Annotated in this window: 186 protein-coding genes, 1 tRNA gene, 2 rRNA genes, 1 other RNA gene, 1 pseudogene and 1 riboswitch (1 of these 192 cut by a window edge); of the genes and pseudogenes, 73 read left to right on the forward strand and 118 right to left on the reverse strand. The window is 61.8% G+C overall.

Going from position 1 to position 230,686, the window contains the following annotated elements; all coding sequences use genetic code 11:
* Nucleotides 1–82: 82 nt before the first annotated feature.
* The 3 genes from Bravens_RS03180 to Bravens_RS03190 form a co-directional block, all read right to left on the reverse strand.
* A 23S ribosomal RNA gene (locus Bravens_RS03180) occupies nucleotides 83–3,178 on the reverse strand.
* A gap of 483 nt (nucleotides 3,179–3,661) precedes the next feature.
* A 16S ribosomal RNA gene (locus Bravens_RS03185) occupies nucleotides 3,662–5,190 on the reverse strand.
* Together the 16S and 23S rRNA genes form the textbook arrangement of a ribosomal RNA operon.
* 458 nt (nucleotides 5,191–5,648) lie before the next feature.
* Nucleotides 5,649–6,380 (reverse strand): SOS response-associated peptidase, encoded by a 732-nt coding sequence (locus tag Bravens_RS03190; protein ID WP_082791002.1) that lies wholly within the window; start codon nucleotides 6,378–6,380, stop codon nucleotides 5,649–5,651.
* Nucleotides 6,381–6,501: 121 nt separating this feature from the next.
* Here Bravens_RS03190 and Bravens_RS03195 point away from each other — a divergent pair, with 121 nt between their 5' ends.
* The 8 genes from Bravens_RS03195 (at nucleotide 6,502) to Bravens_RS03230 (ending at nucleotide 14,293) form a co-directional block, all read left to right on the forward strand.
* Nucleotides 6,502–6,996, forward strand: coding sequence for a MarR family winged helix-turn-helix transcriptional regulator (locus tag Bravens_RS03195; RefSeq protein ID WP_062020232.1), 495 nt, complete (start codon nucleotides 6,502–6,504; stop codon nucleotides 6,994–6,996).
* Nucleotides 6,997–7,240: 244 nt separating this feature from the next.
* Nucleotides 7,241–8,407, forward strand: coding sequence for an acyl-CoA dehydrogenase family protein (locus tag Bravens_RS03200; protein ID WP_062020234.1), 1,167 nt, complete (start codon nucleotides 7,241–7,243; stop codon nucleotides 8,405–8,407).
* A 1-nt stretch (nucleotide 8,408) separates the two neighbouring features.
* The gene (locus Bravens_RS03205; protein ID WP_062020236.1) at nucleotides 8,409–9,449 is read left to right on the forward strand and encodes an enoyl-CoA hydratase/isomerase family protein; all 1,041 of its coding nucleotides are present in this window, start codon (nucleotides 8,409–8,411) and stop codon (nucleotides 9,447–9,449) included.
* The gene (locus Bravens_RS03210; RefSeq protein WP_062020238.1) at nucleotides 9,446–10,222 is read left to right on the forward strand and encodes an enoyl-CoA hydratase-related protein; all 777 of its coding nucleotides are present in this window, start codon (nucleotides 9,446–9,448) and stop codon (nucleotides 10,220–10,222) included. Before Bravens_RS03205 ends, Bravens_RS03210 begins: the two co-directional genes overlap by 4 nt.
* Nucleotides 10,223–10,388: 166 nt before the next feature.
* Complete coding sequence (locus tag Bravens_RS03215) at nucleotides 10,389–11,375, forward strand: NAD(P)H-dependent flavin oxidoreductase (protein WP_062020239.1); 987 nt, start codon at nucleotides 10,389–10,391, stop codon at nucleotides 11,373–11,375.
* A gap of 92 nt (nucleotides 11,376–11,467) precedes the next feature.
* Nucleotides 11,468–12,268, forward strand: coding sequence for a nitrilase-related carbon-nitrogen hydrolase (locus Bravens_RS03220; RefSeq protein WP_062020241.1), 801 nt, complete (start codon nucleotides 11,468–11,470; stop codon nucleotides 12,266–12,268).
* Between the two features lie 227 nt (nucleotides 12,269–12,495).
* Nucleotides 12,496–13,290 (forward strand): SDR family NAD(P)-dependent oxidoreductase, encoded by a 795-nt coding sequence (locus Bravens_RS03225; RefSeq protein WP_062020244.1) that lies wholly within the window; start codon nucleotides 12,496–12,498, stop codon nucleotides 13,288–13,290.
* Between the two features lie 34 nt (nucleotides 13,291–13,324).
* A complete protein-coding gene (locus Bravens_RS03230) occupies nucleotides 13,325–14,293 on the forward strand; it encodes a class C sortase (RefSeq protein WP_209435912.1) in 969 nt (322 codons plus the stop codon).
* Between the two features lie 111 nt (nucleotides 14,294–14,404).
* Here Bravens_RS03230 and Bravens_RS03235 read toward each other — a convergent pair whose 3' ends face one another.
* From Bravens_RS03235 to Bravens_RS03275, 9 genes are all read right to left on the reverse strand, one after another.
* Nucleotides 14,405–17,539 carry a SpaA isopeptide-forming pilin-related protein gene (locus Bravens_RS03235; protein ID WP_244878106.1) on the reverse strand — a complete coding sequence of 1,045 codons (3,135 nt, stop codon included), beginning with the start codon at nucleotides 17,537–17,539 and terminating at the stop codon, nucleotides 14,405–14,407.
* Entirely contained in the window at nucleotides 17,536–18,294 is a 759-nt protein-coding gene (locus tag Bravens_RS03240) for an isopeptide-forming domain-containing protein (protein WP_209435913.1), read from the reverse strand. Before Bravens_RS03240 ends, Bravens_RS03235 begins: the two co-directional genes overlap by 4 nt.
* 13 nt (nucleotides 18,295–18,307) lie before the next feature.
* Nucleotides 18,308–19,246 carry a class C sortase gene (locus Bravens_RS03245; protein ID WP_062020247.1) on the reverse strand — a complete coding sequence of 313 codons (939 nt, stop codon included), beginning with the start codon at nucleotides 19,244–19,246 and terminating at the stop codon, nucleotides 18,308–18,310.
* Between the two features lie 135 nt (nucleotides 19,247–19,381).
* Nucleotides 19,382–20,851 (reverse strand): SpaH/EbpB family LPXTG-anchored major pilin, encoded by a 1,470-nt coding sequence (locus Bravens_RS03250; RefSeq protein ID WP_062020249.1) that lies wholly within the window; start codon nucleotides 20,849–20,851, stop codon nucleotides 19,382–19,384.
* Nucleotides 20,852–21,394: 543 nt separating this feature from the next.
* Nucleotides 21,395–22,375 (reverse strand): class 1b ribonucleoside-diphosphate reductase subunit beta, encoded by a 981-nt coding sequence (gene nrdF / locus Bravens_RS03255; protein ID WP_176745028.1) that lies wholly within the window; start codon nucleotides 22,373–22,375, stop codon nucleotides 21,395–21,397.
* 30 nt (nucleotides 22,376–22,405) lie between these two features.
* Nucleotides 22,406–24,532 carry a class 1b ribonucleoside-diphosphate reductase subunit alpha gene (gene nrdE, locus Bravens_RS03260; RefSeq protein ID WP_425304148.1) on the reverse strand — a complete coding sequence of 709 codons (2,127 nt, stop codon included), beginning with the start codon at nucleotides 24,530–24,532 and terminating at the stop codon, nucleotides 22,406–22,408.
* Nucleotides 24,533–24,537: 5 nt separating this feature from the next.
* A complete protein-coding gene (nrdI, locus tag Bravens_RS03265) occupies nucleotides 24,538–24,951 on the reverse strand; it encodes a class Ib ribonucleoside-diphosphate reductase assembly flavoprotein NrdI (RefSeq protein WP_019175976.1) in 414 nt (137 codons plus the stop codon).
* 2 nt (nucleotides 24,952–24,953) lie between these two features.
* Nucleotides 24,954–25,202, reverse strand: a complete 249-nt coding sequence (gene nrdH / locus Bravens_RS03270) for a glutaredoxin-like protein NrdH (protein WP_019175977.1) — start codon at nucleotides 25,200–25,202, stop codon at nucleotides 24,954–24,956.
* A gap of 337 nt (nucleotides 25,203–25,539) precedes the next feature.
* Nucleotides 25,540–26,979, reverse strand: a complete 1,440-nt coding sequence (locus Bravens_RS03275) for a PucR family transcriptional regulator (RefSeq protein WP_062020253.1) — start codon at nucleotides 26,977–26,979, stop codon at nucleotides 25,540–25,542.
* 156 nt (nucleotides 26,980–27,135) lie between these two features.
* Between Bravens_RS03275 and speB the strand changes: the two genes are divergently transcribed.
* From speB to Bravens_RS03290, 3 genes are all read left to right on the forward strand, one after another.
* Nucleotides 27,136–28,146: an agmatinase gene (speB, locus tag Bravens_RS03280; protein WP_062020255.1), complete on the forward strand. Its 1,011-nt coding sequence runs from the start codon at nucleotides 27,136–27,138 to the stop codon at nucleotides 28,144–28,146.
* 99 nt (nucleotides 28,147–28,245) lie between these two features.
* Entirely contained in the window at nucleotides 28,246–29,928 is a 1,683-nt protein-coding gene (locus Bravens_RS03285; protein ID WP_062020257.1) for a thiamine pyrophosphate-binding protein, read from the forward strand.
* Nucleotides 29,929–30,006: 78 nt separating this feature from the next.
* Nucleotides 30,007–31,482, forward strand: a complete 1,476-nt coding sequence (locus Bravens_RS03290; RefSeq protein WP_062020259.1) for a sodium:solute symporter family protein — start codon at nucleotides 30,007–30,009, stop codon at nucleotides 31,480–31,482.
* A 1,134-nt stretch (nucleotides 31,483–32,616) separates the two neighbouring features.
* Here Bravens_RS03290 and Bravens_RS03295 read toward each other — a convergent pair.
* Nucleotides 32,617–33,351 (reverse strand): GntR family transcriptional regulator, encoded by a 735-nt coding sequence (locus tag Bravens_RS03295; protein ID WP_062020261.1) that lies wholly within the window; start codon nucleotides 33,349–33,351, stop codon nucleotides 32,617–32,619.
* Between the two features lie 131 nt (nucleotides 33,352–33,482).
* Between Bravens_RS03295 and Bravens_RS03300 the strand changes: the two genes are divergently transcribed.
* Genes Bravens_RS03300 through Bravens_RS03315 form a run of 4 tightly spaced genes read left to right on the forward strand, consistent with a single transcriptional unit; the run spans nucleotide 33,483 to nucleotide 39,527 of the window.
* Nucleotides 33,483–34,742 (forward strand): MFS transporter, encoded by a 1,260-nt coding sequence (locus Bravens_RS03300; protein ID WP_062020263.1) that lies wholly within the window; start codon nucleotides 33,483–33,485, stop codon nucleotides 34,740–34,742.
* Nucleotides 34,743–34,756: 14 nt separating this feature from the next.
* Nucleotides 34,757–36,781, forward strand: coding sequence for a hydantoinase/oxoprolinase family protein (locus tag Bravens_RS03305; protein ID WP_062020266.1), 2,025 nt, complete (start codon nucleotides 34,757–34,759; stop codon nucleotides 36,779–36,781).
* Nucleotides 36,771–38,357 (forward strand): hydantoinase B/oxoprolinase family protein, encoded by a 1,587-nt coding sequence (locus Bravens_RS03310; protein WP_062020268.1) that lies wholly within the window; start codon nucleotides 36,771–36,773, stop codon nucleotides 38,355–38,357. The genes Bravens_RS03305 and Bravens_RS03310 overlap by 11 nt, the downstream gene beginning before the upstream one ends.
* A gap of 30 nt (nucleotides 38,358–38,387) precedes the next feature.
* Nucleotides 38,388–39,527 (forward strand): tyramine oxidase subunit B, encoded by a 1,140-nt coding sequence (locus Bravens_RS03315; RefSeq protein WP_062020270.1) that lies wholly within the window; start codon nucleotides 38,388–38,390, stop codon nucleotides 39,525–39,527.
* Between the two features lie 254 nt (nucleotides 39,528–39,781).
* Here Bravens_RS03315 and Bravens_RS03320 read toward each other — a convergent pair whose 3' ends face one another.
* A complete protein-coding gene (locus Bravens_RS03320) occupies nucleotides 39,782–43,231 on the reverse strand; it encodes a Cna B-type domain-containing protein (RefSeq protein WP_244878107.1) in 3,450 nt (1,149 codons plus the stop codon).
* 388 nt (nucleotides 43,232–43,619) lie between these two features.
* Between Bravens_RS03320 and chrA the strand changes: the two genes are divergently transcribed.
* From chrA to Bravens_RS03340, 4 genes are all read left to right on the forward strand, one after another.
* Nucleotides 43,620–44,843 carry a chromate efflux transporter gene (chrA, locus tag Bravens_RS03325; protein ID WP_062020274.1) on the forward strand — a complete coding sequence of 408 codons (1,224 nt, stop codon included), beginning with the start codon at nucleotides 43,620–43,622 and terminating at the stop codon, nucleotides 44,841–44,843.
* Between the two features lie 98 nt (nucleotides 44,844–44,941).
* Nucleotides 44,942–45,151 carry a type II toxin-antitoxin system RelB family antitoxin gene (gene relB, locus Bravens_RS03330; RefSeq protein ID WP_019175984.1) on the forward strand — a complete coding sequence of 70 codons (210 nt, stop codon included), beginning with the start codon at nucleotides 44,942–44,944 and terminating at the stop codon, nucleotides 45,149–45,151.
* A 2-nt stretch (nucleotides 45,152–45,153) separates the two neighbouring features.
* Entirely contained in the window at nucleotides 45,154–45,432 is a 279-nt protein-coding gene (locus Bravens_RS03335; RefSeq protein ID WP_019175985.1) for a type II toxin-antitoxin system RelE family toxin, read from the forward strand.
* 49 nt (nucleotides 45,433–45,481) lie between these two features.
* On the forward strand, nucleotides 45,482–45,970 hold the full coding sequence (locus tag Bravens_RS03340) for a GNAT family N-acetyltransferase (protein ID WP_062020276.1): 489 nt from the start codon (nucleotides 45,482–45,484) through the stop codon (nucleotides 45,968–45,970).
* Nucleotides 45,971–46,081: 111 nt separating this feature from the next.
* On the opposite strand, the gene ssrA is transcribed toward Bravens_RS03340, so the two are convergent.
* The 5 genes from ssrA to Bravens_RS03365 form a co-directional block, all read right to left on the reverse strand.
* Nucleotides 46,082–46,471, reverse strand: a transfer-messenger RNA (tmRNA) gene (ssrA, locus tag Bravens_RS03345).
* A 680-nt stretch (nucleotides 46,472–47,151) separates the two neighbouring features.
* A complete protein-coding gene (locus Bravens_RS03350) occupies nucleotides 47,152–47,790 on the reverse strand; it encodes a mycothiol-dependent nitroreductase Rv2466c family protein (protein WP_062020278.1) in 639 nt (212 codons plus the stop codon).
* A gap of 150 nt (nucleotides 47,791–47,940) precedes the next feature.
* Nucleotides 47,941–48,432: an SsrA-binding protein SmpB gene (gene smpB, locus Bravens_RS03355; protein ID WP_019175988.1), complete on the reverse strand. Its 492-nt coding sequence runs from the start codon at nucleotides 48,430–48,432 to the stop codon at nucleotides 47,941–47,943.
* Between the two features lie 36 nt (nucleotides 48,433–48,468).
* Nucleotides 48,469–49,599: a peptide chain release factor 2 gene (gene prfB / locus Bravens_RS03360; protein ID WP_062020279.1), complete on the reverse strand. Its 1,131-nt coding sequence runs from the start codon at nucleotides 49,597–49,599 to the stop codon at nucleotides 48,469–48,471.
* A gap of 12 nt (nucleotides 49,600–49,611) precedes the next feature.
* A complete protein-coding gene (locus Bravens_RS03365) occupies nucleotides 49,612–50,502 on the reverse strand; it encodes an amidohydrolase family protein (RefSeq protein WP_062020281.1) in 891 nt (296 codons plus the stop codon).
* A 122-nt stretch (nucleotides 50,503–50,624) separates the two neighbouring features.
* Between Bravens_RS03365 and Bravens_RS03370 the strand changes: the two genes are divergently transcribed.
* The 11 genes from Bravens_RS03370 (at nucleotide 50,625) to Bravens_RS03420 (ending at nucleotide 60,474) form a co-directional block, all read left to right on the forward strand.
* Entirely contained in the window at nucleotides 50,625–50,981 is a 357-nt protein-coding gene (locus Bravens_RS03370) for a hypothetical protein (protein ID WP_062020283.1), read from the forward strand.
* Between the two features lie 172 nt (nucleotides 50,982–51,153).
* On the forward strand, nucleotides 51,154–51,342 hold the full coding sequence (locus tag Bravens_RS03375) for a hypothetical protein (RefSeq protein ID WP_062020285.1): 189 nt from the start codon (nucleotides 51,154–51,156) through the stop codon (nucleotides 51,340–51,342).
* Nucleotides 51,335–52,078 carry a hypothetical protein gene (locus Bravens_RS03380; protein WP_062020287.1) on the forward strand — a complete coding sequence of 248 codons (744 nt, stop codon included), beginning with the start codon at nucleotides 51,335–51,337 and terminating at the stop codon, nucleotides 52,076–52,078. Before Bravens_RS03375 ends, Bravens_RS03380 begins: the two co-directional genes overlap by 8 nt.
* A gap of 131 nt (nucleotides 52,079–52,209) precedes the next feature.
* Nucleotides 52,210–53,433 carry a TadA family conjugal transfer-associated ATPase gene (locus Bravens_RS03385; RefSeq protein WP_062020289.1) on the forward strand — a complete coding sequence of 408 codons (1,224 nt, stop codon included), beginning with the start codon at nucleotides 52,210–52,212 and terminating at the stop codon, nucleotides 53,431–53,433.
* Nucleotides 53,430–54,305, forward strand: a complete 876-nt coding sequence (locus Bravens_RS03390; protein WP_062020291.1) for a type II secretion system F family protein — start codon at nucleotides 53,430–53,432, stop codon at nucleotides 54,303–54,305. The genes Bravens_RS03385 and Bravens_RS03390 overlap by 4 nt, the downstream gene beginning before the upstream one ends.
* Nucleotides 54,305–55,231 carry a type II secretion system F family protein gene (locus Bravens_RS03395; RefSeq protein WP_062020293.1) on the forward strand — a complete coding sequence of 309 codons (927 nt, stop codon included), beginning with the start codon at nucleotides 54,305–54,307 and terminating at the stop codon, nucleotides 55,229–55,231. The genes Bravens_RS03390 and Bravens_RS03395 overlap by 1 nt, the downstream gene beginning before the upstream one ends.
* A 34-nt stretch (nucleotides 55,232–55,265) precedes the next feature.
* Nucleotides 55,266–55,484, forward strand: coding sequence for a hypothetical protein (locus Bravens_RS03400; protein ID WP_062020295.1), 219 nt, complete (start codon nucleotides 55,266–55,268; stop codon nucleotides 55,482–55,484).
* 59 nt (nucleotides 55,485–55,543) lie between these two features.
* The gene (locus Bravens_RS03405) at nucleotides 55,544–55,939 is read left to right on the forward strand and encodes a TadE/TadG family type IV pilus assembly protein (protein WP_062020297.1); all 396 of its coding nucleotides are present in this window, start codon (nucleotides 55,544–55,546) and stop codon (nucleotides 55,937–55,939) included.
* On the forward strand, nucleotides 55,936–56,361 hold the full coding sequence (locus Bravens_RS03410) for a hypothetical protein (protein WP_062020299.1): 426 nt from the start codon (nucleotides 55,936–55,938) through the stop codon (nucleotides 56,359–56,361). Before Bravens_RS03405 ends, Bravens_RS03410 begins: the two co-directional genes overlap by 4 nt.
* The gene (locus Bravens_RS03415) at nucleotides 56,358–56,792 is read left to right on the forward strand and encodes a pilus assembly protein TadG-related protein (RefSeq protein WP_157452693.1); all 435 of its coding nucleotides are present in this window, start codon (nucleotides 56,358–56,360) and stop codon (nucleotides 56,790–56,792) included. Before Bravens_RS03410 ends, Bravens_RS03415 begins: the two co-directional genes overlap by 4 nt.
* A 157-nt stretch (nucleotides 56,793–56,949) precedes the next feature.
* Complete coding sequence (locus Bravens_RS03420) at nucleotides 56,950–60,474, forward strand: FtsK/SpoIIIE domain-containing protein (protein ID WP_157452694.1); 3,525 nt, start codon at nucleotides 56,950–56,952, stop codon at nucleotides 60,472–60,474.
* A 3-nt stretch (nucleotides 60,475–60,477) separates the two neighbouring features.
* On the opposite strand, the gene Bravens_RS03425 is transcribed toward Bravens_RS03420, so the two are convergent.
* The gene (locus Bravens_RS03425) at nucleotides 60,478–61,404 is read right to left on the reverse strand and encodes a hypothetical protein (protein ID WP_062020305.1); all 927 of its coding nucleotides are present in this window, start codon (nucleotides 61,402–61,404) and stop codon (nucleotides 60,478–60,480) included.
* Between the two features lie 165 nt (nucleotides 61,405–61,569).
* Between Bravens_RS03425 and Bravens_RS03430 the strand changes: the two genes are divergently transcribed.
* Both Bravens_RS03430 and Bravens_RS03435 read left to right on the forward strand, forming a co-directional pair.
* Nucleotides 61,570–62,397, forward strand: coding sequence for a purine-nucleoside phosphorylase (locus Bravens_RS03430; protein WP_062020307.1), 828 nt, complete (start codon nucleotides 61,570–61,572; stop codon nucleotides 62,395–62,397).
* Between the two features lie 3 nt (nucleotides 62,398–62,400).
* Nucleotides 62,401–64,221, forward strand: a complete 1,821-nt coding sequence (locus Bravens_RS03435) for a phospho-sugar mutase (RefSeq protein WP_062020310.1) — start codon at nucleotides 62,401–62,403, stop codon at nucleotides 64,219–64,221.
* Nucleotides 64,222–64,445: 224 nt separating this feature from the next.
* On the opposite strand, the gene deoC is transcribed toward Bravens_RS03435, so the two are convergent.
* The 7 genes from deoC to Bravens_RS03470 form a co-directional block, all read right to left on the reverse strand.
* Nucleotides 64,446–65,120, reverse strand: a complete 675-nt coding sequence (deoC, locus tag Bravens_RS03440) for a deoxyribose-phosphate aldolase (protein WP_062020312.1) — start codon at nucleotides 65,118–65,120, stop codon at nucleotides 64,446–64,448.
* 14 nt (nucleotides 65,121–65,134) lie between these two features.
* Nucleotides 65,135–66,436, reverse strand: coding sequence for a thymidine phosphorylase (locus Bravens_RS03445; RefSeq protein ID WP_062020313.1), 1,302 nt, complete (start codon nucleotides 66,434–66,436; stop codon nucleotides 65,135–65,137).
* Between the two features lie 12 nt (nucleotides 66,437–66,448).
* Nucleotides 66,449–66,874, reverse strand: a complete 426-nt coding sequence (locus Bravens_RS03450) for a cytidine deaminase (RefSeq protein WP_062020577.1) — start codon at nucleotides 66,872–66,874, stop codon at nucleotides 66,449–66,451.
* Nucleotides 66,875–66,936: 62 nt separating this feature from the next.
* Nucleotides 66,937–68,211 (reverse strand): ABC transporter permease, encoded by a 1,275-nt coding sequence (locus Bravens_RS03455; protein WP_062020316.1) that lies wholly within the window; start codon nucleotides 68,209–68,211, stop codon nucleotides 66,937–66,939.
* A complete protein-coding gene (locus Bravens_RS03460; RefSeq protein WP_062020318.1) occupies nucleotides 68,208–69,539 on the reverse strand; it encodes an ABC transporter permease in 1,332 nt (443 codons plus the stop codon). Before Bravens_RS03460 ends, Bravens_RS03455 begins: the two co-directional genes overlap by 4 nt.
* Nucleotides 69,536–71,110 (reverse strand): ABC transporter ATP-binding protein, encoded by a 1,575-nt coding sequence (locus tag Bravens_RS03465; RefSeq protein WP_062020320.1) that lies wholly within the window; start codon nucleotides 71,108–71,110, stop codon nucleotides 69,536–69,538. The genes Bravens_RS03460 and Bravens_RS03465 overlap by 4 nt, the downstream gene beginning before the upstream one ends.
* A 124-nt stretch (nucleotides 71,111–71,234) precedes the next feature.
* A complete protein-coding gene (locus Bravens_RS03470) occupies nucleotides 71,235–72,317 on the reverse strand; it encodes a BMP family lipoprotein (RefSeq protein ID WP_062020322.1) in 1,083 nt (360 codons plus the stop codon).
* 354 nt (nucleotides 72,318–72,671) lie between these two features.
* On the opposite strand from Bravens_RS03470, the gene Bravens_RS03475 reads away from it, so the two are divergent.
* The gene (locus Bravens_RS03475) at nucleotides 72,672–73,202 is read left to right on the forward strand and encodes a MarR family winged helix-turn-helix transcriptional regulator (RefSeq protein WP_062020324.1); all 531 of its coding nucleotides are present in this window, start codon (nucleotides 72,672–72,674) and stop codon (nucleotides 73,200–73,202) included.
* Nucleotides 73,203–73,331: 129 nt separating this feature from the next.
* Here Bravens_RS03475 and Bravens_RS03480 read toward each other — a convergent pair whose 3' ends face one another.
* The 4 genes from Bravens_RS03480 to rsmA form a co-directional block, all read right to left on the reverse strand.
* On the reverse strand, nucleotides 73,332–75,398 hold the full coding sequence (locus tag Bravens_RS03480; RefSeq protein ID WP_062020326.1) for an MMPL family transporter: 2,067 nt from the start codon (nucleotides 75,396–75,398) through the stop codon (nucleotides 73,332–73,334).
* A 154-nt stretch (nucleotides 75,399–75,552) separates the two neighbouring features.
* Nucleotides 75,553–77,370 carry an ABC-F family ATP-binding cassette domain-containing protein gene (locus Bravens_RS03485; RefSeq protein WP_062020328.1) on the reverse strand — a complete coding sequence of 606 codons (1,818 nt, stop codon included), beginning with the start codon at nucleotides 77,368–77,370 and terminating at the stop codon, nucleotides 75,553–75,555.
* 150 nt (nucleotides 77,371–77,520) lie between these two features.
* A complete protein-coding gene (locus Bravens_RS03490; RefSeq protein WP_256173176.1) occupies nucleotides 77,521–78,456 on the reverse strand; it encodes a 4-(cytidine 5'-diphospho)-2-C-methyl-D-erythritol kinase in 936 nt (311 codons plus the stop codon).
* A gap of 85 nt (nucleotides 78,457–78,541) precedes the next feature.
* Nucleotides 78,542–79,393, reverse strand: a complete 852-nt coding sequence (gene rsmA / locus Bravens_RS03495; protein ID WP_062020332.1) for a 16S rRNA (adenine(1518)-N(6)/adenine(1519)-N(6))-dimethyltransferase RsmA — start codon at nucleotides 79,391–79,393, stop codon at nucleotides 78,542–78,544.
* Between the two features lie 25 nt (nucleotides 79,394–79,418).
* Between rsmA and Bravens_RS03500 the strand changes: the two genes are divergently transcribed.
* Entirely contained in the window at nucleotides 79,419–80,636 is a 1,218-nt protein-coding gene (locus Bravens_RS03500; RefSeq protein ID WP_062020334.1) for a class I SAM-dependent methyltransferase, read from the forward strand.
* 875 nt (nucleotides 80,637–81,511) lie between these two features.
* Here the strand turns inward: Bravens_RS03500 and Bravens_RS03505 are convergent.
* Nucleotides 81,512–83,173 carry a glycoside hydrolase family 3 N-terminal domain-containing protein gene (locus tag Bravens_RS03505; protein WP_062020336.1) on the reverse strand — a complete coding sequence of 554 codons (1,662 nt, stop codon included), beginning with the start codon at nucleotides 83,171–83,173 and terminating at the stop codon, nucleotides 81,512–81,514.
* Nucleotides 83,174–83,226: 53 nt separating this feature from the next.
* Between Bravens_RS03505 and Bravens_RS03510 the strand changes: the two genes are divergently transcribed.
* Nucleotides 83,227–84,057, forward strand: coding sequence for a sulfurtransferase (locus tag Bravens_RS03510; protein WP_062020338.1), 831 nt, complete (start codon nucleotides 83,227–83,229; stop codon nucleotides 84,055–84,057).
* 133 nt (nucleotides 84,058–84,190) lie between these two features.
* Nucleotides 84,191–85,330 carry a glutamate--cysteine ligase gene (locus Bravens_RS03515; protein WP_062020340.1) on the forward strand — a complete coding sequence of 380 codons (1,140 nt, stop codon included), beginning with the start codon at nucleotides 84,191–84,193 and terminating at the stop codon, nucleotides 85,328–85,330.
* Between the two features lie 57 nt (nucleotides 85,331–85,387).
* Here the strand turns inward: Bravens_RS03515 and Bravens_RS03520 are convergent, their stop codons facing one another.
* From Bravens_RS03520 to glmS, 10 genes are read right to left on the reverse strand one after another with little or no spacing between them, the layout of a single operon-like run.
* The gene (locus Bravens_RS03520; RefSeq protein WP_062020342.1) at nucleotides 85,388–85,921 is read right to left on the reverse strand and encodes an NUDIX domain-containing protein; all 534 of its coding nucleotides are present in this window, start codon (nucleotides 85,919–85,921) and stop codon (nucleotides 85,388–85,390) included.
* Nucleotides 85,911–87,011 carry a tRNA (adenosine(37)-N6)-threonylcarbamoyltransferase complex transferase subunit TsaD gene (tsaD, locus tag Bravens_RS03525; RefSeq protein WP_062020344.1) on the reverse strand — a complete coding sequence of 367 codons (1,101 nt, stop codon included), beginning with the start codon at nucleotides 87,009–87,011 and terminating at the stop codon, nucleotides 85,911–85,913. Before tsaD ends, Bravens_RS03520 begins: the two co-directional genes overlap by 11 nt.
* Nucleotides 87,004–87,666 carry a hypothetical protein gene (locus Bravens_RS03530; RefSeq protein WP_062020346.1) on the reverse strand — a complete coding sequence of 221 codons (663 nt, stop codon included), beginning with the start codon at nucleotides 87,664–87,666 and terminating at the stop codon, nucleotides 87,004–87,006. The genes tsaD and Bravens_RS03530 overlap by 8 nt, the downstream gene beginning before the upstream one ends.
* Nucleotides 87,667–87,668: 2 nt before the next feature.
* Nucleotides 87,669–88,115, reverse strand: a complete 447-nt coding sequence (gene rimI, locus Bravens_RS03535) for a ribosomal protein S18-alanine N-acetyltransferase (RefSeq protein WP_062020348.1) — start codon at nucleotides 88,113–88,115, stop codon at nucleotides 87,669–87,671.
* A gap of 43 nt (nucleotides 88,116–88,158) precedes the next feature.
* A complete protein-coding gene (tsaB, locus tag Bravens_RS03540) occupies nucleotides 88,159–88,947 on the reverse strand; it encodes a tRNA (adenosine(37)-N6)-threonylcarbamoyltransferase complex dimerization subunit type 1 TsaB (RefSeq protein WP_062020350.1) in 789 nt (262 codons plus the stop codon).
* The gene (gene tsaE / locus Bravens_RS03545; protein ID WP_062020352.1) at nucleotides 88,944–89,435 is read right to left on the reverse strand and encodes a tRNA (adenosine(37)-N6)-threonylcarbamoyltransferase complex ATPase subunit type 1 TsaE; all 492 of its coding nucleotides are present in this window, start codon (nucleotides 89,433–89,435) and stop codon (nucleotides 88,944–88,946) included. The genes tsaB and tsaE overlap by 4 nt, the downstream gene beginning before the upstream one ends.
* Complete coding sequence (gene alr / locus Bravens_RS03550; RefSeq protein WP_082791005.1) at nucleotides 89,432–90,715, reverse strand: alanine racemase; 1,284 nt, start codon at nucleotides 90,713–90,715, stop codon at nucleotides 89,432–89,434. Before alr ends, tsaE begins: the two co-directional genes overlap by 4 nt.
* A 9-nt stretch (nucleotides 90,716–90,724) precedes the next feature.
* Nucleotides 90,725–92,185: a bifunctional ADP-dependent NAD(P)H-hydrate dehydratase/NAD(P)H-hydrate epimerase gene (locus tag Bravens_RS03555; protein ID WP_062020354.1), complete on the reverse strand. Its 1,461-nt coding sequence runs from the start codon at nucleotides 92,183–92,185 to the stop codon at nucleotides 90,725–90,727.
* 42 nt (nucleotides 92,186–92,227) lie between these two features.
* A complete protein-coding gene (locus tag Bravens_RS03560; RefSeq protein WP_062020360.1) occupies nucleotides 92,228–92,758 on the reverse strand; it encodes a holo-ACP synthase in 531 nt (176 codons plus the stop codon).
* A 59-nt stretch (nucleotides 92,759–92,817) separates the two neighbouring features.
* Nucleotides 92,818–94,683 (reverse strand): glutamine--fructose-6-phosphate transaminase (isomerizing), encoded by a 1,866-nt coding sequence (gene glmS / locus Bravens_RS03565; RefSeq protein WP_062020362.1) that lies wholly within the window; start codon nucleotides 94,681–94,683, stop codon nucleotides 92,818–92,820.
* An 87-nt stretch (nucleotides 94,684–94,770) separates the two neighbouring features.
* On the opposite strand from glmS, the gene coaA reads away from it, so the two are divergent.
* A complete protein-coding gene (gene coaA / locus Bravens_RS03570; RefSeq protein WP_062020364.1) occupies nucleotides 94,771–95,829 on the forward strand; it encodes a type I pantothenate kinase in 1,059 nt (352 codons plus the stop codon).
* A 93-nt stretch (nucleotides 95,830–95,922) separates the two neighbouring features.
* Here coaA and Bravens_RS03575 read toward each other — a convergent pair whose 3' ends face one another.
* Nucleotides 95,923–96,756 (reverse strand): MetQ/NlpA family ABC transporter substrate-binding protein, encoded by an 834-nt coding sequence (locus Bravens_RS03575; RefSeq protein WP_062020365.1) that lies wholly within the window; start codon nucleotides 96,754–96,756, stop codon nucleotides 95,923–95,925.
* Nucleotides 96,757–96,924: 168 nt separating this feature from the next.
* On the opposite strand from Bravens_RS03575, the gene Bravens_RS03580 reads away from it, so the two are divergent.
* The 3 genes from Bravens_RS03580 to Bravens_RS03590 all read left to right on the forward strand — a co-directional run bounded on the left by Bravens_RS03580 (nucleotide 96,925) and on the right by Bravens_RS03590 (nucleotide 99,889).
* The gene (locus tag Bravens_RS03580; protein WP_157452695.1) at nucleotides 96,925–98,835 is read left to right on the forward strand and encodes an ABC transporter ATP-binding protein; all 1,911 of its coding nucleotides are present in this window, start codon (nucleotides 96,925–96,927) and stop codon (nucleotides 98,833–98,835) included.
* Between the two features lie 93 nt (nucleotides 98,836–98,928).
* Nucleotides 98,929–99,246 (forward strand): hypothetical protein, encoded by a 318-nt coding sequence (locus tag Bravens_RS03585; RefSeq protein ID WP_062020367.1) that lies wholly within the window; start codon nucleotides 98,929–98,931, stop codon nucleotides 99,244–99,246.
* A gap of 10 nt (nucleotides 99,247–99,256) precedes the next feature.
* Complete coding sequence (locus tag Bravens_RS03590; RefSeq protein ID WP_062020369.1) at nucleotides 99,257–99,889, forward strand: nucleotidyl transferase AbiEii/AbiGii toxin family protein; 633 nt, start codon at nucleotides 99,257–99,259, stop codon at nucleotides 99,887–99,889.
* Between the two features lie 68 nt (nucleotides 99,890–99,957).
* Here Bravens_RS03590 and Bravens_RS03595 read toward each other — a convergent pair whose 3' ends face one another.
* From Bravens_RS03595 to Bravens_RS03635, 8 genes are all read right to left on the reverse strand, one after another.
* A complete protein-coding gene (locus Bravens_RS03595) occupies nucleotides 99,958–100,419 on the reverse strand; it encodes a hypothetical protein (protein ID WP_062020371.1) in 462 nt (153 codons plus the stop codon).
* A 96-nt stretch (nucleotides 100,420–100,515) separates the two neighbouring features.
* On the reverse strand, nucleotides 100,516–101,877 hold the full coding sequence (glmM, locus tag Bravens_RS03600) for a phosphoglucosamine mutase (protein ID WP_062020373.1): 1,362 nt from the start codon (nucleotides 101,875–101,877) through the stop codon (nucleotides 100,516–100,518).
* A 283-nt stretch (nucleotides 101,878–102,160) separates the two neighbouring features.
* Complete coding sequence (locus tag Bravens_RS03610; RefSeq protein WP_062020377.1) at nucleotides 102,161–102,745, reverse strand: PDDEXK family nuclease; 585 nt, start codon at nucleotides 102,743–102,745, stop codon at nucleotides 102,161–102,163.
* Between the two features lie 828 nt (nucleotides 102,746–103,573).
* Nucleotides 103,574–104,041 carry a 30S ribosomal protein S9 gene (gene rpsI / locus Bravens_RS03615; RefSeq protein ID WP_050992952.1) on the reverse strand — a complete coding sequence of 156 codons (468 nt, stop codon included), beginning with the start codon at nucleotides 104,039–104,041 and terminating at the stop codon, nucleotides 103,574–103,576.
* Nucleotides 104,042–104,108: 67 nt separating this feature from the next.
* Nucleotides 104,109–104,552: a 50S ribosomal protein L13 gene (gene rplM / locus Bravens_RS03620; RefSeq protein ID WP_062020379.1), complete on the reverse strand. Its 444-nt coding sequence runs from the start codon at nucleotides 104,550–104,552 to the stop codon at nucleotides 104,109–104,111.
* Between the two features lie 415 nt (nucleotides 104,553–104,967).
* Entirely contained in the window at nucleotides 104,968–107,400 is a 2,433-nt protein-coding gene (locus tag Bravens_RS03625; RefSeq protein ID WP_062020381.1) for a bifunctional metallophosphatase/5'-nucleotidase, read from the reverse strand.
* 141 nt (nucleotides 107,401–107,541) lie between these two features.
* A complete protein-coding gene (gene truA, locus Bravens_RS03630) occupies nucleotides 107,542–108,429 on the reverse strand; it encodes a tRNA pseudouridine(38-40) synthase TruA (RefSeq protein ID WP_062020383.1) in 888 nt (295 codons plus the stop codon).
* The gene (locus Bravens_RS03635; protein ID WP_167346390.1) at nucleotides 108,426–108,986 is read right to left on the reverse strand and encodes a LemA family protein; all 561 of its coding nucleotides are present in this window, start codon (nucleotides 108,984–108,986) and stop codon (nucleotides 108,426–108,428) included. The genes truA and Bravens_RS03635 overlap by 4 nt, the downstream gene beginning before the upstream one ends.
* Before the next feature lie 161 nt (nucleotides 108,987–109,147).
* Between Bravens_RS03635 and Bravens_RS03640 the strand changes: the two genes are divergently transcribed.
* Entirely contained in the window at nucleotides 109,148–110,278 is a 1,131-nt protein-coding gene (locus Bravens_RS03640; protein ID WP_062020387.1) for a glycosyltransferase family 4 protein, read from the forward strand.
* A gap of 52 nt (nucleotides 110,279–110,330) precedes the next feature.
* Here the strand turns inward: Bravens_RS03640 and Bravens_RS03645 are convergent, their stop codons facing one another.
* From Bravens_RS03645 to guaB, 12 genes are all read right to left on the reverse strand, one after another.
* The gene (locus tag Bravens_RS03645) at nucleotides 110,331–110,990 is read right to left on the reverse strand and encodes an energy-coupling factor transporter transmembrane component T family protein (RefSeq protein WP_244878108.1); all 660 of its coding nucleotides are present in this window, start codon (nucleotides 110,988–110,990) and stop codon (nucleotides 110,331–110,333) included.
* A 14-nt stretch (nucleotides 110,991–111,004) separates the two neighbouring features.
* The gene (locus tag Bravens_RS03650; protein WP_062020391.1) at nucleotides 111,005–111,766 is read right to left on the reverse strand and encodes an ABC transporter ATP-binding protein; all 762 of its coding nucleotides are present in this window, start codon (nucleotides 111,764–111,766) and stop codon (nucleotides 111,005–111,007) included.
* Between the two features lie 15 nt (nucleotides 111,767–111,781).
* Nucleotides 111,782–112,393: a biotin transporter BioY gene (locus Bravens_RS03655; RefSeq protein WP_239233702.1), complete on the reverse strand. Its 612-nt coding sequence runs from the start codon at nucleotides 112,391–112,393 to the stop codon at nucleotides 111,782–111,784.
* 931 nt (nucleotides 112,394–113,324) lie between these two features.
* Nucleotides 113,325–114,914, reverse strand: coding sequence for a glutamine-hydrolyzing GMP synthase (gene guaA, locus Bravens_RS03660; RefSeq protein ID WP_062020395.1), 1,590 nt, complete (start codon nucleotides 114,912–114,914; stop codon nucleotides 113,325–113,327).
* Between the two features lie 73 nt (nucleotides 114,915–114,987).
* Entirely contained in the window at nucleotides 114,988–115,467 is a 480-nt protein-coding gene (locus tag Bravens_RS03665) for a DUF3817 domain-containing protein (protein WP_062020397.1), read from the reverse strand.
* On the reverse strand, nucleotides 115,464–116,318 hold the full coding sequence (locus tag Bravens_RS03670) for an SURF1 family protein (RefSeq protein ID WP_062020399.1): 855 nt from the start codon (nucleotides 116,316–116,318) through the stop codon (nucleotides 115,464–115,466). Before Bravens_RS03670 ends, Bravens_RS03665 begins: the two co-directional genes overlap by 4 nt.
* Before the next feature lie 8 nt (nucleotides 116,319–116,326).
* Nucleotides 116,327–117,445, reverse strand: a complete 1,119-nt coding sequence (locus Bravens_RS03675) for a GuaB3 family IMP dehydrogenase-related protein (protein ID WP_061941896.1) — start codon at nucleotides 117,443–117,445, stop codon at nucleotides 116,327–116,329.
* A gap of 178 nt (nucleotides 117,446–117,623) precedes the next feature.
* Nucleotides 117,624–118,397, reverse strand: a complete 774-nt coding sequence (locus Bravens_RS03680; RefSeq protein ID WP_062020401.1) for a TenA family protein — start codon at nucleotides 118,395–118,397, stop codon at nucleotides 117,624–117,626.
* Between the two features lie 96 nt (nucleotides 118,398–118,493).
* Nucleotides 118,494–119,393 (reverse strand): bifunctional hydroxymethylpyrimidine kinase/phosphomethylpyrimidine kinase, encoded by a 900-nt coding sequence (gene thiD / locus Bravens_RS03685; RefSeq protein WP_062020403.1) that lies wholly within the window; start codon nucleotides 119,391–119,393, stop codon nucleotides 118,494–118,496.
* Nucleotides 119,390–120,088: a thiamine phosphate synthase gene (gene thiE / locus Bravens_RS03690; RefSeq protein ID WP_062020405.1), complete on the reverse strand. Its 699-nt coding sequence runs from the start codon at nucleotides 120,086–120,088 to the stop codon at nucleotides 119,390–119,392. Before thiE ends, thiD begins: the two co-directional genes overlap by 4 nt.
* Entirely contained in the window at nucleotides 120,085–120,942 is an 858-nt protein-coding gene (thiM, locus tag Bravens_RS03695; RefSeq protein ID WP_062020407.1) for a hydroxyethylthiazole kinase, read from the reverse strand. The genes thiE and thiM overlap by 4 nt, the downstream gene beginning before the upstream one ends.
* Nucleotides 120,930–121,023, reverse strand: a riboswitch (TPP riboswitch). (Overlaps the previous gene by 13 nt.)
* 225 nt (nucleotides 121,024–121,248) lie before the next feature.
* A complete protein-coding gene (gene guaB / locus Bravens_RS03700; protein WP_062020409.1) occupies nucleotides 121,249–122,769 on the reverse strand; it encodes an IMP dehydrogenase in 1,521 nt (506 codons plus the stop codon).
* Between the two features lie 250 nt (nucleotides 122,770–123,019).
* Between guaB and Bravens_RS03705 the strand changes: the two genes are divergently transcribed.
* Nucleotides 123,020–123,430 carry an HsmA family protein gene (locus Bravens_RS03705; protein ID WP_062020583.1) on the forward strand — a complete coding sequence of 137 codons (411 nt, stop codon included), beginning with the start codon at nucleotides 123,020–123,022 and terminating at the stop codon, nucleotides 123,428–123,430.
* A gap of 77 nt (nucleotides 123,431–123,507) precedes the next feature.
* Here the strand turns inward: Bravens_RS03705 and Bravens_RS03710 are convergent, their stop codons facing one another.
* Nucleotides 123,508–124,548: a pseudouridine synthase gene (locus tag Bravens_RS03710; RefSeq protein WP_062020411.1), complete on the reverse strand. Its 1,041-nt coding sequence runs from the start codon at nucleotides 124,546–124,548 to the stop codon at nucleotides 123,508–123,510.
* A gap of 148 nt (nucleotides 124,549–124,696) precedes the next feature.
* Between Bravens_RS03710 and Bravens_RS03715 the strand changes: the two genes are divergently transcribed.
* Nucleotides 124,697–125,992, forward strand: coding sequence for an AMP-binding protein (locus Bravens_RS03715; protein ID WP_062020413.1), 1,296 nt, complete (start codon nucleotides 124,697–124,699; stop codon nucleotides 125,990–125,992).
* A 33-nt stretch (nucleotides 125,993–126,025) separates the two neighbouring features.
* On the opposite strand, the gene Bravens_RS03720 is transcribed toward Bravens_RS03715, so the two are convergent.
* The 7 genes from Bravens_RS03720 to Bravens_RS03750 form a co-directional block, all read right to left on the reverse strand.
* Nucleotides 126,026–128,092 (reverse strand): acyltransferase family protein, encoded by a 2,067-nt coding sequence (locus Bravens_RS03720; RefSeq protein ID WP_062020415.1) that lies wholly within the window; start codon nucleotides 128,090–128,092, stop codon nucleotides 126,026–126,028.
* 415 nt (nucleotides 128,093–128,507) lie between these two features.
* Complete coding sequence (groL, locus tag Bravens_RS03725; RefSeq protein ID WP_062020417.1) at nucleotides 128,508–130,094, reverse strand: chaperonin GroEL; 1,587 nt, start codon at nucleotides 130,092–130,094, stop codon at nucleotides 128,508–128,510.
* A gap of 82 nt (nucleotides 130,095–130,176) precedes the next feature.
* Complete coding sequence (groES, locus tag Bravens_RS03730) at nucleotides 130,177–130,470, reverse strand: co-chaperone GroES (RefSeq protein ID WP_019176058.1); 294 nt, start codon at nucleotides 130,468–130,470, stop codon at nucleotides 130,177–130,179.
* A 337-nt stretch (nucleotides 130,471–130,807) separates the two neighbouring features.
* Nucleotides 130,808–131,737: a TatD family hydrolase gene (locus Bravens_RS03735; protein ID WP_062020419.1), complete on the reverse strand. Its 930-nt coding sequence runs from the start codon at nucleotides 131,735–131,737 to the stop codon at nucleotides 130,808–130,810.
* A 5-nt stretch (nucleotides 131,738–131,742) separates the two neighbouring features.
* Complete coding sequence (gene metG / locus Bravens_RS03740) at nucleotides 131,743–133,323, reverse strand: methionine--tRNA ligase (protein ID WP_062020421.1); 1,581 nt, start codon at nucleotides 133,321–133,323, stop codon at nucleotides 131,743–131,745.
* Between the two features lie 96 nt (nucleotides 133,324–133,419).
* Nucleotides 133,420–134,262: a 16S rRNA (cytidine(1402)-2'-O)-methyltransferase gene (gene rsmI, locus Bravens_RS03745; RefSeq protein WP_062020423.1), complete on the reverse strand. Its 843-nt coding sequence runs from the start codon at nucleotides 134,260–134,262 to the stop codon at nucleotides 133,420–133,422.
* Nucleotides 134,263–134,372: 110 nt separating this feature from the next.
* On the reverse strand, nucleotides 134,373–134,867 hold the full coding sequence (locus tag Bravens_RS03750) for a DUF4190 domain-containing protein (RefSeq protein WP_062020426.1): 495 nt from the start codon (nucleotides 134,865–134,867) through the stop codon (nucleotides 134,373–134,375).
* A 102-nt stretch (nucleotides 134,868–134,969) separates the two neighbouring features.
* On the opposite strand from Bravens_RS03750, the gene Bravens_RS03755 reads away from it, so the two are divergent.
* The 5 genes from Bravens_RS03755 to Bravens_RS03775 all read left to right on the forward strand — a co-directional run bounded on the left by Bravens_RS03755 (nucleotide 134,970) and on the right by Bravens_RS03775 (nucleotide 141,737).
* Complete coding sequence (locus tag Bravens_RS03755; RefSeq protein ID WP_244878109.1) at nucleotides 134,970–136,592, forward strand: dolichyl-phosphate-mannose--protein mannosyltransferase; 1,623 nt, start codon at nucleotides 134,970–134,972, stop codon at nucleotides 136,590–136,592.
* 168 nt (nucleotides 136,593–136,760) lie between these two features.
* Complete coding sequence (locus tag Bravens_RS03760) at nucleotides 136,761–138,029, forward strand: acylneuraminate cytidylyltransferase (RefSeq protein WP_082791008.1); 1,269 nt, start codon at nucleotides 136,761–136,763, stop codon at nucleotides 138,027–138,029.
* 30 nt (nucleotides 138,030–138,059) lie between these two features.
* The gene (locus Bravens_RS03765) at nucleotides 138,060–138,971 is read left to right on the forward strand and encodes an N-acetylneuraminate synthase family protein (RefSeq protein ID WP_062020428.1); all 912 of its coding nucleotides are present in this window, start codon (nucleotides 138,060–138,062) and stop codon (nucleotides 138,969–138,971) included.
* A gap of 100 nt (nucleotides 138,972–139,071) precedes the next feature.
* Nucleotides 139,072–140,277: a glycosyltransferase family 2 protein gene (locus Bravens_RS03770; RefSeq protein WP_062020430.1), complete on the forward strand. Its 1,206-nt coding sequence runs from the start codon at nucleotides 139,072–139,074 to the stop codon at nucleotides 140,275–140,277.
* Entirely contained in the window at nucleotides 140,274–141,737 is a 1,464-nt protein-coding gene (locus Bravens_RS03775) for a polysialyltransferase family glycosyltransferase (protein WP_062020432.1), read from the forward strand. Before Bravens_RS03770 ends, Bravens_RS03775 begins: the two co-directional genes overlap by 4 nt.
* Here Bravens_RS03775 and Bravens_RS03780 read toward each other — a convergent pair.
* The 5 genes from Bravens_RS03780 to galE all read right to left on the reverse strand — a co-directional run bounded on the left by Bravens_RS03780 (nucleotide 141,726) and on the right by galE (nucleotide 149,443).
* A complete protein-coding gene (locus tag Bravens_RS03780; RefSeq protein ID WP_062020434.1) occupies nucleotides 141,726–143,186 on the reverse strand; it encodes a hypothetical protein in 1,461 nt (486 codons plus the stop codon). The two genes, Bravens_RS03775 and Bravens_RS03780, sit on opposite strands and share 12 nt — an antisense overlap.
* Nucleotides 143,183–145,387, reverse strand: a complete 2,205-nt coding sequence (locus Bravens_RS03785) for an acyltransferase family protein (RefSeq protein ID WP_082791009.1) — start codon at nucleotides 145,385–145,387, stop codon at nucleotides 143,183–143,185. The genes Bravens_RS03780 and Bravens_RS03785 overlap by 4 nt, the downstream gene beginning before the upstream one ends.
* A gap of 67 nt (nucleotides 145,388–145,454) precedes the next feature.
* Nucleotides 145,455–146,978, reverse strand: coding sequence for a hypothetical protein (locus Bravens_RS03790; protein ID WP_062020438.1), 1,524 nt, complete (start codon nucleotides 146,976–146,978; stop codon nucleotides 145,455–145,457).
* Between the two features lie 69 nt (nucleotides 146,979–147,047).
* Nucleotides 147,048–148,484: a hypothetical protein gene (locus tag Bravens_RS03795; RefSeq protein WP_062020440.1), complete on the reverse strand. Its 1,437-nt coding sequence runs from the start codon at nucleotides 148,482–148,484 to the stop codon at nucleotides 147,048–147,050.
* Complete coding sequence (gene galE / locus Bravens_RS03800; protein ID WP_062020442.1) at nucleotides 148,481–149,443, reverse strand: UDP-glucose 4-epimerase GalE; 963 nt, start codon at nucleotides 149,441–149,443, stop codon at nucleotides 148,481–148,483. Before galE ends, Bravens_RS03795 begins: the two co-directional genes overlap by 4 nt.
* A 108-nt stretch (nucleotides 149,444–149,551) precedes the next feature.
* Between galE and Bravens_RS03805 the strand changes: the two genes are divergently transcribed.
* Nucleotides 149,552–151,843 carry a DUF6716 putative glycosyltransferase gene (locus Bravens_RS03805; RefSeq protein ID WP_062020444.1) on the forward strand — a complete coding sequence of 764 codons (2,292 nt, stop codon included), beginning with the start codon at nucleotides 149,552–149,554 and terminating at the stop codon, nucleotides 151,841–151,843.
* Here Bravens_RS03805 and Bravens_RS03810 read toward each other — a convergent pair.
* The 3 genes from Bravens_RS03810 to Bravens_RS03820 all read right to left on the reverse strand — a co-directional run bounded on the left by Bravens_RS03810 (nucleotide 151,736) and on the right by Bravens_RS03820 (nucleotide 155,330).
* Nucleotides 151,736–152,203, reverse strand: a complete 468-nt coding sequence (locus tag Bravens_RS03810; RefSeq protein ID WP_062020446.1) for a GtrA family protein — start codon at nucleotides 152,201–152,203, stop codon at nucleotides 151,736–151,738. The genes Bravens_RS03805 and Bravens_RS03810 overlap by 108 nt on opposite strands.
* The gene (locus Bravens_RS03815) at nucleotides 152,196–153,155 is read right to left on the reverse strand and encodes a glycosyltransferase (protein WP_244878110.1); all 960 of its coding nucleotides are present in this window, start codon (nucleotides 153,153–153,155) and stop codon (nucleotides 152,196–152,198) included. Before Bravens_RS03815 ends, Bravens_RS03810 begins: the two co-directional genes overlap by 8 nt.
* 69 nt (nucleotides 153,156–153,224) lie before the next feature.
* Nucleotides 153,225–155,330, reverse strand: a complete 2,106-nt coding sequence (locus Bravens_RS03820) for an acyltransferase family protein (protein WP_062020450.1) — start codon at nucleotides 155,328–155,330, stop codon at nucleotides 153,225–153,227.
* Nucleotides 155,331–155,496: 166 nt separating this feature from the next.
* On the opposite strand from Bravens_RS03820, the gene Bravens_RS03825 reads away from it, so the two are divergent.
* The gene (locus Bravens_RS03825; protein WP_062020452.1) at nucleotides 155,497–156,471 is read left to right on the forward strand and encodes a methionine ABC transporter ATP-binding protein; all 975 of its coding nucleotides are present in this window, start codon (nucleotides 155,497–155,499) and stop codon (nucleotides 156,469–156,471) included.
* Nucleotides 156,471–157,175, forward strand: coding sequence for a methionine ABC transporter permease (locus Bravens_RS03830; RefSeq protein ID WP_062020454.1), 705 nt, complete (start codon nucleotides 156,471–156,473; stop codon nucleotides 157,173–157,175). The genes Bravens_RS03825 and Bravens_RS03830 overlap by 1 nt, the downstream gene beginning before the upstream one ends.
* 89 nt (nucleotides 157,176–157,264) lie before the next feature.
* Here the strand turns inward: Bravens_RS03830 and Bravens_RS03835 are convergent, their stop codons facing one another.
* Both Bravens_RS03835 and Bravens_RS03840 read right to left on the reverse strand, forming a co-directional pair.
* On the reverse strand, nucleotides 157,265–158,971 hold the full coding sequence (locus Bravens_RS03835) for a formate--tetrahydrofolate ligase (protein WP_062020456.1): 1,707 nt from the start codon (nucleotides 158,969–158,971) through the stop codon (nucleotides 157,265–157,267).
* A 109-nt stretch (nucleotides 158,972–159,080) separates the two neighbouring features.
* On the reverse strand, nucleotides 159,081–162,713 hold the full coding sequence (locus tag Bravens_RS03840; RefSeq protein WP_062020458.1) for a bifunctional glycosyltransferase/CDP-glycerol:glycerophosphate glycerophosphotransferase: 3,633 nt from the start codon (nucleotides 162,711–162,713) through the stop codon (nucleotides 159,081–159,083).
* Between the two features lie 196 nt (nucleotides 162,714–162,909).
* On the opposite strand from Bravens_RS03840, the gene Bravens_RS03845 reads away from it, so the two are divergent.
* A complete protein-coding gene (locus Bravens_RS03845) occupies nucleotides 162,910–164,187 on the forward strand; it encodes a CDP-glycerol glycerophosphotransferase family protein (RefSeq protein WP_239233626.1) in 1,278 nt (425 codons plus the stop codon).
* Nucleotides 164,188–164,288: 101 nt separating this feature from the next.
* On the opposite strand, the gene Bravens_RS03850 is transcribed toward Bravens_RS03845, so the two are convergent.
* The 4 genes from Bravens_RS03850 to tagD form a co-directional block, all read right to left on the reverse strand.
* Nucleotides 164,289–165,197: a glycosyltransferase family 32 protein gene (locus Bravens_RS03850; protein ID WP_062020460.1), complete on the reverse strand. Its 909-nt coding sequence runs from the start codon at nucleotides 165,195–165,197 to the stop codon at nucleotides 164,289–164,291.
* A 130-nt stretch (nucleotides 165,198–165,327) separates the two neighbouring features.
* The gene (locus tag Bravens_RS03855; protein ID WP_062020462.1) at nucleotides 165,328–166,209 is read right to left on the reverse strand and encodes a glycosyltransferase family 2 protein; all 882 of its coding nucleotides are present in this window, start codon (nucleotides 166,207–166,209) and stop codon (nucleotides 165,328–165,330) included.
* Nucleotides 166,209–167,045, reverse strand: a complete 837-nt coding sequence (locus Bravens_RS03860) for a CDP-alcohol phosphatidyltransferase family protein (RefSeq protein WP_062020463.1) — start codon at nucleotides 167,043–167,045, stop codon at nucleotides 166,209–166,211. The genes Bravens_RS03855 and Bravens_RS03860 overlap by 1 nt, the downstream gene beginning before the upstream one ends.
* A gap of 40 nt (nucleotides 167,046–167,085) precedes the next feature.
* On the reverse strand, nucleotides 167,086–167,472 hold the full coding sequence (gene tagD / locus Bravens_RS03865; protein ID WP_062020465.1) for a glycerol-3-phosphate cytidylyltransferase: 387 nt from the start codon (nucleotides 167,470–167,472) through the stop codon (nucleotides 167,086–167,088).
* A 168-nt stretch (nucleotides 167,473–167,640) separates the two neighbouring features.
* Here tagD and Bravens_RS03870 point away from each other — a divergent pair, with 168 nt between their 5' ends.
* Nucleotides 167,641–169,482, forward strand: a complete 1,842-nt coding sequence (locus Bravens_RS03870; protein ID WP_062020467.1) for a glycosyltransferase — start codon at nucleotides 167,641–167,643, stop codon at nucleotides 169,480–169,482.
* Between the two features lie 165 nt (nucleotides 169,483–169,647).
* Here the strand turns inward: Bravens_RS03870 and Bravens_RS03875 are convergent, their stop codons facing one another.
* Entirely contained in the window at nucleotides 169,648–174,123 is a 4,476-nt protein-coding gene (locus tag Bravens_RS03875; protein WP_062020470.1) for a YPDG domain-containing protein, read from the reverse strand.
* A 273-nt stretch (nucleotides 174,124–174,396) separates the two neighbouring features.
* Nucleotides 174,397–175,680 carry a CDP-glycerol glycerophosphotransferase family protein gene (locus tag Bravens_RS03880; protein ID WP_082791023.1) on the reverse strand — a complete coding sequence of 428 codons (1,284 nt, stop codon included), beginning with the start codon at nucleotides 175,678–175,680 and terminating at the stop codon, nucleotides 174,397–174,399.
* Between the two features lie 103 nt (nucleotides 175,681–175,783).
* On the opposite strand from Bravens_RS03880, the gene Bravens_RS03885 reads away from it, so the two are divergent.
* On the forward strand, nucleotides 175,784–176,512 hold the full coding sequence (locus Bravens_RS03885; RefSeq protein ID WP_062020474.1) for a DUF805 domain-containing protein: 729 nt from the start codon (nucleotides 175,784–175,786) through the stop codon (nucleotides 176,510–176,512).
* A 66-nt stretch (nucleotides 176,513–176,578) separates the two neighbouring features.
* On the opposite strand, the gene Bravens_RS03890 is transcribed toward Bravens_RS03885, so the two are convergent.
* From Bravens_RS03890 to Bravens_RS03905, 4 genes are all read right to left on the reverse strand, one after another.
* Nucleotides 176,579–177,235, reverse strand: coding sequence for a DUF2127 domain-containing protein (locus Bravens_RS03890; protein ID WP_062020476.1), 657 nt, complete (start codon nucleotides 177,233–177,235; stop codon nucleotides 176,579–176,581).
* Nucleotides 177,232–177,969, reverse strand: a complete 738-nt coding sequence (locus tag Bravens_RS03895) for a phosphatase PAP2 family protein (protein WP_062020478.1) — start codon at nucleotides 177,967–177,969, stop codon at nucleotides 177,232–177,234. The genes Bravens_RS03890 and Bravens_RS03895 overlap by 4 nt, the downstream gene beginning before the upstream one ends.
* Complete coding sequence (locus Bravens_RS03900; RefSeq protein ID WP_082791011.1) at nucleotides 177,970–178,446, reverse strand: NUDIX hydrolase; 477 nt, start codon at nucleotides 178,444–178,446, stop codon at nucleotides 177,970–177,972. It abuts the gene before it with no gap.
* Nucleotides 178,447–178,536: 90 nt separating this feature from the next.
* Nucleotides 178,537–179,865 (reverse strand): short-chain fatty acid transporter, encoded by a 1,329-nt coding sequence (locus Bravens_RS03905; protein ID WP_062020590.1) that lies wholly within the window; start codon nucleotides 179,863–179,865, stop codon nucleotides 178,537–178,539.
* A 252-nt stretch (nucleotides 179,866–180,117) separates the two neighbouring features.
* Between Bravens_RS03905 and Bravens_RS03910 the strand changes: the two genes are divergently transcribed.
* Entirely contained in the window at nucleotides 180,118–180,489 is a 372-nt protein-coding gene (locus tag Bravens_RS03910) for a nuclear transport factor 2 family protein (protein ID WP_062020482.1), read from the forward strand.
* A gap of 183 nt (nucleotides 180,490–180,672) precedes the next feature.
* On the opposite strand, the gene Bravens_RS03915 is transcribed toward Bravens_RS03910, so the two are convergent.
* From Bravens_RS03915 to Bravens_RS03935, 5 genes are all read right to left on the reverse strand, one after another.
* Nucleotides 180,673–181,581 (reverse strand): 3-hydroxyacyl-CoA dehydrogenase NAD-binding domain-containing protein, encoded by a 909-nt coding sequence (locus tag Bravens_RS03915; protein ID WP_062020484.1) that lies wholly within the window; start codon nucleotides 181,579–181,581, stop codon nucleotides 180,673–180,675.
* Entirely contained in the window at nucleotides 181,581–183,056 is a 1,476-nt protein-coding gene (locus Bravens_RS03920; RefSeq protein ID WP_062020486.1) for a peptide MFS transporter, read from the reverse strand. Before Bravens_RS03920 ends, Bravens_RS03915 begins: the two co-directional genes overlap by 1 nt.
* A 121-nt stretch (nucleotides 183,057–183,177) precedes the next feature.
* Nucleotides 183,178–184,830, reverse strand: a complete 1,653-nt coding sequence (locus Bravens_RS03925) for a long-chain-fatty-acid--CoA ligase (RefSeq protein WP_062020488.1) — start codon at nucleotides 184,828–184,830, stop codon at nucleotides 183,178–183,180.
* A 199-nt stretch (nucleotides 184,831–185,029) separates the two neighbouring features.
* The gene (locus tag Bravens_RS03930) at nucleotides 185,030–185,578 is read right to left on the reverse strand and encodes a GNAT family N-acetyltransferase (RefSeq protein ID WP_062020490.1); all 549 of its coding nucleotides are present in this window, start codon (nucleotides 185,576–185,578) and stop codon (nucleotides 185,030–185,032) included.
* Nucleotides 185,575–186,552, reverse strand: a complete 978-nt coding sequence (locus Bravens_RS03935) for an ornithine cyclodeaminase family protein (protein WP_157452697.1) — start codon at nucleotides 186,550–186,552, stop codon at nucleotides 185,575–185,577. Before Bravens_RS03935 ends, Bravens_RS03930 begins: the two co-directional genes overlap by 4 nt.
* Before the next feature lie 204 nt (nucleotides 186,553–186,756).
* On the opposite strand from Bravens_RS03935, the gene Bravens_RS03940 reads away from it, so the two are divergent.
* Both Bravens_RS03940 and Bravens_RS03945 read left to right on the forward strand, forming a co-directional pair.
* Entirely contained in the window at nucleotides 186,757–187,038 is a 282-nt protein-coding gene (locus Bravens_RS03940) for a GNAT family N-acetyltransferase (RefSeq protein WP_061941999.1), read from the forward strand.
* A 177-nt stretch (nucleotides 187,039–187,215) separates the two neighbouring features.
* Nucleotides 187,216–188,673, forward strand: coding sequence for an NAD-dependent succinate-semialdehyde dehydrogenase (locus tag Bravens_RS03945; protein ID WP_062020494.1), 1,458 nt, complete (start codon nucleotides 187,216–187,218; stop codon nucleotides 188,671–188,673).
* Nucleotides 188,674–188,885: 212 nt separating this feature from the next.
* Here Bravens_RS03945 and Bravens_RS10690 read toward each other — a convergent pair whose 3' ends face one another.
* The 4 genes from Bravens_RS10690 to galU form a co-directional block, all read right to left on the reverse strand.
* Nucleotides 188,886–189,920, reverse strand: coding sequence for a hypothetical protein (locus Bravens_RS10690; protein ID WP_157452698.1), 1,035 nt, complete (start codon nucleotides 189,918–189,920; stop codon nucleotides 188,886–188,888).
* A 225-nt stretch (nucleotides 189,921–190,145) separates the two neighbouring features.
* Complete coding sequence (locus Bravens_RS03955; protein WP_062020593.1) at nucleotides 190,146–190,817, reverse strand: GNAT family N-acetyltransferase; 672 nt, start codon at nucleotides 190,815–190,817, stop codon at nucleotides 190,146–190,148.
* 45 nt (nucleotides 190,818–190,862) lie between these two features.
* Nucleotides 190,863–191,522, reverse strand: a complete 660-nt coding sequence (locus Bravens_RS03960; protein ID WP_062020498.1) for a hypothetical protein — start codon at nucleotides 191,520–191,522, stop codon at nucleotides 190,863–190,865.
* 63 nt (nucleotides 191,523–191,585) lie between these two features.
* Complete coding sequence (gene galU, locus Bravens_RS03965) at nucleotides 191,586–192,500, reverse strand: UTP--glucose-1-phosphate uridylyltransferase GalU (protein WP_062020500.1); 915 nt, start codon at nucleotides 192,498–192,500, stop codon at nucleotides 191,586–191,588.
* A gap of 45 nt (nucleotides 192,501–192,545) precedes the next feature.
* Between galU and Bravens_RS03970 the strand changes: the two genes are divergently transcribed.
* From Bravens_RS03970 to mscL, 4 genes and pseudogenes are all read left to right on the forward strand, one after another.
* Nucleotides 192,546–193,337, forward strand: a complete 792-nt coding sequence (locus tag Bravens_RS03970; RefSeq protein WP_062020502.1) for a 5-formyltetrahydrofolate cyclo-ligase — start codon at nucleotides 192,546–192,548, stop codon at nucleotides 193,335–193,337.
* 129 nt (nucleotides 193,338–193,466) lie between these two features.
* Nucleotides 193,467–193,664 (forward strand): annotated as a pseudogene (locus Bravens_RS03975) (FmdB family zinc ribbon protein); the annotation flags it as partial.
* A 131-nt stretch (nucleotides 193,665–193,795) separates the two neighbouring features.
* Nucleotides 193,796–194,524, forward strand: coding sequence for an SAF domain-containing protein (locus Bravens_RS03980; protein WP_062020505.1), 729 nt, complete (start codon nucleotides 193,796–193,798; stop codon nucleotides 194,522–194,524).
* Nucleotides 194,525–194,778: 254 nt separating this feature from the next.
* Nucleotides 194,779–195,243 carry a large conductance mechanosensitive channel protein MscL gene (mscL, locus tag Bravens_RS03985; RefSeq protein WP_062020507.1) on the forward strand — a complete coding sequence of 155 codons (465 nt, stop codon included), beginning with the start codon at nucleotides 194,779–194,781 and terminating at the stop codon, nucleotides 195,241–195,243.
* Nucleotides 195,244–195,820: 577 nt separating this feature from the next.
* On the opposite strand, the gene Bravens_RS10530 is transcribed toward mscL, so the two are convergent.
* The 3 genes from Bravens_RS10530 to Bravens_RS03995 all read right to left on the reverse strand — a co-directional run bounded on the left by Bravens_RS10530 (nucleotide 195,821) and on the right by Bravens_RS03995 (nucleotide 202,136).
* Nucleotides 195,821–196,105 carry a hypothetical protein gene (locus Bravens_RS10530; RefSeq protein ID WP_157452699.1) on the reverse strand — a complete coding sequence of 95 codons (285 nt, stop codon included), beginning with the start codon at nucleotides 196,103–196,105 and terminating at the stop codon, nucleotides 195,821–195,823.
* Between the two features lie 9 nt (nucleotides 196,106–196,114).
* On the reverse strand, nucleotides 196,115–200,797 hold the full coding sequence (locus tag Bravens_RS03990) for a DUF4011 domain-containing protein (protein WP_062020509.1): 4,683 nt from the start codon (nucleotides 200,795–200,797) through the stop codon (nucleotides 196,115–196,117).
* Between the two features lie 160 nt (nucleotides 200,798–200,957).
* The gene (locus Bravens_RS03995; protein WP_062020510.1) at nucleotides 200,958–202,136 is read right to left on the reverse strand and encodes a YkvI family membrane protein; all 1,179 of its coding nucleotides are present in this window, start codon (nucleotides 202,134–202,136) and stop codon (nucleotides 200,958–200,960) included.
* A gap of 558 nt (nucleotides 202,137–202,694) precedes the next feature.
* Here Bravens_RS03995 and Bravens_RS04000 point away from each other — a divergent pair.
* A tRNA-Arg gene (locus Bravens_RS04000) sits at nucleotides 202,695–202,767 on the forward strand.
* Nucleotides 202,768–202,860: 93 nt separating this feature from the next.
* On the opposite strand, the gene Bravens_RS04005 is transcribed toward Bravens_RS04000, so the two are convergent.
* The 7 genes from Bravens_RS04005 to pdxH all read right to left on the reverse strand — a co-directional run bounded on the left by Bravens_RS04005 (nucleotide 202,861) and on the right by pdxH (nucleotide 210,066).
* On the reverse strand, nucleotides 202,861–204,555 hold the full coding sequence (locus Bravens_RS04005) for a polysaccharide deacetylase family protein (protein WP_062020511.1): 1,695 nt from the start codon (nucleotides 204,553–204,555) through the stop codon (nucleotides 202,861–202,863).
* A 147-nt stretch (nucleotides 204,556–204,702) separates the two neighbouring features.
* Nucleotides 204,703–205,707 (reverse strand): universal stress protein, encoded by a 1,005-nt coding sequence (locus Bravens_RS04010; protein ID WP_062020512.1) that lies wholly within the window; start codon nucleotides 205,705–205,707, stop codon nucleotides 204,703–204,705.
* 89 nt (nucleotides 205,708–205,796) lie between these two features.
* Nucleotides 205,797–206,315, reverse strand: a complete 519-nt coding sequence (locus tag Bravens_RS04015) for an HNH endonuclease (RefSeq protein WP_061942025.1) — start codon at nucleotides 206,313–206,315, stop codon at nucleotides 205,797–205,799.
* 186 nt (nucleotides 206,316–206,501) lie between these two features.
* Nucleotides 206,502–207,371 (reverse strand): C40 family peptidase, encoded by an 870-nt coding sequence (locus tag Bravens_RS04020; RefSeq protein ID WP_062020513.1) that lies wholly within the window; start codon nucleotides 207,369–207,371, stop codon nucleotides 206,502–206,504.
* A 187-nt stretch (nucleotides 207,372–207,558) separates the two neighbouring features.
* A complete protein-coding gene (locus Bravens_RS04025; RefSeq protein WP_062020514.1) occupies nucleotides 207,559–208,344 on the reverse strand; it encodes a C40 family peptidase in 786 nt (261 codons plus the stop codon).
* 159 nt (nucleotides 208,345–208,503) lie between these two features.
* Nucleotides 208,504–209,175, reverse strand: a complete 672-nt coding sequence (locus Bravens_RS04030; protein WP_062020516.1) for a metal-dependent transcriptional regulator — start codon at nucleotides 209,173–209,175, stop codon at nucleotides 208,504–208,506.
* Between the two features lie 216 nt (nucleotides 209,176–209,391).
* Nucleotides 209,392–210,066: a pyridoxamine 5'-phosphate oxidase gene (gene pdxH / locus Bravens_RS04035; protein WP_082791025.1), complete on the reverse strand. Its 675-nt coding sequence runs from the start codon at nucleotides 210,064–210,066 to the stop codon at nucleotides 209,392–209,394.
* Nucleotides 210,067–210,144: 78 nt separating this feature from the next.
* Here pdxH and serC point away from each other — a divergent pair, with 78 nt between their 5' ends.
* A complete protein-coding gene (gene serC / locus Bravens_RS04040) occupies nucleotides 210,145–211,263 on the forward strand; it encodes a phosphoserine transaminase (RefSeq protein ID WP_019175738.1) in 1,119 nt (372 codons plus the stop codon).
* Nucleotides 211,264–212,047: 784 nt separating this feature from the next.
* Here the strand turns inward: serC and Bravens_RS04045 are convergent.
* From Bravens_RS04045 to Bravens_RS04060, 4 genes are all read right to left on the reverse strand, one after another.
* Complete coding sequence (locus tag Bravens_RS04045) at nucleotides 212,048–212,557, reverse strand: DUF456 domain-containing protein (RefSeq protein WP_062020518.1); 510 nt, start codon at nucleotides 212,555–212,557, stop codon at nucleotides 212,048–212,050.
* Nucleotides 212,544–213,527: a DUF3027 domain-containing protein gene (locus Bravens_RS04050; RefSeq protein ID WP_062020520.1), complete on the reverse strand. Its 984-nt coding sequence runs from the start codon at nucleotides 213,525–213,527 to the stop codon at nucleotides 212,544–212,546. The genes Bravens_RS04045 and Bravens_RS04050 overlap by 14 nt, the downstream gene beginning before the upstream one ends.
* The gene (locus Bravens_RS04055; RefSeq protein ID WP_019175741.1) at nucleotides 213,527–213,895 is read right to left on the reverse strand and encodes a cold-shock protein; all 369 of its coding nucleotides are present in this window, start codon (nucleotides 213,893–213,895) and stop codon (nucleotides 213,527–213,529) included. The genes Bravens_RS04050 and Bravens_RS04055 overlap by 1 nt, the downstream gene beginning before the upstream one ends.
* 216 nt (nucleotides 213,896–214,111) lie before the next feature.
* Nucleotides 214,112–214,333, reverse strand: a complete 222-nt coding sequence (locus tag Bravens_RS04060) for a hypothetical protein (RefSeq protein WP_062020521.1) — start codon at nucleotides 214,331–214,333, stop codon at nucleotides 214,112–214,114.
* A gap of 89 nt (nucleotides 214,334–214,422) precedes the next feature.
* Between Bravens_RS04060 and Bravens_RS04065 the strand changes: the two genes are divergently transcribed.
* Together Bravens_RS04065 and Bravens_RS04070 are read left to right on the forward strand one after the other, a co-directional pair.
* Nucleotides 214,423–216,594 (forward strand): helicase-associated domain-containing protein, encoded by a 2,172-nt coding sequence (locus Bravens_RS04065; RefSeq protein WP_062020523.1) that lies wholly within the window; start codon nucleotides 214,423–214,425, stop codon nucleotides 216,592–216,594.
* Complete coding sequence (locus Bravens_RS04070; RefSeq protein ID WP_062020525.1) at nucleotides 216,591–218,294, forward strand: DNA repair helicase XPB; 1,704 nt, start codon at nucleotides 216,591–216,593, stop codon at nucleotides 218,292–218,294. Before Bravens_RS04065 ends, Bravens_RS04070 begins: the two co-directional genes overlap by 4 nt.
* Before the next feature lie 76 nt (nucleotides 218,295–218,370).
* Here Bravens_RS04070 and Bravens_RS04075 read toward each other — a convergent pair whose 3' ends face one another.
* The gene (locus tag Bravens_RS04075; protein WP_231863276.1) at nucleotides 218,371–219,360 is read right to left on the reverse strand and encodes an EamA family transporter; all 990 of its coding nucleotides are present in this window, start codon (nucleotides 219,358–219,360) and stop codon (nucleotides 218,371–218,373) included.
* A gap of 167 nt (nucleotides 219,361–219,527) precedes the next feature.
* On the opposite strand from Bravens_RS04075, the gene Bravens_RS04080 reads away from it, so the two are divergent.
* From Bravens_RS04080 to pspAB, 8 genes are all read left to right on the forward strand, one after another.
* Nucleotides 219,528–221,132 carry an FMN-binding glutamate synthase family protein gene (locus tag Bravens_RS04080; protein ID WP_062020526.1) on the forward strand — a complete coding sequence of 535 codons (1,605 nt, stop codon included), beginning with the start codon at nucleotides 219,528–219,530 and terminating at the stop codon, nucleotides 221,130–221,132.
* A 206-nt stretch (nucleotides 221,133–221,338) separates the two neighbouring features.
* Nucleotides 221,339–222,109, forward strand: a complete 771-nt coding sequence (locus Bravens_RS04085; protein ID WP_370919315.1) for a response regulator transcription factor — start codon at nucleotides 221,339–221,341, stop codon at nucleotides 222,107–222,109.
* 63 nt (nucleotides 222,110–222,172) lie between these two features.
* Nucleotides 222,173–223,990 carry a sensor histidine kinase gene (locus Bravens_RS10840; protein ID WP_062020528.1) on the forward strand — a complete coding sequence of 606 codons (1,818 nt, stop codon included), beginning with the start codon at nucleotides 222,173–222,175 and terminating at the stop codon, nucleotides 223,988–223,990.
* Entirely contained in the window at nucleotides 223,987–225,369 is a 1,383-nt protein-coding gene (locus Bravens_RS04095) for a S1C family serine protease (RefSeq protein ID WP_062020530.1), read from the forward strand. Before Bravens_RS10840 ends, Bravens_RS04095 begins: the two co-directional genes overlap by 4 nt.
* Before the next feature lie 216 nt (nucleotides 225,370–225,585).
* Entirely contained in the window at nucleotides 225,586–225,876 is a 291-nt protein-coding gene (locus tag Bravens_RS10390) for a WXG100 family type VII secretion target (protein ID WP_062020531.1), read from the forward strand.
* Between the two features lie 177 nt (nucleotides 225,877–226,053).
* On the forward strand, nucleotides 226,054–226,839 hold the full coding sequence (locus Bravens_RS04105) for a PspA/IM30 family protein (RefSeq protein WP_062020533.1): 786 nt from the start codon (nucleotides 226,054–226,056) through the stop codon (nucleotides 226,837–226,839).
* A gap of 55 nt (nucleotides 226,840–226,894) precedes the next feature.
* Complete coding sequence (htpX, locus tag Bravens_RS04110) at nucleotides 226,895–227,797, forward strand: zinc metalloprotease HtpX (protein WP_062020536.1); 903 nt, start codon at nucleotides 226,895–226,897, stop codon at nucleotides 227,795–227,797.
* A 3-nt stretch (nucleotides 227,798–227,800) separates the two neighbouring features.
* Entirely contained in the window at nucleotides 227,801–228,376 is a 576-nt protein-coding gene (pspAB, locus tag Bravens_RS04115; protein ID WP_062020538.1) for a PspA-associated protein PspAB, read from the forward strand.
* Between the two features lie 67 nt (nucleotides 228,377–228,443).
* Here the strand turns inward: pspAB and Bravens_RS04120 are convergent, their stop codons facing one another.
* From Bravens_RS04120 to groL (Bravens_RS04130), 3 genes are all read right to left on the reverse strand, one after another.
* Nucleotides 228,444–228,662 (reverse strand): RNA-binding S4 domain-containing protein, encoded by a 219-nt coding sequence (locus Bravens_RS04120; RefSeq protein WP_062020539.1) that lies wholly within the window; start codon nucleotides 228,660–228,662, stop codon nucleotides 228,444–228,446.
* Nucleotides 228,663–228,693: 31 nt separating this feature from the next.
* A complete protein-coding gene (locus Bravens_RS04125; RefSeq protein WP_062020541.1) occupies nucleotides 228,694–229,512 on the reverse strand; it encodes a hypothetical protein in 819 nt (272 codons plus the stop codon).
* A 173-nt stretch (nucleotides 229,513–229,685) separates the two neighbouring features.
* Nucleotides 229,686–230,686, reverse strand: the 3' portion of a protein-coding gene (gene groL, locus Bravens_RS04130; RefSeq protein WP_019175756.1) for a chaperonin GroEL. 631 nt of this gene lie beyond the right edge of the window; only the last 1,001 of its 1,632 coding nucleotides appear in the window; its start codon lies beyond the right edge, outside the window; the stop codon is at nucleotides 229,686–229,688.

The following is a 230,686-nucleotide window of genomic DNA, read 5'->3' on the forward strand; positions in this document are numbered from 1 at the left end:
TTGTGGACGCGAACAAACAGTGATTGTTTGTTGGTGTTTGTTGTGTTACTCGCCTTGGCACCCCACACAATGGTGTGGGTTGTTGGGTGAGTGATTGGTGTATTAGTACCAGTCAGCTGCGCACATTGCTGTGCTTCCACATCTGGCCTATCAACCCAGTCGTCTACTGGACACCTCAGGGGAAATCTCATCTTGAAGCAGGCTTCCCGCTTAGATGCTTTCAGCGGTTATCCTTCCCGAACGTAGCCAACCAGCCATGCACCTGGCGGTACAACTGGCACACCAGAGGTTCGTCCGTCCCGGTCCTCTCGTACTAAGGACAGCCCTTCTCAGATTTCCTACGCACGCAGCGGATAGGGACCGAACTGTCTCACGACGTTCTAAACCCAGCTCGCGTACCGCTTTAATGGGCGAACAGCCCAACCCTTGGGACCGACTCCAGCCCCAGGATGCGACGAGCCGACATCGAGGTGCCAAACCATGCCGTCGATATGGACTCTTGGGCAAGATCAGCCTGTTATCCCCGAGGTACCTTTTATCCGTTGAGCGACCACGCTTCCACAAGCCATGGCCGGGTCACTAGTCCCAGCTTTCGCTCCTGCTCGACACGTCCGTCTCACAGTCAAGCTCCCTTGTGCACTTACACTCACCACCTGATTGCCAACCAGGCTGAGGGAACCTTTGGGCGCCTCCGTTACTCTTTGGGAGGCAACCGCCCCAGTTAAACTACCCATCAGGCACTGTCCCTGGACCCGATCAGGGTCCGAAGTTCAGGAATCCACTATGGCCAGAGTGGTATTTCACCAATGACTCCACACACACTGGCGTGCATGCTTCACCGTCTCCCACCTATCCTACACAAGCCACACCGAACACCAATACCAAACTATAGTGAAGGTCTCGGGGTCTTTCCGTCCTGCTGCGCGTAACGAGCATCTTTACTCGTAATGCAATTTCGCCGAGTTCGCGGTTGAGACAGCAGAGAAGTCGTTACGCCATTCGTGCAGGTCGGAACTTACCCGACAAGGAATTTCGCTACCTTAGGATGGTTATAGTTACCACCGCCGTTTACTGGGGCTTAAATTCTCCGCTTCGAACCAAGGTTCTAACAGATCCTCTTAACCTTCCAGCACCGGGCAGGCGTCAGTCCGTATACATCGACTTACGTCTTCGCACGGACCTGTGTTTTTAGTAAACAGTCGCTTCTCTCTGGCCTCTGCGACCACCACCAGCACATCCAACCGCAAGGGTTGTTCACCGGGGTGGTCCCCCTTCTTCCAAAGTTACGGGGGCATTTTGCCGAGTTCCTTAACCACGATTATCTCGATCGCCTTGGTATTCTCTACCTGACCACCTGAGTCGGTTTAGGGTACGGGCAGTTTGAACCTCACGTCGATGCTTTTCTTGGCAGCAGAGGATCACCGGATCACCCCACCACGTGTGGGGCGCCCATCAGCTCTCAGCCCTAGTGTGTGGCGGATTTGCCAACCACACGGCCTACAACCTTAGACCGCGACAACCATCGCACGGCCCGGCTACCTTCCTGCGTCACACCTGTTAACACGCTTACCTACAAAACCCTCAGGTCCCACCACCACACACCACACACACTCCAAAGGAGTCTGTTGCGGGTGTGGCACTGGTTAGTATCAGATTCTTCGGTATGGACGGTTCTTCACTGGTACGGGAATATCAACCCGTTGTCCATCGACTACGCCTGTCGGCCTCGCCTTAGGTCCCGACTAACCCAGGGCGGATTAACCTAGCCCTGGAACCCTTGGTCATTCGGCGGACGGGTTTCTCACCCGTCTTTCGCTACTCATGCCTGCATTCTCACTCGTATAGCCTCCACCACTGAATCACTTCGCAGCTTCACCGGCCACACGACGCTCCCCTACCCAAAAACACCCGAGTTATCGGTTGAACATGTTTTTGCCACAACTTCGGTGGTGTGCTTAAGCCCCGCTACATTATCGGCGCGGAATCACTTGACCAGTGAGCTATTACGCACTCTTTCAAGGGTGGCTGCTTCTAAGCCAACCTCCTGGTTGTCACTGCAACTCCACATCCTTTTCCACTGAGCACACGCTTAGGGACCTTAGTTGATGGTCTGGGCTGTTTCCCTCTCGACTACGAAGCTTATCCCCCGCAGTCTCACTGCCACGCTGACTTCACGGCATTCGGAGTTTAGCTGACGTCAGTAACCCTCGCGGGCCCATCAGTCATCCAGTCGCTCTACCTCCGCAAAGCACCACGTAACGCTGCACCTAAATGCATTTCGGGGAGAACCAGCTATCACAGAGTTTGATTGGCCTTTCACCCCTAACCACAGATCATCCCCCCAGTTTTCAACCTAGGTGGGTTCGGGCCTCCACGCCGTCTTACCGGCGCTTCACCCTGCCCATGGCTAGATCACTCCGCTTCGGGTCTAGGACACACGACTGACCGCCCTGTTCGGACTCGCTTTCGCTGCGGCTTCCCCACACGGGTTAACCTCGCCACATGCCTCTAACTCGCAGGCTCATTCTTCAAAAGGCACGCCATCACCCCACAAGAGGACTCTGACGGATTGTAGGCACACGGTTTCAGGTACTCTTTCACTCCCCTCCCGGGGTACTTTTCACCATTCCCTCACGGTACTATCCGCTATCGGTCACCAAGAGTATTCAGCCTTACCAGGTGGTCCTGGCAGATTCACACGACATTCCACGAGTACCGTGCTACTCGGGCACCAACACACACAAACCAGCGCAGTTTCAGCTACGGGACTCTCACCCACTCCGGTCAGGCTTCCCAACCTGTTCACCTACCACACTGCATCCATGCCCCAGCCATGCTGAACTAGGACGATTGGCCCCACAACACCGCGCATGCAACACCAGCACGCTTGACACACACACGGTTTAGGCTCTTCCGCGTTCGCTCGCCACTACTAACAGAATCATTATTATTTTCTCTTCCTATGGGTACTGAGATGTTTCACTTCCCCACGTCACCCCCAACAAGGCTATACATTCACCCTGTGGTCACTACGCACAACACGCAGCGAGGTTTCCCCATTCGGACACCCTCGGATCACAGCTCGTTTACCAACTCCCCGAGGCTTATCGCAGATTACCGCGTCCTTCATCGGCTCTTGATGCCAAGGCATCCACCATGCGCCCTTGAACACTCACCACCCCACACAGGCACACACAACCCCAAAAGGCTCACATGCACGTCAGGGTGACAAGACGAATAACACAAGAAACACAAAAACAAACAAAATCACAACAACCACACACAAACGCGCGTGGCTGCCAGATGCTCGCGTCCACTATTCACAAAACAAACAACCACCACACACCCGAACCACCACCCCCAACACAGGGAACAGCAATCCATGGCAGTGGAAAGAGACAACAACCACACACCCCACAAGAGCGTGCAGGCCTGTTCTCCCACAACCCAACAGCGTGCCTGCCCACACCCACACACCACACACAAGCACTCCATCCACGAGCACCCTGAGCAGTACGTCAGTGCAGAAGTTTCGCAGTGTTCCACCCATGAGCACCCCACACACCCACCATGGATGTCAGGGCTTACCACAACACACCCCACAACCAACCACCAAGTGACAGTGGTTTTTAGGAGTGTGTTTGTATGTGTTGCTCCTTAGAAAGGAGGTGATCCAGCCGCACCTTCCGGTACGGCTACCTTGTTACGACTTAGTCCCAATCACCGGTCCCACCTTCGACGGCTCCCCCCCCACAAGGGTTAGGCCACCGGCTTCGGGTGTTACCGACTTTCGTGACTTGACGGGCGGTGTGTACAAGGCCCGGGAACGTATTCACCGCAGCGTTGCTGATCTGCGATTACTAGCGACTCCGACTTCACGTAGTCGAGTTGCAGACTACGATCCGAACTGAGACCGGCTTTAAGGGATTCGCTCCACCTCACGGCATCGCCACCCTCTGTACCGACCATTGTAGCATGCGTGAAGCCCAAGACATAAAGGGCATGATGATTTGACGTCATCCCCACCTTCCTCCGAGTTGACCCCGGCAGTCTCCTATGAGTTCCCACCATCACGTGCTGGCAACATAGAACGAGGGTTGCGCTCGTTGCGGGACTTAACCCAACATCTCACGACACGAGCTGACGACAACCATGCACCACCTGTACACCAGCCCCGAAGGGCGCACCTATCTCTAGGCGATTCCAGTGCATGTCAAGCCCTGGTAAGGTTCTTCGCGTTGCATCGAATTAATCCGCATGCTCCGCCGCTTGTGCGGGCCCCCGTCAATTCCTTTGAGTTTTAGCCTTGCGGCCGTACTCCCCAGGCGGGGAACTTAATGCGTTAGCTACGGCGCGGAATCCGTGGAATGGACCCCACACCTAGTTCCCAACGTTTACGGCATGGACTACCAGGGTATCTAATCCTGTTCGCTCCCCATGCTTTCGCTCCTCAGCGTCAGTAACAGCCCAGAGTCCCGCCTTCGCCACCGGTGTTCCTCCTGATATCTGCGCATTTCACCGCTACACCAGGAATTCCAGACTCCCCTACTGCACTCCAGTCTGCCCGTACCCACTGCACGCGCACCGTTAAGCGGCACGATTCCACAGCAGACGCGACAAACCACCTACGAGCTCTTTACGCCCAATAATTCCGGACAACGCTTGTACCCTACGTATTACCGCGGCTGCTGGCACGTAGTTAGCCGGTACTTCTTCTGCAGGTACCGTCACCCAAAGGCTTCTTCCCTACTGAAAGAGGTTTACAACCCGAAGGCCGTCATCCCCCACGCGGCGTCGCTGCATCAGGGTTTCCCCCATTGTGCAATATTCCCCACTGCTGCCTCCCGTAGGAGTCTGGGCCGTGTCTCAGTCCCAGTGTGGCCGGTCGCCCTCTCAGGCCGGCTACCCGTCGTCGTCTTGGTAGGCCATTACCCCACCAACAAACTGATAGGCCGCGAGCCCATCCCCAACCGAAAAACTTTCCACCACCCAACATGCGAAAGATGGTCATATCCGGTATTAGACCCAGTTTCCCAGGCTTATCCCGAAGTCAGGGGCAGGTTACTCACGTGATACTCACCCGTTCGCCACTCATCCACCCAGTGCAAGCACCAAGCTTCAGCGTTCGACTTGCATGTGTTAAGCACGCCGCCAGCGTTCGTCCTGAGCCAGGATCAAACTCTCCACTAAAAACAAAAAGAAAGAAAAGATCCCAACCAAAAGAAAACTGACAAGAACAAAAACAACACCAACAACACCAAGTGCTGCCAGCATCATCCTGCTACAAATCAAAAAATTCCATGGCCAGAAACAAAAAATATCTGGCACCACGAAACAAACAAACACGCTATTGAGTTGACAAAGAACAGACACACAAAAAATCCACACCCACCACAGTGAGCACTTCATCAAAGGTGAAAGTCTCGCGCTCAGCGATTTGAGCGCTTGGCTATCTTAGCCTGAAGTTCATCTGCCTGCAAATCCTTGATTCGCTGCAGTTAATCTTCGTCCGTTCCGGACCGCTTCCGCGCTCCTGGGAACGAGATATAACTCTAGACCGACCGCATTCAGCTTTGCAAGCCGAATTCGAGTGAGGTGCGCCACGCTTCGTATACCGCCACCAGGGAAGACACTGTCCTACCCCTCACTTAAGCGGGATCAGCGAGACCTGGCCAGTTATTGCGGACATTGCCCACCTCGGCACCCACCTCGTGCCTCTTGATGCGGTCCGGGTCTACACCACCCAAGAGCCCTTCAAGCAGGTGTCCGGTGTCAGCTTTTGAATCAACCGCCGGGTTGAGCCACTGCCCTATCTGATCCCGTTCTAAGAAAAGAGGCATGCGGTGGTGCACCTGCTCCAGATGGCCGCGTGCAGGCAGCGTCAACATGGTTGTCGAAACCAACCACCCGTCAAGCACGGACGGATCTGCCTCTGACTGATCAACCTGCTCCGGCGGCTGCTGGCGCAGTTCAAACAGACCCGCCATGAAAATCCAGTCATCACCGTCGGCATGCTTGTACCAAGGCTGTTTGCCGGATTCGGTCTTTTCCCATTCGTAGTAGCCATTGACGGCAACCGCACAGCGCCTGGATGTAAAGGCCGACCGGAACATGGGCTTGGAGTCAACGGTTTCCGACCGGGCATTGAATGCGCGGAAGCCGATCTTGTCGTCTTTAGCCCACCCTGGAACCAGCCCCCAGCGGGCCGCCTCCAGCCGCCTCGTCACCCGCCCGTCCGCATCGACGCGGTCGAGGATGATCGGCAGGGGCGAGCCGGGAGGCACGTTATAGCTTTCGGGCACGTTCCAGCGGAAAGAGTCGACATCGAGCTCATCAACCAACGACGCCGGATCCACCGCCATATTCACGCGACCACACATACAGCCATCATCGCACTGCTTATATCTAGGCGCATTGACCTGCTTATGACATGGCGCGGCGGCCCGCCCAAACACGCGGATGTGCGCTCGACCACACAAGCACCATAGACTCAGCCCGACTATGGCTGAGAACTTCGACCCGATCCGGGAAGCACGGCGCCAGTGGGAAGCCCACGGCTACGCCGAAGCGGCTGACGGCATGACGCTGACCACCAGCATCATGCGCTCCCAGCAGCTGCTCATGGCGCGCATTGACCGTGCCCTGCGGCCGTTGAAACTAACCTTTGCGCGGTACGAACTCCTGACCCTTCTGCGCTTCAGCAGCCACGGCGAGCTTCCGATGTCCGTCGTCTCTCGCCGTCTGCAGGTTCACCCGACCTCGACGACGAACGCAGTGGACAGGCTGGAGCGGGCGGGACTCGTCAAACGCATCCCGCATCCGGAAGACGGCCGGTCGACGATTGTGCAGCTGACCAAGGCTGGCCGCGAACTCTCGCTCGCTGCAACAGACGCGCTGAACCGCGAAGTGTTCACCCACCCGGGCATTGAGGGCGAGCGCATGGACCTGCTGCTGCAGCTGCTGGCCGAGCACCGTACAGCGCTGGCCGAAGACTGAGCACTCCCCCGGTCGCGGCACCTCGCCCCTTTCCACCTCACCCTCCCGACACCTCGCCTCTCTCCACTTCACCCTCCCGACGCCTCGCCCCCTCCCTCCATCTCGGCCCTCCCGGGACCTCGTGCACCGAATGTTCACTCCCCCGGCAGATGCCCAGCACCGGTGCGTGTGACGAAAAGGTGTGACACCGGCTACACTGGCGGCGACTTTGTTTGACGTCCTACTAAATTTTGGAGGCAACAACATGGCACGCAGCACTGCGGCTTCTCTGCCCTTCGGCCTGAGCGATGACCAGCTCGAACTTGCGAACATGTGCCGCGAGTTCGCAGACGAACAGCTGGCACCACACGCTCTCGAATGGGATGCCAATTCGCACTTCCCCGTCGACGTCATCAAGTCGACCGCGGACCTGGGCATGGGCGGCATCTACATTGACGAAGACAAGGGCGGTTCCGGCCTGGGCCGTATGGACGCAGCTCTCATCTTCGAAAACCTGTCGACCGGCTGCCCCGCGGTTGCTTCGTACATCTCGATTCACAACATGGTCGCCTCGGTCATCGAACGATTCGGCAACGAAGACCAGCACGAGCGCTACCTGTCGAAGCTCGTGACCTTCGAAAACCTTGCCAGCCACGGTCTGACCGAACCGAACGCCGGTTCCGACGCGGCCGGTCTGCGCACCTCGGCCCGTCGCGACGGCGACCACTACATCCTCAACGGCGTCAAGCAGTTCATTTCCGGTGCCGGCGCATCCGACGTCTACCTGGTCATGGCACGCACCGGCCAGGACGGCGCCCGCGGAATCTCGGCCTTCATCCTGGAAAAGGGCATGGAGGGCCTGGACTTCGGACCCGACGAAATCAAGATGGGCTGGCACGCACAGCCCACCCGCCAGGTCATCATGGAAAACGTTCGCGTTCCCGTGGAAAACCTGGTCGGCGAGGAAGGTGAAGGCTTCAAGGCCGCTATGAGCGGTCTGGACGGCGGTCGCCTCAACATCGGCGCCGCATCGCTCGGCGGTGGCCAGTCGGCACTGGAAAAGGCCGTGCAGTACTTGGGTGAACGTCAGGCATTCGGCCAGGACCTCAACCAGTTCCAGGCACTGCGTTTTGAAGTCGCCCAGATGCAGGCCGACCTCGAAGCCGCCCGTTCGCTCCTGTGGCGCGCCGCCCAGGCCTACGACGCGAAGCACGAAAACACGACCCTGCTGTCGGCGATGGCCAAGCTCAAGGCCACCGACACCGGCTTTGATGTTGCCAACCGTGCCCTCCAGCTGTTCGGCGGCTACGGCTACCTGCACGAGTACGGTGTGGAGAAGCTGGTCCGCGACCTGCGCGTACACCAGATCCTTGAAGGCACGAACGAAATCATGCGCGTCATCATTTCGCGCAAGAGCACAGGAGTTGCATAAGTTGAGTGAAGAAACCCCCGTCGTCCTCAGCGCCGAAGGCGGCCTGGGACGCATTGAACTGAACAAGCCGCGTGCAATCAACGCGCTCAACCAGGAAATGATCGACATCGTCAACGAGGCCCTGGCCAAGTGGCAGGACGACGATTCGATCAAGGCTGTGCTCGTCACCGGCCGCGGCGAGCGCGGCCTGTGCGCCGGCGGTGACATCAAGGCCATCCACGCTTCCCTGCTCGACGGCACCGACGCGAACCTGCAGTTCTTCGGCGAAGAGTACGTGATGAACGACCGGATCGCCCGCTTCCCCAAGCCCTATGTGGCGTTCATGAACGGCATCACGATGGGCGGCGGCGTTGGCATTTCGGTGCACGGTTCGCACCGCGTTGTCACCGACAGCACCAAGATCGGCATGCCGGAGACCACCATCGGCCTTTTCCCGGACGTCGGCGGTACTTACCTGCTGGCGCAGGCTCCCGGTGCGGTTGGCATGTACCTGGGCCTGACCGGTCTGCCGGTCGGCGCGGGGGCCGCACTTGCCGCCGGTCTTGCTGACTACTACATCGAAGACGCCAAGCTCGATGAGGTCGCAGCCGAACTGGCCAAGCGTCCGGCAGAAGCCGAGGCCGTTCTCAAGCAGTTCTCCTCGGAAGCTCCGGCTGATGAACTCGCTGAGCACCGCGAAGCTATCGACCACGCATTCTCTGCCGGTTCGGTCGAGGAAATCCTTGAGCGCCTGCGCGCTCTGGGCACCGAATGGGGCGCCAAAACGGCTGATCTCATCGAAACGAAGTCGCCGCTGAGCCTGAAGGTGACTTTCGAATCGATCCGCACCGCCGGCGACATGAGCCTCGAAGAGGTCCTGGAGCGCGACCTGCGCACCGGCATCAACCTCGGCAAGCACAACGACCTGGCCGAGGGCATCCGCGCCCAGGTCATCGACAAGGACCGCAACCCGCAGTGGAAGCCGGCCACCCTGGAGGAAGTCAGCAGCGAACTCGTCCAGGAAGTCCTGACAGAACCCGCAGCACGAAAGGTTTTCCAGTGACCCAGTACGAAACCATCAAGGTCGACATTTCGGACAAGATCGGCACCATCACTCTGGCTCCGGGGCCCATGAACCCGCTGAGCTCGCAGGTCATGAAGGACGTCACGGCAGCTCTTGCTGAGTTCGACGCCTCTGATGACGTCCGCGCAATCATCATCACCGGTGACGGCGACAAGGCATTCGCAGCCGGTGCTGACATCAAGGAAATGGCTTCGCTCGAATTCGCCGAGGCCTACCGCGAAGACTTCTTCGTCGGCTGGAACCGCCTGCGTGAGGTCCGCAAGCCGATCATTGCAGCCGTCAACGGCTACGCCCTGGGTGGCGGCTGCGAACTGGCGATGATGTGCGACTTCATCATCGCCTCGGACCGCGCTCAGTTCGGCCAGCCGGAGATCAACCTCGGCGTTCTGCCGGGCATGGGCGGATCGCAGCGCCTGACCCGCGCGATCGGCAAGGCCAAGGCAATGGACCTGTGCCTGACCGGCCGTTTCATCAAGGCGGACGAAGCCCTCGAATCGAACCTCGTGGCTCGCGTTGTGCCGCATGACGAACTCATGGACACGGCCCGCGAAGCAGCTGGCGTCATCGCATCGAAGTCGCTTATTGCTTCGGCCATGGTGAAGGAGGCCGTCAACGCGGCATTCGAAACCACGCTCGACCAGGGTCTGGTGTACGAGCGTCGTCTGTTCCACTCCTCGCTGGCTACAGAAGACCAGAAGGAAGGCATGGGCGCTTTCGTTGAGAAGCGCAAGCCCGAATTCAAGGACCGCTGACAAACCGGTGAACAAGCCGGTCAACCAGCCGAAGCGCCAGCCGGCCCCGGCCGCCCCTCAAAGAACTTGCTGATCAGCTCACCCTGACCAGCATGCGAACGCCCCGCCCACCGGCGGGGCGTTTGTCGTCTAAAGTGATGTCGGACACTCAGATCGAAGGAGCTTCATGACTGTCGAACGCACCGAACTTCCCGAACAGCTGCGCGCTGATCTGCGCCTGCCGATCGTGGCATCCCCCATGTTCATCGCATCGGGCCCCGAGCTCGTCAAGGCTCAGTGCCAGGCGGGAATCATCGGCTCTTTCCCCACGCTCAACGCCCGCCCCCAGGAGGCGCTGTCGGACTGGTTTGACGAGATCAGCGAATCGAATGCCGAGTTCGCGAAGAACAACCCCGGCACTCCGGTGGGCCCGTTTGCCGCGAACCTCATCGTGCACCGCTCCAATGACCGCATTGAGCACGACCTCGGCGTTGTTGTGGACCACAAGGTTCCGATTGTCATCACCTCGCTGGGTGCACGCGAAGACGTCTATGAGGCCGTCCATTCCTATGGCGGCATTGTGCTGCACGATGTCATCAACAACCGCTTTGCCCACAAGGCCATTGAGAAGGGCGCTGATGGTCTGGTTGCTGTCTCCGCCGGGGCTGGCGGGCACGCGGGTGCGCTGTCGCCGTTTGCGCTCATCCGTGAGATCCGCGAATGGTTCGGCGGTCCCCTGCTGCTGTCGGGAAGCATCGCCCACGGAACCTCAGTTCTGGCCGCGCAGGCCGCGGGAGCGGACTTCGCCTATGTCGGTTCGGCGTTCTTGGCCAGCCCCGAAGCGAATGTTGTTGAAGGCTACCGCGACATGATTGTGGATTCCGGCGCCAGCGACGTTGTGTACTCGAACCTGTTCACGGGAGTGCACGGCAACTATCTGCGCGGTTCGATTGAGGCTGCCGGCATGGACCCGGACAATCTGCCCGAATCTGATCCTTCGAAGATGAACTTCGGCAGCGGTGGGTCGTCGAAGTCGAAGGCGTGGAAGGACATTTGGGGCTCCGGCCAGGGTATTGGCGCGGTGTGCGAAAAGCTGCCGGTTGCCTCGCTCGTGGACCGTCTGGAAGGCGAGTACCGGGCTGCCGTCGAGGATCTGCGCGGCCGGATCTTCTGAGGCTCCGCTGTGCGGAGCCGGCTTTCCCTACCCGCACGAGGCGGAGGTCGGCAGATCTGTCCCCTCCACCTCGGCGGGGGTACGGTGAGCGTATGAAGATTGCGCTTGCACAGATCAATACGACTCCCGATGTTTCGGCCAATGTGAGCAAGGTCGAGGACTATGTGCGTTCGGCCGCTGAAGCCGGAGCTGTCCTGGTGCAGTTTCCGGAGGCGACGATGCGGTCGTTCGGCCCGGGGCTGCGTGAGGACACCCGGCAGCACGCCGCGGCGTGGCAGGAGCGGATGCAGGCGCTTGCGGATGAGCACGAACTGACGATTGTCGCCGGTGAGTTCTTGGCGCACGGGGATCGTGTGGTCAATCAGCTGGCGGTCTACTCCCCTGCTGCCCGGCGCGTAGCGTACGAAAAGATCCACCTGTACGACGCCTTTGGGTTCCGTGAGTCCGACACGGTGGAGCCGGGCAGTGACATTGTCACAGTCGACGTCGAAGGTGTGACCGTCGGTCTTGCCATCTGCTACGACATTCGCTTCCCGAAGCTGTTTGCGGAGCTTTCCCGCGCGGGTGCGCAGTTGGCGCTGGTGTCCGCATCCTGGGGTGCGGGCCCGGGCAAGCTCTACCAGTGGGATCTGCTGGCACGGGTTCGGGCGCTGGATTCCAACATGATCGTCTCTGCCGTTGACCAGGCTGATCCGAAGGTTTCGGGTGTCGAGGTGCCGGCTGACGCCCCGACGGGTGTGGGCGGTTCGCTGGTTGTCGACCCGTTTGGCGCACCGATCGCGCAGGAAGACGGGCAGGGTGAGCAGCTGATCGTTACAGACATTGACTTCGGCGTGATCGACAAGGCCAAGAGCGCGCTGCCGGTCCTTGAAAACGCTCGACTGGGCTACTGAGGGCGGCGCTGGTTGCTGAGTGCGGTTTTGGGCTGCTCAGCCCAGTTCTGAGCAGGGCGTTGAGCCGTGGTCCTGAGCGGGCCGCGTCCCACTGCGTAAGCGAGCGTGGTCTGCGCGCTGGATTTTCAGCCCGTGTTTGCCTTGAGCCGGTTAAATTGGAATCGACGGCAGACCGCCGTCATGACACTGACCGCCCACAGCTGACTGGGCGGAGGAAGGCAGAGACCATGACCCGCACCTATGTTGTCACCGGTTCGGCTTCGGGTATCGGTGCCACGACCGCCAAGATTCTGCGTGAACGCGGTGACCGCGTTGTCGGAATCGACCTGAAGAACGCTGATGTTGAAGCTGACCTGTCCACCCGGGAGGGCCGTTCGCAGGCTGCCGCTTCCGCTGTTGAACTTGCCGGTGGGACAGTTGACGCTGTTATCGCCTGCGCCGGTATTGCCGCTCCCATTCCGAAGACCGTGTCGGTGAACTACTTCGGCGTGGTTGAGCTTCTTGAGGCTCTGCTGCCGGCTCTGAAGAAGTCGGAAGCACCGCGGGTTGCTGTCGTGTCGTCGATGGCATCGCTGCAGCCGAATGACCCCGCCCTTGTCGACGCGATGCTCGCCGGCGACGAAGCCAAGGCTCTTGAAATCGCTGAAAGCCACGTGTCGGATGTTCCGATGACCGGCTACGTTTCCTACCCGTCGTCTAAGCGCGCTCTGTCGCGCTGGGTGCGCCGTGTTTCGATCTCTGAGGAATGGGCTGGTGCCGGTATTCCGGTCAACGCAATTGCTCCGGGCACCGTGCTGACCCCCATGACGGAAGAGCTTCTGTCCACACCGGAGATGACGGCGTATGTTGACCAGCAGGTTCCCATGCCGCTGAATTACCACCAGCCGCCAGAATCCGTGGCTGACGCGCTCATCTGGATCACGGAGCCGGCCAACACCCACATGGCCGGTCAGACGATCTACGTTGACGGCGGTGCAGAAGTTACTCTGCGCGGCGAAGACGTGTGGGCCTGGAACGACTGAGGGCACTCAGGCCTAGAACTCATAGCAGGAGAATATGGAGCAGCACTCTCACGAGAGCGATCAGGCGAACGCAGAGGTCGCCGGTCGCGACGACGATCACACGCCAGCACCGCCGAACAGGCGGGACAAGCGGGCGAAGAAGAGGCGCAAGGGCATCAATGCCAATGCTCTTATCGCCTTTGTTCTGGTGGTCGTCGGCTTGGGAGTGCTGCTCTACCCTGTTGCCGCCACCCAGTGGAACAACTTTCAGCAGCGCCGCGCAGCTGATGAGTATTCGAAGCTGGAAAAGCAGGCTCCTCCCGAGGCACTGAACACAGCGTGGGAGGACGCGCACGCCTACAACGCAGACTTGGGCCAAATCAGCGTCCAAGATGCCTGGACAACATCGGATGACGAAGATTCACCCGAGTACAAGCGCTATGAAAAGTACCTGTCGGTGCTGTCGGAAACGGATGCGCTGGGCAGGATTGTCATCCCGTCTATCAAATCTGATTTGCCGATTTACCACGGAACATCGGAAAAGGCACTCACCCGAGGTGCCGGTCACCTGTACGGCACGGACTTCCCGGTAGGAGGCAAGGGCAAGGGCGAGGGTCGCCATTCTGCTCTGTCGGCACACACGGGTCTGCAGGATGCGACGATGTGGGACAACCTCGACAAGGTGCAGAAGGGCGATGCTTTCTACATTGCGGTCAGCGGTAAGAAGCTGAAGTACGAGGTTGACGATATTCAGGTTGTTGAACCCTCTGATACCAGTTCCATCAGGAGGGAAGAGAACAAGGACCTGGTCACTCTCATTACGTGCACGCCCTATGGCATCAACACGCACCGCCTGCTGGTGACTGGACACCGGGTTCCTATGGATCCCAGTGACGATTCCGTGTTTGACGGTTCCGGTATGCAGTGGCAGTGGTGGATGTGGGCAATCCTCGCAGCAGCCGCGGTCATTGTTCTGATGCTTGTCTACTGGTGGCGCAAATCGACAAAGGCTGCGAAGGACTGACCAGGTTCAGCTCAACGTTGAGGCCCGCACCCCTTGGGGTGCGGGCCTCAATTGTTGTCGGCGTACGGTTTATGTTGCCTTGGTGCTGACGGTCAGGTTTGTGGCTGAGTGTCAGGCGCGCCTGCGGTACATGAGCAGTGCACCTGCCGCGGCGATGGCCATACCGCCTGCAGCCCACCATGCCACGCCGTTGCCGCCGGTCTTGGGCAATTCACCGGATTTGGTGTCAGAAACCGTCAGGATCATTGCGTCTCCAGTACCGCTTGCTTCGATCAGGCCGTTGCTCTTGCCTGCCGAAATCTTGTACTTCTTGGTGTCCTGGTCCATTCCGATTTCGAACATGACCGGGTGCGGCAGCAGGTTCAGTCCCTTCGGCGCTTTGGTTTCCACGAGGAAGAACGTACCGGTTGTCTGCACCTCGATAGATTCCTCACCCGGCTTGATGGTCCACAGCGGTTTTCCGGCACTGTAGTCAGGCTTGCCGTCCTTAGCCGGGTAGATCTCAAAGGTCGCACCACCCAGGCCTTCCAGTTCTGTGATCTCACCGTCAACGTACTGGGCCTTTTTGAAGGTCAGCTTTCCTGTTGCTTCCGGTGTCTTGTAGTTGTCAACCACGCATGACACGCGTGACAGCTTCTTGTCTTTCTCACTCATATTCACGGTGAAGCCGAACTCGCCGACGTTCTCAACCGGGATCTCTGTGGTACTGCCGTCGCGGGTTTCCTCGCAGACGGCGTTCTTACCTTCGCGTTGGTACAGCGAGAAGCCCTGCTGCTGGACCTCGGCAAGCGTCAGTTTCTGCTGTTTCTCGCTCTGGATTCCCCAGCGGGCAGTTCCCTTGTCTTCGTCCCGCGACGAAGTGACTTTGCGCCACTGCGTGACGAGTTCACCATTTCCGGGATCAATGACCTTCTGGCCATTAGCGGACAGAGTGAATTCCCAACCGGGCTCACCATCTTTGAGCACATTGCCCTTCTCATCGACGATGCGTTTCTTGACGATCACTTCACCGTTGCACTTCTCGGTCAGCTCCTGGGCGATCGTTTTCATCTGCGCAGCGAGTTGTCCATAGCCCTCGATACGGACGGTGTCACCTGCACCGGAGATATCTTCGCCCATTAACTTGACAGAACGTGCCCCGTAGGTCCACTTTGACATGTCCGAAGTGACGGTCACTGACTTCCCGTCAGACGTACGCTCAAACACCTGCAGTGCCCGGTTCGGCGCCAGCTTCGCGGCTCGCTCCAGATTCGCCATAATGAGTTCGCCGCTTTGCGGAGTTCCTTTACGTTCCTTGTCGTTGTAGTTCGCTTCTCGCGCGCCTTGAATCCCGGAGTTGATTCTGTAGTAGACACCGGTTTGTTGCGGTACTTCCGCCTGCAGATCGATGCGTTTGATGTCTTTGAGGACGTAGTCCTGCTCAACAACCCAATCTTTACCCGTATTTCCACCAAGTGTCAGATCGACCATGAGGGGAACAACGCGGGTGCCTTGTTTTTTGAGTTCATTCGCTGCGTCAATTGCATCGTTGAGTGCACTTGCCTGAACAAACTCTCCGCCGATGCCTTTGCTCTTGATCGTGGACGACATCGTAGGCATACCGTCAGTAATGAAGTACACGACGTCGTAGTTTCCAGCCTTGACTTGCTGCAAACCAGCTTGCCAGTTCGTCGCACTGTTATTCGAGTTATAAGCCCAGTTTCCGACGACACGTTTTGCCTGGTTGACTCCAGCCGTTGTCTGCATAGAAATATAGGGCGGGTTATTGCCAGCGGTCGATCCGGCACCATTTGCTGGAGCAGTGCTCGCAAAGTTGTAGATACCGAGTTCGGCGGGAGTGTCTGCAAGAGCGTCAATAAAGGCGTTTGTTGCAGTTTTGGTCGCTTCAAAACCATTGACGTCGGCATACCGCAACGACGTGGACAAGTCGGCGACAACCGCAATGCGCAGCCCACAGCTCATGGGAATCTGAGGGTTCGCAACGCGCCCGTGAACCCATTTCGCTCCGTCAGGCGGTGAAATGATACCTGGGTCAATGGGATTTGTAGCCTTCGTCCCGTAAGCCTTCAGCTCAACTTCCAGGTTCTTGTTCTGAGGAAGGTTACTGGTGAACGTGAACACTGCTTCTTTTGACAGAAACGCCGAGTCGACCTGTTTGCCGTTCTTCACTGGCACTACGTCCATTGCGATGTAGCCGTTGCCGATGTTGACGTTGCGCTTCTGCAGCGTCACGCCGTCTTCAATCTTGTCGACCGTCAGCTGGTAGTGCTGCGGGTCAAGGAACGTAGCGTCAGTTTTGATGCGCACCGTGATGTAGTTCAGCTGCGCGTCTTCCCCAGCTTTTGCAGTGAAAGCGTTTGGCGTATCTGGATTAACCGGATCACTATTCAGTGTGAACCCGTGTCCAGTGGCTGTGAACTTTCGATTTGTGTCGCCAGGCAGTGGCGGCTGGTCGTCCGAGCAGGTCTTCACTTGACCGCTCATGTCGAACGACCATTCAGTTTTTGCTCCAGAAGCAATCTGGTAGCCAGACTGCGCCTTGGCTGTGACCTTGACGGTGGCCTTCTGCCCTTCATAGAAGTGCTGCCCGACAGACGTCTTCTGGTCTGAGATGTAGTAGTCAACACCCTTTGTGTCGGGAATGTTGATGTACCCCTTTTCCACACACTGCGAGGCGGTCGCTGGGTCTACTGCTGTCGGAGCTGCCGGCGTCACCGTCGTCGGGTTCGGTGTGGGGTCTGGATCAGTCGGAGGCGTTGTAGTTCCAGATGGCGTTCCACGCAACGTCACTGACACGGAGCCTGAAACTTTTGGCGCAGTGAAGTCCGGCGTCAGCTTGACGATGTCGCCCTTCTTCACCGGAATGTTCAAACCGTTATGGGTGATCGTGAAATTCTGTCGCGGATTACCGCTCGTGTTGATCTGAGGAGAAAGAGATCGTCCATTGACCGTCAGCGTATAGCCCTGCACCCAATTCTTTCCGGACACCGAAAAGTCCAGACTCGTGACGGTTGCATCTGCTCCAACAGTGAATTCAAATGTCGGATCGGGATTCGCGTTGAGGTTCGCAAAGTCTCGCTTCGCCGGGCTGACCGGGATGTTCTGCGTCTGCGCCTGAGCGGGCGTGGGGCCTGGAATGACTGCGAGTCCGTTGGCGATGAGCGCTGCCAGCACTGCGAACACGGCAAGCACCCGCATGACCGTGTGCTGTTCTTTCGACAGGCGGAATGGAAGTGTGTGCCTCATTTCTTCCCACCTTCTGACTTTCTTCTGCTGGCAACGATGATGATGAATCCGGCGCCGATGAGCACGGCGGCGATGATGACGATGATGGTGACCTGAGCACCCGTAACGGGCATCGACTGGTCGTGACCCTGCGGGGTCTTCGGCTTTTCCGGTGTATCCACAACAGGCGGCGTTGGCGGAGGTTCATTGCCCGGCGGTGGGCCCTGGGGAGAGCGTGATTTGGCGACGATGACGCCTTCAACCGGTGAATCGCCCTGCGGTCCGCTGTGGAACGGGACCGCTACAAGGAACGAGTTGATCTCGCGGTAGCTGTCATCGGGCGCCGATGAGCTCGCCAGATAGATGCCCTTCGGCAGGCTTGCGAACTTCGCGGATCCTGCAGCGTTCGTGACCTTGCTGAACGAGCGGTCTTTCGGCCATGCGGAAACATCATCGACCGAGGCGGATTCGACCCGCTTCATGTCGGATGAGTTCTCGGCCGAAACGCCTTCCAGCCGTTCAAGTTTGACAGTCACACCGGAAACCTTGCCGGCGGCCGGCGAGTGGTCGTCTTCGGGATTGCCGGGGCTGATGGTGATGGTGACGATGTCAGTGCCCGGAGTGTTCTTTCCGCTGCCCGAACTCGCCTGCCCAACAATTTTGGCGGCATGCGCGGGGCTGCCACCCGCAAAACCAAGAGCACAGAGCATGGCGCATACGGCCAGCAGCACCGCTGCCGTTCTGCCCCATGACACTGCGTGTCGTTTCATAGTCATCTGTTCACCAAGTTCAGTAGTTGTCATCCGACTGCTTCTGTGCGCCGGAAGACAGTCCCTTGCTGTTGCCGTTCGCGCTGGCTGCTGCAGTGCTGAGCTTGCGCTGTCGTCGCGCCCACCAGGCGAAGCCGGCACCGATAGCCAGTACGGCTGCCATGAGCGCGTACATCCACCACTGCCATCCGCCGCTGTGGTTCTGATCGAACACACCTTCGTCCACTGGTTCCAGGGGAACCTGGTGTCCGCGCACCAAGAGTCGGTGCGTGTTCACTCCGTAGGGCGTGCACGTGATCAGCGTGATGTAGTCGCCGCTTTCGTCCGGCCTCAGATCTTCGGTTTGGTCGGGAAGGACCACCTTGATCTGATCGATTTCGTACTTGAGCTTGTGACCTGAGACCTGCACGTAGAAGGCGTCGCCCTCTTCGGCTTTGCTGAGGTTGTCGAACATGGTGGCGTTCGACAGTCCCGTGTGTCCGGTGATGACCGAATGGGTTCCTCTGCCGCCGATGGGAAGGTCAGATCCGTACAGGTGCCCCAGTCCCCTCTGCAGAACATCGTCCGAAGTTCCGTGGTAGATGGGAAGGTCCGCACCGATCTTCGGGAAGATAAGCCGAGCCATGGCATCGTTCTCACTCAGCTGGTCCAGATACTCCGCATACTCGGGGTTGTCTGGGCTGATGTCGTTGAGCCACGGGTCGAGGATCGGGCCGGAAGTACGCTGTTCGTTGTATTCGTGCGCTTTGTCCCACTGCGTATTCTTGACTTCTTTGGGAGTGTCGTGGTCCAGCTGCGCGTATTCTTTGGCAGCTTTTGACGCTCCGTAGTTGTTCCATGCGGTGGAGACAACCGGGTACATCATCACAAGCAAACCGAGGATCACCACGATGGCCGGCAGCATCAGGCTGTTCTTCTTCGCCTTGCCGGGCTGGCCGTCCGTGACGGTTCGCTTCAAAGTTGATGTGGGGCTGTTCTCCACCGCATGGCTCCCAGGTGTCTATCACTGAGTGGGTTTGTGTGGGGCAGTGCGCAGCACCTGTTCACTGCCCCACCGTCCAGAGCCCAGTGGGCTCATGGATTTCCCTGGGTCTTACTCGGCCTGTGCCTGCTTGGCGTTGCGGCGAGCGAACCACACACCGGCAGCGGCAATCAGGGCACCAAGGGCGCCGAGGAGGCCGACACCCGCACCACCGGTCATCGGCAGGTTCGGGGTGTCCTGCTTGATGTTCTCGATCTCGGACACGAGGGTGACCTCGTCATCGCCTTCGAACTCACCAGTCTTCGCAATGTTTTCACGGGTGAAGTCGATTTCGGTGACGTTCTTTTCCGGCAGGACGTAGCCAGCCGGGGCCTTGGTTTCCTTCAGGCAGAACTTCTTGGTTGCAGGGGCATCCTTGTTGTCCTCGAAGTCCGTAACGTGCAGGCCGTCAATGCTGATGGTGCCGTCAGCCCCGGTGGTCCACTTGGAAACGTTCTTCACCGTCACCTGCGCCCCGAGGTTTTCAGCCGAGGTGCACTGGTAGAGCTCAAATTCAGCACCTTCGAGGACCTTGCCGGTTTCCTTGCCGTCCTTCTTCACGACCTTGAGCTTGCCGTGGTAGGTGACGACTTCGTTGGTCTTGTTCTTGACTTCGTTGCCGGTGTTCGGGTTGTTGAAGATGACGTCAGCCTGGTTCTTCAGTTCCGTGGTGTCGCCGACTTCCTTGCGCTTCGTTTCGAAGGTCAGCGAAAGCTTGTCACCGGACTTCACTTTGGCAAGACCCTGTTTGGTCAGCGTGACGACAAGCTTGTTGCCGTTTTCAGCAGGTTTGTTGACGGTGTAGTCACCTTCGCCGAGAGCGGTGTTACCGGCCTTGACCTCGGTCACCTTCTGGAAGTCGAGGCGCTTGTCCAGCTGGTCCTCAAAGCGGAAGGCGGTTAGTTCTTTGCCTTCACCCCAGGTGGGAGCGTCAGCCTTGATGGTGTAGGTGTAGGCGTCCTGGATGTGCTTGTCGGCATCCTTGACGGTCTTTTCGGTCTTGGTTTCGGAGTTCTTGGGGTACGCGATGACGTCGTAGTTCCACGCGTCCGAAGCTTTGTTCACCATGGGGATCGAAACGATGAACGGAGCACCGGCTACGATGCCGTCCGGGGTTTTGGTTTCTTCCACCAGGTAGATGCCCAGCGGCAGGTCCGAGAACTTGGCCTCACCCTGACCTGATGTTGTCTCTTCATAGGTCGTGGTGGTCTTGTCGCTTTCCTGGACGTCAGCCGCGGTCTTCGGGAACGTGGTCCAGTCGCCGTTTTCAAGGTCGAACTTCAGCTTGGTGATCTTGAAGGTCACACCGTTGAGTGCCTCACCCGGCACGCCTTCCATTTCCTGACCGGTGGCAGGGGTGTCGGATTCAGCGCCCTTCTTCTTGAAGAGGGTCAGCGAACCCTCCTTGTTGAAGTCAATGTTCGCCTTAGCAGGAGCAGCGACAGCGGGTTCAGCGAGGACGGCCGGAGCGGAAACACCCATCGAGAGTCCGAGAACAGCCGCGACTGAGGCCGCGCATACGGCCTTAGAGAACGTAGTCATGGATTCAATTCCTTTGCATCAGTTTTAAGGCCGGAGCCTCAGCATTTTTCGCGATCCACCTGGATGCACACGTTGCGCGTTCTGTGAAACCGCTTAGAAATAAATTAGCAAAACCGCATATAAAACGTTAGTTCAACTTTGTATTACTGTTTTTGTTCATCGGTCCGAGTGGCGGGGTCGAGCAGCCGGACCCCTGTAACAGCACCGCGTTGCTCGCCGGCTGTTCCTCCTGCTTACTCCGCGTCACATAGCGGAAGTCACACTTTGCGTCTCACCTTTCGAGAGTGTTACCGCGTATCACAGGCACCCATCGAACACATGAAAATGCCCATGAAACCCGCAAGCGTTCGCGTCCGAGCGCCCGGAATGCGGCCGCAAGGTACTTCCGGCTCCCCAGTTTGGTGCCCGGCGCTATGCGTGCAGAGAGTCAGCAGAACGCGGGCAGAGTGTGGGCACAAACCGAAGCCCAGGGCACAAAAAAGCAGCGGCCCGGAACTGTTCTCACAGTTCCGGGCCGCTGCTGTTCGCGCTGAGGCGGAGGGCTTAGAAGTCCCAGTCGTCGTCTTCGGTGGATTCGGCCTTGCCGATGACGTAGCTGGAGCCGCTGCCCGAGAAGAAGTCATGGTTTTCGTCCGCGTTCGGGTTGAGCGAAGACAGAATCGCCGGGTTCACATCCGTGACTTCCGCCGGGAACATGGCCTCATACCCCAGGTTCATGAGCGCCTTGTTCGCGTTGTAGTTGAGGAACTTCTTAACATCCTCAGCCAGGCCCACCCGGTCATAGATCAGGTGGGTGTAGGCAACTTCGTTTTCGTACAGGTCGAACAGAACTTCGTAGGTGAAGTCCTTGAGCTCCTGACGGCGCTGCTCGGATTCGTTCTTGAGGTTCTGCTGGTACTTGTACCCGATGTAGTAGCCGTGCACGGCCTCGTCGCGAATGATGAGGCGAATGAGGTCGGCCGTGTTCGTCAGTTTGGCGCGTGACGACCAGTACAGCGGCAGGTAGAAGCCCGAGTAGAACATGAACGATTCCAGCAGGGTGGAAGCGATCTTGCGCTTCTGCGGGTCGTCCCCGTGGTACAGGTCGGTGACGACCTTCGCCTTCTTCTGCAGGGTGGGCTCTTCCTTTGCCCAGCGGAACACCTCGTCAATCTGACGGGTGCTCGACAGGGTCGAGAAGATCGACGAATACGACTTCGCGTGCACCGACTCCATGAAGCAGATGTTGGTGTACACGGCCTCTTCGTGCGGTGTCAGCGCATCCGGCAGCAGCGACACTGCGCCGATGGTGCCCTGAATGGTGTCCAGCAGGGTCAGCCCCGCGAACACCTGCATGGTCATCCACTTTTCGTCGTCGCTGAGCGTGGCCCACGACTGGGTGTCATTGGACAGCGGAACCTTTTCCGGCAGCCAGAAGTTCGATGTGAGTCGATCCCACACCTCGAGGTCGATGTCGTCCTCGATGCGGTTCCAGTTGATCGCTTCGGCCCGGTCGGTCAGTCCGAAGTCACGTGTCTGTGTCACTGTTATCCCCTTCTGTTCCCCTACAGCTGATCACAGCATGCAGGAAACGCAGCCTTCGACTTCCGTGCCGGTCAGCGCCATCTGGCGGATGCGGCTGTAGTAGACCGTCTTGATGCCCTTGGTCCAGGCGTAGATCTGCGCCTTGTTGACATCGCGCGTGGTTGCGGTGTCCTTGAAGAACAGCGTCAGCGACAGACCCTGGTCCACGTGCTGGGTGGCCTCAGCGTAGGTGTCGATGATCTTTTCCGGACCGATTTCGTAGGCATCCTGGAAGTACTCCAGGTTGTCGTTCGTCATGTGCGGTGCCGGGTAGTACACGCGGCCGATCTTGCCTTCCTTGCGGATTTCCACCGGAGCGGCAATCGGGTGAATCGACGAGGTCGAGTTGTTGATGTAGGAAATCGAGCCCGTGGGCGGCACAGCCTGCAGGTTCTGGTTGTAGATGCCGTGCTTGGCGACTTCGTCGCGCAGCTTGGCCCAGTCGTCCTGCGTGGGAATGTGCACACCGGCTTCTTCGAAGATCTGCGCCACACGCTCGGTGCGGGGCTTCCATTCCTGTTCGGTGTACTTGTCGAAGTACTCACCGGAGGCGTACTTCGAGTCTTCGAAGCCTTCGAAGGTGCGGCCGCGTTCCTTGGCAATCTCCATGGATGCGCGCACCGCGTGGAAGGCCACGGTGTAGAAGTACATGTTGGTGAAGTCCAGACCCTCTTCGGAACCGTAGTGGATCCGCTCGCGGCCCAGGTAGCCGTGCAGGTTCATCTGGCCCAGGCCGATGGCGTGCGACATCGAGTTGCCGCGCTCAATCGAGGGCACGGATGCGATGTTCGAGGTTTCCGACACTGCCGTCAGACCGCGGATGGCGACCTCGACGGTCTGTCCGAAGTCTTCGGAGTCCATGGTCGCTGAAATGTTGAGCGAACCGAGGTTGCAGGAAATGTCCTTGCCGATGTGGCTGTAGGTGAGGTCCTCGTTGTAGGTCGAAGCCGAGTTCACCTGCAGGATCTCCGAGCACAGGTTGGACATGGTGATGCGACCCTTGATGGGGTTCGCACGGTTCACCGTGTCTTCGTACATGATGTACGGGTAGCCCGATTCGAACTGGATTTCAGCAAGCGTCTGGAAGAATTCGCGCGCGTTGATCTTGGTCTTCTTGATCCGCGCGTCGTCGACCATTTCGTAGTACTTTTCCGTCACCGAGATTTCGGTGAACGGCACCCCGTAGACCTTTTCGACGTCATAGGGGCTGAACAGGTACATCGGCTCGTTCTTCTTGGCCAGGTGGAACGTGATGTCCGGAATGACCACACCCAACGAGAGGGTCTTGATGCGGATCTTTTCGTCTGCGTTTTCGCGCTTGGTGTCCAGGAAGCTGTAGATGTCCGGGTGGTGGGCGTTCATGTACACCGCACCGGCACCCTGACGCGCACCCAGCTGGTTGGCGTAGGAGAACGCGTCTTCGAGCATCTTCATGACGGGGATGACACCCGAGGACTGGTTTTCGATCTTCTTGATCGGCGCGCCGGCTTCGCGGATGTTGGTCAGGCAGAACGCCACACCGCCGCCGCGCTTGGACAGCTGCAGGGCGGAGTTGACCGAACGGCCGATGGACTCCATGTTGTCTTCGATGCGCAGCAGGAAGCAGGAGACCATTTCGCCGCGCTGCTTCTTGCCCGCGTTGAGGAACGTGGGCGTTGCAGGCTGGAAGCGGCCGGAGATGATTTCGTCGACAAGCTGGCGGGCAAGCTTTTCGTCACCGCGAGCAAGGAACAGCGACACCATGACAACGCGGTCTTCGAAGCGCTCCAGGTAGCGCTTGCCGTCGAAGGTCTTCAGCGTGTACGACGTGTAGAACTTAAACGCACCCAGGAAGGTCTGGAAGCGGAACTTCTTGGAGTACGCGTGCTTGGACAGTTCCGAAATGAACGCGAACGAGTACTGGTCGAGCACCTCTTTTTCGTAGTAGTGGTGTTCGACGAGGTAGTTGAGCTTCTCTTCCAGGTCGTGGAAAAAGACAGTGTTGTTGTTGACGTGCTGGAGGAAGAACTGACGCGCTGCCTGCTTGTCGCGCTCAAACTGGATACGACCGTCCTTGTCGTACAGGTTGAGCATGGCGTTGAGCGCGTGGTAGTCGAGGTCGGTTTCCTCGCGGATGATGGCCTCTAGATCGCGGTCTGCGGCTGTTGTTGACACAGCTTTTCCAATCCTTCTTTCACTTTTTCGACGTCCTCTTGCGTTCCGAACATTTCGAAGTTGTAGAGGACGGGCACTTTGGTCTTCTCTGCCACCGTGTACGCCGCGCGGCAAAAGTTGTTGCCGAAGTTCGTGTTTCCGGAGCCGATCACTCCGACGATCTTGTCGCGGTTTTCTTTGACATTGAGGAACTTGATCACCTGACGCGGTGTGGAGCCGGCGTTGCGGCCGGCCCCGTACGTCGGTGTGATGAGGACGAAGGGTTCGCTGACCAGCGGGGTGTCGTCCTTCGTCAAAAGGGGCAGCCGCACGGCGGGCAGGCCCAGTTTTTCTACGAACCGGTGGGTGTATTCAGAACCACTGGAGTAGTAGACGATCAGCATTGTCAGACCGCTGCGACCCCCGCACCGCCGGCGGCGGCGAGCGTGGCGATCTTGTCGGGGCGGAAGCCCGACCAGTGGTCGTTGTCCGTCACAACGACGGGAGCCTGCATGTAGCCCATGGCCTTGACGACGTCGAGCGCGCCGGGGTCCTGGCTGAGGTCAACCGACCGGTACTCCAGACCGCGAGCATCCAGGGCGCGGAACGTTGCTGTGCACTGGACGCAGGAAGGCTTGGTGTAGACGGTGATCATGCGGGTCTCCTTCGAGGTGACGAGAGTTTTTCAGGCCGCTCGGCTCTCCATGCCGGACAGTCGAGCAACCACAAGATGTTGTGTTCGGGTACGAGACTACGCCTATATCTCGTGTTACACCAGTGTAATTCGCGGCGGTTTGCGCAGAGTTAACAAGGGGCGAACTGAGCGCCGTCCACACATGTGAACAATGAGAATCACATCGATGTGATCTTGTTTCCGCGAGCTGTCGCGGAACACGCCGCACCCACCAAACTTTTCACCCCGGCTCTGTCCACAGGTCCTCCACGGGTTTCAGCATCTGTCCACAGGCAAAAATTTCTTTCAGTTGGATCTGTCACATCCGGTTAGTCAGACTCCGTTCACGCAGCTGCAATGCCACGTGCACCAAACGCAGCTGTTCCGGATCATGCAGATCCCGTCCCAGAAGGTCGCCCAGCTTCGTTATGTGAGCGCGCACCGTGTGCCGGTGCACCCCAAGTTCAGCCGCCACCGGCTCGCCCGTCTGCCCCAAGCGCGCGGCGGCCCGCAGCGTGACCATCCACGACCGAGGTGCTGTCGCCAAAGGCCCCAACACCCGGTCGGCAAACCGGGCCGCCGCCGTCGGATCAACCGCACCCAGCAGTCCCGCAAGTTCCGACTGCGGATCCGCCCCGCCGAACCACCCGGCCGCAGTGTGCGCCGCAGACTCGAGATCCACCTCGGCGTCTTCACGGATTTCGGCACCTGCCAGGCGGGCAATCCTGAGCACCTGTGGATAGGACCGCGGCCCGCACAGAATGGCCGCCGTCGCAGAATCCCCCGCCATCCCGGCAGCACCTGCCAGCCAGCCCACCAGCCACAGCACCCGGTCGGCAGGCACCTGCTCCAAGCACACGAGGCGGAGCTCCCCTTCTTCTTCCGCTCCTGTCAGGTGCCAGGCGGCACGGCGCTCGGGAAGGCTGGCCTGCGGATTGAGAACCGCGGAAGCATCCTGCGGCTCCGTACCGCTGAGACTGATGTGCAGCAGGGCCGCCGTCGTGGTGAGAACAAGACTGCGAGCGCGGGGGCTGAAAGAACGCGGGTCGGACCCTGCGTCGCGGACGGCAAGCCAGGCAAGCGGAGCTGCACCCACTGGATAGAGGACCAGCCCAGAAAGGCCCGTCTCCTGCGGGCCGGCCGATGCAGAAAAGGCCGCCCGCACGGCAGTCGCCGCCGCCTCGGCCACCGCGGCGGCCGTCAGACCTCCCGCAATGACCACCCCGGCGGGGTTGAGCACGGCAACCTCGGCACCCAGCCGCGAGCGCAGCGACTCGACTGCCCTTTCCATACCGGGGCCCGCCAGCAGGCCCGCAATTGAGCGCTGGGCGGATGCCACCGCGTGCAGTTCGCGGGCATATTCGGCTTCGCGAAGACTGGTGAAGGCGTCGACGACGTCGACAAAGGCGGTGCGCTGGGGAACACCGAACAGCACAAGGCTCTCTTCTTTGGCCGCGGCGACGATCGTCGGCGGAACTTCACTGTGCGGCAGCCCCTCCCCCAGGCCGATGCCCAGGGCCACAGCACCGCCGGCGCGCACCCGCGCCGCATAGTCGGCACTGGCCGCAGGGTCAGCAAGGTCAACGAGCGCGCCCACCGTTAAGAGGACTTCCCCGCCGCGAAGCCACGAATCAATGCTCGGAACTTCGGAGGCGTGGACGATCCGCACTGACTGCGTACGCGCACCCGCCGGTTCACAGTGCACTTCAAGGCTGAGTGCCTGGCTGTCGAGCAGCTCTCCCAGAACAACCACGAGCATCCTCCATTCTACTGTGTGGCAGCGTCACCGGCATATCTCAACGCCCCTTTATATACACAGTGGACTATATACGTTCTCAATTCGCCATTATGGACATATCGTGGCGCGGCTCACCCTTTTAGCCTGGTTGAACATCCCAGCTACGAGGAGGAACACGTGAGCGACAACCAGCCCCTGGGCCCCGCCGACTACAGCCTGACCCCGCGCTTTGCAGGCCCGCCGACATTCGGCCTCCTGCCGCGCATCGACGAAGTCGAAGCACAGCGCCCCGGCCAGCCGATCGACGTCAAAATCATCGGCGTCCCCTTCGACGCCGGCGTCAGCTACCGCAGCGGCACCCGATTTGGCCCCTCGCACATCCGCCAGTCCTCCAAGCTGCTGCGCCCCTACAACCAGGCCACCGACGTTCACCCGTTCTCCTGGCAGCAGGTTGCCGACTGCGGCGACCTGGGTGTGAACCCCTTCAACATCGAAGAGGCCATCGCCGCTGTTGAAGCCAACGCCGACGAAGCCCGCAAGGACGGTGCAAAGCTGCTCACCCTGGGCGGAGACCACACGCTCGCCCTGCCCAACATCCGCTCGCTGTACAAAACCCACGGCAAGATCGCGGTTCTGCACTTCGACGCGCACCTGGACACGTGGGACACCTACATGGGTGCGCCCTACACTCACGGCACACCGTTCCGCCGCGCCTCAGAAGAAGGTCTGCTCGACCTCGAGCGCTGCATGCACGTGGGCATCCGCGGGCCCCTGTACGGCAAAAAGGACCTCGAAGACGACTCGGTGCTCGGCTTCCAGATCCTGCGCTCTGACGACTACCAGTTCCAGCCGCTGCAGGACATCGTCGCCCGCATCCGCAAGCGCCTGGGAGACGCACCCATCTACATCTCTGTCGACATCGACGTGCTCGACCCCGCAGCCGCGCCCGGCACCGGCACCCCGGAGGCCGGCGGTATGACAAGCCGCGAACTGCTCAACTCCATCCGCGGCCTCCAGGGCCTCAACGTCGTCGGCGCTGAAATCGTCGAAGTCGCCCCCGCCTACGACCACGCCGAAATCACCGGCCTGGCCGCCGCACAGGTCGGCTACGAAATCCTCTCCCTGTGGGCCGCCCAGAAGAAGGGCGCCGAAGCCCCCACCGGATTCGCCGCCGACAACCTCGGCTGACCCACTCCCCTCCCGCACACTGCCCCGCACGGCGGCAGCGGGAGGGGAGCTCCACCTCGTACCCCAATCCCCATCCCCACAACCTGCCAAGGAGCACACGTGACCAGCATCAACGAGCCCCTGGAGAGCGTTGACGACGCCCACCGCAACGGCGGCCTGGCCGTCATCGCCGCCCTGGCCGCCCACGGCGTCGACACCGTGTTCGGCATCCCCGGAACCCACAACCTCGAGTTCTACCGCCACCTGGAGACCTTCGGCATCCGCGCCATCACGCCCCGCCACGAACAGGGCGCAGGCTACGGCGCGGACGGCTACTACCTGCTCAGTGGCAAACCCGGCGTTGTCATCACAACCTCGGGACCGGGACTGACGAACGTCATCACGGCAGCCGCGACCGCCTACGCGGAATCCCGCCCTATGCTCATCCTGTCCCCCGGCGTGCCCAACGGGCTCGAACGGGCCGACGTCGGCCTGCTGCACGAAACGAAGGCCACCGCGGAAGCCATCGACAACCTGCTGGTCGGCTCCAAGCGCACCCGCACCGCAGAAGGCGCCGCGGCAGCCGTTTCTGAAGCCTTTGCCCGGTTCAATTCGGAACGCCCCGGGCCGATCCACATCGAGGTGCCCCTCGATGTTCTCGAGGGCCCCTGGCACGGAACCGCCGAGGTGCCGCGCACCATCCAGCCGACACAGCCGGCTGACGCTGTTGTCACCGAAGCCGCGCAGGCGCTGACTGCCGCTGAGCGTCCGCTCATCATTGCCGGCGGCGGTGCTCGCCGCATGGCAGAACCGCTGACCGCGCTGGCTGAAAAGCTCGACGCACCGCTGGTCACCACCGCCAACGGCAAGGGCGCAATTGACGAATCGCACCCGCTGGCCCTGGGTGCCAGCGTGCGCTTCCCCGCGGTGCAGAAAGAATCGCAGACCGCGGACGTTCTGCTGGTGATCGGCTCTGAGCTTGCCGATTCGGACCTGTGGGGCGGACGGATCGGTGCGCGCGGCGTGAATTCGTGGGACCACCTGGGGTGCCCGCCCGAGCAGCCAGCGGGCCAGCCTGTCCAGACGGTCATCCGCTGCGACATCGACCCCGACCAGCTGCACAAAAACCTGCCCGGTGACATCCTCGTCCACTCCGACAGCCTCGCGTTCGTCAACGCTCTGAGCGAGGAACTGGGCCAGCAGCCCGCGCGTCGCGGTGCTGAACGCGCAGCCGAGCTCAACCGCGAATGGCAGGGCGAATTCCCCGACGGTGTGGGTGTGTGGACGACCCGGGCCATTGCGGCTGCTGGTGGTCCTGGGACCGTCATTGCGGGTGACTCTTCTCAGGTCACCTATGACGGAGCCGTCCACGCGCTGGAAGCCCGCACGGAAGACCAGCTTCTGTATATGCCGGGCTTCGCAACGCTCGGCTACGGCATTCCCGCCGCCATCGGAGCGAAGCTGGCAGACCCAGACCGCCCGGTGGTCGTCCACGTGGGCGACGGTGCCGCCATGTTCTCGATCCAGGAAGTCATGACGGCCGTCGAACTCCGCCTGGGCATCCCCATGGTCATCGTCGACAACGGCGGCTACGCCGAAATCGAAGCCCAGATGGAAGAGCGCAGCATTGACCCGTTTGCCGTCCATCTGGCCAGGCCGAACTTCGCCGCTTTGGGCACAGCCTTCGGCGGTAAGGGCGTAGAATTGAGCGCCTCCGACCCCGACTGCGCTGACCAGCTGGAACGCGCGGTTTCCGAGGCCCTGAGCGCCGATGTTCCCACGCTCATCCACGTGACGGTCTGACACCGCCCACCCGTAAGCACACCCGGCGGGGCAGCTTCAGCCGCTGCCCCGCCGCCCTTCCCACAAGAGAGAAACACTATGGAAACAGCTGTCGTAGCCGTCTACATTGCCGGCATGCTCGCATTCGGCGTTTGGGGTCGAATCCGCGCGAAGAACCAGGAGGACTTCCTGGTGGCCGGCCGGCGGTTGGGACCGCTGGTCTTCATGGGCACGATGGCTGCCGTTGTTCTCGGCGGGGCCTCCACCGTCGGAGGTGTCGGGCTGGGATACGTCCACGGCCTGTCCGGCATGTGGCTGGTGGTGTGCATCGGCCTTGGCATCATCATCCTCAGTCTGGCCTTCGCCCCAACGATTCAGCGTCTGGGAATCTACACGGTCTCCCAGATGCTGGAGCTGCGCTACGGTGCTGGCTCCCGCACCGTGTCGGGCATCATCATGACCGCCTACGGCCTGATGATCTCGACGACCTCGACAGTTGCCTACGGCGCGATCTTCCATTCCCTGCTGGGCATCGACCGGGTGCCGGCAGTCCTCATCGGCGGTGCTGTCGTCATGATCTACTCCATGCTCGGCGGCATGTGGTCGATCACTATGACCGACTTCGTGCAGTTCCTCATCCAGACCGTCGGCATCTTCCTCATCCTGCTGCCGATCGTGCTGCAAGACGCCGGCGGCTTCAGCAACATTCGCGACGTTGTGGGTCCCGAAGCGTTCGACCCGGTGGCCATCGGACCGAACATGATCATCACCTACGTGCTGATCTACACCATCGGCCTGCTCATCGGCCAGGACATCTGGCAACGCGTATTCACTGCCCGCTCCCCCGAAACCGCGCGCTGGGGCGGTTTTGCCGCGGGTGTGTACTGCGTGTTCTACGGTGCCGCCGGCGCCCTTGTGGGTGTGGGCGCCCGCGTGCTGGTGCCCGGCATCGAAGACTCTGACCAGGTGTTCACCGCCGTCACCGAACACGCACTGACACCGCTGTTTGCGGGACTTGTTCTTTCGGCAGCGCTGTCGGCCGTCATGTCGACGTCGTCTGGCGCACTTCTGGCTGCCTCGACTGTTCTGCGCCAGGATGTCGTCGAACCCGCACTGACAAAGCGCACCGCGGCGAGTACGGGTCTTGGCGGAGCGCTGCGCGGCAGCCTCGTGCGCGAAACCGGCGACGAAGTGCGCGACTCGCGCATCTACCTGGTGAGCCTCGGTGTCGTGTCGATCATCCTGGCCTGCGTCATGACCAGCGTGGTCGATGCGCTGACAATTGCCTACAACATCCTCGTAGCCGGCCTGTTCATCCCGATTGTCGGCGGCCTGGTGTGGAAGCGCGGCACAATCGTCGGCGTTCTGGCCGGCATGATCGCAGGCACGGGCGCGGCCGTCATCTTCATGATCGTCAACGGGCTCATGGCAAACACGCCGATCTACTTCGGTCTGGGTGCTTCGCTTGTCGCATACGTTGTCGGCTCGCTCATCTCCCGGCCCACACCGGAGCGGATCATGACCGCGTGGCAGGAGCGCATCCGCCGCGGAGTCAAGGCTTCGCCGCGTTCCTGACGCCAGCCTGGTGGCGGCGCCTTGCCAGCCCAGATTCACGCGCTAATGCAGTTTTGCGCCTAAATGCGCTGCATTAACGCGTGAATCTGCATTTAAGCGCAAAACTAGACCGGCTCGCTGCGCAAGTCTGCGGCGGCGGGACAAGAAACTGCAGGCAGTAGGCTGCGCCCCACGGGCTGCGGCTTGATGGCCCGGTGGCGCCCTACCAGCCCGGCTCCACCTCGCCCATCAACCCAGACTCACGCGTTAATGCAGATTTGCGCCTAAATGCGCTGCATTACCGCGTGAATCTGCATTAAAGCGCAAGGTTGCAGTCGCCGGACGCACGCAAAGTTGCGGCAGCAGCCCGCGGGCGACGGCCCGGCGCCAACCCGGCGCAGCCTCGCCCGCCAGCCCAGACTCACGCGCTAATGCAGATTTGCGCCTAAATGCGCTGCATTACCGCGTGAACCTGCATTAAAGCGCAAATCTAGACCGGCGCGCTGCGCAAAGCTGCGGCAGCAGCCCACAGGCGACGGCCCGGGACCAACCCACCTCCACCTCGCCCACCACCCCAGACTCACGCGTTAATGCAGTTTTGCGCCTAAATGCGCTGCATTAACGCGTGAATCTGCATTAAAGCGCAAGGTTGCAGTCGCCGGACGCACGCAAAGCTGCGGCAGCAGCCCGCGGCCGGCGGTGCGGCACCAACCGATGTGAGAACGTATATAGTCCACTGTGTAGAAACATCAACCCAGCCCAGCGTCACCTCGTCAGGCCGGCGGCGTCTCGCCCATCAACCCAGACTCACGCGCTAATGCAGTTTTGCGCTTAAATGCGTTGCATTAACGCGTGAATCTGCATTAAAGCGCAAGGTTGCAGTCGCCGGACGCACGCAAAGCTGCGGCAGCAGCCCGCGGGCGACGGCCCGGCACCAACCCGGCTCCACCTCGCGATCCCGGCGCAGCCTCGCCCATCAACCCAGACTCACGCCCTAATGCAGATTTGCGCTTAAATGCGCTGCATTAACGCGTGAATCTGCATTTGCGCGCAAAACTAGACCGGCGCGCTGCGCAAAACTAGACCGGCGCGCTGCGCAAATCTGGGACTGCTCGCCCCCGCAAATCCGCGCCGACGGGCAGCGGAACGGCTCCCTCAGCCCACCTGCGCGTCTGCGGCAAGCGACGAAAAGTCCAAACCAGCACCGTCAGCTTCGCTTAAATACCGCGTCAGCCGTGCCTGAAACAGCTTGACGTGGCGCACCGCAACCTCTTCGGCGCGTTCGCGGTCGCGCTGTTTGAGCGCATCGATGTACTCCCAGTGGTCATCGTGGACCTTGTCGTAGTGCTCATCGATGTCGCCCAGCCGGGCCGCCCCACCCTGATCACCGCCGAAGCTGAGAAAAGCCAGCCGCTGCAGGTTCGTATAGACCCTTTCGGCCATCGCCAGTAGGTAGGAGTTTCTGGTCAGCTCGGTTTCCAAAATGTGCAGTTCCGCATTTGTGCGGGTCACCGCCGCAACGTCCCGGTCCGCAGCGGCGCGCTCAACAGCGCGGACAGCCTCTGACAGCCTCTCCAGTCCCTCATCGCCAATCCGCTCGACCAACAGCTGAGTGACAGCGCGGACAAGCACGTGCTGCGCTTCGATGAGCTCCCGACACTGACGCAGTGAGATAGAGGCGACCCGGTAGCCGCCCCGAGCATCCGCCTCGACAAGCCCTTCGGCCGTCAGTCGGTGCAGTGCCTCGCGCACGGGAGTGCGGCTGAGCCCAATGCTCGCCACCAGTGCACCTTCGTCGATCTTCTGCGCGCCGCGCAGCTCCAGAGTGAGAATGCGCCGGCGCATTTCGACGTAGGCGGTTTCCCTCGCACTTGTCTTCCGCGTAGTCATGCTCCTCATTATCAGGCAACTGCAATCCCGCGCCCGCAAAAACGTAACGCGCTTCACAAAGCGGCTTAATCATGACAGCCTGTATTTATTCCGTATACAAGCTGAACGCTTCCCGATCGGAAGGAAAGCAGATGAACCCGAACGCATCAGATATTGAAGCGCTCACCGTCAAATACCGCCGGCGCGCCATCGCGGCCTCCGGAATCGGCTGGGGGCTCGACGGCTTCACCTGGTCGATGTACGGCTTTGCGCTCGTCGCCGCCGCCGGCACCCTGGGCATGAGCTCCGGCGCTACCGGCTGGGTCAGCGCCATCAGCATCGTCGCCTCCGCAATCGGCGGCATGATCTTCGGAAACCTCGCCGACCGCTACGGCCGAGTGCGCATGCTCACGGTCGTCATCCTCGGCTACAGCATTTTCACCGGTCTGACTGCGACCTCGCAGGGACTGTATGACTTCCTCCTGTGGCGCACGCTGGAAGGTCTGTTCTTCGGCGGTGAATGGGCTGTCGGTGCGGCACTTGTTGCCGAGTACGCTCAGCCGGAGAAGCGCGGACGCGTCCTGGCGTTCATCCAGAGCTGCTACGCCATCGGCTGGGCCGTTTCAGCCCTTGCCTACCTGACGGTGTACTCGATCTTCCCCGAAGAGGTGGCGTGGCGCTACCTGTTCCTCGTGGGTATTCTGCCGGCGCTGGCCGCCTTCTTCATTCGCCGCGGCACAAAAGACGCTACGGAACTCCACGGAGACCAACAACCAGCCGCCAAACCCAGCCAACAGCCTGATAAGAGCTTCGGCAATCTGTTCCGCGACGGCCTGGCGAAGACCACCATCGCCGCCACTCTCCTGGGCATCGGCGTCCAGGGCATCTACTACTCCGTCTTCATCTTCCTTCCCACCTACCTGCAGGAAGAGCGCGGACTGAGCATTGTCGGCACCGCCGGCTTCACCTGGGTGGCAATCGTCGGTTCGTTCATCGGATACGTGTCCTCCGGTTACTTCCTCGACTGGATCGGCCGCCGGCCCACATTCCTCATGTTCTTCGTCGGCTCGGCCCTGAGCGTGTCGCTGTTCGTCTTCACCCCCGCCGCTCAGCCCGAGCTGGGCATTCCCGTCATCTTCCTGCTGGGCTTCTTCGCCTCCGGCCAGGCGGGAGGCACCGGCGCGTACCTGGCAGAACTGTTCCCCACTGACATCCGGGCAACCGGACAGGGCTTCGCCTACAACCTGGGCCGTGGCCTGGCAGCCTTCGGCCCGCTGACGGTGGGCCTGGCCGCCGAGACCATCGGCTGGGGCAATTCGATCATGGTCATCGCCATCATCGGCGCTGTCACGGGAATCATCGCCCTGTCGCTGCTGCCGGAAACCAAGAACAAGGAAATCGTCGAACTGTGAGTCAAGGAGAGCACATGTCTGCAGGACTGCACGTTGCCGTTGACACCGGCGGCACTTTCACCGACATCGGAATTCGCAAGGATGACGGCGAACTGTTCGTGTGGAAGGTCCCCTCGACACCGGAGGCACCGAATGAAGCCGTGATTGACGGGATTGTCGGCGGGCTCGAGCAGATCGACCGCAGCCCCGAGGAGATCACCCGGCTGGTGCACGGTACGACGGTGGCCACGAACACCGTCCTGACCCGTGAGGGCGGACGCGTGGGTCTTCTGACAACCCGTGGTTTCCGTGACGTTCTGGCGATCGCCCACCAGGACCGCCCGGCGATCTACGACTACCGACAGACCCGACCGGCACCTCTCATTTCCGATGACACGATCTTCGAAGTCGACGAGCGGATCGACGCTGACGGCGAAGTTCTGACCGAACTGGACGAAGCAGCGTTGGACCAGTTGGCCGAAACCATCGCGAGCGCGGACCTCGATGTGCTCATCGTGTCGTTCATCAACGCCTACACCAACGGCCAGCACGAACGTGCCGCTGTGAAGCGCCTGACCGAACTGAACGCGGCACCCGTGGTGTCGGCCGCGACCGAGGTTGCCACCGAGATGCGCGAATACGACCGCACCTCGACCGCTGCGATCAACGCCTACGTCCGCCCGAAGGTGTCGACGTACATGGAGAAGCTGGAATCAGGCATCGAGGACCTCAAGATCCCGTCGCGCCTGTGGGTCATGCAGTCCAACGGCGGTCTGCTCAACCCGAAGATGGCCAGCACCCAAAGCGCGAAGACCGTCCTTTCCGGCCTTGCCGGCGGGGTTGTCGGGGCGGCCAACTGGGCGCGTTCGCTGGGGCTGAAGAACGTCGTCAGCTTCGACATCGGCGGTACGAGCACCGACATTGCGCTTATTCGCGACGGCGTGCCGGATGAAACGAACTTCACTGAAATCGATTCGATGCCGCTGCGCCTGCCGAGTGTGGACGTGCACACGATCGGTGCCGGCGGAGGTTCGATCGCCTGGCTGGACTCCGGTGGGAGCCTGCGCGTGGGACCGCACAGCGCCGGGGCCGTCCCCGGCCCCATCAGCTACCGCCGAGGTGGAACTGAGCTGACCGTGACAGACGCTCACGCGGTCTTGGGTCGGCTGGGTGGTGAGCTGCTCGGCGGTCGTTTTGAGCTCGACATCGATGCCGCACGTGCCCGCATGGAGGAGTTCGGCAAAACGTTGGGGCTGACAGCCGAGGAGTGTGCTGAAGGCATCATCAAGGTCATTACGGCGACTATGGCACGCGGTGTGCGCAAGGTGTCGGTTGAGCGCGGTGTGGACATCCGGTCGTGCAACCTCATGTCGTTTGGAGGTGCCGGTCCGCTGCACGGTGCTGACCTCGCGGTTGAACTGGGCATGGAATCGGCGGTCATTCCGCCGCACCCTGGCATTGCGTCGGCTGTGGGCATGCTCGATGCTCCCATCCGCCACGACTTCGCCCATCCCGTGCAGGCAAACGAATGGACCAGGCTCGAACCGCTGGAAGCGGCTTTTGGAGACCTGCAGGATCAGGCTCGCCGGGAAATGGAAACCGACGAGTTCGACCGCGAATGGCTGGTCGATGCCCGCTATGTGGGCCAAAGCTATGAACTGACGCTGCCGTTGGAAGACAGCTGGCACGAACAGCGCCGGGCTTTCGACGAAGCTCACGCTGAACGCTACGGCTACAGCGATGACGACGCGGCCATGGAAATCATTGTGGTGCGCCTGCGGGCCACCATCGAATCCGAACTGACCCGCGAAGCCCAGGCGAAAGCGGGCACCGGCGCTCCTGAGCCCAAGACCACCCGCCAGGTCTACATCGACGGCAGCTGGACCGAAGTCGACATCTACGACCGTGATGCGATCCCGGCAGGCACCTCGATCCCCGGGCCCATCATCATCGACCAGTTCGACACGACAACCTTTGTCCACCCCAGCCTGACGTGCTTCTGCGACGACCGCGGCTTCCTGCACCTGCGCACCCGAAAGAGTGATGACGATGACAAGTGAATCCACACAGCTCAACGCCGTTGAACTTGAGATTGCGCGCAATCGCCTGACCTCGGTGTCAGAGGAGGTGGGTACGGCACTGATCCGCACCTCGTACTCCCCCAACATCAAAGACAGGCGTGACTGTTCAGCTGGCATCTACGATGCTGAAGGCCACCTGATCACGCAGGCAGAGCACATTCCGCTGCACCTGGGACTGATGCCCACGCTCATTGAGAACGCAATCGCAGAATACGGGCTCGACAACATCAAACCCGGTGACGTTCTCATCACCAACAATCCCTACCTGGGCGGTTCGCACCTGCCTGACATGTGCGTCATCACCCCCGTGTTCGCCGGTGAGGAGCTTGTTGCGCACGTGGCGACAATGGCCCACCACGTCGATGTCGGCGGCTCCACGCCGGGGTCCATGGCCACCGATGCCACGGAGATCTTCCAGGAGGGCATCCGGGTTCCGCCCATTCGCCTGTTCGCGGAAGGTCAGCTGCAGACCGAAATCATGGCGCTCATGCTCATGAACATCCGCACGGCAGACAAAACCCGCGGTGACCTCATGGCGCAGGTTTCGGCAAACAAACTGGGTTCACGCCGTGTGCTGGAGCTCATCGAAGAGTGGGGTGTGCAGCACTTCTACGATTCCTGCGATGCGCTTGTGGCCTACAGCGAGCGCCGGGCACGCGCGGCAATCGCCTCCCTGCCGGACGGCAAGGGCAGCTTCGTCGACTATCTCGAACACAACGGTGTGGAACCGGAGATGATCCCCATCCACGCCGAGGTTGAAATCAGCGGTGACGAAATCACCATCGACATGACCGAAACCGCAGACCAGGTTGCCGGGGCTGTCAACTGTTCATACGCGGTGGCGCTGGCCTGCGCCTCGTACGTGGTGAAGATGATTGCAGACCCGACCCTGCCCTCGAACGCGGGCCTGACCGCGCCGATCAACGTCAAAACCCGGCCCGGCAGCCTCGTGCACGCCCAGTTCCCCGCCCCCGTTGCGCACGGGAACACGCAGACCTCGCAGAGGATCGTCGACACGATCCTCGGAGCGCTCGATACGTTCACCGAGGGCCTGGTGCCGGCCGCCTCGAGCGGCAGCATGAGCATCATCACGATCGGCGGCGTGGACCCACTCAACGGGGAGTACTACTCCTATGTGGAAACCTATGGCGGCGGACAGGGCGCCGGCCCCGAATTCGACGGCGCTTCCGCCACCCACACGCACATGACCAACACTCGCAACACCCCGTGCGAAGTGATTGAACGTGAATACCCGCTGCGCGTAGACAGCTACGAAATCGCTCGTGACACCGGCGGTGACGGTGCTGCGACCGGCGGCAGCGGACTGCGCCGAAGCCTGACGCTCACCCGCGGTCAGGCGACGGTGGTTGCTGGTACATCGCGCGTCACGACGACTCCGTGGGGCCTGGAAGACGGCGGCGATGGAATCAGTGCCCGCATCACCCTCGCCGAAGGTGATGAGCTGCGCGAACTCGAATCGATGTCAAAGCTCACGGTCCGCGCAGGACAGACCGTATCCATCCAGACCGCGGGCGGCGGTGGATACGGGAAATGACACCCACAATCTTGTTGGAGAGAAAAAACCATGTCCGACACCCGTATTGACTTCCTATACCTGAGCGAACCCGACATGATTGCCGCCGGCGTGACCGACATGGCTCGCTGCGTGGACGTCATGGAGGAAACCCTCGTGCTTCTGCGCCGCGGCGATTTCCGGATGGCAGGTTCGAACGCCATGTCGCACGGTGCGATGGTCAACTTCCCCAAAGAACCCGAATTCGACTCCATGCCGGCCGACGGCCCAGACCGCCGTTTCATGGCGATGCCGGCCTACCTTGGCGGACGCTTCCACACATCCGGTGTGAAGTGGTACGGCTCGAACGTGGAGAACCGCAAGAAGGGTCTGCCCCGGTCAATCCACACTTTTGCCCTCAGCGACGCCGACACGGGAGCGCCGCTGGCGTACATGTCCGCAAACCTGATTTCGGCATACAGGACCGGAGCGATTCCCGGTGTCGCCGTTAAGCACCTGGCCCGTTCGAATGCGCGGACGTTCGGCATTGTGGGCCCCGGCGTCATCGGCCGGTCCGTCACACAGGCGGTGCTGTCACAGTGCAAGGACATTGAGGAGATCGTGGTCAACGGCATCGACCAGCCGGACGTGGACCGCTACCGGGCATTCATTGAAGAGAACTTCCCCCACATCCGGTCGGTGCGTGCGGCTGCCGATGTCGAGGCGGTGGTCCGGCAGGCCGATGTTGTCACCGTGACCGTGACGACCGGCGAAGAAGGTTCGTCCGCTTTCCCCTTCATTGACGAAGAATGGATCAAACCGGGAGCGATTCTTCTGCTGCCCACGGCCGTTCGATTCGATGACACGTTCATTGCGTCGGACCGCGTGACGAAGGTTGTCGATTCCTGGCGCCTATACGACGCGTGGGCTGATGAATACGGTGTCGGCGCCTACCAGAAGCTGGGCATCATCGGCACACACTGGCACGACCTCATGCGGGCAGGCCTTCTGGAACGCGATTCGATTGTCGACATGGCCGACATAATCGAAGGTGCCGCACCCGGCCGGCAGAACGACGACCAGATCTTCCTGTACTCCGTCGGCGGCATGCCAGTCGAGGACGTTGCCTGGGCCACCGAGGTCTACCGCACCGCACTGGACAAGGGCATCGGCACCACGCTCAACCTGTGGGAAAGCCCCGCTTTGGCTTGAGGGCGGCTGCGGCGGCTTGGCGGTGCTGGGGCGCTTTCACGCCAGATTCACGCGTTAATGCAGATTCACGCTTAAATGCGCTGCATTAACGCGTGAATCTGCATTTGCGCGCAAGGTTGCAACCGCGGCGCACCCAACGAACACCGCCGCACCGTTAACAGGCACTGAAACGGGCTGGGTTCGAGTGACAGTTGTCACTCGAACCCAGCCCGCTGCTGTTGCGGTCAGCTTTCAGTTGGCTACAGCCTTTCGGTTCAGCTCCTGCGGGTGCGGAACATCAGGAGCGTTCCTGCGCCGATGGCTGCGACCGCCACTGCGAGCAGCCCCGCGAACTCGGCACCAGTCCGCGGCATTCCTGGCCCAGGACTTCCTGGTTCACGAGGCGCCGGCCCTGGTGTCGGATCCTCACTCGGCTCCGGCGTCGGGGTACCGGACGGACCGGGGGTCGGCTCGTCGCTCGGTTCCGGCGTTGGTTCATCGCTCGGATCCGGAGTCGGCTCAGGCGTTGGTTCATCGCTCGGATCCGGAGTCGGCTCAGGCGTTGGTTCATCGCTCGGATCCGGAGTCGGCTCAGGCGTTGGTTCATCGCTCGGATCCGGAGTCGGCTCAGGCGTTGGTTCATCGCTCGGATCCGGAGTCGGTTCAGGAGTTGGTTCCGCCTTACGGGTGTTCGTAACCGTTACCTCGTAAGCGTTACCGGCCTCTTCCACCTCGACAGCGGAGTTGTAGCCCTCAACCGAATCTTCCTTCACCGTGTAGGTGACCGGGTCCCCGTCGATCGCGGTGGGCAGCTTTTCGAACGTGTGCTTCCAACCGCCCGCAGCAGACAGTTCGACCTTGTCGCCCACCGGAGTGCTTTCTTCACCCCTCTTGCGGATCAGCTGGACCTTCACCGCGTTCGGAGTCTCCGTGAGGTTTTCACCCTGTTCGTTCTTCCACACCTTTTCAACATTGACGTCGATGGGTGTGCGGACAGTGAACTGGGCAGAGGTGCGCATGCGCAGCCTCGTGTTTTCGGCACGGCCGACAGCCTTGTTGACGACAACATCGCCACTCTCAGCCTCGTGAAGCTCTGTCTTGACGGTGATGGTCTGCTTATCGCCATAGGCCAAAGGCGCAGCGGTGATGACGCGAATTGCCGTTGCGTCCTCTTGGAGGCCTTCCTCCCAGATGTCTGAAGGCTCACCCGTTTTGCCGTTGGCCTTGGCATTGGGGTCTTCATCAACGTCAGTTGCCGTCGTGCTGTAGACCTTGGCACCCTCGGCACCTTCAACACCCGTCACCTTGAGCGTGCCATCGAACTTCGAGCCCTGTGGGTCTCCATTTGCCGGGAGCACGTCGATGACGTCCGTCAGGTTGGACTTGGTCGGGTCGTTCGACGTCAGGTCAATAGTCCATTCGTTGGCGGCGACACCGTTCGGGGTTTCATCGACGACGGGGGTCTTAACGCTCTTCTTCAGCGAGGTGTAGCCGGCCTCCGGCACTGTGACTTTGGCCTGTGCCTTGCGAGTCTGGCCCTGGCTGGTGGCACTGACCTCGTTGACGTAGACGTCACCAGGCTCGGCGTCCTTGGGCAGCGTGGCCTTGTAGTTGATGACCCCCGCGTTGCCTTCGTCAAAAACGCGAATGTTGGGTTCAACATCGGCCTTTGTCCATGTCAGAACCTGCTGCCCCTTGCTGTTGGTTGTCACCTCGGGCTCAACATCGGCGCTGCCGGCAACATACTCCATACCCTTCGGCAGGGTGTCTTTGATGACCACCTGATCCTTGGGCATGTTGGCCACTTCAGATTCCAAGCCGTAGCGGATCGTGTAGTCAGCTTCTTCGCCCGGACCGTATTCGGGCTGAGCAACATCCTTGACAACGACCGGCAGTGAGGGCACGACGCGCAGAAGGTCACGGCCTGGACCGGCATACGGGTAGCGAACGCCCTCGGTGATCACACCGGGGGAAGCGAAGCCGGGAGTGATTTCCCGTTCGTTCGTGACGCGATCATAGGCAATCTTCGCGTTGATTCCCATGTCCCATTTGGTGTGTGTTTCATTGAGCACGGAGGTCCACGTCCAGACGTCTGCGCCGACCTCTACATCGTCATGAATCTTCTGTTCGATGGTCAAGTAGAAGTACGACTGTGGCAGTTTAGACAGGTGGCCCTTGTCGCGAGGTACGCGAACCTTCACAGCTTTGACCTTGGAAAGGTCGTCGGGCTTGGTGTAGCTCCAGCCGTCCTTTTCGTCTTTGCCTTCGTCAAACGGAGTTTCTTCGGTTCCGCATTTGAAAAGGTTCGGGTCCTCCACCTCGCCGGTGTAATAGAGGATCTTGATGTCCTCAATATTCTTGCCGTAATAGACGTTGGGCTTCGCGTCAGGGTCAGCCACGACACGAGCGTTGACGAAATCAACACGCTGAGTATCGAGGGTGTTGCAGATCCAGTTGTCAGAAAAGCCCTCAACCCGGGGAGGCGCAATACCGGAAACGGACATCACAGTTGCACCCACCGGTGCGCGAGAGGTATCAGACCATCCGATGCCCGGGTAGGCCTTTGGTGACTGCGATCCAACCACCCATGCGCCCGTCCAGTTGCCGCGGATCATCGGTGCACGGTTCTCGTTGTTTGACGGATCGTCATCACTGGTCGAGCCATCTACGGCGGTGTAGGTCGGCGCAGATGCTTTCAACTTCACGTTGGTGTTGCGGTTCGAGTCAGGGCCAGAAGCTCTGTAGGGAACTTTGACCCGCAGCTCACCAGCGGCGATCACTTCACGGGGATACTTCGGCTGCACCTGTGGCAGACGGATGCCGTTGGAGTCGAACTCTGCGCGCTTCGACTTGTAGTCCAGGTCGGACAGAGTCAGACGGAATGTGTTCGTATCCGGGTCAATCAGTGTGAACTCACACGTTGGGAACTTCGCAGTCTGCTCCTGCGGCTTGCCGGGCGCTGAGAACGGGTAGCCGGGGTGCACTCGGTCAATGGGTGCGCAGGCTACTTCCTGGGGCGTGATCTTCTCGCCGCGCACCCCGTTGATCGTTATGTCGTAGCTGACGCTGCCCGGTCCTTCGGGCGAGCCCGATGCGTGCGACAGGGAGAACGGGAAGTTCATGAACTGGTCCGTATCCGGCTGACCTGTCAGCGAGCTCGGTGCACCGGCGTCGAACTTGGCATCCATGAGGAACGGAGCCACGATCGGAATCTCAGGCAGGGTGGCTTCGAGACCCCGGAATGTTGCCTTTGCAGTGACCTTCGACTTCGCGGGACCATCGACCTTGACGCCCGACAGCACCATCTGGGCGGTGCCTTCGTCACGCTCACCGATGTCGCACGTCAGGGTGCGCTTATCCTCAGAAAGCTTTGAAGCTCCCTTGTCCACGCTGAGACATTCACTGGGAATCTCACCGAAATGAGCGTTCTCGACTGTGACCGTGAGCAGGTTGTCCGTTGTGGGGTCGTTGCCCGGCGCCGGCGCGGAGTCGTTGATATCCATGTGCCACACCATGGAAAGAACGTCGAGACCAGAGGTGACTTCCTCGGGCTGCTTCTTCCATTCGCCTTCGAGCTCATAGGCCTTCGTGCCGCCATTGCTTTGTGCGGTTCCGGCGGCGTACACCGATTGCGGTGCCAGCACCATAAGCAGTGCAACGAGCATGGCGACAAACGTCACGATTCGCTTCTGCATACTGCGGTCGGAGGTTTTCAATCCTGCCACTTTGGCCTCTCCACGATTGTCTTGTCGATGCCGGCCACCTGCCGGACGCTGAAGCACTGCAATCAGACCCGCCGATGAACACACCACTCACAGGGCATAAACAGCGCACTCTAATTATCACATCTTTTTAAGATTTTTACTAGGGTGCGGTTTTGCTGCCAGATTCACGCGCTAATGCAGTTTTGCGCTTAAATGCGCTGCATTAACGCGTGAATCTGCATTTAAGCGCAAGGTTGCAGTCGCAGGATGCGCGCAAAGCTGCGGCAGTGAGTGCGAGCAGCAGGACACGGGCCGCCGGCGGCTGCACTCCGCAGGCCGCGGAGCATCCACGGCTTGCAACATCCACGTGTTCACTCGCCGTTCACTCCGCTCATGGCCTAATGGGCGTATGGCACCGACAGCTGAAACACACGCACCCAAACCAGCCGGAAACCCTTTCGAGGTGTTTCAAGCCTTCCTCAAACTGGGGCTAACTTCGTTTGGCGGGCCAGTCGCCCACCTGGGCTATTTCCGCACTGAGTTTGTGCAGCGCCGCAAGTGGATCAGCGATGACCACTACGGACAGCTGGTTGCGCTGTGCCAGTTCTTGCCGGGCCCGGCATCCTCGCAAGTGGGCTTTGCTCTGGGCCTTCTCAGAGGCGGAACTCTTGGAGCCCTTGCCGCCTGGGCAGCCTTCACCCTCCCCTCGGCTCTCCTTCTGGTGTTGTTCGCACTCGGTGCCGTCCACCTCGGCGGTCCAGTGGGTGATGGCCTCCTCATGGGGTTGAAAGCTGTTGCCGTTGCTGTTGTGGCGCACGCGGTAGTGGGCATGGCGTCGACACTCGCACCTGATCTCCGGCGCGGGCTCATTGCTGCGGCAGGGGCTGCTTTGGCTCTGCTGATACCGGGAAATCTCGGTCAGGTGACCGCTATCGGTGTGGGGCTTGTGGCCGGGCTGCTTTTCTGCCGTGGGATGGCTGGTGGCGCTGACCATCCCCTGCGTGTGCCCGTCTCGAAGACCGCGGGTCTGGTCAGCGCTGGTCTGTTCGCAGTCCTCTTAATGGGGCTTCCGCTGTTGGCCGGCCTGGTTGCGAACCCGTGGGTCGCCACTGCCGATGCGTTCTACAGATCTGGTGCGCTGGTGTTCGGGGGCGGGCATGTTGTGCTGCCGCTGTTGCAGGGTGAGCCCGCGATTGCCGAGGCGGTAAGCCAGGACCAGTTCCTAGCGGGTTATGGAGCGGCTCAGGCTGTTCCCGGCCCCCTGTTCACATTCGCAGCGTTCTTGGGGTTCACCATGGAAACCGGGGCCGAGGCGTGGCTCAGCTCCGCACTTGCTCTGGCTGCCGTTTTCCTCCCCGGAGTACTGCTGGTGATCGCCGCGCTGCCGTTCTGGGCTGCGGTGCAGACAAGCCCACTGGCCCGCTCTGGTGTGGCGGGGGCGAACGCCGCTGTTGTCGGGATCCTCGCTGCGGCCCTCATCACCCCGGTTGTCACTTCGGCCATTACGGGACTCGCTCCCCTGCTGATCGTGCTGGCGTGCCTGGCACTGCTCATGCTGGCCAAGTGGCCAGCGTGGGCCGTCGTGTTGATCGGCGCGGCGACTGGGCTTGCAGCAAGCTTCATTGGGGCGTAGGTGGGCGGCAGAGCGAATCACTGCCCGCGGAGACGACAACCTTGCCAGACAATCCTCGTGCAGAATACAATGTATTCAGCACGAGAAAGGAGTGTGTCATGAGCACAATGACTGTCCGAATGTCTGACGAAGACGCAGCCCTTGTTCGCAAGTACGCTGACTTTGAAGGCATCACGATTTCCGACTTCGCCCGGTCAGCGATCTTGGAGAAAATTGAAGACTCCTATGACCTACAAGAACTCCGCGAAGCAATTGCCGAGGACACTGGCGAACGATTCAGCATTGACGAGGTCCTAGAGGAACTCTGACAATGACTTCGCCTAGGTACCGCGTCGAACTCACCTCTAAGGCTCGGAAACAGCTGAAGAAAATGGATCGCTTCGACGCGCGCATCCTCGCGACGTGGATAAAAAACAAGCTGGACGGATGCGCAGACCCCCGGACCTTCGGCAAAGCCCTCACCGCCAACCACTCGGGAGAGTGGCGGTACCGAGTTGGGTCGTATCGAATTCTCGCGGTCATTCACGATGACATCATCACCATCGAGGTCTTTTCCATCGGCCGGCGCGACAAAATCTACGGGCGCTGAACGAAAAGCTGCGAAAGCACACTTTGAAGCTCTTTGCTCGAAGGGAACAATGACTGCACTCACGACTGAGCGACTGATACTTCGCCCTCCACGCGACGGCGATGAAGATGCCGTCTTCACAATCCACTCGGACCCAAGGACCTACCAGCATCGCCCTGAACTGGCGATGAAGAACCGCGAAGAAGCCTTCGAGCTGCTGGCCGCATGGCAGCGCAACTGGGCGGAGGACGGAATCGGCTATTTTGTTGTCGTCCGAGAACCAGCCGACATCATCGGTTTTACAGGCCTGCGCTTCTCAGAAGAACAGGGCGAACAGGTACTCAACCTCTACTACCGTTTTGCGCCCGAAGCCCAGGGAAAGGGCTATGCCGCCGAAGCCGCGGCGGCCGCCATCGAATGGGCACACCAGACGCACCCCGAACGTCCAGTCGTGGCGATCATTGATCCAAACAACGCTCCGTCTGCCCGGTTGGCTGAAAAGCTCGGTTTGCGCCTGCAGACGGTAGACCATGAACAAGGCCACCTGTACCGACTTTGAGCACCCCCCCTTGCAGAGCTTCGGCGCACTGGAACGCAAGCCGACGGCTGTCGAAAAGCGCCAAATAAAAAGTCCCGGGACACCGCATAAGCGGTGTCCCGAGACTTAACTGAGTGGAGATGGCGGGAATCGAACCCGCGTCCGTCGACGATGCACCAAGGCTTCTCCGGGTGCAGTTCGTGAAGAATGTTTCTTAGGTCCTGAGCTTGGCACGAACACCGTGCTCAACAGACGGAGTTGAGTAGAAGTCCCAACGATGTCCCCAACAAACACCGTCAGCAGTGGCTTTCAAAACTGATACCGGGAGCTAGGCCGAAAGCAGACCTAGGCCGGCAGAGTCGCAGCTCGCTAGTTGAAGGCCTTTATCAGGCGGCGAGGGCGAACTCGGTGCGGTCGTTAGATTTAGCACCTATTGTTTTGCAAGGATCGTTAACGAGATGACCCTGCATCCTCGACCCGCTTCACTCGACACACACGTCAACGTCGAAACCGATCATCCCCATATTCATTTGTCTAACACACAGCCGTAACGCTGCAGACTCAGAAGATTATTCCACCCCAGCGGCCAACAACACCAACCGGGGTGCACCACAACGATGCCGAGGGCCTGAGCCGGAACAACAGCAGCACCAGAACCGACAGTTCCACCAGCCTCACAGCACCCGCCATGAGCTAACTCAGAGACGCTCAGTTTGCAAACTGAAAAGCGCATATCCCACAGCTTTGTCCACAATGGTGGAAAAGCATCGCTCAACAAGCAAAAACCCCGTTGATTCACGGTTAAGGGAACCTTGCCGCAGTCTTATTCCACAAACCCACCCACAGTGCACCCTGCGGCGTGACAGAAATCCACACTCCGGCATTCGCGCAGGTCAGAGACCCAAAACCAGCGAAACCGCCACCTCAGGCCGCACTCTGAGAAAATTTTTCCAGCAACTTATCCCCACTTTATCCACAGGGGCGCCTGAAAACTGCCCACATCCCCGAAAATCTGGGCGAAAACCGCACAAAACCAGCCCCAATCGGCCCCAAACGCCACCCGAAAACAGAAGTCCCGCTGCCTTCCCCAAAGGGAGCGACAGCGGGACCTATCAGACGTAAGTCGAGCTCCACCTCGTCAGAGGGAGAAAAGCAGAGACCACCCGAAGGCGCTCAGAAAATCAGCGCAAGCCTCAGAGAGTTCAGAGGCCCTTGGTGCTCTGCGTGTCAGGCCCTCCGGCCGGGCGCGTGCGCTTAAGTTCGTAGAAGGTTTCAACCGTGGCCAGGTTGCTCAGGCCGTCCCACATGGCGAGGCCTTCTTCTTCCTCCGGAAGCGTGAGGATGACCGGGCCGAAGTAACCCTGCTTGGTGCCGTCTTCGCGTTCAAAGGCGATGATCGGCACACCGACATCGTCACCGACCAGGTCGAGAGCCGACTTCAGCTCAGCGTTGAGGTGCTCGTCCCAGCTGTCATCGTCAGCGGCCTTCAGGAGATCAGCAGACAAGCCAGAATCAGCAAGGATTTCGCTGATGAGCTCGTCAGTGAAGTCTGTGCCGTCAACGTGCCGAGCCGCACCGAACACCGTGTACAGGCCGCCGGCGTCGGCGCCTTCTTTCTCAGCCGCCGCAATCACACGCAAAACGCGGTGACCGGCGTTGTGGCCTTTCGAGTGGCCAGAGTTTTCGTTGGCACCACCGGCCAGTTCGTCGTTCTTGATCGCCAGGCTGAACGGACGCCAGGTGACGTCGATGTCGCGCTTCGCGCTGGCCTGCACAAGCCAACGGCTGGTAACCCAGCAGAAAGGGCAAGAGGGATCGTAATAAAAATCTACTCGCTGCATATCCCGAGTTTAACGACTCACGCTACAGAACGCACTGGTCAAAGCCCCTGCCGAGGTGCCCGCGGGTCCCAGCGCATGGGGCCGAGGTGCCGGCCCGACTCCCGGTCATGTGCCGGCTGAGTGCCGACTACAGGAAGGCCGAGGTGCCGCTCACCTGTTCTGGCGCAACGACATGGCGCGCTCGGCTTCGCGTTTGTCCTGCTTTTCGCGCAGCGCCTGGCGCTTGTCCCAGTCCTTCTTACCCTTGGCCAGGGCGAAGGAGATTTTGACGCGCGAACCGGAAAAATACAGCTCCAGCGGCACCAGAGTACGACCGGATTCTTTGAGCTTCTGGTTGATCTTGATGATCTCGGCTTTGTGCAGAAGCATCTTCCGCTTGCGCCTGGCGGCGTGGTTCGTCCACGTTCCCTGCAGGTATTCGGGAATGTAGATGTTCTCGATCCACGCCTCACCGCGATCAATGTGGGCGTAGCCGTCAGTAATGGAGGCGCGGCCTTCGCGCAGCGACTTCACTTCCGTGCCGGTGAGCACCAGGCCCGCTTCGAATTCCTCTTCCAGGTGGTAGTCAAAAGAGGCACGGCGATTGCGCGCGACGACCTTTTTGCCGTCGTTCTTGGTGGTTTCGCCGGTCTTCTTAGACATGTTTTAGTGGGGTCTTTCGATTTGGGACGCGCTTGATCAGGAAAGCGCGTTTTCTTCTTCTGCCTTCTGCTGTTCTTCCTTGCGCCAGCGGATGCCCGCTTCAAGGAAGCCGTCAATGTCGCCATCGAAAACAGCTGAGGGGTTGTTGACTTCGTAGCCGGTGCGCAGGTCCTTGACCATCTGGTACGGGTGGGTGACGTAGGAGCGCATCTGGTCGCCCCACGATGCTTTGATGTCACCGGCGAGGCTCTTCTTCTGTGCCTCTTCTTCTTCGTGCTTCAGCTGCAGCAGTCGCGACTGGAGCACGCGCATGGCCGCGGCACGGTTCTGGATCTGCGACTTTTCGTTCTGCATCGACACGACAACACCCGTGGGGATGTGCGTGATGCGCACAGCCGAGTCAGTCGTGTTGACCGACTGACCACCGGGACCAGACGAACGGTACACGTCGATGCGCAGGTCGTTTTCGTCAATGTCGACGTGGTCGGTCTGCTCGATGAGCGGAATGACTTCGACTGCTGCGAACGATGTCTGGCGGCGGCCCTGGTTGTCGAACGGGCTGATGCGCACCAGGCGGTGCGTGCCGGCTTCAACGGACAGGGTGCCGTAGGCGTAGGGCGCGTTGATCTGGATGGTTGCGGACTTCACGCCCGCACCTTCCGCGTACGAGGTGTCGAGCTCCTGCACGTTGTATTCGTTGTTTTCGGCCCAGCGTACGTACATGCGGGTGAGCGTCTGGGCGAAGTCGGTGGCGTCGTCACCGCCGGCACCAGCACGGACGGTGATCACTGCGGAGCGTTCGTCGTATTCACCGGACAGGAGCGTGGCGATTTCCATGTCCGACAGTTCGCGCGCAAGCTTGCTGACTTCGTCCTGTGCTTCCTGCAGAGCGTCATCGTCGTCTTCGTCTTCGGCCATGGAGACCAGCAGTTCGACGTCTTCAATGCGTTCGTCAAACTTTTCGAGCTTTTCGAGCCTGGACTGGCGGTGCGACAGCTTCGAGGTGACCTGCTGGGCTTCGTCCGGGTTGTCCCACAGGTCAGGTGCTGCCGCCTGCTCGGTGAGCTCAGCGACTTCTGAGCGCAGCTGATCGATGTTGGACACCTCGCGGATCGAGGCGAAGGTCTGCTTGAGGTCGGCGATTTCGCTCGCAAAGTCAAAGGCCATAGTCCTGCCAGTCTACGGCACCGGGTTCAGAAGACGCTGACCGTTGTCCCACAGCACGGCCCGCAGCCACTCCTCCCCCAGCTCCAGCCGTTCAAGCGCTTCAACCTGGTGGGCGTAGCTGTAGGGGATGTTGGGGAAGTCGGATGCGAACACAATCCGATCCCCGTAATCGCCCAGCCGCCTGCGGTACTCCGCTGAGGTCGGGGCGAACCGCTCCGTGAAATCAGTCAGCGCCATACAGGTGTCCAGATGGAAGTTCGGGTGTTCATCGGCCAAGTCAAGGAACGCCTCGTAATCCGGCATGCCCAGGTGGGCCATGACCAAGGTGAGGTTCGGGAACCGCCGCAACACATCCCGGATCGGCTCGATACCCGTGTGCGCTCCCCTTTGGGGAGCATGGCCGGCATGAATGACGATGGGGAGCTCCGCCTCGGCGATCATGCCCCACACGGGGTCGAGGTGGGGGTCGGTCGGGTCGTAGCCGCCCACCTGCACGTGCGCCTTGAAAACCCGGGTGCCGGACTCAATGGCGCTGCGGACGTAGTCTGCCGCCTCGGGTTCCGGGTAGAAGGTGCTGCTGTGGGCACAGTCGGGAGTGCGTGCGGCGAAGTCGGCGGCCCAGGAGTTGAGCCAGGCAGCCATATCCGGCTTGTGCGGGTAGAGCAGTGAGGTGAACTGTTTGACCCCAAGCGCGCGCAGGGTGTCGATGCGTTCGGCTTCGTCAGTGCGGTAGGTGATCGGCCAGTCGTAGCCGAGGACGTCTTCTGCCTGTTCGAAGTAGGCCCACACTTTGCGCAGCACGTTGTGCGGCATGAAGTGCGTGTGAATATCGGTCAAACCGGGGATGCCCAGATGCTTGCACAGGTTCCGGATGTAGTTCGCATCGTCGTTGAGGCTCGCCATGGATTCACTGTATGTCAGGGGTGGTTGTGTGGTGTTGGTGGCTGAGTGGTGGGAACTGTGTTTCTTGAGGTGGCCCCAGCAGCGAGCCCCTGGTTAGTGCGAAATTCAGATAAACTCCAAGCATGGACACTGGTGCGGACAAAAAGAAGAAGAAAAACTTCGATCTCCTTGAGGCCGAGATTGCCGTCCCCATCATCGACGCGGCACGAGAGGCACATGGCCAGGGCCGCGGAACGTTCACCTGTTCGGCGCCTACGACAATTGCCGATGGCCAGCACTTTGCAATAAAGCGCAAAAGCTACGGCAAGACGCAGATGTACGACATCGGGCCGCTGATCGACTCAATCGAAAGGATCGGCTGGACCCTCACATTCGTTGAGCACATTCCGCTTGTTCCGGTACAAGCAGATTTCGGCGGCGCCACACTCCTCTACAACGAAGCGCGGGCGCACATGATCTTCCGCCGGAAAACCACCTGAGCGCAGCGAAGTTATCCACAGATTCGGCGCAACCCGCAGCCCGTCGGGCGAAGTGCGGTTGAGGGCGGGATAATCAGCCATTCGAGGAGCGTCAGAGACTGTGTCCGAGTTTCATGTCAGTGCCTCCGGCTAGCTTGTGGCTTGTAAACTTGAGTTCAGCTAGGAGGTCACGATGTCTGTTGTCGATGTCCGCACTACAGTCCACACCCGCGAAAACGCTGTTGCTCGCCGCGAGGAAATTCTGGCGAAGGTTGGGGACCCCGCAGCATTCCGCCGTCGCGGCGAAGCTTTTGAGCTCAACGCCGAGGAACTGGCACTTTACAGCGAGCTCCTCGACCTTGAGTATCTGCTCGATGACTGATCAGCCCACGCTGAAACAGCAGGCTGAAGACTTCGCGGGTGAACTCACTCAGACGGTCCACGCAGTGGTGGCGGACAGTCCACCGTTCAAAGTCGATTCTGTCGACGGCGGATCAAAGTTCGTCATTCAGCAGGATTCTAAAACCGGCATTGAACTGACTGTCGACAGCAAACCACTGCTGTCGTTGCTTGTGAACTACCGATGCACCGCTGACAGCAAGAAGCGCTTCTTAGCAGTCGATAAGTCCGCGATTGCGGTTTACCCAGGACTACAAGCACAAAAAGAGCCGCTGTTCCGATACGAATACCAGCGCGACGCCAGTCAGACGCCCAGTGCCCATTTGCATATCCACGCGCACCGTGACGCTTTCACTGCAACTATGGTCCGCGCTGGGCAGACCACTAAGCGTGGAGCAAAACGCGCTGAGGACGATCCAGTGCCCTCACTGAAGGAACTGCATTTTCCACTTGGAGGAAGTAGATTTCGCCCTTGCCTCGAGGACGTACTCGAAATGCTCATAGAAGAATTCGGACTCGACCATGACAAAGGGCCAAATGGGTCTCGTGAAGCACTGCGTATAGGCCGCGCGGCGTGGCGACGCAGGCAGACAGGTGCCGCTGTTCGAAACGACCCAGAGTCTGCCGCCAATGCACTTCGGGAACTCGGCTACGACGTCAAGAATCCCGGCGAAGACGTTTTTTCAACCGTCAACTACGACCGTCTGAAACGAATGTAAACACGACAAGTTATCCACAGATTCGGCGCAACCCGTAGCTATCAGGCGAAACGTCCTCTATATTTCGAAATACCGAACTTGCCGTGCAAAGAAGCACGGCTATGCAGAGGACAGGAAGAGGCTGAGCCGGCATGGATGCCACAGACATCATCGCCGAACAGGTCCGCGATGCTGTCAGGCTTCGCGGACTCGACCCTCGTATGGAACCCGAACCCACACGGGCACTCATCCGCGATGTCATCGCCGCCTACGACGAACACACGCTCAGCGGATCACTCCCTCTGTTGGATGACCCCGAACAGGCATTCCAGCGGATAGTCGACGACCTCACCGGCTTCGGACCCCTGCAACGCTTCCTCGACGACCCAGAAGTCGAAGAGATCTGGATCAACAGTCCCGACAAAGTGTTCATCAGCCGCGACGGCGTCAGCGAACTCACCACGCTCGTCCTCAGCGAGACCGACGTCTACGAACTGATCGAAAAGATGCTGCGCACCAGCGGCCGTCGCGTCGACCTTTCCCAGCCGTTCGTCGACGCGAGCCTTCCCGACGGTTCCCGCCTGCATGTGGTCCTGCCGGACATCACACGCCGCCACCCTTCGGTGAACATCCGCAAGTTCATCAAGAAGACCCGCAGCCTTGATGACTTGGTCAGATCAGGTTCCCTCACCTCGGCAGCGGCACGATTCCTCGACGCGGCAGTCAAAGCCGGAGCCAACATCGTGGTCTCCGGAGCAACCCAAGCCGGCAAAACAACAATGCTCAACGCGCTTGCCGGCTCCATCCCGGCACGCGAACGGGTGATCTCCTGTGAAGAAGTCTTCGAACTGGCCATTCCCACCCGCGACTGGGTGCCCATGCAGTGCCGCCAGGCATCCCTGGAGGGAACCGGTGAAGTCACACTGCGCGACCTCGTCAAAGAAGCCCTGCGCATGAGGCCCACACGGATTGTCGTCGGCGAAGTCCGCCAAGCAGAAAGCTTCGACCTGCTCATTGCACTCAACTCCGGCCTGCCCGGCATGGGCACCATTCACGCCAACTCGGCGCGCACCGCCGTAACCAAGCTGTGCACCCTGCCGCTTCTGGCCGGACCGAACATCGGCTCCGAATTCGTCACACCCACCGTCGCCGCGGCTCTCGACCTGGTCGTACACCTGGCTCTGAACGCCGACGGTTCCCGCCGGGTAGTAGAAATCGCGGCGGTGCCCGGCGGAATGGAAAACGGCGTCGTCGAACTCGAAAGCGTTTTCCACACCGTGAACGGCACCCTGGTCCGCGGCACCGGGTTTACGCACCTGGGCGAGCGCTTCTCCCGCATGGGGCTGAACATCCACCAGATTCTGGAGAACGCATGAGCGCCTCAGCAACCGCCGTCATGTGCGGTGTGGGAATCGGCACCGGGCTGGCCCTGCTGTGGTTGGCCATGTGGGAAGGTCCGCCGAAGCGCAAACACACGTTCGGCTTTATACAGAACCTCGAAGACCAGCTCAAGACGGCCGGGTTCCACCGGTTGAAACCGGCACATGTTTTCGTCGCCGCTGTCCTTGCCGCCGTGCTGACGATGTTCACGGTATGGGTCGTGACAAACGCCCTGCCAATTGCCGTGTGCTTCGGCATCTTTTCCGCAGCTGCGCCTTTTGCTGCTTTGAAGGCGAAAGCTCGCAAAACCGCTTTCAGCCGCCGTGACCTGTGGCCGCAGGCAGTCGATCATTTGAGTTCCGGTGTGCGCGCCGGACTGTCCCTGCCAGAAGCCGTTGCCGCTCTTGCTGAACGCGGACCCGAAGGGCTGCGGCCCATCTTCGCCGTGTTCGCCCGCGAATACCGCGCAACAGGTGTTTTCTCAGTGGCTTTGGACCGGCTGAAGGACGCTGCAGCGGACCCCGTTGCCGACCGGATTGTGGCAGCACTGCGAGTCACACGCGATGTCGGCGGATCTGATCTGGGCACCCTGCTGAAAACCCTCAGCCACTTCCTGCGCGAAGACTCACGCACCCGGGCAGAACTCACGGCACGCCAATCGTGGACCGTCACGGGTGCGCGTCTGGCAGTGGCCGCCCCGTGGGTTGTTCTGGGCATGCTCGCCACCCGCCCGGAAGCCGCTGCTGCCTACAGTTCACCGCGCGGAGCAGTGCTCCTGGCCGTCGGCCTGGTGGTGTCACTCACCGCTTATTCAGCCATGAAGCGCATCGGCCGACTGCCGGAAGAACCACGGGTTCTGAGGTCCTGATGTCACCCATTGTTGTCATTGCTCTGGGCGTGCTCATCGGAATTGCCGCCGCCAACCTCGTCATGGCCCTGCCGATTATGCGCCGCCCCAGCCTTGAGGACCGCTTGGCGCCCTACATGCGGGAATCGAAAACTGTCGGCCGCATGTACTCGCTTTCTGCACCTGACACCGGAGGACTGCGCGGATTCATCGGCACAGTCATCGGCAAGGCCGCCGGCTGGCTGGGTGAACGGCTGACAACGGATGCCGGAGTGCGCAGCCGACTGGAGCGCTTGGGCCCTCACGCCACGATTGAGCGTTTCCGTGCCCAGCAGATCGCCTGGACCGCCGCCGGAATTGTGCTCGGCATCGCTGCGGCTATCGGTCTGACCGCAGTACGGGGTTTCCACCCCGTGTTGGTCATCGCAATGCTCGTCCTGTTCGGCGTTGCCGGACACTTCTTCAACGACTGGCTGCTCACCCGCGCCGTCCGCCGCCGCGAACAGCGGATCCTTGCGGAGTTCCCCACGATTGCCGAACTGCTTGCACTGTCCATCACCGCCGGCGAATCAACCGTCGATGCCCTTGAACGCATCTGCCGCACAACAACGGGGGAACTCAGCCGCGAACTGCAGACCGCCCTGGCCGAGGCACGCACCGGAACACCCCTGGTAGAAGCTCTTGACGGCATGGCACAACGCTCCGGTGTGCGCAGCCTGAGCCAGTTCGTCGATGGGATTGCCGTCGCCATCGCTCGCGGTACTCCCCTGTCAGAAGTTCTGCGTGCCCAAGCCGCGGACGTCCGTGCTGAAGGCCGCCGCTCACTCATGGAACTGGCAGGCCGCAAAGAAGTCGGAATGCTCGTTCCCGTTGTCGCCTTCGTCCTGCCGATCACCGTCATCTTCGCCGTCTATCCATCGCTTGCGGTCCTGCAGCTGGGACCGTAACTGCTTGCTCCAACACAAGTTCAAAGGAGAACTCATGTTTGACCGATTCACCGCACACCTGCTGGCATTCGCAGCCGCCGTCTTTCCACCCGCCACTGGGCGACGCAGCCGTTCTGACCGAGGCGATGTGCCGGGCTGGGTGCTCATCACAGTCATGACAGCGGCCCTCGTGGTCGGCCTATGGGCATTGGCCGGCGAAGCATTCACCGGCTTCTTCCAAGATTCCATGAACAAGGTCCGCAACGCGGGCTGATGACCACCCGCACAGTGCCCTCTCATAGGGCACCTGCCCACACCTTGACGGCCCTTACAGTGCACCCGCGAAGAACACCCGCACGCAGAGCCGATGCGGGCAATGCGGTTGCCGAATTCGTCCTCGTGGCAGCACTGCTGAGTTTGGTGTTTGCGGCTGTCCTGCAGATTGTGCTGGCAATCCACGTGCGCAACACGGTCACGGATTCAGCTCTTGCCGGCGCCCGACATGCCAGCCTGGTCGGACACACTCCAGACCAAGGTGCAGAGGTCGCCCGCGAACTCATCACCACCGCGATTTCACCGAGCTACGCCGAAGACATCACTGTCGAAGAAGACCACGAGACGGGGCTCGTCACCGTCACAATCCGCACCCCTGTTCCCGTGGTCGGGTTCCTGGGTCCCGGCGGTGTGTGGGAACTGCGCGGGCGTGCCCTGATGGAGGATCCGTCGTGAGAAAAGCGGATTCCGGGCGAGCCCCGATCGAGTTCATCTTCGCCTCGGTCGTCCTCATCATTCCCCTGGTGTACGGGGCGCTCGCGTTTTCACAGGTGCAGTCAGCCGCCTACGCGGCCCAGGCTTCCGCGGTCGATGCCGCACGCGCAGCAGCCCGCTATCCGCAGTCAGCCGAGGAGCGCGCACACCAGTCCGCCCAGCTGCACTTCGCTGATTTCGGCTTGGAATCTGCCGAATACACCATCCGCTTTGACTGCGCCGGAGACTGCCAGAAAGACGGGACTCGTGTGACGGCGACTGTGGAATCTACTGTTCCGCTGCCCGGAATCCCCCGCTGGCTGACGTCCGGTGGGAAAGCCGGGATCACCGTCCAGTCGGAACACGCCGACATTGTCGCGGCATTCGGTGAGGTCAGGCCATGAGCAGGCGCAGGGATCGCGGCTCGATCATGCCTCTGTCCATTGGGTTTATGAGCATCGCCCTGGCCCTGCTCATCATTGCGGTCGTCATCACCGACATCTACATGGCCCACCGCAAGCTGTTCGCCATGGCGGATTCAGCTGCTCTGGCCGCCGCGGATTCCTACACACCGGGGCTGACCGAACAGCCGTCCCTGTTCTTCACCAACGCCGACATCGAAAGCGCCGCCAGCCGCTACATCCGGCAGTCCTCCGACGATTCCCGGTGGACAAGCATGCGCGTGCGAGCGCACACCACCGACGCCAATCACGTGTCCGTTGAACTCACCGCAGGCTACAAACCGGTTCTCATCAGCCCTTTTGTGCCCAAAGGACTCCCCTTGCGCGCCGCGGTCACAGTTGAAGGGGCTCTGCTCGATCCCGAATCCAGGTGAATCACGAGGTGCCGCCCGGCATGGTCTTTTAGGGTCGGCTTCTGTGGGGCTTGTGGGTCGCTGACTTCTGTTCCGCGCTCTGTGGACAGGACGCGTGCAATCCACAGGGGTTCACATTGGGGTGTGCGGCGATGCTCAGCTCGCTTATGTTCCGAGCATGGCTCAGACAACCGTTCACGTCACCGGACAGGGGCACGCGTCGTTTTCGCTCAGTGCTCCTGACCGTGCGAGCGCCGCTGATGTTCTAGCCGCCTTCACCCGCCACACCGCGGGTGATTCTGTCGGGGCGTGGGCAGTCCGGTCCGATGGCGAACACTCTCGCCCCACCTCGGAAACCTGGCGGCAGTGGTGTTCCCAGCATCCGGCGACTATCGTCAGTCGTCCCAGCCAGCTCGACGTGCGTGCGAGGCTCACCGGAGTCCAGCCTGCCGCCACGATCGTGGCAGGACCGGACGCTGGTTTTTCTTTCGCACTGCCGCCGCACACTGTCACGGTCGGTCGCAGCGAACGCGCTGATTTCTGTCTGCAGGACCCTTTTGCATCGCGCACTCCGCAGCAGCTGCGGTTCGGAACGAATACGGTCGGCAGCAGCATCGTGGTTGTTGACGACGGGCAGCTCGAAACCGTCAACAACGCCGTCATTCCTTGGCCGAAACCGCCACGGGTCGCACAGCTGAACCGCCCGTCAATTCTGCATCTGGTCATTCCACTGGTCATAGGGATTGCCCTGGCGATGGCCATGCAAGTGTGGTGGTTTCTTGCCTTCAGCCTGTCCGGCCCGCTGAGCGCGGGACTGCAGCTGCTGACAGAGCGGCGGCGCATCCGCAGGCAGTCAGCCGAAGGTCTGCGTTCCTATGCCGCCAGTCTGCGCACGCTTGCAGAAACGGTAGAGCAGCGAGCGGCCGAAGCGAAGATTCCGCCCAGTCGTGACCGGCTGACGGTGTGCATCGGCTACGGGACGGTTCTCCTTCCCGCGACGGTCGCCGAACCACCCGAACCGGATGAATCATGGGACGACGGCTACCGTGCCGCGTGCCAGACACTCGAGGGCAGAATCGTGCTGCCGATCGATGCTGCCACACGCAGAATTCAGACCCAGGCGCCCATCAACATCGACCTTCGGGAACACTCGGTTGTCCTCTGCGGTGCTGAGGCCGCGCCGATTGTCCGGGCTCTGTGCGCCCCACTCAGTGCTGCCGCGATTGTTGTCCACGGCCGTGCCGCAGCCCGACGCACCCCGGAACTGCTGACTGCTTTGTCCGTCTGCCCCTGCGCGTATGGAGACAACTGTGTCGACAGCGAGGCGGCTGTAACCATCACGGTTGACCACGACCGGATTGCCGTAGCCGGCGCTGAGGCCAAGAGTTCAGTTGTGGTTGAAGCGTCTGCCCGCACGGCCCGGATCGTGCAGGCAGCCACGTCACCTGCGACGATGCCGGAGCCCGGCGCGATCAATCCCGCGCGCATGTCCACCGGAAGGTTCCTCAGCTTGTGCCCGCACACGTCTGGCACGGACGAGGCATGGTCGGAACCGGTCAGTTTCGACGAGTTGGCCTCCCAGTGCACGCGGGCCGAGGTGCCCATCGGCCTGGGCCCGGACGGCCCGGTTTCCGCTGATCTGTTCACTGATGGTCCCCACGCGCTTGTTGCCGGCACCACGGGAAGCGGAAAGTCAGTCCTCCTGCAGACGTGGATTGCCGCTCTGTGCCGCAGTCGACGGCCGGATGAGCTGCGGTTGATCCTCATGGACTTCAAGGGCGGAGCGGCGTTCTCGTCCCTGGCTGAGCTGCCGCACGTCGAATCGTGTTCGGACAATCTGGACCTGCGTTCAGCCCTGCGCACTCTGCGCAGCGTTCAGGCGGAGGTCCGCTATCGCGAAGGCGTGCTCAAAGCCTCCGGATGCCCCGACATTGACGCCCACAATCAGACTGAAGCCGGGCCGCTGCTTCCGCGAATCGTTGTTGTGATTGACGAGTTCCAGGTGCTGACGGCCGACTTTCCATCCGGTGTTGAAGCGCTGGAATCCCTCACGGCCTTGGGACGGTCGCTTGGCATCCACATAGTGCTGGCCACGCAGAAGCCTTCCGGAGTCATCACATCGCGCATGCGCACAAACATCGCTCTGCGCATCTGCATGCGCGTACGGGATGCTTCTGACTCACTCGAAGTGCTCGATTCTGCTGTTGCTGCTGACTTCCTTCCGGACCGGCCCGGGATGGGCTGCATATCCACCGGTCACCGAAGCGATATGTTCCGCGCGGCCAGTCTGGAGATTCCCGCTGACGCGTCTGCCCAGGTGAGCTGGCGCCGGCTCGACACTGGCGAGCGCGAAGTCGGATCCGCCTCGGGTGCGTGCAGTATTGAGGTCGAGGCACCGCCGGTGCCGATCCTGCAGGAACTGCTGCAGACAGCACGGCCGAGGAGCACCCGGCGAATCACCCCAGAAACTCTGCCTGAGGTTTTGCCGCTTGCCGAATCGGGGCCGGTGGGGCTCATTGATCTGCCAGACCGGCAGACCGTTGTGGACTGGACGCCCCAGGCGGATCTCAGCACAGCGATCGTCGGCGGGCCGCGCACGGGTAAGTCATCTTTGCTGTGGCTTCTGGCCCGCGTGTTTTCTGAGGTCAGCAAGGAGGCTCGGGGCAATGCGAGAGCTCAGTCTCCGGACAGTGTTCTGTTCACGCGGGATGGGCCTTCGTGCTGTCGGTCAGGACTGTTGGTGGTCAATCACGCTGATGCGTGGCTGGTGGAATATGCACTCGGCAGGGTAGAGCAGACGATTGCCTCTGGTGGACGGCCGCGAGTGTTCATTGACGACTTCGAACACCTGACGTCTCAACCGCACATTCTCATGCGTCTCGAAGCGCTGCTGAGTGACACCTCGGCCGTCATCGTGTGTGACCGCAGGACACTGAGCTCAAAGGTCGGCGCATCGATCAGCCGACGGGTTTTCTTCCCACCGGCCTCCGATGGGGACACGGTGTTTTTGGGACTCAGCAATCACCGCTTTGACGGTTTTCCGCCCGCGGGACGGGCTGTTCTCATTGCCCCACACACCGACTGCGGTGAAGCGCGTGCAGATGAGGGCTTGTCTCAGTGGGACGCCGATGTCATCGGGCCCGACGGGGTCGATGTGCAGATCGCCTACACGGAGGGGACGGCTGGTGCTGCCGGCGCGAGCACTGCGGGGTCTGCGGGTGCTTGTGCAGAGGCTACTCCCCCGCTGCCGTGGGGCATCGGGCGCACCCCGACTCCCCGTGCTCTCGGCTACGACCCTTGCGGCGAGCCTGTTGTGTGGGACCCGAACGAACACGGCCATGTGCTGAGCATCATTGGTCCAGCAGAAGTGAGGCAGAGCATTGCCGCGAGTCTTACTGCGGCCGGGCTGCCCGATATCTTCACACAGCTCAGTGCGGCTGATGCACTCCCGAGTGACATCGCACCGGCGATGACGGCAAAAAGGGCAGTGCTTGGGTGGGGTCTGCATGAACAGCTGCCCTATGGATCGCCCGCCGCCCAAGCGAGCGCTTTGGGCCCCAGAATCATCGTGGGCGCCAGAGCTCAAGCCGAACTGGAAAACCTGGGCTTGCGACACCTACCGGTTACCCCGCCGGGGATTGCATGGTTCATCACGCGGACTGCCGCAATACCGATACAGCTGCAGGAAAGAGCCCCGCTATGACAGTCAACTGGTGGCAACCGTGTCGTACTCGTAGAGCACGCGTGCTTTGCCGGCCTCCACCAGACCGTCAATCAGCGTTGAGAGCACCGGCATTTCGTCCGTTACCTCGACCACCACCGGGGTGTCCGTCGACAGACGCGCAATGAGAGCGCCCGTGTCCTCAAGTGCAGCCTGGAACTCAGGAGAATCAGCCGACACCGCCTCGCCAGCATCGCCGTCATAAACAGCGCCGACGGTCAGCTCGGTGGCACCGTCCTCACCGTCGTCAATCGCGGGGAACGACACTGCAAAAGCAGTGATCTGACCATCGCGGCGCATGAGCGCAGCCCCATGCGCACCGGTTGCTTCAGACAGGAAACGCTGGTTGACCTGACCAATCGTCATATCAGCCGGACGGTCAGCGCGATTAACGCCCGCATACCAGCTGCCGAACGCCTGAGTCAGCGCGACAGAACCGGTGGCGGTCACCTCGAAATCCTCCAACCGGTCAGCACCCAAACCACCCAAACCGGCAGCCTCAATGCGGACCACCCTGGTGCGAAACAGCGGCGAAAAGCCCCAGGCTGCGGCGGCCTGCGCTCCCGGCGTGCCCGGCTCCACCCGAGCCCGCAGCGGCAGCCCCTCCAGATCCGTGCCAACAACGGCCCCACGTACGGCGCTCAGCAGAGCCGAACCGACACCTCGTCGTTCATCAGTTGAGGCGACCTCAACATGTGCCCACGCACGCGTAGGGTGGGCCGGCGACTGTGCCACCGCAGCAGCACCGACCAGCACATCATCGGCCGCTTCGGCAACAACAGCCCGGCTGACAGGAACATCAGCATCCGCGCGGAAAAGCGAACGCGCCATGTGGGCGGCAGGGTTCTGCGGATCACCAAGGATCGTGTTGAGCTTGAGATCGTCACCGTCGACAAAAGGGCGGATGCGCATACAAAGTCCTTCCAGGGCAGCTGACCCCACCATTTTAGGCCCGCCCACCCCAACGCCCGGCCCCGGCAGATGTGACCAGCCCCGCGGTGTCTCGCAGTGCCTGACGGGAGCGCATTCCGATACCGTTATGACATGACTTCGAATACCTCGCCCACGGAGGCTCAGATGACGGACAACCCCATGGAAACGGCCGAAAAGGCCGCAGCGGTCATCAACTCGGCAGCCGGTGTCGACAAACACGACATCGCACTGGTTCTCGGCTCCGGCTGGGGAAGCGCAGCGGACCTGCTGGGCGACACGATCGCCGAAACCCCGGCGGCAGAAGTCCCCGGATTCCACGCCTCGGTCGTTGCCGGCCACGGCGGCACCCTGCGCTCCATCCGCCTGAAGAACAGCGACAAAGTCGCCCTCGTCCTGGGTGCGCGCACCCACTACTACGAAGGCCGCGGCGTACGCGCAGTCGCCCACGGAGTCCGCACCGCAGCGGCCGCCGGGGCAGACAAGCTCGTGCTGACCAACGGCTGCGGCTCAACCTCAGAAGAGTTCGCCCCCGGCACCCCGGTCATCATCAGCGACCACCTCAACCTCACCGCCGTCAGCCCGCTCGAAGGTGCAAACTTCGTTGACCTGACGGACCTCTACTCCCCGCGCCTGCGCGACATTCTGCGCGGTGTCGATCCCGAACTCAAAGACGGCGTCTACGCACAGTTCCCCGGCCCGCACTACGAAACCCCAGCGGAAGTCCGCATGGCCCGCACCCTCGGAGCTGACCTCGTCGGCATGTCGACCGCCCTCGAAGCAATCGCAGCCCGTGCCACAGGACTGGAAGTCGTGGGCATTTCGCTGGTCACCAACCTCGGTGCCGGAGTGTCCGCCACTCCCCTGTCGCACGCCGAAGTCATCGAAGCCGGACAGGCCGCAGGACCGCGCATCTCAGCGCTGCTGGCCGAAGCCGTCAGCACGATGGCCGAACTGCCCCGACAGGAGCGCTGAGCCATGATCGCCGACCGCTTCACAGATGGCTTCGACCCCGAAATCGTCAAAGCTTGGATTGCTGACGACCCCAACCCCGTTACCGCCGCAGCCCTGCAGAAGCAGCTGGATGCAGCCACGGGCGAACCCGGTGAGGCCGCCAACCGTGCAATCGCCGACATCACCGAGGGCTTCCAGGGCCTCCTGCAGTTCGGCACGGCCGGCCTGCGCGGCGAAATCGGGCCCGGCCCCAGCCGCATGAACGCAGCCGTCGTCACCCGTGCTGCGGCAGGACTCGCGGCGGCTCTGCGCGATGTTGTCGGTGAGGGCTTCACCGTCGCCATCGGCTGCGATGCCCGCCACGGGTCAGCTGACTTCGCCCGCATCACCGCCGCCGTCGTCACCCAGGCCGGCGGCCACGCCATGCTCCTGCCGCCACAGCTGCCCACACCGCTGTTGGCCTTCGCAGTCAAGCACCTGGGCACCGACGCCGGTGTCATGGTCACCGCCAGCCACAACCCGCCCCAAGACAACGGCTACAAGGTCTACCTTGGCGAGCGGCCCCTCATCGGCGCGGCTCGCGCTGCCGCAGACGCCGACGGACGCGAACTCACCGACGCTGAGCTCGAAGCGCTCACGGCAGGTGCCGGCGCGCAGATCGTCGAACCTTTCGACGCGTTCATTGCCGGCAAAATCGCCGAGGTGCCGTCTGTCGGCGGCATGGACCTGCCGGACACCGGCTGGACGGAACTGGGCGACGAGGTGCTCGAGGCCTACACCGACCGGCTTGCCGAATTCACCGACATGGCGGGTGCCCGCCAAACTGAACCGCTGACAATCGTCTACACCGCCATGCACGGTGTGGGCGGCCAGACAGCGCTGCGTGTTCTTGAGCAGGCCGGCTTCACGGATGTTCACGTAGTCGACCAGCAGCACCAGCCCGACCCCGATTTCCCCACCGTCGCATTCCCCAACCCGGAAGAACCCGGTGCGCTCGACCTCGCCTTCGCCAAGGCGCGCGAGGTCGGGGCAGACCTCATCATCGCCAACGACCCGGATGCCGACCGCGTATCGGCCGCCATCCCGGATCCGCGGGAGGAAAGCGGCTACCGCCAGCTTTCCGGTGACGAGGTGGGGCTCCTGCTGGCCGAATTCATGGCCGGCACCGTGCGGGCTCGCCAGGCTGTGGGCGAAGCGTGCGTCATGGCGAACTCGATCGTGTCCTCAACCGCTGTTGCCCAGTTGGCGGCCAACCGCGGCATTGCACACCGCGAAACGCTGACCGGCTTCAAATGGATCACCCGCGTACCCGGCCTGGTGTACGGCTACGAGGAAGCACTCGGCTACTGCGTCGATCCCGAGGCTGTGCGTGACAAGGACGGCATCAGTGCGGCCGTCGTCTTCGCCGGTCTGGTCTCCAAGCTCAAGAGCACAGGGCTGACCGTTGAAGATCAGCTGGATGACATTCGCCAGCGCGATGGTGTTTTCCTCACTGCCCCGCTGACCTTCCGCTTTGAGGACGTCGACAAGATCACCGCGGCAGTTGATTCGCTGCGCAGCACCCCTCCTGCCGAACTTGCCGGGCTGGATGTTGTTGAGGTCATCGACCTTGCCGCCGGCAGTGATGAGCTGCCGCCCACCAACGGCATCAAACTGCGCCTGGAAGGCGGTGACCGGATCATCATCCGTCCGTCGGGAACCGAACCGAAGCTCAAGTGCTACCTGGAAACGGTCGCACCGGCTGATGGCTTCGATTCCCCCGAGGACGTGCGCACCGCGGTTGCCGAATGCCGCCAGCGCCTGTCCGCGCTCTCAGCCGCACTCGGCGCATACCTGGGGCTGTAAAAGCTCACGCCGAAAGCCCGCGGACCGGCCGCCGAACCTCGGCACACCGCGGAACCACACCCTGAAACCACAAATCCACCCGTTAGCCGTGCGGCTAGCGGGTGGATTTGTTGCTATTGGGAGTTTTTGCGGCTAAGGGGTGTTTTCCATCTGACGGGTGTTTCCGTGCAGTCCGCAGGCAAAACACCCCGCAGCCGAGTCAATCTAGAACCGAAGCCAGAACCTCAGTCTTCGAAGCCTTCCAGCACTGCGGCGGAACCGGACAGTCCCAGGCGGGATGCGCCGGCTTCAATCATTTCGCGTGCAGCTTCTGCCGAGCGGATGCCGCCGGAGGCTTTAACGCCCAGGGCGTCGCCAACGGTCTTGCGCATGATGGCCACGGCGTGTGCCGAAGCTCCGCCAGCCGGGTGGAAGCCGGTGGAGGTCTTCACGAAGTGGGCACCGGCGCGCACCGAGGCTTCGCAGGCGGCGACGATTTCGTCGTCTTCAAGCGCTGCGGATTCGATGATGACCTTGACCAGAGCATCGTGCCCGGCCTTCTTGGCGGCATCTGCAACTGCTTCAACAACACCGCGGATGTCAGCTTCCACGTCATCCCACAGGCCGGCCTTGGCCGCACCGATGTTGATGACCATGTCGACTTCCTGAGCGCCCTGTTCGACAGCCAGCGCCGCCTCGGCAGCCTTGATCTGGGGTGCGACAGCACCGGAGGGGAACCCGCAGACCGTGGCGATCACAAGGTCACCTGTGTCCTTCAGCGGCAGAGCCGACGGCGACACGCACACGGCAAGCACGCCGAGGCCCTTGGCTTCCTCAACGAGCGAGGCAAAGTCGTCCGGGGTGGATTCGGGCTTGAGCAGCGTGTGGTCGATCATCGCTGCGACGTCGGTCTTCTTCATAATGCTCCTTGAGTTCACTTGATGTGGTCGAAGATGGCCGAGGTGGATTCGGCAGCCTCTGTCGCTTCCGGGCTTCCTGCCGGGGCGATCGCAGTTGCCCCCTCAAGGCTTTCGAGGGCTCGGTCGAAGCGCTGAGCTTCATCGGTGTAAAGGGTCATGAGCGGCGCGCCGGCTTCGACGGCGTCACCGGGCTTGGCGTGCAGGCGGATGCCCGCACCTGCCTGGACAGCGTCACCCGGACGGGCGCGGCCTGCTCCCAGTCGCCACGATGCCTGGCCGACCGAAAGAGCGTCCAGGCGGGTGAGAACACCGGATTCGGCAGCCGTGACAACGTGGCTTTCGCGGCCCATCGGCAGCTTCGCGTCCGGGTCGCCGCCCTGTGCGCTGATCATCTGGCGCCACTTGTCCATGGCGCGTCCGTCCTTGAGGGCTGCGGCAACGTCGACGTCTGTCTTGCCGACGAGTGCCAGCATTTCCTGTGCCAGTGCGACGGTGAGTTCAACGACGTCGGCCGGGCCACCGCCGGCCAGAACCTCGACGCTTTCCTCAACTTCGATCGCATTGCCAACGGCGAGCCCCAGCGGAGTGTCCATGTCGGTGATGAACGCGGATGTTGCGGTGCCGGCAGCCTTGCCGAGTTCAACCATGGTGCGGGCAAGCTCTTCGGCTTTCTGGCGGTCCTTCATGAAAGCACCGGAACCCGTTTTGACGTCCAGGACGAGAGCTTCTGTGCCTTCCGCGATCTTCTTGGACATGATCGACGATGCAATGAGCGGAATCGTGTCGACAATCCCGGTGATGTCACGCAGCGCGTACAGCTTCTTGTCTGCAGGTGCCAGGCCTTCTGTGGTTTCGCAGATGATGGCGCCGACCTCGTCCAGCTGCTTCACGATGCCCTCGGTGGAAATCGCTCCGTGCCAGCCGGGAATCGCTTCGAGTTTGTCCAGCGTGCCGCCGGTGTGGCCGAGGCCGCGGCCGGACAGCTGAGGCACTGCGACATCGAACACTGCAACCAGCGGGGCCAGCGGCAGCGTGATCTTGTCGCCCACACCGCCGGTGGAGTGCTTGTCCGTGGTGGGCACTGACAGGCTGGAGAAGTCCAGCGTCTGCCCGGAATTGATCATGGCCTGCGTCCAGCGCGTGATTTCGCGGGATTCCATGCCGTTGAGGAAGATCGCCATGCCGAGAGCCGACATCTGTTCGTCAGCGATGACACCGCGGGTGTAGGCGTCGATTGTCCAGTCGATCTGTTCGTCTGTCAGGGATTTGCCGTCGCGCTTGGCGATGATGATGTCTACGGCGTCGAACTTTTCCACGTCGCACGCTCCTCAGGGTTGCGGTTGGGTGGTTGTCGTTTCCAGGTGGTCGGGCCCGAATGCTTCGGGCAGCACGACGGACAGCGGTTGGATGCCGCTGGGCATGTCAAGCAGGAGGTCAGGGCCGCCGAATTCGTACAGCAGCTGCCGGCAGCGACCGCACGGCACAAGCTTCTTACCTTCGCCGTCACAGCAGCTGAACGCCACGAGCTTCCCTCCCCCGGTGGCTGCCAGCTGCGATACGAGTCCGCATTCGGCGCACAGGCCCAGGCCGTACGAGGCGTTCTCGACATTGCACCCGGTAATCACGCGGCCGTCGTCGACGAGCGCTGCCACTCCGACCGGGTAGTCGGAGTACGGCGCGTAGGCGTTCTGCATGGCTTGGCGGGCCTGTTCGCGCAGGTTCTCCCACACGTGTTCAGCCACACCGCCCGGCATAGTGCCGGGCTGGCTGTTGCCGGTTTCTGACGAGGTGCCGCTTGCCTGCCCTGGCATGTGCATCACTGCTTGGAGTAGGGAATGCCTTCGGCGGCCGGTGCGCGGACTTTGCCGACGAATCCTGCCACGGCGAAGATCGTGACGATGTACGGCAGCATGAGCAGCAGGTCCGGCGGGATGGGCGAGCCGATGGCCGACAGCGAATTGCCGAGGTTCTTGGCGAACCCGAACAGCAGCGCGGCCATGAGCGCACCGCGCGGGTTCCACTTGCCGAGGATCATGGCTGCCAGGGCGATGTAGCCCTGTCCGGCGGTCATTTCCTTGCCGAATGCCAGGCCCGAGCCGACGGTGAAGAACGCGCCGCCCAGGCCGGCGATTGCGCCGGCCATGATGGTGTTGAGCACGCGGCCGCGGTTGACGTTGATGCCGACGGTGTCGGCTGCGCGCGGGTGTTCGCCGATTGCGCGCAGGCGCAGACCCCACTTGGAGTTGAACAGCGCGATCTGCAGAACGGCCACGAGGATGTACATGAGGTACACGAGGATGTTCTGGTTGAACAGCACCGGCCCGATGATCGGAATGTCCGACAGCACGGGCACGGGCAACGCCGGAAGGCGCATGGAGCGGTTCCACTGTTCCGGATTGTCCGACAGGACGGTCGAAAAGAAGAAGCTGGTCAGACCGACTACGAGGACGTTGAGGACAACACCGATGATGATCTGATCGACCCAGTAGCGCACCGCGAAGAACACCAGGACGATTGCCACGAGCACACCGCCGATCGGTGCGGCGATAAGACCTACGTAGGGGTTGCCGACAAGCGAGGCGACGACTGCTGCAACAAACGCACCGGCCAGCAGCTGGCCTTCAATTGCGATGTTGATGATGCCGGCACGTTCGCCTACCAGGCCGCACATGGCACCGAAGATCAGCGGAACCGACAGGGCGAGTGCACCAGCGAGCAGCGAGGTTGCGGGGATCACGCCGGATCCGGCACCCGACCAGGCGAGGAACGCGATGACGAACAGCACGCCGACGGCAACGGGAAGCCAGTTGCCGATTGTGATGCGCTTGAGCTGACCCCAGAACGACACTCCGGCCAGGATTACAAGCAGCAGGCCGAGCACAATGCCGGTGGTTTTGGCATCGACGGTGATGTTCGGGATGTGGAAGAAGTCGCCCTGCTGGCCAAGCTGGAACGTGGCCTTGCGGCCGCTTTCGGCAGCGAAGCCGAAGGCCACCAGGGCGATGAAGGCCAGGACACCGTAGACGACCGGGAACTTCCAGTCCCGCGGTGCTAGCTTCTGGGTGCTGTGAACGCTGGTCTGTGTGCTCATCGTTCCTCCCCGCCCTTAGCAGCGGCTGCTGTGGTCTGTGCGGCCTCTGCCGCTTCTGTGCTTTCGGCCTTCGCGTCGGCCGAGTCTGCCGCCGCTGCACCTGTCGAGGTGCCGCTCGACTTCGTGTCTTCACGGCGCTTCTCAATGGGCTCCGGCAGGCGGAAGATGGCCCTGACCAGCGGGGGTGCCGCAATGAGCAGGACGATGATCGACTGCACGACGAGCACGATGTCAATCGGCGTGCCGGTCTGGGCCTGCATGAGGTAGCCGCCGGCTTTGAAGCCGCCGAAGAGGATGCCGGCGAAGAACACGCCGATTGGGCGAGAACGGCCCAGAAGAGCGACCGTGATGGCGTCGAAGCCGATGGTTCCGGCGATGCCGCCGCCGACGTTGCCTTCTGTTGCCAGCACCTGGTTGGCGCCGCCGGCACCGGCCAGCGCACCGGCAATGGCCATGACGACGATCGTCACCTTCGACACTGAAATGCCCGCGGTGCGAGCTGCGGCCGGGTTCTGTCCGACCATGCGCATTTCGAAGCCGATGGTGGAGCGCTCCAGCAGCCACCAGATGATGGCAGTGGCGAGGATCGCGATGATGAAGCCGATGTGCAGGCGGAACGGATCCGGCAGGATCTTGAAGAAGTGCGCGGTCGAATCGATGTTCGCCGTCAGCGGGATCGACCCTTCTTTGTGCTTGTACCACTCCTGCTTGAGCAGGTAGGCCATGAGGTACAGCGCGATCGAGTTGAGCATGATCGTCACGATCACTTCGTTCGCGCCGGTCTTGGCCTTAAGCACACCGGCAATGGATGCCCAGATGGCGCCGGCGAGCATACCGCCGACGAGCGCCACGATCATGTGGAGAACAACCGGCAGGTGCATCGCGTACCCCAGGTAACCGCCGACGATCGCACCCAGGATCACCTGACCCTGACCACCGATGTTGAACAGTCCGGAGCGGAAGGCCAACGCAATGCCGAGCGCGGTGAGGATCAGCGGGGTTCCCGACACCAGCGATTCGGTCAGCGGGCGCACGGAGCGCACAAAGGAGTTCGCGTTCCAGTCGAACACGGCACCTCGGAAGAGAGCCGAATAGGCTTCGAGAACCGAGTGGAACGCGTAGTAGAAGAAGTCGCTGGGGCGGGCGAAGATGTAGCCGGCTGCCCGCTGAACGTCAGAATCGGCCAGGATGATGAGCACGGCGCCGGCGACCAGGGCGATGACAATCGCCAGGACCGACACCAGCCAGCTGCCCGACAGCAGTCCGCGGATGATGCTCTGACGCGCACTGCCCCGGGCAGTGCTGCCGGCAGTGGTCTTCTGATTCATACGATGTCCTCCTGGGCTGCCTGGCCGACCTCTGTCACAGCCGAACCGTCGGCAACGCGGGCGTTGGCTTCTTCTTCGGGCACACCGGCCATCATGAGGCCCAGAACGTCACGCGATGTGCCGCCGGGCACGGTGCCGATGATCTGACCGCGGTACATCACGGCGATCCGGTCAGCAAGGTTGAGCACTTCGTCGAGTTCTGTTGACACGATGACGCACGGGGTGCCGTTGTCACGCTCTTCGATGATCCGCTTGTGAACGAACTCGATGGAGCCGACGTCCAGACCGCGGGTGGGCTGGCTGGCCACGAGCAGACGCAGGTCACGGCCCATTTCACGGGACAGAACAACTTTCTGCTGGTTGCCGCCGGAAAGAGTGGATATCTGGTCCTGCACGGATCCGCAGCGGATGTCGAACTGTTCGACCTTTTCCAGTGCGGCCGAGCGGATGGCAACCGGGTTGAGTGCCAGTCCGTTGGCGTAGGGCTTTTGGTCGTACCAGTCGAGAATCATGTTCTCTTCAATCGAGAACCCGGCCACGATGCCGTCGGTCGAACGGTCTTCGGGAACAAAGCCGATGCCCTTGTTGAGCCTGGCCTTGATCGATGAGGATTCGAGGTTGACGCCGTCAAGTTCAATCGTTCCGGCCGCTGGAGTTTCCAGGCCGATGATCGCTTCGGCAAGTTCGGTCTGGCCGTTGCCGTCAACGCCGGCGATCGCCAGGATTTCGCCGCGGCGCACTTCGAGCGACACGTTGTTGAGCGCGGGAAGGTTGTTTTTATCCAGCACCGTCAGATCTGTGACCTTGAGTGCGACATCGCCCGGTTCGGCGGGAGTCTTGGCGGACTTGAGGTTCACTTCGCGGCCGACCATGGCCGACGCAAGCTCCGCCTCCGAAGATTCCGGGCTGACTTCGCCGACGACCTTGCCGCGGCGGATGACGGTGATGGAGTCCGCAACGGCGCGGACTTCGCGAAGCTTGTGGGTGATGAACACGATCGATGTACCGCGCTCTTTGAGCTGGCGCATGATTTCGATGAGCTCGTCGGTTTCATGCGGGGTCAGCACCGCTGTCGGTTCGTCGAGGATGAGCACCTTCGCGTCGCGGGAAAGCGCCTTGATGATTTCGACGCGCTGCTGAGCGCCGACGGGGAGATCTTCGATGTAGGCGTCCGGGTCGATGTCGAAGCCGAAGCGAGCCGAGATCTCTTTGACTTTCTCCCGGGCCTGCTTGAGGTCCAGAAGACCGAGCGATTTAGTGGGCTCGTAGCCCAGGGCCACAGATTCTGCGACCGTGAAGACGGGAATGAGCATGAAGTGCTGGTGCACCATGCCGATGCCTGCCGCGACAGCGTCACCCGGACCCGAAAAAGACACGGGGTCGTCGTCAATGAGGATGCGGCCGGCCGTGGGCTCATACAGTCCGTAGAGGACGTTCATGAGTGTCGATTTGCCCGCACCGTTCTCGCCCAGAAGTGCGTGGATTTCGCCTGGTTCGACGACGAGGTCAATCGAATCGTTGGCGGTGAATTCACCGAACTTCTTCGTGATTCCCTCGAGGGTGAGTTTCACTGATTACTCCTCAATACGTGTGGACAGGCACGGTCCCGGCAGGAAGATTCTAACTGCACAGCGGCAGTCGCACTTCCATGCCGGGACCGGTGTCTCATTTCAGAGACCGGCGCTCAGCGCAAGGTCACTTGGGAGCGTTCTCGGTTTCGACCTTGGTCTTGCCGTCGATGATCTCCTGCTTGATCTTTTCGACACCCTGCTTGACTTCGTCCGACACCTTGTCTTCGTAGTCGTGGAACGGAGCGATCGACACGCCTTCGTTCTTGAGGTCGCCGACGTAGGGTTCGCCGGTGAACTTGTCTTCGGAGGCTTCCTTGGCGCTGTCGTAGACGGCGTTCGACATTTCCTTGAGCACCGAGGTCAGCATGAGGTCGCCGTATTCGGTGGTTTCGTAGCCGTCAGCGTCAACCCACACAAGCGAAACATCGCCGTGCTTCTTGGCGGACTCAGCGGCACCCAGGCCGACGGGGCCTGCCACGGGCATGACGATGTCAGCGCCCTGCGAAATGAACTGGTCGGTCAGAGCCTGGCCCTGACCCTGGTCCGAGAAGTTTCCGACGAACGAGCCCTTCTGCTTCTCCTTGTCCCAGCCGAGCAGTTCAACCTTGCCGTCGTGGTCCTTGTTGTAGCGGTCCACACCGTCAGCAAAGCCGTCCATGAAGATCGACACGGAAGGAATCTGCATACCGCCGAAGATTGCGACCTTGCCGGTTTCGGAAGTGCCGGCAGCAACGTAGCCGGCGAGGTAGGCGGCTTCAGCGGTGTTGAACACCAGCGGCTTGGCGTTGTCGTATTCGACGGTTTCGCCGTTTTCGTCCGCGAAGTAGGAGTCGACGAGCGCGTATTCGATGTCGCTGTTCTGTGCGGCCGACTTGCCGAGCTCAGCAGCGAGGTTGAAGCCCACGCCGTAGATGATGTTGCAGCCGTTCTGCACCATGGTGTCGACGTTCTGCGAGTAGTCCGACTTGTCCTTGGATTCAGCGACTGCTTCCTGCAGGCCGAAGTCCTTCACGGCGCGGTCGAAGCCGTCCTTCGACGACTGGTTGAACGACTTGTCATCCCAACCGCCTTCGTCAGAGATGATGCAGGCCTTGAAGTCCGACTTCTCGGCGTCGGCGCCGCCTTCGGGGGCTTCGCCACAGGCGGAAAGAGCGAGAGCTGCGGTCGCGAAAACGGCGACGGCAGGAGCGAGGAATTTGCGCTTCACAGTCACTTCCTTAGAACGACGCACCGTGCGGGGGATCGATCGAAGCTCTCTAAGCACAGCTTTCTGAACAGCCCACGCGTGATGCGTGCAGTGATATTACGCCTTCAAGAATACTGGAAGAACACCCAGGATTTCGTGAGGGGATGCTCAGCACCTAGCCGGAGACACAGCACGCCCGGTATTGCAAGAGTCAACGGGGCGTGATCTTCAGCACACTCGCATCTCGCTATCCGAAATAGCACCCCCGAGTTCTCGGCGTTTTCACTGATCAACACCGATTCCAAGGCTCTTTGAATCCCAAAAGACGGACAAGCTTTCAGAAATCACCGAGCTTCCCCAATTAGGATGCGGCCCATGCTTCCGGAATCCCTTAACCGCCTGTTCGACACTGCCGGAAAAGAGCAGTTCCCATCGGACTCTGACTTCAATGCGGAACTTGCGCATCTGGTTCACGCCAATATGGCGCAGACCAATCTCATCCGCACCGCGCAGGCGCATTTCGCGCGTCGTCACGGCCTCAACCTCGTTGACTTCACCGTCCTGACCGAGATCATCCACGCGACAGACGAACGCACCACCGTCACTCCCGGCTTCATCAGCGAACGCCTAGCGCTTTCGGCTTCAACCCTGACCTCTATTCTTGAGCGTCTGGTCTCCCGCCGTCTGCTGGTGCGCGAACGCGACACGGCCGACAAGCGTCGGATTGCAGTCAGCTACACGTCAGATGCCGCGCAGCTCGTTACAGACTTCTACAGTTCGGTCGGTCAAATCTACGCGGCAGCTTTCGCCGACGAAGGCAAAACAGAAGGGGCCCTCGAACTGACGCAGAAGCTCGAGGATGCCAACCGGTCCCTCTACGAATCTCTGCGCGACCGCATCCTCTGACCAACTGCCGGCACCGGGACTCAATCCCAAGGAGCCGACAGCTCATATTCATCCAACAGCTGGGGGTCCGCACCAACAGGTGCGGACCCCAGTTCTATCCTCTACCCCAGCGGACCAGGAGGCACAGGATCAAGCGGCAGCTTCCACCTCGGCAGCTTGGGAGTGCGGTTTGCTGGGCCACCAGATCTTGTCGCCGATCAGGGTGAACACGGCCGGGACAATGACAGTGCGCACCAGCAGCGTGTCGATCAGCACGCCGATTCCCACGATCAGGCCCAGCTGACCCAGGGTGACCAGCGGCAGCACGCCAAGAGCGGCGAAAACAGCGGCGAGGACAATGCCCGCGCTCGTAATGACCCCACCGGTGTGAGTGACCGCTTCGACCATCCCCTTCGCGGTGCCGTGCTCAGCGGCCTCGCGGCGGGCGCGGTGCACCAGGAAGATGGTGTAGTCAATGCCGAGTGCCACAAGGAACAGGAACGACAGAAGCGGAACCTGCAGGTCGAGCGCCTCGCTGCCGAGGACCACGCGGCTGAGAACCCAACCCGCACCGATCGCGGCGAGCGCACTGGCGGCGTTGATCGCCAACAGAACGAACGGGGCGAGCGCGGAGCGGGCCACGCAGAACAGCACGATGAGCGTCACTCCGAGAATCAGCGGAACAATCAGTGCGAAGTCCTGGGCGTTGCCCGCACGCGCATCGACATCCGCTGCGACCTGTCCGCCGACGAGGGCATCAGCTCCGCCAACCGCACCGACGGCTTCGCGCAGCTCATCAATCTGGGCGAGGCTCTTATCCGTGCTCGGGCTGTAGTCGCTGGTCACCATGATCTTCGACAGACCATTGTGCGTGTCGATTTCACCGGCGCGGACGATTCCATCGCGGTCTTCCACCGCTGCTACGACGTCGTCAGCTTTGTCTTCGTTTGCCACGATCAGGATCGGCTGAGCCTCCCCCGGCGGGAAATGCTGCGACAAGGTTTCCAGACCGGCGGCGGACTCCGACTGCACGCGGAAGCGATCCAGCTGGTCAAGCCCGACCTTCACGCCGAACAGGCCGGAGGCCATGATGGCCAGCAGGGCGATGCCGGCACCGGCTGACACCAGCGGACGGCGCACAACAGCGGTCGCTACACGGCGCCACACCCCATCCCGGCGCCCCTTGGTCCCGGAGCGCGGGATCGAGGGCCAGAAGGCGCCTCGTCCGACGATGGCGAGCATCGGCGGCAGCAGAAGAAGAACACCGGCCAGAGCGGTCAGCAGACCGATTGCCGAGGTGATGCCCAGGCCGTGTGTGCCGGGAATGACGGCCAGCACCAGGGTCAGCAGGGACAGCACAACCGTGAGGTTCGAGGCGAGAATCGCACCGACTGTGTGCTTCCAGGCGACCGCCAGGGCTGCGCGGTGATCGGTGTGGCGCAGCAGCTCTTCGCGGTAGCGCGAAATGAGCAGCAGCGCATAGTTCGTGCCCGCACCGAAGACCAACACGCTGATGATGCCGGCATCGAACTGCAGGTTCCACGCTTGGCCGGCAGCCGCGGTGAGACGGCCCGCAAGACCATCGGCCAGGCCGACCGCGATCAGCGGCACCAGCCACAGGATCGGCGAACGGTAGGTGACGATCAGCAGAACGGCGACGATCGCAATCGTCACCGCCAGCAGCGTGAAGTCAGCGCCGTCGAAGGCGGCAGCGACGTCAGCACCGAAGGCCGGCCCGCCGGTGACTTCCAGTTTGAGGTCGGCCGGGCCGTGTTCGGCGACTGTGCTGCGCAGATCGCCGATGACTTCGGCGTTGGCTGTGTTGGATTCGCCGGTCGTGATCGGCACGAGGAGCACAGCCGCTTCGCCGTCTTCGCTGAGGATAGGGTCTGAGGCCTCACCGTCATTGGATGCGGTGGTTTCGTTCAGCGTGCCGGCGAGATCTTTCAGCGCTTTCGTCTGCCTATCGGTGATTTCCCCGCCGTCGCGCGCGGTGGCCACAATGAGCACGGACTGTTCGTCCGCGCCGGGAAATTCGTCGAGCAGGACCTGGGCCCGTTGGGATTCGGATTCGGGCGGGGCCTGTTCGCTGGCTTCGGGTGCTTTCGCCGAACCGAAAACGCCGAACAGCACTCCCATCACCACCAGCCCAATGATGAGCGTGAGCCACGAACCCTTCTTGGATGTGATTCTGTCTGCAAAGCCGTGTCGTTCCATGCTTCCAGTTCACCGAAAACACGGGGCGATTCCATCGGTGCTTCGGCTAGACCGGAGTCATACTTTCGGCTGACACGGGGTTGGCTTCAGTTGGGTTGGTGCTGCTGCCGCGGGGCGGCTGGCAGGGGGCGGCTGACCAGCTGCCGCGGCCTGTTCAACTGTCTTCGAGCAGGTCAGACAGTTCGAGCCAGCGCTCTTCGAGCTGTTCGGCTTCTTCGCGGTGGCCACGCAGCTCTTCACCGAGCGCCTGCAGGCCTTCGAAGTCGGTCTGGTCGTGTTCGCCGAGCCGTTCGAGCACCTTCTCGATTTCGCCGTTGACCCGTTCGAGCCGGCGTTCAATCGCGCCGACTTCTTTGCGCTTGGCGTGCCTCTCGGCACCGGTCAGGCCGCTGCTTTCTGAAGCTCCCGAGGTGCCGCTCCCCTGGCTCTTGGAAGTTCGGCCGCCGTTTGCGTCGTCATCGGAACCGTCAAGTTCAGCTGCCAGCTTCAGGTATTCGTCGATTCCGCCGGGCACGTGGCGCAGTGTGCCGTCGAGGATGGCGTACTGCTGGTCGGTGACGCGCTCAATGAGGTAGCGGTCGTGGGACACGACGATGAGCGTGCCCGGCCAGGAGTCCATGAGGTCTTCCATGGCGGCGAGCATGTCGGCATCGACGTCGTTGGTCGGTTCGTCCAGCAGGATGACGTTGGGTTCGTCCAGCAGCAACAGCAGCAGCTGGAGGCGCTTCTTCTGTCCGCCGGAGAGATCTTCGACGTAGGAGGACAGGTGTGCCCGCTGGAAGCCCAGGCGTTCCAGTAGCTGTGCCGGGGTGTGGTCTTTGCCGTCGATTTCGAAGCTCGTCTTGGTCCGCGCCAGCACTTCGCGCACACGGTCGCGGCCGATGTCGGCAAGCTGGGAGAACTGCTGGTCGAGCACGCCGAGTTTGACGGTTTTGCCGTGTTTGATTCGCCCGTCGGTTGGCTGCAGGCTGCCGGCGATCAGCCCCAGGAGCGTTGATTTTCCAGAGCCGTTGCGGCCCAGGATTCCGGTGCGCTCACCCGGGGCGATCCGCCACGTGACATTCGTGAGCACGTAGCCGTCCGGGTAGGCGAAGGCCACGTCTTCAAGGTCGACGACGTCCTTGCCCAGGCGCGACACCGCGAGGCGTTTGAGTTCGAGTGAGTCGCGCACCGGCGGAACGTCTGCGATGAGCTGGTTGGCTGCCTCAACGCGGAACTTCGGCTTGGAGGTGCGGGCGGGAGCGCCGCGACGCAGCCAAGCGAGTTCTTTGCGCATGAGGTTCTGGCGCTTGGCTTCTGCCGCTGCGGCAAGGCGGTCACGTTCGACCCGCTGCAGGACATAGGCCGCGTAGCCGCCCTCAAACTGGTCGACCGTGCCGTCATGGACTTCCCACGTGTCGGTGCTGACCTCATCGAGGAACCACCTGTCGTGGGTGACCACCATGAGTCCGCCTGAGTTCTTGGGCCAGCGTTTGTTGAGGTGCCCGGCCAGCCAGGCAATGCCCTCAACGTCGAGGTGGTTGGTCGGTTCGTCGAGTGCCAGAACATCCCAGTCGCCGACCAACAGTGCAGCGAGCGCTACGCGCCTGCGCTGTCCGCCGGAAAGCGCGGAGACCTTCCGGTCCCAGTCAAGGTCGCCCACGAGGCCTGCGATGATGTCGCGGATGTTGGCGTCCGAGGCCCATTCGTATTCGGGGCGGTCGCCCACGATTGCTGTGCCGACGGTGTCATCAGGGTTGAGGTTGTCGGTCTGAGTGAGGACTCCCACGCGCAGACCGCCGCGCTGAGTCACTCGGCCGGAATCGGGTTCCATCTGGCCGGTCAGCAGCGCCATGAGCGTTGATTTGCCGTCGCCGTTGCGGCCGACGATGCCGATGCGGTCGCCTTCGTGGATTCCGATGGTGAGCGAATCGAAAACGGTTTTCGTGGGATAGTCCAGCGAAATGTCTTCGGCTCCGATCAGATGTGCCACGGCGCGTCCTTCCTGCAGTCAGCGGCTGAGGCGTTTCAGCCGTCGTCTCAGTCTATTGGTCGCGGGCTTTGTTCAGCGGGGAGGTTCAGTGTTCGAGCAGACACAGTCTGCGGCAAGGCACAGCCCCACGCGAGCCGTAATCCTCAGCTCTCAGTCTTCAACTACGTGGGCTCCCGGTGCAGGGCCCGATGTGCGCACAACATTGCGCACGGACGTGCTGGCTTCGAGCATGACCGCAAGATCGAGTGCGTGAGTGTCGTCTTCGACGAGGAATGCAACCGTCGGCCCCGAACCGGACACGAGTCCCCCGAGAGCCTCGGCTTCACGGCCGGTTTCCAGCACCTCGCGCAGCTGGGGAAGCATGTCGCAGGCGGCGGCTTCGAGGTCGTTGTGGAGTGCCTCGGCCAGCTGGTGCGGATCCCCGGACACGAAGGCTGCGACCGCGGCCTCCGCATCGAGAGTCGGGCCCGGTGCGCGACCCTCGGCGCGCATCTGGTCCAGCCGACCGTAGACGTTCGGGGTTGACAGTTCGCTTGCCGAGGTTGCCAGCACCCAGTGGAACTGCGCATCGGACATGACGGTGGCGAGCTCGTCACCTCGGCCGGTGCCGATCGCGGTGCCGCCCATGAGCGCAAACGGGACGTCCGCCCCGAGGGTCGCTGCTGTGTCGTGGAGCAGCTGCGGGTCGTCCAGGCCGATCCACGCGGCGTAGGCCACGAGCGCTGCTGCGGCGTCGGCAGAACCACCGCCCATACCGCCGGCAACCGGCACGTTCTTGTCGATGGCAATGTCGACGGGGACGTGGGTATCTGTCGCCTGCGCGAGAGCGCTCACGGCCTTCCGGGCCAGGTTCCGGTCATCACAGGGAATGGATGACGAGGAGTAGGGGCCTGCCACTGTCACCTTCGGGTTGGCAGGGTCGTCGGCTTCTGTCAGTGCGATGGTTTCGCGCACATTGAGGGCGTGGAAGACGGTGACGAGGTCGTGGTAGCCATCGTCGCCAGCCTCGCCGACGCCGAGCATTGCATTGACTTTGCCGTGAGCGGTGGCCCGGATCATGTGGCTCCTCTGATTGCTTGAGTCCACACTATCGGCTGAAGCGGATTTGTCAGGTGGAACGGGGTTTTTGTCAGGTCGAGCGGGGCCTGTGCTTCGGCTGCTTCGGCGCGGGTCAGGCTTGCGCTTCGGCGCGGGCGAGCGCGATGAAGTCTTCGATCGCGAGGGTTTCGCCGCGTGCCTGCGGGCTGATGCCTGCGGCTTCAAGAACCTTCTGGGAGGCTTCTCCCCCGCCGAATACACCGCTGAGGGCAGCGCGCAGGGTTTTGCGACGCTGGGCGAAAGCCGCGTCGATGAGCGCGAAGACGCGGTCCCGCTCAACCTGGTCGGCTCCCGGCAGCGGCTGGGTGTGGCGGACGATCCGCACGAGTCCCGATCCGATGTTCGGTGCGGGCCAGAAGATGTTCTTCCCTATGTCAGAGCCTCGGGATACGGTTCCGTACCACTGGGCTTTGAGGCTGGGCACACCGTACACCCTGTTGCCCGGGCGGGCCGCCAGCCGGTCCGCGACTTCTGCCTGCACCATGACAAGCACATTGTCGATAGAAGGGAACTGCGCCAGGAAGTGCAGAAGCACCGGGACGGCCACGTTGTACGGCAGGTTCGCCACGAGTGCCCGCGGTTCGGCGGGCAGTTCAGTCACGTGCAGGGCGTCGCCGACCACCAGGTCGAACGCGGCGTCAGGACCGTGGAGTTCTTCTACTGTCCGCGGCAAGCGCGAGGCCAAAAGCTCATCGAGTTCGACGGCGACCACCGGGTGACCCGCCTCCAAGAGCCCCAGAGTGAGCGAGCCCAAGCCGGGCCCCACCTCGGCAACGGTGATGCCGGGTTCCAACTGTGCTTCGGCGACGATCATGCGCACCGTGTTGGGGTCGATCACGAAGTTCTGGCCGCGCTGTTTGGTGGGGCGCAGGCCCAGTTCCGCGGCGATCTCGCGCACAGTGCGGGCGGTCAGGAGGGTAGTCACGCTCCTAGCCTATAGGCTCGAGGGCATGGATCCTCAGACTGCCGCTGCCCTGCTCAACCCGGATGTGCTGGCTGTTCTCGACTCAATTGAGTACAGCCGCGCCGAGGAAATGCAGACGCAGCAGAGGCTGCGCAAGCAAGGGCTGGCACCGGAGGTTGCGGCGGCCGTTATGACTCAGGCGCAGCTGCGGGTTGAGGCGCGTGCCAAGTTCGGGCCGTTTGCCGATTCGATGCTGTTCACCCGCGACGGGCTGGGACAGGCCACCCGATTGCCGGTTGCTGCGATGCACGCCAAGCGGATGCACCGGGGTGGGCCTGGGCTGATTGCGGACCTCGGCTGCGGGATCGGGGCGGATGCTCTGGCTTTTGCCGGTGTGGGTGAGGCGTCCGTGTATGCGTGTGATGCTGACGAGGTCACCGCCGCGCTTGCCGCATACAACCTGCGGCCGTTTGATGCGGTTGCCGAACACGCCCGCGCGGAGGATTTCGATCTTGCTCGCGCTGATGCGCTGTGGTTGGATCCGGCGCGGCGCAGGGGGACGAACGCTGATGGTTCCGCGTTCCGTCTATCTGATCCGGAGGCTTTTTCGCCGAGTCTGTCCTGGGCGTTTGCGGCTGCCCGGCGCGTGCCGAGTGTCGGCGTCAAACTCGGTCCCGCTTTGGATCACGATCTTGTGCCGGACGGTTGGGAGGCGCAGTGGGCCTCGCACCGGGGCGATGTTGTTGAGGTTGCGCTGTTCCACGGCCGCGCTCAGGAACGTGAGGGACGAGCTGCCCTCATCATGGGTGACGAAGGCTCTCTGACGGTGACGGAAGCTGATCTGCCAGCGGACGAGGTGCCGGTCGCCGGCGTCGGCAACTACCTGTTTGAGCCGGACGGGGCTGTTATTCGGTCCGGCCTGGTGCAGGCTCTGTGCGGTCCGCTGGGTGCGCACAGGATTCATGAGTCGATTGCGTATCTGTCCGGCGATCGTCCTGCTGAAGGACCTGTTGCCCAGGCGGTTTCGCAGTACCGAGTGGAGGATGTTCTGCCCGCCGGGATCAAAGCCGTGCGGGGTGCACTGGCGGATCGCGGGATCAATCAGGTGGTCATCAAGAAGCGCGGCATGGACATTGACCCTGCCCAAGTCCGCCGCCAGCTGAAGCTGAGGCCGGCTAAGAAAGGTCAGCCGGCCAAGTCTGCTGTTGTCATCTTCACCCGAGCCGGTACGCAGCGCTGCGCCATCCTCGCCCACGAAGACTGAGGTCGCCGGCGCAGATTTGCGCGCTAATGCAGACTCACGCGTTAATGCGCTGCAACACAGCGCAAAACTGCATTAAAGCGTGAATCTAGACCGGCGGCAGGGCGAAAATGCGACGGCCACCGCAGCCCCACCCAACACAACCCCAACCAAACCAAACAGACGCGAAGACCGGCGCTCCACCTCGTCAGCAAGTGACGCAACGTTGCTGCGGGAAGCCGAGGCCGGCAGCCAGGCGACGCCAGATTTGCGCGGTAATGCAAACTTGCGCGCAAATGCGCTGCAACACAGCGCAAAACTGCATTAAAGCGTGAATCTAAGCCGGCGGCAGGGCGAAAATGCGACGGCCACCGCAGCCCCACCCAACACAACCCCAACCAAACCAAACAGACGCGAACACCGTAGCTCCACCTCGTCAGTCAGTAACGCACAACTGCTGCAGGAAGGCACCGCAACCAGCCAGACCACGCCAGACTTACGCTTTAATGCAAACTCACGCGCAAATGCGCCGCAACAAAGCGCAAACCTGCATTAAAGCGTGAATCTGCGCCAGTTGGAGGAGCACGAGGTGGAGGGCCGGTCTGACTGGCAACTCCGGACCGGCTGCGGGAGGGTGTTGCAACCAACCAGACCAAGCCAGATTTGCGGGCTAGTGCAGATTCACGCGCTAATGCGCCACAACAACGCGCAAACCTGCATTAAAGCGTGAATCTAGGCCGGAGGCAGGGCACGAGGTGGAAGGCCGGGCTGACTGGCAACTCCGGGCCGGGGGTCTGCCTCGGCAGCCAGATTTGCGCGCTAATGCAAAGTCACGCGCTAATGCGCTGCAACAAAGCGTGACTCTGCATTAAACCGTGAATCTAAGCCAGAGTCCGCGGCTAGCCGCACTTGGGTGGTTTTACGCCTGAAACCTTGATCGGCATCTGCGCGGATGCCTCAAGTTCGCCTGCCAGATAGTCGGCAACGGCGTTCATGGCGTATTCGGTGTCGGCGTACGTGACCAGCACGGTGTCCGCGTTTCCAGCAGCCGAAGCGACCTTCCACGGCCCACCCATACCGATAACAACATCCGCACCACCGGACGAACTTTCAGTTCCGTCAACCAACTTCACGCTCGTACCGCCACCGGCCTCAATGCCGTGTTCCGTCAAAGCTTTCTTCAGCGCCTCGGCAGCAGCCGGCGGGCCGGAAATCGACACGCTTTGTACCGGTTCGGCTGAACAGCTTCCGGCCAGAACGGTGAGGGATTCGCGGCCGACCTCGTTGAAAACATCGTCCGCCGGCTTCTGGCCGCCGGCCTCACCAGCGCCTTCGCCAGCACCGTCACCGCCGCCGTCACCGCCAGCGCCCTCACCGGAACCGGCCTCGCCAGCAGCCCGTTCCTGCCACAGACTCATGGCAACAACGCGCTCAGCCTTGGCTCGCATGTCCTTTTCAGACAGATCGCCTGAATCCACTGCCTTCTTCACGGCCTGCACAGCAGCATCCAGATCAGGTGGCATGAGCGCGAGGTCCGCCCCGGCTTTCAGCGCTTCAACAGTCTCCTGACCTGCGGGAACACCCTTCGTAATGGCTCCCATGTTGAGCCCATCGGTCACCGCAACCCCATCAAAGCCAAGCTCATCCCGCAGCGCTTCATACACCTCAGGGTTGAGCGAAGCCGGTTTGTCACCGGCCCCGGCAACCCGCATGTGCCCCACCAAAACAGAAGGCACACCGGCTTCGATTGCCGCTTCGAACGGCTCCCATTCGGTGTGGCTGTATTCCTCAAGAGTCTTCTTCGATTCGGGCAGATCAACATGCGAATCAACTGTCAGCTGCCCGTGGCCCGGAAAGTGCTTGGCACTCGATCCAATACCAGCCGCCAGATACCCTTTGACGGCCGGTTCAACCGCACCGACAACAGTCTCCTGACTGCCGCCTGCCGCACGAACATTGACTGCTGGGTCCTTCTGCCCGACCGTGACATCAGCAACCGGCGCCCAGTTGATCGTGAATCCCAAATCAGCCAACTGCGCACCCTGTGCTTCCATCGCGTCCTGGGTCAGTTCAGCGTCTCCAGCCGCTCCGAAAGCCATAAGAGGCGGAAAGCTGTAAGCGGCAGATTTCAGCCTGGCCACCGGCCCGCCTTCCTGGTCAACGCTCAGCTGTACGGGCCACGCACGCTCCCCCGCGGCTTCCCGCAAAGCACCCGTGTAATCCTTCACGCCCTCGGGCCCAGCACCGTCCGGCAGGTTGTAGCCCATGACGATCACCCCGGCCAGGCTGTTCTTCTTGACCATCTGCCCGGCAACCGCAGGGTCCACACCGTCATACGTGCCCATGATCGTCGCGCCGACCAGCTGGTCGGCACTCATCTTCTGGACGATCTCGCGGGCTTTCTGCCGGTCTTCTTCACTGACCCCTGACGAGGCGGAGGCTGTCTCTTCTGCCGTGCTCGGTTCCGCTGGGGTCGGCGAGGTGGGCTGGCCCTGCCCCGAACATCCTGCAAGAACCAGGACGCTTACGGTCAGTGCAGAAATGAATCTAAGCGCGCGCATCTGTGAGAGTCTAGTGGGACTGGCTGTTGTCCGTATGAACAAAGGATTGCCGTATGTCGCTCATCACCGCCGATGCGCTCAAAGCCGCTCTTGCTGACGCAGATGCCGCAAGCCGTACCGTCATCCTCGACATCCGTTGGACCCTGCCGAAGCCCAACGGGGCTGACGACTACGCTGCAGGGCACATTCCCGGCGCCCAGTACGCCGACCTCGACACCCAGCTGTCGGGAACATCGGATGACCCCACTTTGGGCCGCCACCCGCTGCCGGCCCCAGCCGACCTGCAGGAGACCATCCGCGCGTGGGGCATCACTCCTGATTCCACTGTCGTTGTGTACGACGACAACAGCTCCTTAGGTGCCGCTCGCGGCTGGTGGATTCTGCGTTGGGCGGGCCTGCAGGATGTGCGCGTGCTCGATGGAGGGCTGAACGCTTGGAAGGCCGCCGGCGGTGAGCTTTCAACCGAAACCCCGCAGCCAGCACCGTCTGACATCACGATCACAACTGGGACGATGCCGACCGTCGATGCCGACCAGGCTGCAGCGACAGCAGCACTGGGCACGCTCATCGACGCGCGTCCGTCGGCTCGCTTCCGCGGCGAAGATGACTCCATGGATCCGCGCGCAGGCCACATTCCCGGCGCTCTCAACCGCCCGGCCACCGAGAACTACCGCAACGGAGCACTGCTGCCGCAGGAGGAACTCGCAGCCCAGTTCGCGGATCTCGGCGCGGACAACGGTGCGGTGGTTGCCTACTGCGGTTCTGGCGTGACGGCGTGCAGCAACATCTTGGCGCTCGAGCAGATCGGGGTGCGGGCTTCCCTGTACTCCCCCAGCTGGTCCGGGTGGTCGGCCGATGAATCCCGCCCAGTCGCCAAAGGCTGAAGGGCTGCCAATCCACCTGCTCTCCAAGCGCGCCAAAGGCTGGCGCTCACTTCACCAACCGCACGACAGGACAGCCTGTCCGCCCAGCGCACAGAAAACCAGCGTTACCTGCTGGTTAGATTAGGATGTCCGCATGCTTTCTTTTGCCTCGTCCCCTCAGTCGACACTGGGAGCGGAATGGGAACTCGCGATAGTCGATGCCGAAGACTTCTCTTTGGCATCCCGCGCCCCTGAAATCCTCGAGGCGCTCAAAGCAGAGGGCACGGATCACCTCCAGGGCAAGATCGTGGGCGAAATGCTCACGAACACCGTCGAAATCGTCAGCGGGGTGCAGACTGACGTTGCCGGCATCACGGCTGATTTGAGCGAGTCTCTCGATTACCTGCGAAGCATCCTGGCACCTCGTGGGCTTGATGTTCTGTCCGCCGGAACCCACCCCTTCTCCCCCTGGTGGGAACAAGAAGTCACACCGGCCTACCGCTACGAAGAGCTGGTCAACCGCACCCAGTGGTGGGGCCGGCAGATGCTGATCTTCGGCGTGCACACCCACGTGGGCATTGCCAATCGCGATCACGTCATGCCGATTGTCCGCGCTCTCATGGCCTATGTCCCGCATCTGGAGGCCGTCAGCGCATCCAGCCCCTACTGGGCCGGCCACGACACGCACTACGCCTCTAACCGCGCCATGCTCTTCCAGCAGCTGCCCACGGCCGGCCTGCCGTTCCAGCTGAAGAACTGGGACGAATACGAGGACTACATCGGCGACATGCTGCACACCGGCGTGGTCGATTCCATCAACGAAATCCGCTGGGACATCCGCCCGGCACCGGGTTGGGGAACCGTCGAGATCCGCGTGTGCGACGGCATCCCGACCATGGCGGAGCTGGCGGCCGTGACGGCCTTCGTGCAGTGCCTGGTTCACGACATGTCGCAGCGCCTGGACCGCGGCGAAGAGCTCAACTTCATGCCGGACTGGTTCCACCGCGAAAACAAGTGGCGCTCAGCTCGCTACGGCATGGACACGATCATCATCGAAAACGCCGCCTGCGACGAACGTCTGGTCACGGACGTCATTGCTGACGAGGTGGAGCGACTGGCCCCGATCGCTGAGGAACTCGGGTGCTCGGCTGAGCTGGAATCGATGCTGTCGTTCGCGCGTGTGGGAGCCTCCTACCAGCGGCAGAAGAAGGTATTTGAAGAAACCGGCCGTATGGAAGACGTTGCCGGTCTTCTGGTTGAGGAAATGCGGGCCGGAAAACCGGCTGGCTGGTAGGCCCGCCGGTTGGCCGGTCAGTTTAGGCTGTGCCTGAAGCCGAACTGAACGTCAGCCTTACTCAGCGGCATGCTGGCGCAGCACCTGCAGCAGCTCCGGCCATGCGGCGGCAAAGCCCGGATGAAGTTCGTAGTCGGCGACCGCGCCTAGCGGCACCCACCGCAATTCAATGCTTTCGGCATCCGCTACGTGAGCCTCAAGCCTCTGCGTGACCTGCGTGATGACCGTCGTGTAGGCCCATCCGTCTTTGTCCACCCGGTACTCGCCGATGACCGTTATGCCTTCGCCGTTTGGTCCGGGCACACCGGTTTCTTCCCAGCATTCGCGGATCGCACCCTGCTTAGGTGTTTCGCCTTCGTCGAGCGCACCGCCGGGGATTCCCCACGTGCCGCCCTGGGCTGACCACACGGCGCGGTGCTGCAGCAGAACTCCGCGGTCGGGGTCGTGGATGAGCAGACCGGCTGCGCCGAACAGACCCCAGAAGCGTCCCTGCGGTGTTTCCACCCAGCCGTCACCGGTGCGGCGCTGCTGCCGCAGGTGTTCTTCCGGTGGGCGTGAGTCGCGAGCGCTGGCAGGACCTTCAGACGACAACCTGGTCAACCTCCAATGAACTTGTCACACCGAAATCCGGTGCTGAGGGCTGTTTTCCGCGGACGACCACGTGTGCACCGAGTGCTGCCATCATTGCCCCGTTGTCGGTACACAGGCTCAGCGGCGGGATGAGCAGGGAAATGCCCTCATCGGCACAGCGCCTACTCAGCTTGTCGCGCAGACGGCGGTTGGCGGCAACTCCCCCGCCCAGCAGCACCCGGTTGATGCCGGTGTCTTCGCAGGCCAGAAGGGTTTTGCGCACCAACACGTCGACCACGGCCTCTTCAAAGGACGCGGCGATGTCAGCCAGGCGCACGCGCTGGGATTCAGGCTTGGCCTTCTCGGCTTCAACAGCCCGCAGCGCCGCGGTCTTCAGACCGGAGAACGAAAACGCGTAACGACGTTCGGGGTCGCGCAGGTCTTTGGCCGTCATGAGTCCGCGCGGGAACTTCACAGCCGTCGGGTCACCCGGAACGCCGTCATCAAAACCACCCGCGGCGGCCTTTGAAATGTTCGGCCCACCCGGATAGTCAAGACCAAGCAGGCGGGCCGTCTTGTCGAAAGCCTCGCCCGCGGCATCGTCGATTGTGGAGCCCAGAAGCTCAATCCCGTCCACCAGGTCGGTGATCTTGAGGATTTCCGTGTGCCCACCCGACACGAGCAGAGCGATAGTCGGCAGTTCAAGACCGGAGCCGGGCTCCGCCTCGTCAGAGGAAGTGTCCAAAGTTGCGGCAGCAACGTGACCGGCCAGGTGGTTCAGCCCGTACAGGGGTTTGCCGGTGGCAGCGGCGAGCCCCTTAGCCGCGCTGACCCCCACCATGAGCGCACCGGACAGACCGGGGCCCGCGGTGACGCACAGCGCGTCAATATCATCGAGTGTGACACCCGCGGTTTCCAGGGCCTGGGTGAGCGTCGGAGCGAATGCCTGCACGTGGGCGCGCGATGCGACTTCCGGCACCACCCCGCCGAAGCGCACGTGTTCGTCCATGGATGAGGCCACCGTGTTCGCCAACAGGGTGCTGCCGCGGACAATGCCGACCCCGGTTTCATCGCACGAGGTCTCAATGCCCAGGATGAGCGGCTCAGTCATCGTCGCCGTCATCGCCTTCCGGAGCCTGCGCGGAGCCGGTCTGCACGGTTTCGGCGCCGAATTCGTCGACTGCCAGCTGGGTGTAGCGGGCGTAGAGTGCGGCTTCGCTTTCGGATCCGGTGAGATCGGCGGCAGCGAAAGTGCCGGCCAACAGGCGCAGGTGCGTATCCCACACCGGGCCGACCTGCGGAATGAGCTGGGCGGCTTCTTCGTCAGATGCGTAGGTGTGGGCGGCTGTCACGGTCACGCTGGGGTGATCGCTTGACTGTGCGCCGGCCTGGCCGGGTGCAGCTTCTGACAGGCGCAGGCTGATGCGGCCAAGCCCGCCGAGTTCCACCAGCACGTGGTCGTCTTCGACGCAGGACAGCACGTGGGCCGTCAAGGGGCTTCCCTCAAAGTCGAACTCGATTGCGCTGACATCCGAGGCGCCGCCGGCTTCCGCGCCGTCGCTCACCTCCGCGGCACCACTGGCTTCCGAGGTGCCCTCACCCTGATCAGCGTCGTCGTCTTGGACTGGGTGGAAGGGGGCGAACCACAGCGCACATTCCATAGGACTGGTGATGCGCTTCCACACGGTGTGGAGGTCGGCGCTGATAGCTGTTTCGAGCACAAGGTCTGTGCCGTCTTCCCACTGTGTGATGGATGCCGAAATCATGCTCACAAGCCTAGCAACGACGCCCGCATAACCAGCGCGTCAGCGCCCGTGTAATAGCCGGGCCGGGTGTGCAGCACAGTGAAGCCGAACGCCTCGTACAGGCCCAGAGCGGCAGTGTTGTCACTGCGGACGTCGAGGTACACCGCTTCGACCCCACGGGTGCGGGCAGTATCCAGGAGGGATTCCAGGAGGAGGCGGCCGGCACCTCGGCCGCGGATGTTCGGGTGGGTGGCGATTGTGAGGATCTCAGCCTCTTTGCCGCTGATGCTCAGGCCGGCGAAACCGGCCAGGCCCTGCTGCGTGTGGGCCGCGATGAGGAACACCGTTGGGCTTGCCGCCTGCGTCCAGAAGAAGTCTTCGCTCCAGGCGTCCGGGCCGAAGATTTCGCGGTCCATTGCGGCGGCGGTGGGAATGTCCCACCACTGCAGCGGGCTCAGTGTGACGGTCATAGCTGCTGGGCGTTTGCGTGTTGGCCGGTCAGGTGCGGTGCGGTCAGCGGCCGGGCAGCGGTTTGGCGTCAGGTTCGCGAAGGTACAGCGGGATGGGCTCCAGCTGCTCGCGTCCGGCGGCTTCCGTGCGGGCGGCGATCCGGGCGATGTCAGCCGCGAGCGCTTCTGTCGGGAACCGCGGATCGGGTGCGCCGAGCACGTCAGGGTAGAGCTCAAAACCGGCGCCGATGCGGAGGACGGCCGGTTCTGTCGAGCCCGGTTCCGTGGGACTTGATTCTGTTGGTCTCGGCTCGCTGCTTTCGGCCGCCAGGCCCTTGAGTTCGGCGAGGTCGGCGGGTTTGGCCACGTCGGGACCTGCAGCGAGGACCGGCAAGCCGTCCTCGTCGAGTCCTGCGTATTCAGCCCAGTAGACTTCGCGGCGGCGAGCGTCCGAGGCAACCAGGATCCGCACGGTGTCGACGTCTTCACCGTCAGCACGCAGCTGTTCGTACACCGCGAGTGCCAAACCGTCGTGCGAACGCACGCCCACTGTCCGCAGGCCGCGGCCCACGGCAAAGCCGAGGCCAGAGGCGATGCCTGCGCGCATACCGGTGAACGGTGCCGGCCCCACGCCGACGGCCACGAGTTCGGGTTCAGGCGCCTGCTTCAGCACATCAGTAAGTGCCTGGCCCAGAAGTTCAGCGTGACGGCGAGCGCGTGACTGCGCCCATTCGGCGTCAACACGGTCATCGGCGACAACCGCGACGGAGGCCGCGGATGACGTATCGAGCGCGACGACAACCGGCTGTTTCGCGCCAGCACGCGGGGTTGTGCTGGGGTTGTGGGCGGTCACTGCATGGCCTCCTTCACACGCGCCAAACGGCTCGTCCAGGATCCACCGAAGCCCTGCAGAGTCGCTGTGCGCTGACCGGATTCCGGGTCGGCGGAGTCCGGCCTGGTCAGGGTGATCTCCAGGTGATCGTCGGCCAGAGATTCGGCCATACCGGCGCCCCATTCGACGACGGTGACGACTTCGTGCTGTTCGGAGTCGAGGTCGAGGTCATCAAGTTCCGCGGCGTCTTCTAACCGGTAGGCGTCAACGTGGACGAGCCCCGGACCGTCGCCGACCGAAGGGTGTTCGCGGGCGATGATGAAGGTCGGTGAGGACACGCGCCCGCGCACGTTGAGGTGCGCGGCAAGCGACTGGGTGAACGTGGTCTTGCCCGCCCCGAGACCGCCGGTGAGGATGATGAGGTCCCCCGCCCGCAGCTGGGGTGCGAGTGCCGCTGCGAGTTCAGCCGTGCGGGCCTGATTGCGCAGCTCAATGTCGATGCGGCTCACGCGGTTTCCCCGCTTTCGCTTGGCTCTCCGACCGCACGTCCCGTCAGCACCCTCTCAACGCGGCTGCCGATTCCGGTGACGATTTCGTAGTTGATGGTCCCGCCCCATGCGCCCCAGTCGGCTGCGGTGGGCTCGCCGGAATCGCCGGGGCCGAAGATGGTCACTTCGTCGCCGATACTCACGTCGGAGTCCAGGCCGACTTCCACCACAATCTGGTCCATGGCGATGCGGCCCACCTGCCGGTACTGGCGCCCGCCGATGAACACGCGCGCGGCGTTGGATGCCGAGCGGGGCAGACCGTCGGCGTAGCCGCCGGCCACCAGCGCAAAGCGGGTGTCGGCCTCGCACGTGTAGGTCAGTCCGTAGCTGGCATGGCTGCCGCGGGCGACGTCCTTAAGCGCTATGACCTGCGATTTCAGCGTCATGGCCGGGCGCAGGCCCAGGCTTTCCGGAGTGCTGCCGGCAAAGGGGCTGAGCCCGTAGACGGCCAGACCTGTCCGCACGGCGTGTGCGGTCAGAGTGTCCGGTCCGGTGCCGATTGTCAGTGCCGCCGGTGAGTTCGAGGCGTGGACGATGAGTTCGTCCGGGTGTCCCAGGTCTGGCTGGGAGAGCAGGAAACCGCGCAGCTTCGAGATCTCTTCGGTGAAGATGCTGTACTGGTGGTCGGTGAATTCGCTTCCCGGCTCATCGGCAACCGCCAGGTGGGTCATGGCGCCAACAATCTTCAGACCGGCGCGAACATCGTCATCCAGCTGGGCCACCTCGCGAAGGAAGCCGTCAAACTGGCGCTCGGTCATCCCACCGCGGCCCAGCCCGGAGTCGATCTTGATGTGGATGCGCAGCGGGTTGTCTGCGCTCTTCCGAGCCGCTTCGACGATGAACGGCAGCTGTTCGGCCGCGCTGATGCCCGCTTCGATGTTCTTCTGGGCAAGCTCTGCAAAATCCACACCGATGGGCATGAGCCAGCACAGAACAACGGTGTCGGCGGCACCTTCGAGCCCTTCGGCAGCCAAGCGCTCCAGAAGGTCGCGCACCTGCAGGGCTTCCGGCACGGTGGCGGTGCCGATTCGGCGTATTCCGGCTTCGACCAGCACGGGAACAACATTCGTGATGCCGTGACCGTAGGCGTCGGCTTTGACGACGGGGATGACATCAGCTTCGCCCGCGTGTTCTCGCAGCACTGCGAGGTTGGTGCGGATGGCGTCACGGTCGATGAGCGCTTTCAGCAGCGACGGACCGTAGGCCGTTGTGGGCAGGAGATCAGATGACGTTGGGGACACGCCTTGATCCTAACGCGCACGTGCTTTCAGCACAGCCTGTTCCACTGCTCGCGGCAGACCGGAAGCGTGTGTGGCAGACTTACCCGCCCTCCCGTGGAGCAGGACCGCGGCTGCCGCGGTCACGGCTGTCACACCGGGCTCGAGGTGCCCCTTGGCTGCCGCTCTTTCTGCCAGGAGCGCTGCGAGCACCCCCGTGAGAACGTCACCAGAGCCTGCTGTTGCGAGGTTTGCTGAACCGGCCGGCGGCAGGTGGACGGTGCCGTCGGGTTCTGCGATGACGGTGCGGTGGCCTTTGAGCAGAACGACCGCGTCGAGTTCGCGGGCGGCAGTGCGGGCCCAGCGCAGCTGATCCTGTTCGATCTGGCTGCGCTGAACGCTGTGGCCGCGTGCCTTGAGCAGCCTTTCGAGTTCACCGGCGTGGGGCGTAATGATGCTGCCTGCCGGCAAGCGTTCGGGTAGGTGGTCAAGTGCTCCGGCATCGGCGATGACGGGCTCGCCGCTGGAGAACGCGGCTTCAGTCCTGTCGCTGCCCGGGCTTCCGGGGCCGACGGCCCACACCTGCACACGACCGTCGGCTGCCACGGCTTCCGGCACGTGGGACGTGACAGCTGAGCGCAGCCGTTCATCGCCGGTGATGCGCACCATTCCCGCGCCGGCGGCCACCGCCGCGTTCGTGCACAGAACAGCAGCCCCCGGATAGTCAGCGGAACCGGCACAGATGCCGACGACACCTCGGGTGTATTTGTGATCCTCACCCGTCGGCGCTTTCACGAGTTCGCGCAGGTCACTGCGCTTGTACACCCACGCATCCGGCACGGTGTCCGAAAAATCCAGGCCGATGGGTGCAAGAACCACACGGCCAGAGGCCCGCGCCCCGGCACCCGTGAACAGGCCGGTTTTGAGCCCGCCGAACGTGACAGTCCAGTCGGCCTGCACGGCAGCCTGGGCGCTGCGGCCGGTTGAAGCGTCAATGCCGGTGGGCACATCGACCGCCACCGTGATCTGCCCTTCTGAGCGGGCGGAACTTGCCTGCCATACGCGAATGAGCCGCACAAGGTCCTCCGGCAGCTGCGGTTTCGCACCCGTGCCGAAAACCCCGTCGATGACCAGATCAGCGGCACCCAGGTGGCTCGGAGCCTGGGCAATGTCAACCCGCCGGCAACCGGCGCTGAGGGCGGCGGCCAGTCCCGCCGCGTGCGGTGTGCCGAGGGTGTGCAGGAGGGTGACGGCGGCACCTCGGCGGGCAAGGTCAGCAGCCGCAAACAGAGCGTCCCCGCCGTTGTTGCCGGGCCCGGTGAGAACAGCCACGCGGCGGCCGTAGACGGTTCCGCCGCCCAAACGCAGAACCCGGCGGCACACGGCAGCCAGTTGGCCTGCGGCCCGGCGCATGAGCCTGTCGCCTTCACCGGCTTCCAGCAGCGGGGCTTCGGCCTGGCGGATCTGCTCACCGGTGTACGCGGGGCGGGGCATCGTGATTCCTGTTCTGCTTAGGTTGAACGTCGTTCAGCTGGTTCAGCTGGGGTTCTTCCGGCGGGCTTCCTCGCGCATCCGGTTGCGCTCTTCGCGCCTGGCTGCAACATCGGCGCGGAACTGGGCGAGCGCGCGATCGTGTTCTGCCGTTCCGGGCACGGGAGGTGCCGGCTGGTCGACGGGCGGAGACAGTGACGGTCCGCTGCCTTCGACAATGACGTAGGTGATGGTGCGGTCGCCGTCGTGCGTGATCGACAGGTGCACGTGCTCACCGCCGCGCTTGCGGAACATCTCGAGCACCCAGCCGCTCAACCGGAAAGACGGGGCACCGGAGAAAGCCGAGACCACCTCGGCCTCCTGCCACGGAATGATCTGCGGGAACTGCAGAGCCTTGACCAGCGCCTCTTTTGCCGAGAAGCGGGCGGCGAGGCTTTCGGGGCTGCGCCGCTTGCCGTTCTTCTTCAGCTGTTCAGCCGGAGTGAGCAGGCGGTCCAGAAGTTCGGGCACCCGCTCAATGTGCTCCTGGAACCGGGGAACGTCGGCAATGTCAACGCCGATGCCGATGATGCCCACGACTGCTCTCTCCTTACTGGTCTCGTGTGCGACCGGCCTTGGGCCGCTTTATTCGACTCTTATTCGACCGTGACCGATTTCGCGAGGTTGCGCGGCTGGTCGACGTCCAGGCCCTTGGCCTGAGCCAGCTCCATCGCGAAGATCTGCAGCGGCACCGTGGTCAGCAGGGGCGCCAGCAACGTGGTGGTGTTGGGCACGTAGATGACTTCGGAAGCGTACTCGCGCACCGCCTCGTCACCCTGTTCTGCAATGACGATCGTGTTGGCTCCGCGTGCCCGGACCTCCTGAATATTGGAGACCACCTTGGCGTGCAGCGAATCCCGGCCGAAACGGCTGGGCACGATGATGATGACAACCTGACCTTCGTCGATCAGTGCGATGGGGCCGTGCTTGAGTTCTCCGGCTGCGAAGCCTTCCGCGTGGATGTAGGCGAGCTCCTTGAGTTTGAGCGCACCCTCCATGGCCACGGGGAAGCCGACGTGACGGCCGAGGAACAACACGGACGGGGTGTCTGCCAGGCGCTTGGCCAGGTCCGTGATCTGCTGGGAGTCATCGTCCAGGAGCTGCTGGACCTTGCTGGGGATGTTCTGCAGTTCGTCCAGAATCAGCTGGATTTCGTCGCGGTACTTGTTGCCGCGCAGCTGCGCCAGGTAGAGGCCCAGCAGGTAGCAGGCCACAATCTGGGACAGGAACGCCTTGGTGGATGCCACAGCGATTTCCGGGCCGGCGTGCGTGTAGAGCACAGCGTCGGATTCACGCGGAATCGTCGAACCGTAGGTGTTGCAGATGGCAACGACCTTCGCACCCTGGTGGCGGGCGTGGCGCAGCGCCATGATGGTGTCCATCGTTTCGCCGGACTGCGAAATCGCCACCACGAGGGTCTTTTCGGACACGATCGGGTCGCGGTAGCGGAATTCGTGGGCCAGTTCGACCTCAACCGGGATGCGGCACCAGTGTTCGATCGCGTACTTGGCGACCTGACCGGCGTAGGCGGCTGTACCGCAGGCTACGACGATGATCTTGTCGACGGACTTCAGCACGGATTCGTCAATCCGCATCTCATCCAGCGTGAGGCGGCCTTCCGTGTCGAAGCGGCCCAGGAGTGTGTCGGCGACTGCCTGCGGCTGGTCGTGGATTTCCTTTTCCATAAACGACGTGAAGCCGCCCTTGTCCACGGTTGCCGGGTCCCAGTCGATTTCGTATTCGGTGCCTTCGACCGGGTTGCCGTCGAAGTCCATGATGTCGACGGAGTCAGCGGTGATGGTCACGACTTCGTCCTGGCCGATCTCAACGGCGCGGCGGGTGTAGTCGATGAACGCTGCGACGTCCGATCCCAGGTAGTTCGCGTCTTCGCCCAGGCCGATGACCAGCGGCGAATTGCGGCGGGAGGCAACAACCGTTCCAGGCATGTCAGCGTGGACGGCCAGCAGGGTGAAAGCACCTTCCAGCTGGTTGGAGGTTCGTCGCATGGCCTCGGTGAGGTCACCGGTTTCACGATAGTTTTTGGCCAGCTGATGGGCTGCGACTTCCGTGTCGGTTTCGGAGGCGAATTCAACGCCGTCTTTCAGCAGCCGCTCTTTGAGTGAGGCGTAGTTTTCGACGATGCCGTTGTGGATGAGCGCCAGGCGACCGTCGTCAGCCAGGTGGGGGTGGGCGTTTTCATCAGTCGGCGCACCGTGGGTAGCCCAGCGGGTGTGGCCGATCCCGGTTGCGGCTTTCGGCAGGGGGTGTTCGGCAAGCTCATTTTTGAGGTTGTCGAGCTTTCCGGCTTTTTTCGCTGAGGCCAGCTGGCCATCCTCGGTTACGAATGCGACGCCCGCGGAATCGTAGCCGCGGTACTCCATTCGCTTAAGGCCTCCGACGGTGACGTCTTCAGCGGTGATCTGGGCGTTCGGGTTTCCGACGAATCCAACAATTCCACACATAGACTTCAATATTAACGCGCGGCGGTGCCGTAAGCTGGATTTCGCCGCCTGAGTGAATGCTGAGCGAAACGAGGATCTGCAGCACCTATGGAACACAGCGACGCCACACCGTTCGTTCGATCCAGCGACCTCGACCCCGCTCGTCTGCTCGCGGGTCTGCGTCCGCACCAGAAGCAGAGCGGGCAGTCCATTGCCTCACCCTTTTGGAGTTTTGACCGCACCACGTGGTCCGAACTCGCTCAGGCCACTCCCCTGCCGCTGACGGCGGCTGACGTAGAGCGTCTGCGCGGTAAGGGTGAGCGCATGGACACCACCGAGATCGAAGAGATCTACCTACCGCTGTCGCGGCTGCTCAACCTGTACGTTTCAGCCCGCCGCAAGAAGCACAGGCTCACGCGGGAGTTCTTTGCTCCTCTGCGCGCCAGCGGTCACGACCCGGCCCCGCAGCACATTCCGTTTGTCATCGGTGTGGCCGGTTCGGTGGCCGTCGGAAAGTCCACGACGGCGCGTGTTCTGCGCGAAATGATGGCCCGCTGGCCGGACACCCCGAAGGTTGAGCTCGTCACCACGGATGGGTTCCTGTTTCCCAATGCAGAACTTGCCCGCCGTGGTCTGACGTCGCGAAAGGGATTCCCGGAGTCCTATGACCGACGGGCGCTTATGCGCTTCCTGTCCAAGGTCAAGTCCGGTGCAGAAGAAGCACGCGCTCCCGTCTATTCGCACCACACTTACGACATTGTTCCGGGTGCTGAAATCACGGTCCGTTCACCAGATGTGCTCATTGTCGAAGGGCTCAATGTTCTGCAGCCGCCCAGGCCGCGCGCTGACGGCAAAGTGGGTATGTCCGTCAGCGACTACTTCGACTTTTCCGTCTACGTCGACGCGGCTGCCGGTGATATTCGCCAGTGGTACATCGACAGGTTCATGGAACTGAAGTCGGGTGCTTTCACCCAGCCGGATTCATACTTCCACCGCTATTCGGAGCTGACGGAAGACGAAGCACTCACCCTCGCCGGTGAGATTTGGGATTCGATCAACGCTCCCAACCTGCGGGAGAACGTTGCCCCATCGCGTGGCCGGGCCGATTTGATTCTGACGAAATCGGCCGACCATTCAGTACGCCGGATCCAGCTGCGCAAACTGTAGTCAGTTCGCACTGCTGAACCCGGCGTCTGGTGGGCCGAAGCCCGTGTGGTTTTGAAGTCCTCTGAGGGGCTTACCCCCTCAGAGGTGTGTGAATCAGAAAGCGGGGATCACCGCGCCGTCGGTCCACTTGTCTTCGATGAACTTCTTCACTTCTTCTGAGTGCAGGAGTTCGTCGAGCTTCTTGATGGCTTCGTTTTCTTCGTCACCTTCGCGAACTGCGAGGAAGTTCGCGTAGGGGTTGTTCTCAGCCGATTCCACGAGGATCGAGTCTTCGGTGGGCGACAGTCCTGCTTCCAGGGCGTTGTTGCCGTTGATGATCGAAGCGTCGGTGTCTTCAAGGGTGCGTGCCAGCTGTGCAGCGTCGGCTTCCTTGAACTCAAGGTTCTTCGGGTTGTCCTTGATGTCCTTGATGGTGGCGGTGGTTGCGTCCTTGCCGTCAGCCAGCGTGATGACGCCTTCCTTGGCCAGCATGTCAAGGGCACGGCCCTGGTTGGCCGGGTCGTTGTTGATGCCGACGGTGCCGCCCTCGGGCAGTTCGTCAACCGACTTCACCTTCTTGGAGAACAGTGCGATCGGTTCGATGTGCACGCCTTCGAATGCGTAGAGCTTGTAGCCCTGGCCTTCGACTTCTTCGTCCAGGTACGGCTTGTGCTGGAAGTAGTTGGCGTCGAGGTCACCGTCGACGAGCGCACGGTTGGGCAGCGCGTAGTCGGTGTACTCCTTGACCTCGATGTCGAGGCCGGCTTCTTCTGCCAGGTTTTCGTCGACGTAGCGCAGGATGTCACCGTGCGGGACCGGGGAAACTCCAACGGTCAGCTTGGTGATGTCGCCGTCTTTCTGGCCGACTTCCTGGTTTCCTCCGCCTGCACCGCAGCCGGTGAGGATCAGGCTTGCGGCGGTGGCAATAGCTGCGATGCGCAGTTTCATATGTGCAGTCCTTCTGACGAGTGTGCTTGTGTTGTCGGCAAGTTTCTCACTCTGCGGACAGCTTTCACGCGCTTTTCGTCATAAAGCTCCATATGACGAGGCGGCGCTAGACTTCCCGTGCTCCCTCCTGTCCTGGTTCAGGTCAGGGAGCGTGGTGAAAGGAGCATCGTGTCGAACTACTCCCCCATGGCGATTCTGCACAGGACGACAGCCAGTCAGCGCACCAAGGGGCGTCCGGCCCCGGAGGTTGACCGGGCTGCCCTGCGGCGCATCGGCGGTTTTGCGGCTCGGCACAAGACCAAACTGGTCCTGTTCATTCTGCTCTCGGCAGTATCAGCCGGTGTTGCTGTGGCCACCCCGGTGTTGGCAGGCCGGGTGGTCAATGCCATTACCGCTGGTGGGCCAGTGAATCTGATTGTCGGCATCGCAGTTCTCATGGGTGTGCTGGCGCTGGCCGATGCGGCATTGACGATTGTGTCGCGCTATCTTTCGGCCCGCATTGGCGAAGGCCTGATCTTTGATCTGCGCACCGCGGTTTTTGATCACGTGCAGACTCTGCCGGTGGCGTTTTTCAACCGGACCCGCACGGGTGCGCTGATCTCCCGGCTCAACAACGACGTTATGGGTGCGCAGCGAGCTTTTTCCAACACGCTGTCCGGGGTTGTGACGAACATTGTGTCGCTTGCGCTGACGGTCGGTGTCATGGTTGCGATTTCGTGGCAGGTGACGGTGCTGTCGGTGCTGCTCCTGCCGATTTTCTTGGTGCCTGCCCGTTTCATTGCCGGCCGTTTGGCGTCGCTGCAGTTTCAGGCGGCGGATCTCAACGCGGCCATGTCGACCCGCATGACGGAGCGGTTCTCCGCTGGTGGTGCGACCCTGGTCAAGCTGTTCGGCAGCCCGCAGAAGGAGTCGGCGGAGTTTGCTGACCGCGCCGGTCGGGTGCGCGATATCGGTGTGCGCACCGCCATGCTGCAGGTGACGTTCCTGGCCGCTCTCACACTTGTGTCCGCTCTGGCTTTGGCGCTGGTCTACGGGGTCGGCGGTATGCAGGCGGTGGCCGGTTCGCTCGATGCGGGCAAGGTTGTCACACTCGCGCTGCTGCTGACCCGCCTGTACACACCGCTGACGATGCTGGCGAATGCGCGCATGGACATCACGTCTGCAATCGTGTCGTTCCAGCGGGTGTTCGAGATTCTTGATCTGCGCTCCACCGTGCAGGAACCGGAATCCCCCAAGCCTCTGCCGGCTGGCCCTGTCTCTGTTGAGTACCGTGACATTTCATTCCGCTACCCCACTGCCGCCGAGGTGTCTCTCGCCTCTCTTGAAGAGGTCCCGGTTCTTGACGGCCGGGAGTCGTCCGAGGTGCTGCACGGACTGAACATTTCCGTTCCGGCTGGTCACACGGTCGCCCTCGTGGGTTCATCCGGTGCTGGAAAGTCGACGATCGCATCTCTGCTGCCCAGGCTGTATGACGTGACAGAAGGCGCTGTTGAACTGTCCGGTGTGGATGTCCGCGATTTGAGCTTTGACGCGCTGAAATCGACCGTCGGCATGGTCACGCAGGACGGCCACCTGTTCCACGAGTCGATTCGCGACAATCTGACGATCGCCAAACCTGATGCAACGGATGATGAGCTGCGTTCCGCTATGGAACGCGCACGCCTGTGGCCGGTTATCGACGCCCTGCCCGATGGGCTCGACACCGTGATCGGTGAGCGCGGCTACCGGCTGTCCGGCGGTGAACGCCAGCGGCTGACAATTGCTCGTCTCCTGTTGGCCGAACCTGCTGTGGTGGTGCTCGATGAAGCTACGAGTGCTCTCGATTCAACGAACGAGGCAGCTGTGCAGCACGCCTTGAACGAAGCCATGACCGGCAGGACCGCGTTGGTCATCGCCCACCGCCTGTCGACGGTGCGTAGTGCCGATCAGATCATCGTCATTGAGGGCGGCCGGGCTGTTGAGCGCGGTACCCACAGCGAACTTCTGGCGCAGAACGGCCGGTACGCGCAGCTGTACACAACCCAGTTCGCAGACCAAGAAGAGTCAGAAGACTCAGCCGGCGGCACCTCGGGAGACTAGAGCAGCCCGCGGTCATTTCCTGGCAGAGAATCTTGAAGCTGCGAGTTGGAGAAAACGGTAGGCTGAAAGGATGAACAGCCGAAGGGAGCAGTCATGGAACGAGTGCGGTTCCGGGATCTGAAACCGTACGAGGTCGTTGACAGTCTCGATGACTTGAAAGGGCCGCCGCAGGGCACCATACGCCTGCCCATCTGGGTTCGCTGGGTGGACGACGGCGATATTGACGTGACTGATCCCGGCGGGGTGCGCTTGGCTTACCAGGCTCTGCTTGCAGAAGGCACCGCTGAAATCCAAGCACAGCTGATCAACAAGGACAGACTGCTGCGGGTATGGCCACACCTGAGCTTGGATTCCCGTGTACGCGATCTTTGGGAAGATCGCTTTCCTCAGCTGAAGCGTGTGAATGTGTAGCCGAGAGGCGATGCAGCGCGATGTTGCTCGCATTGCCCTGAACGATGCCGCCGACTCTGGGTTCGCTTTGGCTGGGTCGGGGGCTATTCGTGAGCACGGTCTCACTCAGCGACCTACAGCTGATGTAGACCTCTTCACTGTTATGTCAGCGCAAGACAAGTTCAGCACCGCTGTCGAATCGATTCGCGAGCGTTTAGAAGAAGCCGGCTACGAAGTCGACGTTCCCCGGCAGAGCGAGTCATTCACTCGAATGGTTGTTTCGTCGCACCTCGGGCTGCAAACTGAACTGGATCTGGGTATCGACTGGCGTGAGCGTGAGCCAGTGGCACTGGAAGTAGGTCCTGTTCTTGCTGTCGAAGACGCGGTCTCCAACAAGATTTTGGCTCTTTACTCGCGTGGTGAAACAAGAGATTTTCTCGATGTTGATTCAATACGCGGATCTGGGCGATACACCGACCGGGAGCTGCTGGAAATGGCTGCGGCGTCTGATCCAGGATTCGATGAATCGATGTTTGCGGAACGCCTTGAGATGGCGGACCGAATCGAACCTTTCGAAGTGGCCGGCTACGGCGTGAGCACAACGGAACTCGAGGCAGTAAAGAATCGCTGTAAAGACTGGGCTCAGCACATTAAACGGATATGAACGCAGGAGCTCGCCAGACGGTTGGGGGCTGGACAAAACCGTTAGGTTGATCCCGAAAACCATAAACCTCACACATCGATTGAGGTGACTGTGCCTGCCCGCAGAAGGAGCGACCACACGAGCAGGAAGATGAGCGCTCCGACTGCTGAGCACAGAAACGTTGAGACTGCGACGATCAGCCCGTTTGTCAGCCACGGGCCGGTGAACACGTACAGAATCACCGGGCTGGCGAAGGCGATGAACAGGGCCGTCATTGCACTCCACCGGGCAGGTTTGCCGGGGTCAGCCACGTAGCCCGCCCGCACAAGGCCGGTGAGGAACGCCCCAACCGTGGCAATGCCGCCGAGCACCGCGAAGGACGAAGTCAGCACACCGAACATCCACCACAGGCCAGACGAACCCGACGTCGCTCGGGCCACGAGGCTCAAGCCGACAATGACGACGGTGCCCACCGCTGTCGAGGCGGCAGCCGCCAGCCCGGCGGGCAGACGCCCGTAGAGGACCTTCGTGTTGTCTGCGCTCTTCTTCACTGTGTGCTCACCACCGGGACCGCCGGCCGAGGTGCCGGGGCACTCGGGCTAGGTGCCGCACTGCTGAGCGGCCCCGGTGCGGGGAGCTGAACGCGGTCAGAGGGCAAGGTGCTGCTTGACGCAGTCAGCCAGGCGTTCCGCCTGCTTCTGCGCTTCGGCTTCGGTTTCGGCCTCGACCATCACACGGATAACCGGTTCGGTGCCCGAAGCGCGCAGCAGGACGCGGCCGCTCTTGCCGAGTTCGGATTCGACGGCAGCGACTTCTGCCTGAACTGCCTGATCGTCAGTGCGGGTTTTGTCGACTCCGCGGACGTTGATGAGCACCTGCGGCAGCTGCGGGATTTCCGCTGCGAGGTCGGCCAGTGTGCGACCGGTTGATGCGACGCGGTTGATCAGGTGAAGGGCTGTCAGCACGCCATCGCCGGTGGTGCCGTGGTCAAGCATGAGCACGTGACCGGACTGTTCACCGCCGAGCACGTGCCCGCCGGCCAGCATGCCTTCAAGCACGTAGCGGTCGCCGACCTTCGTCTGCACGTCCGCGATGCCAGCCTTCTCCATGGCGAGCTTGAGGCCCAGATTCGACATGACGGTGGTGACCAGTGTGTCATTCTTCAGGGTGCCGGCTTCCTTCATACCCAGAGCCAGGATGCCCATGATCTGGTCGCCGTTGACTTCGCGACCGAGCGCATCAACCGCCAGGCAGCGGTCAGCGTCACCGTCAAACGCAACGCCGAGGTCAGCTCCGTTGTCGACAACGGCCTTCTGCAGCGGACCCAGGTGGGTAGAGCCGACACCGTCGTTGATGTTGAGGCCATCCGGACTTGCGGCAATGACCGTGACATCCGCACCGGCCTGACGCAGTGCCGCAGGGCCGACGACGGATGCCGCTCCGTTGGCGCAGTCGACGACCACACGCAGTCCCTGCAGCGGAGTGGGTGTGTCACCCAGAGTCGATACGAGGTGTTCGGTGAATTCGTCTGCCGCTGCCGCGTACGGCTTGATGCGGCCGACGTCCGCACCGGTGGGACGATCCCAGTCGGCGTCGAACAGTTCAAGGATTTCGTCTTCCGCAGCATCGTCGAGTTTGGTGCCGCCGGGGCCGAAGAATTTGATGCCGTTGTCCGGCATGGGGTTGTGGCTGGCTGAGAGCACAACACCGAAGTCAGCGCCGGTTTCCTTCACGGCGTGCGCAACACCCGGGGTGGGCAGAACACCTGCGTTCCACACGTCAACACCGGTCGAGGCGATACCGCCGGAAATTGCTGATGCCAGGTAGTCACCGCTGATGCGGGTGTCGCGACCGACAATCGCGAACGGACGCTTGCTGCCCGTGCCGTAGCGTTGCTCGGGCCTGCCGAGAACTCGACTGCCTGCAACACCCAACTGGAGAGCGAGTCGAGCCGTGATGTCCTTGTTGGCCAGACCGCGAACGCCGTCCGTACCGAAAAGCCTGCTCATAGAACCTCCTGTTTTGGATCGCATTCATTCTACGTTTACGAAGCTGAGCACCCGGTCAGATGGGCACGGCGTGTGGTGAGAACACGACGCGGGCCCAGCGGCACCTCGCGCCCGGAAAGCACAAGACCCCCGCACCGAGGTGCGAGGGTCTTGAAAGCCTTCTTGAGCCCAGCCTTCTTGCGTTCGGGAACGCAACGCTTCTGATATGGCTAGATGTCTTGGTTTGGGACTATTACGCGTGCAGCTGCGCGGATAAGAGGCCGAAACCCGAACAAGTCGCAAGCTAGGGCAGCACCACGCCGACTTGCCGCAGCAAACTCGCCAGTCGTCCCGGAACAATGACATCCCGCCATTCGATGCGCAGAAACCTGTAGCCCATGCGCCGAAGCTGTTCTTCACGGCGTTTTTCTTTTCGGTAGACCTCCGGCGACACACTGCCATTCGGGTCTTGGTACTTAGCCCACCCGTCGAACTCGACAATCAAACCCCAGTGCTCCAAAAAGAAATCCACCCGCGGCCGGTATGACTCACCGGGCAGGGGGAACGACACTTGCTGCGCTATTTTCCACCGCGAGTCCTCCGGACAGCACCTGAAACCCAGCTCATAAAAACGAAAGTAGGCAAGTGCCTCACCTGCGGATTCCGACAATCCGCGCATCTCTTTAAGCCAACTCAACATGGTGACCGTCCGCCTGCCCGCCGAGCACTCCTCAAACTGGCGAAATACTTCAGCCAACTCATCAATGACGACATGGAACCGATCGGCGGAAGGCACACCCGAGGCCCGCCCATGAGCCCGGAAGCGAATGTGTCGATCGGCGATGGCAAAGCCCTCGGCTCCGCCGACATCCCGGAGCAGGTCGAACATCGTCCAATCTGCACTCACTGCTCGTAGCTCAGGCAGAGCGCTCACCGGCGAAGTAATGTGCTCAGCAGGAATTGCTCGTTGGCGATGTATTCGGTGAGTCCGTGAGAAAGGTCGTTCCGGACCGCTTGTCTGTAAGCGCGCTGGAGGATCAGTGGGCAGTTCCATGCCCCAAAGCACAGCCGCGGTAGCGTGACTCAAGATCGCCTGACCTGAATGCCCAAAGGCCACCGCCCAACCCGCATGATGGGCTAGCTTCCGCAAATAGACTGACGAGCCCTCGTCGGACAACAGTTCAGGTCGGTCTACAAAACACGCAAAAGCTCTGTGTGCCTCTTGTTCGCACAATCGCTCGACGGCATAAACACCCCTGGCCAATCTACTGAGACAGCATCCAACTGCACGAGCTGCCTGATGCGCCATTGCACCAGCAGGAAGGGCACTGACCACAAAGACATTGTTCATGCGTCCCAGACTGCTGGTCGACGAACCCCTGGGAAAGACCAGACCGCGCAGCTGTGGACAAACAGGTCATCTGTTTAAAAGCAGCTAAACCCGAACGGCCTGAGTAAACATCGAGGTCGGACGCGCATTTCTAAACTTAAGCACGGAATCGGGAGCGTCTGGTCCACAGCTGAAGGCACTCAAGTGCGCCGGAAATGACACGGAGTTGTCCGGTTTCGGGCCCGATGTCCGCCTACCTGCACGGACAACAAACAGAAAACCGAACAAGTCCCCCGCAACGCCAAAAGGCCCGCGCACCTTGCGGTACACGGACCTTTGGAGCAGGCACTGCGTGCCCCAAGCCGGATCTGCCCTGGCGGGCGAAGATCAGCGCTTGGAGAACTGCGGAGCCTTGCGAGCCTTCTTGAGACCAGCCTTCTTGCGTTCGGGAACGCGAGCGTCACGCGTGAGGTAACCGGCCTTCTTCAGTTCAGGACGGTTGTTTTCACGGTCGATTTCGTTCAGCGAACGGGCGATGCCCAGACGGACAGCGCCGGCCTGGCCGGAGGGGCCACCACCGGCAATGCGCACGAAGACGTCAAAACGGCCTTCGAGGTCAAGCAGGCGGAAGGGTTCGCGAACGAGCTGCTGGTGCATCTTGTTCGGGAAGTAGGCTTCAAGGTCACGACCGTTGATCTTCCATTCACCGGTGCCGGGGACCAGGCGGACGCGAGCGACAGCGCGCTTGCGACGGCCAACGCCCTGGCCGGGAGCGGTGAGCGATTCGCCGCGGCCACCGGCCACGGATTCGCCGAGACCAGCCGAAGCCGGGGTTTCGGTCGAGTACGACGTCATTTCGACGTCCTCGTTCAGGTTCTGGTTGTCAGCCACGATTCTCCTCGGTTAACTGAGCCTTGGGCGCTTACTGCGCGACCTGGCTGATTTCGTACTTCTGCGGGTTCTGCGAGGCGTGCGGGTGCTCAGCACCTGCGTACACCTTCAGCTTGCGCATCTGGGCACGGCCGAGGCGGTTCTTGGGGATCATGCCTGCAACAGCCTGCTCCACTGCACGCTCGGGGAACTTCTCAAGGAGCTCTTCGTAGCTGAGGCTCTTGAGACCACCCGGGTAGTTGGAGTGGCGGTAGGCGCGCTTCTTTTCCAGCTTGTCGCCGGTCAGCACAATCTTGTCCGCGTTGATGATGATGACAAAGTCACCCGTGTCGATGTGAGGTGCGAATTCCACCTTGTGCTTGCCGCGCAGCAGACGAGCTGCCTGCGAAGCAAGGCGACCGAGAACGACGTCAGTGGCGTCGATGACGTGCCACTGGCGCTCGACATCGCCGGGCTTTGGTGTGTACGTACGCAAAAGTTGCCTTCTTTTCGTCTCTAGCTTCCAAGCCACACACGTCTGCCTGACAAGGTCGTGAGTCTTGTTCAGCAGTACTTGACTTGCTTGAGGTGCACGGTACGCGTATACATTTCCCGCTTATCCTGCAACGCGACTAGAGGTCTGCGGCGTGTGTATCTGACGTACAGCGACTGTCAATGTTAGCGCGGAAGCACACACCTTTGCAAAACGGGGCTCGTGTGTGGTTGAGCGCGTGTGCTGGACTGCTCTCACGAGGTGGAGGTCGGCCTGATCTTCTTGTTTGGGTTCTGTTCGAAGGGTGTGCAGGCACTCGGACTTCGAACACAGAAACGCTTCGGCGGGCAGCTCCCCTGTGGGAACTGCCCGCCGAAGCGTTTACGTCTTAGAACTTCAGAGCGTCGAGAATCTCAGTTCAGTTCACGTCTGCGTTCTTGCGGCGTGTGAGGACAAGTGCACCAGCACCGGTCAGCAGCAGCGCAACTGCCGCAGCAGCAGCCAGGCCGACTTCAGTACCCGTACGCGGCAGCGGCTTGTTAGCAGCTGCGCCCGGCTTCTTGTCACCAGCTTCAGGCTTTGCCTTGTCACCGGCCTCAGGCTTGTCCTTGTCACCGGCTTCGGGCTTGTCCTTGTCACCGGCCTCAGGCTTGTCAGCCTCGGGCTTGTCCTCAGCAGGCGCGTCGGCAGGAAGGACGTTCACGGGGATTTCAACCTTGCCGCCGATGGGCAGCGGGTTGTTGTCCCACCATCCGGCGTTCGGAGCAGCAATGAGGGTGGCGGTCATCTTCGGACCCTTCACCGGCTCGGCCTTACCTTCGTCTGCCTTGCCTTCGCTCGCAGCTTCGGCACCGTCAACCTTGCCGCCGGCCTTCGGTTCGTCCTTCTTGCCGGCGTCCTTCGAGGCGGTCACCTTGAACTTCACTTCGGACTTGCCTTCAGGCACCGAGTCGAACTGTGCAACGTTCTTCTTGTCCTTGACGGCGTGCTTGCCGAGGTCAACCGAAACACCCTTCGGCAGGTCGAGGGTCATCTGCAGCGGGCCCTCGATCTTCTTCTTGGCGTTGAACTGAACGCTGATTTCTTCGGTGGTGCCGGCCTTGATTTCGAAGGCGTCGTCCTTGTTCGACGGGTGCTTGATGGAGACTTCGAGGTCACCGTTCTTCATGACGTCCAGCGCGGCATCAGCCTGGCGTTCGTCCTTGTCGGCCTTCACCTTCTTGCCCTCATCCTGGCGGGCGTTGAAGTAGGCTTCCCAGATTTCGAAGTCGGTCAGACCGGACTGTTCGAACTTGCCGTTGGCGAAAGCGGTGAAGTTGTCACCACCGGCTGCCAGGAAGGACAGGGTGGCCACCCTGTAGGTCTTGTTCGGGTCGATGTCCTCACCATTGACCTTGACGGACACAACGTGCTTGCCGCGTTCAGCCTTGGAGTCGTAGATGACTTCGAGTTCCTTGGAAATGCCCAGGTGCAGGAACGGACGCGAAGCGCCATCAGGCTGCCACTGCTCTTCGAACAGCTGGATGACGTCCGAGCCCTTGAGAGAAACAACTCCGTGGTCGTTGGCGAAGGGAAGGACCTGGTTGAGCTCAGCAACCGTGACTTCACCCGGCTTTTCGCCATTGAAGATGTCATCAACCTTCAGGTCGGTGCGCAGACCGCCCGGGTTCGTAATGGCGAAGTCCGACTTCTCCAGCTGGGTCAGGCCGGTGCCTTCGTTGAGGGCATCGGCAACCAGGTTGCCGAGTGTCGATTCAGCACCGCGGTCTTCCTGGCCGTCCTCTTCGAAGGCGCGCGTGATGTCTTCGTCGATTTCACCGGCGACTTCCTTGCCGATTTCATTCGACTTTTCGGTAGCTGCCTTGATGATTTCGCCGGTCTTGCCGATGACCTCTGTCGAAGCTTCCTGGCCCTTGGTGTCGATGATTTCCTGGCTGTCGATGGTCCAGTTGCCATCGCCCTTCGAGGTCAGGTTGACCGCGGCGACGTTCTTGCCGTACTGGCCAGCCTGCATGACGGGGACGGTGTTCTCGCCCTTCTTGTAGGTGCAGTTGACCGGAACGTGGGTGTGGCCCAGGAAGAATGCGTCAACGGAATCATCAGCGGCGTCGAGGATGCCCTTGACTTCCTTGCTCTTGCCGAGAGCAGCATCGCAGCTGTCGCCCTCAGCCGATCCGTTCATACCGACGTGAGCCTGGACGATCGTGACGTCCGGGGCTTCACCCTCCGGCAGTTCGGCAATCTTCTTCGAGGTGCGCTCGACGGCTTCGGCAGTCTTGCCGAAGTCAAGCATGTCGACTCCCGACGGGCTGACGAGGCTTGCGGTTTCCTGCGTCACAACACCGATGACGGCAATCTTGATGCCGTCCTTTTCGATGATTTCGTAGTCCTTGACACCTTCGGAAAGTTCCTTGGTGCCCTTCTTGTAGACGTTCGCGGCCAGGTGCGGGAACTCCGCCTTGTGCTCGCCAGCCAGCACGCGCTCGCTGAAGTCTTTGAAGCCACGATCGTATTCGTGGTTCCCCATTGCCGAGGCGTCGAGCCCCAGAGCGTTGAGGTAGTCAATCGTGGGCTCGTCTTTCTGAGAAGACGAAACGTAGGTGCTTGCACCGATGTTGTCACCAGCGGACAGCAGAACCGAGCTGCCCTCAGCCTTCGCCCGTTCGTTTTCCACCGTCGAGGCCATTGCCTGACCGTCCGGGTCGGCAATACGTCCGTGGAAGTCAGTGATTCCCAGCACCTGGAGCTTGGTGCCCTCCGGGGCTTCTGCAAAAACCGGCATTGCGCCGAGAGGTGCGACGAGTACGGCGGCGGCAGCGCCTCCGTACAGCGCACGGCGTGCTTTGAGCATGTTCAGTCCTTAAGCTTCTGATTCAGCGCTGTTCGCGCGTTTCTGAAAAAGGTCTGAGCACAGTGTTACAAATCTGAGATCTTTTTGGGGACTTTTGCATGAATTCCATATGGATTGTTCGTAAAGAGGCCGCGTCGCCCACTAGCTTTCGCCCAGCTCAGCCGAGCTTCGCCGGGCCCGTGTCTGCGCCGCCCGCGCAGCCCATTCAGCCTCCGGCGGATAGCCCACCTCTTCCATCACAAGCCCCGCCCCGGGGGCGATGTAGAGCGGTTCCGGGCTTTCACCTCGTGAGTTGGCGTGCTCAAGAAGCTCAGCCGGGTACTCAGCCGACCACACCCCCGTGCCCACCCGAATGAGGCCGCCGACGATCGCGCGGACCATATGGTGGCAGAAGGCATCAGCGCGCAGACGGAAGACAATCACCCCGTCGGCATCGCGGCCGACCGAGATCTGCTGCAGCGTGCGGATGGTCGTCGAATCCGGGCGGGGTTTGCAGAACGGCAGGAAGTCGTGCAAGCCCAACAGACCAGCAGCGGCCTGGGCCATGGTGCAGGCATCAAGAACACCCTTGTGACGGACCGTTGCGGCCGCCAGCAGCGGGTCGAAGAACGAATCGTCATCTGCAAGCCGGTACGAATACGACCGCCACTGCGCCGAGAAGCGCGCATCGAAATCATCTGAAACCGCCGAGGCCCCGTGAATAACGACATCGTGGGCATCCAACCGAGTCAGCGCACCGCGCAGGCGGCTGACCAGGGCAGATTCAGGTGTGCGCGAATTGCCGTCCCGATCAACCCGGCGCTGCCCCACGAGCGCGGCGATCTCTTCTTCACCCAGGTCCAGGTGAACAACCTGTCGGCGGGCGTGCACTCCCGCATCGGTGCGTCCGGCTACAACAGTGCGCACGGGGGTGCGGCAGACCAAAGCGAGCGCCTCTTCCAGGGTCCCCTGGACGGTGCGCAGCCGCGGCTGCACTCCCCACCCGTGGAAGCTGGTGCCGTCATAGCCAAGATCGAGTCGAAACCTCACGAACGAAACTCTACGACGGGCTCCGCTTCGACGTCTTGGTACTCCATGGGAACAAGCGCCGGAAAAGCAGCCCGCAGGACAACAGCCGTCGGCTGGCGCCGCTGCGCGGTGTATTTGGCAACCGCCAGGTTGTAGTAGCGGATTCCGGAGACGATCCGACCTTCGATGATCCGCATCTGCGCGTGCAGGTCGATTGCCGCGCCCAGGCTCTGGCGGTGCCGGTCGACTTCAATAAGTCCGATGGCAAGCGCATCGATCGCATGCGTCAAACGCTCTTCAGCCTGGCCGATTTCGGAAGCGTCTTTGACGGTTTTGGCCCTCCGCAGGGCATCTTGCACGGACTTTTGGTGGTGCTCGTCCTGCTCCGAATGAGCGGTCGCCATGCGCAGGTACTCGGGAACGAGAGCGTGCCGATCGGTGCGCACCTGGTCCAGCTGCCGTCGGGCTTCACTCACAAGGTCAAGTGCCAACCGCAGCTGCGAACCTCGGGTGTACAGGAGGTAGGCCAGACCCAGGCACAGGACAACGACAACGGTCACGAGGATGATCTCAGCCATTGTGCCTCCCTTGTCTGCCGTCTGGCCTGCCGTGCGGGCTTCACTCATGCTATCGGCAGCACCCGGTACCGGAAAGAATTCGCCGGAATGGTGGCCGAAAGTTCACCTTCGAGTGTTCTGGGCGTACCTCGGGGGCCACCTGTGTGGACGATCCTCAAACTGTGAGAGTTGCGATTGTTGCTGAAACTTTTCTGCCCCAGATGAATGGTGTTGTCGGAAGTCTCCTCAAGGCGATTGAGCACATCACCGAACGCGGCTACGAAGCCCTCGTCATTGCTCCGGGCACCCGGATGGGCGGTCCGCGTGAGTACATGGGCGTGCCGATTGTCTACGTTCCCTCACTGGCGTTCCCCGCTTACAAAAGGCTGCGTGTAGCGCCCGGCGGTGTGGCTCGCATTCGCCGCATCCTGGCTGATTTCGCGCCCGATGTTGTGCACATCGCCTCCCCGTTCCTGTTGGGCTGGCGTGCGGTGCAGGCCTGCCAGGAGCTCAACATCCCGTCGGTCGCGGTCTATCAGACCGAAGTGCCGGCCTACGCGGCTCGCTACGGACTGACCGGAGTGGAGTCCATGCTGTGGGGTCACGTGCGCAATATTCACAACCGCGCCACCATGACGCTCGCCCCGTCTACCCCGACGATTGAACAGCTGGAATCGCACGGTGTTGACCGGATTGCCAAGTGGGCCCGAGGTGTCGACGCTGCCCGCTTCCACCCGGACCGCAGGTGCGAGGAATGGCGACAGTCGGTGGCCGGTGGGAAGAAGATCATCGGCTACGTGGGCCGGCTGGCCGCGGAAAAGCAGGTGGAGAACCTGCGGGTGCTGGCCGATGTGCCGGACACCAAGATCGTCATCATCGGCGAAGGTCCGCTTATGGGCCGCCTGCGGGCCGAACTGCCGAACGCGCACTTCACGGGCTTTCTCGGCGGTGAGGCTCTGGCTCGCGCTGTTGCAGGCTTTGACCTGTGCGTTGCACCCGGCGAGTTTGAAACGTTCTGCCAGACGATTCAGGAGGCCATGGCTTCCGGCGTTCCGGTGGTCGCGCCGGCGCGCGGCGGCCCGCTGGATCTGGTTGACCATTCGCGCACCGGTTGGCTCTACGCTCCGGGCGATGTTGCTGGTCTGCGCGATCGCGCTCTGGATCTGCTGGGTGACGATGCCAAGCGCCGCGCCTTTGCGCAGGCTGCTCGGGCCGAAGTCGAGTCCCGCACGTGGCGCGGAGTGTGCTCGCAGCTGATCGGCTACTACGCTCAGGCGATCGCCGCTCACGAAAACCTGGCGCACGCCCGGTGACTGGCACCTCGTGAGTTCCGGGGCATAGGCCCCAGTCCCGGAGGTTGCGGACTTACTCTCCCGAGGTGCCGCCCGGCTCTTCGACCAGGCCGCGCGCCTCGAGGGCGGCTCCGGTGTCGATGGCGTAGCGCACGGTGCCGAGCACGACCGGCACGGAGCGGGCCCGGAGTGATCTTTCGAGCCCGCGAGCGCGGGCGGAGTCTGCGGCGAGCCCCACGAGGTCGGCAATGTAGGACACGCTGCGGATGGTGAGCGCTGCGGCAAGGCCCACCGTTTCAGGGCGCACGCCCACCCACCCCAAGGGCTTGGCTGCTGCAGTGAAGACAAGCAGCAGTTCGCTGATGCTGGTGGTCAGGATCAGCACGGACGCGCCGATGACACCGGCGAGCATGGCTGTGGCGACTCGGGCGGCGGTGGGCACGTCGGTGAAGATGAGGTTGCCGACCACCAGAAGCAGCATGACAGGCCACATGCGCACCAGCGGCAGGATGATTCTGCCCAGCGGCAGGCGCGCGGTGAGTGCAATGAGCACGATGAGCACGAACACCGCCCCGTTGACCCAGGCGTCGCGCACGACGATGACGGGCAGACTGGTGAGCACCAGGGCGATCACTTTGACCCACGCCGGTGTGCGGTGCAGCCAGCCGGGAATCGGCCAGCGCACGCCGAGGAACTCACCGCGACGCCGCTGAACCGTGCGCGGCTTCGGCATGGCCGACTGCGGAATCATGCGGAGTCGCGGGGAGGTCGGCAGGTGCTGCGGGCGGCTGACACTGCGGCTTCGCGGTAGTGGGCGATCGCCTGGCCAGCGGGACCGTCGAATGCAATGGCGCCGTCGTCAATGACGAGTGCACGTTCGGCATCGGCGGCGAATTCGAGGTCGTGGGTCGTGGTGATGATCTGCACGCCACGGTTTTCGGCAAGTTCGTCGAGGGTGTCGCGCAGGAGTGTGCGGTTTGTCAGGTCGAGCAGGGTTGTCGGTTCGTCCATCAGCAGGACACTGGGCTCAACCGTGAGGACGGAGGCGAGTGCCACCAGCTGGCGCTGTCCGCCGGAGAGTTCGTACACCGAACGGTCGGCTAGTCCGGTCAGGCCGAGTTCGTCGAGCACGGCAAGCGATCGTTCGCGCCTTTCGCGTTTGTTCTTTATACGTCGGAGCGAGAGTTCAATGTCTTCGATGACGGTCGGCATCACCAGCTGAGCGGCCGGGTCGGTGAACACGAAGCCGACGTTCTGGCGAACCGCGCGCCCGTCATCGACGGTGTCCTTGCCGTCAACGGCGACCCTGCCCCACGTGGGCAGGGTCAGGCCGTTGATCATCCGCAGGAACGTGGACTTGCCCGAACCGTTGGCGCCGATGACGGCCACGCGCTGCTCATTGATTTCGCAGGTGAAAGGGCCTGCGAGGGTGCGCCATTGGCGCTCTGGACCGCTTTCTGCGGAATCAAGAACAGCGGCGTGGGCGCCGTCGAAGACAATGCTTGCCATCAGCGTCGAGTGGAATCAGCGTCGTGCGAGAACCGGGAAGGCCCGCAGGACCATGACGGCAAGGAGTGCTGCAACGGTGGTCTTGATGACGTCACCGGGCCAGTAGGCCATGTCAGCAACCGTGGCGGCGCCGAACGGGATACCGCCGTTGATCGACATGCCGGCAATGCCCATGAAGTGCAGAAGAACCGATGCGGTCAGCAGGGAGCCGAGGATCATCATGACGACTCGGCCTGCACCGGAGAAGCGACGGTAGGCAAAGCGGGCGGCCCAACCGGACAGCAGCGTGTAGAACGGGAAGCCCAGAATGAAGCCAGCCGAGGGTCCGGCGAGGACGCCGATTCCGCCTCGTCCGCCTGAGAACACGGGAAGACCCAGGAAGCCCAGGGCCAGGTAGAGCAGCACGGCGATGAAGCCGCGGGTGGGGCCCAGCACCATACCGGTGAAGGCCAGCATGAGGGTCTGCAGGGTGATGGGAACGCCGACCGGGCCGACCGGGATCGGCGGCACGAGTGCGAACACCCAGATGAGCGCCGCGAAAACGGCGACGAGGGCAACGGACAGGCCGGCAGAAATGCCCTGCCCGCGGGCGCCGGTCTGCGGCGCGGAAACGTTGGTGGAAGTCATGAGGAGCATCGTACCTGAACACTGTTCAGGTACAGAAATCGGCTGGCTTGTTCTGGGCACCGCCCCACCTCAGGAAAATCACGAGGTGCCGCCCCAGCTGGGACCGGGTCTCCACCTCGGCGTGGTGCTGGGGCAGCCATCCCAACACTGCCCCACGCCTTAGCAACAAAAACACCCCTTAGCAGTGGTTGCTAAGGCGTGGATCCCGGCTAACGGGAGTCTGCCCACTGCTAACGGGTGGATTCATTGCTAACCGGTGTTTCTGCCGGGCGACGGGTGACCGGCTGGGTCAACACCTGTGGGGCTGGGCACCGCCCCACCTCAGGAAAACCACGAGGTGCCGCCCCGGCTGGGACCAGGCCTCCACCTCGTCATGGTGCTGGGGCCGCGCCCCACCCCCGCCCCACGCTTTAGCAACAAAAACACCCCTTAGCAGTGGTTGCTAAAGCGCAGATCCCGGCCAAAGGGAGTCTGCATGCGGCTAACGGGTGGATTCATTGCTAAGGGGTGTTTCTGCCGGGCGACGGTTGCGCTGGCACCCAACGCACCCGCACCCCAAACGCAGCTGCGCCGACAAGCGGTTGCTTGCCGGCGCAGTGTGGCTAGGCGGGAGGTCACGTGCGGCTTATGCCCCTCGAGGCCTACACCTCGTTCTACTGCTGGGGCAGCCATCCCAACACTGCCCCACGCTTTAGCAACAAAAACACCCCTTAGCAGCTACTGCTAAAGCGCAGATCCCGGCTAACGGGAGTCTCCGCACGGCTAACGGGTGGATTCATTGCTAACCGGTGTTTTGCTGGGCGACGCTTGCGCTGGCACCCAACGCACCCGCACCCCAAACGCAGCTGCGCCCACAAGCGGTTGCTTGCCGGCGCAGTGTGCTGAGGCGGGAGGTCACGTGCGGCTTATGCCCTCGAGGCCTCCACCCCGCTCACTCCCATTCGATGGTGCCCGGGGGCTTCGAGGTGATGTCTAGGACGACGCGGTTGATTTCGTCGACTTCATTGGTGATCCGGTTGGAGATCTTCGACAGCGTGTCGTAGGGCACGCGGGTCCAGTCGGCGGTCATGGCGTCTTCACTGGACACGGGGCGCAGCACGACGGGGTGTCCGTAGGTGCGGCCGTCGCCGGCAACACCAACGGAGCGGACATCGGCCAGCAGCACAACGGGGCACTGCCAGATGGTGTCGTCCAGACCTGCGGCGGTGAGTTCTTCGCGGGCAATGGCGTCGGCTTCGCGCAGAATGCTCAGACGCTCTTCGCTGACCGCACCGACAATGCGGATGGCCAGACCAGGACCGGGGAACGGCTGACGGCCGACAATCACCTCGGGCAGGCCGAGTTCACGGCCGACCGCCCGAACTTCGTCCTTGAACAGCGCACGCAGCGGTTCAACCAGCTCAAACTGGAGGTCGTCCGGCAGACCGCCGACGTTGTGGTGGCTCTTGATGTTCGCGGTACCCGATCCCCCACCGGATTCGACAACGTCCGGGTAGAGGGTGCCCTGCACCAGGAACTCAATGTTTTCACCTTCGCCCTCCCGCGATTCCGCGACGAGTTCAGCGGCAGCCTGTTCGAAGGTGCGGATGAATTCGCGGCCGATGATCTTGCGCTTCTGTTCGGGATCTTCGACACCGTCAAGTTCGCTTAGGAACTTCTGCGAGGCATCGACCGTCACCAGGCGCACACCGGTTGCGGACACGTAGTCCTGTTCGACCTGTTCGCGTTCGTTCTTGCGCAGCAGGCCGTGATCAACGAAAACACATGTCAGCTGGTCGCCGACCGCACGGTGGACAAGAGCTGCAGCAACGGCCGAGTCAACACCGCCGGACAGACCGCAGATGACCTTCTTGGCGCCGATCTGTTCGCGGATGCGGGCGACCTGTTCGTCGATGATCGAATCGGCTGACCAGTCCGCCTTGAGCCCTGCGACCTTGAACAGGAAGTTCTCGATGGTCTGCTTGCCGTATTCGCTGTGCATGACCTCCGGGTGCCACTGCACACCGGCGAAACAGCGCTCGGTGTCTTCGATCGCAGCAATGGGAGCACCGGCGGTGCTGGCCAGAACCTTGAAGCCTTCGGGTGCGGTTTCAGCGGAGTCGCGGTGGGACATCCACACGGTCTGTGCGGCAGGCAGACCGGCCAGCAGAGCGCCTTCTTCTGTGACTTCGAGTGCCGTGGAGCCGTATTCGCTGGCACCGGTGCGCGCTACGCGGCCGCCGAGTGCCTGCACCATGGTCTGGAAGCCGTAGCAGATGCCCAGCATGGGCACGCCGAGATCGAACACTTCCGGGTCGATCGACAGGGCATCTTCCGCGTTGACCGATGACGGTCCGCCGGAGAGCACAATGGCGACCGGCTTTTTGGCAGCGAATTCGGCAGCGGTTGCGGTGTGGGCAATGATTTCGGAGAACAGCCCGGCTTCGCGTACACGACGTGCAATCAGCTGCGCGGTCTGCGCACCGAAGTCGACGACGAGGACGGGGCGGGCGTCCGTACCTGTTTCGGGGGTCTGGGTCATGCTTCTATCCTAAGCGTTCGCAGAGGCGATCCTGCCGATGCAGGAGGTGGTCAGGCGGTGGTACTCGCAGTGGTCAGGCGGCTGATTTCGGCGCGACGACAACAGCGTCGTCGAGTTCCTTTTCGCCGCGGCGGTGGATTTTCGCTTCAACAATGAACGACATGACCGGAACAACACCGGCCAGCGCCAAGACGAGGAGGTTCTTCAGGCCCCACTTCATCTGCGAGTTCAGCCAGAAGCACACGATCAGGTAGGCCACGTAGCACCAGCCGTGTGCAATGGCGACGGCCGCGGCGGCGTTGAAGCTGCCGAAGGTCAGTGCTTCTGCCGGGTTGCCGCCCATCATGAGTCCCCAGATGAGGTACTTGAAGATCATCTCAATGGTGAGGATCAGCAGCATGACACCGGTGATGATCGCCATGATCCGGTAGAACCGCAGTGCATTGCGGGCGGACTGCCAGCGGTTGAGGGTGAACACCGCATTGGGGTCGTCCTCGTTGAAGTCCGGGCGGCGGTCCAGGGGGTCACCGCCGTGCTGGGGATCGTTGCTCACTGGGGGTCTCCGTTCTTGGGAGTGCGGGGCAGCTTTTCGCCGGCGTCTTTCACGACCACGTATTCAACGGGCGCTTGGTCTTCCCGGCGGAGTGCATTGTATTCGTCGCGCAGCAGGCGGAACCAGATGTACACGGCGAAGACTGCGAACACGATCCATTCGAGCGCGTAGAACGCCGATTGGAGGTCAAAGCCTTCGTCTTGCGGTTCCTGATAGGGAACATAGGACAGCTGGTCACCGCCGATGCCGACTTCCGGCTTTTCCTGCGGGAAGAGAAACGCGGAGTACGTGTAGACGTCGAAAAGGTTGACTATCTGCGAGGTGGAAACGGACCGGACTACTCCTTCGGGGAGGTCCTTGGTGTCCAGTGGGCCTTCGATGGGGGCTATGCGGGCATCAAGGGTGACATCCTGATCCGAGGCGGTGCTCGCCTTGGCTGTTTCGAGGTCTTCTGTCCAGCCGCGCACCACCGGAATGGCGGTGGGTTTGGATTCGAGCTGGTCGGTGTCTGCGGCCTGGGCGTATTCGGGGTCGTCCGGGGCGAACATGGTGACAACCCAGTAGCCCTTGGTGCCGTTCAGGTAGCGGTCGTCGATGACGACCTGCTGATCCGGCAGGAAGTGCCCGCTGATGGTGACTCGCTGGTCGGCCAGGTAGCCCGGCATGGGCCCCTGGGCTTCCATGATGTCGTTGAAGGGCTTCGCCACCGCGAGTTCGGGGTTGTCGGCCTGCTGACTCTTGGACTGGGCACGGTCAATCTGCCATGCGGACAGCATGACGAATGCGGTGACCAGCAGCAGGACGAGCGCCAGGAATCCCAGCCATCTGGGTTTCAGGGCGAGACGAAGCACGGAGCCCCTCAGCTTTCGGCGTCGACAACCACGTTGACGCGCTGGAAGGACTTAAGGTCCGTGTAGCCCGTCGTGGCCAGGGCACGGCGGAGGGCACCGGCGAGGTTGACTTCGCCGACTGCCGAATGGCCGGGCCCGTGGATGAGCTGTTCGAGCGGTGCGACGGTGCCCATGTGCACGCGACGGCCGCGTGGAAGTTCCGGGTGGTGGGCTTCTGCGCCCCAGTGGTAGCCCTGGCCGGGAGCTTCTTCTGCGCGAGACAGTGCCGAACCGAGCATGACGGCGTCCGCGCCCATGGCGAAGGCCTTGACGATCGAACCGGTGGAGCCCAGCCCGCCGTCGGCGATCACGTGGACGTAGCGGCCGCCGGATTCGTCCATGTAGTCGCGGCGGGCCGCCTGGACGTCGGCGATAGCGGTGGCCATGGGCACCTGGATGCCGAGCGTGTGGCGGGTGGTGGATGCCGCACCGCCGCCGAAGCCAACCAGAACACCGGCAGCACCGGTGCGCATGAGGTGCAGGGCCGGTGTGTAGGCACTGACGCCGCCGACGATCACTGGGACGTCGAGTTCGTAGATGAACTGCTTGAGGTTGAGCGGATCGGTGGTGCTGGAGACGTGCTCAGCAGAAACCGTGGTGCCGCGGATGACGAAAAGGTCGACGCCTGCGTCGACAACGGTCTGGTAGAACTCCTGGGTGCGCTGCGGCGTGAGCGCACCGGCAACCGTCACACCGGCTTCGCGGATTTCAGCCAGGCGGGCGGTGATGAGTTCGGCCTTGATGGGTTCGCGGTAGATCTCCTGCATGCGCTCGGTGGCGCGCTGGTCGTCAAGCCCCGCGATTTCGTCAAGCAGCGGCTGGGGGTCTTCGTAGCGGGTCCACAGACCTTCGAGGTCGAGAACGCCGAGCATGCCCAGACGGCCAAGCGAAATGGCTGTTGCCGGGCTGACAACAGAGTCCATGGGAGCAGCCAGATAGGGCAGGTCGAACTGGAACGCGTCGATCTGCCATTGGAGCGAGACATCCCGAGGATCGCGGGTGCGCCGCGAAGGGATAACCGCTACGTCGTCAAGTGAATATGCCCTGCGTCCGCGCTTTCCGCGGCCGATTTCCAACTCTGTGCTCACGCGTCCCAGGGTACCCCAGGGCTCTGACACGAATGCGGGCCGCCATGGTCGGAACCACAGCGGCCCGCACTCTGTCAGCCTTCCGTGAAGGCCGGCCCTAGGCACCATTCACGAAGCGCCACTCCCCCGAACCTGTCAGGCTCAGGCAAGCGGCGCCTCGTGAATCAGAGTCAGCCCGTCAGGGCATGGGGGTTGTCCAGTCTTCGTAGACGTGGGCGCTGGCCCAGAAGTGCAGTTCGTACAGGCTGGCCTGTTCGAACACGGCCTTCATTTCGGCGCGCAGGGCCGGGGTGGCCTGTTCCATTTCGCGTTCGAGGATCGCGACTGCTCCGCGGGTGGATTCGTCGAATTCGGGGCTGTCGTACATGGTGATCCACGATGCGAAAGGGTGGCCTTCCAGGTTCGATCCGGCCTTCTTCATGAGCACCTTGCCGATGTGGGCGTACACCCAGAAGCACGGCAGGACACCGGCAACACCCACCTGGTAGGGGCGCAGGGCAGCCGTTGCCATGAGAAACGACACGTAGCCCAGCGACGTGGGGCTGGCGATGACGGCTTCGGCATCGCGGCCTTCATCGGAGCCGCGCTCACCGTGGCGCAGACCGCGGGTGCCCGCGGTTTCCTGCTGGATTTCCTTGACCAGCGGAGCGAAGACCTCGTCAGCGAAGACGGCTTCGTGGAGTTCGTTTTCAGCGACAACGGCTTCCGAGGTTGCTCCGGCCCAGAACTCCATGTCGTCGTTGCGGGAGGACTTGCTGGACAGCTGCGCCATGGCACGGCCGTAGCCGTCCAGGTAGACCTCGTCCTGCAGCAGGTAGTGGACGAAAACCTTGGGGTCGAGGCTGCCGTCTGAGAGCTGTTCGATGAAGGGCAGGGCTTCGATGTCCTTGATGATGGGCTCGACGTGTTCCCAAAGTTCACGGCTGTGGGGGCCGGCGATGAATTCGCTCATTGTGTCTCCTGACAGTCGTTTTTCAGTTGTTGTATTGCGGATGGCGTGGTTCTGCGGGCAGTGCTGCTGCCGACACTGCCGACAGCGCCGCTGTTCTCAGCGGGTGATGTCGACGATGTGGTCGACCGGTCCGTGTGCGCCGTCGGGATTCAGCGCCAGCTGCCAGTCGGCTGCACTGCCGATGGCGCGGGCCAGGTAGTCGAGGGCCGCACCGACGGCGTCGCCCAGCTGCTCCCCGGTCGAGGCGCCGGCCGGGTCTTCGCCTGCCTGAGTCAGGGCGTGCCGGCGGTGGGCGACCTCAGCTGCGATGGCCGCCGACAGTGTGCAGCCGGTGCCGTGGGTGTTGGGTGAAAAGACGCGCGGGTGGCTGAATTCGCGCCACGCGATGTCGTCGTCTTCGGCAACCGCGAGGATGTCGGTGACGATGTCGTCTGCCCCGTGGCCGCCCTTGAGGAGCACGGCTTTCGGGCCCATTTTCAGCAGGCGGGCGGCCTGTTCGCGCATCTGTGCGGGGGTGCCGGCTTCGGGTTCGTCATCGCCCAGCAGGAGTGCGGCTTCCGGCAGGTTGGGGGTGATGAGGCCGGCCTGCGGCAGCAGAACTGTGCGCACCGCATCGATGGCGTTTTCTGCCAGCAGTCGGTGCCCGGATGTGGCGACCATGACGGGGTCGACCACGAGGAAGCCCAGACGCCCAGCCGCCGCGTAGTCGGCTGTTGTCTGCACGAGTTCGGGTGTGCCGAGCATGCCGGACTTGGTGGCATCAACGTGGATGTCGTCGACGACCGAATCGAACTGGTCGATCACGAAGTCGTGGTCGATTTCGTAGATGCGGCTGACCCCGTGGGTGTTCTGTGCGACGAGGGCGGTGATGATGCTGGCCCCGTAGGCGCCGCGCGCGGTGAAGGTTTTGAGGTCCGCCTGGATTCCCGCACCGCCGGAGGGGTCAGTGCCGGCGATCGTGACGGCGACGGGAGGACGAGGGCCGGTTGCGGTCATGAGTTTTCTCCTGTGTAGGCCTGAAGAATGCTGCGTGCGGCCGCCGCTGGGTCGGGTGCGGTCATGATGGCTGACACGACGCAGATTCCCGCAGCACCCGTGCCGCGCAGGGCTGCCGCGTTGTGGTCTTTGATGCCGCCGATGGCAAAAGCGGGCAGGCCTGCCATTTCGGCGCGTTTCCGGAAACCGTCAGGGCCGATGGCGCTGCGACCGGTTTCTTTGGTCTGGGTTGCGTACACCGGACCAATACCCAGCAGATCGACTTCCTGACTGCGGGCGCGTTCAAAGTGTTCGGGTTCTTGGGCTGAAACTCCCAGCAGCGGTTCCGCACCGATGCGCTGGCGAACATCGTCTGCTGACATGTCGCCCTGGCCGACGTGCACGTGGACTTTCCGGCCTTGCTCCAGCAGGCGGGCGGCGACATCAACGCGATCATTGACGAAAACGGGGATTTCGGTTTGGATGCCGTGTTCCTCACGGGCCTGCTGAACAGCATCGAGCACGCTCACCGTGAGCTTTTCGAAGCCGGCGTCGTCAATGTGCTTATCGCGCACCTGCACAATGCCCACTCCCCCTGCAATCGCCTGGGCGACGGTGTCGGCAACTGTGCGGCCAACACTTTCGGCCATCGCCGTGTCGGTCACCAGGTAGAGGTCGGTGCTGTATTCGGACAGGCGGCCCAGTGGTGCGCTCATGCGGTTCCTCCTGTTGTCCACGTGGTCTGGATCCGGGCTAGGTCTTCAGGCCGGGCAGCGTAGAGGCCGTCGAGGAAGTGCGCGGCAAATGTGCCGGGCCCATTGGCTCTTTTGTGCGCTGACTGGGCGGCCGAGGTGAAGTGCAGGTGCGCAGTCGCTGCGGCCATGCCGGTCCTCGCCTGCTGGCTGAGGTCCTGTGTCTGCGGGGTGTGGGCGGCTGCTGCCGCGTATGCGGCGGTGAGCGCTCCGAGCGAGCACCCCGTGCCGATGACGCTGGGCATATAGGGGCTGCCGCCGCTGATTGTCACGGTGTGCGTGCCGGAATCGTCAGCAAAGACAATGGCGTCGGATTCCCCAGAAACAGCGGCGACGATACCGGTCTGGGCGAGGCTTGCGGCTGCGCCGAGGGCGTCGTCAACTGAGTGCGTTGAGTCGGTTCCGCGGGCGCTGCCGGACTGCTGTGCCAGGCCGATGACCTCCGAGGCGTTGCCGCGCACAACCGCCGGGCCGCTGTTCAGTGCGCGCACAATCCGGGAAGTGCGGTGCGCTGAGATCCCAAAGCCCACGGGGTCGAGAACCCACGGCTTGCCGGCCTGGTTGAAGGTGTCGATGGCAGCGTCAGCTGACAGGTACTGGTGCGACGTTGGAGTGCCGAAATTGATGAGCAGACCATCGGCAATGCCGGCGAAATCAGCGGCATCGGCTTCGTGGTCGATCATGGCGGGGCTGGCACCGGCCGCCAAGAGCACATTCGCGGCGAACTGCTGAACAACCGTGTTCACAATGCAGTGCACTAAAGGCGTGCGCTCACGCAGAGACTCAAGCAGCGTGCCCGCATAGTCTTTGAGTTCCATGACATCCCTTCGCTGGTCCTAACCACACAGGTTCAACGGGTTAATCTCAGCCGCTGTATTACGGCACCCCGTGTCACTACGCTCACCCTAACACCCACCACTGACACAAGCGCATGGCGCAGAGCCACGGCACAATCCCGCTCCGCCACAGACTGGTCCGCAGACCAGCCGACAGACCAGACCAGCGGGCCCGAGAACCGCGACCTCCACCTCGTGAGAAAACCCGCAAAAACAGCTGTGCGCCCGGCCAGAGGCGCGGGCGCACAGCGGATGTTCACAAGCGACAGCCGGTCAGGCTGCGGCGGATCAGTGGTAGTTGGGGGCTTCCTGGGTGATCTGAATGTCGTGCGGGTGGCTTTCCTTCAGACCGGCCGTGGTGAGGCGCACAAACTGGCCCTTGTCCTTCAGTTCCCGAATCGAGCGGGCACCCACGTAGAACATGGTCTGGCGCAGGCCGCCGGTCAGCTGGTAGGCCACCTGGCGCAGCGGACCGCGGTAGGACACGCGGCCCTCAATGCCTTCCGGCACGAGGTCGGTGTCGGTGGCGACATCAGCCTGGAAGTAGCGGTCCTTCGAGTATGACTTGCCCTTGCGCGGCGCCATTGCGCCCAGCGAACCCATACCGCGGTAGGCCTTGTACTGTTTGCCGTTGACTAGGACGAGTTCGCCGGGGCTTTCCTCACAGCCGGCCAGCAGTGAGCCGAGCATGACCGAATCAGCGCCGGCGACAAGAGCCTTGCCGATGTCACCCGAGTACTGCAGACCACCGTCGCCGATCACGGGCACTCCGGCTTCGCGGGCGGCCTGGTAGGCCAGGTTGATTGCGGTGACCTGCGGGACACCCACACCGGCGACAACGCGCGTGGTGCAGATGGAGCCTGGGCCCACACCCACCTTGATGGCGTCAGCGCCGGCGTCGATGAGTGCCTGAGCGCCCGCGCGGGTGGCCACGTTGCCGCCGATGACCTGCACGTTCTTGAACGCCGGGTCTTTCTTCAGCGACTTGATCATGTCCGTCACACCGCGGGCGTGGCCATTGGCGGTGTCGACCACAAGCACGTCGACACCGGCTTCGGCCAGCAGGCCCGCGCGCTCAAAGGCATCGCCGTAGAAGCCGACCGCGGCACCGACGAGCAGGCGGCCTTCGCCGTCCTTCGAAGCGTCGGGGTATTCGTCGCGCTTGACGAAGTCCTTGACCGTGATGAGGCCCTGGATCTTGTTGTTTTCATCAACCAGCGGGAGCTTTTCGATCTTGTGCTCTGCCAGAAGTTCGTAGGCCTTTTCAGCCGAAACGTCATGCGGGGCGGTGATGAGCGGCATCTTGGTCATGATTTCGCCGACCGTGGTGGTGGCGAAGTCAGCGCGCGGCACAAAGCGGAGGTCGCGGTTGGTGATGATGCCGACCAGCGTGTCATCGTCATCCACCACCGGCAGGCCTGAAATGCGGTACTGGCCACACATGTAGTCGAGCTCTTCGAGCGACTTTTCGGCGGTGATCGTCACCGGATCGGTGATCATGCCGGACTCGGAGCGCTTGACGTAGTCGACCTGGGCAGCCTGGTCTTCTTTCGACAGGTTGCGGTGAATGATGCCCAGACCGCCGAAGCGGGCCATGGCGATCGCCATGCGGGATTCCGTCACGGTGTCCATAGCGGCTGAGACCAGCGGAACCGCGATGTCGAGTTCGCGCGTCAGTCGGGTTTTCGTCGAAGCTTCCGACGGGATGACATCGGTGTCGCCCGGCAGCAGCAGGACGTCGTCATAGGTCAAGCCGGTAAGCGAAAACGGATCTTCTGCGTCTTTGAAATGCTGGTGAACCTCTGGCACGAGAACCTTTCCTCCGGTTGGACCGCTGCCGCCTGATGTGCGCGGGACATGTGCTTGACACGTGCCTGCCGTCCGCGGCTTTTTTCTGAACCTATCCTAAGGGGTTCGCGCACGCGTAAGCGGCGCGGGTTGGATGGTCATGTGGGCGGTGCGCTTGGTGCCGCTCACGCGCAGAATCAGCCGAAAGTATGACCCCAAGTTCAGCTTTCTGCGCGATGTGCAGAAAATAGGAACGCGCGAGGCTGAAGGCATGCTGATTCTTGCGATTGTCCTCATTTCACTGGCACTGGTCTTCTACACGATCGGCGTGTGGGCCGAGCGGCTGAAGAAGACCCTCACCTGGCCGCACGTGGTTCTGTTCGGACTGGGTCTGCTCTTCGATGCTTCCGGCACCGAGGTCATGCGCCGCATTGCCGCCGCAGGCAATTCGACGATGTCGAACGCCCCCGATGGTTCTCTCGCCCAGATCCTGTCGATCACCATGGCGATCACCGGCCTGATTGCGCTGATCCTCATGGCGGTGCACTTCTTCTGGGCGCTCATTGTGATGATCAAGGGCACGGAGAGGGCCAAGGCCATCTTCCACAAGTTCTCCGTGACCGTGTGGGCCATCTGGCTGGTGCCCTACCTGACCGGAATGGTGTCCTCAATGGTCGCGTGAGCGTGCGGCTGACGAGGTGCAGGGCCGGCTGACGAGGTACCGGTCCGGCTTACGAGGCGCCGCTCACCACGCCGCACTCACCGGGCTGGCCCCGTGGGCACGCTGAGTGGGAAGTTCGACTGGAACTCCCGCGCTTTCCCGCTGAGCGGATCAGTGAACCGAAGCCCGTCTGCTACCAGCTGCAGCGGGTCGGAAAAGTCGTACGGGTCCGGCGCCCAGTCAGCCGGGTAGACGGGATCACCCACCATCGGCACACCCAGCCCGTTGAGGTGTACGCGCAGCTGATGGGTTTTCCCGGTGACCGGTTCTAAGGCGAACTCGCCGATTGAGGTGAGCTCCGCCTCGTGATTTGGGAGTGAGGCTTCCGGCCCTACGACCGGTGCCGAGTCCGGCGGGAGCCGGCGGGCAACTCGGCCGCGAACACCCTCGAACCGCAAACGGGTTTCGGTGTTGGGCGCACCGGAAATTTCGACCACTTGGCGGTCGCCTTTGGTTTTGTGCAGGCGGGTGCGGCGGACGGCCGGCAGGGCATCGGAGTCAAAGCCCGGCAGCAACCAGGCGAGCGCCCGGTAGGTTTTGTGCACGCGGCGGTTTTGGAAGAGAACCTGGTAGGCGCCTCGGGTTTCGGGCCGGCGGGAGAATAGCAGCAGCCCGGCGGTCACACGGTCCAGTCGGTGGACGGCCACAAGGTCGGGTTCGTTCAGTTCTATGCGCAGGCGGGTCACCGCGGATTGGCGGACAAAGCGGCCGTTGGGGGTCGAAGCGAGGAAGTGCGGTTTGTCGACCACCACGATGTCGCGGTCTTCGTAGAGCACGGTGAGGTCGAACGGGACGGGATCTTCGTGCGGGACCGGGCGGTGGAAGAAGTAGAAGCCGCCGGGGATGACGGGGTCGTCCGGGGCTGCGGGGCGGCCGGTCTCGTCGGTCAGGCAGCCGCCGTCCGGGTGTTCGGTGAGCCAGGCTCGGTCCTGGGGCGAATGGTCGGGGAACTCCTGGGCCAGCCAGGCTTCGATTGTCTCTGGAACCGGCAGGTGGGCTTTTGCCGAGGTCTGCTTCCCACCGGGAGCGCGCAGGCGGGTTGCGCTGATCCCCTCACGAGGCGGAAGGGGACTTCGCATCGCAGCCTCCTGGGGGTCTCGGGGCAGGTTTGGCAGTGGGCACCTCCCCCATTCATACCCTTACCGGGCGGATATGAGAAAAGGGGCGCGAAGTCGGCGTATTCACGATAAAGTCGACCGGGCCGGGATTTTATCGACAGGAGAAGCTGTGAAGCTCACCACCATGCTGCAGAACGTTGTTTCCGACCACGGGGACCGCATCGCGCTGGTCACTCCGTCAGAGCGTGTGACTTACGCGCAGCTGGACGATAGGGCACGGCGGGCGGCTGCTGTGCTTGCCGCACATCAGGTGTTTCCCGGCGATCGTATTGGCGTGATGACGCTCAACAGCGCTTCGGCCGTGTACACGCTGTTCGGCGCGTGGTACTTGGGTGCGATTCCCGTTCCTCTGGATCCGAAGATGGATTCGGATGACCTCGAAGCGGTCATCAGCCACGCGGGCATTGAGGTTGCGCTGGTTTCCGCAGAACTGTGGAAGGCCGCCAAACGCGTTGACCTGGGCATTGAGTGGATTGTGTCCGATGCCGGGCGCGGTGGCGCTGGTCGTGGTGGCCGTGGGGATGGCCGTGGCGGTTCGGTGTTTGAAACTGCAGTTGATGCCGTCGATCCGTACACGGAAGCTGAATACGAAGACGCTGCGACCGCACTCATTCAGTACATCGATCTTGTTGATGGGATTCCACGGGGTGCTGTTTTCACCCACGCTGGTTTGGCCGAGGCGCAGCCTGCTGTTGCGCAGGCTATGGGAATTGACGGCTATGACGTTGTGCAGACCGCCTCACCCCTGTGGAATCCCGCGGTTCTGCACACCTCGATTCTGACGCCGCTGTCCTTGGGGGCTGCGGTCGTGCTGTCGGCTGATCCGCAGCCTGGCTCTGCAGCGGCCCTTGTGCAGAAAGCCGGTTCGACGGTTGTCACCGGCACCGAGGCCGCACTTCTTGCTTCTCTTCCCGGCGCGACGTCTGCTGGTTTTGCTCCGGGTGACATTGAGCGGATTTTTGTGCTCGGGCCTGTGTCGTCGCCCCGTGTGGGCGCTGAGATTGCGCGCGCCTACAGGGCTAAGCACTTCTTCGGCCTGTACTCCCCCGGTGCTGCCGCGGGTGTTGGTCTGCTGGTCACAGCCCAGGACATTGTGAAGGCTCCCGGGTCTGTGGGCTCTCCTGAGCAGGGCACCGGCATTGATGTCCGAGTTGCCGAAGGCACCGGCACCGCCATGGGCGGGGTCGCTCCTGACGAGGTGCCGGGCCGGGATTCGGCTGGTTCGGCTGGCGCTGGTTCAGCTGATGGTGAGGGTGCGCGTGGTGAACTGCAGCTGCGCGGTCCCGGCCTGCTGAAGAACTTTTGGCGCAATCCGATTGCGACCGCCGATTCGCATGACGGCGAATGGCTGCGCACCGGAGTTGCTGCTCGCGTTGACGCCGAAGGCCGGATTCACCTGGTCTGAGTGGCCGTCTGACCCGAGCCGAAGCTTGGTTCGTCAGCTGGGTTGCTGCAGCAGCCAGTCGAAGTCTTCCCGCATTTCCTTTTCCAGCCCGTGCGCTAGGGATTGAGCGAACGGCACGGTGAAGTGGCCGTTGTCGTAGCTGGTCAGGATGTTACCGACCACCGCATCGCAGTTCTTTGCGCTGGGGTCCTTGACGGCTGGGCAGATGTATTCCTTCATGTCCACGGAATACGCGCCCTCAGGAAGATCTGTCTGCGGGTCTTCGTCGAGCCATTTCTTTTCGATGCCGCATTCTTGTGATGTGCCGCCACCGGATATGCACCGAGGAATGTTGAGGTTGTCGTCTTTCGGCGCGGCTCGCATGAGCATCAGCTTTGCGCCAGTGTCAGTGATCTGCTCCCACCAGTCGGGGGCTCGGTCCAGGATGTACTCTTCATCCTCCTGTTCGTCCGTGCGGGAGCCCGATGTGACTACAAGGTCGACGTCGTTGTCATCGAGCCATTCGATGAGGTTTTCGTTGTACTTGCCGCACATTGAGTCTGGGGAGGGTTCACCGCCCAGGGGGCAGCCGCCCTTGTCGAGTACGAGTACTTCCCAACCGTACTTCTTGGCGAGACTCTTGAATGTCGTCTCCCAATGGCCAGCGAAGGACCCACCGGCCAGAGCAATTGTTGCTGTCGGCTGCAACGGAGCATCCTCGTCCTCACAGACCAGAACTTCGTCAGTGCCCGGGTCATCACCCCACCGCTGTTCGCAGCCCTGCTGGAAGTAGGGCGCCACGAAGGCTCCAGCATCTTCAGGTGCCGGGAAAACATCTGCTTCGGGCAGCTCACGGTTGCCATCCCAAAACGCAATGTCAGCACCGGGGTATGTATCCGAATCGAGGTCGTCGTATGCAGAGTGAGCTTCAACGTTCGAGTTCGTTTGGGTCAGCGGGGTGATGACAAGTGCGCCCACCAGCATTGCCGCAGCACCCGCGGAGATCATCGTCTTGTTGCGTTTGAGAACACTGCCGATGCGAGACGACGATTGTGGCGTCAACCGCTGCTCAACACCCCGGTAGGTCAGTGCAGCCAGCACGACTGCAATGACGCAGACGACCGCGGCTCCCCTGATGCCGGCGGCAGGCTGGTCTTTGATGTTCAGGTAGAAGATGAGCACCGGCCAGTGCCACAGGTAGATGCCATAGGACCGGTCGGCAAACCACCGCACGGGGGCTGATGTGAGGAACCTCGAGGACGAGAACCTTTCTGCCGGGGTGCCGCTGAGGTCACCCGCGATCATCACGAGCAGCCATCCCACCAGCGGCCACAGCGCCCACGGGCCGGGGAACACCTGACCGCCGTCGAAGACAAAGCCGGTGGCTGCGATCATGGCAAGACCAATCCACCCGGCGGCGAGCCTCCACCTGGTGTTCAGCTGGATGCGGTCAAGAACAAGGGCCACAAGCCCGCCGAAGGCGAACTCCCACAGGCGGGTCCACGTTGACAGATACGCTTCGTCTTGCGCGTAGTGACCCTGGATGATGGCCCACAGCAGTGAGGCGACCAGTACGCCGGTGAGTGCTAGGGCGATTGTCTTCACTAAACGCATGCGCCGGGTGGCACCTGAAATGATCGCCACGAGGGCAAAGAAAATTGGGAGTCCTACATAGAACTGTCCCTGTACGGACAGGGACCAGAAGTGCTGGTACAGCGAGGTCTGTGGGCCCGCTGCACCATAAGCCAGCTGTGAGCGGATGAGCTCAAAGTTCTCGACGTACAGAAGCGATGCCCGCGCTTCCGCGAATATCTGCCGGTGGTCGGTTTTCGGCACGATGAAGAAGGCAGCAACAGCCGTCACACCGATAACCAGAGCGGCGGGAACGAAGATTCGTCTGAACAGTCGGCCGAAGTACTTGGTCAGGTTGATCCGGCCGGTGCTATCGAGTTCCCGCAGCAGCATGCCAACGAAGAGAAAGCCGGTGATTGCCAGAAAGATGTCGATGCCGCCGGAGATTCGACCTTGGCCGAACAGGTGGAAGAGTACAACGCCGAGCAGCGCAAGTCCGCGGACTCCGTGAAGTTCAGGACGGAATCTGCGTTCGGGGACACTCAGCATTGACGATACTCGCACCGGCGTATTCACAGCAGCGAACTTTCATCTCTACTCGACGTCTACAGCATGTCTCGACTTACTCGATTTTGGTAAAGGCTGAACGCCAATTCAATTACTCTGCCGGCTGCGAGTTGCAGACAAGTGAACTAACAGTTGCGGCTTGGGATGCGTTGGGCTGGAAGCCGAGATCCACCTCGTTCTTCTTTCGAGCTGCCCCTGCCATTGGCACAAAAATTCCCGTCAGCAACAGAAACTCCCGTTAGCCGGACTGCTAATGGGAGTTTCTGTTGCTAACGGGTGGGGCGACCCCAAAAACCAGCACGCAACTCGGCTTAAAAACGACGAAGGGCGGATGGATAATATCCATCCGCCCTTCGTTCACTGAGCTCAAACCGAAGTTCGAGCCTCAGTAAGACGATCAGTCTTCTTCGTCTTCTTCCTGCTTCTCGACAACCAGCGATTCGGTGGTGAGAACCAGTGCTGCGATCGATGCTGCGTTGCGCAGTGCCGAACGGGTGACCTTGACCGGGTCGATGACGCCCTTGCCGATGAGGTCGCCGTATTCGCCGGTAGCAGCGTTGTAGCCCTCGCCGAGTTCGAGTTCTTCGACCTTGGACACAACGACGAAGCCGTCCTGTCCGGCGTTTTCGGCAATCCAGCGAAGCGGCTGACGCACAGCGCGGCGCACGATGTCAGCACCGGTGGCAGCATCGCCTTCGAGGCCGAGGCCTTCGGCTGCAGCGGATGCGTGCACGAGTGCGGTACCGCCACCAGCGACGATGCCTTCTTCGATGGCTGCGCGAGTAGCAGCGACTGCGTCTTCGACGCGGTGCTTGCGTTCCTTGAGCTCAACTTCGGTGGCTGCGCCGACCTTGATGACGGCAACGCCGCCGGCCAGCTTAGCCAGGCGCTCCTGCAGCTTTTCGCGATCCCATTCGGAGTCGGTCTTTTCGACCTCAGCGCGAATCTGGGCGACGCGACCGGCAACAGCTTCGTCTGCTCCGCCGCCGTTGACGACCGTGGTGTTGTCCTTGGTCACGGTGACGGTGCGTGCGGTGCCGAGCTGTTCCAGGGTGGCCTGTTCGAGCTTCATGCCCATGTCCGGGGTGATGACTTCGCCGCCGGTGAGGACTGCGAGGTCTTCCAGGATTGCCTTGCGGCGGTCGCCGAAGCCGGGAGCCTTGACGGCAGCAACGTTGAGGATGCCGCGCATCTTGTTGACAACCAGCGTCGACAGAGCTTCGCCTTCGACGTCTTCGGCGATGATCAGCAGCGGCTTGGATGCCTGCTGAACCTTTTCGAGCACCGGCAGGAGGTCCTGGATGTTCGAGATCTTGCCCTGGTTGATGAGGATGTAGGGGTCCTCAAGCACTGCTTCCTGACGGTCTGCATCAGTGATGAAGTACGGCGACAGGTAGCCCTTGTCGAACTGCATGCCCTCGGTGAATTCGAGTTCAACCGCGGAGGCCTGCGATTCGTCAATCGTGATGACGCCGTCCTTGCCGACCTTGTCGAAGGCGTCGGCGATGAGTTCGCCGATTTCTTCGGACTGTGCCGACAGTGCTGCGACGTGTGCGATTTCCTTGGAACCGGAAACGTCGCGAGCGATTTCGAGCAGGCGAGCCTCAACAGCTTCGACTGCGGCTTCGATGCCGGCCTTGAGCTGGCCGGGAGCTGCACCGGCAGCAACGTTGCGCAGACCTTCGGACACGAGTGCCTGTGCGAGAACGGTTGCGGTGGTGGTGCCGTCACCTGCGACGTCGTTGGTCTTGGTGGCGACTTCCTTGGCCAGCTGTGCGCCGAGGTTTTCGTAGGAGTCGTTGAGTTCGACTTCGCGGGCGATGGTCACACCGTCGTTGGTGATGGTGGGTGCGCCCCACGCCTTGTCGAGGACGACGTTGCGGCCCTTTGGTCCGAGCGTCACTTTGACGGTGTCGGCCAGAACGTTGACGCCCTTTTCGAGTGCCTTGCGGGCTTCGTCGTCGAACAGAAGGGTCTTAGCCATGGTTCACTTCTCTTTCTGTAAGCCGTTGCCTGTACGGCAAGCGCCGCCCGTCAGGCGGCGGTTGCTGTGGGTGCGGAAGTGATCAGGCGATGACTGCGAGGACATCGCGAGCCGAGAGCACCAGGTACTCTGCGCCTGCGTACTTGACTTCGGTGCCGCCGTACTTGGAGTAGATGACCTTGTCGCCGACTTCGACGTCGACGGGCACGCGGGTACCGTTTTCGGCAACGCGGCCGGGTCCGACTGCGACGACTTCGCCTTCCTGCGGCTTTTCCTTAGCGGTGTCCGGGATGACGAGGCCGGAGGCAGTGGTCTGTTCGGCTTCGACCTGGCGGACGACGATCCGGTCTTCAAGCGGCTTGATGTTCACCGACATGGAGGAAACTCCTTCGATCAGTTGTATGAAGGTTGCTGTGTTCAACTTGAGCGGAGGGGACAGCTGGGACGCTGTCTTCTGACGAGGCGCCGCCTGCTTTGGTCTGTTTCCTGCCGTCGTCGCGGGTGCCGGCTGGAACGGTCCTTGACGAGTGCGGTGTGCTGAGGTTTTCGGCTGAGCCCTGCGCTCAGCTCATTGTTCAGCGATTAGCACTCGCACCACTCAGGTGCTAATTCCGACTGTAGTCTGCGCTTGGCACTCGGTCAAGCGGAGTGCTAACCAAGCACATCTGGCTGCCGGGTGGTCACTCCATGCAAGACAGCGGATGCTCGTCAGTTCAGGCCCACTCCCCGATTGCCCGCAGCGCGTTGGCGGTGGTGATGTTCGCAATGTGCTCTTCAGATACTCCGCGAACTTCGGCCAGCTTGCGCGCGTTGAGTGCAGCGAGATACGGCCCGCCGGGCTTGCCGCGGTGTGGGTGGGGTGTGAGGAACGGTGCGTCGGTTTCAGTCAGCAGGAGTTCGTCCGGCACGACCGCCGCGGCTTCGCGCAGCCCGGCAGCGTTTTTGAACGTGATGTTGCCGGCAAAGGACATGAAGTATCCGCGGCGAGCGCATTCTTCGGCCATGTCAACATCCCCGGAGAAGCAGTGGAGGATGGTGACGTCTGGCGCACCGACTTCGGCCAGGGTGTCGAGGACATCCTGGTGTGCTTCGCGGTCGTGAATCTGCAGCGCAAGGCCGCGGCGCTTGGCGATTTCGATGTGCGCGCGGAAGGATTCCTTCTGCGCGTCCATGTCGGCGCTGTCGGATGCGTCGGTGCGGAAGTAGTCGAGCCCGGTTTCACCGACAACCCGCACGCGTTCGCGGCCTGCGAGTTCGTCGATTTCCGCCAGGGCATCGTCCAGCTGTCCTGCGCGGGCAAGCGTGGGCGCTTCGTTGGGGTGCAGAGCGACTCCACCCAGCAGCCAGGGCCTTCCAGCTTCGGCTTCGGAGGCCACGATGTCGGCCGTCCAGCGGGCGGCCGGCAGATTGCATCCGATCTGGACTACTCGTTCGATGCCGGCCGCCATGGCGGATTCGTAGAAGAACGACAGCGGCGGGAATTGTTCGTCTTCGCCGGGCACGACGTCTTCTGCGATGACTTCGCCGGCTTTCAGCGGCAGGCGCACGCCGGTGCAGATGTCCAGGTGGGTGTGGGAGTCAATACCGGGCGCTGCCAATTGTTCGGGTACGTCCGGGTACTCTCCCGCTGCGCGTGAGGCCACGCTTATCAGTCCTCCGGTTCGACGTATTTGGGGAACACGGGTTCGGGCTTGGGCAGTTCGGTGCCACCGGTAAGCCGTTCACTCAAAGCGGCGAAGCTGCGCGGGTCACCGGCTTCGATGTTGTGTGCACCCGCTTCAGCCTTACTGGCTTCCACACCCAGAAGATCAAGGACCTTGGATGCGGATTCGGGCATGATCGGCTGGACCAGGATGGTTACGCGGCGCAGAACTTCAAGCGTTGTGTAGAGAACAACCGCCATGCGGCGTTCGTCAGTCTTGCGCAGCTTCCACGGTTCCTGTGCCGAGAAGTAGCGGTTGGCGGCCTCAAGAACCCGCCACAGGGCACCTACGTAGCGGTGCAGTTCCTGCAGGTCGACTTCCGATCGTGCCTTGTCGAGCAGAGCAGCGGCGGCATCCAGGAGTTCACGGTCGTCGTCGGTGAATTCGTCGTCGGAAACGTCCGGCACAATACCGCCGAGGTTCTTCGCGACCATGGACAGCGAGCGCTGCGCAAGGTTGCCGAACTCGTTGGCGAGGTCTGCGTTCTTGCGCGAAATGATGCCTTCGGCGGAGTACGAACCGTCCTGGCCGTAGGAGATTTCCCGCAGCACAAAGTAGCGCAGGGTGTCCAGGCCGAAGCTGTCGATGAGGTCGTAGGGGTCGACCACGTTGCCGATCGACTTGGACATCTTTTCGCCCTTGTTGAACAGGAAGCCGTGCGCGTGGACACGCTTGGGCAGTTCAACACCTGCACTCATAAGGAATGCCGGCCAGTAGACGGAGTGGAAGCGCAGGATGTCTTTGCCGATGATGTGCACATCAGCCGGCCAGAATTCGCGGAACGATTCAGATTCGACATCCGGGTATCCCACACCGGTGAGGTAGTTGGTCAGCGCGTCGACCCACACGTACATGACGTGCTTGTCATCGCCTGGAACCGGCACGCCCCAGTCAAATGTGGTGCGCGAAATCGAAAGGTCCTGCAGTCCCTGCGAAACGAACCCGATGACTTCGTTGCGGCGCGTGTCCGGGCCGACGTATTCAGGGTGTTCTTCGTAGAGCTTGAGCAGCTTGTCCTGGTAGGCCGACAGGCGGAAGAAGTAGGACTCTTCTTCTGTCCATTCGACTTCCGTGCCCGTGTCCACTGAAACGCGTGTGCCGTCTTCGCGCAGCGTGGTTTCGTCTTCTGCGTAGTAGGCCTCGTCGCGTACGGAGTACCAGCCGGCGTACTTGTCGAGGTAGATGTCGCCGGCGTCGACCATCTTCTGCCAGATGAACTGGCTGGCTTTGATGTGGTCTTCGTCCGTGGTGCGGATGAAGCGGTCGTAGCTGCTGTTGAGGTCGTCGTGGAGCTTCTTGAACTTCGCGGCGTTGAGGTCGGCGAGTTCGCGGGTGCTGATGCCCTCTTTCTGAGCTGTCTGCTGCATCTTCAGACCGTGTTCGTCCGTGCCGGTCATGAAGAACGTGTTTTCGCCGTCCAGGCGCTTGAACCGCGCGATCGTGTCCGATGCGATGTATTCGTAGGCGTGGCCGATGTGCGGCTGGCCGTTGGGGTAGGCGATCGCCGTGGTCATGTAGAAGCTCATGTGGCACAGTCTACGGCCGGGCACTGACATGACGAGGTGCCGCCCACCATCCGAACCGGCACCTGACTTTCACTGGGGTCAGGCTCCGGCCCCGGGTCACTCCCTGTGCAGGTACGCCTCGTAGACTTCGCGGGTCTTCAGCCCCGCGGTTTTGGCAACCTGTGCTGCTGCGTCCTTGCCGCGCATGCCCTGGGTGACGAGTTCAGACACCCTCTCCAGCACATCCTCCGGCTCTACGCCCGGCCCGTCGGTACCGGAAACGACGAGGGCGATTTCACCTCGTACGCCGTCGGCAATGTCGAGCAGCACATCCGCGGCCCGACCGCGGATGACCTCTTCGTGCAGTTTGGTGAGTTCCCGGCACAGTGCGATTCGGCGGTCGTGGCCGAACACCTCGACGATGGCTTCGACCGACTGGACGATTCTGTGCGGGGCTTCGTAGAAGACCATGGTGCGCTCTTCGCGTTCCAGCGACTGCAGCAGGGCGCGGCGTTTGCCGGATTTGCGCGGCAGGAAGCCTTCGAAGGTGAAGCGGTCGGTGGGCAGGCCCGACAGCGCCAGCGCGGTTGTCACAGCGGTGGGGCCGGGTGCGCTGGTCACGGGCAGTCCGCGGTCGGATACGGCCTTCACCACGTGGTAGCCGGGGTCGGAAACACCGGGCATGCCGGCATCGGTGAGCAGCACGACGCGCATTCCGGAATCGACGGCGTCGGCGATTCTTTCAGCGCGGGACTGTTCGTTGTGGTCGAACAGGCTCATGATTTTGGCTGTGTGCTGGACTTCGAGCCGTTCGGCTAAATCGAGGAATCGGCGGGTGTCTTCAGCCGCAATGAGGTCGGCGGCGGCGATTTCTTCGCGCATACGCGGCGATGCGTCCCCGAGGTTGCCCAGCGGCGTCCCCACGAGCACGAGGGCGGCGCGGTCTGAGCTGTCAGTCACGGTCGTGTCCTTTTGTTCTGGAGGTGGCGAGGTGTTGGGGAGGCGCCGAGGTGCCCGCCGGCCAGCGGTCCAGGCACGGGTCGGTGCGGGTCAGGTTCCGAAAGCTGGGGTCAGGAACCGGCGAAGGCTCCAAAGCCGATGAGAACGCCGAAGAGCGCGAGGAAGCCCAGCATGAGCAGCAGAACGATTCCGGTGCCTACGTAGCCGCAGATCAATCCGCCGATGGCCAAGCCTCGGCCCTGTTCGCCCGTCTTCTTGATCTGGGAAAGCGAAATGTGACCCAGCACGATGCCGACCAGCAGACCCAGGAACAGCGGACTGAAAGCCCATCCCAACAAAAATCCGACAAGGGAGCTGACCAGCGATCCGATCGCCATGCCGTTGGTGCCCGGTGGCTGGTAGTACCCAGTCGGCTGTCCGTAGGGCTGGCCGTACGCCTGCCCGTACTGCTGGCCAAAGGGCTGCGCGTAGGACTGATCCTGGTAGCCGTAGGCCTGCTGACCGTATGCCTGGCCTTGGTAGCCGCTGTTGTCAGGCTGTGAATACGGCTGAAGACTGCCCTGCGGCTGTTCCTCAGGCGGCTGGGGAATATACGAGCTGGACACTGCGGCTCCTCGAAGATCGGGGTGCGTACGCGCCCAGTGTAGCCCCGCCGGTACCGCCGCTGTCAGTTCAGCCGTGTCAGCGTCTCCATCTAGACTGGCGCCGTGAGTTCATTGGCGTCAGATATGCGCAGCAGCACCGGGGCACAGCGCATCCGGCCAAGCGGGCTGCGCGCGCGAGTGCCGCAGAACCCTGCGCTGACGTCCGTGTGGGGCTGGGTGTGGCCGCTGCTGATTGCCGCTGTCGGCGGATTTCTGCGCATGCTGCGCTTGGACCATCCGCGCGAACTCGTTTTTGACGAAACCTATTACGTCAAGGACGCCTACTCGATTGCCCATCACGGGGTCGAACTCAAATGGGCTGAGGACGCCAACGGCAAGTTCGCCGCCGGCGATTTCTCGGCGCTGACCGATGACCCTTCGTATGTTGTCCATCCGCCGCTGGGCAAATGGATGCTCGGGGCCGGTCAGCTGCTTTTCGGCGACGGCACCAATCCTTTTGGCTGGCGCTTTACGGCAGCGCTCATCGGCACCATCAGCATTGTGATCATCGCCCGCATTGCCATCCGCATGTTCGGTTCGGTGTGGCTGGGTGCAGCGGCCGCCCTGCTGTTGGCGGCTGACGGGCAGCATTTCGTTCATTCGCGCACGGGCCTGCTAGACATTTTCGTCATGTTCTTTGTGCTCATCGCGTTCTTGCTGCTGCTCATTGACCGCGACGACGCCCGCAAGAAGATCCTGCAGCGCACAGGTCCTAGTGTCGACAAGCAGCACACGGGCTCCAAACCGTGGTTCATGCCGGCTTCTTTCGGCCCATCGCTGGGTCTTCGTCCGTGGCGACTGGCCGGCGGCATTGCCTTAGGTCTTGCCTGCGGCGTCAAATGGAACGGCCTGTACGCGCTGGCTGTTTTCGGCATCATGATTGTTCTGTGGGATGTCGCCAACCGTCGCGCAGCAGGCATTCGCCGCCCGTGGCTTGCGGCACTCGGCAAAGACTCCGTGCCTGCGTTCATGTCCCTCGTTCCGGTGGCCGGCCTCGTGTACCTACTGTGCTGGATCGGGTGGATCCTCAGCCCCAAGGGCTGGGACCGCAGCTGGGCCGCTGACAACAGCGGCTGGTGGGATTTCCTGCCTGACTGGATGGTCAGCCTTGCGCACTATCACTACACCGCCTACAACTTCCACGTCGGCCTCGACAAACCGCACACCTACATGTCCAACCCGTGGGGCTGGCCTGTGCAGTGGCGGCCCACCAGCTTCTACTACCGCTCCTACGGTTTGGGTGAACACGGCTGCGCGGTCGAGAAGTGCTCGGCTGCGATTCTCTCCGTGGGCAACCCCGTGGTGTGGGGCCTGGGAACCGTGGCTCTCGTCGTTGTTCTGCTGGCCTGGGCACTGCGCCGCGACTGGCGGACCGGAGCAATCCTCGCCGGGCTTGCCGCAGTGTGGCTGCCGTGGTTCAACTACCAGCACCGCACAATCTTCACCTTCTACACCATCGTCATGGTGCCGTTCATCGTTCTTGCACTTATCTACGCTCTCGGCATTGTGTGGGGAACAGCTACCGGCAACGCATCAGCACGGTCACTGCGGGCTCGCCGCCTGGCCGTCGCGGCAATCCTCGCGGCTGCGGTCCTCGTCTTCGCCTTCTACTATCCCATTTGGACGGGCACCACGATTCCCTACGATTCCTGGCGTATGCGCATGCTCAACCCCACCTGGATCTGACCGGACCGCACACCCAACACCAGCACAGCCCCGCAGCTGAGCCTCACCTCGACAGCCTGCCCACCCAGGAACCTCCTCCGATTTCGGAGGAAGGTTAACCGGAATCTATCTGTCGCGTAGCTTCGATTTAAGATTCCGTTCGCAAGGGGCTACTGATAATGGACCCCTATGACCATTTCAGCCAACACTCCCCCGTCCCCCGCCGCAGATAACGCACCCAGCGAAAAATCCGCATCGGCGGTGGCAATCATTCCGGCCCGTGGTGGTTCCAAGGGCATCCCGCTGAAGAACCTGCAGAAGATCGGTGGGCGCTCCTTGTTGGCGCGAGCCATCGACGCGGCTCAGCGAAGCACTGAAATCGACACTGTCGTCGTTTCCACTGACCACCAGGGCATTGCCGAAGAAGCTCGCGCGCACGGGGCCGAAGTTGTTATGCGTCCCGACGACATCAGCGGCGACACCGCCTCGAGCGAATCCGCTCTGCTGTACACGCTCGCGCAGCTCAGCCGCACCCACAAGCCCTTTGACATCACGGTGTTCATCCAGTGCACCTCGCCTTTCATCAACCCGCAGGACCTCGACGAAGCCACAGCCGCCGTCGCAGCTGGACGTCACGACGTCGTGTTCTCCGCGGCCGTTGACCATTCATTCTTGTGGAAGCTCAGCCCGGACAACACTGCAGAGGCCGTAGGCCACAGGGCGGAGTTCCGCCCCCGCCGCCAGGACCGCGAACCGCACTTCTCCGAAACCGGCGCGTTCTACGTCATGCGCACTGCCGGCTTCCAGGAATCGGGTCACCGCTTCTTCGGCTCGATCGGCATCCAGGAAGTCCCAGAAGACGACGCCCGCGAAATCGATTCACTGTCTGACCTCACGCTGCTTCGCGCGCTGGCTGACCAGCGTCAGCAGGACACATCACAGCTGAGCGAACTCGACATTGACGCTGTTGTTACGGACTTCGACGGTGTGCACACGGATGACCGCGTGTTCGTTGCCGAAGACGGCACGGAATCAGTGCCGGTCCACCGCGGTGACGGCATGGGTGTGTCTCGCCTGGTCAAGGCCGGTGTGCCGTTTCTCATTCTGTCGAAGGAACGCAACCCGGTGGTCACCCGCCGCGCAGAGAAGCTGCGGGTGGAAGTTGCTCAGGGCATCGACAACAAGGCCCACGTGATTGCCGGCTGGATGGCCTCACACGGCCTGGACCCGGCCCGGGTTGCCTATGTCGGCAATGACATCAACGACCTTGAAGCCTTCAGCGAGGTCGGCTGGCCGATTGCGGTTGCCGATGCTCACCCGGCTGTTCTTGCCGCCGCACGTCACGTGCTGGCATCAGAAGGCGGCCGAGGTGCCGTCCGCGAGGTCTGCGACCTCGTCCACGTGCCCACCCGCCATTCGGCAGGTGTCCAGGAACCCCAGCCATCCACCACCCACTGAGCTAAAAACCTCCCACCCGAAAGGATTGACATGACTGCTGTCCCCTACTCCAGCACCAGCGAAGGCAAGACCATCACTCCCGTTGCCATCGGCGAACACAAGGTCGGACCGGGCAACCCCACCTACCTGATCGGCGAAATCGGCATCAACCACAACGGTGACGTCGAACTGGCCAAGCAGCTCATGGACGTTTCCAAGGTTGCCGGCGCACAGGCTGTGAAGTTCCAGAAGCGCAACCCGGAAGTGGCCGTTCCGGAGCACCAGAAGTCCAAGCCGCGCTCCACCCCGTGGGGCGAAATGACCTACCTGGAATACAAGTACCGCGTTGAGTTCGAAGACGAACAGTACACCGAAATCGACCGCTACGCCAAGGAACTGGGCCTGCAGTGGTTTGCCAGCCCGTGGGACGTTGACTCGGTGAACTTCCTCGAAAAGTTCGACGCTGTCACTCACAAGGTTGCTTCGGCTTCCATCACCGACGTCAAGCTGCTTGAGGCTCTGCGCGACACCGGCAAGCCGCTCATCATGTCCACCGGTATGTCGACTCTCGAGCAGATTGACCGCGCCGTGGAGATCCTCGGCACCGACAACCTGGTTCTTATGCACGCCACCTCGACCTACCCGCTGCCGGCCGAAGAAGTGAACCTGCTGGCCATCCCGGCTTTGCGCGAACGCTACGGCGTTCCGGTCGGCTACTCCGGCCACGAACTGGGCACCACCATCACCACCGCGGCAGTCGCCCTGGGTGCTGTGACGGTTGAACGTCACATCACGCTGGATTCGGCCATGTGGGGTTCGGACCAGTCGGCCTCCATGGAACCGGCTGAGTTCATTTCGCTCGGACGCCAGATCCGCGAAATCGAAACCGCTCTGGGTGACGGCAACAAGCGCGTCATGCCGGGCGAAGAACCCAAGATCGCTTCGCTGCGCGTCCACAACTGAGTCACGCTGACTATCTCAATCGACTCTCAGTTCGCACCTCGGCACATGTGCCGGGGTGCGAACTGAATTGACCGCAGTTTGTAAACAGCGAAAGATTCTCATGGCCAAGATTTCCCTTATCGTTCCGGCAAAAGACTGTGCGCACTACCTGCCGCAGGCTTACCGGTCCATCCTCATGCAGTCTGAGCCTCACCCCCTGCAGCCCAATCCCATTGATCTGACGGAACTGCAGGTCATCGCAATCGATGACGGAAGCTCAGACAACACTCCACAGGTCCTCAATGAGATCGGGGCGAAGTTCGACAACTTCGAAGTCATCACGAACCCAACCAATGTCGGCCTGGCGAACGGCCGCAATCAGGGGCTCGACCGGGCTGAGGGCGAATACATCGTCTTTCTTGACGGAGACGACTGGCTGGCACCGAACCACCTGGCCACCATGCTCACTGCAATGGACAGTCTGAACGTTGATTTTGTTCGCTGCGACCACACAACCGTCACCGGGAATCGACGTGGCCTCAAGCGCGCTCCGATGTCGGTTCGCGGACGCGCACTCAACCCTCGCACAGGCGTCCTTCCGGCTCACACCAGCTCCATGGTCGACTATCCCTACGCGTGGGCGGGGATCTTCCACAAGCGCCTGCGCGATTCCGGCCTTCTGTATTTTCCCAAAGACTTCATGACAGCCGAAGACCGAAGCTGGATCTGGGGTCTGCACCTGGACGCAGAATCATTTGCCGTAGTTGATGCCCCAGGCATCATGTACCGGCGCAATGTCAGCGGTTCACTCACTCAGATCCTGGACGAACGCCAACTGATGTTCCTGGACGCTTTTGACCTGATCTTCGACCGTCTGGAAAAGGATCCTGAAGGGCACACGTTCTTCCCCAAGGCGGCCCGCAACCTGTTCGCCCTCATGGAGCATCACCACAAGCGCTACGTCCAAGCCGTCGCCTATGCTCAGGCAGCCGCAGAGCTCGGGATCGAAACAGGCGCTGTTGGCTCAGACGCTTCGGTGCTTGACCAGATTAAGCGCCGCATGACTGGTCGCCGCGGGCGTTCGCAGATGTTCTTGGCAGCGGTGGAAGAACAGCGCCGCAACATTCAGAGCACCAAGAACCTGCGCGACCTCCCGCCGGTCCAGAACATCCCTCAGGAGGTGCAGGAGGCGCTTCGGGCCGGCGGCCGCCGGGTAGCTCAACGCATTCCTCGCGACGTTTTCAGCGAAGTCTTCGCTACCAGCACCGAACTGCGGCAGGCCCATATTTCCTGGTATCTGCCGGAAGCAGAAAGGACATCAGCATGAAGCAGCTGTTCTTCGTTTCCACCATGTCCCAGGTGATCACCCTGGCCGCGGGCATTGACAATGGAGCCTACGACACAGGTTGGCTGCCGCAGGTGGCGTCTTTGCCGATTGGACAGCCGTACAGCGCACTTGAGGGGATGCCCGTGCAGCAGCGTGTGCGGGAAGACTTCCCCGCCGTTGACGAGCGCGTCCTGGTCGTCTCGAACCATTCGCTTGCCCCTGAAACTGCCGCACTGCTGTGGGAACTGCCGGAAGCGCAGCCAGCGCTGAGCCGCTTTGATCGCGTGGTTGATCTCAACGCCACACTGTCGCCCATTCATCCTTCCACGTGGTCTCCAAACGCCACGGAGCTTCCCGTGTGGGACCGTCTGCTGCGTGAGCGGTGGGATTTGGGTGATGCCGAACTTGAGCTCATTGTTGAATCTCCGCAGGTCAACCCTGCTGTGGCGATTGGCCGTGTTTTTCACACCGCTTTTCAGCGGGTTCACGCGGATGGACTCATGTCCTATGCGGCAACCCGCAATCAGCTGCACCTGACAAATGGTCAGCGTATGACTTCGCTCCACTACCTGCCCTATGTTGAAGGCCTCGAGCCGGTTCTTTTGAGCGAGCACGGAATTGTTCCTGTTCCGTTGGGTTGGGATGCGTACCGTTCCGTGGTTCTTGAAAGCCTGGAGACAGTCCGGGCGGTTCTCGATGCTGAACTCGGCTCGCTCTCCGGAGACTCCACTGCTCTGGTGGTGGGCCAGTACCTGGCCTCCCTCGACATCCTCACCGATGACGAAGAGGACCGGCTGCACGTCAGAATGCTGGAGGAGGCACACCGCCGAGGTGCCTCTCACGTAGTCTTCAAACCTCACCCCGCGGCTCCACCGGCTGCGGTGAGCGCTCTGCGGGAAGCCGCTGAAAAGCTGGGCCTTGGGTTCACGGTGTTTGACCGTCCCGTCATCGCCGAAGCGATTTTGGCTTATCTGTCGCCAGCCTGCGTGATCGGCTGTTTCTCGACAACACTTGCGACAGCGCGCGCCGCCTATGGAATTCCCGCTGTTGCGGTTGGCACCCAGAAAGTGCTGAGCGCACTTACTCCCTTCGAGAACTCCAACCGCATTCCTGCAGTCATCTGTGATGCGATCATGGACGGTTCCAGCGGCGAGCTCAGCTCCACGGAAGTTGCGCGTCTGCAGGGCCTGATCGAAGCAATTGCCTACGCATCGCGCCCCAGGGTGGTTCCACACCTTCGCGTAAACGCTGAGTCGTTCCTGGAATCTGCTCAGCACAACACGGATCTGGGCTACTTCCGCAGGCGCAGGCTGACCAAGCTCAACCTTCCGGGAGCTTTGCCGAAAAGGAAATGGTCACCGTCGGGCAAGGTTGAAAAGCGCCTTCCGACGCCTCTGCGCGCACCGTACCGCAAGCTGCGCAAGCAGGTGAAGAGCACGGTCAAGACCTTAAAGCGCTGAGGTGCGCCCCGTCTGCGGCCCGTCGACCTTGTCGGCGGGCCGCTCTCGTTTGCGGCCGAAGAATCCGGTTAGGGCGATGACGAGGGCCAGGGAAACAGCAACTGCGGGCCAATGCGTATAGCGGAAGTGGGCTTCGGGAATCACCGGAAAGTACGCGACCATGTAGAGGAAAGCTGACGATGTCAGCATGAGCACAGTTGCCCGGCCCTGTCTGCACACCAGGCCCAGCGCAGCGACTAGGACGGAGGCAGCCAACCAAAACCAGGGTTTGAACGTGAACCCAAGTTTCGCAACGCCGAAGTCCAGGACATATGTCTTTGCAGCCCGCTCAAACGGCTCGGGACCTAGCCCAAACCCAGTTTCCTGCGCAATCGGCACGGGGTGCTCCAGATACTCCAGCATCGAACGCGACAGATAGTAGCGATACACCGACCACCGGTAGGAAATATAACGACCGGGGTGCGTGATGACGTTTTCGCGCCACAGTTTTTTCAGCCCGCCCCTATGAGCCACAGCGATCGGCTGGTAACTACCGCCGATTCCTTTGCCAAAGCAGTTCCAGTAGGCGTCATAGTATTCGCCTCGCTCATAGCAGCGAGCCCTCGATGTATTGATGCGGTCTTTCAGCTGCTGCGAAACATCAGCCTTGTTGAGCTCGTCTTCGGGCACCGAAAACATGACGTCATCGAGCATCACCTGGTAATGCTGGTGGGTTTCTTTGACGTGCCATGCCTTTGCTATTCCGGCATCAGCGACTACTGCACCTCCCCCGACCACAAAAATCAGCACAAAGGCACCTGCGATCCCCTTAACGAACCGTTTCCTGCGTGAACCGGCCCCATCACCACGGCGCACCCTCAGCTTCCGCAGCGTTCCTTCAACAAGCGGCCGCAATTGCCATGCCAAGTAGAAGCAGATCGGGACCACAGCGGCAATGGCGTTTTTGCGCACCAGTGTCGCAAAGATGAGCACAACGAGTGTCAGAAGAGCAAGCACCACAGTTCGCTTTGACCGGGTACCGCGGCGGGTGAGCATTGCACAGCCGCATCCGGTCAGCAACGCACCGGTGAGAATCGTGTCCTTCCACGGGGTGTTGATCTGGCTATATGCCCACGGGCTGATAGAGACAGCAATGACCGCCAGCGATCCCACTCTGCTGCCCAGCCGACGGTGAACGCTCCGAGCAATGAGCAGCACACCGCAGAAATACAGAATCACCGAGAACGCGAACAGCGAACCGATCCAACCGGTGGCCCCGTAAAGGCCTTTCCACACAACCGCAATGATCGGCGGGTGCCAGTCACTCATCTGCCTCTGACCGACAACCTGTCTGAACTGTTCGATGATGTCGAACTCAGCACGTCCCGTGCCGAAGCCGATGATAGTGATCCCGGTGCAGAATGCTGTCAGCACGAGCAGAAGCAGGTCCCACCGGGATCGTGCGTTCACTTCTTGTCCGTCTCAATCTTCAGGGCCTTGGCCACATAGTCGGCCAAGGTTTCTGAATAGGATGCCGAAATATGGTCCTGGTCGCGGTACACAACCACGGAACCGACCACGGCGGGGCATGTTGTGGACTGTCCGCAGAAATAGGGCGTGGGATCCCAACGGCGGATGTCGAGGTCCTCCGCAGCCTTTTTCAGTGCGAGGTCAGCACCGTCTGGTTTGGGGTCTTCGCGCTTGAAGTTGCACTCTGCCGGATCGGCTTCGTTCAGGCCCATGCAGTCGGCCATGTTGAACGGCGGAACAGGAGTGTCGCCGAACGCTACGACGTCGATGCCAGCATCTTTCAGCGGCTTTAGCGTTTCGATGTACCCGTCGTAGCCGACAACGTCGGACTCAGCCAGGCCTTCTTCTTCTGCGGCTTCAACGTCATAGTCGTCAACGTCCAGATTGGCGATGAGCACCTTGTCAGGTTTTTCGTCCACAAGGTGTTTGACGAGCTTCTTCACCGGCTCGACGCAGTTGAGCCCTTCGTTCTTGTAATTGCGCGGGGTGGTGTTCAGCCCGCAGGCGTTTTTCGCATACACCTGCAGTTTCCAGTCTGCTCCTTCGAGTGCTTTTTCCAGTCCCGGCACCCACTGGGCCGCGTGGGAGTCCCCCACGACAGCCAGTTCCTTTGATCCCTCCGGGTTGAGCACAGTGCAACCGCGGATGGTGTCCGATTCCTTTTTATTCGGATACGGGTGGCACTTTTCGGGGAACTTCGGACGGTCCTCAATGAGGTCGACCGCTTTGGGGAAGTAGTCCTTCTGCCCTTCCGCGTGCATGGGCAGGTCAAGCGACTCCAGCGGATCGCTGATTGCCCGAGCCCCGAACAGCGGTTCACCGTCTTCAGGTTTCTGCGTGGCCTGATCGTCTGCAACAGTGTCGTACTTTTCCTGTGCTTCGGGCACCCGTTCGTATTCACGGTTGACCGCCCACTGCGGAACAAGCGCCACCACCGCGGCAACGACCATGGACACTGCCGCGGCTTCGACCGTCAGCCACCTGCGCTTCTTGAACATTTCGTTACGGCGCAGCGGCTCTTCGACAAAGTTGAAGCTCAGGTAGGCCAGCGCCAGTGCGAAGACCAGCAGACCCGTGCCTTCGATCGTGTTGGCGTGACGTTCGAACTGCGCGGTGAAGAACACCACCAGCGGGAAGTGCCACAGGTACAGCGAGTACGACCAGTTGCCGATCTTCTGCACGGCTTTCAGATCGACAATCGGGGTGAGCGACCCCAGGCCCTGGGTGCGGCCGGCGGCAATGACAGCCATCGTGCCCAGAACCGGCAGAAGCGCAGAGACACCCGGGAATGCAGGTGTCGTGCCGGTGTAGAAAATGCAGGCCACAAGAATTGCGGCAATACCGGTAAGCGCCATCACCGTGCGCAGGCGCGGGAACCGCTCCGTGTCCACCATGACCACGGCCAGCAGACCACCGGCGCCGAGCTCCCAGATGCGGGACTGTGTGACGAAGTACGCCGTGGGGTCCCCCGACCCCACCAGCACTGCCGACCACACGAACGACACCAGGATGATGATGGCAAAGAGCACGCCGACAACCACCCGAAACGTCCTGTGGAACTGCTGTTCGGGCGACACGTGGTGAGCACCCCCAGTGCCGATCTTGCGCAGGGCACCGGGGACGGCGCCTCGGGAGTGGCGGGCGACAGCCCGGCCCGCAATCCATACGGCAAGAATCACCGCCAGCGGCCACATGATGTAGAACTGCTCTTCGATTGAGAGCGACCAGAAGTGCTGGAACGGTGACGGCGAATTCTGCGCGCCCAGATAGTCAACAGAGTTGATGGCCAGCGCCCAGTTCTGCACGTAGAACGCCGAAGACAGTCCTTCGATTGCCGCTTGGGACAGTGAGCTGCGCGGCAGGAAGTACAGGGATGCCAGGGCGGTGATCACAATGGCGACGGTCGCGGCCGGAAGGATGCGCCGGGCACGGTTGGCCCAGAACGTCAGCAGGTTGACCGTTTGGGTGCGTTCGGCTTCGCGCAGCATGTGCGCCGTGATGAGGAACCCGGAGATGACGAAGAAGACGTCAACGCCCACGAATCCGCCCGGCAGGAAATCCGGGTTGATGTGGTAGACGACCACGGTGACGACGGCCAGTGCGCGCAGCATCTGGATTTCCGGTCGAAACCTACGGTGCATGGGCTCCTCGTTCGTTTGGCGGCCTGTGGGCGGTCAATTGGCTGTCTGTGTGATTCGCACTCTAAGACTAATAAGAGTCGGCGGCGGAATCGTGCGCGACTGGCTGGATGTCCTTTTCAGTGCGGCTCTGTTTGGCGACGCGGTTCTTCTTTTCGGCGCGGAGCCTGCGGGTGTGTCTGCGGGATGCGGCGATCAGCAGCCAGCCGAACATCGCTCCGGCAAACGGCCAGTAGCTGTAGCGGTATAGGTCGGCCGGTGCGGTGGGGAAATAGGTCAGGACGTACAGAATGATCGAGGTGAAAACGGCGAACGCACCCAGGGACCGGGTGCGGTGGCGCAGGCTGACGACGACACCGGCAATGCTGGCGGTGAACGCCGTTATTCCTAAGAACATGAACGGCATGTAGCCGTAGGCTGCCGCGTAGACGTAGCCCGAGTGGATGTCCCTGGCTTTCGGGTGGGTGGGCGGCAGGTCCACCTGGTCTCCCCGGACGGCCGAGGATGCCACGGACGAGGTGCTGGTCAGGAACCGCCACGTTGTTTTAGCTCGGTATTCGGCGTAGTCACCCAGGTGGTGTGGAACAGTTGCCTTCCACAGGGCGACCACCGCGTCGGGGTCCTCAACTTCTGTGTACGCTCCGTTGACGCCCAGGCCGTAACAGTTCCAGTAGGCGTCCCAGATGATTTCGCGGCCTTCTTGTTCTTCGCGCTTTTTGCACGTTTCGCGGGCGAACATGATGCGGTCTTTTTCTGCCTGCGGAGCATCCGCGCTGCGGATCGCTTCTTCGGGCATGCCGAAGACGATGTCGTCGATGAACACCTGGGTGAACTGCGAGTTCTGCGTGGCGCCGGTGGCGGCGGCGAGTGCTTTGTCTGCTGCGAGCACAGTTCCGCCGACAACGCCGGTGGCGATGATCGAAATGACGCCGACTTTGGCCAGTTCGCCGCGGACGCGGCTGCCGCGGGCCCGCAGGAACCACAGAACGAACACCGCAACAATGGGCAGCACTGCAACGGCGGAGTTTTTGCGCACGAGTGCCGCGTACACCAAGCTGCCGAACGCCAGCGCGGCCCACACCCAGCGGCCCTTTGGCTGGAGCAGCACCAGGAACATCATGAGAACAGCTAAGTACAGGGCGAGCGCCAGCTGCACGTCCTTGTAGAACACACCCAGGATGTTGACCATGTTCGGCATGAACAGCATGAACAGGCCCAGGGCTGCAACCCAGGTGCGCCGTGAGATCTTCAGCAGCACGTAGCTGGTGAGCAGTGCGCACACCCAGCCGAAGAACACCTGTGCCCACAGCAGTGCCGTGACGGTGCCGAAGACGTTGGTCAGCTGGTGCCACGTCCAGGTCATCGAGACCGGCTGCCAGTCGTTGTACGGGACTTCGCCGCGAATCTGCCGAACCTGGAAAACCCCGTCGGGGCTGATGCCGCCGGGGTACATGGCAAAGATGATGAGGCCGGCAAGCACCGTGCCGATGACTGCGAGCACGCCCATGACCCGGCGGTGCTCCGCGCTCAGAGGAGCACGTTCAGACACGGCGGGCAAAGGGGCAGCGTGGGGTTCGGCAGCGGTTTTGGGCACAGGAGAACTGTACGGGCTGATCCTCCAAAACCAGTGAACTCCCGGGCGTCTGCCCGTGTGAGAGCTGTCTCATCGCACCCGGCGTCGTCCCTGGCCTTCGGCCCACAGAACGAGCCAGCCGAGTATTGCGGCCAGCCACGGCCAGAAAACGTACCGGTAGTCATTAGCTGGTGCGGTGGGCACGTAGGTCATGAGGTACAGAACGGCAGAACTGAAGATGGCCAGCGCGCCGAGCGAACGGCGTTTCTTCTTCGCACCCACAGCGATTCCGGCGGCTGACATTCCCAGTGCCGTTGCGCCCAAGTAGAGCCACGGGAAAGTGGCAACGCCGAAGTCGACAACGTAGATGCGCAGGGATGAGCGAAGTGCTTGCGACTGTGCGGGGTAGTCGAAGTTGCGGTCGCGAACGAACTCGAGTTTCGAGGTGAAGAGGAATTTCGTGGTGGTCTGCGCCCGGTATGCGACGTAGCTGTCCAAGTGCTTTGGCACCGTCTGCTTCCAAATGCTGGTGACGGCTTCCGGGTCTTCGATTTCTGTGTAGGCGCCTTCCGCTCCCTTGCCGTAGCAGGCCCAGTATCCGTCCCAGATGATCTCCGGCCTGCCGTCTTCATGGCGCACGCGATTCTTATTGCTGCACGTGGCTTTTGCCTGGGCCAGCCGCGTCTTCTCCGCCGCGGGGGCATCTGCGCCGTCAATGGCCGCCTGCGGCACGGCAAAGATGAGGTCGTCAAGCAGCACCTGCGTGTACTGCGAGTTCTCGGTCGGCTTAAGCACCGCTTTCAAGCCTGTGTCGACACCCATGAGCACCGCGCCGAAGCCGACAACGGCCGCGACCGCGGCAATCAGTTTGCGCCGCTTGGACAGCGTGCGCTTTTCTCCCTCGGGCTTCTTGCTCTTCATACGCACCAGCAGCCACACCGCCATGACCGCAATGATCGGCAGGACGGCAACCGCGGAATTCTTCCGCACCAGCCCGGCGTAGACCAAGGCTCCGAAAGCCAGCACCGCGAATACCCAGCGAAGCCTCGGCACCACCGGTATAAGCAGCATGAGGATGACCGCGAAGTACAGTGCCAGGCCCAAGTGGGTATCTTTCCACACGACTCCGACGAGGTTGACGGTGTTGGGCAGAAAAAGGATGAACAGACCGGCCAGGGCGCTCCACCCGCGCCGCGAAACTTTCAGCAGGTAGTAGGAGGTCAGCACAGCACAGACCCAGGCAGCAGATACCTGCAGGACGAGCATCGAGTTGATGGTCCCAGTGAGGTCAATGAGCCACTGCCACGTCCAGGTCATGGCTATGGGGTGCCAGTCGTTGAGGGGAAGAACCCGCCTAGCCTGCTCCAGCTGAAAAACGGTGTCCTTGGTGAAACCGCCGGGGGCCATCGCGGCATACAGCAGCCAGGCCAGCAGTGCGCCGATGACCGCAGATGCGGCCAGGATCAGACGATGTCGCCGGTTGAGGGGCGCCTCAGCGGCGGGGTTACCAGTGCGCGCAGAGGTCACCGAGCGCGGCTTTCGACCGCACTGCGCGCTATGTCGTCGAGGGTGAACTGCGCTTTCCATGCCAGGTCGGCGTTGATGGCGGCGGGGTCAGCAATGAGCTGTGGCGGATCGCCGGCACGACGGTCGGCCATGATGGGCTCGAGGTCTTCTCCGAGTGCCTTGCCAACGGCATCGATGACTTCAAGGACAGAAGCGCCCGTTCCTGTGCCCACGTTGAACGATGTTCCGCGGATATTGCCGCCCTTGAGGTAATCGAGTGCGGAAATATGGGCTTCCGCAAGGTCGGCCACGTGAATGTAGTCGCGGATGCACGTGCCGTCGGGGGTGCTGTAGTCGTCACCGAAGACCACCGGTTGCTGTCCCTGAGCGAAACGATTGAGCACGATCGGGATGAGGTTCATGACCGCGGTGTCGGCAAGGTCGGGCCATCCGGCGCCGGCAACGTTGAAGTAGCGCAGCTTCACAGCGGACAGGCGGCCGGCGGCCATTTGGGCGTCAATGAGCCATTCGCCGATCAGCTTGGTGTAGCCGTAGGGGTTGATGGGATGACAGTCGGTTGTTTCTCGCACCATGTCGACATCGGGCATGCCGTAGACGGCGGCCGATGACGAAAAAACGAGCGTTTCAATGTGGGCGTCTTCCATGGCCTGCAGCAGGTTGGTGAGTCCTCCCACGTTCTGCTGGTAGTACCACAGTGGGCGCTCAACGGATTCGCCCACTTGCTTCTTCGCAGCAAAGTGGATGACGGAGTCAACGCTGTACTCTGCGAACACTCCGCGCAGCACGTCGGGCGCCTGCGAGGATGCAAGGTCAACTTCGACAATTGGGAGCCCTTCGACACGCGAGCGCACACCGTTGGACATGTCGTCGACGATGACCACGTCATCGCCGCGCTGCTGCAGCAGGCGTACTACGTGCGAACCGATGTAGCCGGCACCGCCGGTCACCATCACTGCCATGTGTTTACCTTCCGGTCATCTGTTTGATTCACGCTGGGCCCATAATCTCACAGCGCATCCCGGTGCTCTCACAGTCAGTACTGGGCCGCACACCTAGGAGGATACTGCGTGGCAGGAACGTACATTCTGGCTGAATCACCTCTGCAGCTGTTGTCAGGGCTGGAAGCTCTGCACGCTGTTCAGCACAGAAATGACGTGGTGGTCTGCATACGCGAAGACAGCCCCTCGCTGGCGGCGTTCGCAGGCAACCTGCCGGCGGGACTGCTGCCGGATGACTGTCTGCTGCATTCGGGTTTCCCCTCCCCCGCGCAGGCTGCACAGGCTGATCATCTGCTTCTGGGTGACCCCCTGTCGGGCAGGATCCAGCGGCTGTTGGCCGAATGCGCGGTCCGCCCGGGTGGCCTGCCGCACATTACGGTTCTCGACGACGGCTTTGCCACGGTCCGCGCTATTCGCCTGATCTTGAGCCCCACCCGTCAGGCGCTCGTCCGCGCCCGCGTCAAACCGACTGTCCGCCGCACTGCCCTCGGCCATGCCGCCGCCGCGGTGCTGCGCGGTGCGCTCAAGTTGGGCCGGCTTTCGTGGTTCAGCGCGCTGACACCGGATGAATCTTTGCCGCAGCGCTTCACGGCAGCCGGTGGGACACTCATCCGCCATTCCTTTGCGCAGGTGCGCACGTGTTTGGAAGCCACCGCCCCTGACGCTCCCACCGACCGTGCGGTTATTGTGGGCACGGCCCTTGCCGCCGATGGGCTGATCAATCAGCAGGCTCTCATCGACTGGACCGCCGAGATCGGCGCACAGCAGCCCGCCCTGTTCTTTGCTCACCGCCGCCAGACGGCCGACGAACTCGCTGTTCTCGACTCCTTGCCTGGCATCACGGTGGTGGAATCGGGCACACCGCTCGAATTGCGCTTGGCACCGTTCCCTGCGCACACCCCGGTGTATTCGCTGCCGTCAACGGCTGTCCAGACTCTGCCGCTGGTCATGGACTCCCCCGAAATCCACATCACGGAGATCCCGCGTGCCTGGTGGGAAACGTCTGCCCCGGACTCCCTGCGCCGAGAACTCAACGCACAGTCTGCTCTCTCACCCGGTCGGATGCTCGATTCTCAGGGTACGAGGCGCCACCGGCTTGTCGCTGTCTGCGACAGCGAGTCGTATCTCAAGTGGGCGGCCGCGATGCTCGACGGCTTCGATGACAGTTTTGAGACGGACCTGTGGATTGTCGAATCCCCCATTCAGCCCACCGGTGAGCAGATTGCCAACGCGGTGGCCGGAACTTCGAGGGCGGAAGCCGAAGTTCCCGTGATTCCAGTGTCGCGTTTGGAGGGTGAGCTGTCGGCTGTCAGCCCTGACGTGGTGCTGGCAGCGGCTACTGGCCCTGTCGTCCAGACGGTGTATTCCACTGCTGCTCGCCTGCCACGCCGGCCCGGTTTGGTGTCGGGCCTTCCCGGCGTGGGTCTTCCGGCGACCGTCAAGGGACAGCGCTACCGCCGTCGCGGGGATGCTTTCATCGCCCATTCTGAACACGAGCGCCGCCTGTACCGCGAGGTCAACCGGCGTTTGGGTCTGCCGGTCGATGTGTGGGTGGGGCGCCTGCCCATGTTGAAGTCCGTGGGCGCTCCGCAGCCGCAGTTTGCTGACGGCACTCCGCCGAACCGTATTGTGTTTGCCCCGCAGGCGAAGGTTCCCGAAGAGCGCAGTCAGCGCCGCATGGTTCTGCTGGAGCTTGCGCGTGCCGGTAAGCAGCTCGGTGTTCCTGTCATCATCAAGGTCCGCAGCCGTCCCGGTGAACACGAAACCCACCACGAACAGCACACCTACATTGAGATCCTGTCGGAGCTCATTGCCGAAGGCGCTGTTGGGCCGGATGACCTGCAGGTTGAGGTTGGGCCGATGGCGGATTTCCTCACAGACGGAGCCGCACTTGTCACGGTGTCATCAACCGCGGCACTGGAGTCCTTGGACAGGGGTCTGCGGACTTTCATCATCGGCGACTTCGGCGTCAGCCGGGACATGCTCAACGAGGTTTTCGCCGGTTCGAATCTCATCGGCAGCTTTGACGATCTTGCCGCAGGTAGGTTCCGTCACCCCGACCCGGCATGGCTTGAGGAGAACTACTTCCAGAAGCCCAGTGAGGAACTCACCCAGCAGCTGGCCTGCTTGGCTCGCCGGTCGGAGAACTACGAACTCGATGGCCGGAAGACCCGCGATTCGATTCAGTCGTGGCCGACTCTGCGTGCGGAGCTGCGAGCGCACGCTCCCAAGCAGGTGGTCAGCGTGTACCGGTTAGGCCGCAGTCTCGTCGACAACCTCACGGGTGTCGCGAAAAACCCAGGTGCGGTAGGCGTAGAAGCGGAACGCCATAGCCAGGGCGATGCCGACGATGTTCGTTGAGATGTTGTAGGCGATGGGCCCGTGCAGGCCCAGCACGTACCAGGTGAAGGCCAGCGGCAGCACGGTGATGATCATGCCGGCTCCATTGACCAGGACGAACAGCACAAAGCCGCGCAGGTTCGAACCTGTTTCTCTGTCACCGTAGGTCCACAGTTTGTTGCCCATCCAGGCCACAATGACCGACGCGATGGTCGAAATGACCTTCGCTTTGATGGGGCCGTCGTGCAGCAGTGCGGGCACCGCCCACAGGCCGTACACCAAGAGGTTGGAGAGCCCAACATCGACGATGTAGCTGACACCGCCGACGGTCAGGAACTGCAGCGCCTCTTTTATCAGCGAGCTGCGCCGACCGTCACTCATTTCCAGGTGCCGGCAGTGCCAGGTAGTGCAGGCGTGAGGTTTCGCGGCGAGCGCGACGCACGCCGTCCATGATGATTCCCACGGAGCCCATGAGGAACGCAAGGATCATGCAGCCGGCTGACAGCAGCGCAGTGGGCAGGCGGGGTACGTAGCCGGTTTGGAAGAACTCCCACACCACGGGGATTCCCAGGAGCAGCGAAATGAGTGCGAACAGCGCTGTCAGTCCGCCGTAGAACAGGCGCGGCCTTTCGTGGGCTGTCAGCTGGGTGATGAGCCACAGGATCCTGAAGCCGTCTTTGAAGGTGGACAGCTTCGAGAAGCTGCCTTCGGGACGGTCGCGGAAGCCCACGGGGTATTCCGTGTTGGGCAGTCGCAGCGACATGGTGTGCACCGTCAGTTCGGTTTCGATTTCAAAGTGGCGGCTGACCGCGGGGAAGGATTTGACGAATCTGCGTGAGAACACGCGGAATCCGGACAGCATGTCGGTGACGTTGTCGCGGAACATCCAGCTGGTCAGCACGTTGAATGCACGGTTGCCGCGTTCGTGCCCCGGTCGGTAGGCCGTTGAGTCAGCGGGAGTGCGCACGCCGAGCACGTGGTCGTAGTTGCCGTCGATCATGGTCTGCACCATGCCGGGGGCGTCGGCGGCTTCGTAGGTGTCGTCACCGTCGATGATCAGGTAGATGTCCGCGTCGACGTCCGCGAAAGCCCGCCGGATGACATTGCCCTTGCCGGGACGGTTTTCAAAGCGCACGATTGCGCCCGCTTCCCGTGCGACTTCGGCTGTGTTGTCGGAGCAGTTGTTGGCGTAGACGTAGATGTCAGCTCCGGGCAGGGCGGCACGCAGGTCAGAGATGACTTTGCCGACGGTCAGCTCTTCGTTGTGGCACGGGACGATGGCGGCAATGCGGCGCGAGCCGAAGGGGGTGTTCTCTTGCACTCTCAGCTTCACAGGTTCGACGGGACTGTATGCACTGCAATGGTAGCCGCCCACTGTGAGGAGCATTGCCGAAAAACGGATTTATTCGGCAGGTGTGATCAACGGGACGATCTCCCGGGTGATGTAGGCACCGAGTGTTTTCGAGTACTCGACCGTGATGTGGTTGGAGTCGCGGTAGACGGCGCGCGATCCGATGACCGCCGGACAGGTGCTCTCGGTGCAGAACGCATCGAGGGTGTCGGCATAGTCAACCCCGTCGCCTGCGGCCTCTGCGGCAGCCCGCAGCGGCTTATTGGATTTCTCTTCTGCCGGGCCGGGCCTTGGGAAGTCACACGTGCTGGTGTCGTCACCTGCGGCAGCCACGCAGTCGGCCATGTTCTCCCCGTCTGGGACTTCGGGAGAATCGCCGAGTGCGATGATCTTCGCACCATTCAGCTTGTCTGTCAGCTGCTTGAACACCGCGTCGTAGCCGCGCTGCGCAGCTGACTGGCCGCCAGCGAAGTCGTCGTAGCGGCGGTTGGTGATGAAGACCGCATCGGGCTTCTGCTGCTCAATGCTGCCCAGCATGTCAGGCACGGCCCGGGAGCACACGAAGCCCTGACGCTGCTGTTCAAAGGAGCGCGGCTCCGGGTTGAGCGGGCAGTTTTCGCGTGCGATGACGACAATCTTCCAGCTGTCGCGGCTCAGCGCTTCTTCGAATGCTGGCACCCACTGCACAGCGTGGGAATCCCCTGCCACGACGAGGGTTTTGGTTCCGTTCTTGTCCCCGGTGACACACGGCCGGGTATCTGACGAGGTGCCAAGGGCGGGCACATCTCCGCACCCTGCGAATGTGGGATAGTTTTCGCCGATCGAACCCAGTCCCGGTTTGAGCGGCTGGTTTTGGTAGCGCGGTTCGTACATGGTGGTCCGCAGGGATCGGAAGCCGGGCCCGAATTCCCCAGCCGTGTTGAGTTCTGGTGGGGCAAATACTTGAGCTTCAGCGGCGGCGACCTTCGCCTCGTCCATTTTGACCAGCGTGTGCGGCACGGTGCCGATACCGACTGCGGCGGTGACAGCGATGAGCGCCCCGGCCAGTGTCAGCGGGGATGAGCGGCGCATGGTCGGTGAGTGCAGGATCGGCTTTTCGAACAGGTAGAAGCTGAATCCGGCAATGAGGATGGAGGCCAGCACGATGATGACGGCTTCGAGCACGGTGGCTTTGCGGCCGGCGAGCGCTTCGAAGAACACGATGATCGGGAAGTGCCACAGGTACATGGAGTACGACCAGTCGCCGATTCTCTGTACGGGCCAGAGCTCGAAGATCCGCTGTGGGGATCCCCACCCGGTGGTGTGGCCGGCGGTGATGACGGCGGCGGTTGCAACGACCGGGACGAGTGCGGTCAGACCGGGGAACGGAATGTCGCCGGAGTACACGAAGGCACAGACGATGATGGTGAGGGTGCCGATCAGTGCCAGCCATTTGCGGGTGCGGGGAAAGCGCACGGGGTCGCCCAGGTAGACCGCCAGAAGACCACCGACTCCCAGTTCCCACACGCGTGACAGCGTGTAGAAGTAGGCGCTGGTGGGGTTGTGAGCAGTGATGTAGACGCTGTAGGCGAATGATCCTCCGACCACTGCGAAGAACAGCACGGTGGCGATCACCTTGACGCGGCGGCGGTGGCGGATGTCGTCGGTGGGGCTGGCCCAGCGGATGCGCTGGGCTATGTGCCATGCGGCGACCACCAGCATGGGCCAGAAGATGTAGAACTGCTCTTCGATCGACAGCGACCAGAAGTGCTGGAAGGGCGTCGGGGCGCTGTCGGCTGCTAGATAGTCGACGGATTGTTGGGCCAGTGCGTAGTTCTGCACGTAGAAGCCGGAAGCGACAGCCTGCAGGCTCAGGGTGGCAAACTGTGAGCGCGGCAGTATGAAAAGCGACGCGATGGTCACCGTGATGATGGTCAGTGTGGCCGCCGGCAGGATTCGGCGTGCTCGGTTAGCCCAGAAGTCGGCGGCGGAGATTCTGCCGTGTTCGGCTACGCGGCGCAGCAGGCCCGCGGTGATGAGGTAGCCGGAGATGACGAAGAAGACGTCCACGCCGATGAATCCGCCCGGCAGCCAGTCGGGGTTGATGTGGTAGACGACGACGGCGAGCACTGCGATTGTGCGCAGGGCCTGAATTTCACCGCGATACTTCCTCACCATCGGGGTTATCTTAGTGAACTACTTCTGTGCGCGATTTCACGACGCTTTATGACGAGCAGAACGGCGAAGAGCGTCATATGGTGTCACAATTTTCTTTGCTGTCTGTGTCGGAACTCCCCCGCTTGCTTGGCACAGCGGCTTATCCCCACGGAAAGGAAACTGCCGGGTGATCACTCTGACTGGCCTGACGAAGGAATTCGCGGGCACCACGGCTTTACGCGGTATCGACTTACAGGTTGATGCCGGCCTCATTCACGGCATTGTCGGCCGTTCCGGCGCTGGCAAGTCGACCCTCATCCGCTGCCTGACGGGGCTGGAGCGCCCCACGTCCGGCACGGTGGAAATCGATGGTGTCGATGTCACTGAGCTGCGCGGAGCTGCTCTGAGGAAGGCCCGCCGCAATATCGGCATGGTGTTCCAGCACGCTGAGCTGCTGTCGGCGAAAACCGCTCTGCAGAACATTGCCCACCCGCTGTTGGTTGCCGGTGTGCCGAAGAAGGAAGCCTTCGCAAAAGCCGAATCGCTTCTGGAGCGTGTTGGTCTGGAAGGCCGCGGCGGCAGCTACCCCGCTCAGCTGTCGGGTGGTCAGCGTCAGCGTGTGGGCATTGCCCGTGCCCTGGCAGCTGACCCGCAGATCCTGCTGTGTGATGAGCCCACCTCGGCCCTTGATTCCACGACGACAGCCCAGATTCTGGGCCTCATTCGCCAGCTGCGCGACGAACTGGGCATTACGGTGCTCATCATCACCCACGAAATGTCGGTGGTGCGTGAAATCTGTGATTCGGTGACTCTGCTGGCTGAGGGCAAGAACATGAAGACGGGCCGTCTGCGCGACATTCTTGCTGATCCCTCGTCACCGCTGGCGAAGGACCTCATTCCCCTGCCGTCGGCACCCCTGCCGAAGGAGGGTGAGGAACGCAGGACTCTGGAAGTCAGCTTGGCGGGAACGTCAGCTGCAAAGCTGTTTGCGCTGGCTGAATCTGCTGGCGCCCCGGTTGCCGAGGTGCAGGCGGGAACTCTTGAGACGATCGACGGTCTGGAGGTCGGCAGGCTGCGTGTGCGCAGTACCGATGACGTTGCCACTGTGCGCCTGGGCAAGGCTCTGGCGGATGCCGGAATCTTCTGCAAGGAGGCACGCTGATGTTTGCTTCTGATGTTGTGCTTGCTGCTGCCGACAAACCAAGGTGGCTGAACAACCCGGCCATCACGAAGGACCTTCTGCCGGCGACGATTGAGACGCTGCAGATGACGGTGTTTTCCACGCTGTTCGCCGTTCTGCTGGGCCTGCCCTTGGGCATTTGGCTGTGGGTCACTGCGAAGGGGTCGCTGGCGCCGCAGCTGACGGTGCACAGGGTTGTCAGTGCGATTGTCGACTTCGGCCGGTCGATTCCGTTCATCATTCTGATGATTGCGATCATCCCGTTCACCCGCTTTGTTGTGGGCACGGCTTTGGGTTGGCAGGCGACTGTTGTTCCGCTGGCCATTGGCGCTATTCCGTTTTTTGCCCGTCTGGTTGAGGTTGCGCTGCGCGAGGTTGCCAGCGGCAAGATCGAGGCTGTGCAGATGATGGGTGCTACGAACTTTCAGATCATCCGTCAGGTGCTGATTCCCGAGGCGCTGCCGGGCCTCATTTCAGCGGTCACCGTCACTGCGGTCAACCTGGTGTCGTACACGGCTATGGCCGGTGCTGTTGGCGGTGGTGGTCTGGGCGCTTTGGCTATTTCCTATGGCTACCAGCGCTACCAGGGCGATGTCATGATCGCCTGCATTGTGCTGCTGGTGGCGATTGTCGTCATCATCCAGCGTGTGGGTGACTGGCTGGCTCGCCGGGTCGACCACCGCTGATCTGAGCTTTCTGGCAACTGACGAGGCGGAGGTCCGGTCCCGCGGTAACCCGCGGGAATTCTGAACCTCCGCCTCGTTCGTGTGTGGGGTCAGAACAAGCCGGAGATGACCCCGTCGTCGTCCACGTCGATGGACAGTGCGGCGGGTTTTTTGGGCAGGCCCGGCATGGTCATGATGTCGCCGCAGATGGCGACGATGAAGCCCGCGCCTGCGGACAGGCGCACGTCGCGGACTGTGACGGTGTGGCCGGTTGGTGCGCCCAGCTGGCTGGCGTCGGTGCTGAATGAGTATTGGGTTTTGGCGATGCACACCGGCAGGTTGCCGTAGCCGTCGGCGGTGAACATGTCGAGTTTGCGTTTGACCTTCGCGGGCACGTCAATGCCCTCGGCACCGTAGATGCGCGTGGCGATTGCTTCGATTTTGTTCTCCAGCGGCTGGTCGAGTTCATAGGCGAACTTCGGCTGCGGCTGGGTGCTCTCAGCAGCTTCGATGACAGCTTGGGCGAGATCGATCGCACCGGCTCCACCTTTGGCCCAGTGGTCGGCAATGGCGACCGTGGCTATGCCGTCAAGTTCTGTTTTCAACGCTTCGAGTTCAGCATCGGTGTCGCTTGGGAAGCGGTTGACGGCGACGACCGTGGGGATGCCGTAGACCTCGCGCAGGTTGTCCAGGTGTTTGCGCAGGTTGGGAAGTCCCTCTTTGAGGGCGTCGATGTTTTCGGTTTCGAGGTCCGCTTTGGCCACTCCCCCGTGGTATTTGAGGGCACGAACGGTGGCGACGACGACTGCAGCGCTGGGGAAGATCCCTGCGGTTCGGCATTTGATGTCGAGGAACTTTTCGGCCCCGAGATCAGCTCCGAAGCCGGCTTCTGTGATGGCGTACTGGCCGTGGGTCAGGGCTGCGGTGGTGGCGAGCACGCTGTTGCACCCGTGGGCGATGTTGGCGAAGGGGCCGCCGTGGACGAACGCCGGGGTGTGTTCGATGGACTGCACCAGGTTGGGTGAGAGTGCTTCGGCCAGGAGGGCCGCCATGGAGCCCTGCACGCCGAGGTCGGCCACTGTGACGGGTTCTTTGTCGAAAGTGCGGGCTACGACGATGCGACCTAAGCGGTCTTTGAGGTCTTTGATGGAGGTGGCCAGGCAGAAGACGGCCATGACTTCGCTGGCTACAACGATGTCGAAGGCGTCTTCGCGGGGCATGCCGCCGGTGAAGCCGCCCAGGCCGATGGCGATTTGGCGCAGGGCGCGGTCGTTGAGGTCGACAACGCGGCGGATCTCGACGCGGCGCGGGTCGATGCCGAGTTCGTTGCCGTGCTGCAGGTGGTTGTCGAGTACGGCTGCGGCGAGGTTGTTGGCAAGTGCGATGGCGTTGAAGTCGCCGGTGAAGTGCAGGTTGATGTCTTCCATGGGCAGCACTTGCGCGTATCCGCCGCCGGCGGCACCGCCTTTCATGCCGAAGACAGGGCCCAGGGATGGTTCGCGCAGGGCAAGCACGGCTGGGTGTTTGCCGGCTGGGATGTCCCAGTCTTCCTGCTGTGCCAGTTGGTTGATGCCGTCGGCTAGGCCGATGCTCGTGGTTGTTTTGCCTTCGCCGGCTGGGGTGGGGCTCATGGCGGTGACGAGGATGAGCTTGCCCTGCTCGGCGCCGTTACCGCGCCGAACAACATCAGGTGCGGGCACTTTCGCTTTGTAATGGCCGAACGGAATGATGTCGTCAGCGCCGAGTCCCACCGACTGGGCAATCGAGTCGATGCGCTCAATCTGAACTTTGCGTGCGATCTCCTGGTCAACAGTCATGAGACCAGTGTCTCACCGAAGGCGGCCGTTTAGCTTGTCGAATCCCAAGAAGGGAGGCACTGACGCCATGTCAATGCCTCCCTTTAACAGCTGTACGAGCAGCTAAGACTCAGTGGTCTTGTTGCTGAACCAACCGGACGATCTCATCAGCAATTCGTTCTGCGGAATGACCGTCTTCGTGGGGCAGATAGTTTGCGACAAACTCGTCGTACTTGTCTTTGTATTCGTCCAGCCCCTCCGTGATAGCCATATTCAATGCGTCGCCTAGTTCTGCAGTAGTGCGCACAATCGGGCCAGGCACGGTTGATTCGTAGTCCAGGTACATTCCACGGCTGTTCTCAAGGTAGTCCTCGAGGTCAGGAGCGAAGAAGACCATTGGCCGGCGAGTGGCGGCAAAGTCGAACATGATGGACGAATAGTCAGCGATCAGCACGTCGGTAGCCGCAAGCAGTGTTTGCGCGTCGGGGAACTCGGTTACATCGATGACGAACTCGTCTCCGACCAGCTCCATGGCCTTGACGTTTGAATGTGCCCGAATTCCCAGGCGAACATTGCTCGGAAGAGCCTGCTTTAAACGCTCAAAGTCAATGCCGATGTCCAGGTGATAGCCGACACCGGCTTTCTGCGACGCATCACGGAATGTCGGCGCGTAGAGGACGAAAATCTCGTCATTGCGTAGCCCGAGGTTGGCTCGGGTTTTTGCACGTGCTTCGCGGTGCTGTTCGGGGTTAGCAAGCACATCCACTCGTGGATAGCCGTCAACAATAGTGCGCGCCGCTGACGAGAATGCGGAGTCGAACTTCTCAGCGGCAAAGTCAGACTGTGCCAGCAGAATGTCCCAATACTGGGTTTCGCGCTGCACTTTAGCGCGGTACTCCGGCGAAAGGCCGGCGCTGTGCACGTCAGCCCCGATCATTTTCAGCGGGGTACCGTGCCACGTCTGCACGTACAGCTGTCCAGGCTGCTTACGGAAATAGCTTGGGAACTCGCAGTTATTGACGATAATTTGGCTGGTGAACAGAGCCTCGATGTACTTTGCGGAGTGAGTGATTACCGTTTCGGTACCTTCAGGGCTTGCGAAGCTGTCTTGCGCGTTCGACCAATAGAACTTCCAATCTGGCAGACGCTTGCGAAGTTCGAAGTAAAGAGGCTCCGGAATATCCCCCGCGCGTTTTCCGAAAAAGGACTCAAACAGAATGGCCTTGTCCAGTGGCTTGTCAACATGAGCGCGAACAGCGCCCTCGATCACTCGAGCCCGATTGTATGTCCCCTTCTCAGCAAACTTCACCGGCGGCACGAGCCGCAGCCAAAGGGAACGAGTCTTCGCAGTACGGGTGGCAATAGCAGCGGGGACAGCTTCATCAAACACCTCAGGCAACGATTTTGCCGCCTCCTCAGAAAGGCGAACCCATTTTCTTGCTGTGGCACCCGTATGACTGTTCACGCCTTCGATTACGAAGTTGTAGCCGCCGGCAGGCAAAGGCATTGTGTTGCCGAACCAGTCTTCCGTGGTCAAGTCAACCCTCGCAGCAAATCCACCGTCAGTCCATTCAACATCGGTATCTGCAACCGTCTTGCCATCGCGCCGCAAAGCCAAGCTGGTGGGCTTCCACTCGGCAGGCAGTTCAAACCGGCCGTTGAAAGTCATTCGCGTATGACCGCCCTCAGAAACAATGGCATAAGAATCAGCCGTAACAAACCACGGATTTTCGTGGATCTTGAGGTTGCCGGCCACTGTGACTCCAACAAAGAGAGAGCCCTCATCGCGAAGATTCTGGAGCTCGTTGAAACCGCAGCGAGGCTTCAGGGGGGTTTGTTTTTTACCATTGACAGCTCGCAGAGTCCAGGTGCTGTCGGCGTTCTTTTCAGCCAAAGATCCACCGAGGGCAGGTAGGACAAATTCAAACCTGCGGCTGCCATCAGTCGAGCTCTGACCAGAGACCATAAAGTCCTGCGACGATCGCCGATTATGGATCCGCAATTTGTCGAAGCCGGAAACGTTCGCGCCGCGTATTGTGACAGCAAATCGACGTTCGGCAAGTTTCTCGATATCAGCCGACACTTGAGCCCTCTTGACGTTGAACCAGAGGTTACCGTCAGATGAGGGCTCAAGAACCCAACGTCGGCCATCTTCCACTTTCGAGAATCCAGGGTCCGCAGCCGCTGCTGTTTGGTTGAGAGCACCGGCACGATGGTCGATGTCAATGCCGTTGACCGAGACTCTCGCAATAAGCCGCCAGCCCTCTGTGACGTCAAGGTCTTCTGTGTTGATCCGGACTGTGTAGGCAGCATTTTGTGCTGAAACGAGCTGCGACTTGAATCGATTCAACAAGCGCGGTTCAAAACGTTCCGCATCGAGTTCGATTTCCTGGTCGCCGTTTCTGTTGATCAACAACATTCTGGGCGTAGCTTCACGGCCGTCAATCAAGTGGTCGCAATATGCGTGTCCGGCGATCTCAACAAGCGACCCTGTGAGCCATTCGACCCGATCAACGGCGCAGTTGAGTGACACTGAATCTGGCGCTACCTCAAGTATGTCTTGCGGAAGTGGGCCGAAGCGGTTTTCGAAGTCTGCCCCGTCAACCACAAAACCAGCGCCATTTGACTTGAGTTTGAGTCCGGTCCCATGTTCACTGCGCCAGAGCATCGCCGCAAATGACTCACTGCGCCCTTTATGGACAGCAAGCCACATGGGCAACCTAACCCAAAACGGAAGGTCATTCCATAGGTCTTCTCCGCTCAGAGTGACAATTTTCTTCAAACCGCCGCTGAAAACGTCCCAGTACTCTTGGCTGGTTCTTTGCGCAACGTCTAGGTACTGGATCAGGTCACCGGTCAAGACCTTTTTGAACCAACCGTGCCTCGCAGCTTCTGAGCCTTCGTTGAATACGTGTTGAGTGCCGGCCTCCAGTACTGCAAGCCGGTCTGTAAGGTCGTCAAGGTTCTCTTTACCTTGGGTAATGGACGATCCGTCATCACGAAGCAGCCAGTAATAGACCGGGTGTCGAAGGACGTCGAACGATCGTGCCCGCAAGTACGCCTTCGCCATAGGCTCCTGGTCTTCGTAGCGAATGCCGACAGGAAATTCTCCGACAGCCCTCCGGAAGAAATCCATGGAAAAGATCTTGTTGCAAGCCATAGCGTCTTCGAAGATCTCTGGAAAGTCGTCGATAGTGATGCCAAGCCGATCTTCCGGATGGAACTTCTTGGTCCATGCAGATAGCCAGACCTTAGTCCCCTTCTGCCGGTACACTCCACCGCTGACCATGTCGGAGCCAGTACGAAGAATTGTGCGCATCATGACTTGGTAGGCATCACGTGGAATGTGATCATCGGAATCGACAAACGTCAAATAGTCGCCGGTCACGTATTCGAGACCCGTGTTTCGAGCAGCACCGAGTCCACCGTTGACCTTACTGATCACTTTGACGCGGTTGTCCCAACGCGCGTATCGCCGGGCAATGGCTGCCGAGTTATCGGGACTCCCATCATCAACAACGATGATTTCCAAGTTCCGGTAAGTCTGCTGAATCAGGCTGTTCAGGCATTTTGCGATATAAGGCTCAACATTGTAGACCGGCACAATGACCGACAACTTGGGTTTGCCGGACTGAGAACCGGTCAGAAGTGTCACGACCCGCTGCCGCAGAGCTGGGTGAACGCCGTCACGGACTCTGCGCCGCGTTTCTGCTGGCATGCGCTTCACTGCGCGGCCCAGCATTTTTCGAACTGCCTGTTTCATTGAACCCTTCTGTCCATTGAATATTCACGCTGTGTTCAATCGAATTGACCCTTTATCCTATCCCGTCGCCCTCTCCCAGAACCGGCTCCCAGCTTGGCGAGTTGTAGTTTCTGCGACCTGGATAAAGAACGCACAGCCGCCAGTCTTCCTCGCGGCCATTACAATGTCTTCGACTTGTTGTATCCCAGGAGGGCTCGTGCGTCAGTTTGTTCGCGACACCATTCTCACAGTCCTGCGATCCCGCGCGTGGAAAGCCACGAGCCAGCGGATCCGCGGTACTCGAGACTTCACACTGACAGCCCGGGAGTACGAAAACAGCGCGGCTCCTGGCGCCAAGGCGCTTGTCTACTTTGGCGACACTCACTCGAAGCTCTACCAGCTCGACCAGTGGCTGCCGGTTCTGGAGGAGCTCAACAAAACAGTTCCCACCGCGGTACTCCTCCGCCGCCCTTCTGCAATTACCGAAACAGCGGAGGCCACTACCCTGCCAATCGTGTTCCGTCAGAGCTTTGACGACATGATGACGTATGTGGAAGAACACCAGCCGAAGCTGATCCTCTATGTCAACAACGGTCAATCAAACTTTCAGCTCCTGAGTTACGCGCCCGCGGTACACGTTCACATCAACCACGGTGAATCCGACAAGCTGTCCATGGTCTCAAACCAAGCAAAGGCCTATGACGCCGTGTTCACAGCAGGCCCCGCCGCACTGCGCAGACACCAGCGGGCACTTGTCGATTTCGACGAATCCAAACTGATCGAAGTTGGCAGGCCCCAGCTTGACCTCGACTACGAACCTGAACTTCCCACAAGCGACAAACGCACTGTCATGTATGCGCCAACGTGGGAAGGCGAGAACGACAACAACAACTACACATCGATCGACTGCTTCGGCCCCGCTATCGCTGCCGCTGCTCTCGCAACGCCGAACACACGTCTCATCTATAAACCGCACCCTCGTGTGGCTGATTCACAGGACGAGGGAATGCGGGCCGGTCACGCCATGATTCTTGAGCTGATCGAGAAAGCTAACGCTGAGGGTGGCGAGCACCTTGTTCTGACCGAGGGCAACATCCTGGCCATGTTCGACGATGTTGACCTCATGATCACCGATATTTCCAGTGTCGGTTTGGACTTCCTCTACCTCAAAGCAGACAGTCCGCTGCTGCTGACGGACCGCCGTACAAACCGCGCCAAGCTTGTCGACGAATCCCCAATCGCTTCCAGCGTGCCGATCATCGACGACTCAACGGTCAATGACATCCAGACGATGATCGAAGCAGAGCTGACAAGCGGCGGCAATACAGAAGCCCGCGCCGAAGCGCGAGCTCTGTACTTCGGAAACCACGAGGTCGGCGAGTCCAAGCAGGCGTTCATATCAACCGTTGAACGCCTTATTGCCGAACGCGAAGCGAAGCACATCAACCGCAACTACATGGTGTCAGCGGCCGAAGCCAAAGACGGCAACCCCTGATCGAAAAATACACGAGCTATCGCTGCCTACCCCCACCAAACCAGGCGAGAGTCACCTTCCGGTCAGATCAACCGCAGAGGTCAATAGCCCATTCGGCCAAGTCATTTGCGTCCTAGAGTTCGCTGCAGTTTACGGCTGGCCCGCTTCAGCAACGGATTCTTGGATTTATAGACACGGCGCATCGCCTCATCGACGTAAACAGAAACCGGATCGAGATCTTGCGCGGCCGCTGAGCCGAACGCCTTATCAGCCGGTGAAGGGTCCGCACTCATCTTTCTAGATACCCGCTCCCAGTGCGGATCCTCGCTGAGTGCGCGTTTAAACAATTTACTGAGACGTGTATTAGATTCCATGACCTCATCACGACTCGCCTTACCAAACTTCGGGAAAAGCATTTTGTTGTACAGCTGGATCAGCAGCGTGCGCTTGTGCAAAATATCTGCAGGACGGCCAGGTTCCAGAAGAAGGTCAGTCTCGGTGTAATGAATTGGCGCACAGATCTCCCGGTCCATCTGGACGTAGTCAATTTTTTCAGCAAGTGGCCACAGAATGTCGTAGCCGATACCTGCCCATTTCTGCTTGAGATCGCCGTCCAGCACACGGTCCGCACCTTCCAGCCATTTTTGAATCAAGGGGTGGCCAGGAACCGACGCGACCAACCCAATACTCGGCTGGTTCGGCTGCCAACCGTAGAACAAGGCTCCAGACTTTTCGATGAGGTCCGTAATCATGCTTAATGGGCGAAACACAATTGTATCTACGTCCATCCACATGCCGCCGTTCTGAGCTAAAACCGCTGCGCGAATATAATCAGCCTTGTGGGCAACTTCGGGAATATCTGAGAAGTCAGAACGCAAACCGGAAACGTAGTCATTCACGTTTTCAGGGTTCAACTCAACTAGGTCCCAATCGCCTTTGTGCTTGAGGATTGTATCCTTGCACAGGCTGATGTAGCCGGGCATCTGGCTAGAGTATTTATTCTCCCAGTAGATCCAGATAGTTTTATTCACGAAACACCAACCCCTTCAAACAGCCTGATGCGACGATCCGCGGAATAAACCCTTAACGCGACGCGACAATGTTCAGCGCTCAACCTTCAAGTCGGAGAGAAGTATTGTCTTCGGCAAAGAAAAGCATAGCTCAGATCACCGGAGGGCGGCCCTTGAAGCTCATGCGCAAGACACCGCGTTTGCTGAGTTTGGCCTCGTCTTCTTCGCCATCCCACGGGTCGTCTCGCCACCCGTCAGCCCATCCTTTGAACCATGGTTTGAGCTGCTCGGGCTTACGTGCCCACCTGATCACCTGGACGCCTGTCCATGAGCCCACGTACGCCCAGCTGAATGGCCAAGGCAGGTTCCTACGGGCCAGCCACACGCGGTTACGAGCGTTCATGTAGAAGTATTCGTCATGGCGCTTCGGGTCAATCACGGGGTGGGCCACAGCAAGGTCGCCCATGTACCACACGTCATAGCCGGCATCCCATACGCGCCATGCCAGTTCGATGCCTTCGTGGGCGTACCAGAACGATCCCGGCCAGCCCCCGCATTCATCGAAGGCCTTGCGCTGCATGCCGATGGCGCCTTCCCATACAGAGAACACATTCGATGAATGGCTTGCAGATTTCTTGCGCAAACGCGGAATCCACCGCTTAGGCGCATTCGGGTTGTCCGGATCAACCACACGGGGCTGAACCAGACCAACACTGGGATTTTCACGCATGTACTGCGCCATCCGCCACAGCGTGTCCTCATCCGGCAGCCAGGCATCGTCATCGAGGAAGAACAGGAACTCGCCCTTGACCAGGGGCACACCAGCATTGCGTCCGGCAGGAATTCCCACGTTTTCGGGCAGCATGTGGGTTTTGACTTCCTCCGGCAGCCCCACGGGATCCCACCCATTGCCCACGCACACAACGTCAAGGTTGACGTTCCGCTGGGACAGCAGCGAATCAATGCCCCGTTTCAGGTCATCCATGCGCTTGCCCATGGTGAGGATGACAACGCCGTAGTCAAAAACTTCCATCAGCCGAGCCTCCTGGAGAACCAGATCGACACAAAGTGCCCCATGCCCGACAGCGCGGCAAGCGGCACCATCACCAGGATCATCCACCGTTCACCGGTCAGTTCTGGGCCGCCGGAAGCAACCACGATGAGTGACACCACGCTTGCAACAACAGCCAGCATCGACATTTCGACCGAATGCCAGATGCGGTGGAACGGCACAAAACGCGCAAGCTGCTTCACACGGGCAAGACCGCCATGTGTCACAGCAGTTGCCGCAGCGGAGTCTTCCAGCTTGTCCAGGCCGTTGAAGGCACGGCTCATGTGCACCAAACTGTTGAGCGCCTTGTTCAACAGCACGAGCGAGGACACCACTCCCCCAGCAACCAGGTAGGGGTAGGCGAACCCTGGATCGGACTTCAGCAGTCCCAGGTCACTCACTGCCCGCACGCCCAACATGAAGGCGACGAATCCCTCTGTTGTGTAGTGGCCAACCGCGTCAAGGAAAACACCTTTTGCACTGCGGGTGCCGCGCCAGCGTGCGACCTCACCATCACAGCAGTCGAAGTACAGCTGCAGCTGCGAAAAGAACAGTGCGAGGAGTGCACCCCATACGCCGGGGATCAGCAGAGCGAAGCCGATTGCCCATCCGGAGAGGATCATCAGACCCGTGACCCCGTTGGCGGTGATGGGCGTGCGCACCAGCAGCGCGGTCAGATAAATGGAGATGTGCCGCAGGTACAGCTCCGCTGTCCAGTGTTCGGCATTTTTGCGCGCGCGCACTTCCGGCGGCTGGGCAACAGCTCGCAGCTGTTCCAGCGTCGGATTCTTAGGCCGGGAAGAGTGTGCTTCGCTCATATCTCAAGGCTAGGTGCCACACCAGCAGAAGTGCTGGAGTTTACTGACCGAGGTCGCCCTTGATCTTGGTAGTAGAGATTTCCGGCGTGCGCGGGAGGTAGACGACGTCACACAGGTCTTTGAGGTCGTCGAACTTGCCCTCCCAGTCGTCACCCATGACAAAGGTGTCGATGTGGTATTTCTCGATGTCGGTCCGTTTCTGTTCCCACGTGTTTTCGGGAATCACTAGGTCGACGTAGCGGATAGCTTCGAGCATGTTCTTGCGGTCGTCCCACGAAAAGTACGACTTCTTGCCCTTACCGGCGTTGAATTCGTCAGTGGAAAGAGCGACTACCAGGTAGTCGCCCTGTGCTTTACAGCGCTGCAGCAGTCGGATGTGACCGTAGTGCAGCAAGTCGAAGGTGCCGTAGGTGATGACACGGCGCATGAAAAGCCCCTTGCTTAACTTGAAGTTAACTTGCAGATCATATAAACGATACCCCACGGCCTACTTGAAGTCCCGTTTAACCGCCCCGCTAAGCCCGTGCCGTTCACCACAGCCGGGGAGCTGCAGCCTCAGGCTCTACGCGGCAAAAAAGAACTAAAATAGATGGCTATGAAAGCGTCACTGTCACGGCTTCTGCGCCGCATCATCCCCAACTCAAGCGGTCCCCGCCCCCAGCAAGTCCTTCCAGCGGGGAACTACTACACCGTGCTGTGGCGCATCCCCGAAACATTCGGCGGGATGACCTCCGTTGCTCTCGAACGGTCCTCAGCTTTCGCTCGCCAGGACAACCGCCCCATCGAGATCCTCACGTTCTCACCGAACAACAGCGGCAAGGAGCGCGAACAGGAACTCAAAGCCGAAGGCCGACTGGATGACCGTGTTTCCATCCGGAACATCTGGGAAGACCTCGGCACATGGTCTGACGATGAGCTTGCCCGCATGAAAGGCATGGCAGAACATGACCTCGGCGCCCTCAAAGATGCACTCCCCCACACCTCGGGAAACACACGCGAACAGCGCGCAGACGATGCCGATACGGTCCTCCAGACCGACTACTACAGCACGCAGGGCCACCTGCGCATCATCGACCGTCACGACGCCACAGAACGCGGCACCAAGGGCGGACGCCTGCTGACCCTCCTGGACTCACAGGGAGACATCATCGGCCAGTGGCGCTCCGGCGGCGCATTCTACAAAGCGTGGCTCAACGCAGTATTCGGCAACGAGCCAGGTTACGTCATTGTCGATTCGGGCTATGCAAGTTCAATCTTCCGCACCTACCGGAAGAAGAACATTGTGTTCTGCCACGTGCTGCACAGCAACTTCCTCAAGAACGAAAGCGTAGACCCGCGCGAACTCAACCGCGGCAGGTTCGACATCTTTCATAATGCCGATCGTTTTGATCGGGTCATCGCACTGACCCACGCCCAACAGCAGGACATGTTCGCGCTGAACCTGTCTTCGGGCAACCTCACGGTCGTTCCTAACTTGGTTCGCGACCTCCACGGCGATGCCGAAGCACCCCGTGATAAGGCTCACGGAATCATGCTTGCCCGGCTTACCAAAGGCAAGAGGATTGATCACGCTATCCGGGCAACCGCAGCGGCCTCTCAGAACACACCGAGACTGCACTTGGACGTCTACGGCGATGGCGATATGCACGCCGAACTCACCCAGCAGATCAACGCCAACAACGCCGGTGAGCACATCACCCTGTGTGGTTTTGCCAGCAATGCGAAAGAACGCTTCCGGGAAGCATCATTCAGCCTCCTGACAAGCAAGCAGGAAGGTCAAGGCCTCGTGCTGTTGGAAAGCATGTCAGCTGGATGCATCCCGATTGCCTACGACATCAAGTACGGCCCAGCCGACATCATCACCGACGGCGTGGACGGCTTCCTTGTGCCCGCCGGGGATGTTGAAGCACTCACCCGAACAATCATCCACGTGGCCACCATGGACGATGCCGAGCTCACCCAGATGCGCCGCAACGCCCTGAAACGAGCTGCCGACTTCTACGAAACCGCCGTCGTCAACAAGTGGGCGACCATGTTCCGCGAATGCTCTTTCGAACCGTTCCAACGCTCTCAGGCCACAGCGAAACTCACCTCACTGACTGTGACAGCCACCGGGATTGAACTCGAAACAACCATCCAGAACCACCCATGGGAGCGGACCTCCCACACCTACGTGTCATGGCGGCTGGCCGGCAAAACCTATTACGGCCGCACACCCGCCGAGTTCGACGGAACCACCCTGCGGGCAGAAATCCCTCTGTCCGAGCTGGAACTGCTGCCCGCAGGCACCCTGGAACTGTCCGCGGACTTCGTTGAGGGCCGTTCCTTCCACCGCACCCGCATCCTCGCTGACGAAACCCCCGCCGCAGCTGGCTCCTTCTTCACCCCGGTACTGACCGACAAAGACCAGTTGAACCTGCAGATAGAAGCTGACTGACACCTCGCGAGGTGGGGGTTGGCTTAGCAGCCATCCTCACCAGCGTGGGGTGGTGAGAAAACGATTGTGGGCGGTTCCGCTAATGCGGAACCGCCCACAATCGTTTATCGGCCTGTCTGCGTGCGCGCCCGGTTCTCACCAACCGGGCGCGTCAGCAGATGAGCGTCAGTTGTTCTTGCGGCGCGAACGAGCAACCATCAGAACACCTGCGGCGAGCAGACCAGCTGCTGCAGCCAGTGCACCAGCGATCTCAACACCGGTACGGGGCAGCGGAGCGTTGCTCGAGCCCTTGTCACCGGAGTCACCAGGCTTGGACGGAGCAGGCTTACCGGAACCGGTCTTGCCCTTGTCGTCCACCGTGACAGTGATGGTGTCAATGACGTTGCCGTCCTTGTCCTTCACCGTCACGACGATCTTGTCACCAGGCTTGGCGTCATCGTTGATGTCAACGACGATGTTGCCGTCCTTGTCGATTTCAGCCTTACCGGGGCCTTCGACCTCAACGGTCGAGCCGTCCGGAACCGGGCCGCCATCGTTCGGGATGACAATCTTGTCGCCAGGCTTACCGTTGCCGTCCTTCCAGTCAGGCTGGTCAGCAGGCTTTTCAACCTCGACGACTACGCGGTCGATCTCGTTGCCGTCCTTGTCCTTGACAACGACAACAACCTTGTCACCAGGCTTGGCGTCCTTGTCGATGTCAACGACGATGTTGCCGTCTTCATCGATTTCAGCCTTACCAGGTCCTTCCGTTTCAACGGTGGTGCCATCCGGAACCGGGCCGCCATCGTTCGGGATTTCGACCTTGTCGCCAGGCTTACCCTTGTCGTCCTTCCAGTCCGGCTTCTCAGCAGGAGCGTCAGGCTTCTCGACCGTGATGGTGACGTCGACGTTGTCCTTCGAACCATCCGGGTAAGTCACCTCAACCGGAACGGTGATCTTGTCACCAGGCTTAGCGTCCTCAGGAACCGGGACGGTGATCTCACCGGTGTTTTCGTCAACCTTCACACCGTCAGGAGCGTCGTCACCAGGGGTGAACTTGGTGCCGTCAGGAGCCTCGGTCGGGTTACCGTCCTTGTCCTTGAACTCAGGCTTCTCAACCTTGACGTCTTCACCAGGCTTACCCGAACCATCTTCGTAGCCGGGTTCGAACTCGTCAGCCTGCTTGGTGTCAGGCTTGGACGGTTCGGTGACAGTCACGGTCGATTCGTCGATCGTGTTGCCTTCTGGGTCCTTCACCTCGACAACGATCTTGTCACCAGGCTTAGCGTCTTCGTCGATCGTGACGATGAGTTCACCGTTTTCGCCGATTTCGACCTTACCGGGGCCTTCGACCTCAGTCGTGGAGCCTTCCGGAACGTCGCCACCGGTGTTCGGGACAGTCACCTTGTCACCGGGTTCACCTTCGCCGTCGCCCCATTCGGGCTTCGAGTCAGGGTCGGTGACAGTAACAGTCACGTCCACCTTGTCGGTGCTGCCATCCGGGTAGGTCACAGTCACAGGAACCGTGATCTTGTCACCAGGTTTGGCGTCAGCCGGAATCTGGACCTTCAGCGATCCATCTTCAGCAACTTCGACACCGTCCTTGTCGGTGGTGAACTTGGTACCTTCCGGAACGGTGACAGTGTCGCCGTCCTCGTTGGTGAATGTCGGAGCGTCAACCGGAGCGGTGGTACCAGGCTGGCCAGCACCGTCGTTGTACTTCGGTTCGAGCTCGTCAGCCTGCTTGGTGTCAGGCTGCTCCGGAGCATCAGGTTCTTCGACCGTGACGGTGACGTCGACGTTGTCCTTCGAACCATCCGGGTAGGTCACCTCAACCGGAACGGTGATCTTGTCACCAGGGTTAGCGTCTTCAGGAATCGGAACGGTGATTTCACCGGTGTTTTCGTCAACCTTCACGCCCTCAGGAGCATCCTCACCAGGCTTGAAGGTGGTGCCTTCAGGAGCCTCGGTTGGGTTACCGTCCTTGTCCTTGAACTCAGGCTTCTCAACCTTGACGTCTTCACCAGGCTTACCCGAACCATCTTCGTAGCCGGGCTCGTAGGTGTCAGCGTCCTTGTCCTTAGCCTCAGGTTCTTCAACCGTGACGGTGACGTCGACGTTGTCCTTGCTGCCGTCTGGGTAGGTCACCTCGACAGGAACAGTGATCTTGTCACCAGGCTTAGCATCCTCAGGGATGGTAACCGTGATCTCACCAGTGTTCTCATCGATGGTCACACCATCAGGAGCGTTCTCACCAGGACCGAAGGTCGTGCCGTCAGGAGCTTCGGTCGGGTTGCCGTCCTTGTCCTTGAACTCAGGCTTTTCGACCTTGACATCCTCACCAGGCTTACCCGAACCATCTTCGTAACCAGGTTCGAAGATGGTGTTCTGGTTAGGAACCTTCGGGTTGCTGTCCTCGTCGTCCGGGATGCCGTCGTTGTCGTCATCCTCGTCCTCGGTGTCAGGCTTGCCGTCACCATCGGTGTCCAGCTTGAAGTTCGCCTTAGCGTCGTCCTTGCTGCCGTCCGGGTAGGTCACCGTGACAGGAACATCGAACTCCTCAACGGTGTCCTTGTTCAGCTTCGACTTGTCCGGGAAGTTAACGGTGATTTCACCGGTGTTCTCGTCGATCGAAACTTCGTAGCCTTCAGGAGCCTTGAAGTCTTCAGGAATCGAGAACTTCGAGCCTTCAGGAGCCTTGGTGTCCTTACCGTCCTTGTCGGTGAAGGTCGGGGTCGACTTGGTTTCCTTACCAGGAACTACCAGCTTGTCTTCGTAAGCAGGCTCGTACAGGTCAGCGTCCTTGTCGGTCACCGTGACGATGACATCAACGGTGTCCGTGGAACCATCCGGGTAGGTCACATCAACCGGAACGGTGATCTTGTCACCAGGCTTAGCGTCATCCGGAATGGGAACGGTCACTTCGCCGGTGTTCTCATCGACCTTGACACCGTCAGGAGCACCCTCACCAGGGGTGAACTTTGTGCCCTCAGGAGCCTTAACCTCTTCGCCTTTGCCGTCTTCGTCCTTGAACGTCGGGGCAGGAACCGTAACGTCTTCGCCCGGCTTACCCTTGCCGTCTTCGTACTCCGGCTGCAGGTTCTTTGAAGTTTCTCCGATGATGAACGAGTCAGCTGCAATTTCTTCACCGTTGGAAACAAGAACCGCGGTGTAGATGTCACCAGCCTTTGCGTCCTTCGGAATGTCGAACGTCTCGCAACCCTTCAGATCGTCCGTGCTGCTGATGTCGCAGCTCTTAACGACCTTGCCCTTGGAGTCGCGCCACTCAATGACCGATCCAGATTCCGCGATGTTGCCCTTAAGCGTGAGCTTCGCGGGCTCGCCACCGACAAAAGCAGGGTTGTCGGTGGTGTCATAGTTGGTGATGTCCAGGGTTGCTTCCCGGACCTGCATCAACCCGAAGTTCACGTTGTATGCGTAATTGGAGAACACCGCAGGGTTGGGGCTGGCTGCCCACTGCAGGTTGTAACGCGGGTTGGTGAAAACAGGCTGGGTGTAGGTCGAGTAGGACGAAACTACGTTTCCTGCCGGGTCCGTGACCCACATGTACAGGTTATTCTTGTCGTAGTCTTCACCGAGGTCAACAGTGTATCGTCCATCCTTGTTGACCGTCGCCTTACCTGTTTTGGCAAGGTTAGACTTGTCTTTGAGCATTTCCTGCGTCTTCTTAGCGCGCAGGCTCGGGTGCAACTCCATAATCTGGTTATTGGCCTGGATACCCTTGTCGCTCAAAACTGAAGCCCATACCGTGTAGCCTTCTGCGTGAGGGTCCACCGTGTTCTTGGTAGCACCGGCAAACAGCTGATTTTCGTTTCCACGGTCAGTCTCAAGCCATACCCGACCGCTAACAGTGCCCGGAGCGATCTCAGCATACTTCGCAAACTTTTCCTGCGGCGTTTCAACTACCTGGTCAGCTACGACGTAGTCGCCGGGCTCTTCATAGAACCAAATGCCGGTCTTAGTCGTGTTGGTCGCTGTTGCAGCGCTGCCCGGGAAGTCGCCAAGGCCTTCACCGGATGCCCTACCGAAGGAAAACGGGGTGTAACCGGGAGCTGCGCGGAGCTGACGCACCCAGTTGTCGGTACCGGTTTCAGGGTCTGTGTGCTTGAAGTCTTCGCCCCACACCCGGTACTTCTGGCTGCTCTTTCCAAGGAGCTTGTGCTCCTTGCCAGCGTTGTCAGTCCATGACGGAACGTCAAAGGCATAGACACCGTGTCCAGCACCTTTAAGTTCGTGCGTCTTCGCGGAGTAGATCGGTGAAACCGCGCCGTCAGAGTCGATCCACTGGAGGTAAACATTCTGGTTCGCAGGCACAGCCTGGAAACCACCCCAAGTCGACGTCAGCTGCGCGCCCGGAGTTGGGGTAACAATCTGCGCGCGTCCAGAGACGATGTCCTTACCAACCCCGAGAGAGTCGGTCAGGTTCGCGCTCTTGGTGACCTTTCCTGACGCGATTGCGTCGATGTCAATGGGTCCCTTGTTGACCGCATCTCCGTCCGCAGCCTGCGCTGCCTGCTGGAATGCAGTCGAGTCGAAAGCAGTGGCGACCGCACCTGGTGCGAATGCCACAGCCATTGCGAGAGTCAGACCAGCTGCTGCTGTCTTCATCCCGCGGCGTCGGTGAGAACGCTGTTGGCTCATCAATTTTCCTTTCGGTTGACACCCGCGCCGTTCCGCGCAGGCATAGATTCACTCACAGTTTCCGCAGCGGACAAAAACCGCTCCGAAAACCGTGAAGAACTTAGGGCTAAGTATTAATACCCTCATAAAGACTTTAACTAACTGCCAGATTTCCCACAGCTTTCGGAAGAATTGAAGCTTCACTCACCGTTGCTGAGACGCAGAATTGCGCGCTTATCACCGGGCTCCACCCGAAATCTACCGTCCGGTACACCGGACGGTGTGATGGCAACCTCAAGAGAAATCTGTGAGCTGCCTGTCTGCCCACCGCTGTTCCACCACACTTGCGACAGCTGCCACAAACCGTCTGCGCTGACTTCCAAGCCCTGTATCCCCCAGATAATAACGGCACACTTTTTCCCGTTCAGCCTGCCCAGACTCCCCAGAGCCCAGCCCCTGGCGAACCATCTGCGAAATCCGACGCCCACCATCAGCAGTGCCGACCACCGATGGAACCCGTGAGAACAGACCACCGGCAGGCACCTCGGCACCCGGGTCAGTTGGAGCCACCCCCACGAGGGGCTTATGCGTTGACAGCCAGTCAAAAGCAACCGACGACATTTCGGCCACACACGCATCAGCCGCAGCAAACTGCCATGACACCGTCGGCGAATCATCAAACACACAGCCTGCAGCACCCGTCACAAGATCCCGAATCTGCGCCTCCGCCCGAGCAAACTCCGGCTTCACAACACCCGTCCGCGGATGCGGCCGGTAGATGACACCGAAACCAGCCTCCACAAGCCCCTCCACCAGCGGAACACCCGACTGTGCCAGGGTGCCGTACGCCATGGACGGCGAATCGCCCTCCCACGTGGGCGCATAGAACACAGTGGGCCGACTGCCATCCAGAACCTGTTGGAAACGCTCCGGCACCGGTCCGGCATAGTCCAACTGCGGCCTGCCCACATCGATCATGTCCGGCAAACGCCCCAGCAGCGCCTTCTCGATCCGCTCCCTGGCGGCCAAACCAGCCGTGAACACACAGTCATAGGCTTTCAGCTGGTTCGACACCATCGAAATCTTTTCGCTCTCCCCATGCGACAAATGCACATGAGCCGGCGTCGGATACCGCAGAGCCTGAAAATTCAGCACAGCCTGATTGACATACAGCACCGCACACAGGGTGGGCTGCGTCATAAAACGATCGACATCCGACGTCAGCCGCGCATACCGCACCGGAAGCTCCGTCAACTGCGCAATCTCACGCGCGTTGTCCAGATTGCGCATGAGGATGCCCACCGGCCACGGCGCACCATCGCCCGGACCGTCCAGAGTCATCCCCGACTCCAAATGCATCGTCGCCGCAAGATCCTCAATCGGGGCCAACCACTGCTTCAGCTGATACGTCGAGGCCCTATCCCCCGCGTGATACACACCAACCACAAAACCGTCATCACGCGACGGCACAAACTTCGGATCCAACCGCCGCTCAGCCGCGCGCACCGACAGTTCACGACCCACCTGAGAAGAGAACCGCTTCGCCGACGAAAACACGTGGGACACCCTGTTCATCATGCAGACCAGTATGCCAGCGCAGAAACGAGCACCGCCGTTGTTTCCTTCCGAGTAACCGGAAATCACTACACTGACGACCGACCCATACCAACCCAGGAGCACGATGAACTCAAACCCCTACGACAACAACCCCTACGGCAGTGGCCCTGGTGGCGGCCCCTACGGCAGCGGTCCCGGCGGGCAACCCAGCTACGGCGGCAGCAGCCCTTTCGGTGACAGCAGCCAGTTCGGCGGGCAACCGGGCAACGGCGACAACCCTTTCGACAACAGCCCCTACGCCCACAACCCCTTCGGCGCTGGGGCGCCGTCCGCCCCGCAGCGCCGAAAAATCACCGAAAAGGACTACCGCGGCACCGGTCAAAAACCACCGCTGTCGCAGCCTCTCTACGGCGCGGGCCCAGTGACCGCCTACACGCGGTTCTGGAAGAAGTTCGCACGGTTCAAGGGCTACGCATCGCTGTCGGAATACTGGTGGCCGCAGCTGATCAACACCTTGATCTGCTTCGTTCTGTTCGTCCCCAGCATCGTCGCCGTCATCATGGCCGACATCGAAGCCCAAAGAACCTTCGAGGCCACCGGATACGAGGTCGAACCTGACGTCCCAGCGCTTGCGATCATCGGGACCCTCGTTTCGTTCCTGTTCCTGTTGGTCGCCGCAGTGCCCACCCTGTCCTCCGGCTGGCGACGCATCCAAGACGCCGGCATGCACGGCGCCCTCATCTTCCTGGCGTTCATTCCCTACCTGGGCGGACTCATCAACATCGTCCTGTGCATCCTGCCCACCAAACTGACCGCCCGCCAACCCGGACGCGACGACCTCACCGGCGACTGAACCCACCACCACATGACGAGGTGCCTGCTCACGTGAGCAGGCACCTCATATTTTTCTGGGGTCAGGTCAGTCCGCGGGTGTGCCCGGATGTTCGGCGGAAGCCGGGCCAGACGCGGCAGCTTCGGCAGCCTCTTTCAATGCCCTTTGGCGTTTCTGCAGATTCCATTCGTGGCGGGTGAGCCACACGATGAAGATGTCGAAGATCGTCAGCAGCAAAAAGAAGATCGAGTGGCGGGCAAAGATTTCATAGGTCTGGTAGATGATGAACGCTGCCAAGAAGCCCATCATCCACGGGTAGGCCCACATCTTGCCCTTCAGCACAGCCCACACCAAAACGATCTTCGTGGCCGCGTGGCTGATCATGTAGATCGCCGCATACAGCTGAATACCCGAATCCAGATTCTCCGTCTGATGCAGAAGCCACGCCGTAACAGGGTTGTCCGTATTGCCCGCCGTAAGCTTCACCGCCAGCTGATGCCACACGTGCCGGGGCACAACAAGAACTACAATGCCCGAGGCCATCTGACCCAAACCAAACAGGCCCTTGCCGATCAGCGTGATGTAGAAAATCACGTGCAGCCAATGTTCGCGCTTGCGCTGTTTAGGTGGAATGAGATCAGCAGAGGTTTCCGTATCCGCCAAGGTCGGGACCAGACGGTCGGTGCTTCCGCTGTGCGCTTTGTGGTTCTCGTGCGCCGTATGGCTGCTGAAGCTGCGCGTCATTGCCGTGTTCCTGTGTTCTGCGAAGCCTGAGCGGCTCGCAGTTCAGCGCCGCGCTGCTGTTCACGCCATTTCCGCAGGGCTTTTCTGCGCTTCAGCGGCGTCAGCCTGTGCCGGACAAGCACGTACAGCACCAAACAGGCGCCCACGCCCACCAGGCAGCCGGCCGTCACATCAGTGAAATAGTGCACGCCCAAATACAGGCGTGACAAACAGATGAGCGCGGTCATGCCCAAAGCTCCGGCCCAAATGATTGCCCGCTGCCATAAGCGCACAAACAGCAAACTGAAAACAACAGCCGACGAAAACAACAACGACGACGTCCCCGTGGCGTGCCCCGACGGGAACGAAAAGTTCGTCTCGAGCACCAACCGGTTCTCTACTGCCGGACGGGGACGGGCATACAGCGGTTTGAGCGAATGCGTGATCGCTGAGGCGAGCGCAACACAGCCGGCAATATAGGCCGCCGGCCGCCAACTGCCGGCCAGCACCCACACAATCACCGCCACCAGCACGCCCAGGATGATCGTGCCCAAGGGGCTGAAGATATTGGTGAAGAACACCAAGAACGCTGTACGCGGATCGCTGCGATGTTCGATCATGTCGCCGAGAACTTCATGGTCGGCCTCCAGCACCAGGGTTGTCTGCACAAACAGACCCAAGATGACCACCAGGGCGAAAAGTAACACGCCGGTGCTGATCCGCTTGACCGGCGGATTCGGCTTCTGGTTGTTCACTCAGTTCACCTGGCCAGCAGCCAGACCGCGAGCCAGCAGCTCAGGGATAACGTGATTGCGCGTCAGCGGAGCAAAAGAACGCTCCGCCGTGTCCTGGGGAAGATCCGCGATCGGGAACCACTCCGCCTGGTCAATTTCATTGAAGAACCGCGGTTCCTGAACATTCAGACGATCCGGGGTGCCGCGGTAGGCGAACACCGTGCCGGTCACGTGAGTGTCCGGTTCATTCGCCGCATCCGTCGTCCAGGAGCCCAGCAGATCCAGCCGATCCGGGTCGAGATCCAGGTGCAGCTCCTCCGCGATTTCGCGGACAGCGGTGGCAAGAGGCTCCTCGTCAGATTCGATCTTGCCGCCGGGCAACATGAACGAGCTCGTCCCCTTCTTCCGGACCATCAGCAGCTCCGGCCTGTCCGGATGGATCAAGCACACAGCGGCGACGACAACAGACTTAGGGGATTGCTTCGGGGACTTGCTCATTCCACCAGTATGGCCCACCGGTATGGGAGTCACATGAGACAGTGCGGGCTGCCGGCGGCTGTGCAGCGCGGTGGGCGGTTGTGCACCCCGTCAGGCGAGGAAGCTCACCGCGAACAGGGTTCCGCCCAAAACAATGCCCGAACCCACGAGCGTCATCGTGGTGTAGCCCAGAATGTCGCGCATCTTCAGACCCGCAATAGCCAGCACGGGCAGAGCCCAGAACGGCTGGATCATGTTCGTCCACTGGTCACCGTAGGACACAGCCATGATCGCAATTGAGGGGTCGATGCCCAGTGATTCGGCGGCCTTGAGCATGATCGGGCCCTGCACCGCGAACTGCCCACCACCGGAAGGGACGAAGAAGTTCACAACGCCTGCCGCCACGAACGCCAGCACGCCGAATGTGTGCGGACCGGAAATCGACACCAGTGCGTTGGAGAAGATCTCAATGAGACCCGACGCACTCATGATGCCCATAATGCCGGCATACAGCGGGAACTGCAGAAGGATCTCGCCGACGTTGACCGCCGCACCCTTGGCCAGGTAGATGATCTCGAAGGGGCTGCGCACCAACAGCAGGATGAGCGTCAGGAAGCTCCAGTTGACGATGTCCAGAGTCATCGCGCCGCCCTGTGCGAAGTGGACGACGATATACGCCGCAAGCAGCAGGCCCACCAGCAGCGTGGGGATGCGGGACGCGTCAATGCGATCAGCCGGGGTGACGATCTCTTCGCCCACGAAGGGCTTTTCGCCGTGCTCAACTTCCGCAGGCATTTCAACAATCGGGGCGCCCGGCTTCGGGGCGGTCAACGCAAACAGAATCGCCATGACAATGAGCACCAACGCAGCCGCAGCCAGGTTCCACCACGCAAAGATGGTCTGCGAAACCGGGATGGTGCCGCCCATCGCCTCGTCAAGGAACGAACCGGGCGTTGCCGCAGTCAGAGGGCCCGAAGCCGAATAGCCCATGTGCCACACGACCATGCCCGAATAGCCAGCCGCAACAAGCAGCGGGAAGTGCACCTTGAAGCCGCGACGGCGAGCCGAACGAGCCACCTCGACTGCCAACAGCGCACCGACAACCAGGGACAGACCCCACGTGATGAGGGCCGACACGCCAGCCACCACAAAGACCAGGACATAGGCAGAGCGGGGGCCGGAAGGCACATCGGCAATCTTGGCCAGCAGCTTCCGCACCGGTTGGGTGTGCGCCAACATATGGCCCAAGAAGATGATGAGCGCCATCTGGGTCATGAACTCCAGCAGGCCCGAAAGCCCATCACCCCAGCCGACCAGCACATCGACAGGTTTGGTCGGGGTAAGGATGAGCGCCAGGATGCCAACGACAACACTCAGCACGATCGCAAACATGAGCGCCGACGGAGTCCACTTCTCAAGCAGTGAGTTAAGCGGGCGCATGACCGCCGGGGCGGCCGCCGAGCTGGGCGGGGTGTTTGCCTGAGTGGTGTTGGCGTTTGGTGTTGTGCCGTCAGGATGTCCGTTTGCGGAGTCCGACATAAGAGCGCTCCTTTGCGTTCGTGTGCTGATTCACAGTTATCGTAGAGAACACACAGCCGGAGCGCGAAACCTCTGGTGAGAACGCCTGTCGCAGACACGTGTCTAGAGCGTGTCTGCGCACCCGCTGCAATGACGCCACAGAAAGGACGGCCCATGACCGCCGAACTGTCCCCCGCCGACGTTGAAGCCCTCGTCCGCCGCTACTACACGACCGTGGATGCCGGCGACGACAACGCCACCGCAGACCTCTTCGCGGCCGACGGCACCTACGACCGCCCCGGCTACGACACCATGGTTGGCGAAGACATCCGCCGCTTCTACCTGGAAAACCGCGTGATCGAATCAGGCGAACACACGCTGCTGGACGTGATTGTCAACGGCAACCAGGCGGCCTCACGCGGCGAATTCAACGGCAAACTCAAAGACGGATCCGACGCCCACGAAGGCTTCGCCGACTTCTTCGTCTTCAACGCCGACGGCACAATCGCCAAGCGCACCAGCTACTTCTACCGCGCCGCAGTGTGAGGTGTGCGGTGGGCGCAGCCCACTGTGCAGATGAGGGCGCATATGGAGGCAAAAATCGTGTTTTCGCCTCGATCTTCCACCTAGACAGCAGAATCCCCCGCCGGGCATCAGAAAAACCGGCCCGACGAGGGATCTGCCTGCTTAAACGAAACTCAAGCCCCGCTTAACGGCCAGTGGCCCGCCTCAACGCCCAGCGGCCCTCGCACGGAGTATCGCGTTTTGGATTTCGTCGCGGCGAACAGCGATCGATTCCTCGGGCGGCATTCCATAGGCGGCTTCAGCCTGCTCGAAAATCTCGGCCATGCCCTCCATAGACATGTCTGGCTGCGGCAGATCGATCTCGGCAAAACTCGGCCCAATATGCTCCATGAGCCCGCGCAGACCAGCTTTGCCGCCACCTAAGTGCAGACCCTCAAACGGCCCAACCGCAGCCCACCGGATGCCCAGTGAATTGCGCACGGCAGCATCAAGGTCTTCAACGCTGACAACACCGCTCTGCACCAAGTGCACAGCTTCACGCAGCACAGCATTCTGCAGGCGGTTGCCCACGAAACCGCGCGCTTCCTTCTTCAGCACAATCGGCTCACGGCCCACACCGCGGTAGAATTCAACAGCCGTCTGCACCGCTTCATCCGACGTCTTCGGTGAAGGAACAACCTCGACCAGCGGCATGATGTGCGGCGGGTTGAACGGGTGTCCCACCAGCAGGCGGGCAGCAACATCGTCCGGCAGCTGCGCCGCAGTTTCCGAGGCCGGAATCGCCGACGAACTCGAGGCAAACACGGCCTGCGCCGACGCATGCTGGGCGGCCGCAGCAAAGAGTTCGCGCTTCACATCAACACGCTCCGGGCCGCACTCCTGGATGAAATCAGCACCCGAGGCGGCATCGGCCAGAGGATCTTCCCCCTCGGCAGCGCGCACAGAACCAGCCGAATTCGAACCAGCCCCAGCCGGCACCTCGCCAACAAGATCAGAAACGATCTCCCCGAGGTCTTCACGAGGGTCGCTCAGAACAACCTCGTGCCCGTGGGAGGCGAACAGCTTCGCCCACGACTGGCCAATCGTGCCAGCACCGATAACAGCAACCTTCATCAGCGGACTCCCTTCATGAGCTTTGTAACCGGCTTAGCTGCGGCAAGAACAATCGCACCGAAGACCAGAGCGGCAATACCGTGCCACATCCAGTACGGCAGCTGGTTGTCCACCGCGTAGAACTGCGAGGTCACACCGGCAAGCGATGTGCCCACGCCAGAGGCCAGGAAGAACAGGGCGATCATCTGCGAACGGAACACCCGCGGCGCCAGGCGCGTAGCTGCCGAAAGGCCAATAGGCGAAATGAGCAGCTCCGCAATGACGAACAGCATCAGCAGGAAGATCATGTACAGCAGCGGCGTGCGCGCATCACCGGTGCCGCTGGACGAGAACGGGATGAACAGCAGGAACGCCACACCGATCAGCACCAGCGCAAGACCGGCCTTGACCATGGTCGAGGGCTGCTTGTCACCCATGCGAAGCCACAGCGCCGAAGTTCCCATCGACAGCAGGATCACCCACGCGGCGGGAATGAGCGTGACCCACGAGATCGGCATTTCCCAACCGAACACCGAACGGTTGAGGCTCTCATCGGAGTACACAACCAGCACACCGAAGATCTGCTGATACAGCGCCCAGAAAACCACCGATGCCAAGAAGAAAGGAATGAACGCGAACACGCGCGAACGTTCAACAGAGGTGACCTGCTTGCTGGTGGTCATGATCGTGAAGTACACAATCGCCGCAAACGCCGAAACACCTGCAATCCAGGTAGAGATGTTCGACACCGTCAACCAGCCAAGAGCCACAACAGCCCAAATGGCCAAACCGACCGCCACAACCGCGGCAGGCAGAATCCACAGCTTGTTGCGCGGCAGCGGGTTCACCGTCTTACGCGAATCCGCCGGCAGGTTCTTCCGGCCGGTCATGTACACAATCAGGCCGAGCGCCATACCGACAGCAGCGGCACCGAAGCCGATGTGGAAGCCGATCCGATCCTGCAGCAGACCCACAATCAGCGGACCCAGCAGAGCACCGATGTTGATGCCCAGGTAGAACAACGAGAACCCGGCATCGCGCCGCGGGTCCTTTTCCGAATACAGCGTGCCGACAATCGCTGAGGCCGTCGCCTTCAGACCACCCGAACCGAGCGCCACAAGCCCCGTACCGATGAGCACGCCGGCAAAGCCCGGCACAACCGCCAAAGCCACGTGGCCTGCAACGATGATGATCGCGCTGCTGAACAGCACACGCTCGGAGCTGAGCACACGGTCGGCAATCCAGGAGCCCAGGATGGTCGCCAGGAACACCGCCCCGCCATAGGCACCGACAAACGCGGTAGCCGTGGTCTGGCTGTAGCCCAAACCTCCGTCGGCAACCGAGAAGTACAGGTAGATCGCCAAGATCCCCTGCATGCCGTAATACGAAAAACGCTCCCACATCTCCAAGCCGAAAAGCTGGGCGAGCGGGAGCGGATGACCGAAGAAACGAGTGTCCGCCTGGACCTCGTCAGAACTCTTTGCTGGGGTTTTCATCACCCCACCAGGGTAGAGGAAACACATGACGAGGCGCCGCTCACCATCCCGGGCACCGCACCAAGGTGCGGTGCGGCTGGGAGGCAGGCGGCGCCTCGTGCGTATAAAAGCGCTGGTCAGATCACTTGTTCTGCTCTTCCCAGTCGCTGCGCAGAACCTTCTTGTCGAGCTTGCCGACCGAGGTGCGGGGAAGCTCGTCGGTGATGACGATCTTGTCCGGCAGCTGCCACTTGGCAAAGCGGCTCTTGAGCACGTCGATGACCATGTCGTCGGTGACTTCCTTGCCGGGGCGGGGCACGACGAAAGCGACGGGACGTTCGTCGTACTTGGCATCCGGCACACCGATGACAGCGGCTTCGAGGACAGCGGGTTCGTCGAGGATGGCGTTTTCCATGTCGATCGAGCTGATCCACTCACCGCCGGACTTGATGACGTCCTTCAGGCGGTCGGTGATCTTGCGGTGACCCGACGGCAGGATGACGGCGACATCGCCCGAACGCCACCAGCCGTCCATGAAACGGTCGTCGTTGTCATCGAGCTTGTAGTACGACTCCGTGATCCAGGGGCCGCGCATGATGATCTCGCCGTTGGACTTGCCGTCGTGCGGAACATCCTCGCCAGTGGGGTCGACCACGCGGGACTCCACACCCAGCAGCGGCAGGCCCTGGGCACGGCGGATGTCCCACTGTTCGTCCTCCGACAAGTCCTTGAGCCAGGGCGGCAGCTGCCAGTTGATCGATGCCAGCGGGGACGTTTCCGTCGCTCCGTAGCCGTGGATGACATAGGCGCCGGTCAGTTCCTTGAAGCCCTTCATGAGCGCAACCGGAGGTTCGGTGGAACCTGCGATCATGCGGGTGCGCGACAGGTCCGGCGGAGTGTCCAGCGAACGGAAGTACTCAAGAATCGGCGCAAACAGTGCCGGTGCACCGTTCGTAGCGGTCACACCCTCGCGGGCAATCGCCTCTGCCACCGGACCGATGTCGGTTGCCGAGAACATGCCCGGCAGCACGAGCTTCGCCGCCGCACCCATCGCAGCCTGCGGGAAGCCCCACGACAGCACGTGGAACATGGGCGTAAACGGCATAACAACGTCAGTGAAGTCGACCTTGAGGTTGCTGATGACCGCCATAGCGTGCAGGTACATGGAGCGGTGCGAATAGTAGACGCCCTTCGGACGGCCTGTGGTGCCGGTGGTGTAGCCGGCGTAGCAGGCCGTGGTCTCTTCGACCTGCTGGAATTCGTAGTCATCGCCGTGCTCTTCGGCGGCCTCCGCCAGCAGATCTTCGTAGAAGTAGGCGTTCGGCAGGTTGTGTTCAACTTCCGACGACGGCTTGTCCGTCATGATGACGAAGCCCTTGACGTAGCTGGCCTTGGCAATCGCCTCGGCGATCGGCAGGAGGGATTCGTCAATGAAGATCCACTCGGCGTTCGAGTGGTTCACAACGTACTGAATGTCAGTCGGAGCCAGGCGGATGTTGATCTGCAGCATCGTCGCCGCAACACCCGGAATGCCGAAGTAGAGCTCGAAGTGGCGCAGCGAATTCCAGTCGGCAACACCGACCATCGTGCCCGGGCCGATGCCCAGTTTGTCCAAAGCGTGCGCCAAACGGCTGACTCGCTTGCCGAAATCGGCGTACGTCGTGTTGTGCCATTCACCGTCGTTCGTGCGGTGGGTGATGACCTGCTGCGGGAAGTTCTTCACCGCGTGCCGCATCAGAGTGGTGGTGTTCAGCTGGTAGCTGTCACCGAGAGTTGAAGGGATTCCCTTGAGCATGTGTCCTCGCTTCCTGTGGAAACAGCGTGCCGCCGCACAGGCCGAAGCGCAGAAGCCAACCCACGTCTATGTGGGCCGACCGCTGGCACACGAACTGTCCGGCGGATGGCTACTGACGAGTCTAAACCCAATGTGCCCACGATCACACAACCCGCGGCGCGTAATCCCACCTGCTAAGAAACAGGATTCAGGACAGCGGTTAGCCGAGCGGTTTGCTGAAGACCGCGAACTCGAGGTCATCGACCTTGGGCACACCGAAGCGCTCCTGCCCGTAGGGGAACGGCTCGGTTTCGCCCGTGCGCCGATAGCCGCGACGCTCATAGAACGCGATGAGCTCCGCGCGCTTGCTGATGACCGTCATCCGCATGGAAGTTGTACCCCATTCGCGCTGCGCGAAGGATTCGGCAAACGCCATGAGCTCTTTGCCCACGCCACTCCCCTGCGCTTCCGGTGACACCGCGAACGTACCGAAATACGCCACACCATCGCCCTCATCCGTAAGCGTCACGGTGGCAAGAGGAGAGCGGGAGCCGGCAGGCGCCTCGTGATCCTGGGCAAAGGCGACCAGAACAGTCGAGGTGCCGAGCATCTCCTCGACCATGGGCAGGTCGACCCGCTGGCCGTCCAGGAGGTCCGCCTCCGTCGTCCAGCCGGAGCGCGAACGATCCCCGCGGTAGGCCGACTCAATGAGGTCGACCAGTGCGGGAGCGTCGGCGGGTTCAGCCTGGCGGATGGTCAGGGCGCTCACTTGTCGGAGTCCTTGAGTGCGGTGGGGCCCCTGAGAGCAGCGCGATAGGCCAGGCCGGCCACGACGATGTCTTCCCAGCCCTGGCCGACCGACTTCCACACGAACGGGCGGTCGTCGGGAATGCAGGCGCCCTCAGACTTCGCGATTTCACTGAACGACAGAACGTCATCCCAGGTCAGGTGGCCTTCTTCGATGGCTTGGTGGACATCGCCGGCTTCGCGCTTGCCGTTTTCAATCGATTCGACGCCGACGGTCGAACGGCCCAGCAGATCGCCGGGAAGCTCACGCGCGTTCAGCAGGTGGGTGCCCATCGCGACGAGGACAGCATCGTTGCGGACGTGAGAGTCCTCCAGCAGAGGCTCCGAGGCGCCGGTTGCGGTCACGATGAAGCCGGCTTGTTCGATGGCTTCAATTGCTTCGGGGCTGTTGGAGATAGCTTCCGTGAACTCGATGCCGAACTCGGCGGCCTTGTCGGCAACCCTCTGTGCCTTGCCTTCACCGCGGACAACGGCGGTCAGCGAGGTGACAGGCACCGTCGCCTGGGCGGCCTCAACGTGAGCGGCGGCCTGCGCTCCCCCACCGAAAATCACCATGTGAACGCCGTTGGTGAAGCGGCGCTGCAGCACGTCCTTCACACCGGCCATTGACAGGGCGGGAGTGCGCAGCTCAGTGATCGCGGCACCATCGACGGTCGCCAGAGGTGCCTGGGTCCGACCGTCGAACAGGAGGACGCAGCCCTGAATTGTCGGCAGGTCGCGGTCAGCGTTCTCCGGGGTCAGGGTGAGCACCTTGATGCCCACGAAGTCATCGACAGCGCTGGGCATGAACAGGAACTGGCCGTTGGGAAGATCCGCCGATGTGCGCGGCAGGCACGTGTCCGGGTTATAGCCGGCACGCAGAGCTTCGCGCATGCCGTCGCGCGCCTGAGCTGACGACACCGTCGACAGCAGGGTTTCAGCATCGATGTTCAACAAGGGAACCTCCCACGGGTTTTGGCGGTGCGCTTTGGGTGTGCGGGTTTTGGCGGTCGGGTTTGCATGTGCTGCTCACCACTGTAAACGGAATAAGGTGAGTGTCTCACCTCGTTGGGCCGGATGAGACGCGGCTGGCCCAGGTCACGGCCTTCAACCAGAGAGCGCCGAGGTGCGTCGGCCAGCCGGAGACAGAAAGGGAGATCCATGACAGACGTCAACATCGAACACCAGGCGGACACCAAGCGCTACGTCGGATTCATCGACGGCAAAGAAGCTGGGTTCGCCGCCTACAGCGAAAACGGCACCCACCGCGACTTCTTCCAAACCGTCACCCACGACGGCTACACCGGAAAAGGCGTTGCAGGCAAGATCGTCGGGCGTGCACTCAGTGAATCCGTCCAGGACGGGTTCACGTTCACACCTTCGTGCAGCTACGTCGAGCACTACATCGAAAAGCACCCCGAATACGCCGAACACGTGAAGTGAGCGCCGCACCCGCGCACGCCCGGTGAGCACAGCGAAACCGGGCAGTGGTGTGCGGTGGTGAGCGGCGCCTCGTCAGCTGGCCAGAACAGGCGCTGACCAGCAGGCAAAACGGTCAGCCGGGCGGCGCCCTCGGGGGCATACACTGGCACAGGAGCGACAAGAAAGGACGGCTCAAGCATGGACGTGCAGTCGATCATCGACAAGGTCAACACCGGACTGTTCATTGACGGGCAGTGGCGCGACGCCGAAACCGGCGACACCATCGACGTCATCAACCCCGCAACCGGTAAAGTCATTGCGAAAGTTGCCGACGGCAGCGAAAAAGACGCCCAAGACGCCATCGAAGCAGCTGGCCGGGCACAGAAATCGTGGGCTGCCACACCGCCGCGCGAACGCGGAGAAATCCTGCGCCGCGCCTTCGAACTGCTCATGGAGAAGCAGGACGAAATCGGTGCGGTCATGACCGCTGAAATGGGCAAATCGCTCACCGAAGCCAAGGGCGAAGTCGCCTACGGCGCTGAATTCTTCCGCTGGTTCTCCGAAGAAGCCGTGCGCATCGGCGGCGACTACATGAAGTCCACCGACGGCAAGAACCGCCTCATGATCTCCAAGGAGCCGGTCGGCCCGTGCATCCTGGTCACACCCTGGAACTTCCCGCTGGCCATGGGCACCCGCAAGATCGGACCCGCACTGGCAGCAGGCTGCACCGTTGTGCTCAAGCCCGCGCAGCTGACCCCGCTGACATCGTTCATGCTTATGGAAGTGCTGGTCGAAGCCGGTGTTCCCGCAGGTGTTGTCAACGTCGTCACGTCGAGCTCGGCACGCCGCGTGGTCACCCCGTGGATGGAATCCGGCATTGCGCGCAAGATCTCCTTCACCGGATCCACAGATGTCGGAAAGAACCTGCTGAAGCAGGCCGCTGACAACGTGCTCAAGACCTCCATGGAGCTCGGCGGAAACGCACCGTTCATCGTGTGCGAAGACGCCGACCTCGACAAGGCCGTCGAAGGTGCAATGCAGGCGAAGATGCGCAACATCGGCGAAGCCTGCACTGCCGCAAACCGCCTCATTGTGCACTCATCTGTTGCCGACGAATTCGCCAAGCGGATGGCGGAGCGGATGTCGGCGCTCAAGGTTGGCAACGGGCTTGAGGACGGCGTTGACATCGGCCCGCTGGTTGAAGAAAAGGCACTCGACAAGGTTGCTGAACTGGTGGACGAAGCCGTTTCGGCCGGTGCTCACGTCGTGACCGGCGGTAAGCGGGTTGAAGGCGACGGGTTCTTCTACGAGCCCACCGTGCTCACGAACATCCCCGCCGATGTTGCGATCAACCGCGAAGAGATCTTCGGTCCCGTCGCGCCGATCTACACCTTCGATACTGAAGACGAAGCCATCGACATGGCCAACGCCACCGAATTCGGGCTGTCGTCCTACCTGTACACCGAGAACCTCGAAAAGGCACTCCGCCTGTCCGAGCAGATCGAAGCAGGCATGGTCGGACTCAACACCGGACTGGTATCCAACCCGGCTGCGCCTTTCGGCGGTGTGAAGGAATCCGGCCTGGGCCGCGAAGGTTCGCAGTTCGGCATCGACGAATACCTCGAAATCAAATACGTCGCCACACCCGTGGGGTGATTGGTTAGGCGTTAGCTGCGGCAGCCGGGCGCGTCAACTGCGGTTGGGCGCGTTAGCTGCGGCGTAAAAGTGGGGGCGGGCATCGAGCCCGCCCCCACTTTTGTATGCAGACGCTGAAACGCAAAGGCCCCGCCCGGTGTAAGAACCGGACGGGGCTTGAAGCGCTAGAACTCAGGCGCGGCGGCGAGCTGAACGCAGCCGCAGGCTAAAGATCAAGCGCGGCGGCGCGCCAGCAGGTCGTTGACCTTTTCGTATGCGGCGTCCTCCGCGGCACGCGACACGGCACCCGGCTTCGCAACCTGCTTATCGGCGCGAATAGCCTTCCGGCCGTGCTTCAGAGCAGCGGTGCCGTCGTCTTCCTTCGCAGCATCGACGAGTTCGGGAACAGTGCCCTCGGCAGCAGCGAAGTGTTCGGCAGCGGACTCACGTTCGGCAGCCGAAACAGCTGCGCCGTCCTGCGCCGCACTTTCGCCAGCCGCACGAGCCACCTTGACGTACGTCGGCTCCGGCACCGGACGAGGTGCAAACTCACTGCTCGCGACAACCTCGCGCACACGCTTCTCACCAGTGGAAACAACTGGAATTTCGCCGGTTGGGGCCTCGAGGTCAAGCACCTCGCGGCTGGGAACATCGTTACGGCGCATGGAGCTTGCCGCCAGACGACGCACACGCTCCGCACGAGTTTCGCGAGCCGCACCGCTGCGGTTCGACATGAGCTTCGAAACGGACGAGGTGCCGCTCGTCTGCCCCTTCTGGGCCGGCACCTGCGGGGTGACCTTGACAGAGGGCGCTTCAGCGGTGGCGGCGGGCGCGGCAGGTTCAGACTTCGCGGCGTGAGCCTTCGCCGCCGGGGCAGGCTCAGCAGCCTTCGCCGCCGGAGCCGCAGCCACAGGCGCAGCAGACGAAGCCACCGGTGCCGAGCGGCGCGCTACGGCACCTTCCGATGCTTCGCCGTTGATGGCGATGACAACCAGCACGCAGCTGAGCGCCATAGCCGCGCTCAGAACGGGAACCGCCCAGGTCAGGGCCGTGAACAGAGCAAAGACGAACGTGACGATCGTTGCCAGACCGAAGAACAGAACACCAACGCCGAGAGCACGACGCACATTCCGTGTGTCCACGCCGGCACCAACCTCAGCACCACCGTGTGCGCCGTCAACTGCAGCTTCACGGGTCGGGGCAGCATTCTGCGCGCCGCGTGCAGTTTCCTGCGGGCCGCGCATCTGCGATGAGCTGTGTGAATTCATAGATGTGTCCGTCCGGCGCCGATTTCGCTGATCATCCAAAACACAACAATATGCACACCCAATGTCGGATTGGGGATGCCTCGCGGTGTGTCTGTCACATTGTCAGCGTCCACTCATTTTCCCTGCCCGAGGCGCCCTCCAGAAACCCACTCCCCCTCACCTGCCGAGGAGCTCAATTCCCGAGGCGCTCTCCGGCCGCCGACCACACTTCACGTCAGGCCGGGCTTACCTCTGACCCCACCCGCGGTCACGGATGTAGGCGCTGGCGAGCCCAGTCGGCACCTCGTCAGCAAGAAGCGCGTAGGAACGGTGGTCCGCCCAGTTGCCCGCGATGTGCATGTACCCGCGGCGCACACCCTCAAAGCGGAAGCCGAGCTTCTCAACCACGCGCAGGCTCTTGCTGTTTTCGGGCCGAATGTTGATCTCGACCCGGTGCAGCCCCAGGTCGAAGAAACACGCGTCAACGGTCATCGCGACAGCCAGCGGCATGAGTCCACGGCCGGCAAGACGCGAATCGATCCAGTAGCCGATCTGCACTGAGCTGATCGACCCCCACTGAATACTCGACGCGGTGACCTGCCCGCGGAAGCTGCCGTCCACCTCGAGAGCGAACGGCAGCGCCCCACCCCGTCTGGCCTGCGACTGCAGTGCCCGCCGCATGGAATGGAAGGCTGCGCGCTCTTTGCGGAGGGCGGCCTCGAGTTCGGGGCCCTCCAGAACCTCGTCAGAACCAGGGGCTTCCCCTGCCAAGGCACCACCCCGTATGTCCACACCGGGCAGGGTTGCGTCCCAGGGCTGGAGCCAATCGCGATTAGCGACCCTGACCTCGGCAAACTTTTCAGCGTCAGCGCGTTTCAGCGGCCGCAGAATCACACCCTGCGGCCCGGTCAGCCGCATCGGCCACCATGGAACACCCACACCAAACACACCCAGGAGCTGCGCTTAGGCGTCACCTTCATCGTCAGGGGTGACGGGGCGGGGCATCTGGAGGATCGAGGCGCCGCCGGGCTGGTCGTTATCGGCACCTTTGTCTTGTGACTGACCGCGCTGCGGGCCGCCCCAACCGCGAGAGCTGCCGCGCGAACCGCCTCGGGAACCAAAACCACCCGACGGCCCACCCGGCACGGTGCCGTTATCACGCTGATCCAACAAGGCCGCGTACAGCGGCAGGATTTCGGACATGACGGAAGCTGCGACCGCCTCGTCAGCGGGCAAGGCAATGGCGAGAGTCGTGCCGACCCAGCCGACCCACGGGGCCGTGAACAGCACGTGGTTCGCGCCGTGCCGGCGAGCCGAATCAAAGATGATCGCCTGCAGCCCCGGCAGCAGAGTGTCGGTGAACTGCGACAGCGCACCGGCCACGTCCATGCTGTCGTCGGCGCTCAGCCCGCCGATGAGCACAAGCAGATCCGCCGAATCAGCAAAGGCATCACACAGCGGACCCACACCGGCGACATCGGGCAGGAGTGCCTCGAGGGCGGCGAAGCCTGCGCTGTCGAGCTCCTCGTGAACGGCGGTCGCGGCGTGTGCGGCCAGCGAATCGCCGCCGAGCGGAGCAACAGCCGCGCTTCTGCGCGGCGGCTGCCATTGACCTGCGGTCATCAGAGAACCTCCCGGTTGTCATTGTGCGACATGGGTGCAGCTGCACCCAGTGAATCACACAGGTCAGTCAAGCCCAGCCACGTAGCCGCGCAGCCAGCTGTTGAGATCTTCCGCCAGATCATCGCGACGGCCGGCCAGAGTGACAACAGCCTTGAGGTAGCTGAGCTTGTCACCGGTGTCGTAGCGGTCGCCGGAGAACACAACGCCGTAGACGCCGTTGGACGAAGGGTCCTCGGCCAGCGTCTGCAGAGCATCCGTCAGCTGGATTTCGTTTCCACGGCCGGGAGGGGTCTTGGCCAGCACGGGGAAGATTTCAGGCGCGAGAACATAACGGCCGATGACCGCGTAGTTCGACGGAGCTTCGTCTGCGGCGGGCTTTTCGACCAGGCCGGTGATCTTGACGGCCGAATCAGCGTCAACACCGTCAATGGCAACATCTTCAACAGCCGCGCAGCCGTATAGGCTGATGTCTTCTGCCGGAACTTCCATGAGTGCGACAACCGAACCGCCCGTGGCTTCCTGCACCTTGATCATGGTCGGCAGAATGGGGTTGGCCTCATCGATGAGGTCATCGCCCAGCAGCACGGCAAACGGTTCGTCGCCCACGTGCTGTTCGGCCTTGAGAACAGCGTGGCCCAGACCCTTGGGGTCGCCCTGACGGACGTAGTGGACATCCGCGAGGCTGCTGGCCTTCTGCACCTTTTCCAGCTTGGCGTCATCGCCCTTGGCACGCAGCGTTTCTTCCAGGCCGTCAACACGGTCGAAGTGGTCCTCCAGCGGGCGCTTGTTGCGTCCGGTGATCATGAGGACATCGTTCAGCCCCGCATCGACAACTTCTTCAACCACGTACTGGATGGCAGGCTTGTCGACCACCGGCAGCATTTCCTTCGGGATGGCCTTCGTGGCCGGAAGGAAACGGGTGCCGAGTCCCGCAACGGGGATAACAGCCTTGCGGACTTTTCGCTCTGGGTTCTTCATGCCGGTCATTCTAAGCTGTGTCAGATGAACGGAAGGTGAGCAAAAGTGAGCAGTCCCGCCGACGAGTCCAACGACACGACGAAGCACTCAGACAAAACCGCCCTGCGCGCCGAGGTGCGAAAAATCCGCAGGTCAGGAACTCACGAGGCGGAAGTCACTGGAGATGCTGAGGTCACGGGGGCTGGGTGTTCAGCAGGTACCGCACGTGAACGGCTGACCCGAGTTCAGGAGCAGCTGGCGAATACTGCCTCGGAACTCATCGCCGACCGGCCTGCCGTTGTCGCCTACGCGGCACTGCCCGGCGAGCCCAACCTCGATCCTGCACTGAACGCCTACATGAGCCGCGGCGGCACCGTGTTCCTGCCCGTGACTCACCCGAACGAGCCACTCAGCTGGGGTCGTACACCCGGCACGATGGACCTCCCACCGCAGGGCAAATGGCGCATCCGCGAACCCCGCGAAGAGCTCACGACGGAACAGCTGGCCGAACACCTCGTCACCCTGGCCCGTACGGCCAGCAGGAATCGTGATGAGGACCGGGGCGGCACCTCGGGAGCTGTGCCCACCTCGGGAGTGCTCCCCCAGGAGCACCCGTACGCTCCCATCGTGTTGGTTCCGGGCCTGCGGTTCGGTGCCGACGGCACCCGGCTGGGCAACGGCGGCGGGTTCTACGACCGGACGTTCGGGCCGCGGGGCGCGGCCGCAGACCTTGCTCACGAGGTGCCGCTCACCGGCGTCTGCTTCTCCTGGGAATTCGGGGGTCGCCTGGGGGCAGAAGATTGGGATCTGGCCGTCGGATCCGTGCTCACCGAGGATGGGCTGCGGGCCGCCGAATAGCACGTTGGGCGCGGCGTCAGGCTGGTGCGGGCGCGGCGTCAGGCTGGCGAATTGTGCGCATGCGCGGATGGTTATACTTTCTGCGTCGGTCACACGGGCCGCAGCGGCCCACCGCCAAGGAAAGAACACATGCCCACGTACTCCTACGCCTGCAAGAACTGCGGTCACAGCTTCGACATCCACCAGGGTTTCAACGACGACGCCCTGACCACATGCCCCGAATGCGGGCAGGAACAGCTGCGCAAAGTGTTCGGCTCGCTCGGAGTGTCGTTCAAGGGTTCGGGGTTCTACCGCAATGACTCGCGCAGCTCATCCGGCGGAGGCTCCGGGGAGTAAAAGAACGGTCGTGTGAGGCAACGGGTGACTGCAGGTCACAGGGGTCGGACCGGTTCGCGACTATAGGTCACAGTTGCTGTTTTCGCCGTGTGTCGGCCTCCGAGCGCGCACACACTGGAGGCATGTCTGAACGCCTTGCCTCTCTGCGCCGAACAGTGCGAGCACGCCGAATGGTCCTCGCCCCGCTGTTGGTAGGACTTGCCACGCTGATCGCTGTCTGGGCTGTCATCCCCCAGACGTCCGGCAAACCCGTTGTGGTTGCTGCCACGAGTCTTGCGGCAGGAGAGGAAATCACGTCAGCCGATCTCGACGTCCGCACCTATCCTCCAGCGCTCATTCCCGACAGCGCACACAATTCCATTGATGCGGTGATCGGAGCACACGCAGCCGGGGCACTGTCCGCTGGCACTCCTATTACGGATGACTCTCTGCTGGAAAAGGGCACCGCGCCGGAAGGAACAGTCTTGGTGCCGGTGCCCGCGGCAGACCCGGCGGCAGCTTCGATAATCCAAACCGGCAGCAAAGTGCGGATTTACTCAGCACAGGGTGGTGGCTTCGATGGAGCTGCAGGGTTCGACACGGTGGCAGGTGCGGATGCAGGTGCACAGGGCGGCGCCGCGGACGAAAACAGCGGGAAGAACAGCGGCGGTGCTGGTAGTTCAAGTGGGAAGGATCTTGTGAAGAACAATTCCGCAGTTGTGCAATCAGCCGTGGTTACGGGGGTGTCTCGTCCGTCCGGTGGCGCTTTTGATGACGGCAAACTCGTTCTGACACTGGCTGTCACGCCGGATGAAGCGGCCCGACTTGCAATGATCCCGCCGGACATGCTGAGTTTCGCAATCGTGCAATGACCGGCTGGTGACGGGGCCTGCGGTGTCAGCGGGGCCCTGTGGGGTTGGCGGTGAGCACTCTTTCGCTGGTGCATACGACCCCATTTGCTCGCTTGAACAGGACGAGGGTCACAAAAAGCGCTGTTCTTGTGACAGATTGCACGCGGCGAAGGGATGAAACCCTGTAAACTCGGCCGATTTTCAGCCTAAACTTAAAGAGTATCTGTCTCGAGCAGTGTCCTGTTCGGAAACCAGGACTGCGAAAGGGAAAAACAATGCTCAAAGGCTTCCGCGATTTTATTCTGCGCGGCAATGTTGTTGAACTGGCAACCGCTGTCATCGTCGGTGCTGCGTTCACCGCAATTGTCGAAGCGATCTCGACCAAGCTCATCCAGCCGATGCTGGCCGTTGCAGGCCCGCCGGACATGGAGGGCCTCGGCTTCGAAATCGTCTCGGGCAACAAGGCTACGTTCATGGACTTCGGTGCTGTTATCACCGCGGCCATCAACTTCATCATCGTTGCAGCGATCGTCTACTTCGTCATCATCGTTCCGATGAACAAGCTCAACAGCCTGCGCAACACCGGCGAACTCGAAGACGAAGACGTTCCGCCCACGCAGGAAGAACTGCTCACCGAGATTCGCGACCTGCTCGCTGGCCGTTCGCTTGCCGGCGACGCGACCGAAGAAGGCAACAACGTGAACTTCGACGACGGTTCGAGCTCCTCGCCCCGTCACTGAGGTTGAGGATCAGCGCTGAGCGCTGACACCTGAATCACATGCTGATGCCCCGAGCACAATGCTTGGGGCATCAGCATTTTTGTGTTCGCAAAGATATGTCAACGCTGCATCCCACCCCGCCCCACGCCTTAGCAACAAATCCACGCCTTAGCAGTCACTGCTAAACCGCAGAATCCGGCTAAAGGGAGTCTCCCTGCGGCTAACGCGCAGATTCCGTCTAACGGGTGTTTTTCTTGGCTGAACGAGGTGAGAACTGCTGAAAACCACGAGGTGCCATCCCCGCCAGACCCGGACCTCCACCTCGTGCCCCGCCTGCAGCAGCTTCCCAACACCCACCCCACGCCTTAGCAACAAATCCACGCCTTAGCAGTCACTGCTAAACCGCAGAATCCGGCTAAAGGGAGTCTCCCTGCGGCTAACGGGTGTTTTAGTGACTAAACCGCAGATCCCGGCTAACGGGAGTCTCACCGCGGCAAACGGGATTCTTTCTTGGCTGAAGCGCAGATTCCGTCTAACGGGTGCGCCGAAGCACGATCCCACCCCGCCCTGCTGATTCAGCAACAAACAGAGGCGGTCGTCAGCGGGATTTTGGTGCCCAGTGGGGTGGACGATCAGCCAACAGCCTGTCGTCATTCGACCCACCGGCACTCTGCCCCGACTCATTGCGCACAGTGCGCAAGTACGCAGCCTTCGCCGCGGCGATGCGCGCCTGACGTTTGGCCTCATCAGCGGCGCTGCGGGTCACTTTGCTGGGGTCCGCCTCACAGCTGGACGATTCGCCCGCGGCCAAATCCGCACGAGGTGCCGCACCACAAACGTTGTCGTCACCTGAGTGCGACTCCCCTGAAGAACCTTCAGCCACGACAGGCACTCAGTCCCGGTCAGCTGCAGACGAGCTGCTGTCGGAATCATCAGAAACATCCGCGCCATCTGCATCGTCTTCACGCAGACCAGCGTCAATCAGATCAGCATCACGCAGCAGACCCGTGTCATACGCCGGCATCACCTGATCTTCAACAGCGGCCTCGGGCGAAGCGCTCAGCGAAGCAGCCTGCTCGGTTGGGGTCTGCGGCTGAGCCGCAGCCGACTGTGCCTGCACACCCGCAGCCTCACCCCGCTGCCCACCAGCACCAGCCGGACCGGCACCTCGACCGCCGGCGCCATCACCCGAAGCTCCATCCCCAGCCGCAACCTCAGCCGAAGATTCAGCCCTCTGCAGAGCTTCCGGGTCTTCTTCCGCCGCAATATCAGCCCACGCCTGGTAGATCCGGTCGGTCTGACCCTGCGGGTCGATAAACGCGTCAGTCGACCACACGCGCAGGAACGTCCAGCCGCGGCGAGCGAAGCTCAGCGGGCGCAGGCGCTCGCGCTCCCGCAGCGACGGCGAGGTTGTGTAGTCCAGCCCGTCTGCCTCGACCGCCAGCACCATGCGCGAACCGGCCTGCGAAACAAGCGGCACCGCAAGATCCAGCCCGCCGTAGTTGTCGACAGGCTCCAGGCCCTTAGCGTGCAGACGTGCAGAAAGATCAGCCATCAACGGTGAGCGCCCCCGCTCATACTGCGACTTTTCAATAAACGACGAACCCGACCGAGCCGCCTCAAACAGCACCGGCAGCAGCGCCGAACCGTGCCGCAGCCTGGACCGATCAAACTCGTCCGGGTGGAGGCACGAAACAACCGTCAACCGCTGCTTAGCCGGCGTGACCGCCGCAGCGAGCACCTTCTGCCCGCCCGGCTGCGCAAGCTCACCGAAGCTGTACAGCATCCGGCCGGCCAGAGTGCGACCCCAGCCGACGGTGAAGATCACCGCATCCCGTGACAGCGTCTGCGCGCGGTAAGCATCCGTGATGACGAACGGCTCATCGCCCTCATCCGAGAAGAACGCCTTGAGCTCCGGATAGCGCGGCATCTGGCGGGCAACCGCAAGCGCAATCCTGCGCGCATGCCACGGGGTGAGCGCAATGACTCCCAGTGTCTGCTCTGGGCTGGTGCGCGCGTGCTCGAAAACAAGACGCACCACCTCGGCAACCTCGACATCGGGGCTTTCCACCTGTCCGGTAGCCGAATCCGGGCTGCCCTCTCCCCCGTCCACGTGAATGAACGCAAGACCCGTGGGCGCACCCGCATCCGCAATCGGCAGGGACACGAGCTTGTCGTCGTAGATGACATCGTTGAGCAGCCCCGCAATTTCCTGCGGAACCACCCTGTGATTCGTGTGCAGACGCAGCCTGGGCACCACCGGGGTGAGTGCTTCGAACACGCTCAGGCCAGCTGATTCGGGCTGTGTGCCGGTCCGCCGCTGTGCAGCCACGGAGAACTCCGTGGGCCCCAGCAGCTTGTCGTCACCCAGGGCCAGCGTGTGCTTGGCCAGCGCGATCGGCACGAGCGCTTCCGGCACCGACACCCGCGCGGCATCGCCGATGATCACGGTGTCGAACAGAGCCCGCTCCACGAGAGCCGGGTCGGTACCGAACTCGCCGGAGAACTCGTCTTCGAAAGTCTCGCCAGCCGGGCTGGCGCCGTCTGCCGGGTTGGTCTCTTCTTCTGCACCCTCAGCAGTTCCCGAGGTGCCATCACTCGAGGTGCCCTCGGCACCTGGTTCTTCTGCCTTGTTTTCCGCACCCGAGGTGCCGCCGACCCGGTCACTTTCCGGCACCTGGGCAAGGGCCTCACCAAAGGTGTCGGGGACGCTCACCGGGCTCATCATCCACACCGGTGCCAAAGCCAGCAGCACGTGCGGGGCTCCGGCGGCCAGGCGGCTGAGGTTGAGCCCCTCGCCCAACAGCTCAGCCCGCAGCAGGGCCGCTTCTTCCGGGTAGTCCGCAATGGCTTGCTGCCAGGCTTCAGCGTGCGCGTACTGCAGGCGTGATGCTCCAGCAGATACGAACGCCGCATCCGTGCGGCGGAAATCGGCGGCCAGGCGGTGCAGGGCATCGCCGTCGTGTTCGCCGACCTGCGGGTCAGCCGCCGCCATCTGCTGCAGAACCGTCGCCCAGTAGGCCAGATCGAATTCGCTGCCGACTTCCTCCGGGCGCACACGGCGACTGCGCAGGTCGTACAGCAGTTCGCGCATCCCCGCAGCTTCAAGGTCACGGCGCAAGCCGGTGCGGCGCGGGAGGTCGTCCAGAGCGGCTCGGTCATCAGCCATGGCAGCAAGGCGCGCTTCGAGTTCCCCGATGTGCATCGCATCGAGGTCTCCCCCGTCCGGGGTGTCCGCCAGGATGGGGGCAAGAGAATCAAGATCCGCGGCCACGCGGTCAAACAGATCCGATACTTCCGCCAGGTTCGACGGCAGGCTGGGAATGTTGGCCCGCCCGGTGATCCGCTCAGTCTGCTGCAGCTGATCCCGCAGCGTCTTAAGCCCTTCGTGCACGTCGACGTCAGCCAGTCCGCTGCGCACAAGGGAACGCGCGTGGCGCTTGAGCTTGCCGCGCTCAAAAACACCCATATCAACGTTGTGATCGCGGCGGTATTCAACCGAACCGGTCGCGTCAATCAGCAGGTCGAGATCTTCGCGGTAGGCCTCCGGCATGAACGTGCGCATGCTGCTGTCAATCGAACGCAGCAGCGCCAGGCTGTCGGCCCATTCGGCCATCGTCCAGCCGGCGGTCACACCGGATTCTTCCAGCGCGGTGCGCATCATCCGGGTGAGCTTCGGCAGAGCGTCAACACAGCGTTCAGCCGTCACGCGCGCCTTTTCCGCCTGCGCGGCAGTGTCGAAGCGCGCACCAAACCACACGGTGTCCTCAACACCGAGGGTGAATTCGCCCAGCTTCGCCAACTGGACCAGCTGGCTGCGCAGCTCGGAACGCTGCGCCTGCGACATGCGCATAACGCCCACCGGCAGACGCACCTCGGTGCGCGGGCTGTTCTCAGCAGAGGTCAGATCCGCCAGGTGCTCCATCGTCGAGTACACCGAAATGCCCCACGGACGGCGCGGTTCGTGCAGCGATTTGGCGTGCTTCGTCAGCTTTTTACGCTGCTTACGCAGACGCGAAATAAGATCGTCGATGTCCGGTTTCGCAGCCTTTTCCGCCTGCGAAATCATGGCGATCAGCTGCTTCTTCACCGCCGCACGACTGCGACGCGCATCCACCACAAAGCCCGCCAGCCCGGCGGACGCGAAACGATCCCGGTAGTCATCGAGCGTGTCGGAGTCATTGGCCACAAACAGGCTGGGCCGACCGGCAAACGCCAAACTCGTTGCCGCGGCAACCGCCACCTGCGTGGCACCCGTGCCAGCGGGAGTATCAACCGCCGCGCTCGAGCGCTCCATGATCGCGTTGACAACCGCCTGCTGGTCGCCATCAACATCAAGCGCCAGGAACTCATTGCGCGGGTCGCGGTCTTCCAAGGGCCGAATGGCCAGACGCCGCGCGGCACCGCGCTGGCTGTCCTCGGTTTCGCTGGGGTCGGTTTCGCTGGGGTCGGCTGGGCCTTGCTCAGCCGGGCCGGGCTTCACGGCCCCTTCCCCACCGGCAGCTTCAGCCGCGGAATCCGCGGAAGAGGTGAGCGGCGCCTCGTCAGCTTCCGAAGGCGAGGTTTCTGAACCGGGTGCCGAGCCATCGGCACCGCGCTGGCCGGCAATGCCGACATCCTGCGTCCCAGCTGACACGGAAGCGCTCAGAGAGGCGATCAGGGTGTCCGCGCTCGAGGCGGTATCGACGGTCCGCTTGCGGCCTTCCTCTTCGTCAGTCGAACCGGCCTCATCAGGGGTGACACCGCCGCTGAGCAGCGGGACGGTGTCGTTCTTGGGGGAAACTTCGTCTGGGGTGTCTGCGGGCGGGATGCCAGAATCGGTGTTGTCGGATGCCTCGTCGCTTTCAGCCTTTTCGGCATCGAGAACAGCCTGGGCCATGCGTGCCAGAATCGGGTGGTCCTGAGGGATGTCGGCGGAGCCAACAGCTGATGCCACATTCGCGAAAGTCGACACGAACAGGCTGTACTCAGCGGTCAGACCGGGATAGTCAACAGTGGCTTCGCGCACCCGTTCAAGCACCGGGCGGGCATCAAAGCGGCGGGGACCGCCCGTGGACTCGAGCCATTCATCAACATCAACCTCAATGCCCAACTCAGAGCGCAAGAACGCAACAAAAGCGGGGTTGATTGAGATCGTGTCGTCAAGAGTCAGTTCAACGTCGTCCTCACGCCGGCCGACAGGGCGGATCTCAACCCGACGCAGAACCAGCGGTGCGTGCACCTGCTGGCCCGAACCGGACAAACGCTGGGTAAAGCGCACAGCGCCAATGGCCAGGTAGGCGGCAGAAAAGCTGCGTTCAATCCGCAGTTCACGGGCCTTTTCGGCAATTGAACGGGCACGGCGGCCCGCATCCTGCCGCTGCTGTTCATCGCGGATGAGGCTGGTCAGGCGCGTAGGCCTGCCCGCCATGAGCTGTGCAATGCCGGACGGGTGGGCGGTCGAAAGATCAAGAGAGCCATCGCGGGACTCTCGGTACCGCAGCATGGTGTCACGCCCGCCGAGTTTTTCGGCACGCGCTGTCCATTCAGCGAAGACGTCGCTGATTCCCCTCTGCGTTTCTGCTTGATCTGCCACGCATCCACCCTAACCGCCTAAGCGCGCGAAACCCCCTAAGCCGCAAAGCGTGGCGGGCTCAGGGGGCGCGCAGCAGCGTCAAGCGCTGGTCGTGTTCTGGCGGTGCGGCGGTCAGGCGGCGCTTACGTCAGATAGCGCTCGTGTTCTGGCGCTGCTCGTGTCAGGCGGCGCGGCGTTTGCGCACCGAATCGTAAATTGTGCGCACAATGATCACGATGATCAGCGCACAGCCCACGTAGCCTACGGTTCCGTAGATCTTGTCGACCAGGACGCTGAACGGCAGGAAGCCGCAGGCGATCAGCGCAATACAGATGACGACAGTGACGACAACGTTCCACTTGCGCGGAATAAAGCCCATCACCTGATTCTTCACAACCCAGTACAGCGGGGTCGCGGTCGAATAGATGCCCAACATGACAACAACGGCGAAGGCCACGCCAACAGCCGGGTGGATCGTCTGCCCCAGAGCCAGGGTCGGAACTTCCTTGTCGAGCGCCAGCGTGAGGTTGGTCAGGATGGCCAGGGTGATCATGAGAACACCGATGCCCAGACCCAGGCCGCCGAGAGCGCCGGCGATCCCCGCCTCGCGTGTGCTCGTGGCCTCCTTGCCCAGCTGCGAGAAGAACACCATACCCAACAGCATGTTGAAGCTGACGTACAGAACCGCAGACCACGCGAAGTGGCCCGTGATCTGCGCGCTCTGTGCCGCCTCGGGAAGGCTGCCGAAAATCGGCTGATTGCCCAGCTCGCCGAAGTCGCGCACAAAGATGATCGTTCCGACAACCACCGTGAATGCAATGATGACCGGGCCAATGGTGCCGATGATGTCCACCAGACGCTCCAGGCCGGCCAGAACGGTGGCCAAGCCCAGCAGGCCCATGCCGACAACACCGATCCAGTTGGGCAGACCGGTCAGCTCGTTGAGCACCGCGCCCGCACCGGACACCATGATGACGGCGACAGAGAACGAGTACAGAACGGCAAACCACTCAAGCACTGTGCCGAGGAAACGGCCCACGTAGTAGCGGAACACCTCGGAGGACAGTTCCAGCTGCAGTTCGTGGCCCTTGCGCATGATGAGCGCACCGACCGTCATGAACAGCAGAGTCGAAATGACACCGCCCAACATGCCAACGATCCCGAAGGACGCGAAGAACTGCAAGGTCTCCTGACCCGTCGCAAAACCAGAGCCGATCAGGTACGCAACCGACGCACCCGCAAAACGGCCGACATTCGTCCAGCGCACCTTCTTCGACTCCGCTTTGACGGTCGCTGCGTTGGCCTTATCACCGCTGCCGCCGCCGACAGCAGAATGGGAACCGGCTGCAGATTCAGCCATGGGCATCTCCTTGTGTACGTCTTGGAATCACATTGCGGGCGCAGCGTTCAGCGCCAAAAGTCCGACCACACAGGCTAGCCCACTGTCGCATTCGTCACTCTCAGCATCCGGAATCGGCACTCAGGGATCTCAGCTTCCGGCCCCCAGGAGAAGGTCGGCGCCCGCAGGAGCGGCACCTCGTCATTCCCCACCGAGCACTCCACTGCCCGCGGGAGCGACACCTCGTACACCCCAGAAACAGAAAAACGCCCGTTAGCAACAAAAACACCCGTTAGCCGTAAGCAGACTCCCCTTAGCCGGGATCTGCGGCTTAGCAACAACTGCTAAAGCGCAGATTCGTTGCTACCCGGTGGTAGCCGCCTGGAGGGTGCGAGCGCGGAAACCCCACCGCCCCACCCACGAGGCGGAGGTTCCCTGGCCACAGGAGCGGCACCTCGCACTGAGCCCGAGGTGGAGGTTCCCTGGCCCCGGGAGCGACACCTCGCACCGGGGTCGGGTGAGGGTGGGGACACCGCGGTGTCATTCGCACCTGCGATGTCCGCTAAACTGTTCCGCGTTGCCCCCGTAGCTCAGGGGATAGAGCACCGCTCTCCTAAAGCGGGTGTCGCAGGTTCGAATCCTGCCGGGGGCGCCGCGGAGCGAACTCTGCTCTGGTGGTCAAAAACTCGAGGAATCCATGTCGGATTCCTCGAGTTTTTGCACGTGAGAGCAGAAGGGCAAGCGGTCAGCTTTCCTTTTCCACGTACGGGTGTTCTGGCGTCGAGCACAGCTGACCGTGGTAGCCGCGGCAGAAGTACTCCTTGCCCGCTTCGAGCTTCATGTCCTTGAACATGTAGCCCACCGGCACCAGGTAGAAGCCCTTGTCCTGCAGGCCGGAGAAGATTCTGGGCGAAGCATCGACCGACGTCGGGTGGATGGCGTGCAGCAGCACAATCGAGCCCGGCTTGGTGTTCGACAGAGCCACCTGTGTTACGTAGTCGGGGTCGCGGTGCTGCCAGTCGAGGGTGTCGACATCCCACATGATGAGTGCCTTGCCGTGGTCGGTCTTCACACCGCCGGCCTTCTTGGCCTTGCCACCGGCCGTCGGCTGGTCAGAGCTGTTCTGGTCCGAACTGTCGCCCGACGGATTTCCAGCCGGCGATTCATTGCCCGTGGGCGCGCCGCTGCTCTCAGCCTGCCCCGTCGGTTCGGCGGTTGTCTTCGCACCAGCTGATTCGCCGAGCGTTCCGTCACCCTGCGTCACTGTGTCCAAGCTCTTGTTCGAAGCGCCGTAGGGCGGACGCAGCATGGTTGGGTACTCACCAATCGCGTCGTACACAGCCTTGTCGGTCTTGTCGATCTCCGACTTCTGCTTGTCAGCCGACAGCTTGCTCAGAGCAGGGTGCGTGAACGAATGGTTTTCCATTTCGTGGCCGGCTTCGTACAGCAGACGCGTATTCTCCGGCAGATTCTCCACATTGCGCCCAATTTCGAAGAACGTGGCACGCACCTTCGCTTCGTCAAGCGCATCGCCCAGGCGTTTGGTCAGCGCTTCGTCAGCCGGGCCATCGTCATAGGTGATAGCCGCACACGGCAGAAGTGCGCACGTGAAGTCAGGCAGGTACGGGTTTTCCTTCGCTTCGATGGTCAGGCCCTTGCCCAGCACCCCGGCGAGGTTCTTCCCGGATTCACTGAGCTTGTCGTCACCGGCTTCCTCATCGCCAACAGTGATCGTGTCCCCTGCGACAGCAATCTGACCTTCAACGCCTTCGGCTTTGATCGAGTCAATCGGCTCAGTGGCGTTGTTCTTGGTATCCGTCAGAAACTGCTGACTGGTGGTGGTGCCGCCCGCACGCACATCCAGCTGGGTAACGAGGAAATCGCCACCAGCACCGACGATGTGGGACTCCACGCTTGCTGCCGAACCACCACTGCCATCACTACTGTCCGCACCACTGGTCGGCTGTGAAGCAGCCTCTCCCCCGGCTTCACTGGGCTCACTGCCAGCAGTGCTGTCTGTGCCGCCCGCGCCGCCAGCACTGCCCGCATCAGAGGCTTCCGTGCTTTCACCCTCAGCCGACAGACCATCAAGGGCAAGGTATTCGGCTTCGTCCCAGCGCTTCTCCGGTGCAGTGACCTCCGGCTGGAAGGCCTTGCGACCCTTGAACGCGCCAGCTTCCTCCAGCGCTTTCAGAGCAGCCTCTTCCAGTGCCTCGTTCAGCGATTCCTGTCCCGGAATGCCGAACAGATTGACCGAAGCCTCCTGCGTCTGCACCGCGTAGCTGCGCAGGAGCCCCGGAAGTTCGTCCTTCACACGCTCGGCAGGAATCGTCACATCGTCCTGCGAAACTTGGGCTCCCGGCTTGTCACCGCCTTTGATGGCGCAGCCGGAGAAGACAAGCGAGGCCGCCAGAATGCAGCCAACAGAAGAAAAGCGCACAGCAAGTCCTACTGAAAATGGAGTATGGGGAACAGGAGTAACTGTACTCCTCGAAACTGAGACAGCCGACGGGGCTTCTGCCAGTCGGCTGTCCTTTTGCGCTCGCATCGCTCAGCTGAAAGCGCTCAGCTGAGCAATGCGACGACGTCAGTCGCGCTTCACGCTGACCACCATGGTTGGGCAGTGCGAGTACGGCAACACCGACTGCGAGGTCGAACCCAGCAGCAGACCGGCAAAACCACCGCGGCCACGCGTGCCGACTACCAGAATGTCCGCAGTGTCAGACGCACGGACCAGAGCTTCTGAGGGCTGGCCGTCCAGCAGCATCCAACCGACCTCAAGATTCGGGTGCTTTTCGCGTACAGACTTGCACGCGGCTTCGAGCTTTTCGGTTCCACGCTCGACGAACTTCTTGAGCTCTTCCGTGCTGGGCAGCCATTCCGGACCGACGATCGAGGTGGTGATGACCCCCATGACGGTCAGCGGAGTGCCGCGTTCCTCGGCAAGTTCGGCAGCCTTCCACAGCGCGGGCGATTCCTTGCCCATGGCGTCGACACCCACAACCACGCGGCCTTCAAAGTTCGGCCCTTCGATCGTTTCGGATTCTTCGTCGAACTGGAAGTGCGTACCGGCAGAGTCAGCCAGAGGGAATGACGACGTCTGCTTGGGCGCACGCTCCTGATCTTTCGACCAGCCGACGGGCACCACGATCGTCGGGCAGTGCGAGTGAGCAGGAAGCGCGGAGGACACGGTACCCAGCAGGCGGCCGGCAAAACCACCGCGGCCACGCGAACCGACAACAGCCAGCGACGCCTGCGCGGATTCGTCCACCAGAACACCCGCCGCGTCGCCGATCTCGATGACTGCTTCGACCGAAACACCGGCGCTCTTGACCTTTTCGGCCGCGGACTTCAAAGATTCGGTGACTGCTGCACGCACGGCGGAATCGTCAATCGGCACATAGGAAACGTCGATTGTCGCCGCGGCGACCGACGGGATTGTGTACGCGCCGACCAGTCGGATGGAACGGCCGGTGGCCTTCGCCTCGCTGACCGCGAAGTCGAGGGCATTGAGGCTCGCGTCGGAACCGTCGATGCCGACAACGATGGCCTGGGCGTCTGCGACGTCCGGAAGATTGTTCTCAGGTGACACTGCAGGTCCTCTTACATCGGTTGGCTCAGGCATGCGCCTGCTGATACTGCAATTCTATCGGCCAGCCCCGCAGAGTGTGCAGTGGCTCACTATGCGACTGAAGTCAGCTCACCATGTTCTGCCAGGTTGAGGAACGGCTGCCAGGCCGGTGCGGGACGCTCAAGATCGCGCAGCCAGCAGCTGCCATAGTCCGGCGGTCTGGGCGTCACCTGCAGCTGCCACCCCATTTCCTGCGGTGTTCTGTCAGCCTTGCGGTTATTGCAGTCGCGACAGCAGGCAACCAGGTTCTCCCACGTGTTCTGGCCACCGCGTGACCGCGGAAGGATGTGGTCGATGGTTCCCGCGGGCTTCCCGCAGTATCCGCATCTGTTGTGATCGCGCCGCAGCACAGCTTTGCGTGACGGCTGCGTCACCCTGCCCACTGGCGGGCGAATGTAGCGAGTCAGAAGAATGACGGCCGGCTGTTCAATATCGAGGTGTTCGCTGCGAACGCGAGCTCCGGAAGCGGCGAGGACCGTGGCGCGGCCCGCCAGAACCAGAACAACCGCTCGCTTAAAGGACACTACCGACATCGGCTCGTATCCGGCGTTCAGAACGAGGGTCTTCATCAGTTCCACCTAGGTTCAGGTCGTACTCGGCCAGCACGACGTGACGAAAACCACGCTACACACAACAGCGCCGGCGTCAACGACATCGACGTGAACTGCAGGTGTCGAAAGACCGCACAGACAGCAAAAACCCCGAGCTCTCAGGCTCGGGGTTCTCGTGAAAAATCAGATCACTGAAAGTGCAGATCAGAGAACGCGAATGAACTGTGCGCCCTGCTTGGTCATCCAGTCGATCGAACGGTAGCTGGTCTTGACGCGGGGGTTGCCGGCGTCGTACATCATGCCGTTGCCGGCGTAGATGCCCACGTGGCCGGGCGACCAGATGATGTCACCGGGCTTGGCAGCCGAACGCGACACGGTCTTGCCAGCACCCCTCTGCGCAGTCGAGGTGCGCGGCAGCTTGACGCCGACCTTTCCGTAGACGTAGCTGGTGAAGCCGGAGCAGTCCCAGCCGGAAGGCGAACTGCCACCGGAAACATACGGGGTGCCGACGTACTGCTTGGCAATAGCGAGGACCTGCTGAGCCTTGGGGCCGTCGGGCACCGAAACGGTCTTGGAGCCGCCGCTGGACTTCTTCGCACCCTTCGAAGAGGAGCTGCTGCTCGACTCCGATGCCGAGGTGCCGGTCGAGTTCGAAGACGAGTTGCCGTTCGAGGTGGAGTTCGAGTTCTGCTGAGCTGCGCCGTCAGCCGCGCCGTCACCAGCGGCGGGAGCTTCAACCGGAGCTTCCGGAGCCTTGGTCGCCGTCACGGGAGATGCGACAGCAGCACCGGCAACAGGAGCCTTTGAATCAGCAGCGTCAACCGTGAAGCCGGCCTGCGAAGTGGTTTCCGGGGCATCGCCTTCCGAAGCCTGCGCAGTTGCTTCGGCGTTGGCTTCACCATCGCCGAATTCGGTCGGGGCAACAGCCGCAATGACCAGACCACCCGCAGCGGCGGCAACAGCCGCGCGCTTGCCAAGAGCACCCGAGTTGGCGCTCAGAGCTTCTGTAATTTCAGTCAGAGGCGTCTTGACCTTGGTGTCGGCGGCGCGACGTCCTCGCTTCTTTACAGTCACGTGTTCTCCAAATCTTGTTCGCTGAGCCCTACCGGGCTTTCGCTGGCACTCGTCAGACAATAACGGACTTGCAACAGAAAATCACATTAAGGTCACGGAAAGTGAAAAATTCTCAGGATTTCCGCCAGAATTCTCAGGTTTCGGCGGCATTTTGGTCACGGCCAGACGCGCTTGTGTTGAGAAAGCGTCACAGAACGCGGATGTAGACGGCGTCGCTCATCCACGAAGTCGAGGTGTACACCGTGCCCTTGCGCTTGTTGCGAGCATCGACCATCTTGCCATCGCCGGCGTAGATGCCGACGTGACCGGGGTGCCACATAATGTCGCCGGGCTGCGCCTGCGAGCGCGGCACAACCTTGCCCGCACCCTTCTGCGCGCCCGAGCTGCGCGGCAGGTTCACGCCGACCTTGCCGTAGACGTAGCGGGTGAAGCCGGAGCAGTCCCAACCGGAAGGCGTGTTTCCGCCCCACACATAGGGGGTGCCCACGTAGCTCTTGGCGATCGAGACGACCTTCTGAGCCTTCGAACCCGAGGGAACCTCGGCACCGCCCGAAGACTCAGAGCTCGCGGCAGCGGCCTGAGAACCAGAGCCGGACTCGCCGCCAGCACCATTGGATGCCGAAGCAGCATCATTGGACGCCGGAGCAGGTTCGGGAGCCTTCGAGGCGGTAACGGTCGATACTTCTGCTGCACCTGCGAGCGGACCGTCTGCCTTGCCTTCGACAACAACCTTGTCCTGCGCCTTGAAGTCGTCTTCAGCGGGGGCTGCGGAAACAGCTTCTGCTTCGGCTTCATTACCGGGTTCCGAAACCGTGGGAACGGCAACGCTCAGAGCCAGTCCCGCACCGGCAGCCGCAACAGCGGCGCGCTTGCCGAGGACATTGGAGTCAGAGCGGAGGAGGTCCGTCAGATCAGACAGTGGGGTCCTGACCTTGGTGTCAGCCGCCCTGCGTCCGCGCTTCTTCTGAGCCACGTGGTTCTCCCTGAACGTCGAAATCCTGCGAAGTACAGAACGGAACGTTACACAACCGAGACCTAAAAGTCACATTTAAATAACGTCCAGGAAGCTGAGAGTCTGCGCAGAGCAGCGTTTATGCAGGTCAGAGACCTTTATAAAGTGGTGTAATTCCTGTTACACAACGATAACGAGGACGTTTTCAGCCATCTCGGAAGGCAGATCCAGCACCTCGTCATTCCCGGAAACAGCGAAAGTCACGTAGTCCCCAGCCACCGAGACCTCCACCTCGGCCCCCGGAACAACCCCAGTGCGCTCGCACTGGGCCAGCAGATCCTCATCCACCTGCAAAGGCTCAGCAAAGCACACAATCCGCACCCTCTTAGCACCCGCGCGCAGCGAAAGCTCAGAAGCCGGAAGCGCAGCATCATCAGCCTCAACATCCGCACCGGGAATCGGGTTGCCATACGGACTCGTGGTGGCGTCCGGCAGGATCGCAACGAGCTTCTCCGTGACCTCGTCACTCATCACGTGCTCCCAACGGCACGCCTCATTGTGCACCTTGGGCCACTCCAAGCCGATGACGTCAGACAGCAGGCGCTCAGCCAGGCGGTGCTTGCGCATAACGCTCGTCGCGAGCTCACGGCCCTCCGCAGTCAACTCCAGACGACGATCACTGCCGACAATCAGAAGACCATCGCGCTCCAAACGCGCAACGGTCTGTGACACAGTCGGGCCAGAATGGCCCAAACGCTCAGCAATGCGAGCACGCAGGGGCACGACCTTCTGCTCTTCAAGCTCCGTAACGGCCTTGAGATACATCTCCGTAGTGTCAATCAGATCCTGCATGCTTCTCCGTTCACCATCGAGTCCGAAGGCTGACTATACAAATATACGCACAGGCGTATACGTGGGGAGGCTCAGCTTGTTGCGGCTGCGGAGCGGTGGTCGGCGCTCGGTGGGCCTCTGCTTGGCAGGCCGACACCCAGCACTCCCCGCAGCGGCTTAGGGCTCCAAGCGGGCACTCACGGCTCCAGGCGGGCACTCACGGCTCCAGGCGGGCGCTCACGGCTCCAGGCGGGCGACCGACCACTGGGACGCGTCCGCCAAATCGGCTGGAGCGCCCGAACGACTGGTGAAAACGCACCGGTCGTGCATCCGGTTCTCCATGCCCTGCCAGAACTCGACCTCGAAGGGACGAAGCAGATACCCGCCCCACGTATCCGGCCGCTCGACCGGGCGGCCGGCAAGCTCCGCCTCGACATCCTGATAGCGCTTCTCAAGAACAGACCTGCTGCGCACCGGCTGGGACTGGTGGGAAGCGACCGCCCCAATCTGCGAACCGCGCGGACGCTGTGCGAAATAGGCATCCGATTCTTCCGGCGAGACCTTCTCGACAACAGCCCGCACCCGCACCTGGCGGCTGAGTTCGTGCCACGGAAACACGAGCGAGGCGCGCGGTGACTGCGCAAGCTGCGCACCCTTGGCGGACGTGTAGTGGGTGTAGAAGACAAAGCCGCGCTCATCAAAGCTCTTCAACAGCACCAGGCGGGCGGTTGGACCCGTATCATCCGCGGTGGCAACAACCATCGCGTTGGGTTCGCGCAGGTGGTCATGGGCGTAGTCGTACCACGCGGCAAACTGCTCAAACGGAGTCTTCTCAAGATGGTCAAGATCGTCAGCACCGTATTCAATGCGCTGCTGTGCGAGTTCGGCCAGGGAATCCGGGATGTCGATCATGTTCCCAGACTACCCGCGCGCCCACGGCGCGCACGGGGCCCGTCCAGCCAACGAGCCGGGCCTGACTACGATGACAGCGTGATCACAATTCCAGAAGAGCTGCTGCCCGCCGACGGCCGTTTCGGCGCTGGCCCCGCTCGCATTCGCCCCGAACAGATGACCGCCCTGGCAGACGCTGCCACAACCGTTATGGGCACCTCGCACCGTCAGGCGCCCGTGAAGAACATCGTCGGACGCATCCGCGCCGGACTGACCGAACTGTACAACCTCCCCGAGGGGTACGAGGTGGTGCTCGGCAACGGCGGTTCCACCGCCTTCTGGGACGCCGCATCTTTCGGACTGGTGCGCAGGAAGGCCGCGCACGGTTCGTTCGGCGAATTCGGAAGCAAGTTCGCCAAGGCCACCGACACGACTCCGTTCCTCGACGACTCCGCTGTTTTCGAAGCACAGCCGGGTTCGGTTGCTGTACCCACCGCGGTTGACGGCGCTGACGTCTACGCGTGGCCGCACAACGAAACCTCGACCGGCGCGGCCGCACCCGTGCGGAGGCCCGAAGGCATTGCCGATGACGCTTTGGTTGTCATTGACGCGACTTCGGCTGCCGGCGGACTCGACGTCGACATTGCCGAAACCGATGTCTACTACTTTGCGCCGCAGAAGAACATGGGCTCCGACGGCGGTCTGTGGATTGCCATTATGAGCCCGCGTGCAATTGAACGCGCCCGGTCGCTGAAGAGCTTCGGCCGTTGGATCCCCGCATCGATGGATCTGGTTACGGCCATTGACAATTCGGCGAAGAACCAGACGTACAACACCCCTGCCGTGGCCACGCTCATCATGCTGGCCGAGCAGATCGACTGGATCAACGGCAACGGCGGACTCAAGTGGGCTGCCGAGCGCACCGCGACATCGGCAGGTTTGGTCTACGACTGGGCTGAAAAGAGCGATGTTGCGCGCCCGTTCGTGGAAAACCCGGACGACCGTTCCAACGTCGTGTGCACCATCGACTTCGACGAATCCGTCGATGCCGCAGAGATCGCGAAGACGCTGCGCGCCAACGGCGTTGTCGACGTTGAGCCCTACCGCAAGCTGGGCCGCAATCAGCTGCGGATCGCCACCTTCGTTTCGGTTCCGCCGGAAGACATCAAGGCACTGCTCGACTGCATCGACTTCACGCTCAGCGCTCTGCGCGGCTGACGCTGCAAACACAGAAATGGCGAGGCTCCCAATCTTGGGGCCTCGCCATTTTTGTTGCTCTAAAGACGGGGTTTCTGCAATCTAGGTGGAATATTGAGGCAAAAACGCACGGATCGCCTCGTTCTTTCGACTAGACGGCAGAGTAACTTTTGGCACCCGGAGGCACTCGCAGGACGAACTACCGGCCTGCCCACACACCCGTTAGCAACAAAAACACCCGCTAGCCGCAAACAGACACCCCTTAGCCGGAATCCGCGGCGTAGCAACCACTGCTAAAGCGCGGATCCGTTGCTAACCGGTGTCCCCCTGAAAAGTACGAGGCACCGGAAGGGTCGGGACGGACCCTGCAGGGTCGAAGGGACGAGGCGCCAAGAGAGTTGGGCACGCACCACCGGCCGGGTTAGGCCCCACCCGCCACCGGCACTCGCAGGACGAACTACCGGCCTGCACACACCCGTTAGCAACAAAAACACCCGCTAGCCGCAAGCAGACACCCCTTAGCCGGAATCTGCGGCGTAGCAACCACTGCTAAAGCGTGGATCTGTTGCTAACCGGTGTCCCCCTGAAAAATACGAGGCGCCGGCCTGCTCACACACCCGTTAGCAACAAAAACACCCGTTAGCCGCAAGCAGACACCCCTTAGCCGGAATCTGCGGCTTAGCAACCACTGCTAAAGCGTGGATCTGTTGCTAACCGGTGTCCCCCCCTGAAAAATACGAGGCGCCAAGAGAGTTGGGCGCGCGCCACCGGTTGGGCTGGGCTACACGCCGCCCCCGCCTCCGGCTCACACAGTGGTGAAATGCAAGAACGTGCCGATTGTCAGCGACACAAAAGCCGCACCGGCACACAGAAGCTCAATGCCCAGCCCGATGCCAACGGCAACGAGGGTGCCCTTAGTGGTCTGCAGCGCTTCACCGGCAGTCGAATGCCGCACCCATTCAGCAATGAACAGGCCAACCACAAAGCCGACGAGCAGCCCCGGTCCAGGCAGAACAAACATGCCGACAACAGCACTGAGCGCGGCTATTGCAATGACCCGGTTCGGCACCTGAAGCTTCTTCAGCCGATTTCCCGTCAGCACCCATGAGGCCGTTACGCCGATGACTGTCATGACGATCCCGACCGCAGCGCATACCCAACCCGCGGTCGAGTTCACCGCAACACCCCAGCCGATCAGCACAGCCAGGTTCAGCAGCGACCCCGGAAGAACAGGCACGATGATGCCGGCACACCCGATCACCAGACCGACAAACGCTATGACGGTCGCCCACACCTGGGCGTCAGCGCTCAGCATCATCGCCTGCGTTCGAGGCACCAGCATCTGCCGAGGTGCCGGCATCTGCCGAGGCGCCACTCACCTCACGGCCCGACTCGTCATCCGAGGCGCCGTCACCACCCGAGGCACCGGCATCCGCCGAGGCGCCACTCACCTCACGGCCGGACTCATCACCACGAGACTCACCAACGCCAGCCTCACCAACACCCGCAGCGACCATTTCGAAGTCTTCGTTGCGGTCGTCGATGACGGGTTCGGCGGTGTCGTCGTCGTGTCGGCGGACGTCAGTTTCAGAGTGTGCGCCGCAGCCGTTGCTCAGTGACACCACACGCCCGTCAAACGGCGATGCCGCGTTGGCGCACAGCCCAAACTGCGTGCGCACCGACCCGGCAATGGGCATAAGGAAACCGCATGTGCGGCACTTGGCAGACGCCTCGACCGCGTATTCGGAGTCCGGCCCGGAATCGGATTCGGCCCAGCGGGCAGCAGCAGCTGCAATGCCGTCGCGTGACAGCACGCGCTTGCGACCCAGACCGAATTCAAAGTTGGGGATCTGGTCGATGTTGTCTTCAGGTTCGACCTTGACCTGCTCAAGTCCCAGTTCAAGGTTCGGATCGTTTTCGAGCTTCGGCAGGACATCGCGAGCGCCGATGTCCGACGGGCGCAGCCTGTCCTTCCACGGCACCCATTCCGGTGCGACAAGCGCATCTTCGCCGGGCAGCAGCGCTGTTTCCGAGACCGTGACGGTCTCAGACCCGGGCACCAGCGCCAGAATCGCCGTCCAGTACCAGCCCGGGTAGCCGGGTGTGCGGCATTCGAAGATGTGGGATGCGACGTAGGCGCCTTCGGCAATAACACCCAGGTGCTCGCCGATAGACGATTCGTCCGTCATTTCGGCAATCGCTGCGCGCGCAGTGTCGACCGCCTGAGCCAACGTGGGGTTGATCTCCCCCAGCGAGGCCCTCCATTCGGCGTAGCAGCTGGTCATCAGCCCTCCAGATCGTCGGCTACGTGGCGCAGAACCTCAGCGACTTTCGCGGAGAATTCCGCGTCCGGGTAGCGGCCCTGTCGCAGTCCAGCCAGCGTGTCATCGAGCATCGAGATGACATCTTGAATCATATCTGCCGTCTTCTCCGGGTTGGGGCGCACGCGCGGCGGAGCGTCCAGCAGTCGTGCGCGCAGCACCTGACGGCCGCGGCGGGAATCCACGATGTCGAAGTCGAGGCGGGATCCCTTGTGCACGGTCACGCCGTCGGGCAGCGACGACGAATGCATGAAGAACTCTTCGCCGTCGTCTCCTGTGACGAAGCCGAAGCCTTTGTCTGAGTCGAACCACTTCACGCGTCCAGTGGGCATTGTCTGTCCTTTTCTGTGCGCACTCGCGTGCGCGTCTGTTGGTCTGCTGCGGGCCGAACCTCACGAGGTGCCGGTCAGCTCCGCTTGTCTGTTGGGGTGTGCCTGGGAGGCTGGGCGGGCGAGGTGCCCGCGGGTGTTCTTGTCTGCTCTGTCCGCACCGGGTTCGGCCGGTCTGTTCTGGCCGGTCTGGCCGGAGCGCCGGAGTGAGTGTGCGCTCTAGGTGCGGCGGCGGAAGATCGCGGTGATCAGCCACGCCAGGAACAGGATGAACGATGCACTTGGGGCAATCATTCCCACCCAGGTCAGAATCTTCGATGGGTGGCCGACGGTCAGGCCCTGCACAATCACCACGACAAGGGCGCTTGCGCCCAGCAGCATGAGCGCAAGCGCGGTGATCAGCGTCCACGATGTGCGCTGTTCGTTCGTGCTTGTTGTCACTGTGGGCCTTTCGGTGTTGTGGCTCTGCCGACGGGGTCGACCACCCATTCTAACCGCCGGCTTTCTGTGCTCCGTCTAGACTCGTAGGGATGAAGGGCTTTCAGACTTTCACCGCGTGGCTGTCCACCGCGCCGGCCGACTGGTTTGCGGATTTTGTCCGCACCCGGCGCGATCTGGTGCGCACCGACACAGCGTCACTTGCCCGCCTGGCCGGTTCGGCTTCCACCCGCAAAGGGGTCGCGGTTGCCCTTGAGGCGCTCAATGCCGAAGCGCTGCAGACCGCTCTGCGCGCGGCGAAGGCTGCCCGCGTTGATCCTGTTGTTCCCTGCTCCGCTCTGGAAGCAAGCTCAGATGTCCTGGACCGTCTGATTCTTCTGGGCCTGCTGTGGCCCGCACAGACCAGCACAGAAGACACGGCCGCAGGCACCCCCGGTGATGCCGAGTTCTTCGGCTTCCAATCCGAAGCCATCGCCCTGCTGCCCACCTCGGCAGCCGAATCCACCCGCCCGCCGGAGTGGACGGAATACTCACGGCCAGACGAACCAGCCCTCACCCCAATCCCCGAATCCGTTGCCCGCAACGCCCAAGCTGCGGCCGCAGGTGCTGCGGGCGGCACAGTTGCCGCTGCCGTCCGGGCGATCGAAGCCGATCCGCCCAGCCAGCTGATGTCCGGCGGTGTCGGCAAACGCGACGTCCAGCGGCTGGCTTCCGCCCTCGACCTCGAATACGCACAGACGATCTTCGTGCTCGAACTGTGCGGCGCACTCAACCTGGTGGGCGTCGACAGTTCCAGCATCGACCCCGTGTGGCTGCCCACCAGCGAATACGACCTTCTCAAACGCACCGACCGCGGCAACCTGCACGCAGCACTCGTGCGCGCCTGGCTGCACATGGGCGAAGACATCACCCACATCGCCAACGGCCACACACCCCGCGGCGACCGCGTGCACCCGCTGGGCTCCGTCGTCAAACCCCCTACCGCCAACCCCTATGGCGGCCACCCCTCGGCCCTGCCGCCGGTCCGTTCGGCTCGCTTCCGACTGCTGCGCACCCTCCTGTCTCCCGAGGTGCCGCTCCCCAAACCAGACCCCGGAACCCCGACCGGCACCTCGGCAGATTCAGGCACCTCGGCAGACCGGGGAACAGCAGAGACCCCGAGCATCCGGCTGACCGACCTCACGGCGGTCCTCCAGTGGCGCTACCCGCTGGCACCTGCCTTCAACCGCGAAACACTGGCCCAGATGCTCAGTGAGGCTGAATTCCTGGGGCTCGTCGCCACTCCCCTGACCGCGCCCGACTCCTACGGGCTGACCCCTCTGGGCCGCGAACTTGCCGAGCACCTGAGCGCGTCCCTGCCAGCGGCCGCACAGCCGCTCGACTACGCGGGCTCAGCCGCCACGGTGCCAGCAGACTTCGCCGAAACAATCAGCGAACTCCTGCCCGACTACGCCGAAAGCGTCGTCATCCAATCCGACCTCACCGCGGTGGCCACCGGCCCCGTCCACCCGGACCTCGCACAAAGACTCGACTCGCTTGCCGACATCGAAACCCGCGGCCAGGGCACCGTGTACCGCTTCACTGAAAAGAGCATCGAACGGGCCCTGCACACAGGGCTCAGCCGCACCGACATTGTTGACACACTGCGCGAATGTTCCTCGACCGGAGTGCCGCAGCCGCTGGAGTTCCTCATCGACGGGGTGGCCTCCAGACTCAACCGCGTGCAGGTCGCCAGCGCCCGCGGCGCAGTCATCGTCGACGACCCCGACGAACTCGACGCCCTGCTGGCCGACCCGCTGCTCATCCCAGCGCAGCTGACCCGCGTGGCCCCCACCGTCGCACTGGCCGGCATCAGCTCCGACCGCCTGCGCGTCCTACTGGAGGGTGCTGGCACATCGACCCTGACGGAAGCGCCCACAGCACAGCCGCAGCGCGCACCCAAGCAAACCGCGCCCGCCGTCACCCGGCGGACAGCCCGCATTGCCGATGCAGACCTCGACCGCTACATTGCCGGCGTGCGCAGCAGCACAGAAACAGCCGATGGTGACCCGGCATCCACCTCGGGCATTCTGCGCAGCGCAATCGACCGGCAGCAGAGTGTTGCCGTCACGCTGGCCCGCGCCGACGGCAGCAGCACCACCATCACGCTCACCCCGACCGCAATCACCGGCGGACGAGTACGCGGAATCCGCAACGGCAGCGAAATCGCCGCCTCACTGTCGCGGATCATCAGCGTCACCCCCGCCCAGGAAGGCTCTCAGTGACAGGTCCCCTCGTCGTCCAGTCCGACAGCACGATCCTGCTGGAGTCCGGCCATCCCGACGCGGCCGAAGCAGCAGCGGCCATCGCGCCTTTCGCCCAGCTTGCGCGCACGCCGGAATACATTCACACCTACACGATCACTCCGTTGGGACTGTGGAACGCGCGCGCTTCGGGCCACGACGCAGAATCCGTCATCGACACCCTGCTCGAATACGCCAAATACCCCGTTCCGCACGACCTCCTGCTGGAGATCGTCGACCTCATGGACCGCTTCGGGGTGCTGGTGCTGGCCAGTTCGCCCGTGCACGGCCTGGTGCTCGAATCCTCCGACACCGCACTGCTGGACAGTCTGGCCGAACAGCCCGAAATGCAGGGCATCTTCGGCACCCGGATCGACCCCGGAACCGTCGAGGTGTACCCCTCCGAACGCGGCGAACTGAAGTTCCGCCTGCTCAAACTGGGCCACCCCGTGGCCGACCACGCCGGCTACGTCGACGGTGAGGCGCACACCATCGACCTCAACTACCACGAGGCGCCGGCCGACTCCCCCGGTTCAGGCGGGACCGGTGCGGGGTCGGCTAAGGCTGACGAAGTGACGGGAAGGGCTGAGGAATGGCACCTGCGGCCGTACCAGGAAGAAGCCGTGCAGACCTTTATGCGCGGTGAATCCGGGGTTGTCGTCCTTCCCTGCGGTGCCGGAAAGACCATTGTGGGTGCCGCCACCATGGCGCAGGTGAGCACCACGACGCTCATCCTGGTGACCAATTCGGTGTCCGCCAAACAGTGGAAAGCGGAACTGCTGCGCCGCACCAGCCTGACGGAGGACGAAATCGGCGAATACTCCGGTGCGGTCAAAGAGATCCGACCGATCACCATCGCCACCTACCAAGTGCTCACCACCCGTCGCAAAGGCTCCTACCTGCACCTGGAGCTGCTCGATGCGCGCGACTGGGGTCTGGTGATCTATGATGAAGTCCACCTGCTGCCAGCACCCGTCTTCCGGCTGACCGCAGGCCTGCAGGCACGCCGCCGCCTGGGTCTGACGGCAACGCTGGTGCGCGAAGACGGCCGCGAAGACGAAGTGTTCAGCCTAATCGGCCCCAAACAGTTCGAAGTTCCGTGGAAGGAAATCGAAGCCGCCGGCTACATCGCCACCGCCCACTGCGAAGAAGTGCGCGTGCGCCTGGACCGCTCAACCCGCGTGGCCTACGCGAGCGCAGAAGGCGAAGACCGCTACCGGCTGGCCGCCACCAGCGACGTCAAACTCCCAGTGGTGCGCCGCCTGGTGGAAGACCACCGAGACCAGCAGGTGCTCGTCATCGGCCAGTACCTCGACCAGCTGGAAGAGCTCGGCGAAGAACTGAACGCGCCAGTGCTGACCGGCAAAACCGGCGAAGCTGAACGCGAAAGACTCTACGAAGCATTCCGCACAGGCCAAATCAAGGTGCTCGTCGTGTCCAAAGTCGCCAACTTCTCGGTTGACCTGCCCGAAGCCTCCGTCGCCATCCAGGTGTCCGGCTCCTTCGGTTCACGCCAAGAAGAAGCCCAGCGGCTCGGAAGGATCCTCAGGCCAAAAGAAAACCGCCAAGCGGCATCGTTCTACACGGTTGTCGCAGCTGAAACAGTCGACGAACAGTTCGCCGCCCACCGCCGCCGGTTCCTCACAGAACAGGGTTACAGCTACACCATCAGCAGCGCCTGACCAGAACAGAACCGGAACAGAGCAGGCCCGCGCCAGCGGCACCTTGGCATTTGGGGACCGACCCGGACAGAACCGGTCAGTCCTCCGGCGCCTCCTCTTCGACAACCAAGTGCATTTCGGCAGTCTCCGGGTGGACGTTCGTGCGGGCAATGACCCGGCGACGCTCCTGCCGATTCTCACCGAGCTTGACGAAGACCACTCCGAGGAGCACAAACACACCGCCGATCGCCTGCACCGCCACCGGCAGGTCACCCAGCAGAATCCAGGCCATAACCACCGACATCGGAACCTCAACCAGGTTCAAGAAGCTCGAAATGGTCGACCCGACGTAGCGCACACCCACAACCGCCGTCGTGTATGCCCCGCCGGTGCACAGAAGCAGAGCCAGCGCAACCACCCACCAAGGAAGAAGAACGCCGCCCGCATCGAGGTCCTGCGTTGTCATGCCGGCCGGAATGATGCCCACAGCGGTGATGAGGGCAACCACAACCGCGCCAATCCCCATCGTGATGCAGATCAGAGTCACCGACGGGAAGCTGAGGTCAGCCTTGGCGGACATGACGAAGAACGCCGCCAAGCACACGGCTGCCGACAGCGCGTAGAAAACACCGAGCAGATCAACTGACGATCCGCGCGGATCAAGAATGATGAGCAGACCAACCGCGGCGGCGACAATACCGATGAATGTCAGGGTGGACGGGCGGAAGCGGGTGCTGGCCCACACCCACAGCACAATCATGAGCGGCGCCGTCATCTCCAGAAGCAGCGCAATCGGCGGGCTCATGCGCTCAACCGCCAAGAAGAACAACAGCTGCACACCGGCCATGCACACAACACCGTAGGTCAGCACATACCAGCGAACCTGCCACACTTCGCGCCAGCGGCCGCGCATCTGAATGAACATCGGAATCGCAAGCAGGAGGCAGCTGCCGGCCAGACGCACAAACGTCACCGGCCCCGGCGTCCAATCACCCGCGTACATGAGCTTGCCCAAAGGTGCGCAGATCGCGAAAAGAAAGCACGACACCAGCGTGATGAGCAGACCCAAAACAAAGTTCCGATTCACCGGATCATCGTGAGGGCTGGCCCTGATCTAAGTCAACACGGGCCCACAAGGCAAGACTCCCCCGACAGCAAGCCGAAGCACGTCAGTCAAGAGCACGGTGAGACACGGGCGAAATTGCGGCCACCTCGACAGCCTCAAAGTCACCAGCGGGCGGTAACGTTGTACCCATGTTTGCCATTCTCACGATCACAGCTGTCGCACTGCTGTTCCTCGGCAGCATCGCACTGGCAGTTCTCCACTCTCTGTGGTGGCTCATAGCCGTCGTCGTCTTCGCCGCTCTGCTCGCACTGGCCATCTACGACGTCATCCAGCCCCGCCTGGCCGTCCTGCGCATCTACCCCCTGCTGGGTCACATGCGGTACCTCATGGAAGAGATCCGCCCCATGATCCAGCAGTACTTCGTGGAAAGGAACTGGGACGGCCGCCCCTATGACGCCGACGCCCGCGCCCTCATCTACGAACGCGCACAGGGAATCCACGCCGAAAAGTCGTTCGGCACGGAACTCGAAGTTCGCGACTCCGGCTACGAATACCTGCTGCACTCCGTTGTCCCCGGCAAGCGTCCCGAAGGCGAACACCGCGTGGTCATCGGCGGTCCACAGTGTTCCCAGCCGTTTGACGTATCGCTGCTGAACATCGCCTCAATGTCCTACGGCGCTCTGTCCGTCAACGCCGTGCGCGCCATGAACCGCGGCGCCTACAAGGGCGGCTTCTTCCAGGAGTCCGGCGAAGGCGGCGTCACCCGCTACCACCTGGAATCCGGCGCAGACATCGTGTGGGAGTTCGGTTCAGGCTACTTCGGATGCCGCACACCGGAAGGCAACTTCAACCCCGAAATGTTCTCGCAGAGGGTCGTCCACCCCAACATCAAGGGTGTTCTCATCAAGCTCTCGCAGGGAGCAAAGCCCGGCCTCGGCGGTGTTCTGCCGGCCGAAAAGATCACCCCTGAAATCGTTGAAGCCCGCGGTGTCGAGCCCGGCAAGGACTGCATTTCGCCGCCATCGCACACGGCGTTCACAACCCCCACCGAGCTCATGCAGTTCGTGGGTCAGCTGCGGGAACTGTCCGGCGGCAAGCCGATCGGATTCAAACTGTGCGTCGGCCTGCGCACCGACGTCCTGGCCATCGTCAAGGCAATGCTCGAAACCGGCATCCTGCCGGACTTCATCGTGGTCGACGGTTCGGAAGGCGGCACGGGTGCCGCTCCACTGGAATACGAGGACCACGTGGGCACCCCGCTGACCGAGGGCCTCATCCTCATGCACAACGCGCTCGTGGGTGCGGGCATCCGTCAGCACATCAAGATCGGCGCAGCCGGCAAGATCGTGGCCGGCACCGACATCATCCGACGCATCGCCCAGGGTGCTGACTACTGCCTGGCAGCACGCGCCATGATGATGGCCACCGGCTGCATTCAGGCTCAGCGCTGCCACACGAACAAGTGCCCCACCGGTGTTGCCACGCAGAACCCTCGCCTGTACCGCGGGCTCGACGTGGACGACAAGGCCGAGCAGGTGTACCACTACCACAAGTCAACGGTTGCCGAAACGGCGCAGATGATCGCCACGATCGGCCTCGACAGCCCCGACCAGCTGCGCCCGTCGCACATCTTCCGCCGGGTATCGCAGTCGCGCGTTGAGTCTTACGCCGAAGCGTACGACTGGCTTGAACCGGGTGAGTTGCTGGGCACTCCTCGCCGCAGCTGGGCTGAAGACTGGAACCACGCCGACCCGCACCGGTTCGGCCCGCCCGTTTCGGCCGGCTTCCGCTGATCGGGGCAAGGGCCACAGGGCTCGGAGTTTGAGAATCCTCTTAGACTCCGGGCCCTTTTCTGTGAACGCCGCTTCCTGCCTGTCCGAGGCTTGGGCCGAGTGCGCGCACTCCCGCAGAAAACCGCGCATTCACCGTGTGATTCGTGCAACAATGGCATTCAGGAATCTTCCAGCAAACCTCCAGACTCGAAGAGGAGACTGATTCCATGACGACTCCTATGACCCCCAGCCACGACGCGCAGGAAATCGAAGCGACCCTGCTCGTTGTCGACGATGAACCCAATATCCGCGAACTGCTGTCCACCAGCCTCCGCTTTGCAGGCTTCGAAGTGATTTCAGCAGCCAACGGCGCCGAAGCTCTGCGCCTTGCCGAACAGCAGGTGCCGGACCTGCTGGTGCTCGACGTCATGCTGCCCGACATGGACGGCTTCACCGTCACCCGCCGCCTGCGCCAGGCCGGCTTCCACATCCCGGTGGTATTCCTCACCGCTCGCGACGACACCTCGGACAAGATCACGGGTCTGACCGTCGGCGGCGACGACTACGTGACCAAGCCGTTCAGCCTCGAAGAGGTCGTCGCCCGCATCCGCGCAGTCCTGCGCCGCACCCACGCGGCGGAAGAAGAAGAGACCGCGGTCATCGAAGTCGGCGAACTCGAACTTGACGACGACACCCATGAAGTTCGCCGCGGGGGCATCCTCATCGACCTGTCCCCCACCGAATTCAAACTGCTGCGCTACCTCATGCTCAACGCCAACCGGGTGCTGTCGAAATCGCAGATCCTCGACCACGTGTGGGAATACGACTTCGGCGGAGACACCGGAATCGTGGAATCCTATATTTCGTACCTGCGCCGCAAGATCGACGTGGCCCCCACGACGGACGAAGCGGGCAACCCCATCGACGTCGAATGGACTCCGATGATCCAGACCAAGCGCGGGGTCGGATACATGTTGCGAACCGCAGACGCCAAATAAGCATGCATCACCAAGGGGCGGGACCGGCAGGCTCGCCCCTTTGCATTGGAAAGCACACTCACCTTGACCACCCAAGCTCAGCGCCGCTCATCCCACGCCCTGTGGCAAGACTGGTCGCTCACCGGCAAACTGCTGGCGATCATGATGACCCTCATGCTGCTCGTGCTAACCGGCACCAGCGCATGGGTACTGGAGAACCTGCGCGCGTCCCTCATCGAACGCACCGACCAGCGGCTGGTCTCGACATCGCAGGCCCTGGCGATCAGAGCCGCCGACGAAGTCATGACGCACACACCCCTGCAGACCACATCGCAGGACCAGATCATCAGCTCGATGCTGCCGGGTACCTACTACGTGCAGTTCTACACGGCAGACGGCCGCAAAGCCTACGACCCCGTCGCCCCGTCGGAAACCAACGTCCCCTACCTGCCGGAAGTCAACGCACAGACAGTTGCTGAGAACCGCAGCCAGCCGTTCACGGTGCCCGGCAGCACCTCGCAGTGGCGCGTGCGCACGCTGCCGCTGAAGAACTCCGACATGCTCGTGGCGATCGCACTGCCATTCGACAAAGACATCGACGAAATCAGCGACTACGCCCGCAGCACCATGATCGGCATCGGGGTGCTCGCCCTGGCGATCGTCGGCGGTGTCGGCTACTTCGCCATCACCAACACCTTCCGACCGCTGCGCGACATCGAAAAAACCGCCTCCCGCATTGCCGCCGGCGATCTATCGCAGCGCGTCACTGAATACCCCGCCTCCACCGAACTCGGTCGTCTGTCCAGTGCGCTGAACACCATGCTCGGACACATTGAGGACTCCTTCGACGGGCGCAAGGCCTCTGAGAAGCGCATCCGGCAGTTCGTGTCTGACGCATCCCACGAACTGCGTACCCCGCTTGTCACCATCCGCGGCTACGCGGAGCTCTACCGGCAGGGTGCCGTGCAGAAACCCGAAGACGTCGCCCAGATCATGGGCCGAATCGAAGCAGAATCCATCCGCATGGGCGACCTCGTCGAAGACCTTGTGGTGTTGGCCAGGCTCGACAGCGAGCGCCGCGCAGAAATCGGCCCCGTCGACATGGCTGCCGCAGTCCGCGATACGGCGGCGGACACAGCGGCGCAGGCACCGCACCGGGATATCTCCTTCATTGGGCTCGACGGCGAGGACGCTCCGGAACTTCCGCTCATCGAAGGGGCGGATTCCAAGCTGCGCCAGGTGATCAGCAATCTGGCCGGCAACGCCCTGCGCCACACTGCCGACGATGTCGCAATCGACTTCGCGGTCGGGGTCGTGGATGTCCCCGAAGCGTTCGAAACCGAAGGCGACACAGCAGAAGAGGCCAAGCAGTCACGCGGCGCTCTCGATTTCGTCACCGGCCCCGTCCGCATATTCAAACGCGACGGCAGCCGCGCCGACACAAAGACCCAAAACAAGGGCCAGCGCAAGGCTCAGGTTCCCACCACCTCGCAGGGGGCAGCTGCGAGCGCAGCCGCAGACAGCAGCCCGTCCGCGGACAAGCGGACAGCCTCCGTCGAACAGCCCCTGGCACCGCCCGGTGCGGGAGGCATCATCGTCCCCGACATCCTCGAAGGATTCCCAGCCGGACGCGTGCGCATCGAAGTGCGTGACCACGGAGAAGGCATCGACCCCGAAATCGCACCGCGAGTCTTCGAACGGTTCTACCGTCTGGATTCATCTCGCGACCGCTCAACCGGCGGGTCCGGCCTGGGACTTTCGATCGTCAAGGCCATCATCGACTCCCACAAGGGCGAAATCTCCGTCCACCAGACTCCCGGCGGCGGCGCCACCTTCCGCGTCGACCTGCCCATCCCGCCAGAGGGCGTGCTGCCGGAAACCACCAGAAAGGACCGCTCATGACCGAACCGCGCCACCCCAACAACCCCTATGACGGCGGGTACGGAAACAGCGAACGTCCACCGTACGGCGGCCCCGCACAGCCGCCGTTGGCCGAGCAGCAGGGGCAGGCGAACCCAGGCCACCCAACTGAGCCCGGCCAGCCGGCAGGTGCTCCGGGGCCGGCCAGCGGGCACCTCGGCGGCTATGGAACCCAACAGCAGCCCAGCGGCTTCCCGCCCGCCGGCCCGCACGGCCTGCCCTCCGTCCGACCGCGCCCGGCCAAGTCTGCCCGCCGCGGGCCAGGCTGGGGCGCGCTCATCGCCACGGGTGTCATCGCAGCGCTCATCGGCGGCGGCACCGCAGTGGGAGTCACCGCGGCAACCAGCGCAATCAGCGGCAGCGGAAAGCAGTCCGAAATCGAAACCTCGACGTCCGATCAGAAGGTCAAAACCGTTGACAGCCCCGACTGGACGGCAGTCGCGGCGGACGCGTCGAAGTCAGTCGTCTCAATCCAGGCCCGCGGCGCCGAAGGCGAAGCCCTCGGTTCGGGTTTTGTGTACAAAGACGACTACATCGTGACCAACAACCACGTTGTCGCCCCCGGTGATTCAGCCCAGTCTGAGATCAACGTCGTGTTCCACGACGGCGCTTCGGTTGCAGCGAAGATCGTCGGACGCGACCCCATCACCGACATCGCGGTGCTCAAACTGTCCACCAAACCGGAAGGGCTGACCCCGCTGCCGATCGGCGACAGCAACGGCCTCAAAGTCGGCGAACCGGTCATGGCGCTGGGCAACCCGCTGGGTCTTGCCGACACGGTGACCACCGGCATCGTGTCCGCTCTCAACCGTCCCGTCGCAACCCAGCAGAAGGGCTCAAGCGGAGAAGCCGACATTTCGACGATCACCAACGCCATTCAGGTCGATGCCGCGGTCAATCCTGGTAATTCCGGTGGGCCGCTCATCAACGCGGCCGGCAAATTCATCGGCGTGAACTCTTCCATTGCCACGATGCCGACCGCCGGCGAACAACAGGCCGGCTCCATCGGCATCGGCTTCGCGATTCCCGCCACCCAAGCGACCTACATTGCCGACCAGCTCATCAGCTCGGGCAAGGCCAAGCACGCCTACCTCGGGGTGACTATTACGTCCGGTTCTGTGGAAAACGAAGGGATCACGACGGGAGCTGCCGTCGTCTCCAAAGTCGAAAGCGGTTCCCCCGCGGCTGCGGCTGGTCTGCGCGAAGGCGACGCCATCATCAAGGCCGGCGGCACCACGGTGAACTCCGCTATTTCTCTGCAGGCTCTCGTCCGGGCACAGAAGGATGGACAGGATCTGCCGTTGACCATTGTGCGCGGCGGCAAGACACAGGACATCACGGTCTCTCTCAAGGCCCGCTGATCCGGGCGGCTGTGCCGGCCTGACCGCCGCACCGCCGACGAGGTGCCTGCCGGGGTGATTCGGTCCGGCACGCGGTTCGGCACGCCTCTTGTGTTCGAAGGGCTGTGGAAGCACTCGCGTGTTTCCACAGCCTTTCTTTTTCTCTTTCACGCTCGCGCGATTCGGCTCATTGTCGTTATGACACCGTCCGGTGTTCAACGACAACGAAGGAGTCTTATGTCCACCATCAACATCGACGCCGAACGCATCACCCAAGCAGCTTCGACCGCTTCGCACAGCGCGGCCACTCTGCACAGCGAAGTCGACAGGCTCATGCACCAGCTGCGCGCCCTGCAGGAATGCTGGACGGGAACCGCATCCGCCGGCTTCCAAACGGTTGTCGCTGACTGGCAGCAGGTGCAGGCCAAAGTCCATGAATCCCTCACGCAGATTCAGAAGGCGCTCGCTCTGGCCGGTCAGCAGTACGCGGATGTCGAAAGCGCCAACACCAAACTCTTCCGCGGCTGACCTGTTCACAGTCGGGTCAGCCAGACACAGCGAAGGAGGCTGGTCAATCGGAGACCGCGGGTGCTGAGTGCAGGAAATCCCGGTCTCGGCTGAGAAACCTCAGGTTTTCTCAGCCGAGACCGTTAGGCTGGGACAGAATACGTGCCAAGCAGTCACTGCAAGGAGTAATCTGCGCTCATGAGCATTTTCCAGCGGATCAAGATGATCTTCGGCGCCAAGGCCAACAAGGCTCTCGACCGCGCTGAAAACCCCAATGAAACCCTCGACTACTCGTACCAGAAGCAGCTCGACCTGCTGCAGAAGGTGCGCCGCGGTGTTGCTGATGTCGCCACCAGCCGCAAACGTCTCGAACTGCAGATCAACCAGCTTGAATCGCAGTCGGACAAACTGCAGGGGCAGGCGCAGAAGGCACTTGAAATGGGCCGCGAAGACCTGGCCCGCGAAGCTCTGACCCGCAAGTCCGGGCTGGCCCAGCAGATCCAAGACCTTCAGGGACAGCACCAGAACCTGCAGGCGGAAGAACAGAAGCTCACGCAGGCCTCCCAGCGCCTGCAGACGAAGGTCGAATCCTTCCGCACCCGCAAGGAGACCCTCAAGGCCAATTACAACGCTGCCGAAGCGCAGACCAAGGTCAGCGAAGCTTTCAGCGGCATTTCTGACGAATTCGGCGATGTCGGTCTGGCGATTCAGCGTGCTGAAGACAAAACCAACGAACTTCAGGCGCGTGCCGGCGCAATGAACGAACTGCTCGAAACCGGTGCCCTGGAAGACTTCAGCGGCACGGGTGGGGACGACATCGACCGTCAGCTGGCCGCGATGAGCTCCGACAACGACGTCGAAATGGAACTGCAGCGCATGCGCGATTCCCTCCCGGCGTCCAAGCCGCAGGGGCAGCTCGAAGACGTCCAGGACGCGGAAGAAGCCGAAGTCACGGCAGAAGAGAACGACGCCCAGCAGGGCTGATCACCAGCACGGCGGGCCGGACGCACCGGCCCGCCGTGTTCACGCAAGGAGCACAGTGGCCAGAAACAGGTTCGTCAAAGACCGCGGACTGTCCCTCCGCATGGGGTGGGCTATCTTCCTCAACGGGCTGATCTACGTCATCCTGATTCTGGCCATCTGGTGGATCCTCGGACAGTCGCTCGGCGGTGTCGTGATCGCACTGCTCATCAGCTTCGGCGCTTTCTTCTTCCAGTGGTATTCCTCCGACAAGCTCGCAATGCGCGCCATGGGAGCCTACGAGGTCTCCCCCGAACAGGCACCGGAGCTGCACGCGATCGTCGACCGTCTGACTCAGCTGGCCGACTCCCCCAAACCGCGGGTTGCCTTCGCTGACACCCGCGTACCCAACGCCTTTGCCACCGGACGCTCACCTGACCACTCGGTTGTGTGCGTTACCCGCGGCCTGCTGGAAACGCTCGAACCCGCAGAGGTCGAAGTGGTGCTCGCCCACGAACTTGCTCACGTTGCCCACCGCGATGTCACCGTCATGACTGTTGCCGGTGTTACGGGCGTTGTCGCAGGCCTCATGGTCCGCTCCGGCATGTACGCCCGCTACGGCGGGCGCAACAACAACGCCGCGGCAGTCATGGTCGCTATGATGCTCGTGGGTGCCATCGTCTACGCGATCAGCTTCGTGCTCATCCGCGCCCTCAGCCGCTATCGCGAACTCGCCGCTGACCGGGCAGCCGCGTACCTGACCGGCCAGCCATCCACTCTGGCCAGCGCTCTTATGAAGATCTCCGGGCAGATGACCAAAGTCCCCGACCAGGACCTGCGGGCAGCCGGTGCCGCCAACCACCTCGCGCTTATTCCCGCGGTCAACGGAAAGTCCGTCACACAGCTGTTCTCCACGCACCCCAGCCTGGAAAAGCGCCTGGCCCAGCTGCAGGACATCGCCCGCAACCTGTCACAGAGGTGAGGAATGGGTTTCTTCGACGCTCTTCTGGGCCGCTCCAAACCGGTCAAACCGAACCTTGACGCTCTTTTCGGCCTGCCGCCTGCAGCGCTGACACTGGAAGCCGCAACAGACTATGCGCCCACCGGCGTTGCCTCAGTGGCCTACCGCGCGGTCGAAGGCGGCGCATCGGCGGATGCTGTGCGCGAAGCCTCGGCGCTGATCGCCAAGGATGCCGACCTTCAGGTGCGCACAGAAGACGACAGCTACGGCTATTCGTGGCACGTGCTGAGCAACCAGGCACGCGACATCCCCGGCCTGGTCACAAACCTGCACGCAGTCAACAGCTCCATTGAGAACGCCGGCTTCGGCCCCATGCTGCTGTGCTCATCGCTGTACTTCAGCACACCCTCAGGCACACGCGCGGCACTCGTCTATCTGTACAAGCGCGGGACGTTCTACCCGTTTGTGCAGACGGGACCGCACCGCAGGGACAACGCCGAAGAGTTCAACATCAAAGCAGCAATCGGCGCTGATCTTCGCTTTGAAGAAGACACGTCAAAGTGGTCGCCGCTGTGGGACGCACCGGGCATGCTCGACTGAAGTCAGCTGAGAGCTCAGCGGATGCGCAACGCTGTAAACGCTCCACCGCGTGAAGCTGTCGAACGGCTCAGCCGCGTGTGATGGTGAATTCGATGCCAAGAGCGGGAACAGCAATCACATCGCCGACATTGACGTTTGAGCTGCGCCGCGAATTGAGCTCGCCGTTGACGAACACCTGGCCGTCCTGAATGAGCTCTTTGGCCATGACTCCGTCTTCAACGAAGCCAGAGAGTTTGAGCACCTGACCTAGGCGAATGCTGTCGTCGCGAATCCAGACTTCTTCCACTGTTCTCCTTCTGATTCCCGATACCAGTCAATCAGAAGCCGAAGTCGAAATCGCCGAAGCCCCCGCCGAAGTCGCCCATGTCACCGCCCATATCCCCGGCATTGCCCGCGCCGCCATCAGCGGCCAGGCCGTCCTGGTAACCATCGGCGTAGGAACCGTCCCAGGCTCCCATGCCGCCCATCATCGGCCCCATGAGCATCGCACCCATGAGCACACCGGGAAGCATGCCGGAGCCGGCATAGTTCGAGTAGTAGCCGCGGTTGTATTCGGCGTAGGCAGGGCCTGCCTCCCAGTAGGCCCTGCGCGACATCCCGTCGGCAAGAGTCACTTTGCGCACTGACGGTTCAGCCCCGACTGCAACGCGTTCAGCATCTGCGGCACAGACGGGAATGGGGCGAGGCTGACCGCCAGCGGGCGCCCAGTCGATGTCTTCGACACTGGGGCCGTGCTGCGGGTTGAAGAAGCACGGCGGACGGCGGGTGGGCAGCGGTTTGCCTTCTACGCGGGCACGCACACAGCTGGCGGCATAGCGGCCGTCTTCCAGGGCTTCTGTCACGTGGCGGATATCTTCGGGACGAGTGACCTTGCTCAGGAGGTCCTTGGCAAGGTCATAGCTGCTGATGGCCTTCTGGTAGTCCTGACGACCGCCGTCGCCCAAATCAACGCCTGCGGTCTCAAGGTCAAGGGCTCGAACTTCCTCACCGAACTGTGTGACGTCCTCTTCTGAGGCCTTCGCAACGATTGCGAGTTCGCTTTGCCGTGCGGCTTCTTCGTTCTTCTTGTTGCTGCGAGCAATGGCGAACGCAGCAGCGCCGCCGGCAACCAGAATGACGAGGAAAGCGAAGCCCATGAATGTCCCTTCTCCGCGTGAATCGTACGGCCCCATTATGGTCGCCCAATCTGCGAAGACTCTGAATTGCAGATCAGTGGAAACCGTGTGAGCACACAGAAAAACCGCGGGCGCAGACAGTGCGTCTGCGCCCGCGGCTTGTGGCTCAAGGACCGTGTTCACGGCCGGCTGGGTCAGAAGCCCATGCCGCCCATGTCACCCATTCCGCCGGTGGGGTCACCTGCGGGTGCGGGCTCCGGCTTGTCTGCCACGACGGCTTCCGTCGTGAGGAACAGGCCTGCGATCGAAGCGGCGTTCTGCAGAGCAGAGCGGGTCACCTTGACCGGGTCGTTGACACCGGCAGCCAGGAGGTCTTCGTATTCGCCGGTTGCAGCGTTGAGACCGTGACCGGTTTCGAGTCCGCGCACCTTTTCGGCAACAACTCCGGGTTCGAGGCCGGCGTTGATGGCGATCTGCTTGAGCGGAGCTTCGATGGCGACCTTGACGATGGCGGCACCGGTGGCTTCGTCACCTTCGAGGTTGAGGTTTTCGAAGGCCTTGGCGCTTGCCTGGATGAGGGCCACGCCACCGCCGGCGACGATGCCCTCTTCCACAGCAGCCTTGGCGTTGCGGACGGCATCTTCGATGCGGTGCTTGGTTTCCTTCAGTTCGACTTCGGTTGCGGCTCCGGCCTTGATGACTGCAACACCGCCGGCCAGCTTGGCCAGACGCTCCTGCAGCTTTTCGCGGTCGTAGTCCGAGTCCGAGTTTTCGATCTCGGTGCGGATCTGCTGCACGCGGCCGGCGATTTCGTCGGCGTCGCCAGCACCTTCGACGATGGTGGTTTCGTCCTTGGTGACAACAACCTTGCGGGCGGTGCCCAGCAGGTCGAGCGATGCGTTCTCCAGCTTGAGGCCAACCTCTTCGGCGATGACCTGACCGCCGGTGAGGATCGCAATGTCAGCAAGCTGAGCCTTGCGGCGGTCACCGAAGCCGGGAGCCTTGACGGCAACCGACTTGAAGGTGCCGCGGATCTTGTTGACCACGAGGACGGCGAGGGCTTCGCCTTCGACGTCTTCTGCGATGATCAGCAGCGGCTTGCCGGACTGCTGGATCTTCTCGAGAACCGGCAGGAGGTCCTTCACGTTCGAGATCTTGGAGTTGACGATGAGGATGTAGGGGTCCTCGAGCACCG

Source organism: Brevibacterium ravenspurgense (assembly GCF_001584615.1).
GTDB classification, from domain to species: Bacteria; Actinomycetota; Actinomycetes; order Actinomycetales; family Brevibacteriaceae; genus Brevibacterium; species Brevibacterium ravenspurgense.

Coding starts and splice junctions, on each gene's coding strand:
- Bravens_RS03190 (WP_082791002.1), bottom strand. CDS start 6,380: ATGTGTGGTCGCGTGAATATGGCGGTGGATCCGGCGTCGTTGGTTGAT.
- Bravens_RS03195 (WP_062020232.1), top strand. CDS start 6,502: ATGGCTGAGAACTTCGACCCGATCCGGGAAGCACGGCGCCAGTGGGAA.
- Bravens_RS03200 (WP_062020234.1), top strand. CDS start 7,241: ATGGCACGCAGCACTGCGGCTTCTCTGCCCTTCGGCCTGAGCGATGAC.
- Bravens_RS03215 (WP_062020239.1), top strand. CDS start 10,389: ATGACTGTCGAACGCACCGAACTTCCCGAACAGCTGCGCGCTGATCTG.
- Bravens_RS03220 (WP_062020241.1), top strand. CDS start 11,468: ATGAAGATTGCGCTTGCACAGATCAATACGACTCCCGATGTTTCGGCC.
- Bravens_RS03225 (WP_062020244.1), top strand. CDS start 12,496: ATGACCCGCACCTATGTTGTCACCGGTTCGGCTTCGGGTATCGGTGCC.
- Bravens_RS03230 (WP_209435912.1), top strand. CDS start 13,325: ATGGAGCAGCACTCTCACGAGAGCGATCAGGCGAACGCAGAGGTCGCC.
- Bravens_RS03235 (WP_244878106.1), bottom strand. CDS start 17,539: ATGAGGCACACACTTCCATTCCGCCTGTCGAAAGAACAGCACACGGTC.
- Bravens_RS03240 (WP_209435913.1), bottom strand. CDS start 18,294: ATGACTATGAAACGACACGCAGTGTCATGGGGCAGAACGGCAGCGGTG.
- Bravens_RS03250 (WP_062020249.1), bottom strand. CDS start 20,851: ATGACTACGTTCTCTAAGGCCGTATGCGCGGCCTCAGTCGCGGCTGTT.
- nrdI (WP_019175976.1), bottom strand. CDS start 24,951: ATGCTGATCGTCTACTACTCCAGTGGTTCTGAATACACCCACCGGTTC.
- nrdH (WP_019175977.1), bottom strand. CDS start 25,202: ATGATCACCGTCTACACCAAGCCTTCCTGCGTCCAGTGCACAGCAACG.
- Bravens_RS03275 (WP_062020253.1), bottom strand. CDS start 26,979: ATGCTCGTGGTTGTTCTGGGAGAGCTGCTCGACAGCCAGGCACTCAGC.
- Bravens_RS03290 (WP_062020259.1), top strand. CDS start 30,007: ATGGAAACAGCTGTCGTAGCCGTCTACATTGCCGGCATGCTCGCATTC.
- Bravens_RS03295 (WP_062020261.1), bottom strand. CDS start 33,351: ATGACTACGCGGAAGACAAGTGCGAGGGAAACCGCCTACGTCGAAATG.
- Bravens_RS03300 (WP_062020263.1), top strand. CDS start 33,483: ATGAACCCGAACGCATCAGATATTGAAGCGCTCACCGTCAAATACCGC.
- Bravens_RS03305 (WP_062020266.1), top strand. CDS start 34,757: ATGTCTGCAGGACTGCACGTTGCCGTTGACACCGGCGGCACTTTCACC.
- Bravens_RS03310 (WP_062020268.1), top strand. CDS start 36,771: ATGACAAGTGAATCCACACAGCTCAACGCCGTTGAACTTGAGATTGCG.
- Bravens_RS03315 (WP_062020270.1), top strand. CDS start 38,388: ATGTCCGACACCCGTATTGACTTCCTATACCTGAGCGAACCCGACATG.
- chrA (WP_062020274.1), top strand. CDS start 43,620: ATGGCACCGACAGCTGAAACACACGCACCCAAACCAGCCGGAAACCCT.
- relB (WP_019175984.1), top strand. CDS start 44,942: ATGAGCACAATGACTGTCCGAATGTCTGACGAAGACGCAGCCCTTGTT.
- Bravens_RS03335 (WP_019175985.1), top strand. CDS start 45,154: ATGACTTCGCCTAGGTACCGCGTCGAACTCACCTCTAAGGCTCGGAAA.
- Bravens_RS03340 (WP_062020276.1), top strand. CDS start 45,482: ATGACTGCACTCACGACTGAGCGACTGATACTTCGCCCTCCACGCGAC.
- Bravens_RS03350 (WP_062020278.1), bottom strand. CDS start 47,790: ATGCAGCGAGTAGATTTTTATTACGATCCCTCTTGCCCTTTCTGCTGG.
- smpB (WP_019175988.1), bottom strand. CDS start 48,432: ATGTCTAAGAAGACCGGCGAAACCACCAAGAACGACGGCAAAAAGGTC.
- prfB (WP_062020279.1), bottom strand. CDS start 49,599: ATGGCCTTTGACTTTGCGAGCGAAATCGCCGACCTCAAGCAGACCTTC.
- Bravens_RS03365 (WP_062020281.1), bottom strand. CDS start 50,502: ATGGCGAGCCTCAACGACGATGCGAACTACATCCGGAACCTGTGCAAG.
- Bravens_RS03370 (WP_062020283.1), top strand. CDS start 50,625: ATGGACACTGGTGCGGACAAAAAGAAGAAGAAAAACTTCGATCTCCTT.
- Bravens_RS03375 (WP_062020285.1), top strand. CDS start 51,154: ATGTCTGTTGTCGATGTCCGCACTACAGTCCACACCCGCGAAAACGCT.
- Bravens_RS03380 (WP_062020287.1), top strand. CDS start 51,335: ATGACTGATCAGCCCACGCTGAAACAGCAGGCTGAAGACTTCGCGGGT.
- Bravens_RS03385 (WP_062020289.1), top strand. CDS start 52,210: ATGGATGCCACAGACATCATCGCCGAACAGGTCCGCGATGCTGTCAGG.
- Bravens_RS03390 (WP_062020291.1), top strand. CDS start 53,430: ATGAGCGCCTCAGCAACCGCCGTCATGTGCGGTGTGGGAATCGGCACC.
- Bravens_RS03395 (WP_062020293.1), top strand. CDS start 54,305: ATGTCACCCATTGTTGTCATTGCTCTGGGCGTGCTCATCGGAATTGCC.
- Bravens_RS03400 (WP_062020295.1), top strand. CDS start 55,266: ATGTTTGACCGATTCACCGCACACCTGCTGGCATTCGCAGCCGCCGTC.
- Bravens_RS03415 (WP_157452693.1), top strand. CDS start 56,358: ATGAGCAGGCGCAGGGATCGCGGCTCGATCATGCCTCTGTCCATTGGG.
- Bravens_RS03420 (WP_157452694.1), top strand. CDS start 56,950: ATGGCTCAGACAACCGTTCACGTCACCGGACAGGGGCACGCGTCGTTT.
- Bravens_RS03425 (WP_062020305.1), bottom strand. CDS start 61,404: ATGCGCATCCGCCCTTTTGTCGACGGTGACGATCTCAAGCTCAACACG.
- Bravens_RS03430 (WP_062020307.1), top strand. CDS start 61,570: ATGACGGACAACCCCATGGAAACGGCCGAAAAGGCCGCAGCGGTCATC.
- Bravens_RS03435 (WP_062020310.1), top strand. CDS start 62,401: ATGATCGCCGACCGCTTCACAGATGGCTTCGACCCCGAAATCGTCAAA.
- deoC (WP_062020312.1), bottom strand. CDS start 65,120: ATGAAGAAGACCGACGTCGCAGCGATGATCGACCACACGCTGCTCAAG.
- Bravens_RS03450 (WP_062020577.1), bottom strand. CDS start 66,874: ATGCCGGGCGGTGTGGCTGAACACGTGTGGGAGAACCTGCGCGAACAG.
- Bravens_RS03455 (WP_062020316.1), bottom strand. CDS start 68,211: ATGAGCACACAGACCAGCGTTCACAGCACCCAGAAGCTAGCACCGCGG.
- Bravens_RS03460 (WP_062020318.1), bottom strand. CDS start 69,539: ATGAATCAGAAGACCACTGCCGGCAGCACTGCCCGGGGCAGTGCGCGT.
- Bravens_RS03475 (WP_062020324.1), top strand. CDS start 72,672: ATGCTTCCGGAATCCCTTAACCGCCTGTTCGACACTGCCGGAAAAGAG.
- Bravens_RS03480 (WP_062020326.1), bottom strand. CDS start 75,398: ATGGAACGACACGGCTTTGCAGACAGAATCACATCCAAGAAGGGTTCG.
- Bravens_RS03500 (WP_062020334.1), top strand. CDS start 79,419: ATGGATCCTCAGACTGCCGCTGCCCTGCTCAACCCGGATGTGCTGGCT.
- Bravens_RS03505 (WP_062020336.1), bottom strand. CDS start 83,173: ATGCGCGCGCTTAGATTCATTTCTGCACTGACCGTAAGCGTCCTGGTT.
- Bravens_RS03510 (WP_062020338.1), top strand. CDS start 83,227: ATGTCGCTCATCACCGCCGATGCGCTCAAAGCCGCTCTTGCTGACGCA.
- Bravens_RS03515 (WP_062020340.1), top strand. CDS start 84,191: ATGCTTTCTTTTGCCTCGTCCCCTCAGTCGACACTGGGAGCGGAATGG.
- tsaD (WP_062020344.1), bottom strand. CDS start 87,011: ATGACTGAGCCGCTCATCCTGGGCATTGAGACCTCGTGCGATGAAACC.
- Bravens_RS03530 (WP_062020346.1), bottom strand. CDS start 87,666: ATGATTTCGGCATCCATCACACAGTGGGAAGACGGCACAGACCTTGTG.
- rimI (WP_062020348.1), bottom strand. CDS start 88,115: ATGACCGTCACACTGAGCCCGCTGCAGTGGTGGGACATTCCCACCGCC.
- Bravens_RS03555 (WP_062020354.1), bottom strand. CDS start 92,185: ATGCCCCGCCCCGCGTACACCGGTGAGCAGATCCGCCAGGCCGAAGCC.
- glmS (WP_062020362.1), bottom strand. CDS start 94,683: ATGTGTGGAATTGTTGGATTCGTCGGAAACCCGAACGCCCAGATCACC.
- coaA (WP_062020364.1), top strand. CDS start 94,771: ATGGAACACAGCGACGCCACACCGTTCGTTCGATCCAGCGACCTCGAC.
- Bravens_RS03575 (WP_062020365.1), bottom strand. CDS start 96,756: ATGAAACTGCGCATCGCAGCTATTGCCACCGCCGCAAGCCTGATCCTC.
- Bravens_RS03585 (WP_062020367.1), top strand. CDS start 98,929: ATGGAACGAGTGCGGTTCCGGGATCTGAAACCGTACGAGGTCGTTGAC.
- Bravens_RS03590 (WP_062020369.1), top strand. CDS start 99,257: ATGCAGCGCGATGTTGCTCGCATTGCCCTGAACGATGCCGCCGACTCT.
- glmM (WP_062020373.1), bottom strand. CDS start 101,877: ATGAGCAGGCTTTTCGGTACGGACGGCGTTCGCGGTCTGGCCAACAAG.
- Bravens_RS03610 (WP_062020377.1), bottom strand. CDS start 102,745: ATGTTCGACCTGCTCCGGGATGTCGGCGGAGCCGAGGGCTTTGCCATC.
- rpsI (WP_050992952.1), bottom strand. CDS start 104,041: ATGACGTCGTACTCGACCGAAACCCCGGCTTCGGCTGGTCTCGGCGAA.
- Bravens_RS03625 (WP_062020381.1), bottom strand. CDS start 107,400: ATGCTCAAAGCACGCCGTGCGCTGTACGGAGGCGCTGCCGCCGCCGTA.
- Bravens_RS03635 (WP_167346390.1), bottom strand. CDS start 108,986: ATGGCTGAGATCATCCTCGTGACCGTTGTCGTTGTCCTGTGCCTGGGT.
- Bravens_RS03645 (WP_244878108.1), bottom strand. CDS start 110,990: ATGCCGAAGCCGCGCACGGTTCAGCGGCGTCGCGGTGAGTTCCTCGGC.
- Bravens_RS03650 (WP_062020391.1), bottom strand. CDS start 111,766: ATGGCAAGCATTGTCTTCGACGGCGCCCACGCCGCTGTTCTTGATTCC.
- Bravens_RS03655 (WP_239233702.1), bottom strand. CDS start 112,393: ATGACTTCCACCAACGTTTCCGCGCCGCAGACCGGCGCCCGCGGGCAG.
- guaA (WP_062020395.1), bottom strand. CDS start 114,914: ATGACCCAGACCCCCGAAACAGGTACGGACGCCCGCCCCGTCCTCGTC.
- Bravens_RS03680 (WP_062020401.1), bottom strand. CDS start 118,397: ATGAGCGAATTCATCGCCGGCCCCCACAGCCGTGAACTTTGGGAACAC.
- thiD (WP_062020403.1), bottom strand. CDS start 119,393: ATGACCGCAACCGGCCCTCGTCCTCCCGTCGCCGTCACGATCGCCGGC.
- thiE (WP_062020405.1), bottom strand. CDS start 120,088: ATGAGCGCACCACTGGGCCGCCTGTCCGAATACAGCACCGACCTCTAC.
- thiM (WP_062020407.1), bottom strand. CDS start 120,942: ATGGAACTCAAAGACTATGCGGGCACGCTGCTTGAGTCTCTGCGTGAG.
- Bravens_RS03705 (WP_062020583.1), top strand. CDS start 123,020: ATGCTGATTCTTGCGATTGTCCTCATTTCACTGGCACTGGTCTTCTAC.
- Bravens_RS03710 (WP_062020411.1), bottom strand. CDS start 124,548: ATGCGAAGTCCCCTTCCGCCTCGTGAGGGGATCAGCGCAACCCGCCTG.
- Bravens_RS03720 (WP_062020415.1), bottom strand. CDS start 128,092: ATGCTGAGTGTCCCCGAACGCAGATTCCGTCCTGAACTTCACGGAGTC.
- groL (WP_062020417.1), bottom strand. CDS start 130,094: ATGGCTAAGACCCTTCTGTTCGACGACGAAGCCCGCAAGGCACTCGAA.
- groES (WP_019176058.1), bottom strand. CDS start 130,470: ATGTCGGTGAACATCAAGCCGCTTGAAGACCGGATCGTCGTCCGCCAG.
- metG (WP_062020421.1), bottom strand. CDS start 133,323: ATGAGCTTCTACATGACCACGGCGATCGCCTACCCCAACGGCCAGCCG.
- Bravens_RS03760 (WP_082791008.1), top strand. CDS start 136,761: ATGACCATTTCAGCCAACACTCCCCCGTCCCCCGCCGCAGATAACGCA.
- Bravens_RS03765 (WP_062020428.1), top strand. CDS start 138,060: ATGACTGCTGTCCCCTACTCCAGCACCAGCGAAGGCAAGACCATCACT.
- Bravens_RS03770 (WP_062020430.1), top strand. CDS start 139,072: ATGGCCAAGATTTCCCTTATCGTTCCGGCAAAAGACTGTGCGCACTAC.
- Bravens_RS03775 (WP_062020432.1), top strand. CDS start 140,274: ATGAAGCAGCTGTTCTTCGTTTCCACCATGTCCCAGGTGATCACCCTG.
- Bravens_RS03785 (WP_082791009.1), bottom strand. CDS start 145,387: ATGCACCGTAGGTTTCGACCGGAAATCCAGATGCTGCGCGCACTGGCC.
- galE (WP_062020442.1), bottom strand. CDS start 149,443: ATGGCAGTGATGGTGACCGGCGGTGCCGGCTACATCGGTTCGCACGTA.
- Bravens_RS03810 (WP_062020446.1), bottom strand. CDS start 152,203: ATGAGTGACGGTCGGCGCAGCTCGCTGATAAAAGAGGCGCTGCAGTTC.
- Bravens_RS03820 (WP_062020450.1), bottom strand. CDS start 155,330: ATGGTGAGGAAGTATCGCGGTGAAATTCAGGCCCTGCGCACAATCGCA.
- Bravens_RS03830 (WP_062020454.1), top strand. CDS start 156,471: ATGTTTGCTTCTGATGTTGTGCTTGCTGCTGCCGACAAACCAAGGTGG.
- Bravens_RS03835 (WP_062020456.1), bottom strand. CDS start 158,971: ATGACTGTTGACCAGGAGATCGCACGCAAAGTTCAGATTGAGCGCATC.
- Bravens_RS03840 (WP_062020458.1), bottom strand. CDS start 162,713: ATGAAACAGGCAGTTCGAAAAATGCTGGGCCGCGCAGTGAAGCGCATG.
- Bravens_RS03855 (WP_062020462.1), bottom strand. CDS start 166,209: ATGGAAGTTTTTGACTACGGCGTTGTCATCCTCACCATGGGCAAGCGC.
- Bravens_RS03860 (WP_062020463.1), bottom strand. CDS start 167,045: ATGAGCGAAGCACACTCTTCCCGGCCTAAGAATCCGACGCTGGAACAG.
- tagD (WP_062020465.1), bottom strand. CDS start 167,472: ATGCGCCGTGTCATCACCTACGGCACCTTCGACTTGCTGCACTACGGT.
- Bravens_RS03870 (WP_062020467.1), top strand. CDS start 167,641: ATGAAAGCGTCACTGTCACGGCTTCTGCGCCGCATCATCCCCAACTCA.
- Bravens_RS03875 (WP_062020470.1), bottom strand. CDS start 174,123: ATGAGCCAACAGCGTTCTCACCGACGCCGCGGGATGAAGACAGCAGCA.
- Bravens_RS03880 (WP_082791023.1), bottom strand. CDS start 175,680: ATGATGAACAGGGTGTCCCACGTGTTTTCGTCGGCGAAGCGGTTCTCT.
- Bravens_RS03885 (WP_062020474.1), top strand. CDS start 175,784: ATGAACTCAAACCCCTACGACAACAACCCCTACGGCAGTGGCCCTGGT.
- Bravens_RS03890 (WP_062020476.1), bottom strand. CDS start 177,235: ATGACGCGCAGCTTCAGCAGCCATACGGCGCACGAGAACCACAAAGCG.
- Bravens_RS03900 (WP_082791011.1), bottom strand. CDS start 178,446: ATGAGCAAGTCCCCGAAGCAATCCCCTAAGTCTGTTGTCGTCGCCGCT.
- Bravens_RS03905 (WP_062020590.1), bottom strand. CDS start 179,865: ATGCGCCCGCTTAACTCACTGCTTGAGAAGTGGACTCCGTCGGCGCTC.
- Bravens_RS03910 (WP_062020482.1), top strand. CDS start 180,118: ATGACCGCCGAACTGTCCCCCGCCGACGTTGAAGCCCTCGTCCGCCGC.
- Bravens_RS03915 (WP_062020484.1), bottom strand. CDS start 181,581: ATGAAGGTTGCTGTTATCGGTGCTGGCACGATTGGCCAGTCGTGGGCG.
- Bravens_RS03920 (WP_062020486.1), bottom strand. CDS start 183,056: ATGAAAACCCCAGCAAAGAGTTCTGACGAGGTCCAGGCGGACACTCGT.
- Bravens_RS03925 (WP_062020488.1), bottom strand. CDS start 184,830: ATGCTCAAGGGAATCCCTTCAACTCTCGGTGACAGCTACCAGCTGAAC.
- Bravens_RS03940 (WP_061941999.1), top strand. CDS start 186,757: ATGACAGACGTCAACATCGAACACCAGGCGGACACCAAGCGCTACGTC.
- Bravens_RS03945 (WP_062020494.1), top strand. CDS start 187,216: ATGGACGTGCAGTCGATCATCGACAAGGTCAACACCGGACTGTTCATT.
- Bravens_RS10690 (WP_157452698.1), bottom strand. CDS start 189,920: ATGAATTCACACAGCTCATCGCAGATGCGCGGCCCGCAGGAAACTGCA.
- Bravens_RS03955 (WP_062020593.1), bottom strand. CDS start 190,817: ATGCGGCTGACCGGGCCGCAGGGTGTGATTCTGCGGCCGCTGAAACGC.
- Bravens_RS03960 (WP_062020498.1), bottom strand. CDS start 191,522: ATGACCGCAGGTCAATGGCAGCCGCCGCGCAGAAGCGCGGCTGTTGCT.
- galU (WP_062020500.1), bottom strand. CDS start 192,500: ATGAAGAACCCAGAGCGAAAAGTCCGCAAGGCTGTTATCCCCGTTGCG.
- Bravens_RS03980 (WP_062020505.1), top strand. CDS start 193,796: ATGTCTGAACGCCTTGCCTCTCTGCGCCGAACAGTGCGAGCACGCCGA.
- mscL (WP_062020507.1), top strand. CDS start 194,779: ATGCTCAAAGGCTTCCGCGATTTTATTCTGCGCGGCAATGTTGTTGAA.
- Bravens_RS03995 (WP_062020510.1), bottom strand. CDS start 202,136: ATGGCTGAATCTGCAGCCGGTTCCCATTCTGCTGTCGGCGGCGGCAGC.
- Bravens_RS04015 (WP_061942025.1), bottom strand. CDS start 206,315: ATGAAGACCCTCGTTCTGAACGCCGGATACGAGCCGATGTCGGTAGTG.
- Bravens_RS04030 (WP_062020516.1), bottom strand. CDS start 209,175: ATGCAGGATCTGATTGACACTACGGAGATGTATCTCAAGGCCGTTACG.
- pdxH (WP_082791025.1), bottom strand. CDS start 210,066: ATGATCGACATCCCGGATTCCCTGGCCGAACTCGCACAGCAGCGCATT.
- Bravens_RS04045 (WP_062020518.1), bottom strand. CDS start 212,557: ATGCTGAGCGCTGACGCCCAGGTGTGGGCGACCGTCATAGCGTTTGTC.
- Bravens_RS04050 (WP_062020520.1), bottom strand. CDS start 213,527: ATGACCAGCTGCTACGCCGAATGGAGGGCCTCGCTGGGGGAGATCAAC.
- Bravens_RS04055 (WP_019175741.1), bottom strand. CDS start 213,895: ATGCCCACTGGACGCGTGAAGTGGTTCGACTCAGACAAAGGCTTCGGC.
- Bravens_RS04065 (WP_062020523.1), top strand. CDS start 214,423: ATGAAGGGCTTTCAGACTTTCACCGCGTGGCTGTCCACCGCGCCGGCC.
- Bravens_RS04080 (WP_062020526.1), top strand. CDS start 219,528: ATGTTTGCCATTCTCACGATCACAGCTGTCGCACTGCTGTTCCTCGGC.
- Bravens_RS04085 (WP_370919315.1), top strand. CDS start 221,339: ATGACGACTCCTATGACCCCCAGCCACGACGCGCAGGAAATCGAAGCG.
- Bravens_RS04095 (WP_062020530.1), top strand. CDS start 223,987: ATGACCGAACCGCGCCACCCCAACAACCCCTATGACGGCGGGTACGGA.
- Bravens_RS10390 (WP_062020531.1), top strand. CDS start 225,586: ATGTCCACCATCAACATCGACGCCGAACGCATCACCCAAGCAGCTTCG.
- Bravens_RS04105 (WP_062020533.1), top strand. CDS start 226,054: ATGAGCATTTTCCAGCGGATCAAGATGATCTTCGGCGCCAAGGCCAAC.
- pspAB (WP_062020538.1), top strand. CDS start 227,801: ATGGGTTTCTTCGACGCTCTTCTGGGCCGCTCCAAACCGGTCAAACCG.
- Bravens_RS04125 (WP_062020541.1), bottom strand. CDS start 229,512: ATGGGCTTCGCTTTCCTCGTCATTCTGGTTGCCGGCGGCGCTGCTGCG.